At 63.1% G+C, this 221,157-nt stretch carries 220 protein-coding genes, 1 tRNA gene, 8 pseudogenes and 1 riboswitch (2 of these 230 only partly in view); of the genes and pseudogenes, 109 read left to right on the forward strand and 120 right to left on the reverse strand.

What is annotated here, in order from left to right:
• The 3 genes in view from AC3CB8_RS00865 to AC3CB8_RS00875 are tightly spaced (at most 2 nt apart) and all read right to left on the reverse strand, a layout consistent with a single transcriptional unit that may run on beyond the window.
• Nucleotides 1–883: the 5' portion of an alpha-ketoacid dehydrogenase subunit beta gene (locus AC3CB8_RS00865; RefSeq protein WP_023774165.1), read on the reverse strand. The gene continues 116 nt to the left of window position 1, outside the view; only the first 883 of its 999 coding nucleotides appear in the window; its start codon is at nt 881–883; the stop codon falls past the left edge of the window.
• Complete coding sequence (locus AC3CB8_RS00870) at nt 883–1,911, reverse strand: thiamine pyrophosphate-dependent dehydrogenase E1 component subunit alpha (protein ID WP_352726592.1); 1,029 nt, start codon at nt 1,909–1,911, stop codon at nt 883–885. Before AC3CB8_RS00870 ends, AC3CB8_RS00865 begins: the two co-directional genes overlap by 1 nt.
• Before the next feature lie 2 nt (nt 1,912–1,913).
• Nucleotides 1,914–3,242, reverse strand: coding sequence for an NAD(P)H-dependent oxidoreductase (locus AC3CB8_RS00875; protein WP_023774163.1), 1,329 nt, complete (start codon nt 3,240–3,242; stop codon nt 1,914–1,916).
• Nucleotides 3,243–3,543: 301 nt separating this feature from the next.
• Between AC3CB8_RS00875 and AC3CB8_RS00880 the strand changes: the two genes are divergently transcribed.
• Together AC3CB8_RS00880 and AC3CB8_RS00885 are read left to right on the forward strand one after the other, a co-directional pair.
• Complete coding sequence (locus tag AC3CB8_RS00880; RefSeq protein ID WP_352564111.1) at nt 3,544–4,599, forward strand: thioesterase domain-containing protein; 1,056 nt, start codon at nt 3,544–3,546, stop codon at nt 4,597–4,599.
• Nucleotides 4,596–6,068: a class I adenylate-forming enzyme family protein gene (locus AC3CB8_RS00885; RefSeq protein WP_352564112.1), complete on the forward strand. Its 1,473-nt coding sequence runs from the start codon at nt 4,596–4,598 to the stop codon at nt 6,066–6,068. Before AC3CB8_RS00880 ends, AC3CB8_RS00885 begins: the two co-directional genes overlap by 4 nt.
• On the opposite strand, the gene AC3CB8_RS00890 is transcribed toward AC3CB8_RS00885, so the two are convergent.
• From AC3CB8_RS00890 to AC3CB8_RS00900, 3 genes are read right to left on the reverse strand one after another with little or no spacing between them, the layout of a single operon-like run.
• Entirely contained in the window at nt 6,065–8,038 is a 1,974-nt protein-coding gene (locus AC3CB8_RS00890) for a tripartite tricarboxylate transporter permease (RefSeq protein ID WP_023774160.1), read from the reverse strand. The genes AC3CB8_RS00885 and AC3CB8_RS00890 overlap by 4 nt on opposite strands.
• 20 nt (nt 8,039–8,058) lie before the next feature.
• Nucleotides 8,059–9,066 (reverse strand): Bug family tripartite tricarboxylate transporter substrate binding protein, encoded by a 1,008-nt coding sequence (locus tag AC3CB8_RS00895; protein ID WP_352564113.1) that lies wholly within the window; start codon nt 9,064–9,066, stop codon nt 8,059–8,061.
• A 37-nt stretch (nt 9,067–9,103) separates the two neighbouring features.
• Nucleotides 9,104–9,505, reverse strand: coding sequence for a hypothetical protein (locus AC3CB8_RS00900; protein ID WP_245273881.1), 402 nt, complete (start codon nt 9,503–9,505; stop codon nt 9,104–9,106).
• A 60-nt stretch (nt 9,506–9,565) separates the two neighbouring features.
• Here AC3CB8_RS00900 and AC3CB8_RS00905 point away from each other — a divergent pair, with 60 nt between their 5' ends.
• Entirely contained in the window at nt 9,566–10,174 is a 609-nt protein-coding gene (locus AC3CB8_RS00905; protein WP_352596330.1) for a hypothetical protein, read from the forward strand.
• On the opposite strand, the gene AC3CB8_RS00910 is transcribed toward AC3CB8_RS00905, so the two are convergent.
• Nucleotides 10,161–10,940 carry a phosphodiesterase gene (locus AC3CB8_RS00910; RefSeq protein WP_352564115.1) on the reverse strand — a complete coding sequence of 260 codons (780 nt, stop codon included), beginning with the start codon at nt 10,938–10,940 and terminating at the stop codon, nt 10,161–10,163. The genes AC3CB8_RS00905 and AC3CB8_RS00910 overlap by 14 nt on opposite strands.
• Nucleotides 10,941–11,005: 65 nt before the next feature.
• Nucleotides 11,006–11,794 carry a 3-hydroxybutyrate dehydrogenase gene (locus AC3CB8_RS00915; RefSeq protein WP_352564116.1) on the reverse strand — a complete coding sequence of 263 codons (789 nt, stop codon included), beginning with the start codon at nt 11,792–11,794 and terminating at the stop codon, nt 11,006–11,008.
• Between the two features lie 246 nt (nt 11,795–12,040).
• On the opposite strand from AC3CB8_RS00915, the gene AC3CB8_RS00920 reads away from it, so the two are divergent.
• Nucleotides 12,041–12,829, forward strand: coding sequence for an acetoacetate decarboxylase (locus AC3CB8_RS00920; RefSeq protein ID WP_023774156.1), 789 nt, complete (start codon nt 12,041–12,043; stop codon nt 12,827–12,829).
• Entirely contained in the window at nt 12,822–13,982 is a 1,161-nt protein-coding gene (locus AC3CB8_RS00925) for a patatin-like phospholipase family protein (protein ID WP_352596327.1), read from the forward strand. The genes AC3CB8_RS00920 and AC3CB8_RS00925 overlap by 8 nt, the downstream gene beginning before the upstream one ends.
• A 3-nt stretch (nt 13,983–13,985) precedes the next feature.
• Here the strand turns inward: AC3CB8_RS00925 and AC3CB8_RS00930 are convergent, their stop codons facing one another.
• The 3 genes from AC3CB8_RS00930 to AC3CB8_RS00940 form a co-directional block, all read right to left on the reverse strand.
• A complete protein-coding gene (locus AC3CB8_RS00930; RefSeq protein ID WP_352564118.1) occupies nt 13,986–14,267 on the reverse strand; it encodes a hypothetical protein in 282 nt (93 codons plus the stop codon).
• Nucleotides 14,268–14,365: 98 nt separating this feature from the next.
• The gene (locus AC3CB8_RS00935; RefSeq protein ID WP_352550557.1) at nt 14,366–15,976 is read right to left on the reverse strand and encodes an inorganic phosphate transporter; all 1,611 of its coding nucleotides are present in this window, start codon (nt 15,974–15,976) and stop codon (nt 14,366–14,368) included.
• A gap of 105 nt (nt 15,977–16,081) precedes the next feature.
• Nucleotides 16,082–17,296 carry an ROK family transcriptional regulator gene (locus AC3CB8_RS00940; RefSeq protein WP_352564119.1) on the reverse strand — a complete coding sequence of 405 codons (1,215 nt, stop codon included), beginning with the start codon at nt 17,294–17,296 and terminating at the stop codon, nt 16,082–16,084.
• Nucleotides 17,297–17,512: 216 nt separating this feature from the next.
• Between AC3CB8_RS00940 and AC3CB8_RS00945 the strand changes: the two genes are divergently transcribed.
• The 6 genes from AC3CB8_RS00945 to AC3CB8_RS00970 all read left to right on the forward strand — a co-directional run bounded on the left by AC3CB8_RS00945 (nt 17,513) and on the right by AC3CB8_RS00970 (nt 23,687).
• Nucleotides 17,513–18,751 carry an extracellular solute-binding protein gene (locus tag AC3CB8_RS00945; protein WP_352564120.1) on the forward strand — a complete coding sequence of 413 codons (1,239 nt, stop codon included), beginning with the start codon at nt 17,513–17,515 and terminating at the stop codon, nt 18,749–18,751.
• Nucleotides 18,752–18,937: 186 nt separating this feature from the next.
• Nucleotides 18,938–19,822: a carbohydrate ABC transporter permease gene (locus AC3CB8_RS00950; protein ID WP_352564121.1), complete on the forward strand. Its 885-nt coding sequence runs from the start codon at nt 18,938–18,940 to the stop codon at nt 19,820–19,822.
• Complete coding sequence (locus tag AC3CB8_RS00955) at nt 19,822–20,667, forward strand: carbohydrate ABC transporter permease (RefSeq protein WP_352550566.1); 846 nt, start codon at nt 19,822–19,824, stop codon at nt 20,665–20,667. Before AC3CB8_RS00950 ends, AC3CB8_RS00955 begins: the two co-directional genes overlap by 1 nt.
• Complete coding sequence (locus tag AC3CB8_RS00960) at nt 20,664–21,686, forward strand: SIS domain-containing protein (protein ID WP_352564122.1); 1,023 nt, start codon at nt 20,664–20,666, stop codon at nt 21,684–21,686. Before AC3CB8_RS00955 ends, AC3CB8_RS00960 begins: the two co-directional genes overlap by 4 nt.
• Nucleotides 21,686–22,624, forward strand: coding sequence for a PfkB family carbohydrate kinase (locus AC3CB8_RS00965; RefSeq protein WP_352550570.1), 939 nt, complete (start codon nt 21,686–21,688; stop codon nt 22,622–22,624). The genes AC3CB8_RS00960 and AC3CB8_RS00965 overlap by 1 nt, the downstream gene beginning before the upstream one ends.
• The gene (locus tag AC3CB8_RS00970; RefSeq protein ID WP_023774146.1) at nt 22,611–23,687 is read left to right on the forward strand and encodes an ABC transporter ATP-binding protein; all 1,077 of its coding nucleotides are present in this window, start codon (nt 22,611–22,613) and stop codon (nt 23,685–23,687) included. Before AC3CB8_RS00965 ends, AC3CB8_RS00970 begins: the two co-directional genes overlap by 14 nt.
• Before the next feature lie 54 nt (nt 23,688–23,741).
• Here the strand turns inward: AC3CB8_RS00970 and AC3CB8_RS00975 are convergent, their stop codons facing one another.
• On the reverse strand, nt 23,742–24,275 hold the full coding sequence (locus tag AC3CB8_RS00975) for a TetR/AcrR family transcriptional regulator (protein ID WP_023783649.1): 534 nt from the start codon (nt 24,273–24,275) through the stop codon (nt 23,742–23,744).
• Nucleotides 24,276–24,421: 146 nt separating this feature from the next.
• Between AC3CB8_RS00975 and AC3CB8_RS00980 the strand changes: the two genes are divergently transcribed.
• Both AC3CB8_RS00980 and AC3CB8_RS00985 read left to right on the forward strand, forming a co-directional pair.
• Nucleotides 24,422–25,816: an efflux RND transporter periplasmic adaptor subunit gene (locus AC3CB8_RS00980; RefSeq protein WP_352564123.1), complete on the forward strand. Its 1,395-nt coding sequence runs from the start codon at nt 24,422–24,424 to the stop codon at nt 25,814–25,816.
• Nucleotides 25,813–28,896, forward strand: coding sequence for an efflux RND transporter permease subunit (locus tag AC3CB8_RS00985; protein WP_352596321.1), 3,084 nt, complete (start codon nt 25,813–25,815; stop codon nt 28,894–28,896). The genes AC3CB8_RS00980 and AC3CB8_RS00985 overlap by 4 nt, the downstream gene beginning before the upstream one ends.
• A gap of 104 nt (nt 28,897–29,000) precedes the next feature.
• On the opposite strand, the gene AC3CB8_RS00990 is transcribed toward AC3CB8_RS00985, so the two are convergent.
• Nucleotides 29,001–29,456, reverse strand: a complete 456-nt coding sequence (locus tag AC3CB8_RS00990; protein WP_023774143.1) for a L,D-transpeptidase — start codon at nt 29,454–29,456, stop codon at nt 29,001–29,003.
• A 228-nt stretch (nt 29,457–29,684) separates the two neighbouring features.
• Here AC3CB8_RS00990 and AC3CB8_RS00995 point away from each other — a divergent pair, with 228 nt between their 5' ends.
• Nucleotides 29,685–29,915, forward strand: a complete 231-nt coding sequence (locus AC3CB8_RS00995) for a hypothetical protein (RefSeq protein WP_245273878.1) — start codon at nt 29,685–29,687, stop codon at nt 29,913–29,915.
• 257 nt (nt 29,916–30,172) lie between these two features.
• Nucleotides 30,173–30,340, forward strand: a complete 168-nt coding sequence (locus AC3CB8_RS01000; RefSeq protein ID WP_023774141.1) for a hypothetical protein — start codon at nt 30,173–30,175, stop codon at nt 30,338–30,340.
• A 71-nt stretch (nt 30,341–30,411) separates the two neighbouring features.
• Here AC3CB8_RS01000 and AC3CB8_RS01005 read toward each other — a convergent pair whose 3' ends face one another.
• The gene (locus AC3CB8_RS01005) at nt 30,412–31,113 is read right to left on the reverse strand and encodes a response regulator transcription factor (protein WP_023774140.1); all 702 of its coding nucleotides are present in this window, start codon (nt 31,111–31,113) and stop codon (nt 30,412–30,414) included.
• A 45-nt stretch (nt 31,114–31,158) separates the two neighbouring features.
• Between AC3CB8_RS01005 and AC3CB8_RS01010 the strand changes: the two genes are divergently transcribed.
• Nucleotides 31,159–31,932 (forward strand): response regulator, encoded by a 774-nt coding sequence (locus AC3CB8_RS01010; protein ID WP_198019234.1) that lies wholly within the window; start codon nt 31,159–31,161, stop codon nt 31,930–31,932.
• 79 nt (nt 31,933–32,011) lie between these two features.
• A complete protein-coding gene (locus AC3CB8_RS01015; protein WP_031248237.1) occupies nt 32,012–34,099 on the forward strand; it encodes a PAS domain S-box protein in 2,088 nt (695 codons plus the stop codon).
• 129 nt (nt 34,100–34,228) lie between these two features.
• Here the strand turns inward: AC3CB8_RS01015 and AC3CB8_RS01020 are convergent.
• Nucleotides 34,229–34,635, reverse strand: a pseudogene (locus tag AC3CB8_RS01020) (hypothetical protein).
• A 451-nt stretch (nt 34,636–35,086) separates the two neighbouring features.
• Between AC3CB8_RS01020 and AC3CB8_RS01025 the strand changes: the two are divergent.
• Nucleotides 35,087–36,289 carry an aromatic ring-hydroxylating oxygenase subunit alpha gene (locus AC3CB8_RS01025; RefSeq protein WP_352564124.1) on the forward strand — a complete coding sequence of 401 codons (1,203 nt, stop codon included), beginning with the start codon at nt 35,087–35,089 and terminating at the stop codon, nt 36,287–36,289.
• Nucleotides 36,290–36,401: 112 nt separating this feature from the next.
• On the opposite strand, the gene AC3CB8_RS01030 is transcribed toward AC3CB8_RS01025, so the two are convergent.
• Nucleotides 36,402–37,820, reverse strand: a complete 1,419-nt coding sequence (locus AC3CB8_RS01030) for an aminotransferase (protein ID WP_023794985.1) — start codon at nt 37,818–37,820, stop codon at nt 36,402–36,404.
• Between the two features lie 268 nt (nt 37,821–38,088).
• On the opposite strand from AC3CB8_RS01030, the gene AC3CB8_RS01035 reads away from it, so the two are divergent.
• The 3 genes and pseudogenes from AC3CB8_RS01035 (at nt 38,089) to AC3CB8_RS01045 (ending at nt 40,949) form a co-directional block, all read left to right on the forward strand.
• Complete coding sequence (locus AC3CB8_RS01035) at nt 38,089–39,006, forward strand: ABC transporter permease (protein ID WP_031252101.1); 918 nt, start codon at nt 38,089–38,091, stop codon at nt 39,004–39,006.
• Nucleotides 39,003–39,824: an ABC transporter permease gene (locus tag AC3CB8_RS01040; protein WP_023783655.1), complete on the forward strand. Its 822-nt coding sequence runs from the start codon at nt 39,003–39,005 to the stop codon at nt 39,822–39,824. The genes AC3CB8_RS01035 and AC3CB8_RS01040 overlap by 4 nt, the downstream gene beginning before the upstream one ends.
• Nucleotides 39,825–39,876: 52 nt before the next feature.
• Nucleotides 39,877–40,949: pseudogene (locus AC3CB8_RS01045) on the forward strand (ABC transporter ATP-binding protein).
• On the opposite strand, the gene AC3CB8_RS01050 reads toward AC3CB8_RS01045, so the two are convergent.
• The 4 genes and pseudogenes from AC3CB8_RS01050 to betI form a co-directional block, all read right to left on the reverse strand.
• Nucleotides 40,913–42,223 carry a flavin monoamine oxidase family protein gene (locus tag AC3CB8_RS01050; RefSeq protein WP_488377256.1) on the reverse strand — a complete coding sequence of 437 codons (1,311 nt, stop codon included), beginning with the start codon at nt 42,221–42,223 and terminating at the stop codon, nt 40,913–40,915. The pseudogene AC3CB8_RS01045 and the gene AC3CB8_RS01050 sit on opposite strands and share 37 nt — an antisense overlap.
• A pseudogene (locus tag AC3CB8_RS01055) lies at nt 42,220–43,295 on the reverse strand (extracellular solute-binding protein). Before AC3CB8_RS01055 ends, AC3CB8_RS01050 begins: the two are co-directional and overlap by 4 nt.
• A gap of 119 nt (nt 43,296–43,414) precedes the next feature.
• Nucleotides 43,415–44,497, reverse strand: a complete 1,083-nt coding sequence (locus AC3CB8_RS01060; RefSeq protein ID WP_352564127.1) for an ABC transporter substrate-binding protein — start codon at nt 44,495–44,497, stop codon at nt 43,415–43,417.
• A gap of 41 nt (nt 44,498–44,538) precedes the next feature.
• Nucleotides 44,539–45,252 (reverse strand): transcriptional regulator BetI, encoded by a 714-nt coding sequence (gene betI / locus AC3CB8_RS01065; RefSeq protein ID WP_031248234.1) that lies wholly within the window; start codon nt 45,250–45,252, stop codon nt 44,539–44,541.
• Nucleotides 45,253–45,593: 341 nt separating this feature from the next.
• Here betI and AC3CB8_RS01070 point away from each other — a divergent pair, with 341 nt between their 5' ends.
• Genes AC3CB8_RS01070 through AC3CB8_RS01085 form a run of 4 tightly spaced genes read left to right on the forward strand, consistent with a single transcriptional unit; the run spans nt 45,594 to nt 50,291 of the window.
• A complete protein-coding gene (locus AC3CB8_RS01070; protein ID WP_352564128.1) occupies nt 45,594–47,213 on the forward strand; it encodes a phytoene desaturase family protein in 1,620 nt (539 codons plus the stop codon).
• Nucleotides 47,200–48,765 (forward strand): phytoene desaturase family protein, encoded by a 1,566-nt coding sequence (locus tag AC3CB8_RS01075; RefSeq protein ID WP_352564129.1) that lies wholly within the window; start codon nt 47,200–47,202, stop codon nt 48,763–48,765. Before AC3CB8_RS01070 ends, AC3CB8_RS01075 begins: the two co-directional genes overlap by 14 nt.
• A 3-nt stretch (nt 48,766–48,768) precedes the next feature.
• Nucleotides 48,769–50,028 carry an aminomethyl transferase family protein gene (locus AC3CB8_RS01080; protein ID WP_352564130.1) on the forward strand — a complete coding sequence of 420 codons (1,260 nt, stop codon included), beginning with the start codon at nt 48,769–48,771 and terminating at the stop codon, nt 50,026–50,028.
• Between the two features lie 2 nt (nt 50,029–50,030).
• The gene (locus AC3CB8_RS01085; protein WP_023783663.1) at nt 50,031–50,291 is read left to right on the forward strand and encodes a hypothetical protein; all 261 of its coding nucleotides are present in this window, start codon (nt 50,031–50,033) and stop codon (nt 50,289–50,291) included.
• A 6-nt stretch (nt 50,292–50,297) separates the two neighbouring features.
• On the opposite strand, the gene AC3CB8_RS01090 is transcribed toward AC3CB8_RS01085, so the two are convergent.
• From AC3CB8_RS01090 to AC3CB8_RS01105, 4 genes are all read right to left on the reverse strand, one after another.
• Entirely contained in the window at nt 50,298–51,356 is a 1,059-nt protein-coding gene (locus tag AC3CB8_RS01090; protein ID WP_023783664.1) for a dipeptidase, read from the reverse strand.
• A gap of 146 nt (nt 51,357–51,502) precedes the next feature.
• Nucleotides 51,503–51,802, reverse strand: a complete 300-nt coding sequence (locus AC3CB8_RS01095; RefSeq protein ID WP_023774124.1) for a GNAT family N-acetyltransferase — start codon at nt 51,800–51,802, stop codon at nt 51,503–51,505.
• 2 nt (nt 51,803–51,804) lie between these two features.
• Nucleotides 51,805–52,425: an alpha/beta hydrolase gene (locus AC3CB8_RS01100; protein WP_023783665.1), complete on the reverse strand. Its 621-nt coding sequence runs from the start codon at nt 52,423–52,425 to the stop codon at nt 51,805–51,807.
• A gap of 4 nt (nt 52,426–52,429) precedes the next feature.
• Nucleotides 52,430–53,362 (reverse strand): VOC family protein, encoded by a 933-nt coding sequence (locus AC3CB8_RS01105; RefSeq protein WP_023783666.1) that lies wholly within the window; start codon nt 53,360–53,362, stop codon nt 52,430–52,432.
• 226 nt (nt 53,363–53,588) lie between these two features.
• Here AC3CB8_RS01105 and AC3CB8_RS01110 point away from each other — a divergent pair, with 226 nt between their 5' ends.
• The gene (locus AC3CB8_RS01110) at nt 53,589–55,139 is read left to right on the forward strand and encodes an alkaline phosphatase family protein (RefSeq protein WP_023774121.1); all 1,551 of its coding nucleotides are present in this window, start codon (nt 53,589–53,591) and stop codon (nt 55,137–55,139) included.
• An 85-nt stretch (nt 55,140–55,224) separates the two neighbouring features.
• Here the strand turns inward: AC3CB8_RS01110 and AC3CB8_RS01115 are convergent, their stop codons facing one another.
• Nucleotides 55,225–56,544, reverse strand: a complete 1,320-nt coding sequence (locus AC3CB8_RS01115; RefSeq protein WP_023774120.1) for a PRC-barrel domain-containing protein — start codon at nt 56,542–56,544, stop codon at nt 55,225–55,227.
• Nucleotides 56,545–56,829: 285 nt separating this feature from the next.
• Between AC3CB8_RS01115 and AC3CB8_RS01120 the strand changes: the two genes are divergently transcribed.
• Nucleotides 56,830–57,750 (forward strand): diacylglycerol/lipid kinase family protein, encoded by a 921-nt coding sequence (locus AC3CB8_RS01120; RefSeq protein ID WP_023774119.1) that lies wholly within the window; start codon nt 56,830–56,832, stop codon nt 57,748–57,750.
• A gap of 29 nt (nt 57,751–57,779) precedes the next feature.
• On the opposite strand, the gene AC3CB8_RS01125 is transcribed toward AC3CB8_RS01120, so the two are convergent.
• A complete protein-coding gene (locus AC3CB8_RS01125; protein ID WP_023774118.1) occupies nt 57,780–57,980 on the reverse strand; it encodes a hypothetical protein in 201 nt (66 codons plus the stop codon).
• A 145-nt stretch (nt 57,981–58,125) separates the two neighbouring features.
• Between AC3CB8_RS01125 and AC3CB8_RS01130 the strand changes: the two genes are divergently transcribed.
• The gene (locus tag AC3CB8_RS01130; RefSeq protein WP_023794972.1) at nt 58,126–59,658 is read left to right on the forward strand and encodes a sensor histidine kinase; all 1,533 of its coding nucleotides are present in this window, start codon (nt 58,126–58,128) and stop codon (nt 59,656–59,658) included.
• A gap of 23 nt (nt 59,659–59,681) precedes the next feature.
• Here the strand turns inward: AC3CB8_RS01130 and AC3CB8_RS01135 are convergent, their stop codons facing one another.
• The 3 genes from AC3CB8_RS01135 to AC3CB8_RS01145 all read right to left on the reverse strand — a co-directional run bounded on the left by AC3CB8_RS01135 (nt 59,682) and on the right by AC3CB8_RS01145 (nt 61,378).
• Nucleotides 59,682–60,158 carry a hypothetical protein gene (locus tag AC3CB8_RS01135; RefSeq protein ID WP_352564131.1) on the reverse strand — a complete coding sequence of 159 codons (477 nt, stop codon included), beginning with the start codon at nt 60,156–60,158 and terminating at the stop codon, nt 59,682–59,684.
• Nucleotides 60,159–60,168: 10 nt separating this feature from the next.
• Nucleotides 60,169–60,495 (reverse strand): ElaB/YgaM/YqjD family protein, encoded by a 327-nt coding sequence (locus AC3CB8_RS01140; protein WP_023774115.1) that lies wholly within the window; start codon nt 60,493–60,495, stop codon nt 60,169–60,171.
• Between the two features lie 121 nt (nt 60,496–60,616).
• A complete protein-coding gene (locus AC3CB8_RS01145) occupies nt 60,617–61,378 on the reverse strand; it encodes a Crp/Fnr family transcriptional regulator (protein ID WP_023774114.1) in 762 nt (253 codons plus the stop codon).
• A 72-nt stretch (nt 61,379–61,450) separates the two neighbouring features.
• Here AC3CB8_RS01145 and AC3CB8_RS01150 point away from each other — a divergent pair, with 72 nt between their 5' ends.
• Complete coding sequence (locus tag AC3CB8_RS01150) at nt 61,451–61,900, forward strand: response regulator (RefSeq protein WP_435053041.1); 450 nt, start codon at nt 61,451–61,453, stop codon at nt 61,898–61,900.
• Between the two features lie 43 nt (nt 61,901–61,943).
• Here the strand turns inward: AC3CB8_RS01150 and AC3CB8_RS01155 are convergent, their stop codons facing one another.
• Together AC3CB8_RS01155 and AC3CB8_RS01160 are read right to left on the reverse strand one after the other, a co-directional pair.
• Nucleotides 61,944–62,495 (reverse strand): RNA polymerase sigma factor, encoded by a 552-nt coding sequence (locus AC3CB8_RS01155; RefSeq protein WP_010911883.1) that lies wholly within the window; start codon nt 62,493–62,495, stop codon nt 61,944–61,946.
• 3 nt (nt 62,496–62,498) lie between these two features.
• Complete coding sequence (locus AC3CB8_RS01160; protein ID WP_023774112.1) at nt 62,499–62,702, reverse strand: NepR family anti-sigma factor; 204 nt, start codon at nt 62,700–62,702, stop codon at nt 62,499–62,501.
• A gap of 216 nt (nt 62,703–62,918) precedes the next feature.
• Between AC3CB8_RS01160 and AC3CB8_RS01165 the strand changes: the two genes are divergently transcribed.
• The 6 genes from AC3CB8_RS01165 (at nt 62,919) to AC3CB8_RS01190 (ending at nt 66,435) form a co-directional block, all read left to right on the forward strand.
• Nucleotides 62,919–63,713 carry a response regulator gene (locus tag AC3CB8_RS01165; RefSeq protein ID WP_015315397.1) on the forward strand — a complete coding sequence of 265 codons (795 nt, stop codon included), beginning with the start codon at nt 62,919–62,921 and terminating at the stop codon, nt 63,711–63,713.
• Between the two features lie 204 nt (nt 63,714–63,917).
• Nucleotides 63,918–64,082 carry a DUF1328 domain-containing protein gene (locus AC3CB8_RS01170; protein ID WP_010911886.1) on the forward strand — a complete coding sequence of 55 codons (165 nt, stop codon included), beginning with the start codon at nt 63,918–63,920 and terminating at the stop codon, nt 64,080–64,082.
• Between the two features lie 182 nt (nt 64,083–64,264).
• Nucleotides 64,265–65,299 (forward strand): sensor histidine kinase, encoded by a 1,035-nt coding sequence (locus AC3CB8_RS01175; RefSeq protein WP_352564132.1) that lies wholly within the window; start codon nt 64,265–64,267, stop codon nt 65,297–65,299.
• A 132-nt stretch (nt 65,300–65,431) separates the two neighbouring features.
• Complete coding sequence (locus tag AC3CB8_RS01180) at nt 65,432–65,605, forward strand: hypothetical protein (protein WP_023774110.1); 174 nt, start codon at nt 65,432–65,434, stop codon at nt 65,603–65,605.
• 176 nt (nt 65,606–65,781) lie between these two features.
• Entirely contained in the window at nt 65,782–66,108 is a 327-nt protein-coding gene (locus AC3CB8_RS01185; RefSeq protein ID WP_023774109.1) for a hypothetical protein, read from the forward strand.
• Nucleotides 66,109–66,189: 81 nt separating this feature from the next.
• The gene (locus AC3CB8_RS01190; protein ID WP_015315393.1) at nt 66,190–66,435 is read left to right on the forward strand and encodes a YMGG-like glycine zipper-containing protein; all 246 of its coding nucleotides are present in this window, start codon (nt 66,190–66,192) and stop codon (nt 66,433–66,435) included.
• 91 nt (nt 66,436–66,526) lie between these two features.
• Here AC3CB8_RS01190 and AC3CB8_RS01195 read toward each other — a convergent pair whose 3' ends face one another.
• From AC3CB8_RS01195 to xylF, 4 genes are all read right to left on the reverse strand, one after another.
• Entirely contained in the window at nt 66,527–68,149 is a 1,623-nt protein-coding gene (locus AC3CB8_RS01195) for a CHASE domain-containing protein (RefSeq protein WP_023794968.1), read from the reverse strand.
• A 138-nt stretch (nt 68,150–68,287) separates the two neighbouring features.
• On the reverse strand, nt 68,288–69,112 hold the full coding sequence (locus AC3CB8_RS01200) for an ATP-binding cassette domain-containing protein (RefSeq protein WP_352564133.1): 825 nt from the start codon (nt 69,110–69,112) through the stop codon (nt 68,288–68,290).
• A gap of 10 nt (nt 69,113–69,122) precedes the next feature.
• The gene (locus tag AC3CB8_RS01205) at nt 69,123–70,475 is read right to left on the reverse strand and encodes a sugar ABC transporter permease (RefSeq protein ID WP_352550668.1); all 1,353 of its coding nucleotides are present in this window, start codon (nt 70,473–70,475) and stop codon (nt 69,123–69,125) included.
• A gap of 132 nt (nt 70,476–70,607) precedes the next feature.
• Nucleotides 70,608–71,648: a D-xylose ABC transporter substrate-binding protein gene (xylF, locus tag AC3CB8_RS01210; RefSeq protein ID WP_352564134.1), complete on the reverse strand. Its 1,041-nt coding sequence runs from the start codon at nt 71,646–71,648 to the stop codon at nt 70,608–70,610.
• Between the two features lie 266 nt (nt 71,649–71,914).
• Between xylF and AC3CB8_RS01215 the strand changes: the two genes are divergently transcribed.
• A complete protein-coding gene (locus AC3CB8_RS01215; RefSeq protein ID WP_352564135.1) occupies nt 71,915–73,150 on the forward strand; it encodes an ROK family protein in 1,236 nt (411 codons plus the stop codon).
• Between the two features lie 2 nt (nt 73,151–73,152).
• On the opposite strand, the gene phoB is transcribed toward AC3CB8_RS01215, so the two are convergent.
• From phoB to AC3CB8_RS01255, 8 genes are all read right to left on the reverse strand, one after another.
• Entirely contained in the window at nt 73,153–73,842 is a 690-nt protein-coding gene (phoB, locus tag AC3CB8_RS01220) for a phosphate regulon transcriptional regulator PhoB (protein ID WP_010911896.1), read from the reverse strand.
• Between the two features lie 19 nt (nt 73,843–73,861).
• A complete protein-coding gene (gene phoU, locus AC3CB8_RS01225; protein ID WP_023774103.1) occupies nt 73,862–74,569 on the reverse strand; it encodes a phosphate signaling complex protein PhoU in 708 nt (235 codons plus the stop codon).
• A 25-nt stretch (nt 74,570–74,594) separates the two neighbouring features.
• The gene (pstB, locus tag AC3CB8_RS01230) at nt 74,595–75,398 is read right to left on the reverse strand and encodes a phosphate ABC transporter ATP-binding protein PstB (protein ID WP_015315386.1); all 804 of its coding nucleotides are present in this window, start codon (nt 75,396–75,398) and stop codon (nt 74,595–74,597) included.
• Nucleotides 75,395–76,246 carry a phosphate ABC transporter permease PstA gene (gene pstA / locus AC3CB8_RS01235; RefSeq protein WP_023774102.1) on the reverse strand — a complete coding sequence of 284 codons (852 nt, stop codon included), beginning with the start codon at nt 76,244–76,246 and terminating at the stop codon, nt 75,395–75,397. The genes pstB and pstA overlap by 4 nt, the downstream gene beginning before the upstream one ends.
• A 3-nt stretch (nt 76,247–76,249) precedes the next feature.
• Nucleotides 76,250–77,233: a phosphate ABC transporter permease subunit PstC gene (gene pstC, locus AC3CB8_RS01240; RefSeq protein WP_023794962.1), complete on the reverse strand. Its 984-nt coding sequence runs from the start codon at nt 77,231–77,233 to the stop codon at nt 76,250–76,252.
• A gap of 66 nt (nt 77,234–77,299) precedes the next feature.
• Nucleotides 77,300–78,355, reverse strand: coding sequence for a phosphate ABC transporter substrate-binding protein PstS (gene pstS, locus AC3CB8_RS01245; protein WP_023774100.1), 1,056 nt, complete (start codon nt 78,353–78,355; stop codon nt 77,300–77,302).
• 523 nt (nt 78,356–78,878) lie between these two features.
• Nucleotides 78,879–83,432, reverse strand: coding sequence for a PAS domain-containing protein (locus AC3CB8_RS01250; RefSeq protein WP_352564136.1), 4,554 nt, complete (start codon nt 83,430–83,432; stop codon nt 78,879–78,881).
• 589 nt (nt 83,433–84,021) lie between these two features.
• A complete protein-coding gene (locus AC3CB8_RS01255) occupies nt 84,022–84,258 on the reverse strand; it encodes a hypothetical protein (RefSeq protein WP_023774098.1) in 237 nt (78 codons plus the stop codon).
• Nucleotides 84,259–84,473: 215 nt separating this feature from the next.
• On the opposite strand from AC3CB8_RS01255, the gene AC3CB8_RS01260 reads away from it, so the two are divergent.
• Nucleotides 84,474–84,689, forward strand: a complete 216-nt coding sequence (locus AC3CB8_RS01260) for a hypothetical protein (RefSeq protein ID WP_084056335.1) — start codon at nt 84,474–84,476, stop codon at nt 84,687–84,689.
• A gap of 96 nt (nt 84,690–84,785) precedes the next feature.
• On the opposite strand, the gene AC3CB8_RS01265 is transcribed toward AC3CB8_RS01260, so the two are convergent.
• The gene (locus AC3CB8_RS01265; protein ID WP_352564138.1) at nt 84,786–85,151 is read right to left on the reverse strand and encodes a hypothetical protein; all 366 of its coding nucleotides are present in this window, start codon (nt 85,149–85,151) and stop codon (nt 84,786–84,788) included.
• 859 nt (nt 85,152–86,010) lie between these two features.
• Nucleotides 86,011–86,663: pseudogene (locus tag AC3CB8_RS01270) on the reverse strand (IS256 family transposase); the annotation flags it as partial.
• Between the two features lie 196 nt (nt 86,664–86,859).
• On the opposite strand from AC3CB8_RS01270, the gene AC3CB8_RS01275 reads away from it, so the two are divergent.
• Nucleotides 86,860–88,932 (forward strand): sulfotransferase family protein, encoded by a 2,073-nt coding sequence (locus tag AC3CB8_RS01275; protein WP_352564139.1) that lies wholly within the window; start codon nt 86,860–86,862, stop codon nt 88,930–88,932.
• A gap of 115 nt (nt 88,933–89,047) precedes the next feature.
• On the opposite strand, the gene AC3CB8_RS01280 is transcribed toward AC3CB8_RS01275, so the two are convergent.
• From AC3CB8_RS01280 to AC3CB8_RS01290, 3 genes are all read right to left on the reverse strand, one after another.
• A tRNA-Glu gene (locus AC3CB8_RS01280) sits at nt 89,048–89,122 on the reverse strand.
• Between the two features lie 90 nt (nt 89,123–89,212).
• On the reverse strand, nt 89,213–89,620 hold the full coding sequence (locus AC3CB8_RS01285; protein ID WP_352564174.1) for a VOC family protein: 408 nt from the start codon (nt 89,618–89,620) through the stop codon (nt 89,213–89,215).
• Between the two features lie 36 nt (nt 89,621–89,656).
• Entirely contained in the window at nt 89,657–90,040 is a 384-nt protein-coding gene (locus AC3CB8_RS01290; RefSeq protein ID WP_352564176.1) for a fimbrial protein, read from the reverse strand.
• Nucleotides 90,041–90,066: 26 nt separating this feature from the next.
• On the opposite strand from AC3CB8_RS01290, the gene AC3CB8_RS01295 reads away from it, so the two are divergent.
• Nucleotides 90,067–91,122: an RluA family pseudouridine synthase gene (locus AC3CB8_RS01295; RefSeq protein ID WP_352564178.1), complete on the forward strand. Its 1,056-nt coding sequence runs from the start codon at nt 90,067–90,069 to the stop codon at nt 91,120–91,122.
• A gap of 189 nt (nt 91,123–91,311) precedes the next feature.
• Nucleotides 91,312–92,223, forward strand: a complete 912-nt coding sequence (gene rpoH / locus AC3CB8_RS01300) for an RNA polymerase sigma factor RpoH (protein WP_015315375.1) — start codon at nt 91,312–91,314, stop codon at nt 92,221–92,223.
• Nucleotides 92,224–92,487: 264 nt separating this feature from the next.
• Here rpoH and AC3CB8_RS01305 read toward each other — a convergent pair whose 3' ends face one another.
• The 4 genes from AC3CB8_RS01305 to AC3CB8_RS01320 all read right to left on the reverse strand — a co-directional run bounded on the left by AC3CB8_RS01305 (nt 92,488) and on the right by AC3CB8_RS01320 (nt 95,031).
• Nucleotides 92,488–93,360, reverse strand: coding sequence for an MBL fold metallo-hydrolase (locus AC3CB8_RS01305; RefSeq protein ID WP_352564180.1), 873 nt, complete (start codon nt 93,358–93,360; stop codon nt 92,488–92,490).
• A gap of 143 nt (nt 93,361–93,503) precedes the next feature.
• Nucleotides 93,504–94,163 carry a peroxiredoxin gene (locus AC3CB8_RS01310; protein WP_352564182.1) on the reverse strand — a complete coding sequence of 220 codons (660 nt, stop codon included), beginning with the start codon at nt 94,161–94,163 and terminating at the stop codon, nt 93,504–93,506.
• A gap of 217 nt (nt 94,164–94,380) precedes the next feature.
• Nucleotides 94,381–94,746 (reverse strand): cell division protein ZapA, encoded by a 366-nt coding sequence (locus AC3CB8_RS01315; protein ID WP_023773987.1) that lies wholly within the window; start codon nt 94,744–94,746, stop codon nt 94,381–94,383.
• Between the two features lie 12 nt (nt 94,747–94,758).
• Nucleotides 94,759–95,031 carry a DUF4164 domain-containing protein gene (locus AC3CB8_RS01320; protein ID WP_015315371.1) on the reverse strand — a complete coding sequence of 91 codons (273 nt, stop codon included), beginning with the start codon at nt 95,029–95,031 and terminating at the stop codon, nt 94,759–94,761.
• A 261-nt stretch (nt 95,032–95,292) separates the two neighbouring features.
• On the opposite strand from AC3CB8_RS01320, the gene tkt reads away from it, so the two are divergent.
• From tkt to AC3CB8_RS01355, 7 genes are all read left to right on the forward strand, one after another.
• Nucleotides 95,293–97,284 carry a transketolase gene (tkt, locus tag AC3CB8_RS01325; RefSeq protein WP_023773986.1) on the forward strand — a complete coding sequence of 664 codons (1,992 nt, stop codon included), beginning with the start codon at nt 95,293–95,295 and terminating at the stop codon, nt 97,282–97,284.
• A gap of 211 nt (nt 97,285–97,495) precedes the next feature.
• Nucleotides 97,496–98,506, forward strand: coding sequence for a type I glyceraldehyde-3-phosphate dehydrogenase (gene gap, locus AC3CB8_RS01330; RefSeq protein WP_023773985.1), 1,011 nt, complete (start codon nt 97,496–97,498; stop codon nt 98,504–98,506).
• A gap of 186 nt (nt 98,507–98,692) precedes the next feature.
• Nucleotides 98,693–100,573, forward strand: a complete 1,881-nt coding sequence (locus tag AC3CB8_RS01335; protein WP_023784536.1) for a potassium/proton antiporter — start codon at nt 98,693–98,695, stop codon at nt 100,571–100,573.
• Between the two features lie 156 nt (nt 100,574–100,729).
• The gene (locus AC3CB8_RS01340; protein ID WP_352726597.1) at nt 100,730–101,926 is read left to right on the forward strand and encodes a phosphoglycerate kinase; all 1,197 of its coding nucleotides are present in this window, start codon (nt 100,730–100,732) and stop codon (nt 101,924–101,926) included.
• A 145-nt stretch (nt 101,927–102,071) separates the two neighbouring features.
• Nucleotides 102,072–103,097 carry a class I fructose-bisphosphate aldolase gene (locus tag AC3CB8_RS01345; protein ID WP_352564185.1) on the forward strand — a complete coding sequence of 342 codons (1,026 nt, stop codon included), beginning with the start codon at nt 102,072–102,074 and terminating at the stop codon, nt 103,095–103,097.
• Between the two features lie 173 nt (nt 103,098–103,270).
• Nucleotides 103,271–104,014 carry a DUF899 domain-containing protein gene (locus AC3CB8_RS01350; protein ID WP_023784534.1) on the forward strand — a complete coding sequence of 248 codons (744 nt, stop codon included), beginning with the start codon at nt 103,271–103,273 and terminating at the stop codon, nt 104,012–104,014.
• A gap of 140 nt (nt 104,015–104,154) precedes the next feature.
• A complete protein-coding gene (locus tag AC3CB8_RS01355) occupies nt 104,155–104,871 on the forward strand; it encodes an SGNH/GDSL hydrolase family protein (protein WP_023784533.1) in 717 nt (238 codons plus the stop codon).
• A 25-nt stretch (nt 104,872–104,896) separates the two neighbouring features.
• Here the strand turns inward: AC3CB8_RS01355 and AC3CB8_RS01360 are convergent, their stop codons facing one another.
• Nucleotides 104,897–105,058: a hypothetical protein gene (locus AC3CB8_RS01360; protein ID WP_015315363.1), complete on the reverse strand. Its 162-nt coding sequence runs from the start codon at nt 105,056–105,058 to the stop codon at nt 104,897–104,899.
• 116 nt (nt 105,059–105,174) lie between these two features.
• On the reverse strand, nt 105,175–106,128 hold the full coding sequence (locus AC3CB8_RS01365) for a ring-cleaving dioxygenase (RefSeq protein WP_023773979.1): 954 nt from the start codon (nt 106,126–106,128) through the stop codon (nt 105,175–105,177).
• Between the two features lie 265 nt (nt 106,129–106,393).
• Here AC3CB8_RS01365 and AC3CB8_RS01370 point away from each other — a divergent pair, with 265 nt between their 5' ends.
• The 4 genes from AC3CB8_RS01370 (at nt 106,394) to AC3CB8_RS01385 (ending at nt 108,502) form a co-directional block, all read left to right on the forward strand.
• On the forward strand, nt 106,394–106,561 hold the full coding sequence (locus tag AC3CB8_RS01370) for a hypothetical protein (protein ID WP_015315361.1): 168 nt from the start codon (nt 106,394–106,396) through the stop codon (nt 106,559–106,561).
• Between the two features lie 84 nt (nt 106,562–106,645).
• Nucleotides 106,646–107,236: a DJ-1/PfpI family protein gene (locus AC3CB8_RS01375; protein ID WP_023773978.1), complete on the forward strand. Its 591-nt coding sequence runs from the start codon at nt 106,646–106,648 to the stop codon at nt 107,234–107,236.
• 66 nt (nt 107,237–107,302) lie between these two features.
• Nucleotides 107,303–107,710 (forward strand): hypothetical protein, encoded by a 408-nt coding sequence (locus AC3CB8_RS01380; protein WP_352564188.1) that lies wholly within the window; start codon nt 107,303–107,305, stop codon nt 107,708–107,710.
• A gap of 72 nt (nt 107,711–107,782) precedes the next feature.
• Entirely contained in the window at nt 107,783–108,502 is a 720-nt protein-coding gene (locus AC3CB8_RS01385; RefSeq protein ID WP_013529238.1) for a helix-turn-helix transcriptional regulator, read from the forward strand.
• A 64-nt stretch (nt 108,503–108,566) separates the two neighbouring features.
• Here AC3CB8_RS01385 and AC3CB8_RS01390 read toward each other — a convergent pair whose 3' ends face one another.
• From AC3CB8_RS01390 to AC3CB8_RS01400, 3 genes are all read right to left on the reverse strand, one after another.
• Entirely contained in the window at nt 108,567–109,259 is a 693-nt protein-coding gene (locus tag AC3CB8_RS01390) for a DUF1013 domain-containing protein (protein ID WP_023773976.1), read from the reverse strand.
• 360 nt (nt 109,260–109,619) lie between these two features.
• A complete protein-coding gene (locus AC3CB8_RS01395) occupies nt 109,620–109,760 on the reverse strand; it encodes a DUF1127 domain-containing protein (RefSeq protein ID WP_013892619.1) in 141 nt (46 codons plus the stop codon).
• 201 nt (nt 109,761–109,961) lie between these two features.
• Nucleotides 109,962–110,972, reverse strand: a complete 1,011-nt coding sequence (locus AC3CB8_RS01400; RefSeq protein ID WP_031248213.1) for an NAD(P)H-quinone oxidoreductase — start codon at nt 110,970–110,972, stop codon at nt 109,962–109,964.
• A gap of 122 nt (nt 110,973–111,094) precedes the next feature.
• Here AC3CB8_RS01400 and AC3CB8_RS01405 point away from each other — a divergent pair, with 122 nt between their 5' ends.
• From AC3CB8_RS01405 to AC3CB8_RS01415, 3 genes are all read left to right on the forward strand, one after another.
• Nucleotides 111,095–111,289, forward strand: a complete 195-nt coding sequence (locus AC3CB8_RS01405) for a DUF1192 domain-containing protein (protein ID WP_023773972.1) — start codon at nt 111,095–111,097, stop codon at nt 111,287–111,289.
• Nucleotides 111,290–111,371: 82 nt separating this feature from the next.
• A complete protein-coding gene (locus AC3CB8_RS01410; RefSeq protein ID WP_023773971.1) occupies nt 111,372–112,619 on the forward strand; it encodes an MFS transporter in 1,248 nt (415 codons plus the stop codon).
• Nucleotides 112,620–112,650: 31 nt separating this feature from the next.
• A complete protein-coding gene (locus AC3CB8_RS01415) occupies nt 112,651–112,914 on the forward strand; it encodes an ArsR/SmtB family transcription factor (protein WP_010911936.1) in 264 nt (87 codons plus the stop codon).
• Nucleotides 112,915–112,940: 26 nt separating this feature from the next.
• On the opposite strand, the gene AC3CB8_RS01420 is transcribed toward AC3CB8_RS01415, so the two are convergent.
• The 5 genes from AC3CB8_RS01420 to AC3CB8_RS01440 form a co-directional block, all read right to left on the reverse strand.
• Nucleotides 112,941–113,405 carry an SRPBCC family protein gene (locus AC3CB8_RS01420; protein ID WP_352564191.1) on the reverse strand — a complete coding sequence of 155 codons (465 nt, stop codon included), beginning with the start codon at nt 113,403–113,405 and terminating at the stop codon, nt 112,941–112,943.
• Between the two features lie 17 nt (nt 113,406–113,422).
• Entirely contained in the window at nt 113,423–113,794 is a 372-nt protein-coding gene (locus AC3CB8_RS01425) for a nuclear transport factor 2 family protein (protein WP_023784530.1), read from the reverse strand.
• Nucleotides 113,795–113,807: 13 nt separating this feature from the next.
• Nucleotides 113,808–114,131, reverse strand: a complete 324-nt coding sequence (locus AC3CB8_RS01430) for an ArsR/SmtB family transcription factor (protein ID WP_031241517.1) — start codon at nt 114,129–114,131, stop codon at nt 113,808–113,810.
• 5 nt (nt 114,132–114,136) lie between these two features.
• Nucleotides 114,137–114,793 carry a glutathione S-transferase family protein gene (locus AC3CB8_RS01435; RefSeq protein ID WP_352564193.1) on the reverse strand — a complete coding sequence of 219 codons (657 nt, stop codon included), beginning with the start codon at nt 114,791–114,793 and terminating at the stop codon, nt 114,137–114,139.
• A gap of 88 nt (nt 114,794–114,881) precedes the next feature.
• A complete protein-coding gene (locus AC3CB8_RS01440) occupies nt 114,882–115,718 on the reverse strand; it encodes an alpha/beta fold hydrolase (protein WP_352564195.1) in 837 nt (278 codons plus the stop codon).
• A 92-nt stretch (nt 115,719–115,810) separates the two neighbouring features.
• Between AC3CB8_RS01440 and AC3CB8_RS01445 the strand changes: the two genes are divergently transcribed.
• From AC3CB8_RS01445 to AC3CB8_RS01455, 3 genes are all read left to right on the forward strand, one after another.
• Nucleotides 115,811–116,332: a winged helix-turn-helix transcriptional regulator gene (locus AC3CB8_RS01445; RefSeq protein WP_023784528.1), complete on the forward strand. Its 522-nt coding sequence runs from the start codon at nt 115,811–115,813 to the stop codon at nt 116,330–116,332.
• 76 nt (nt 116,333–116,408) lie between these two features.
• Nucleotides 116,409–116,642: a hypothetical protein gene (locus AC3CB8_RS01450; RefSeq protein ID WP_023773965.1), complete on the forward strand. Its 234-nt coding sequence runs from the start codon at nt 116,409–116,411 to the stop codon at nt 116,640–116,642.
• 162 nt (nt 116,643–116,804) lie between these two features.
• Nucleotides 116,805–117,236: a GlcG/HbpS family heme-binding protein gene (locus AC3CB8_RS01455; RefSeq protein ID WP_352564197.1), complete on the forward strand. Its 432-nt coding sequence runs from the start codon at nt 116,805–116,807 to the stop codon at nt 117,234–117,236.
• Between the two features lie 9 nt (nt 117,237–117,245).
• On the opposite strand, the gene AC3CB8_RS01460 is transcribed toward AC3CB8_RS01455, so the two are convergent.
• The 3 genes from AC3CB8_RS01460 to AC3CB8_RS01470 all read right to left on the reverse strand — a co-directional run bounded on the left by AC3CB8_RS01460 (nt 117,246) and on the right by AC3CB8_RS01470 (nt 118,988).
• Nucleotides 117,246–117,647, reverse strand: a complete 402-nt coding sequence (locus tag AC3CB8_RS01460; RefSeq protein WP_352564199.1) for a hypothetical protein — start codon at nt 117,645–117,647, stop codon at nt 117,246–117,248.
• 255 nt (nt 117,648–117,902) lie between these two features.
• Nucleotides 117,903–118,085, reverse strand: a complete 183-nt coding sequence (gene rpmF, locus AC3CB8_RS01465; RefSeq protein WP_008834724.1) for a 50S ribosomal protein L32 — start codon at nt 118,083–118,085, stop codon at nt 117,903–117,905.
• Nucleotides 118,086–118,226: 141 nt separating this feature from the next.
• Nucleotides 118,227–118,988, reverse strand: a complete 762-nt coding sequence (locus AC3CB8_RS01470; RefSeq protein ID WP_352564201.1) for a biosynthetic peptidoglycan transglycosylase — start codon at nt 118,986–118,988, stop codon at nt 118,227–118,229.
• Nucleotides 118,989–119,210: 222 nt separating this feature from the next.
• Here AC3CB8_RS01470 and AC3CB8_RS01475 point away from each other — a divergent pair, with 222 nt between their 5' ends.
• On the forward strand, nt 119,211–120,128 hold the full coding sequence (locus AC3CB8_RS01475) for a polyprenyl synthetase family protein (RefSeq protein ID WP_023784526.1): 918 nt from the start codon (nt 119,211–119,213) through the stop codon (nt 120,126–120,128).
• Nucleotides 120,129–120,225: 97 nt separating this feature from the next.
• Nucleotides 120,226–122,565: a response regulator gene (locus AC3CB8_RS01480; protein ID WP_352564203.1), complete on the forward strand. Its 2,340-nt coding sequence runs from the start codon at nt 120,226–120,228 to the stop codon at nt 122,563–122,565.
• 13 nt (nt 122,566–122,578) lie between these two features.
• On the opposite strand, the gene AC3CB8_RS01485 is transcribed toward AC3CB8_RS01480, so the two are convergent.
• From AC3CB8_RS01485 to AC3CB8_RS01505, 5 genes are all read right to left on the reverse strand, one after another.
• Entirely contained in the window at nt 122,579–123,169 is a 591-nt protein-coding gene (locus AC3CB8_RS01485; protein ID WP_352564205.1) for a Stf0 family sulfotransferase, read from the reverse strand.
• The gene (locus tag AC3CB8_RS01490) at nt 123,156–123,518 is read right to left on the reverse strand and encodes a Stf0 family sulfotransferase (RefSeq protein ID WP_352564207.1); all 363 of its coding nucleotides are present in this window, start codon (nt 123,516–123,518) and stop codon (nt 123,156–123,158) included. The genes AC3CB8_RS01485 and AC3CB8_RS01490 overlap by 14 nt, the downstream gene beginning before the upstream one ends.
• Nucleotides 123,457–124,311: a lytic transglycosylase domain-containing protein gene (locus AC3CB8_RS01495; RefSeq protein WP_023784794.1), complete on the reverse strand. Its 855-nt coding sequence runs from the start codon at nt 124,309–124,311 to the stop codon at nt 123,457–123,459. The genes AC3CB8_RS01490 and AC3CB8_RS01495 overlap by 62 nt, the downstream gene beginning before the upstream one ends.
• Before the next feature lie 5 nt (nt 124,312–124,316).
• Entirely contained in the window at nt 124,317–125,567 is a 1,251-nt protein-coding gene (gene ispG / locus AC3CB8_RS01500) for a flavodoxin-dependent (E)-4-hydroxy-3-methylbut-2-enyl-diphosphate synthase (protein WP_352564209.1), read from the reverse strand.
• A 330-nt stretch (nt 125,568–125,897) separates the two neighbouring features.
• The gene (locus AC3CB8_RS01505) at nt 125,898–126,077 is read right to left on the reverse strand and encodes a YdcH family protein (protein WP_015315338.1); all 180 of its coding nucleotides are present in this window, start codon (nt 126,075–126,077) and stop codon (nt 125,898–125,900) included.
• 238 nt (nt 126,078–126,315) lie between these two features.
• Between AC3CB8_RS01505 and AC3CB8_RS01510 the strand changes: the two genes are divergently transcribed.
• Nucleotides 126,316–126,519 (forward strand): YdcH family protein, encoded by a 204-nt coding sequence (locus AC3CB8_RS01510; RefSeq protein WP_352564211.1) that lies wholly within the window; start codon nt 126,316–126,318, stop codon nt 126,517–126,519.
• A 33-nt stretch (nt 126,520–126,552) separates the two neighbouring features.
• On the opposite strand, the gene AC3CB8_RS01515 is transcribed toward AC3CB8_RS01510, so the two are convergent.
• Nucleotides 126,553–127,341: an IclR family transcriptional regulator gene (locus AC3CB8_RS01515; protein ID WP_352564213.1), complete on the reverse strand. Its 789-nt coding sequence runs from the start codon at nt 127,339–127,341 to the stop codon at nt 126,553–126,555.
• A gap of 170 nt (nt 127,342–127,511) precedes the next feature.
• Between AC3CB8_RS01515 and AC3CB8_RS01520 the strand changes: the two genes are divergently transcribed.
• The 11 genes from AC3CB8_RS01520 to AC3CB8_RS01570 all read left to right on the forward strand — a co-directional run bounded on the left by AC3CB8_RS01520 (nt 127,512) and on the right by AC3CB8_RS01570 (nt 135,781).
• A complete protein-coding gene (locus AC3CB8_RS01520; RefSeq protein ID WP_198019231.1) occupies nt 127,512–128,342 on the forward strand; it encodes a transporter substrate-binding protein in 831 nt (276 codons plus the stop codon).
• A gap of 73 nt (nt 128,343–128,415) precedes the next feature.
• A complete protein-coding gene (locus AC3CB8_RS01525; RefSeq protein ID WP_352596310.1) occupies nt 128,416–129,081 on the forward strand; it encodes an amino acid ABC transporter permease in 666 nt (221 codons plus the stop codon).
• A gap of 1 nt (nt 129,082) precedes the next feature.
• Nucleotides 129,083–129,733, forward strand: coding sequence for an amino acid ABC transporter permease (locus tag AC3CB8_RS01530; RefSeq protein WP_352726600.1), 651 nt, complete (start codon nt 129,083–129,085; stop codon nt 129,731–129,733).
• Nucleotides 129,734–129,738: 5 nt separating this feature from the next.
• Nucleotides 129,739–130,533 carry an amino acid ABC transporter ATP-binding protein gene (locus tag AC3CB8_RS01535; protein WP_352726603.1) on the forward strand — a complete coding sequence of 265 codons (795 nt, stop codon included), beginning with the start codon at nt 129,739–129,741 and terminating at the stop codon, nt 130,531–130,533.
• A 37-nt stretch (nt 130,534–130,570) separates the two neighbouring features.
• On the forward strand, nt 130,571–131,032 hold the full coding sequence (locus AC3CB8_RS01540; protein WP_023773951.1) for a RidA family protein: 462 nt from the start codon (nt 130,571–130,573) through the stop codon (nt 131,030–131,032).
• Between the two features lie 25 nt (nt 131,033–131,057).
• Entirely contained in the window at nt 131,058–132,263 is a 1,206-nt protein-coding gene (locus AC3CB8_RS01545; protein ID WP_352564217.1) for an aminotransferase class V-fold PLP-dependent enzyme, read from the forward strand.
• Nucleotides 132,264–132,398: 135 nt separating this feature from the next.
• Nucleotides 132,399–132,620: a hypothetical protein gene (locus tag AC3CB8_RS01550; RefSeq protein ID WP_352564219.1), complete on the forward strand. Its 222-nt coding sequence runs from the start codon at nt 132,399–132,401 to the stop codon at nt 132,618–132,620.
• A 43-nt stretch (nt 132,621–132,663) separates the two neighbouring features.
• Nucleotides 132,664–133,203, forward strand: coding sequence for a sigma-70 family RNA polymerase sigma factor (locus AC3CB8_RS01555; protein WP_352564221.1), 540 nt, complete (start codon nt 132,664–132,666; stop codon nt 133,201–133,203).
• Complete coding sequence (locus AC3CB8_RS01560) at nt 133,200–134,111, forward strand: anti-sigma factor family protein (protein ID WP_352551136.1); 912 nt, start codon at nt 133,200–133,202, stop codon at nt 134,109–134,111. Before AC3CB8_RS01555 ends, AC3CB8_RS01560 begins: the two co-directional genes overlap by 4 nt.
• A gap of 99 nt (nt 134,112–134,210) precedes the next feature.
• The gene (purE, locus tag AC3CB8_RS01565) at nt 134,211–134,708 is read left to right on the forward strand and encodes a 5-(carboxyamino)imidazole ribonucleotide mutase (protein WP_023773946.1); all 498 of its coding nucleotides are present in this window, start codon (nt 134,211–134,213) and stop codon (nt 134,706–134,708) included.
• Complete coding sequence (locus AC3CB8_RS01570; RefSeq protein WP_023773945.1) at nt 134,705–135,781, forward strand: 5-(carboxyamino)imidazole ribonucleotide synthase; 1,077 nt, start codon at nt 134,705–134,707, stop codon at nt 135,779–135,781. The genes purE and AC3CB8_RS01570 overlap by 4 nt, the downstream gene beginning before the upstream one ends.
• 12 nt (nt 135,782–135,793) lie before the next feature.
• On the opposite strand, the gene AC3CB8_RS01575 is transcribed toward AC3CB8_RS01570, so the two are convergent.
• Nucleotides 135,794–136,213 (reverse strand): lysozyme inhibitor LprI family protein, encoded by a 420-nt coding sequence (locus tag AC3CB8_RS01575; protein WP_023773944.1) that lies wholly within the window; start codon nt 136,211–136,213, stop codon nt 135,794–135,796.
• A gap of 241 nt (nt 136,214–136,454) precedes the next feature.
• Between AC3CB8_RS01575 and ykgO the strand changes: the two genes are divergently transcribed.
• The 4 genes and pseudogenes from ykgO (at nt 136,455) to AC3CB8_RS01595 (ending at nt 139,032) form a co-directional block, all read left to right on the forward strand.
• Nucleotides 136,455–136,580, forward strand: coding sequence for a type B 50S ribosomal protein L36 (gene ykgO / locus AC3CB8_RS01580; protein WP_006327841.1), 126 nt, complete (start codon nt 136,455–136,457; stop codon nt 136,578–136,580).
• Between the two features lie 110 nt (nt 136,581–136,690).
• Entirely contained in the window at nt 136,691–137,338 is a 648-nt protein-coding gene (locus AC3CB8_RS01585) for a tetratricopeptide repeat protein (protein WP_023784800.1), read from the forward strand.
• A gap of 73 nt (nt 137,339–137,411) precedes the next feature.
• Nucleotides 137,412–138,479 (forward strand): alpha/beta fold hydrolase, encoded by a 1,068-nt coding sequence (locus AC3CB8_RS01590; RefSeq protein WP_352564224.1) that lies wholly within the window; start codon nt 137,412–137,414, stop codon nt 138,477–138,479.
• A 51-nt stretch (nt 138,480–138,530) separates the two neighbouring features.
• Nucleotides 138,531–139,032, forward strand: a pseudogene (locus AC3CB8_RS01595) (hypothetical protein).
• Here the strand turns inward: AC3CB8_RS01595 and pyk are convergent.
• Both pyk and AC3CB8_RS01605 read right to left on the reverse strand, forming a co-directional pair.
• Nucleotides 139,002–140,435, reverse strand: a complete 1,434-nt coding sequence (gene pyk, locus AC3CB8_RS01600; protein ID WP_023784804.1) for a pyruvate kinase — start codon at nt 140,433–140,435, stop codon at nt 139,002–139,004. The pseudogene AC3CB8_RS01595 and the gene pyk overlap by 31 nt on opposite strands.
• Nucleotides 140,432–140,878: a DUF1036 domain-containing protein gene (locus tag AC3CB8_RS01605; protein WP_435053042.1), complete on the reverse strand. Its 447-nt coding sequence runs from the start codon at nt 140,876–140,878 to the stop codon at nt 140,432–140,434. The genes pyk and AC3CB8_RS01605 overlap by 4 nt, the downstream gene beginning before the upstream one ends.
• A gap of 286 nt (nt 140,879–141,164) precedes the next feature.
• On the opposite strand from AC3CB8_RS01605, the gene AC3CB8_RS01610 reads away from it, so the two are divergent.
• The 3 genes from AC3CB8_RS01610 (at nt 141,165) to AC3CB8_RS01620 (ending at nt 143,564) form a co-directional block, all read left to right on the forward strand.
• Complete coding sequence (locus AC3CB8_RS01610; protein ID WP_352596308.1) at nt 141,165–141,962, forward strand: N-formylglutamate amidohydrolase; 798 nt, start codon at nt 141,165–141,167, stop codon at nt 141,960–141,962.
• A 12-nt stretch (nt 141,963–141,974) separates the two neighbouring features.
• Nucleotides 141,975–142,283 carry a DUF1244 domain-containing protein gene (locus AC3CB8_RS01615; RefSeq protein WP_023773937.1) on the forward strand — a complete coding sequence of 103 codons (309 nt, stop codon included), beginning with the start codon at nt 141,975–141,977 and terminating at the stop codon, nt 142,281–142,283.
• A gap of 99 nt (nt 142,284–142,382) precedes the next feature.
• Entirely contained in the window at nt 142,383–143,564 is a 1,182-nt protein-coding gene (locus AC3CB8_RS01620) for an MFS transporter (protein ID WP_031241704.1), read from the forward strand.
• Here the strand turns inward: AC3CB8_RS01620 and AC3CB8_RS01625 are convergent.
• Nucleotides 143,522–144,436, reverse strand: coding sequence for a LysR family transcriptional regulator (locus AC3CB8_RS01625; RefSeq protein ID WP_023796326.1), 915 nt, complete (start codon nt 144,434–144,436; stop codon nt 143,522–143,524). The two genes, AC3CB8_RS01620 and AC3CB8_RS01625, sit on opposite strands and share 43 nt — an antisense overlap.
• 114 nt (nt 144,437–144,550) lie before the next feature.
• Here AC3CB8_RS01625 and AC3CB8_RS01630 point away from each other — a divergent pair.
• Nucleotides 144,551–145,510, forward strand: a pseudogene (locus tag AC3CB8_RS01630) (SDR family oxidoreductase).
• Nucleotides 145,511–145,573: 63 nt separating this feature from the next.
• Here the strand turns inward: AC3CB8_RS01630 and AC3CB8_RS01635 are convergent.
• The 5 genes from AC3CB8_RS01635 to AC3CB8_RS01655 all read right to left on the reverse strand — a co-directional run bounded on the left by AC3CB8_RS01635 (nt 145,574) and on the right by AC3CB8_RS01655 (nt 153,512).
• Nucleotides 145,574–145,732 carry a DUF3309 family protein gene (locus tag AC3CB8_RS01635; protein WP_023773933.1) on the reverse strand — a complete coding sequence of 53 codons (159 nt, stop codon included), beginning with the start codon at nt 145,730–145,732 and terminating at the stop codon, nt 145,574–145,576.
• Nucleotides 145,733–145,829: 97 nt separating this feature from the next.
• Nucleotides 145,830–149,006: an efflux RND transporter permease subunit gene (locus AC3CB8_RS01640; RefSeq protein ID WP_352564231.1), complete on the reverse strand. Its 3,177-nt coding sequence runs from the start codon at nt 149,004–149,006 to the stop codon at nt 145,830–145,832.
• Nucleotides 149,007–149,086: 80 nt separating this feature from the next.
• Nucleotides 149,087–150,262 (reverse strand): efflux RND transporter periplasmic adaptor subunit, encoded by a 1,176-nt coding sequence (locus AC3CB8_RS01645; protein WP_352551115.1) that lies wholly within the window; start codon nt 150,260–150,262, stop codon nt 149,087–149,089.
• A gap of 811 nt (nt 150,263–151,073) precedes the next feature.
• The gene (locus AC3CB8_RS01650) at nt 151,074–152,204 is read right to left on the reverse strand and encodes a patatin-like phospholipase family protein (protein WP_023784812.1); all 1,131 of its coding nucleotides are present in this window, start codon (nt 152,202–152,204) and stop codon (nt 151,074–151,076) included.
• A gap of 219 nt (nt 152,205–152,423) precedes the next feature.
• Nucleotides 152,424–153,512, reverse strand: a complete 1,089-nt coding sequence (locus AC3CB8_RS01655) for a citrate synthase/methylcitrate synthase (RefSeq protein ID WP_023784813.1) — start codon at nt 153,510–153,512, stop codon at nt 152,424–152,426.
• A gap of 93 nt (nt 153,513–153,605) precedes the next feature.
• Between AC3CB8_RS01655 and AC3CB8_RS01660 the strand changes: the two genes are divergently transcribed.
• Complete coding sequence (locus AC3CB8_RS01660) at nt 153,606–154,748, forward strand: citrate/2-methylcitrate synthase (protein WP_023784814.1); 1,143 nt, start codon at nt 153,606–153,608, stop codon at nt 154,746–154,748.
• A 20-nt stretch (nt 154,749–154,768) separates the two neighbouring features.
• Here AC3CB8_RS01660 and phaR read toward each other — a convergent pair whose 3' ends face one another.
• Both phaR and AC3CB8_RS01670 read right to left on the reverse strand, forming a co-directional pair.
• On the reverse strand, nt 154,769–155,377 hold the full coding sequence (gene phaR / locus AC3CB8_RS01665; RefSeq protein WP_023773927.1) for a polyhydroxyalkanoate synthesis repressor PhaR: 609 nt from the start codon (nt 155,375–155,377) through the stop codon (nt 154,769–154,771).
• A gap of 81 nt (nt 155,378–155,458) precedes the next feature.
• Nucleotides 155,459–155,587, reverse strand: a complete 129-nt coding sequence (locus AC3CB8_RS01670) for a hypothetical protein (protein WP_023773926.1) — start codon at nt 155,585–155,587, stop codon at nt 155,459–155,461.
• Between the two features lie 86 nt (nt 155,588–155,673).
• Between AC3CB8_RS01670 and AC3CB8_RS01675 the strand changes: the two genes are divergently transcribed.
• From AC3CB8_RS01675 to AC3CB8_RS01705, 7 genes are all read left to right on the forward strand, one after another.
• A complete protein-coding gene (locus AC3CB8_RS01675) occupies nt 155,674–156,852 on the forward strand; it encodes an acetyl-CoA C-acetyltransferase (RefSeq protein WP_023784815.1) in 1,179 nt (392 codons plus the stop codon).
• 106 nt (nt 156,853–156,958) lie between these two features.
• Nucleotides 156,959–157,684, forward strand: a complete 726-nt coding sequence (gene phbB / locus AC3CB8_RS01680) for an acetoacetyl-CoA reductase (protein ID WP_015315305.1) — start codon at nt 156,959–156,961, stop codon at nt 157,682–157,684.
• Between the two features lie 192 nt (nt 157,685–157,876).
• Nucleotides 157,877–158,095, forward strand: coding sequence for a hypothetical protein (locus tag AC3CB8_RS01685; RefSeq protein WP_156942055.1), 219 nt, complete (start codon nt 157,877–157,879; stop codon nt 158,093–158,095).
• A 314-nt stretch (nt 158,096–158,409) separates the two neighbouring features.
• Nucleotides 158,410–161,769: a helicase-related protein gene (locus tag AC3CB8_RS01690; RefSeq protein WP_352726609.1), complete on the forward strand. Its 3,360-nt coding sequence runs from the start codon at nt 158,410–158,412 to the stop codon at nt 161,767–161,769.
• Nucleotides 161,770–161,779: 10 nt separating this feature from the next.
• The gene (locus tag AC3CB8_RS01695) at nt 161,780–162,166 is read left to right on the forward strand and encodes an RNA-binding S4 domain-containing protein (RefSeq protein ID WP_023773923.1); all 387 of its coding nucleotides are present in this window, start codon (nt 161,780–161,782) and stop codon (nt 162,164–162,166) included.
• Nucleotides 162,167–162,392: 226 nt separating this feature from the next.
• Entirely contained in the window at nt 162,393–162,731 is a 339-nt protein-coding gene (gene fdxA, locus AC3CB8_RS01700) for a ferredoxin FdxA (RefSeq protein ID WP_352564237.1), read from the forward strand.
• A gap of 369 nt (nt 162,732–163,100) precedes the next feature.
• Nucleotides 163,101–163,682, forward strand: coding sequence for a CarD family transcriptional regulator (locus AC3CB8_RS01705; protein WP_015315301.1), 582 nt, complete (start codon nt 163,101–163,103; stop codon nt 163,680–163,682).
• Between the two features lie 79 nt (nt 163,683–163,761).
• On the opposite strand, the gene AC3CB8_RS01710 is transcribed toward AC3CB8_RS01705, so the two are convergent.
• The 3 genes from AC3CB8_RS01710 to AC3CB8_RS01720 form a co-directional block, all read right to left on the reverse strand.
• A complete protein-coding gene (locus AC3CB8_RS01710; RefSeq protein ID WP_352564239.1) occupies nt 163,762–164,532 on the reverse strand; it encodes an amino acid ABC transporter ATP-binding protein in 771 nt (256 codons plus the stop codon).
• The gene (locus AC3CB8_RS01715) at nt 164,529–165,209 is read right to left on the reverse strand and encodes an amino acid ABC transporter permease (protein ID WP_352564241.1); all 681 of its coding nucleotides are present in this window, start codon (nt 165,207–165,209) and stop codon (nt 164,529–164,531) included. The genes AC3CB8_RS01710 and AC3CB8_RS01715 overlap by 4 nt, the downstream gene beginning before the upstream one ends.
• Before the next feature lie 134 nt (nt 165,210–165,343).
• Nucleotides 165,344–166,117, reverse strand: a complete 774-nt coding sequence (locus AC3CB8_RS01720; protein ID WP_023773920.1) for an amino acid ABC transporter substrate-binding protein — start codon at nt 166,115–166,117, stop codon at nt 165,344–165,346.
• A 302-nt stretch (nt 166,118–166,419) separates the two neighbouring features.
• Between AC3CB8_RS01720 and AC3CB8_RS01725 the strand changes: the two genes are divergently transcribed.
• Nucleotides 166,420–167,283 carry an RNA polymerase factor sigma-32 gene (locus tag AC3CB8_RS01725; protein ID WP_023773919.1) on the forward strand — a complete coding sequence of 288 codons (864 nt, stop codon included), beginning with the start codon at nt 166,420–166,422 and terminating at the stop codon, nt 167,281–167,283.
• Between the two features lie 16 nt (nt 167,284–167,299).
• Here AC3CB8_RS01725 and AC3CB8_RS01730 read toward each other — a convergent pair whose 3' ends face one another.
• From AC3CB8_RS01730 to thiB, 4 genes are all read right to left on the reverse strand, one after another.
• Complete coding sequence (locus tag AC3CB8_RS01730) at nt 167,300–168,769, reverse strand: M48 family metalloprotease (protein ID WP_023773918.1); 1,470 nt, start codon at nt 168,767–168,769, stop codon at nt 167,300–167,302.
• Nucleotides 168,770–168,999: 230 nt separating this feature from the next.
• Entirely contained in the window at nt 169,000–169,776 is a 777-nt protein-coding gene (gene thiQ / locus AC3CB8_RS01735; RefSeq protein ID WP_352567013.1) for a thiamine ABC transporter ATP-binding protein, read from the reverse strand.
• Nucleotides 169,769–171,388 carry a thiamine/thiamine pyrophosphate ABC transporter permease gene (thiP, locus tag AC3CB8_RS01740; RefSeq protein WP_352567014.1) on the reverse strand — a complete coding sequence of 540 codons (1,620 nt, stop codon included), beginning with the start codon at nt 171,386–171,388 and terminating at the stop codon, nt 169,769–169,771. Before thiP ends, thiQ begins: the two co-directional genes overlap by 8 nt.
• Nucleotides 171,389–171,466: 78 nt before the next feature.
• Nucleotides 171,467–172,465 (reverse strand): thiamine ABC transporter substrate binding subunit, encoded by a 999-nt coding sequence (gene thiB, locus AC3CB8_RS01745; RefSeq protein ID WP_352567016.1) that lies wholly within the window; start codon nt 172,463–172,465, stop codon nt 171,467–171,469.
• Between the two features lie 43 nt (nt 172,466–172,508).
• A riboswitch (TPP riboswitch) is annotated at nt 172,509–172,623 on the reverse strand.
• Nucleotides 172,624–172,709: 86 nt separating this feature from the next.
• On the opposite strand from thiB, the gene AC3CB8_RS01750 reads away from it, so the two are divergent.
• The 4 genes from AC3CB8_RS01750 to AC3CB8_RS01765 are packed head-to-tail and all read left to right on the forward strand — an operon-like array spanning nt 172,710 to nt 175,787.
• Complete coding sequence (locus tag AC3CB8_RS01750; protein ID WP_023773914.1) at nt 172,710–173,369, forward strand: thiamine diphosphokinase; 660 nt, start codon at nt 172,710–172,712, stop codon at nt 173,367–173,369.
• Nucleotide 173,370: 1 nt separating this feature from the next.
• Complete coding sequence (locus AC3CB8_RS01755) at nt 173,371–175,191, forward strand: ABC-F family ATP-binding cassette domain-containing protein (RefSeq protein WP_023773913.1); 1,821 nt, start codon at nt 173,371–173,373, stop codon at nt 175,189–175,191.
• 54 nt (nt 175,192–175,245) lie between these two features.
• Nucleotides 175,246–175,488, forward strand: coding sequence for a type II toxin-antitoxin system CcdA family antitoxin (locus tag AC3CB8_RS01760; RefSeq protein ID WP_023773912.1), 243 nt, complete (start codon nt 175,246–175,248; stop codon nt 175,486–175,488).
• Nucleotides 175,488–175,787, forward strand: coding sequence for a CcdB family protein (locus AC3CB8_RS01765; protein WP_352567019.1), 300 nt, complete (start codon nt 175,488–175,490; stop codon nt 175,785–175,787). The genes AC3CB8_RS01760 and AC3CB8_RS01765 overlap by 1 nt, the downstream gene beginning before the upstream one ends.
• Nucleotides 175,788–175,805: 18 nt before the next feature.
• Here AC3CB8_RS01765 and AC3CB8_RS01770 read toward each other — a convergent pair whose 3' ends face one another.
• Both AC3CB8_RS01770 and AC3CB8_RS01775 read right to left on the reverse strand, forming a co-directional pair.
• Nucleotides 175,806–177,578, reverse strand: a complete 1,773-nt coding sequence (locus AC3CB8_RS01770) for a hypothetical protein (RefSeq protein ID WP_352567021.1) — start codon at nt 177,576–177,578, stop codon at nt 175,806–175,808.
• A gap of 75 nt (nt 177,579–177,653) precedes the next feature.
• Complete coding sequence (locus AC3CB8_RS01775; RefSeq protein WP_023775399.1) at nt 177,654–178,952, reverse strand: adenylosuccinate synthase; 1,299 nt, start codon at nt 178,950–178,952, stop codon at nt 177,654–177,656.
• Between the two features lie 211 nt (nt 178,953–179,163).
• On the opposite strand from AC3CB8_RS01775, the pseudogene AC3CB8_RS01780 reads away from it, so the two are divergent.
• A pseudogene (locus AC3CB8_RS01780) lies at nt 179,164–180,048 on the forward strand (DMT family transporter); the annotation flags it as partial.
• 112 nt (nt 180,049–180,160) lie between these two features.
• Here AC3CB8_RS01780 and AC3CB8_RS01785 read toward each other — a convergent pair.
• From AC3CB8_RS01785 to glmM, 7 genes are all read right to left on the reverse strand, one after another.
• The gene (locus AC3CB8_RS01785; RefSeq protein ID WP_352567036.1) at nt 180,161–180,589 is read right to left on the reverse strand and encodes a c-type cytochrome; all 429 of its coding nucleotides are present in this window, start codon (nt 180,587–180,589) and stop codon (nt 180,161–180,163) included.
• A gap of 18 nt (nt 180,590–180,607) precedes the next feature.
• Complete coding sequence (locus tag AC3CB8_RS01790; protein WP_352567023.1) at nt 180,608–180,949, reverse strand: cytochrome c; 342 nt, start codon at nt 180,947–180,949, stop codon at nt 180,608–180,610.
• Between the two features lie 508 nt (nt 180,950–181,457).
• Nucleotides 181,458–183,059, reverse strand: coding sequence for a phosphoglycerate dehydrogenase (gene serA, locus AC3CB8_RS01795; RefSeq protein WP_023784281.1), 1,602 nt, complete (start codon nt 183,057–183,059; stop codon nt 181,458–181,460).
• Nucleotides 183,060–183,122: 63 nt separating this feature from the next.
• Nucleotides 183,123–184,298 (reverse strand): phosphoserine transaminase, encoded by a 1,176-nt coding sequence (locus AC3CB8_RS01800; protein ID WP_023775394.1) that lies wholly within the window; start codon nt 184,296–184,298, stop codon nt 183,123–183,125.
• A 260-nt stretch (nt 184,299–184,558) separates the two neighbouring features.
• On the reverse strand, nt 184,559–185,335 hold the full coding sequence (locus tag AC3CB8_RS01805; RefSeq protein ID WP_352567025.1) for an outer membrane protein: 777 nt from the start codon (nt 185,333–185,335) through the stop codon (nt 184,559–184,561).
• A gap of 208 nt (nt 185,336–185,543) precedes the next feature.
• Nucleotides 185,544–186,404 carry an outer membrane protein gene (locus AC3CB8_RS01810; RefSeq protein ID WP_023775392.1) on the reverse strand — a complete coding sequence of 287 codons (861 nt, stop codon included), beginning with the start codon at nt 186,402–186,404 and terminating at the stop codon, nt 185,544–185,546.
• A gap of 247 nt (nt 186,405–186,651) precedes the next feature.
• Nucleotides 186,652–188,007 (reverse strand): phosphoglucosamine mutase, encoded by a 1,356-nt coding sequence (glmM, locus tag AC3CB8_RS01815; RefSeq protein ID WP_015315278.1) that lies wholly within the window; start codon nt 188,005–188,007, stop codon nt 186,652–186,654.
• Between the two features lie 368 nt (nt 188,008–188,375).
• Between glmM and AC3CB8_RS01820 the strand changes: the two genes are divergently transcribed.
• Together AC3CB8_RS01820 and AC3CB8_RS01825 are read left to right on the forward strand one after the other, a co-directional pair.
• Complete coding sequence (locus tag AC3CB8_RS01820; RefSeq protein WP_352567028.1) at nt 188,376–189,248, forward strand: hypothetical protein; 873 nt, start codon at nt 188,376–188,378, stop codon at nt 189,246–189,248.
• 285 nt (nt 189,249–189,533) lie between these two features.
• Complete coding sequence (locus AC3CB8_RS01825) at nt 189,534–189,986, forward strand: hypothetical protein (RefSeq protein ID WP_023784277.1); 453 nt, start codon at nt 189,534–189,536, stop codon at nt 189,984–189,986.
• Nucleotides 189,987–190,055: 69 nt separating this feature from the next.
• On the opposite strand, the gene AC3CB8_RS01830 is transcribed toward AC3CB8_RS01825, so the two are convergent.
• Together AC3CB8_RS01830 and AC3CB8_RS01835 are read right to left on the reverse strand one after the other, a co-directional pair.
• Nucleotides 190,056–190,925 (reverse strand): NAD(P)-dependent oxidoreductase, encoded by an 870-nt coding sequence (locus AC3CB8_RS01830; protein ID WP_352567030.1) that lies wholly within the window; start codon nt 190,923–190,925, stop codon nt 190,056–190,058.
• Between the two features lie 28 nt (nt 190,926–190,953).
• Nucleotides 190,954–191,718, reverse strand: coding sequence for an SDR family oxidoreductase (locus tag AC3CB8_RS01835; RefSeq protein WP_352567032.1), 765 nt, complete (start codon nt 191,716–191,718; stop codon nt 190,954–190,956).
• 183 nt (nt 191,719–191,901) lie between these two features.
• On the opposite strand from AC3CB8_RS01835, the gene AC3CB8_RS01840 reads away from it, so the two are divergent.
• Nucleotides 191,902–192,270 (forward strand): winged helix-turn-helix transcriptional regulator, encoded by a 369-nt coding sequence (locus tag AC3CB8_RS01840; protein ID WP_352567034.1) that lies wholly within the window; start codon nt 191,902–191,904, stop codon nt 192,268–192,270.
• Between the two features lie 67 nt (nt 192,271–192,337).
• Here the strand turns inward: AC3CB8_RS01840 and ftsH are convergent, their stop codons facing one another.
• The 9 genes from ftsH to ybgC all read right to left on the reverse strand — a co-directional run bounded on the left by ftsH (nt 192,338) and on the right by ybgC (nt 202,318).
• Nucleotides 192,338–194,266 carry an ATP-dependent zinc metalloprotease FtsH gene (ftsH, locus tag AC3CB8_RS01845; RefSeq protein WP_023775386.1) on the reverse strand — a complete coding sequence of 643 codons (1,929 nt, stop codon included), beginning with the start codon at nt 194,264–194,266 and terminating at the stop codon, nt 192,338–192,340.
• A 122-nt stretch (nt 194,267–194,388) separates the two neighbouring features.
• The gene (gene tilS / locus AC3CB8_RS01850) at nt 194,389–195,756 is read right to left on the reverse strand and encodes a tRNA lysidine(34) synthetase TilS (RefSeq protein ID WP_352567038.1); all 1,368 of its coding nucleotides are present in this window, start codon (nt 195,754–195,756) and stop codon (nt 194,389–194,391) included.
• A gap of 58 nt (nt 195,757–195,814) precedes the next feature.
• The gene (ybgF, locus tag AC3CB8_RS01855; RefSeq protein ID WP_023771670.1) at nt 195,815–196,909 is read right to left on the reverse strand and encodes a tol-pal system protein YbgF; all 1,095 of its coding nucleotides are present in this window, start codon (nt 196,907–196,909) and stop codon (nt 195,815–195,817) included.
• A 212-nt stretch (nt 196,910–197,121) separates the two neighbouring features.
• A complete protein-coding gene (gene pal, locus AC3CB8_RS01860) occupies nt 197,122–197,628 on the reverse strand; it encodes a peptidoglycan-associated lipoprotein Pal (protein ID WP_015315272.1) in 507 nt (168 codons plus the stop codon).
• A gap of 249 nt (nt 197,629–197,877) precedes the next feature.
• A complete protein-coding gene (gene tolB / locus AC3CB8_RS01865; RefSeq protein ID WP_488377367.1) occupies nt 197,878–199,161 on the reverse strand; it encodes a Tol-Pal system beta propeller repeat protein TolB in 1,284 nt (427 codons plus the stop codon).
• A gap of 67 nt (nt 199,162–199,228) precedes the next feature.
• The gene (locus tag AC3CB8_RS01870) at nt 199,229–200,386 is read right to left on the reverse strand and encodes a TonB family protein (protein ID WP_015315269.1); all 1,158 of its coding nucleotides are present in this window, start codon (nt 200,384–200,386) and stop codon (nt 199,229–199,231) included.
• A 7-nt stretch (nt 200,387–200,393) separates the two neighbouring features.
• Nucleotides 200,394–200,849 carry a protein TolR gene (gene tolR / locus AC3CB8_RS01875; RefSeq protein WP_023784270.1) on the reverse strand — a complete coding sequence of 152 codons (456 nt, stop codon included), beginning with the start codon at nt 200,847–200,849 and terminating at the stop codon, nt 200,394–200,396.
• A gap of 9 nt (nt 200,850–200,858) precedes the next feature.
• Complete coding sequence (gene tolQ / locus AC3CB8_RS01880; protein WP_023771675.1) at nt 200,859–201,569, reverse strand: protein TolQ; 711 nt, start codon at nt 201,567–201,569, stop codon at nt 200,859–200,861.
• A gap of 269 nt (nt 201,570–201,838) precedes the next feature.
• Nucleotides 201,839–202,318, reverse strand: a complete 480-nt coding sequence (gene ybgC / locus AC3CB8_RS01885) for a tol-pal system-associated acyl-CoA thioesterase (RefSeq protein ID WP_352726519.1) — start codon at nt 202,316–202,318, stop codon at nt 201,839–201,841.
• Nucleotides 202,319–202,373: 55 nt separating this feature from the next.
• On the opposite strand from ybgC, the gene AC3CB8_RS01890 reads away from it, so the two are divergent.
• On the forward strand, nt 202,374–203,624 hold the full coding sequence (locus AC3CB8_RS01890; protein WP_023794863.1) for a glycoside hydrolase family 5 protein: 1,251 nt from the start codon (nt 202,374–202,376) through the stop codon (nt 203,622–203,624).
• Between the two features lie 8 nt (nt 203,625–203,632).
• Here AC3CB8_RS01890 and AC3CB8_RS01895 read toward each other — a convergent pair whose 3' ends face one another.
• The 6 genes from AC3CB8_RS01895 to AC3CB8_RS01920 form a co-directional block, all read right to left on the reverse strand.
• Nucleotides 203,633–204,529 (reverse strand): metallophosphoesterase, encoded by an 897-nt coding sequence (locus AC3CB8_RS01895; protein ID WP_023771678.1) that lies wholly within the window; start codon nt 204,527–204,529, stop codon nt 203,633–203,635.
• Nucleotides 204,530–204,739: 210 nt separating this feature from the next.
• Nucleotides 204,740–205,777 carry a Holliday junction branch migration DNA helicase RuvB gene (gene ruvB / locus AC3CB8_RS01900; protein WP_023784268.1) on the reverse strand — a complete coding sequence of 346 codons (1,038 nt, stop codon included), beginning with the start codon at nt 205,775–205,777 and terminating at the stop codon, nt 204,740–204,742.
• 43 nt (nt 205,778–205,820) lie between these two features.
• Nucleotides 205,821–206,441, reverse strand: a complete 621-nt coding sequence (gene ruvA / locus AC3CB8_RS01905; protein WP_352567315.1) for a Holliday junction branch migration protein RuvA — start codon at nt 206,439–206,441, stop codon at nt 205,821–205,823.
• Nucleotides 206,442–206,454: 13 nt separating this feature from the next.
• On the reverse strand, nt 206,455–206,967 hold the full coding sequence (gene ruvC, locus AC3CB8_RS01910) for a crossover junction endodeoxyribonuclease RuvC (RefSeq protein WP_023794858.1): 513 nt from the start codon (nt 206,965–206,967) through the stop codon (nt 206,455–206,457).
• Between the two features lie 94 nt (nt 206,968–207,061).
• On the reverse strand, nt 207,062–207,595 hold the full coding sequence (rcdA, locus tag AC3CB8_RS01915) for a protease adaptor protein RcdA (RefSeq protein ID WP_352567313.1): 534 nt from the start codon (nt 207,593–207,595) through the stop codon (nt 207,062–207,064).
• A gap of 384 nt (nt 207,596–207,979) precedes the next feature.
• Complete coding sequence (locus tag AC3CB8_RS01920) at nt 207,980–208,360, reverse strand: hypothetical protein (RefSeq protein WP_352567323.1); 381 nt, start codon at nt 208,358–208,360, stop codon at nt 207,980–207,982.
• Nucleotides 208,361–208,684: 324 nt separating this feature from the next.
• On the opposite strand from AC3CB8_RS01920, the gene AC3CB8_RS01925 reads away from it, so the two are divergent.
• Nucleotides 208,685–209,236 carry a DUF2269 family protein gene (locus AC3CB8_RS01925; RefSeq protein ID WP_352564044.1) on the forward strand — a complete coding sequence of 184 codons (552 nt, stop codon included), beginning with the start codon at nt 208,685–208,687 and terminating at the stop codon, nt 209,234–209,236.
• A gap of 14 nt (nt 209,237–209,250) precedes the next feature.
• Here the strand turns inward: AC3CB8_RS01925 and AC3CB8_RS01930 are convergent, their stop codons facing one another.
• Nucleotides 209,251–210,021 carry a sulfite exporter TauE/SafE family protein gene (locus AC3CB8_RS01930; RefSeq protein WP_023794855.1) on the reverse strand — a complete coding sequence of 257 codons (771 nt, stop codon included), beginning with the start codon at nt 210,019–210,021 and terminating at the stop codon, nt 209,251–209,253.
• A gap of 205 nt (nt 210,022–210,226) precedes the next feature.
• Here AC3CB8_RS01930 and AC3CB8_RS01935 point away from each other — a divergent pair.
• Nucleotides 210,227–210,352 (forward strand): annotated as a pseudogene (locus AC3CB8_RS01935) (transposase); the annotation flags it as partial.
• 103 nt (nt 210,353–210,455) lie between these two features.
• On the opposite strand, the gene AC3CB8_RS01940 reads toward AC3CB8_RS01935, so the two are convergent.
• From AC3CB8_RS01940 to AC3CB8_RS01950, 3 genes are all read right to left on the reverse strand, one after another.
• The gene (locus AC3CB8_RS01940; protein ID WP_023771688.1) at nt 210,456–210,632 is read right to left on the reverse strand and encodes a hypothetical protein; all 177 of its coding nucleotides are present in this window, start codon (nt 210,630–210,632) and stop codon (nt 210,456–210,458) included.
• 214 nt (nt 210,633–210,846) lie between these two features.
• Complete coding sequence (locus AC3CB8_RS01945; protein WP_352564043.1) at nt 210,847–211,113, reverse strand: DUF6894 family protein; 267 nt, start codon at nt 211,111–211,113, stop codon at nt 210,847–210,849.
• Between the two features lie 184 nt (nt 211,114–211,297).
• Nucleotides 211,298–211,747: an Lrp/AsnC family transcriptional regulator gene (locus tag AC3CB8_RS01950; protein ID WP_352564042.1), complete on the reverse strand. Its 450-nt coding sequence runs from the start codon at nt 211,745–211,747 to the stop codon at nt 211,298–211,300.
• A gap of 132 nt (nt 211,748–211,879) precedes the next feature.
• Here AC3CB8_RS01950 and AC3CB8_RS01955 point away from each other — a divergent pair, with 132 nt between their 5' ends.
• From AC3CB8_RS01955 to AC3CB8_RS01995, 9 genes are all read left to right on the forward strand, one after another.
• Nucleotides 211,880–212,785 (forward strand): DMT family transporter, encoded by a 906-nt coding sequence (locus tag AC3CB8_RS01955; RefSeq protein WP_352564041.1) that lies wholly within the window; start codon nt 211,880–211,882, stop codon nt 212,783–212,785.
• 133 nt (nt 212,786–212,918) lie between these two features.
• Nucleotides 212,919–213,566: a thiamine phosphate synthase gene (locus AC3CB8_RS01960; protein WP_352551080.1), complete on the forward strand. Its 648-nt coding sequence runs from the start codon at nt 212,919–212,921 to the stop codon at nt 213,564–213,566.
• 46 nt (nt 213,567–213,612) lie between these two features.
• Nucleotides 213,613–214,608 carry a tetratricopeptide repeat protein gene (locus AC3CB8_RS01965; protein WP_156939374.1) on the forward strand — a complete coding sequence of 332 codons (996 nt, stop codon included), beginning with the start codon at nt 213,613–213,615 and terminating at the stop codon, nt 214,606–214,608.
• Nucleotides 214,609–214,773: 165 nt separating this feature from the next.
• Nucleotides 214,774–215,340 carry an elongation factor P gene (efp, locus tag AC3CB8_RS01970; protein ID WP_015315249.1) on the forward strand — a complete coding sequence of 189 codons (567 nt, stop codon included), beginning with the start codon at nt 214,774–214,776 and terminating at the stop codon, nt 215,338–215,340.
• An 89-nt stretch (nt 215,341–215,429) separates the two neighbouring features.
• Nucleotides 215,430–216,230, forward strand: a complete 801-nt coding sequence (locus AC3CB8_RS01975; RefSeq protein ID WP_023771696.1) for an inositol monophosphatase family protein — start codon at nt 215,430–215,432, stop codon at nt 216,228–216,230.
• Nucleotides 216,231–216,362: 132 nt separating this feature from the next.
• Entirely contained in the window at nt 216,363–217,049 is a 687-nt protein-coding gene (gene trhA / locus AC3CB8_RS01980) for a PAQR family membrane homeostasis protein TrhA (RefSeq protein WP_352564039.1), read from the forward strand.
• 120 nt (nt 217,050–217,169) lie between these two features.
• Nucleotides 217,170–218,195 (forward strand): MotA/TolQ/ExbB proton channel family protein, encoded by a 1,026-nt coding sequence (locus tag AC3CB8_RS01985; protein WP_023771698.1) that lies wholly within the window; start codon nt 217,170–217,172, stop codon nt 218,193–218,195.
• Between the two features lies 1 nt (nt 218,196).
• Entirely contained in the window at nt 218,197–219,228 is a 1,032-nt protein-coding gene (locus AC3CB8_RS01990) for a peptidoglycan -binding protein (protein WP_023784262.1), read from the forward strand.
• 251 nt (nt 219,229–219,479) lie between these two features.
• Nucleotides 219,480–219,905 carry a hypothetical protein gene (locus tag AC3CB8_RS01995; RefSeq protein WP_023771700.1) on the forward strand — a complete coding sequence of 142 codons (426 nt, stop codon included), beginning with the start codon at nt 219,480–219,482 and terminating at the stop codon, nt 219,903–219,905.
• Nucleotides 219,906–220,008: 103 nt separating this feature from the next.
• Here AC3CB8_RS01995 and AC3CB8_RS02000 read toward each other — a convergent pair whose 3' ends face one another.
• Nucleotides 220,009–220,362 carry a DUF1304 domain-containing protein gene (locus AC3CB8_RS02000; protein ID WP_352564038.1) on the reverse strand — a complete coding sequence of 118 codons (354 nt, stop codon included), beginning with the start codon at nt 220,360–220,362 and terminating at the stop codon, nt 220,009–220,011.
• 140 nt (nt 220,363–220,502) lie between these two features.
• Between AC3CB8_RS02000 and AC3CB8_RS02005 the strand changes: the two genes are divergently transcribed.
• Nucleotides 220,503–221,157: the 5' portion of a carboxypeptidase M32 gene (locus AC3CB8_RS02005; protein WP_352564037.1), read on the forward strand. 830 nt of this gene lie beyond the right edge of the window; the window shows 655 of its 1,485 coding nt (coding positions 1–655); its start codon is at nt 220,503–220,505; the stop codon falls past the right edge of the window.

The raw sequence follows: 221,157 nt of genomic DNA on the forward strand, positions 1-221,157 counted from the left end.
GCACGATCGGCGCATCGAGATAATCGAACGCCTCGCTCTCGGCGATCATGGCGCTGACCTCGGCGCCGATGCCCAGCGTCTTGACCGCCTCATAGACGCACATCAGCCGCGACGTCTTCTTGACGCTGTCGATGACCGTCTGCTTGTCCATCGGCCGGATGGTCCGGAGGTCGACGACTTCGACGTCGATGCCCTCGGCTTCCAGCGCGGCAGCGGCGTCGAGCGCCTTCTGCACCATGATCGAGGTGGCGACGATGGTGAGATCGCGGCCCTCGCGGCGGATATCTGCCTTGCCGATCGGAACGGTGTAATAGCCTTCAGGCACCGGGCCCTTCATCTTGTAGAGCAGCTTGTGCTCGAAGATCATCACTGGATCGGGATCGGCGACAGCAGCCAGAAGCATGCCCTTGGCATCATGTGGTGTCGCCGGCTGGATAACCTTGAGACCCGGCACGTGGCCAAGCCAGGCTTCCAGGCTCTGGCTGTGCTGCGCGGCGGCGCCTGTTCCGGAGCCGGCGGGAAAGCGCATCACGACGGGCACCGAAACCTCGCCGCCCAGCATGAACCGCATCTTGGCAGCCTGGTTGACGATCTGCTCCATGGCCAGCGTGGCGAAATCGGAGAACTGGAATTCGAAGATCGGCCGCATGCCGGTCAGCGCGGCGCCGACAGCGACGCCCGCGCCGCCGAGTTCCGAGATCGGCGTGTCCAGCACCCGGTCCGCGCCGTAACGATCGACGAGGTCGCCGGTCACCTGGAAGGCGCCGCCATAGACGCCGATGTCCTCGCCCATCAGGAAGACGCGCTCGTCCATGTCCATGGCGATTGCCATGGCTTCCTGGATCGCCTGGGCGTAGCTCAGTTCACGCACCATCGCGTCCATCACGCCTGCTCCGTATACACGTAATTGCCGGTCTCGCTGACGTCAGGCGACGGGCTCGCCTTGGCGAACTCGATGCTGTCGACGATCTCCCGCGCCACCCCCTCGCGGATGGCTTCGATGCCCTTGTCGTCGATGAATCCGAATTCCCGCAACTCGTTTTCGAACAGCGTGATCGGATCGCGGTTCGACATCCAGTCCTCGATCTCTTCCTTGGTCCGGTAGCGATTGCGGTCGCTCTTGGAATGGCCGCGATGGCGATAGGTCTTGGATTCGATCAGCGTCGGCCCCTCGCCCGCACGTGCCCGCTCGACCGCCTTGTAAGAAGCCTCGGCGACCTCGGAAAAGATGTTGCCGTTGACGATGACGCCCGGCATCGAATAGGCGGCGGCCCGATCAGCGATATTCTTCACCGCGGTGGACCGGGCCGTCGATGTCGACATGCCGTAGCCATTGTTCTCGCAAACGAAAATGACAGGCAGCTTCCAGACCGCGGCCATGTTGAGCGCCTCGTGGAAGGCGCCTTCATTGTTGGCGCCGTCGCCGAAGAAGGAGACCACGACCTTGCCGGTCTTCATCATCTTGGCGGACAGCGCGGCGCCGACGGCAATCGGAATGCCGCCGCCGACAATGCCATTGGCGCCGAGATTGCCCTTGGCGACATCGGCAATGTGCATCGAACCGCCGCGGCCCTTGCAGTAGCCGGTGGTCTTGCCGAAGAATTCCGCGAACATGCGCTTGACCTCGGCGCCCTTGGCGATGCAGTGGCCATGCCCCCGATGGGTCGAGGTGATCTGGTCGTCCTCGCCAAGCGGCATGCATATGCCCATGGCGCTGGCCTCCTGGCCGATCGACAGATGCATGGTGCCGTGGATGAGGCCGCGCGTGTAGCTTTCCTCCGCGCCCTCTTCGAAGCGGCGGATGAGGTACATCTTGTAGAGCACCTGCTTCAGCTGCTCGGCGCTGTACTGGCGATAGACGAAGGGCAGGTTGGCGCGGCTGTCCGCGACGGCTTTGCTGGCTCCGGCCATGATTACGCCTCCACGGTGCCGTAGACGAGCTTGTCCTGGCGCGCGCGCAGTTCGGCGATCTTGGAGCCCGCTGCCGGGGCGGCATTGGCGTAGGTGATAAGCTCACCCTTCTTGATCGGCGCCGTCACCGACCCGCCCTGCAGCAGGCCGCAGGGAATGGCCCTTGCGGCATGCGCTTCCGGTGCAGTCATGATCCAGGCGCGGTAGCAATATTCGCCGATCGCATCGAGCTTCTCGCCGGGCTGCATGTCCTTCTTGGCCACGGCGGCCACTTCGGCTACCGGCTTGGCCAGCGGCACCATGTCGGCCTTGCCGTAGAGCACGACGCGGGCGCAGGTCAGCGGCACTTCAAGCGAGGTCAGGTGATAGGGACGGTGGAAAGTGAAATAAGGGCCCTTGCCCATCTTCAAATCTTCCATGCGCTCCGAGATGCGCGGATGCGACATGTCGGCGACGACGAAGACGCCGGGGGCAACGCCCTTGCCGATCGAATAGTCGACGACGCCGACCCTGGACAGCACACCGCCATCCTTTTGCGGCACCAGGACCTTGGAGAGTTCACCAAGCGTCGCGGCCGGGCCATGCATGCCGGCCTTGTCGGGCACCAGACCTGTGGCGTTGGCGATCGCCGCCATCTCGACCATGGTTTTCGAGCCGTCGACGAACTCGACCAGCATGCGCACATTCATGTGCCGGCGCCTGGCCTCTTCCTCATAGGCGGGCGGCGTGGCGTCGATGTTGAGCGGATTGTTCTTGCCCTTGCCGGCGGCAACGATTGGGTGGCCCATCGCCGAGACGAATTCGATCAGCTCCATGCAGGAGGACGGCTCGTCGCCGGCGCCCAGCGAATAGGTGACGCCGAGCCGGTCGGCTTCGCTCTTGAGATAGGCGCCGATGGTGACGTCGGCCTCGACATTCATCATCACCAGATGCTTGCCATGCTCCATCGCGCGCAAGCCGATTTCGGCGCCGACGGCGGGAACGCCGGTGGCATCGATGACGACGTCTATAAGATCGTTGTTGATGACCAGGCCGGCGTCGTTGGTCACCGCCACCTTGCCGGCCTCCATGGCGGCCGTCATCGCCGAGGCGTTCGACACCTCGCGCGCATGCCCGGTTTCCTGGAAGGCGATGTCCACCGCCTTGCTGGCGGCCGGCAGGTTCAGCTCGGAGATCGCCCCGATCTCTATGCCCGACATATGGGCGACGCGGGTGACGATGTCGGTTCCCATCTCGCCCGAGCCGATCAGCCCGATGCGGATCGGCTTGCCCGATTTGCCGCGTTCCTCGAGATCGCGGGCAAGGCCCGTCAACGAAACATTGGACGCCATACCGCTCATTCCTCCCATAATGCAGGCTCGTTCAATTGCCTGACGGGTATTGAACATCTGTATTTCTGTCAAGACTAATGTCCAAATCCGCGTGCTTTTGCAGCACTTTCACAAGGCATTCAGCAGGACGAAAAACCTGTTGAAGAGCCGGCAAATCGCGGGATTCGGCATTGCCGTCACTGGACTGCACGCAACGGCTGTTCGCGAGCGTCTCATCGCGCGGCGCACAGGACACTTGTTAGGAGCTCTCACCCTGCGTAAAAGCATTAGCAGTGAACACCCATCGGTTAGGGGTTTTCCGATGAACGTCCTACAACGGGCAAGACCTATGCCGCCGCCGGGCGATGGACCGGCCCATGCGATTGCCGGCATCTTCGCCGCGGAATTGAAGGTGCCGGCCGTCGGCTTCGACGACAATTTCTTCGATCTCGGCGGCGATTCGCTGATGGCGGAGACTCTGGTGCTCGCCGTGCAAAAGCGGTTCGGCGTGAAATTGCAGACTTCCGTCCTGCTCGAAGCGCAGACACCCCGCGAATTCGGCCGGTTGATCGCATCGCTGGTGCCGGAGCATCCGGCCCGTGAGCTGATCGTGCCCGTGTCCGGCAGCGTCGGCCAGGAGCCGATCGCGATGATCCACGGCATCACCGGCTCGGCCTTGTTCGCCAATCGCTTCAGCAGGCGTCTGAAAGAGAAATACGCGATCATGGCGGTGCGCGGCATGGGCACGGAAACCGGCGAGACGCCCTATTCCACCATGGCCGAAATTGGCACCAACTATTTTGAAGCCTTCACCTCGGTAACAGGCAGGCACCCTGAAGTCATCGGCGGCATATGCGTGGGTGGCCTGCTCGCGATCGAGGTCGGACGGCTGAGCCATGAGGCGACGGGCAAGCGGCCGGCAATCGTGCTCATCGATCCGCCGTCGCCAGGTTCGGCCTGGCTGAAGCCGATGCCCGACGATCGCCTCACCGAGAGGAGGCGGCGCGATATCGTGCGCAAGGTGGTCTACTGGCGCCTGTTGCGAGACACGCTGACGACGGTCGGCTTCGGACAGACCCGCCTGGGCCGCCATCTGCGCAAGAAAGCATACAAGAGCGCGCTGCTGCAGGCCGCGGCCGGTTTCGTGCCCTCGTCCTATCCCTGCGACATCCTCATTCTCGCCAGTTCGGAATGGGGAGCCACTACAGTGAAGGACTACAAGGGCTGGGCATCTGACAAGGCCAGCGTGAAAACGGTCGTCATGCCGGGTACGCATAACAAATTCCGCAAGGCCAACATGGACGCGATCGACGCGGAGATCTTGACCTTCCTTTCCGCCCGGAGCGAAGCCGCGCGCGAAAACCCGCATCGTCAATGAGTTTTGGTCGGCAGATATTAGAGGCCTTCGCCGCGCATGGCGACAAGGTCGCGATGGTCAGCGGCCGGTCTGATATCACCTACTCCCAGGCCCTGACGCAGAGCGGGCATCTTGCAGCCAATTTCAGCGCATCGGACATCCGGCCGGGCGACCGCGTCGGCCTCGCCATGGTCGACAACATCGACGTGATCCTTTCCATCCTCGCCTGCTGGAAGATCGGCGCGACCCCTGTTGTCGTTGACTTTCGAACTCCCAGGAGTCAGCGAGCCAGGCAGGCCCGCGACTTCGATCTTAGAATGGTTTTCGAAAGCCGCGCCATGCCGGGCGATGAGGTCTATCCGAACGCCCTTTTCGACGCTGGCTGGAAATCGGCCCCGGCGCCGGGATCCGACGTCGGCCCCCCGCCGAACGATGCCGACCCGGCCTTTTTGATCTTTTCATCCGGCACGACGGGCGATCCAAAGGCCTACACCCAGTCGCATGAGGCGCTCGCCAGGCGCATCGCGGCGCGCCGGAGCGTCGTGGAGGGAACCGCCAAGCGATTCCTGACCCCGATGGCCCTGTCATACTCGGCAATGCGCCACCAGGTTCTTGGCTATCTGCTTTATGGCGGCGTCGTCCGGTTCTTCCCGCCCCTGTTCACTCCCTCGGAACTCATCGAGGCGCTGTTATCGTTCCACGCAAGCGGCACGGCGCTGGCACCATCGGTGATTGCACGGATGGTCAAGGAAGCAGGCGAACGCGCGAGCCACCTCCTTCCCGAGCTTTCTGTTCTTTACAGCATAGGCGGACCGGCCAGAGGCGAAGACAAGATCGCTGCCTACCGTTATCTCTCCTCCGGATACCGGATCAGCTACTCATCGAGCCTTACCGGCATCATATCCTCGCTATGGGGCGGGGATATTCTGGCAAAGCCGGAAAGCGCCGGCCGTCCGGTCGCCGGCGTACAGGTCGAAATCCTCGGCGCCGATGGCCGCGTATTGCCGCAAGGTGAGCGCGGGCTGATCAAGGCGTGGACCCCGACCATGGCATCCGCGGTCCTGATGCCCGGCAACCGCCTGTTCGTCGATCCGCAGATCATGAGCTCCGACTGGGGCATCCCTGGCGATATAGGATTTCTGGACGCCGACGGATTTATCACAATCGTCGATCGGGAGGCCGATATGATTGTTCGCGGCGGTGTCAGCGTGGCGCCGCAGGAGCTTGAAAAGCTGATCCGCACCCATGCCAAGGTGCAGGACGTCGCCGTGGCCGGCTTTCCAGATGAGACCATGGGGCAGGAAATCGCTGCCTTCATCGTCTCCGACCGGGGAACAGTCGAGGAATTCCAGGCTTTCATGCGCGCCAACATCGCGCCCGACCGGCGCCCGCGCGAGATACGGCTCGTTGCAACGCTGCCTTACAGCGGCAACGGCAAGCTGCTGCGCCGCCAGATGGTCGAAGCACTGCTGCCCCATAAGGGTTCTTAGAAAATCCCACCGATGCCTGCGAGCCACGGCGTCGGCCAGGGCTGGGATGCCAGCATGTCGAAGACCGAATAGACAAAGGCCGTCGCGGCGGCAGCGATCACCAGGGGTGGCCGCCTCGACTTTGTTCCAAGCACCACTATGCTGCAGGCAACGAAAATAAAGGTCGCTGCCAGGTGCCCGACCAACAGGATGAGAAAGGCGAGGGCTAGGCAAAGGCCGATGATCGCGAGATTGCCTTTCATGGTGGGTTCCGAAACCGGAGACCATTCGCCTGGTATCGCGGCAGGCGCGGATCGGACAGGCGTGGCCCGCCTGCGCCATCGCAGCGACGTCTGCACTGTGGTCACCAGCGAAAACGCCATCAGCAATCCGGCCGTGATGATCGGGAAGATGGCGGCCTCGAAGGGAAAGCCGGTCACGGCCGTCACCAACGCCGCGAACGCAAGCAATGTCATGGTGGCGCCTGCGACAATGTCTGGCAGCGCGGGTGGCAGCGGTCCGCCGGAATTTCTGGCCCTGAACCACGACAGCGTCTGCCTGACGACCCCGAACACGGCCAGTCCAAGCAGGATGAGCACCAGCGGCTGGGCAAGCCACGACCAGCCGGAAATCTGATAGGCGAGAAAGAAATAGTTCTCGAGGCTGGGGCCGAGCACGAAGCCCAGGGAAAAGGCCGAGCGTGGCCAGTTGAGTTCCTTCATCGCCATGCCGACGGCGCCGACGCCGATGACCAGCGCGAAATCGAAGGCGCTCATATTGGTCTGGTATGCGCCAACCACGATGAAAGTGACCACCAGTGGCACCAGTATGGCGGCCGGAACCTGCGCCACGCGCGCCAGCGGCCGGGTCAGCACAAGGCAGGTCACCGCGCCCACGATATTCGCCACGGCGATGCTGAACACCATCGACATGGTGAGCGCGGCATTCTTGCCCAGCATGTCAGGGCCGGGAACGAGCCCATGGACGACAAACGCGCCGAGCAGGATGCTCATCGAGGCTGAACCCGGCACGCCGAAGGCGATGGTCGGGATGAGCGAGCCGCCCTCCTTGGCATTGTTGGCGCTCTCGGGCGCGATGACACCCCTGACATTGCCTTGGCCGAATTTCGGTCCCGAGCCAGGCCGCCGTGACGCATGGCCATAGGCGATCCAGTCCAGCACCGCGATGCCGACACCGGGAACCGCGCCAAGCAGCGAACCGATGCTGCTGCATCGCAGCACCAGCGGCCACTCCCGCAACGTGTCCCTGATGCCTTGCCACATGCCCGCATAGGTCGGTCGCTCCGCATTGCCCTGGATGGAGCCACGCAACAGGAGCGAAGCCAGCTCCGGTAGGCCGAACAGGCCGAGAAACACCAGGGCCACCGGCAGACCGTCCCAAAGATAGATTTCACCGAAGGTCCACCGGTCGATGCCGGCGATCTTATCGATGCCGACAAACGAGGCGAGCATGCCGAACATGGCCGCAGCCAGCCCCTTCAGCGGCTGGCTCCCGGCCAGCATCGCGACGATAGAGAGGCCGAAGGCACAGATGGCGAAGAAGTCCGGCGTCTTTAGATAGAGGACAAGCGGTCGCATGATGGGAATAGCTGCGGCAAGCACCAGGGCGCCGAACACGCCGCCAATCATCGACGCGGAATAGGAGGCGCCGAAGGCGCGCGCGGCTTCGCCCTTTTTGGCCATGGCATGGCCGTCGAGCACCGTCGCCGCCGCGCCGACCGAGCCCGGAACCCCGAACAGGATGGCCGGGATCGTATCGGAGGTCGTATTGACCGATCCCATACCGAGCAGGAGCGCGAAGGCGGCATAGGCGTCCATGTTGTAGGTCATGGGGATGAGCAAGGCCATCGCGAACAGCCCGCCAATGCCCGGGACAACGCCGACGACGAGGCCGACGAAAACGCCGGTCACCAGCATCAGCATGCGAAACGGCTGGGCCATCTCGACGACGGCGGTGAGGATCAGATCCACCGTTGAGCCTCGGCGGGAATCTACTTCACCAGATTTCTGGCGGTCTCGAACACATTCGGATCCACCTTCAACTGCTTCGAGACAAGCCGGCTTATATCTTCGCCGCTGGTGGCGTTGACGGTCATCTCACTGAGCTTGCCGACGTCAGCCAGGAATGCCGGATCCCTGACCATCTCCATATATCCCTTGCGCAGCGCTTCGACCGTCTCCTTGGGCGTGCCCGGTGGGACAACCAACGGGTGATGGAACTGCAAGGTCGTCTCGATGAGCGCGGCCGCCTCCCGGACCTTGGTATCCTCGATCTTGTCACTGAACCGAATAAGCTTCTCCTTGCCTGCGACGGTGCCTGAACCGAACGTCCCGATGAGGTTGAGCGTATCGCGGTTTCCGGAGATGTTGTAACTGGAAACTCCGCACATTCCGGCGATTTCGCCCCGCTGCATCGCCAGTTCGATGTCGGCTGTGCCTTCAAAGCCCGTCACGATCTTGAACTTCGCCTTCAGTCCATTCTTGACCAGCGCCGCGAAAATATAGGTCACACTGCTCTTGCCCGTCGCCCCTATCAGGAAATCAGACCGCAGGAACTTGTCCATCGTGTCGACGCCGGAGCTTTTGGCCGTCAGGCAATAGGCCGGCTCGTTGACGAGCGAGCCGATCCACTGCAGGGCAAGCGGATCGAAATTGGCGTTCTGGGGATCGAGCACTGGCGCATATGACATGGCTTCGCTGACGGAAGCGATGACGCTGCCGTCGGACGGCTCGCTGCCCAGCACCATCTTGGTGAGTTTCAGGCTGCCGCCCCCGGGCACATTTTGGACCACTATATCCGGATTGCCTGGAAGGAACCGGCCGAAGTGGCGAGCGATCAGCCGCGATGTCTGGTCATAGCCCCCGCCGGGGCCATAGCCGACCTTGATCGTGATTGTCTTGAATTCGACCGCTTGCGCCTGGGCGCCCATGGCGAAGACAATACTCGCGGCAAGGAAGGGAACGGCGCGCAATGCGCGCAAGAAGATCACGACTAACATATCAACCCCCGTGCAGAACCCCCATGGCATTTTAGCGCTACGATGTCGCGATTGATAGCGCCCGCGGCCAGATCAGGCTGAAATACAGCACGCGTGTACGACAAGCCGGTGGTCGCAAAAATTCTCGCGATTCGAGACCGGGGTTGTGGGAGGATGAGCTTCGTCTTATGGAGCGAGCATCCGATTTGGAGCCGTGGCGAAGTTTGTAATGAGCTGGAAACCGGCCAAGGGCCTTGTTGATCTGCTGAATCACAATTGGCCTGTCAGAAAGGCCAAGGCTTTTCGCAACGCCTTGGTTGAGCGTGATTTTCGCGGGCGCGGCGTTGCCGAAGGCCTGAAATTCGCCGAGGAGCTGCGGCAAACCGGCTCCCGGCGCTTCTGCTTTGTCATTGCCTTCAACACGCCCTGGGTCATCGATGCGCTCACCCGAGCCTGGCAATTATATTCCTCGGGAATGACGCTGGTGGTCATCGACAATTCATCCGATCGAACGGCCAGGGTGCGCATCGCGGACATCTGCCGGGCGCGAAAAATCGCTTATTTCGGTTTGCCTCGGAACCGGGAAAGCCATCCCAACCGGTCGCACGGGATATCCATGAACTGGATCTTCCACAACATCGTTCGGCCATTGCGGCCGGAGCTTTTCGGATTTCTGGATCACGACTGCTTTCCGACCGTCCCGGTGGATATCGCCGCGGCGATGGAGGGTAAAATCGTCCATGGCTCAAAGCGCCCAGCGCAAGCGGACCCCGAAGCCTGGTTCTTGTGGGCTGGGTTCTGCTTCTTCCGCTTCAGCGCCGTGCAAGGACTGAACCTGGACTTCACACCGCGCTTTGCCAGCGGAATGGACACCGGCGGCGGAAACTGGAGCCTGCTGTATCGCGGGCTTGGCGAGAACGATGTTTCCGATGCGCAAAAGACGGCAGCCGATCTCGACTTTGATGGGATGGAAGCGAACCATCGCATGCTGGGCGGCGCCTTTTTCCACGTCGGCGGCGCCTCGCACAGAAAATTGGTCATGACCCCGCGATACCGGCGGCTGATCTCCGATCATGTGTGGGAGACCCATCTTGGCGGCGGCGAAAGCCGCCTCGTCAAGGACCCTTGACCGGCTCGGGCCGGCCCGCCTCAAAATCGTGAAAATGGACGACCACTCCATCCGCATCGATGAAGATGACGGCATAGGCTGGCGGCTCGTGGCCGAGCCGCCAGCTGTCCGAAAAATCGAGGGCGCTCTGATGGTTGGTGCTGCGTAGCGTGCTCACCGGTATGCCGCGCCAGCTGCCGGCGATCAGCCGGTGGACATGGCCGGCAAAGATGTGGCCGACATTGCCATGGCGCCGGAGAATGTCATGGAAGGCATCAGCGTCGGCGAGCCTGACCTTGTCGAGCACAGGCATGTGGATGCGGAACGGCGGGTGGTGCATGAAGAGGAAGACCGGCCTGTCGCGCGCCTCGTGCAGCTTCTCGTCCAGCCAGTCGAGACGGGCAGCGCACAGCCTGCCCTCGACATGTCCGCTGTCCAGCGTATCGAGCAGGATCAGGCGGCCATCGCCGCCATCGAAAACGCTCTGGACGAAGTCGCGCTCGGCCGGCATTCCCGGGAACATTTCCAGGAAAAGCGCCCTGTCGTCGTGGTTGCCGAGCATCAGCCGGCAAGGCGGCTCGAACCGCGCCAGCGCCTCTCGCAACGCCGCATAGGCCGCGCGCTCGCCGTCATTGGTCAGGTCGCCTGAGATCACCACCAGGTCGGCATCGGCATGGTTCCTGCCGATATCCGCCAGGCAGGCTTCCAGCCGCGCGAGCGGATCGGAACCGTAGAGAAGGCCACCCGGCGCCATCAGATGCGGATCGGAGAGCTGGATGATTTTCATGGCCGCATACTGCCTTCCTGCCGGCGCCCTGGCGTTGGCCTGAAGGCGGCGTGTTTCGACCAATTTTACTGTGCCGTCCAGCCGCCATCCATCGGCAACGTCGTGCCGGTGATCTGCCTGGCCGCATCCGAGCACAGGAACAATGCCAGTCCCGCCAGCTCTTCGACGGTGACGAATTCCTTGGTCGGCTGCGCGGCCAGAAGCACGTCGTGCTTGACCTGTTCCTCGGTCATGCCCCGCGCCTTCATCGTGTCGGGGATCTGCTTTTCGACTAGCGGCGTCCAGACATAGCCAGGGGCGATCGCGTTCACGGTGATGCCGTCCTGCGCGACTTCCAGCGCCACCGTCTTGGTCAGGCCTGATATGCCGTGCTTGGCCGAGACATAGGCCGACTTGAACGGCGAGGCGACCAGCGCGTGCGCGGAAGCCGTGTTGATGATGCGGCCCCATTTGCGTGCCTTCATGCCGGGCACCACCGCCTTGATGGCGTAGAAGGCGGCCAAAAGGTTGATGCGGATGATGGCTTCCCATTTGTCGTCGGGAAACTCCTCGATCGGCGCCACATGCTGGATGCCGGCATTGTTGACCAGTATGTCGAGGCTGCCGAGCGCCTCTTCCGCGTCATGGATCATGGCGGTGACCGCGGCGCCATCCATCATGTTGGCATCGGAATAGCGGCACTTGACGCCGAAATCCTTCTCGATGCCGGCGCGCTCCCCCTCGATGACGGCAGCATCCCCAAGCCCGTTGATGGTCACGTTGGCGCCCTCGGCGGCAAAGGCGCGGGCGATTGCCAGGCCGATACCGCTGGTCGAGCCGGTGACGAGGGCATTCTTCGAAGACAGGGAACCCATGGGAGATCTCGCGCGAGGTGGGAGGGAACATGACGATATAATTGTGCGTCGCAGCATGACAATGGCAGAGCCATATGTCGATGCGATTACAAGCCAGGAGACAGCGCCTGCCTGTCCTCGCCGGTTCGGAAACCATGGTCGTTAGGCGCTGACACGGCACTGTCATGGTGCCGTGCAACACAATCGTTGCGCATTCGCGCGGTCCTTCCTGAACGAATTCGTCCGACAGAACCTTGGGGCAACAGCATGGAAATCGCCGATGTCGTTAAGCGCGCCTATGCAATGCCGCTCACCAATCCCTCATTCCCGCCGGGCCCCTATCGCTTTTTCGACCGCGAATACATCATCATCACCTATCGCACGACACGCGAAGCGCTCGAGGCCGTCGTGCCGGCGCCGCTGGAAATCGACGAACCGCTGGTCAAGTACGAATTCATCCGCATGCCGGACTCCACCGGCTTCGGCGACTACACCGAGACCGGCCAGGTCATCCCGGTGCGCTACAAGGGCCAGCATGGCGGCTACGTCCATTCGATGTATCTCGACGATGACGCGCCGATTGCCGGCGGTCGCGAGCTGTGGGGGTTTCCAAAGAAGCTCGCCAATCCCAAGATCGTCCATGAAGGCGAGGTGATCGTCGGCACGCTGCACTATGGCAGCGTTCTGTGCGCCACCGGCACGATGGGCTACAAGCATCGGGAAGCCGACCACGATTCCGTGCTCGCCTCGCTCGCCTCCCCCAATTTCCTTATCAAGATCATCCCCCATGTCGACGGCACGCCGCGCATCTGCGAGCTGGTCCGCTACTACCTCACCGATATCACGCTGAAGGAAGCCTGGACGGCGCCCGCCGCGCTCGATCTGCGGCCCCATGTCATGGCCGACGTGGCGAAGCTGCCCGTGCTCGACATCGTGTCGGCGGTTCACTTCAAGGCCGATCTGACGCTCGGCCTGGGCGAAGTCGTGCATGATTACCTCGCTGACCACAGCCGATCCGCTGCCAGCGCAACCCAGCTGGAGAAAGTCAGTGCTTGATCGTAACCGCAACAAGGCAGCCGCCGCCACCATTGAGGAAATCACGGCGCAGTATGACCGTATCGCGCTGGTCTTTCAGGGCGGCGGCGCGCTCGGCGCCTATCAGGCCGGGGTCTATCAGGCGCTTGCCGATGCCGGCTGCGAGCCGACCTGGCTATCCGGAGTTTCGATCGGCGCCATCAATGCCGCGATCATCCCAGGCAACGAGCCGAGCCGCCGGCTGCAGCGGCTGGAACAGTTCTGGCAGACGATTTCCGGCCGCAAGATCTGGTCCTACACGCCCGAAGGCGACATCTACCGCGACATCCGCAACCAGACCTCATCGTTGATGACGATGACGATGGGCCAGCCCGGTTTCTTCAAGCCGCGCAATCCCAATCCTTGGTTCCAGCTGTCGGGCGCCGAAGGCGCCACCAGCTTCTACGACACCGCCGAACTGAAGGGCACGCTGGAGAGCCTGATCGACTTCGACGTGCTCAACGACGGCAAGAAGCGGCTGAGCGTCGGCGCGGTCAATGTCAGGACCGGTAACTTCGTCTATTTCGACACCGACAAGGTGCGTATCGAGCCGGAGCACATCATGGCCAGCGGCGCGCTGCCGCCGGCCTTTCCTTCGATCCGGATCGAGGGCGAGTACTATTGGGATGGTGGCATCGTCTCTAACACGCCGCTGCAATACCTGCTCGACCAGGAAGAGGACCGTTCCTCGCTAGTCTTCCAGGTCGATCTGTTCAGCGCCCGCGGCGTGCTGCCGCGCGGCATGGCCGACGTGCTGTCGCGCCACAAGGACATCATGTATTCGAGCCGCACGCGGCAGAACACCGATAATTTCGAGCGCATCCATGCGCTGAAGATGATGCTGCTCGATGCGCTGAAGCGTGTGCCGTCGGAGCAGCTTAGGGAAGGCGAGCAGGAGTTGATCGTCGACTATTCCAACGCCGGCGTCGTCAACATCGTCCACCTGATCTATCAGCACAAGGGCTATGAGGGCCACGCCAAGGACTATGAGTTTTCGGGCACCTCGATGCGCGAGCATTGGGAGATGGGCCTCGAGGACACCGAGCGCACGCTGCGTCACAAGAAGTGGCTGATGCTGCCGACCAATGCCGACGGCGTCACCATCCACGACCTGCATCGCGAAGATCCGACCTGAAGGTCAGGCCTGAAACGCCTTGGCCCGGAATGCCGGGCCGGGCTCAGAACCTAAGATTGGCGCAAGATCTCGTGCGCCCTTGCCGACAGCTTCCAGTCCGAGCGGTCCTCGTCCTGGAAAAGTGCCGCTAGCGCCGAGATCGGGCGGTGCAGGGAGACCGCCAGACGGCGAACATCTTTCAGCCGCCTTTTCGTCGGCAAGCCGTTCGGTCACCAGATGATCTTCCACCTCGTCGAGCCTCTTGGTCGTCACGGCAAGCAGGGCCGGATGCGATGCGTCGTTCATGACTGACGCCCGAAATCGTCGCGAACCTGTCGCTGGAAAACGAGACGGCGCCAATGTGGCGCCGTCGGTAGTGTTGTCAGTGTTGCCGCTTCGCCCGCTCAGAATACCTGGCGGAAGATGATGAACAGCACGAAGGCCAGTGTGATCGAGCAGGGCAGGGTCAGCACCCAGGCGAGCAGCAGATTGCGAACCGTCGACCATTGCAGGCCCGAGCCGTTGGCAGCCATGGTTCCGGCAACGCCGGACGACAGCACATGGGTCGTCGACACCGGCAGACCCAGGCGGTCGGCCATGCCGATGGTGACCATCGCCACGAGTTCGGCGGCAGCGCCCTGGCCATAGGTCAGGTGGCTCTTGCCGATCTTCTCGCCGACCGTGACGACGATGCGTTTCCAGCCGACCATGGTGCCCAGGCCAAGCGCCAGGGCCACCGCGACCTTCACCCAGATCGGGATGAACTTCGTCGCGTTGTCGACGGCCTTGTGATAGTCGGTCACCGCCTTGAGATCGGCGGCCTCCATCGGCAGCAACTGTTTCTTGTCGATCAGTTTCAGCGCCTCGCCGATCAGGTAGATGTCGTTGCGGGCGTTGCTGACCAGATCGGTCGGCACGGTGTCGACGGAAGCGTAAGGCTGCAGCTCGGCCGTCGTGTCGTGGATGTAGCTCTGCAGAGCGACGGTCGTCTTGTCGGTCCAGCTCCGGGTGCGCACGGCATCCTGCACGGCTGCCTTGGCATCCTTCGCATCGGCGATGGTGACACCGGGCTTCACATATTTGCCCAGCGCGGTCTCCACGCTGACCGAAGCGGACTTGTAGGCTTCGAGATAGTTGATGTCGGGCGTGCGGTTGAGCGCATAGGCCGTCGGCACCACGCCGATCAGGATCAGCATGATCAGGCCCATGCCCTTCTGGCCGTCATTGGAGCCATGCGCGAAGCTGACGCCGGTGCAGGTGAAGATCAACAGCGCGCGGATCCACCAGGGCGGCGGGGCATTGCCTTTCGGCGCCTCGTAGAGCGCCGGATTGCGGACGAGAAGCTTCATCGCATAGAGCAGGATCGCCGCGGCAAAGAAGCCGATGATCGGCGACACCAGCAGGGTTATGCCGACGTTGGTCGCCTGCGACCAGTCGACACCGCTGGTGGCGCTGCCGGCAGGCGCCATGAACTGGTTGGCGAGGCCGACGCCGATGATCGAACCGACCATCGTGTGTGAGCTCGACGCCGGCAGGCCGAGAAACCAGGTGCCGAGGTTCCACAGGATGGCGGCCACCAGCAGTGCGAACACCATGGCAAAGCCGGAGGAAGAACCCACCTGCAGGATCAGCTCGACCGGCAGTAGCGACAGGATGCCGAAGGCGACCGCGCCGCTGGAAGTGAGAACCCCGAGGAAATTGAAGGCGCCCGACCACATGACGGCGAATTCCGCCGGCAGCGAGCGTGTGTAGATGACGGTCGCCACCGCATTGGCGGTGTCATGGAAACCGTTGACGAATTCGAAGCCGAGCGCGATCAGCAAGGCGATGCCGAGCAGGATCCACGGCACCGTCTTGGCGACCGCCAGATCCTGGCTCAGTGCGTAGCCGACATACACCACCCCGACCAGCACCAGCACACCGAAGACCGGCAGGAACCACTTCGCGCCACCCGAACTATCCAGCGGATGATCCGGCCTTGGAATGCCCGCCTCGCTAGAAACTATGTCCACCATGTCCCACTCCTATTGCATTGCAGCAAAGAACTGGAAAAGACGCTATGTCCGGACAATGAACCCTGTGTGACGCCGGGAGAGGCTTGGCCTTGCGCGTGGTCTCCTTCAGGCGGGACCGGAACGTGTCTTCAGGATCGCCGAGAACAGCGGATCGAAGGCGCGGCTGATCGGCGCCGCCGCGGCTCCCAACGCGATCGACCAGGGATCGGTGGTGCCGAGCTGCAGGCGCGGCAAGGTCCGGCCTGGCCGGTCGGCGATCGACGAATGCAGCGGATGCATGGCCTCGACGAGCCGGCGCGCCAGCGCTTCCGGCGCGCCGCTGGTCAGGATGACTGTCTGCGGATCGAAGATGGTTTCGATGAGATGCACGCTCCAGCGCAGATCATGGGCCGCGCCCTCGATCCAGCGCATGATCTTCACATCACCCGCCGCGGCCAGCGCGCCGATCTTTTCGTAGAGGTCATCGTCGGTGGGATCGAGGCCAAGATGCTGATAGAGCGAGGCGAGCGAGGCGCGATGTTCCAGCGGTGTCGAGCCCGGACCGGCCGGCGACAGCAAGGCCATGCCGATTTCTCCGGCATTGCCATGGCCGCCGCTGTACAGTTCGCCGTTGAGGATCAGCCCGGCGCCAATGCCATAGCCGACATAAAGACACACTGCGTGGTCGACGCCGTGCGCGGCGCCGACGATTCGCTCGGCGGTCGCGCAGGCGGCGGCATCGTTCTGCAGGCCGACATTCAGTCCCGTGCCCTTGGCCAGCATGTCCAGCAGCGGAAACTTCTGCCAGGCCGGCATCATCCATTTGTCATCCGAGTTCTTCAGGCCGAACGGGCCGGGCATGGCGACGCCCAGGCCGACGAGGCGTTTTTCCGACTGTGAGGAGATACCGGCCAGTTCGCGCCGAACGTCATCGATCAGGCCGAGGATCACCTCGACCCCCCTGGACGGCTCATCGAAAGGCAGGTTCGCCTCGTCCCGCGCCAGCACGCTGCCCATCAGATCGACCGCGACCGCCCGCGTCAGGTGACGGTCGATCTGAAGGCCGATGGCGAAAGCGCCTTCAGGCACCAGCCTGTAGGGGGTCGACGGTTGCCCCCTGCCCTTGCGCACCGCATCGAGCGCAACGACCAGGCCGTCGCGTTCCAGGTCCTCGATGATGTTGGAAACCGCCTGCTTGGTGAGCTGCGTCGCCCGCGCCAGATCGGCCCGCGACAGCGCGCCATTGAGACGCAGCGCCTCGACCATGACACGGCGGTTATGCGCGCTCGTGCCTTCCTGGTTGGTGCCGCTCTTGGCACGAATCGGACTGATGACGTCCACCGGCGTTTCCCCTCTTGACACTATTAGAATATTGATCGACTAATTAAGTCAAGCGAGTTGACTTAATGTGAGCCGAGCACCGCAAAACAAGATGGCCAAGGCTTCTGCCTGCCGCCACTGGTCCGCCGGCACCTCAGGTCACGCGACATGGATCCGGGAAGACGATGCCGAACGTCTGGCACCGCCGGCCCGTCAACGCTGCAATGGGAGAAGAAAATGCTTAGGACGATCACCAAGACACTGGTCGGCGCGGTTTTTGCCGGAGGACTGTTCGTCCCCCACGCTTTCGCCGAGACGACGCTCAACGCGCTTTTCATGGCGCAGGCCGCCTACAGCGAGGCCGACGTGCGTGCCATGACGGATGCCTTCATCAAGGCCAATCCCGACGTCAAGGTCAATCTCGAATTCGTCCCCTATGAGGGCCTGCACGACAAGACCGTGCTCGCCCAAGGCTCGGGCGGAGGCTATGACGTCGTCCTGTTCGACGTCATCTGGCCGGCCGAATACGCTACCAACAAGGTGCTGGTCGATGTGTCTTCCAAGATCACCGACGACATGAAGAAGGGCGTGTTGCCCGGCGCCTGGACCACGGTGCAGTATGACGGCAAGTCTTATGGCATGCCGTGGATCCTCGACACCAAATATCTGTTTTACAACAAGGATATCCTGGAAAAGGCCGGCATCAAGACCCCGCCGAAAACGTGGGAAGAACTCGGCGCACAGGCCAAGATCATCCAGGACAAAGGCCTGCTGAAGACGCCGATCGCGTGGAGCTGGTCGCAGGCGGAAGCGGCCATCTGCGACTACACCACGCTGGTCAGCGCCTATGGCGGCGAATTCCTCAAGGACGGCAAGCCGGACTTCCAGAATGGCGGCGGCCTGCTGGCTCTGAAATACATGGTCGACAGCTACAAGTCGGGTCTCACCAATCCCAATTCCAAGGAATTCCTCGAAGAGGACGTGCGCAAGGTTTTCGAAAACGGCGATGCCGCCTTCGCGCTGAACTGGACCTACATGTACAACATGGCCAACGACCCGAAGGACTCGAAGGTGGCCGGCAAGGTCGGCGTCGTGCCGGCGCCGGGCGTTGCCGGCACCAGCGAGGTGTCGGCCGTCAACGGCTCGATGGGTCTCGGCGTCACCGCGGTCTCCAAGCATCCGGACGAAGCCTGGAAGTACATCACCTTCATGACCTCGCAGGCGACGCAGAACCAGTACGCCAAGCTCTCTTTGCCGATCTGGGCCTCCTCCTATGACGACCCCGCCGTCACCAAGGGCCAGGAAGAACTGATCGCCGCCGCCAAGCTCGGTCTGGCCGCCATGTATCCGCGCCCGACCACGCCTAAATACCAGGAGTTGTCGACCGCGCTGCAGCAGGCAATCCAGGAATCGCTGCTCGGGACATCTTCGCCGGAAGACGCCCTGAAGACCGCCGCGCAGAACAGCGGCCTCTGAGACAAGCCAGTCGTTTGATACGGGCGGCACTACAGCGTTGCGTCCCTTATGACGCGCAAAAGACGCTGTAGCACTTTCTATCTTGCGCGTGATCCTTCCGGAAATCGGCCTCCGATTTCCGGGGTCATGCGCGAGTGCCGCCCGTGCTATGTCCAGATCACAGATGAGAGAAGAGAGGCTGCTCTGATGTCGAGCACCTGGATGACGACCCGCGCATGGCTTTTGATGCTGCCTTTGCTGGTGGTCATGGTCGCCGTCATCGGCTGGCCGCTGGCCGATACGGTCGGGCTCTCCTTCACCGATGCCAAGCTGGTCGGCACGGCTGGCAATTTTGTCGGCTTCGACAATTACTCCAACATGCTGTCGAGCACCAACTTCTCGCGCACACTGATCACCACGACCGTGTTCGCGAGTGTTTCGGTTGCCGCCGAAATGGTGATCGGCGTCCTCGCCGCCCTGCTGCTCAACCAGGAGTTTCGCGGCCGCGCAATCTTGCGCGCCCTGATGATCCTGCCCTGGGCATTGCCGACGGTGGTCAACGCCACGCTGTGGCGGCTGATCTACAATCCTGAATATGGCGCGCTGAATGCCGCCTTGACGCAGTTGCATCTCATCGACGCCTATCGGTCTTGGCTCGGCGAGCCAGGAACGGCGCTGGCTGCCCTCATCGTTGCGGACTGCTGGAAGAACTTTCCGCTGGTGGCGCTGATCGCGCTCGCCGCCCTCCAAGCGGTACCGCGTGACATCACCGCCGCCTCGCTGGTCGACGGCGCGGGACCGTTCAACCGTTTCCGCTTCGTCATCCTGCCCTATCTCGCCGGCCCGCTGATGGTGGCGCTGGTGCTGCGCACCATCGAGGCCTTCAAGGTCTTCGACATCATCTGGGTCATGACACGCGGCGGTCCGGCAAACACCACGCGAACACTCTCGATCCTTGTCTACCAGGAAGCGTTCTCCTTCCAGCGCGCCGGCTCGGGCGCGTCGCTGGCGCTGATCGTCACCTTGCTCGTCACGCTGCTCGCCGTCGCCTATGCCGCCCTGGTGCGAAAGACCGCCGGGAGCGCCGCCTGATGGAACGCAAGAGCCCCGGCTTCACCGTCTTCATTTATGCCTGCGCGCTGCTGCTTGCCGCGATCATCCTGGCGCCTATCGCCTGGCTGTTCATCATGAGCATTTCGCCGGCCGCCGATCTTGCAGCCAAGCCGCTGCGCTGGTGGCCGCAGGCAGCCGACTTCTCCCGCTACCAGCAATTGCTGTCGACAGCCGAAAACAGCGCCGGCGCCGCCTTCACCTCGTCGCTGCGCAACAGTCTTGAGATCGCCGGCATGGCGACGCTGGCCGCACTCGCCTTGGCAATTCCCGCCGGCTGGGCGGTTTCGCGCACACCCGCGATCGGCTGGTCGCTGTCGATGGTCATCGCCACCTACATGCTGCCGCCGGTGGCGCTCGCCGTGCCGCTCTATATGGGCCTGTCGCATCTTGGCTTGCTCAACAATGTCTTCGGCCTGGCGCTGGTGTATCTCACCATACTGGCGCCCTTCACCACATGGCTGATGAAATCCGGCTTCGATTCCATCCCGCGCGAGATCGAGGCGGCGGCGATGATCGACGGCGCCGGCCTGTTCCAGACATTGCGCATCATCACATTGCCGCTGGCCGCGCCCGTGATGGCGACATCGGCGTTATTCGCCGTGCTACTGGCCTGGGACGAATTCTTCTACGCGCTGCTGTTTACCTCCGACCAGCGCGCCAAGACGCTTACCGTCGCCATCGCCGATTTGGCCGGCGGCCGTGTTTCCGACTACGGATTGATCGCCACGGCCGGCGTGCTGGCCGCCTTGCCGCCGGTGCTGATCGGCCTCGTCATGCAGCGGGCGCTGATCTCGGGCCTGACCAGCGGCGGTGTGAAAGGATGAACATGATTGCAGATAAAGAACGGCCGGCCGGACTGACCGCCATCGACCGCGAAATGGCGCGCCAGCACGCCGATGCGCGTGCTTCGTTCGAGAACAACGCTGCCATGGCGGCAGACGTCGCCGCTTCGATTGGGAAGACCGGCCGCCTGCTTCTGCTTGGCATGGGCGGCTCGCATGCGGTCGGCCGTGCCGTCGAGCCGCTCTATCGCGCACTCGGCATCGATGCGCTGGCGCTGCCGCTGTCCGAGCAGCTCGGCCAGCCATTGCCGCTGGCCGACCGAACGGTGCTTGTGACTTCGCAATCCGGCGAGAGCGCCGAAGTCGTCAGATGGTTTGCGCAGGCCGGCGGTAGCTCGGACGTTTTCGGCCTGACGCTCGAAGGCGGTTCTTTTCTTGCCCGCAACGCGCCTTGCCTGGTCGGCGCCGGCGGCACCGAACTGGCTTTCGCCGCGACCCGCAGCCTGACCGTGACCCTGGCCTTGCACCTGGCCCTCCTCGCTGCTCTGGGCGAGGATCCGGCTCCTGCCCTTGCCATGCTCGAGGCTCCCCAGGATTGCGATATCGCCCAAGCACTCGCCGCGCTCGGCAAGGTGGCTACGATCGTCACCTCCGGCCGCCGCCTGCAGGGCGTGGCCGAAGCCCTGGCGCTTGGCCTGACCGAACTGTCGCGGCTGCCCTGCTTTTCGCTCGAGGGCGGCCAGTTGCGGCACGGGCCGATGGAGATGCTCGGCCCTCAGATCGGTGTTGTCTTGTTTCGCGGCGCCGACCCGACATCGGAGCTGGTGACCGCGATGGCACTTTCGGTGGTCGAAACCGGCGCGCCGCTGGTCATCTTCGACGCGTCCGGACAAGCGCCGGTCGCCGGGGCCGTCACGCTCACGTTCAAACCAGCCGCGGGGGTGGCCGCTATCCTCGCAATGCTGCCGGTGGCACAGCGCCTGATGATCGCCTTCGCGGACGGTCGCGTCGACAATGCAGGCACGCCGGTGCGCACCACCAAGATCACAAGGAGCGAGTGATGCGCCCGCTGGCGGTGATCGGCAACGTCAATGTCGACCTGATCGTCGGCCCGGTCGCGCCATGGCCGAAGGCGGGCACCGAGACCGTTGTCGACCATGACGAATTGCGCGTCGGCGGCCAGGCCGGCAACACCGGGCTCGCCTGGCAAGCGCTGGGCGTCGACTTTGCGATTGCCGCCAATGTCGGTGACGACCAGTTCGGCCGCTGGCTTGGTGAGGCTTTTGGCGTCCGCGCCGAGAAATGGGCTATCCGTCCCGAAGGCACGACATTGTCGGTCGGGATGACCCATCCCGATGGGGAACGGACCTTCTTCACCACTCGCGGGCACTTGCCGCGCTTCGGCCTCGCCGATGTCTTGTCGGTTCTCGACGGCCCCGCGCTCTCCGGTGGCTACGCCCTGCTCTGCGGCTCGTTCCTGACCGAAGACCTCACGCGCGACTACAATGCTTTTTTCGACTGGGCCGACAGCCACGGCATTGCCGTGGCACTCGATACAGGCTGGCCGATCGATGGCTGGACCAACGCCAATTGCGCCGCGACAAGGACATGGCTGTCGCGGTGCGCGCTGGCGCTGTTCAACGAGGTTGAGACGGTGACCCTGGCGGGGTTGCCAAGTCCGGAGGAAGCGGCGCGTGAAATCCGATCCAGCATGAGGCAAGGCGCGACCTTCGTCGTTAAGCGCGGGCCACGTGGCGCCATCGCCATCGGCCCGGACGGCGCTCTCGTCGAAGCCGCCGCGCCCGAGGTCAGGGTGGTCGACACGATCGGTGCCGGCGACGTCTTCAATGCCGCCTTCCTGGCCGCATTGGCACAGGAACGGCCGCTGTCCGCCTGCCTCCGCGCCGCTACGCACGTCGCCTCGCGCGCCATTTCCACCTTGCCCCGCGACTATGGCGGGCCAATGCAGTTCGAGGGCCCCATGCATGAGCACGCTTGAAATTCGCGGCATCCGCAAGAGCTACGGCAGCGTCGAGACGCTGAAAGGCATCGACATCGCGCTGCAGAGCGGTGAATTTCTTGTGCTGCTCGGCTCGTCGGGATGCGGAAAATCGACGCTTCTCAACATCATCGCCGGTCTTGCCGAGGCGACCAGCGGCGACGTCCTGATCGGTGGCCGCTCGATCCTCGGCGTCCACCCCAAGAACCGCGATATCGCCATGGTCTTCCAGTCCTACGCGCTCTATCCCAACCTGACCGTGCGCCGCAACATCGGCTTCGGACTGGAGATGCGCGGCGTCGCGGCCGACGAGCGCGACGGTACGGTGAACGAAGCGGCAAGACTGCTGCAGATCGAGGCTCTGCTCGACCGCAAGCCGAGTCAGCTTTCCGGCGGCCAGCGCCAGCGCGTCGCCATCGGCAGGGCCCTGGTGCGCAAGCCGCGGGTCTTCCTGTTCGACGAGCCGCTGTCCAACCTCGACGCCAAACTGCGCCTGGAAATGCGCACCGAATTGAAGCGCCTGCACCAGATGCTGCGGACGACCGTCGTCTACGTCACCCATGACCAGATCGAGGCGATGACGCTGGCCAGCCGCATCGCCGTCATGCGCGACGGCAGGATCGAGCAGCTCGGCACCCCCGAGGAGATCTACAACGATCCGGCGACACTGTACGTCGCCGGCTTTGTCGGCGCGCCATCGATGAACATGCTGCAGGCCACCGTCACCGACGGCAAGCTGGCCATCGCCGGATCCGATGTACGGATCCCCATGCCGGCACGCTATGCTAATGCGGCGCCTGAGGGCGCACAAATGGTCGTCGGCATCAGGCCGGAAGCGCTGCGCGCGGCGACCGGAGCCGCCGCGGAGCCGTCACTGCCCGTGGAGATCGAGGTCGTCGAACTGACCGGCCCCGAGCTGGTCACCACGGCGCGGATCGGCACCCAACGGCTGACGGCGAGCCTGCCGCCGCGGGCCCAGTTCGCCAAGGGCGAACAGCGCAGCCTCGCCTTCGACGAAGCCGCGCTTCGCTTGTTCGATCCATCGACGGGCAAGGCCCTGTGAGCGCCGTCGATTGAACCATCGTGGCAGCGTCGCCCTGCTCCCGCGCGGACAAGCCTATTTGGCGATATCGAGAAGTGACGACACCAGCAGGTCCCGTTCGTCCTTTGACAGCACGTCGGAATCGAACAGGTTCATGCTGCGCAGCCCTTCGATGGCGAGATAGCAGACCAGCAGCGATTTGAGATCCGGCGCCTCGCCCTTCAGGCGCTCGAAAAGCTGCCGCTTGAATGTCTTGATCGGCATCATGAAATCGGGATCCTCGGCGATCGCCGAGAATATCCAGGATGCGGATGGCTGCTTTTCCTCGCAATCCTCGGCTGACAGCCTGATATAGACGGCGAGGGGATTTTTGCCCTTGTCGTTGCTGTTCGCGGATTCCAGCGCTTGCTCGAAATCGCGCAGATAGCCTTCGACCAGGCCTTGCATCAATTTCGCCTTGGTGGGGAAATTGTAGAGCAGCCCGCCCTTCGACACGCCGGCGCGGCTGGCGACGGCATCGAGCGACAGGCTGCCGGGCCCGGATTCCCGGGCAACATCAGCCGCCGCGGCGAGAATCTTCTCGCGCGAGTTCGGTCGTTGGGCTCTCATGGCGCCTCCCATCGCAAGCTTAGGCCCAATTGACAAGACCGTCCAGACGGTACAGTAAGACCGCCACTATTTGAAATCGGGACCCGCAGTCGATATGTGTCCCGATGTCCGCGCTTCGCGCCGGATTTTCGACTGAGGGGACTTCCTTGTTCAAGCGCATACTCCGTGTCTTTATCGTTATTGTGGTCCTTGCCGTGCTCGTCATCGTGGTCGGCGGGATCGTCGGTTTCAACTTCCTGCGCGATAACGGTATTAAACAGTATTTCGCCACCATGAAGCCGCCGGCGGCGACCGTGTCGACAACCGTCGCCAAGCCGTCGAACTGGACACCGGGCGTCGAGGCGATCGGTACGGTGCGGGCCGTGCGCGGTGTCGACCTGACGGTCGAGACCGCCGGCATCGTCAAGGAAATCCCCTTCCATGCCAACCAGAAGGTGGCGGCCAACGCAGTGCTGCTGCAACTCGACGACGCCGTCGAGCGCGCCGATCTCGATGCGCAGAAGGCGCAGGCGGCACTCGATCAGACCACGCTGACCCGCGCCGTCGAACTGACAAAGCGTGGTGTTGGCTCCGACTCGACGCTGGACACAGCGCGTGCGGCGGCGTCCGCTTCGGCGTCCCAGGTCACCAGGCTGCAGGCCGTGCTCGACCAGAAGCAGCTTACCGCACCTTTCGCCGGCACGGTCGGCATTCCGAGAATCGATCTCGGCCAGTATCTGGCACCCGGCACCGCGGTGGTGACGCTGCAGGACCTCGACACGATGCGGGTCGACTTCTCGGTTCCCGAACAGCAGCTGCCGCTGCTCAAGATTGGCCAGACGGTTCGCCTGGGCCTTGGCGGCAGCGACGACATGCCCTTTGCCGGCGCCATTCGCGGCATCGACCCCAAGATCGACCCATCCAGCCGGCTGGTGAACATCCGAGCAGAAGTTGCCAATCCCGAAGGCAAATTGACCCCAGGTCAGTTCGTGCAGGTGCGTGTCGAACTGCCCGAGGAGCAGAACGTGCTGTCACTGCCGCAGACGGCACTGACCACCAGTCTCTATGGCGACTACATATTCGTGGTGGAGCCGGCGAAGCCCGCCGGGGCAGCCCCGGCGCAGCCAGCCAAGCCGGACGAAAAGCCGGCGGCGGCCACCGACAAGCCTGCGGATCCCAAGCCTGCGGATGCCAAGCCTACGGATGCCAAGACGGCAGACGCCAAGCCGGCAGACGCCATGAAACCCGCCGTCGATGCCATGAAGCCGGCCGCTGACGCAGCCAAGCCAGCGGACAAGGCCACTGCCGATGCCGCCAAGCCAGCAGCGGCCGATCCGGCCAAGCCGGCGGCGGAAGGCGACAAACCGGCGCTTGTTCTGTCACAGGTCTTCGTCAAGCCCGGCCGCCGCAATCAAGGCATGGTCGAGATCATCGAAGGGCTGAAGGCCGGCGACGAGGTCGTCACCGCGGGCCAGAACCGCCTCTTCAACGGCATGACCGTCAACGTCGACAACACCATCGACCCGACCAAATCGGCGAACAAGCAGGCCGACCAGCAATGAGCTTTTCCGATCTCTTCATCCGCCGGCCCGTCCTTTCGACCGTTCTTGCCTGCATGATCCTGCTGCTCGGTTTCCAGGGCATCTTCAACCTGTCGATCCGGCAGTATCCGAAGGTCGACGAGACCGCGATCACAATCACGACAGCCTATCCGGGCGCCAGCGCCGACCTGATCCAGGGCTTCATTTCCGCCCCGATCGCGCGCGCCGTCGCCTCGACCGAGAACATCGACTACGTCACCTCGTCCAGCCGTCCGTCCTCCAGCACCGTGACGGTGCAGATGAAGCTCGGTTCCAACCCAGACGTCGCGTTGACCGAAGTGCTGTCGAAGGTCCAAGGCGTGCGCGGCACCTTGCCGGACGCCTCCAAGGACCCGGTCATCGTCAAGGGCACGGGTCAGCAGTTCGCGATGATGTACATCTCGATGCAGAATCCGAACATGACCAAGGAGCAGCTGACCGAGTATATCGAACGCGTCATCAGGCCCCGCATGTCGACGGTCGAAGGCGTCGCCGACGTGCAGATCTTCGGCGCCCAGGAATACTCGATGCGCGTCTGGATCGACCCGGTCAGGCTTGCCGCGCGCGGCGTGACGGCGGCCGAAGTGCTGACGGCGATCAACAATTCCAATTTCCTGTCGGCGCCCGGCAACACCCAGAACGAATATGTCGTCTCGTCGATCACCGTGCGCTCGACGCTGCAGACACCGGAAGCCTTCGCCGCGCTGCCATTGCGCTCGACCGACGGCAATGTCGTGCGCCTGCGCGACGTGGCCCGCGTCGAATTGGCCGCCGCGAACACCGACACCAGGGTTTCCTTCAATGGCAAGCCCGGCACCTTCCTCGCCATCTTCCCGACCCCGGCAGCCAATCCGCTGACCACGGCGGCGGCACTCACCAAGCTCGTGCCGCAGATTCAGGATACACTGCCGAAGGGCATGACGATCGAAGTCGTCTACGACGCGACCGGACAGATCAGCGCCTCGATCGACGAGGTGTTCAAGACCATCGGCGAGGCGGTCGCCATCGTCGTTGTCGTCATCCTCCTGTTCCTCGGTTCGTTCCGCTCGGTGCTGATGCCGATCATCACCATCCCGCTGTCGCTGATCGGCGTCTGCTTCCTTTTGTTCGCGGTAGGCTATTCGATCAACCTTCTGTCGCTGTTGGCCATGGTGCTGGCGATCGGCCTTGTCGTCGACGACGCCATCGTGGTGGTGGAAAATATCCACCGCCACATGGAAGAGGATCACATGCCGCCCATGCAGGCGGCCTTCAGCGGCATGCGCGAGATCGCGTCGGCCATCGTCGCCATGACCATGACGCTGGCCGCCGTGTTCGCGCCGCTGGCCTTCACCGGCGGCCTGACCGGCGCCCTGTTTCGCGAATTCGCGGTGACGCTCGCCGGATCGGTGGTGCTGTCGGGCGTCATTGCCATCACCATCACGCCGATGATGTCGGCGCGCCTTCTGAAGCCCGGCAATGCCGGCCGTTTCCAGCGCATCGTCGACGGCACTTTCGCGCGCGTCGAGCATGTCTATGAGCGCGCCGTCACCGGATCTCTGAACTATCGCCCGCTGACGCTGCTCATCGTGCTGGCACTTGTAGGCGTGACTGGCTTCATGTTCACCAAGACCTCGACGGAACTGGCGCCGGAAGAGGATCAGGGCTTCCTGCTCTCGCTGGTGACGGGGCCGCGCTATGCGACCTCCGATTATACCGAGACTTACGTCAATCAGATCCTGGGCCTGGTGAAGGACATTCCCGAAACCCGGGCGCAGTTCTCGGCCGTCGCCTTCGGTGGTACGACCAACAGCGCCTTCGTCGGTTTTGCCTTCAAGGATTGGGCGGAGCGGAAGCGCGGTTCGAAGGAGCTGCAGGCCGACATTACGGCTCGTATCGCCAAGGTGGCGGGTGTCCAGGCCTTCGTCTTCGCGCCGCCGACTCTGCCAGGCTCCGGCGGCGGCTTGCCGATTTCCATGGTGGTGCGCTCGACCGGCGATTCCGCTCAGGTCTACGAGGAAGCCGAGAAAATCAAGAACAAGGCGCAAGCCTCGGGCCGCTTCATCGTCGTGCAGAATTCGATGGCCTATGACGCACCTCAGGTGACGGTGACCATCGATCGCGACCGCGCCGCCGCGCTCAACCTGCCCATCGCCGATATCGGCCGGACGCTGACGCTGCTGGTCGGCGGTGCCGAAGTGGCGCAATTCGACCGCGACTCCAACAGCTATGACATCATCCCGCAGGTGCCGCAGGAATTCCGCGACAACCCCGAAAAGCTCGGCCAGTACTTCGTGCGCAGCGTGACGGGCGAGATGGTGCCGCTGTCGGCCGTGGTGACGATTTCGAACAATGCCTCGCCGGCGGCGATCGAGCAGTTCAACCAGCTGAATTCGTCGACGATCTCGGCGCTGCCGCTGCCCGGCGTCACCACGGGCGACGGTTTGAAAGTGCTCGAGGACATTGCCACGGAGAGCCTGCCCGACACTTTCTTCATCGACTATTCCGGCCAGTCCCGGCAGGAGAAGGAACAGGGCAACACGATCCTGATCGCTTTCGGCGCGGCCGTCATCGTCATCTACCTGGTGCTGGCGGCGCAATTCGAAAGCTTCCGCGATCCGCTGATCATCATGATGGCGGTGCCACTGTCGATCTTCGGCGCGATCGTGCCGCTCAATCTGGGCCTAGGCACCCTCAACATCTATACCCAGGTCGGACTGATCACCCTGATCGGCCTGATCACCAAGCACGGCATCCTGCTGGTCGAATTTGCCAACCAGCAGCGAGAACTGCATGGCATGCGGCGGCGTGACGCCATCATCGCCTCGGCCAAGGTGCGCCTGCGGCCGATCCTTATGACGACGGCGGCGATGGCGCTGGGCGTGGTGCCGCTGATCGTTTCCAGCGGCGCCGGTGCCGCGGCCCGCTATTCGATGGGCCTTGTCATCTTCACCGGCATCCTGGTCGGCACCATGTTCACACTGTTCGTCGTGCCAATGTTCTATACTTTCATCGCCAGCAAGGACCTGCCGCATCTGGCGGAAAAGCCGGATCCCAAGCTGATGCCGGCGCTGCCGAACTGAGGCACAGGGCGCAAGACACAAAAAGAAGCCGGGATTTCTCCGGCCTCTTTTTTGGCGATCGCTCCAGCAACTCCGGTACATAGCCGAATGCGGCAACCTGCCTGCTACTTGACGATGACGATGCTGGTGTTGGCCGGGCCGAAGGTCTCGACGAGCTGGTAGAAATCGGCGGCGTTGTCCGGGTGCAGCCGTACGCAGCCATGCGAGGCGGGCTGGCCGAGGCGCTTGATGGCATAGGTGGCATGGACCGCGTAGCCGCCGCTGAAAAACACCGAATGTGGCATCGGCGCGTTGTCGTATTTCTTCGAATACCACATCTGATGCATGCGCGTCGGCTTGAACGAGCCGGTCGGCGTCACGTGCGCCCTGTCGCCAGTGGAAACCTTCCAGGCGAAAGTCGGCCGGCCGTCGACCGAGACTTCCATGACCTGCTGCGACAGCGAAACGCGGGCAACGATGCTGTTGGCGGCATGGGCGGCCTTGGCGCCGAACAGAAGTGCACTGCCCATGAGCGCGGCGGCGGTGATGTTGATGAACTTTGCGGAAATGGTGGTGTGCATGATGTCCCCTCTCTCTGCCGGTCCGGCCGGCTCCAATTCGATGAGGCGGCTTATCCCAGCGGCATGTTTCGGAAAGATTTCGCGAAATGCTCGTTTGTGTTTCGAATCTGTTTCCACTGGTTAACAGGGCAATTACCCTGTTCGATGGCGCTCCATTCCGAACAGTTGGGACTGAGGATGAAGCACACAGGCATTCACCATGAAACGAAAGTTCGAGTTGCCTCCTAGATGAAAGAGTTTGTCTCCATTCGAAACCAATCTGCAACAAAGTGCGGTTTTGGACGGCATGATCCGGATACCGACCGGATGCAAAAGTTGACGCAACGAAAGCAGACGGCAACGACCAAGGGAACGAAAACGAACATACGCTCCTGGCTCTTCAGGATCAGCATCACGGCGGCGGCTGTCGGCGGCGTCGTCACCATTGCCGGCGGCCCCGTGCGGGGCTGGCGGCGATGAGTTCGAGTGAGATTTCGACCCTGCACGTCGCCCTGTTTGCGCCACGGTCTGGATCGTTTCCAGCCTGCGCATCGCCCGGTTGAAGGCCCTCTGGCGGGTTGGCCTTCGGCAACTGGCATTGCGCGGCCCCTCCGGCAACTTGCTGCCGAGAGGACCGAAGGCCCGCGCCGCGACGGGGGGCTCCGTGGGCGGCGCGGGCACTTCGGGAGTTTCGGGAAGCGATCCGCGACACAGTCATTTTTTGGGGAATTCAGATCATGAAAACAAAGTTCGCGGCTTCCGTGCTTTCCGCACTGCTTTATGCGCAGGGCCTACTCGGCTTTGCCGCACTCGCCACCGTGCTGCTCAAGGAACGCGCTCACGCAAGCGGGTTCGCCGTCAGCGGCGAAATGGCCTCGGGCCCGTCCTTGCTGGTGGTGCGCTGAACCTCGCGGGCATCGGCGCGGGAAACGGAAGCCCGATGTTCATCCGGCGAACCAGCGGGAAAACACAGCCGTCAGTCGGCGAACTGCCGTGGCGGATCGAACCTGTAGCCGGCGCCGCGTATGGTGGTGATGGTGTCGGTGTCGAGCTTGCGGCGCAGCCGCACGATGCGCGAGTCTATCGACCGATCGAAGGCGTCGGCATTCTCGGCCGGCGCCGCGGCGATAATGTCGTCACGGGTCAGCACCTTGCGCGGGCTCGCCAGGAACAGCCTGAGCAGCGCCACCTGGCCGGCCGAGAGCTGCTCCTGCGTACCGGAGCGGTGCATGACCATCGCCGACCTCAGGTCGACGGTCGCGTTCTCCAGCACGATCAGTTCCTGGGTGCCCCTGCCGCGCCGCGAAAGCAGGCCGCCGACTCGCGCGGCGAGTTCCCTGACATTGAGCGGACTTTCGACGACGTCGGCGGCGCCAAGCTCGAGCGCCAGCACCTTGTCGAGGAGATCGGCGGGCCGGCATATCAGGATGAAATCCGGTCCATGCTCGCTACCCCCAGCTTGGCCGCCAAAACGCCTGAGCAGATCCCGCCCTTCCGCCTGGCTGAGGCTGTCCCCGACGACGACAACGTCGATGCCGCCGCTCGCCAGCAGCGATTCCGCCTCCCAGGGCTGCCGCGCCCGGCGCACGTCATGGCCGCGCCGCTCCAGATGGTCGGCAAGCTCGGTCGCGACGACCTCGGCGACGGAAACAAGCGCGATGACGGCTCGTGCGGCCATGTTTTCCAACCGTTCCCTTGCAACCGGATATGAGTGCTGGACATCATGTTTATACCCAATCTACTTTCCACTGAAAGTGGGAGCGAGAGCATCGTGCGGGCAAGAATTGTCATCGTCGAGGATGAGCCCGACCTGAGGGACGCGGTCGCCGAATATCTCGGCGCCGCCGGCTACGATGTTTCGACCGCTGAAACCGCGGCCGCCGCGCGCGGCCTGATCGAGACGCAGTCCTTCCATCTGGCTATCCTCGACATCGCCATGCCGGGCGAGGATGGCTTGTCGCTTGGCCGCTGGCTGCGCTCGAAAATGCCGATCGGGATCATCTATGCGACCGCGGCCGGCACCGCGCTCGACCGCATCGTCGGACTGGAACTCGGCGCCGACGATTATATAGTCAAGCCGTATGAACTGCGCGAGGTGCTGGCCAGGGTGCGCAGCGTGCTGCGCCGTGTTCCCCAGCCGACGGAGCCGCAGGACAGGAAAGCCAGGACGGATCGGCGCTCCGTCGCTTTCGGCCCCTTTCAGGCCGATCTCGACGGCAGGATGGTCACCGGCGCCAACGGCACGGTGATCGACATGGCCAAGAGCGAATTTGACGTGCTGGAGGTTTTCCTGACCCGCGCCAACCGGCTGCTGACCAGGGCCGCGATCTCCGAGGCTATCGGCTTCACCGAGGATCCGGAATCGTCGCGCGCCGTCGATATCCGCATCATGCGCCTGCGCAAGAAGATCGAGGCGGACCCGGCCAACCCGAAATTCCTGCGCACGGTGCGTGGCGAAGGCTATATCTTCTCGCTGCCGGCCGGCGACGGCAACTGAGCGTCAGACCCACGGGGGTTCCGCTCCGCAGCCGTTGCCAGCCGATCGAATTGGCGTGACTCTGGACTAATGGCTGACAATGACGGGCGACACGGCAAACACGGACATGCAAGGTTTCAGGCAGGGCGCGGCGATGGCCGCCGTACGTGTCGTGCGCCGGCTGCGCGAGGCCGGCGACTGGCAGCGCGAAATGGACGGCATACTGGAAACGCTGTGCCACGCCATGGATTGCCAGCGCGGCATCCTGTTCCGCCTGCGCGAATTGCCCGGCCAGGGTTTCGCCCAGTCGGTCGCTGCCTACTGGATCGATCCCGACTTCGGCGGAGAACTGGCCTCACCGACCGTCATCATGCAGTCGATCGTCAATTCGGATCCGCTGCTTGAGCGGCTGGCCGAGGATGAGCGGCAGGGCAAGATTTTCACCGGCCATACGCGCGATCTCGAAGGATTCCTGAGGGCCGATTTCGAGAAGCAGAACATCAAGTCGTTTCTGTCGGTGTCGGTATTCGCGCACGGCCATTTGTGGGGCACGCTGGCCGTCAATGACTGCGTCGAAGAGCGGGAATGGACCGACGAGGAGGAGGCGACGCTGCACATCATCGCTCTCGCCATCGGCGACGCCATCGAACACTCCCCTTCCGACGCCCATGCCAGCGAAGTGATCCGCCGCACCATGCTGCAGGCGTCGCTCGACGCCATTATCGTCATCGACGAGGCCGGATCGATCATCGAATTCAATCCGGCCGCCGAGAAGATGTTCGGCTTCCTGCGCAGCGATATCCTCGGCAAGGACCTGCTCGACACCGTCGTTCCTGAATATTACCGCAAGGGCTATGCCTCGGGCGCCGACTACATGTCCGGCCGTGGCGCCCCGATGGTCGGACAGCGGCTCGAGACCGTGACACAGAATGCAGCCGGCGAGGTGTTTCCGATCGAACTGACGGCGACCGAGATGCGGGTCGCCGACCGCCGCCTCATCTTTGGCTCGATCCGCGACCTGCGCGACAGGCTGCGCGCCGAGGAAGAGATCAACCGGCAGCGCGAGAAGCTGCACCAGAACGAGAAGATGGCGGCGATGGGCTCGCTGCTTGCCGGCGTCTCGCACGAACTCAACAATCCACTGGCGGTCGTCGTGGCCCAGTCGACGCTGCTGCATGAATTCGCCTCGGATCCGCAGACCAAGGTCCGGGCCGAGAAGGTGCGTGCCGCCGCCGAGCGCTGCGGGCGCATCGTCAAAAGCTTCCTGTCGATGGTTCGCCTCCATCCGTCGGCACAGGCCGAGACCGATCTCAACCAGGTGATCCGCGCCGCTCTCGAAGTGACCGCCTACGGCGCGCGCTCGAGCGGCATCGTCATCGATACCGATTTCGCGCCAGGTCCGCTGCTCGCCATGGCCGATGCCGACCACGTGACACAGGTGGCGGCCAATTTCCTCATCAACAGCCAGCATGCCCTGGCCGGCGTCGCCGGCGACCGCCTGATCAAGGTGCGGAGCTTCCGCGGCGATCGTGGCAATCCCGGCTTCTCGGTCGAGGACAACGGGCCCGGCATTCCCGAAGCCATCCGTTCGCGCATTTTCGAATCCTATTTCACCACCAAGCCGGTCGGCGTAGGCACCGGCATTGGCCTGTCGATCTCGAAATCGATCATCGAACGGCACAATGGCAATGTCTGGTTCGAGGAGGTGTTGCCGAGAGGCGCGCGTTTCGTCGTCCAGTTGCCGGCGATCTCCGCGGGAATCGCGGCCGCCGGCGAAAGCCAGCCACGATCGAGCGGCCTGCGCCATGCGCTGATCATCGATGACGAGCCTGACGTCGCCGGCTCCTTGTCCGATATTCTCGAACTGATGGGCATCAAGTCGAGGATCGCGCCGCTCTGGGAATCGGGCGCCGCCACCTTGGACGGCCACATGCCCCCCGATATCGTCTTTTCGGATCTGCGCATGCCCGGTATATCAGGCATTTCGATCTACCGCGAACTGCTCGCCGAGCGGCCCGACCTGGCGCGGCGTTTCGTGCTCGTCACCGGCGACCTGATCGGCGCGAAGGCGGAAGTCGAAGCTTTGCCGGCGCAGCAGCGGCCACAGATCCTCGAAAAACCGTTCAGCACGCTGGATGTACGCAGCGTGCTTTCGACCATCGCCGAGCAGGCCGCGTCGAAGGCATAAAAAGGCTCCCGGCCGATATCGCGGCGGGAGCCGAAGAGAGCGCTGAGAAGCGCTCGGGGAGGTAGGCCATGATCCCCAAACGGGAACCGGTTTCGGGATCATGCCCCGACAGAAACGCAGAGGCAGAAATCAGAAGATGTTGGGCGCGCTGGTCAGCGGCGCGGCGTTGGCGATCATGCGGATCGCGCGGGTCTTGTGTGTTCCGGACTGCTCGGCAATGGCGCGCAGGCAATCCACGCTCTCGGCGCCCCAGGCCTGCCCCCTGCAGGCGAAATCGATTGCCGGCATGGGCAGGCGGGCGGTCGTGGTTGTGGTCGGCGCGCCTTCGATGAGGTTGGCGGGCGGATTCAACGAAGCGAAGGCTGGGCCGACCGTCGGCGTGACGCCATGCCGGCGAAGGCGCAAGCAGCCAGCGCCATGAACATTCCCATCGGGTGGTCGGTGGCGCGCTGGCGAAGGGCCAGCTTCGGGCGACGGTCAGCGCGCTCTGGAGCTTCAAGGCGGTTGCCGCTGGTGATCTGGACTTTCGCATGCATCGTCATCCCCTTCGTTGATTTTCTTTTTGCGATGAAACGAATTTAATCGCGCCTTGTAACGGCGCAAAGGTGACGAGAGCCCGGCAATGTAACCGGATTGAAACATCATACGGGCAAAAACGGGCAGGGTCGGTCATTGGACTATGTTTTGGACCAAGGAGCGAGTTGCAAGGCGTGCACTACCGGGGGCCACGTACGTCGAGGCATTGCCGGCGGAAGACCTTTGTCGGAAGGGCACGATTGGCGGCGCGAGCCGACGATACATAGCGTTACGGAACCCTGGCTAAGTTCCCGACTTTCCGGGGTTTTCGAAGCCCGCAACGGCGCGGGATTCCCATGGAGGAGCGCCGACATTTTCGCTGCGGAATCATAGTATTTCCACAAGCCATTGCATTTCAATGTAAAATATGATTATATTGAATGCTTATTCAATAAAAAGAAGAGACGTTTTATGAACCCGCACCTCCGTGACGTGGCAATCCCGAACGATTGGGACCGGCGGGGACTGCCGGGCTGGAGCTACCATTCCGACGCCCTTCTCGAACTCGAGAAGGAGCATGTGTTCCGCAATCATTGGCAGATCGTCGGCCATGTCTGCGACATCCCTGACGCCGGCGACTACCTCACCATGGATGTCGTTGGCGAGCGCGCCCTGATCGTGCGCGGCAAGGACGGCGTCGTGCGCGGTTTCAACAACATGTGCCGCCACCGCGGCAGCCGCGTCGTCGCCGACAGCCAGGGCAATTGCAAGAACGCGCTGGTCTGTCCTTTCCATGGCTGGGTCTACAATCTCGACGGCACGCTGCGCGGCGCCGCCCGCCCGCGCTCCTTCCCCGACCTCGACAAGACCGAGTTCGGCCTGATGCCGCTCGATCTCGAAATCTGGATGGGCTTCATCTTCATCCGCTTCCGCAATGGCGGGCCACAGCCCTCCGTTGCCGAACTGCTGAGGCCGATCGAACCCGAATTCGCGCATTACAAGGCCGCCGATATGGTGCCTTCCTGGGGTATTTGGACCCAGAAAACGCCGGTCAACTGGAAGTCGGTGCGCGACGTCGACAATGAAGGCTATCACGTCGCCATGGCGCATCCCGCCTTGCAGGATCTCTATGGCGCCACCTATTTCGACGAGCCCTTCGTCAACGGCGTCTCGCGCTCCTTCGCCACCTACAACCCGTATGCCGGCCGCCGCTGGAGCGTGAAGAACTACGTCAAGATCGCGCCGGAGCCGACGCATCTGCCGGACCATCTCAGGAAGGCCTGGGTCTATTACGGCATTTTCCCCAACGCCGTTCTGTCGGTGATGCCGGAATCGGTGCAGTTCTATCAGGAGTTCCCGCTATCGACGGGTGAGACGCTGCTGCGCGGCGCCATCTATCGCTACCGCGACGAGAGCCGAGAGCAGGCCGCCGCCCGCTACCTCTCCTTCCGCATCGATCGCGACACCATGTCGGAAGATGTGCAGCTCTCGGTCTGGTCGAACGAATCCATGCTGTCCGAGGCTTTCGAGGGCTTTTATCTCTCCGACCTCGAATATGGCGTGCGCACCCACCACGACCACCTGCGCAAGCAGGTTCCGGTGCTCGGCCTGAAAACAGCGCCGGAAGAAAAGGACATGTGGAATTTGAACGACGCGCTGCGGAGCCGGGCGTAACAACCCTGGTGATTGGCCAAAGCCGCGATGAGAGCGCCCCTCTTCCCGTCAGCGCTGCCCTTCATCCGCCGTTCGGGCTCCTTCTCCGCGGGAATGGGGAGAAGGAGGAAACTCACCCCTGCCACACACCCTCTTTCCTGAGATCTTCCATCGTGCGTGAAATGCCTTCGCGCAGGATGCCGACCATGTCGTCGATCTGCTCGCGCGTGATGACGAGCGGCGGCGACATAACGCACATGTTGATAAGCGGCCGCACCAGCAGGCCAAGCTCGTGGCAGTGAGCGTCGATGCGTTTGCCGACATCCTTGTCGAGCTGCAGCGGATCCTTGCTTTCGCGATCGGCGACGCATTCGACACAACCCATCAGCCCGACGCCACGCACTTCGCCGACCAGGGGCAGCTCTTCCAGCGTTTTGAGCTGCGCCTGGAAGTAGGGCGCGACCTCGAGCGTATGCGCAAGCACGCTTTCTTCCAGCAGGTCGAGATTCTTCAAGGCCACGGCACAGCCGACCGGATGGCTGGTGTAGGTCAGGCCATGGCCGAACATCGCGTCGGGATGATTGGAACGCCGCAACTCTTCCAGCAGCCGCTCCGAGATGATGACGCCGCCAAGCGGGAAATAACCCGAGGTGACGCCCTTCGCGAAAGTGATCATGTCGGGGTCGATGCCAAACACGTCGCCCGAGGCAAAGACATGGCCCAGACGTCCGAAGCCCGTCACCACCTCGTCGGAGATATAGAGAATATCCTTGTCGCGGCAGATCTCGCGGATGCGCCTGAGGTAGCCGTCCGGCGGAATGATGACGCCGCCGGACGCCTGTATGGGTTCGCCGACGAAGGCGCCTAGTCTGTCCGCGCCGACACGCGCGACCGTATCGCGGAACTGATCGACAAGGAAATCGGTGAAGGCAGCGATGCTCATGCCTTTCGGCCGGCGGAACGGGTCGGGGGAAGCGAGCTTGACCACCAGCTCGTCGGCGCCATCCATCCAGTCGCGGTCGCGTGGGCGGCCATTGAGCGAAGCCGAGAGATAGGTTGAGCCATGATAGGCGCCGCCACGGCTCAGGATCAGCTTCTTTTCCGGCCGGCCGCGCACATTGTTGTAGAACTGCATGAAGCGCAGCGCCGTCTCGACCGCCGAGGAACCGCCCGTGGTGTAGAAGATATGGCTGAGATCTCCTGGGGCATGGCCGGCGATGCGCTTGGCGAGCTCCGCCGACGGCGCGTTCATGGTGTACCAGGGCGTGTTGTAGGACAGCGCCATCGCCTGGTCGTACATCACCCTGGCGAGTTCCTCGCGGCGATGCCCGACATTGACGCACCACATGCCGGCCGGGCCGTCGATCAGCCGCTTGCCGGTACTGTCGGTGATGTAGATGCCATCGCCCTCGCCGATCAGCGCGCGCGCCTCCGAACCGACGGAACCGGCGTAGGGCCAGGGCTGGATGAGATGACGCTTGGCCAGCTCGACCGCATCGTCGCCGCCAAGGCCAGCCGTTTCGCGTGCCTTCAGATCCCTCACAGCCGCCATCATCGCCTCCACATCATCCCCGAATTTTCCGGTCATCAATCCGGTTCGCCATGGCCGAAATCGGCACCCTGCTCACGTGATTTTGAATGTCCGTTCAATCAATATTGCAGAATTACCGCTTGATTTCAATCCGCGGATGCGCGCATGATGAAAGAAAGCCGGCAAGGGGAACAATAGCCGGCGCCAGCCCAAAGGGATGCCGTATGGCGGGACGATCCAGGCCAGCAATCGAGATCACACCCGGAGCCCGTCCCCCCAGGGTCTGGCAATGACGGCGGCTGCGGAAGGGTCGCCCTCGTTCGGCATGACGCTGGCCAGAAGAAATGCCTTTCTGCAATCCGAGCCTGTACAAGGCTTCGCCTTGATCAGCCCGACCTTTCTCTATGCTCTCATCCTTTTGGTCCTGCCGATCCTGGTGGTCATCGCCCATTCCTTCTGGACGCAGCACTACCTGACCATCGACCGAACCTTCACGCTGGAAAACTATCGCGTCGCACTGACCGAGCCGATCTACCGCGATCTGTTGTGGCGCTCGCTCTACATCTCGCTGACTGTCAGCCTGTCCACTGTCGTCCTCGCCTACCCGATCGCCTATTTCATTTCCTTCCATGGCGGCCGTCACAAGAGCCTGTGGCTCTTCCTCATCACCATCCCGTTCTGGACCAGCTATCTCTTGCGCGTGATGTCGTGGAAGGTCATCCTGGGCTACAACGGCGTTTTGAATTCCGGCCTGATGGGTCTGGGCATCATCGACGAACCGTCGACCGCCCTGCTCTACAATTCGAGCGCTGTCATCATCACGCTCACCCATGCTTGGACCGCTTTCGCCATCCTGCCGATTTTCGTGTCCCTCGAGAAGGTCGACCGCACGCTAGTCGAAGCGGCCACCGACCTCGGCGATAGCCCCTTCCGATCGTTCCTGCGCGTGACTTTGCCGCTGTCGGCGCCAGGCATCATCTCCGCGGCGCTGATCGTCATGATCCCGACGGTCGGCGACTATGTCACGCCAAAGCTCGTCGGCGGCAAGGACGGGGTCATGATCGCCAATGCCATCCAAGCGCAGTTCGGCAAGGCCGCCAACTGGCCGCTCGGTGCCGCGCTTTCCGTCACCACCATGCTGATCGTCTCCCTGATGGCCGGCGCCACGGTGTTGATCATCCGCGGCTTGCAAAGGATGGCGCGATGAAGGCGCGGCGCTTGCTGCCGGGCGGCTGGCTATCGGCCTACGCGTTCCTCTATATCGTCTTCCTCTATCTGCCCGTCATCTTCCTGCCGATCTTCTCGGTCAACACGGCGGCGACGCCGAAATTCCCGCTGACGGGCTTCACCCTGCAGTGGTACGAAGACCTGCCGCGCACGCCGGCGCTGCTCGATGCTGCCTGGAACAGCCTGATCGTCGGCGTCTCGGCGGCCATCCTCTCCACCGTACTCGGCATCCTCGCCGCTCGCTCGATCACCCGCTACCGCTATCCCGGCCGCCGCGCCATCAACGGTCTGATCATGGCGCCGCTTGTGCTGCCTGAAGTGATCGTTGCCATCTCGATGCTGCTGGTGTTGCTGCAGTTGGGCCTCGGTCTTTCGCTGTTCACCGTCGTGCTGGGCCACGTCCTGGTCTGCATTCCCTATTCGATGACGGTACTGACTTCCGGCTTCGAAGGTTTCGACCGCAGCCTAGAGGAAGCCTCCGCCGATCTCGGCGAAAGCGCCGTCGGCACTTTCCGGCGCGTGACGTTGCCGATGGTGGCGCCGGCGATCATTTCCAGCCTGCTGGTCTGCTTCACCATCTCGCTGGACGAATTCATCATCGCCTTCTTCCTTACCGGCACCGAGGCGACGCTGCCGATCTACATCTGGGGTCAGTTGCGTTTCGCCTCGAAACTGCCCGGCGTCCTGGCGCTGGGCACGCTGCTTTTGGTTGCCTCTTTCCTGTTGATGACAATTGCTGAAATCCTGCGTCGCCGCGCGGCCAGACGCACGCAGAACGAGGGAGGCCTCTATGCCTGAGCAGCCGCGGATCGAGCTATCTCACGCGGACAGGATCCATTCCGAAAGATCGATGATCGAGATCCGCAATGTCACCCGCAGCTATGGGGCGTTCAAGGCGCTGGACGACGCCTCCCTGACCATCAGGGGAGGCGAGTTCTTCTCGCTGCTCGGCCCGTCGGGCTGCGGCAAGACCACGCTTTTGCGCATGATCGCCGGCTTCGATAATCCGACCAGCGGTTCGATCGCGGTTGGCGGCCAGCCCATGGAAGGCGTACCGGCCAACCGCCGGCCGACCAACATGGTGTTCCAGAGCTACGCGATCTTCCCGCACCTCAATGTCGAGCAGAACGTCGCCTACGGGCTGAAGCGGTTGAAGCTGCGGGGTGGCGAAGAGAAGCGCCGGGTCGAGGAAGCGCTGGCGCAGGTCTCGCTCACCGGCCTCGGCAAGCGGCTTGGCACGGAGCTTTCCGGCGGCCAGCGGCAGCGCGTGGCGCTCGCCCGCGCCCTGGTGATGCGACCTAAGGTGCTTCTGCTCGACGAGCCGCTGTCGGCGCTCGACAAGAAGCTGCGCGAGCAGATGCAGGTCGAACTGCGCCGCCTCCAGCAGGCCGTCGGCATCACCTTCGTCCTGGTCACCCACGATCAGTATGAAGCGCTCGCAATGTCCGACCGCATCGCCGTGATGTTCGGCGGCAGGATCGCGCAGGTCGCCTCTCGAAGGAAATCTACCAGCGCCCGGTAAACCGTCAGGTCGCCGACTTCCTTGGCGGCATGAATTTCGTCAAGGCCGACATCGTCGAGGAGAACGGCACCTCGCTGGTTCTCGATACGCTCGGATTCGGCCGCGTCAAGACCGACAAGCCGAAGGCTTTCGTGCGCAATGGCGGCGGCGCGACGCTCGGCATCCGACCGGAGCGCCTGCGCGTGCTATGGGACAACGCGACAGCCAAGTTCGAGGTCGCCGGCAAGGTGGTGGAACGCCACTATTTCGGCGAGATCACCCATCTGATCGTCGAGATCCCTGGCCTGGAGAAGCCGCTCTCGGTGACCGAGACCAACGATTTCGGCGCCGATGACATTCCAGTCGGCACCTCGATCCGCCTTGCCTATGATCCGGAAGCGCTGGTCGCGATGGCCGACTGAACTCCGGCGATGATCCTGCGCGCCGCGATACGCCCGGCCACGATCGCGCCCTCGACATAGCCCGGGAATGAGGGCGACAATTCCGACGACGCGAAATGCACCGGCGGTGCGCCGGCAAGAATGGTGCGCTCGGCACCCCTCGCCGACACATCGACGATCACGTCGCTATAGGCGCCCCCGCTCCAGCGGTCGTGCGTCCAGTCGCGGCGGCTGAAATCGAGAACATCCGCCGCCTCTGCACCCAGCGCCTCCACAAGCTTCCTCGTCACCTGTCTCCGCAGATCCAACTCGCCGAGTTCGTGCCAGCGCAGCGCCAGCGGTCCGCCAACGAAGACGACAAGCGCCGCATGATCGGGATCCCTGCTCGCGTCGCAGGCAAACAGCCCCGGCAGATCGCGCCACATCACCATCCCGCTCAAATCCCGCTCGCGCCAGAATGGCTTGGGATAGCGGACCAGGACCTTGATCACCGCGCCGCTTTCCCAGGCGCCGAGCGCCGTTTCCAGGGCTGCCGGCAAGGCGGGCGTAAAATCGAGCTTCGCGGCTGTCGCCGGCGGCACGGCGACCAGAACTTCTCGCGCTTCGATCACGCTATTGCTGGAGACGACACGAACCCCTGCCGGACCGTATTCGATGCCGATGACAGGTTCGCCGAGCCTCACCCGGTCGCCGAGGTCCTCCGCCAGATCATCGGCCAACGACTGCATGGTCTCGCGCAGGGAATATTGCAGCTCCGGCACCTCGTTGGTGATACGGCGGTCATTGTCGATCAGATACCAGAGCGGCACCTTCTCCAACGCCAGGCACCACAGGCCCTCGATCATCGACCGGAAGGCCGCCTTGGCCTCGCCCACGTCATCCTGCCTCTCCAGCCACTCGGCAACGGTCGATCCGGCAATGGCGGGATCGTTGGGCTCGATGCTGTTCATGCGTTCGCGGATCGCCATCGAGGCTTGATAGGTCCGCTCGGCCCGGCCGACCGACATTGACGGGTAAGTGATGAAATCGCCCTCGACGTAGGTCTCGACGAAGGTCCTGCCGCGAGCCTGGGCCAGTTCCATCAGCTGCGGCATGTCCTCGCAAAGGAACTGGCCGCCGCTGTCGATGCGCTCGCCAAGCCCGTTCCACAGGGCCTCGACCCGCCCACCGACGCGGTCGCGTGCCTCGAGCAGCAGGAAGCCGACGCCGGCCCTCTTCAGCTCAAGCGCCGCCGACAGGCCGGTGAAGCCGGCGCCGACGATGACGACGTCGGTTCTTTCTGTCTGGTCGTTCAATAGCCAGCCTTGATCTTCTCGAACTCGTCGATCATGCGCTTCTTCAACTCGGGCGCGACAGGCTGCTGGAACAGGGTCTTGTCGAGGAATTTTTCGAGATTGTCGAAGCCGCGGTCGGCCAGCACCTTATGGTCGATATCAGCCATTCCGGCGCCGTTGCCGTGGCCGTAGCCGAAGGTCTTGACCATATAGTCGGACACGCCGGGCGCATTGACGGCGCTGAGGAAATCATAGGCCTGGTCGAGCTTGCCTGGCGCATCCTTCATCAGCACATAGCCGCACACCCAGGTCGAAATCCCTTCCTTGGTCTCGCGGTTCATGGCGATCGGCAAGCCTTGTCCCTTCAGTGTCACGAAGGTTTCGTTCCAACCCCAGACGAGATCGACCTCGTTGCCGATAAAGGCCTGGTTAAGGTCGGTGTCGTCTGTCCAGTAGAAACGGATGTTCTTGTGCACGTCGCGCAGGAAAGCGGACGCCTGCTTGAACTGTCGTCGGTCATCTTGGTCCAGTCCTTGAGACCAATGACCAGGCTCGCCAAGGCATGGGCGTCGTCGACATTCTCACCGATGGTGACGCGGCCCTTGAAACGCGGATCGGCGAAAATCTTGAGCGACTGTGCCTGATCGGCCGTCACCTTGTCGGTGCGATAGAGCAGCGAGGTGTTGCCCCAGTCGAATGGCATGAACCATGCCTTGCCGTCGGCGGTGACGGCGAGATCCTTCATCGCCATGATATCGGGGTTGAGATCCTTCCAGCCGGCGATCCTGGACGTGTCGAGCGGCTGCAGCATGCCGGCCTCGCGCCACTTGACCACGCTCTGCGAGCAGGGTTGCGCTATATCGGCCTTGAAACCTGCCCGCATCTTCTCGAACGCCTCGTCCTCGTCGCCGAAGAAAGCAAAGGTCGGCTCGGCGCCATACTTGGCAGCGTAAGCCGGGTGCAGCAGGGGATCCTCGTAGCCCGACCAGTCGAACACGACGAGGTCGCCGCCGCCTTCGGCGAGCCCGTAAACCGCGCCGGCACCGAGCGTACAGGCAGCGGCGATGACAACGCGGCGAAGCACGGAATTCATGGCGCGAAAAACTCCCCCATCGCGAAAGATGTCGAGAGCGAAGTTAGGCAAATTCAAGCGCTTTGGCGAGCCCATCCGCCGATGCTGCCGACAGACGGATGGGCACGATAGACAACGGCTCAATAGCCGGCTTTGATCTTCTCGAACTCGGCGATCATCTTGAGCTTGAGATCGGACGGCAGCGGCTGCTGGAACAGTGTCTTGTCGACGAATTTCTGCACGTCGTCATAGCCCTTTTCCTTCAGGATGGCCTGATCGACGCCGGCCATGCCCTTGGCGTTGGCCTGGCCGTAGCCCCAGTCCTTGACCAGCACCTTGGCGGTCTCCGGATCGTTGACCGCGTTGAGATAGTCATAGGCCTTGTCGGTATTGCCGGGCGCATCCTTGAACAGCACGTAGCCGCACACCCACGTCGAGATGCCTTCCGCCGGGTCCTTCTTCGACTTGATCGGCACGCCGGCAGCAACCGACTGCACGGTCGCATCGTTCCAGGCCCAGGCGAGATCGACCTCGCCGCCGCTCAGAAGCTGGACGACGTCGGTGGTATCGGTCCAGTAGGAGCGCACGTTCTTGTGCACCTGGCGCAGGAAGTCGGAGGCCTGCTTGAACTGGTCGTCGGTCATCTTGGTCCAGTCCTTCAGGCCGATGGCAAGGCTCGCCAGCGCATAGGCATCGTCGACATTGTCGCCGATCGAAACCCGGCCCTTGAACTTCGGGTCGGCGAACGCCTTCAGCGACTGCACGTCCTTTTCGTCGATCTTGGAGGTGTTGTAGGTAAGCTGCGTGTTGCCCCAGTCCCAGGGCATGAACCAGGCTTTCCCGTCCTCCGTCGCGGCGAGATTTTTCATCGCCATGATGCCGGGATTGAGGTCCTTCCAGCCCGTGATCTTCGAGGTATCGAGCGGTTGCAGCAGGCCCGCCTCGCGCCACTTCGTCACGCTCTGCGAGCAGGGATGGCCAAGGTCGGCCTTGAAGCCGGAACGGACCTTTTCGAACGCCTCGTCCTCGTCGCCGAAGAAGGCAAAGGTCGGCGAATCGCCGTTTTTCTCGACATATTTCGGGTGGAAGCTCGGATCCTCATAGCCTGACCAGTCGAACACGATCAGATCCTTGTCGGCCGCGATCGCCAGCGCCGCGGCCGAAGCCGCCAGTGTTCCCGTTAGCGCGAGCGTCAGCGTCAGGCGGCTTGTCAGTGTCTTCATTGCTGTTCCATCCTCTGCCGTTTCTTATGGTTTCGTCTTTCTTATGATCTCGTAGGGCTGGCGGCCTTCAGCGGGTAGTGTTTCGGAAAAGCCGCCGACAGAAATTCATTGGCCGCCTGCAAGGAGGTCTCCCGCGTGGTGTCCTCGGTTCCCATCATCAACCGCAGCCACAAGCCTTCCAGCATGGCGCTGAGCGCCAGCGCCATGACCTGCGGCTCATAGGCGTAGCCGCCGCTCTGTTTCAGAGCCGCGCACAGGTCGATGAAAATATTCTGGTAAACGGCATCCCGCGCGCTGCTCAGCGCCTGGTAGGTCGGCCGCGACTTGGCCTCTCCCCAGAAGGCGCACCATGCGGCAAGCTTGCGCTTGTTGCAGATGGAGCGGTCGAAATCGGCCGCGACGAGGACCTGGAGTTGCCGCGCGGGGTCGTCTCCTGCCTTTTGCAAGGCATTGCGCCAGTGCGCGGAATACTCGTCGTACATATATTGTAGCGTCGCGACGAGCAGCTTCTCCTTGCTCTCGAAATGGAAATTGACAATGCCGCGCGACAGGCCGGCGCCGTCGGCGACATCGGCCATCGTCGTTTCCGAATAGCCGCGCTTGGCGAGCGAATCGATCGTCGCCTCGATGAGCTGAAGCTGCCTGACCTCCTTCGAGGCCTTGCGCCCGCGCTTCTCGGATTCGGCTTTCCGCGCCGGTTCAAGAAGCGCGTCCCTGGCGTCTGCCGTTTTCATGCGTGTGAAGGTCTCCAGCATCGCCGGCTATCCCTTTGCATCCGGCTTCCACCAGCGAAGATGAGTGGGACGGTGCTCGCGCTGTCAAGCACCTTCTGCATGGCCTCCCAGCTTATGATGGCGGCCTCGTCATACTGCGAAGTGACGTCTGCCATTTCAATCATCAGCCTCGGTTCTCACGGACGGATTACTGGGTTCGAATGTCGGCAAAGCGTAACTCACGCCCGGAAAAACGCAACATTATTTGTTGAACATTCATTCAGTAAGGCTGGACACAATGGCTGGTACCGTGCCAAATTCCGCGCATTCGACAATAAATCACGCAGAAGTGAAAGCGGGACGCAGATGAGCACTGGGCCACAATGAAAGCTTGGGATGCGATCATCATCGGCGGCGGACACAATGGCCTTGTCAACGCCTGTTACCTGCAGCGCGCCGGTCTCGACGTGCTGGTTGTGGAGAAGAACGACTGGGTCGGAGGCGCGGCCACCAGCCGCGAGCTGACGCCGGGCTTCCTCTACTCGAACTGCTCCTACGTCTGCTCGCTGTTCCGGCCCGAGATCATGCGCGATCTGGAGCTCCCCCGCTTCGGCCTGCAAGTCATCTCCTATGAGGGCGGCGCGGTGTTCACCCGGGATGGCGACTACCTCGCCAACTACCGCGACCACGACGCGCACCGGCGGGAATTCGCTCGTTTCTCCAAAAGGGATGCCGAGGCCTATGACCACTACGCCCGCGACGTGACGCGGCAGTGCCGCTTCATCCAGCCGCTTTTGATGCGCACCGCGCCGGACCCAACCAGCCTGCGCCCGCGCGACCTCGGTGAACTGCTCTATCTCGGCAAGAAATTCGCGGGTCTCTCCGCCGAGGAAATGGCGTTGACGCTGCGCTTCTGGACCATGTCTATCTCTGAGTTCCTCGACGAATATTTCGAGACCGACGTCATCAAGGCGAACTTCGCGCTGTCTGGCATCATCGGCACGGCACTCGGGCCGATGTCGCCCGGCACCGCTTACGTGCTGCTGCATCACTATATGGGCGAGGTCGACGGATCGGTCGGCGCCTGGGGCTATGCGCGCGGCGGCATGGGCGCCGTCACCAAGGCGCTGGCCGCCTCGTTCAAGGCCTCGGGTGGGACCATCCGCACCGGCGCCGAGGTCGACCATGTGCTGGTGAGCCGTGGCAAGGCCAGGGGCGTCGTGCTGGCCGGCGGCGAGGAGGTTTACGGCAAGCTGGTCGTCTCCAATGCCGACGTGAAGCGCACCTTCCTGAAGCTGGTCGAGGAGAAGGAACTGCCCGACATCTTCCTGCGCCGGGTGAAGAACTTCAAGATTCGCGGATCTTCCGGAAAGGTCAACATAGCCCTCGATTCGCTGCCGGAATTCCCGGCGCTGCCGAAGGATTCGTCGGTCTATCGCGGCGACATGCATTTCACCGATTCGATGGAGCGCATGGAGCGCGCCTATGACGACTGGAAGGCCGGCCGCTGGTCCGCCGATCCGTTCCTCGACATGGTCATCCCGACGACGCTCGACCCGACCATGGCGCCGCCCGGGAAACATTTCATGAGTTGCTTCGTGCAGTACGCTCCGCCCAAGATCGCTGGTCGCGAGTGGACGGACGCCGATCGTGACGGTTTTGCTGAAAGCGTGATCGCGCAGATATCGGACTATTCACCCGGGTTCCGCGACCGCATCGTCCATATGGAGGTGCGGACGCCACGCGAGATCGAGGCCGAGGTCGGCCTCACCGAAGGCAACATCTTTCAGGGCGAACTGACCTTCGACCAGTTGCTGTTCAACCGTCCGGTGCCCGGGTACGCGCAGTATCGGTCGCCGGTCGGCAGCCTCTATATGTGCGGCTCCTCGACCCACCCCGGCGGCGGCGTCATGGGTGCACCCGGACGCAACGCAGCCTCCGAAATCCTGCGCGATCTCGCAAAATCCACTTCGCATATGAGCCCGGCCCATGACGTCATTTGATGCCATCGTTATCGGCGGCGGCCACAACGGGCTTGTCGCAGCCGCCACGCTGGCGAAGTCAGGCCGTAAGGTGCTGGTGCTGGAAGCAGGAGCCGAACTCGGGGGCGCCGCGCGGACCGAGGAATTTGCGCCGGGTTTTCGCGCTTCATCCATCGCGCATGTGTTGAACCGGCTGCATCCCGACGTGGTGAAAACGCTGGAGCTGGAAAAGCACGGGCTGCGGATCGCTCGCTCCGACTTCCTGCCGTCGGTCGCATTGTCGAAAGATGGACCGCCGCTTGTCCTGCATGGCGCTTATGGCGAGGTGCTGACTGGCGCCAGTTCGTCGGAACAGTCCGCCTGGAAGGAATTGCGCGCACAATTGCTGCGCTATGCCGGCATCCTGAAACCCTTCCTGTCGCGCCGGCCGCCCGATCTCGGCGGCATGTCGCTGCAGGAGGCCGCTTCGCTCGCCCATACCGCGGTGGCGCTGAAGAAACTTGGCATGGAAGACATGCGCGACTTCCTGCGCGTGCTTTTGATGAACGTTGCCGACCTGCTTGACGAACAGCTCGCCGATATCAGGCTGAAAGGGCTGCTCGCCTTCGACGCAACGCTCGGCAGCCATCTCGGCCCGCGCTCGCCGACCTCGCTGCTCGGCCTCTATTATCGTCTGACCGGAGCGAGCGGCGGTGCGGCCGGAGCGCAATTGCTGCCAAAGGGCGGCATGGGCGCGGTGGTCGCCGCCATCCGCACTGCTGCCGAAAAGGCTGGCGTCACGATCCGCGCATCGGTGCCCGTCGCCAGGATCATTGTCGACAAAGGCCGCGCCGTCGGCGTCGCCCTCGAGAATGGCGAAGAACTTCGCGCCCGAACGATCGTCTCGGCGATCAATCCGACGACCACCTTCCTCGACCTCGTCGGACCGCGCGAGATCGACACCGGCTTCGTGCGCAAGGTGAAAAACATCCGGATGAGGGGCGATGCCGCCAAGCTCCATCTGGCGCTCGACCGGCCGCCACGGTTTGCCGGTGTCGACGACGCCGGCCATAAGGGCCGACTGGTGATCGCGCCCTCCCCCGATCATGTCGAGCGTGCCTTCAATTCATCAAAATATGGCGAGTTCTCACCCGAACCGGTGATGGAGATCACGCTACCCAGCCTCGCCGACCCCTCGCTCGCGCCCGACGGCGCCTGCGTGCTGTCGGCCGTGGTGCAATACGCGCCCTATCGGTTGAAAGAGGGCTGGGATGCCGGCAAGCCGAAATTCCTAAAAGCGATCATGGCGCAGTTCGAGGCTTACGCACCCGGTATCGGCAAGAGCGTTGTCCATGCCGAGCTGCTGACGCCTGCCGATATAGAGATGCGCTACCGCATGCCGGGTGGCCATTGGCACCATGGTGAATTACAGGCCGATCAGATGCTGATCTCGCGTCCCATCTCCGGCTGGTCGGGTTACGACACGCCGCTCGACGGGCTGTTCCTGGCCGGCGCGGGTTCGCATCCTGGTGGCGGTGTTTCGGGTGCGCCAGGATTGAACGCCGCGCGGCGCATCATTGCGATGAAGGGGTAGGTCATGGTCCAGCTAACCAGGAAGAAGCCCGTCTTGAAGACAGCCGATCCAGCCGTTTCCGATCGCATCGAAGCCCAATCCCACTTCCGCACGCTGCGCCTCGGCACGCCATTCCAGCCGCGCATCGACGCACTGGCCAAGACCCAGGACTGGTACAATTGGGCCGGCTACCGCGCGCCGCATTCGCTGTGGGACGAGGAGCTCGAATATTTCGCGATCCGCAGTCAGGCGGCGCTGTTCGACATTTCGCCCATGACCAAATACCGGATCGAGGGGCCGCACGCCGAAGCCTTCCTCGATCGGCTCACGCTGCGCGATGTGACAAAGCTGAAACCCGGCCGGGTGCATTACACCGCGTGGTGCGACGATGAGGGCTTCGTCCTCGATGATGGCACACTGTTTCGGCTCTCGCCGGACCGCTTCCGGCTCTGTTCGCAAGAGCGGCATCTGCCGTGGCTGCTGGACAGCGCCCTTGGTTTCGACGTCATCGTCGAGGAAGAGACCGAGGCCGTCGCCGGGCTCGCCTTGCAGGGCCCCACATGCTTCGCCGTGCTGCGCGATGCCGGTTTCGCCGGTGTCGAGAGGCTGAAAATATTCGACCTTGCCGAATTCCCGCATGACGGCGGCACAGCCATCATTTCACGGACCGGCTTTACCGGCGATCTCGGTTACGAACTGTTCGTTCCGGCCGAAAAGGCGCTGAGCCTATGGGACCGGCTGATGACAGCTGGGGAACTGCGCGGCATCAGGGCGATCGGCTACACCGCCCTCAACCGTGCCCGTCTCGAGGCTGGGCTGATCGTCGCCAATGCCGATTTCACCACCGCCGAACATGCCATCCGCGCCGACCGCTTGCGCATGCCCGACGAGATCGGGCTCGGCTTCATGGTTGATCTGGAGAAGGGCCATTTCAATGGCCGCCGCGCCATCCTCGAGGCCCGCGCCAAACGCAAGCTTCGGCATGTCCTCGTCGGACTGGAGATCGAAGGCAACATCCCGGCCGAACACGCGATCGTCTATCACAGGAAAACCCAGGAGGTCGGCCTGATCAGCGCCGCCATGTGGTCGCCGATGGCCAAGCGCAACATCGCCATCGCCTCGCTGGCGCGGCCCTATGGTGATACTGTCGTGGAAGACCTCTGGGTCGAGATCTATGCCATGCGCGAGCTGCAGTTCCAGAAGCTGATGAAACGGGCCAAGGTGGTGGCGCGACCCTTCATCAAGCTCGACCGCCGTACCGCCAATCCGCCGGCGGATTTCTGACCATGACCGAGGAAGCGGGCAAGCACCAGGAAGAAGGTGAAGCCGCCGAACAGTGGGAGCTGGTCAACACGCCGCTCGGCGAGAAATGGTCTGGCCGCGCGCGGTATGCCGCCGCCATGTTCTTCTACAAGCGTGGCGAGATGAGCGCCGAGACGCTGGAGGTCTATCGCATTTGCGCTCGGCTCGATGCGGAAAACCCGCTGCCGATCATTCGCGATCGCGGCGTCGGCAAGGAATGGCTGAATCGCATGGGCTTCGAATAAGGCGACCTAACCTATCGTTCTTTCCAGCATGCTTAGCCAGTTGCGGTAGGCAATCTTTTCGATCAGAGCCCGGCCAAAACCGCGCGCCGCCAGCGCATCGATGAGTTTCGGCAGGCCGGCGACGTCGCCGATGACGGCCGGGATCATGGCGCCGTCGAAATCCGAACCGAGACCGACGCCATCCTCGCCCAAAGCCTGCAGCAGGGAATCGATATGGCGCACCATGATGTCGAGGCTGGTGTCGGCATTCATGCGGCCGTCCTCGCGCAGGAAGCCGGTGGCGAAGTTCAACCCGACCATGCCGCCGGAGTCGCGGATCGCGCCGAGCTGCCAGTCGGTGAGATTGCGCGAATGGCCGCAGATCGCGTGCACGTTGGAGTGGGTGGCGACCAGCGGTGCATCGCTAAGCGCTGCGACGTCGCGAAAACCCTTCTCGTTAAGATGCGAGAGATCGATCATGATCCTCAGTTCATTGCAGGTCTTGACCAGCGCTTTGCCGGCATCGGTCAGCCCGGGACCGGTATCCGGCGAGGACGGAAAGCGAAACGGCACGCCGTGACCGAACGCATTCGGCCGGCTCCAGACGATGCCGAGCGAGCGCAGGCCCGCGGCATGCAGCACGTCGAGCATGGTGAGTTCGGGATCGATCGCCTCGACGCCCTCGATGTGGAACACCGCGGCAATCGTGCCTTGCGCCATGGCATTGCGCACATCGCCGGCACTGCGGCAGATCGCCAACGCTCCGGCGCGCTCCAGCCGGAACAGGATGGATGCCATCGCGATCGTCGAGTTGAGCGCATCGGTGCGAGGCACCTCGGGCGGCAGCGGCTCGCTGTCGCTTGGCGCCGAAGGGACGGCGCTGCGCCGCGCTTTCTCGACCGGCGGCGGGAAGATGGCGAACATGCCACCGGCGAATCCGCCGGCCCTGGCGCGCGGCAAGTCGACATGGCCGCCCGATTTCCCTTCGATGAACAGCTTTTCGACGTCCGCGTCTTTCGCCTGGTGCAAACGCAGCAGCGTGTCGTTGTGGCCGTCAAAGACGGGGACGAGGTCTGTTTCGGTCATCTGGGGGATCATTCGGTCTGTTTGTCGGCAGGGCGATGTATCATATCTAGGCAAGATGTGCCGCCGGGGCAAACTACAAAGCCAACGGGAAGGCAATGGCCGCCCGTTTTGCTCTGTTCTACAAATCCACTTTGTGCTTGCGGGACCTACCGCTTCAGCACATCCGCCCATTCCGGGTGACGGCGGAACTGGGCGTTGGCGAACGGGCAGAGCGGGATGATCTTCTTGCCTGCTGCTCGCGCGTCCTCGACGGCACGGGTGACGAGCCGAAGCCCGGCGCCCTGGCCGCGAAAGGCGTCCGGCACTTCGGTGTGATCGATGATCAATTGGTGCTCGCCGATCTTGGTGAAGGTCATCTCCGCCTCGGCACCGCCGGCGCCGCGCAGGACGTAGCGACCCTTGGAGCCCCGATCCTCAAGTTCGATCTCTGGCAATTGATCGGGCATCTCTACACTCCTTGGGCGATAGTGGCGAAAAGCCGCCGCGCCGCTTCGATTTCGTTTGGCCGCACCTCGTGCCCGCCTTCGTGCCACTCAACTGTGACATCGGCACCGTCGGCACGCAAATAGGCTTCGAGCCGCGAGGTCAGGTTGGGCGGGCAGATCGGATCGCGCTTGCCGGCGGTCACCAGGATGTGACGACCGGCGAGGCTGCCCTTGACCTGCGGCTCGAACGGGATCAGCGGATGCATCAGCACCGTGGCGTCGAACAGGTCAGGTGCTTCGAACACCAGCGAAGCCAGAACGTTGGCGCCATTGGAGTAGCCGAGGCCCAGCACGGCCGACGGCTTCGCCGCCTCGACATGGGCTTGGACGAAGCCCGCCATCTTGTCCGTGGCCCGCTTCAGATCGTCCATGTCATAGACGCCCTCGCCGGTGCGGCGGAAAAAGCGCGCGGCACCTTGCTCCGACACATCGCCGCGTGGCGAGACGATGGTGGCCTGTGGCGCGAGATCGCGCCCCAGCGAGACAAGCTGGCTCTCGTCGCCGCCAGTGCCGTGGAAGACCAAAAGCAGCGGACCACCCGGCGAACCAGGCAGCACCTTGTGGGCGTAAGCGCCTTTGCTCATCGTCTCAGCCCTCCAACTTCTGCAGATGCTGTTCGAGATATGGCCGCAGATGCTGATGCTGGGTCGGCAGCTTCAGCGCCTCGCCGAGATGGGCGGTGTCCTCGTCCTTGTCGAAACCCGGCTCATTGGTGGCGACTTCGAACAGCACGCCTCCCGGCGTGCGGAAATAGATCGCCCAGAAATAGTCGCGGTCGATCACCGGCGTCACGCCATAACCCGTATCCATCAGCGCTTTGCGCACTTCAAGCTGCTTGACGCGGTTCTCGACAGCAAAGGCCACATGATGGACGGAGCCGGCGCCGAGATCGGCGAAGGGTGCGGTCGGCAGCGCTTCGATATCGACGAAATCGGCGCCGTTGCCGTTCTTGACGGCGAGCCGCCTGATATTGCCTGACTTGTCGACCTCCTCGTAACCCATGAACTTCAACAACTCCTCGGTGGCGCCGCCATCCTTCAGCCTCAGCGAAACCGAGTGAAAGCCGCGGATCGCCTCGTCCGCGGCAATACCGCCCTTAACCCAGGGCGCTCTGCCGTCGGCCTTGTCCTCGATGAGGGCAAACCCGTCGCCGTCCGGGCCGGCAAATGCGAGCCGGTTCTCGCCAAAGCTTTCCTCGCGGGAGACATTGGTTACGCCTTCGTCGGTAAAGCGTTTTTCCCAATAGGCGAGCGTGCCTTCCGGCACGGAATAGACCGTGGTGCCGACTTCGCCGACGCCAGGGCGGCCCTTCCCGATGTTGGGAAACGGGAAATAGGTCATTACCGAGCCGGGTGTGCCAGCCCCGTCGCCATAATAGAGATGGTAGACGTCGGGCGCATCGAAATTGACCGTCTTCTTGACCCGGCGCAGGCCGAGCTTGTGGGTGAAGAAATCATTGTTCTGCCTTGCGTCCCTGGCCATCGAGGTGACGTGATGCAAGCCCTTGATCTGGTCGAGCATGGTCTCTGCTCCTTCCCTTGGTGTTTGTGCGGCCCTCGCCGCTGTCCTCGCAAATATGAGAATACGAGCGAGTATGGCAAAGGCGGCAAACACAGGATGGACTGTGCCTAAAAAGAGAACAATCAAAAGACTCTTGTTCACCGTTTAGCAAACAACGCTGGTCTTGCGCGGTCGATGGAATCGGTTCCATGTGCGCATTCGAACGTACTGGAGAGGGGTAGCGCAAGTGACTGGAAAAGGCAGGCGGCCAAATGTCCTCCTTATTACCTGCGACCAGTGGCGCGGCGATTGCCTGTCGGCTGCCGGTCATCCCCAGTTGAAAACGCCGAATGTCGATGCGCTGGCCGCCGACGGTGTGCTGTTCAAGCGCCATTACGGCGGCGCGGCGCCTTGCTCACCCGCCCGTGCCTGCCTCTACACAGGCCTCTATCAGATGAACAATCGTGTCTGCCGCAACGGCACGCCGCTCGACGCCCGCCACGGCAATATTGCGCTCGCCGCGCGCAGCGTCGGCTATGATCCGACCTTGTTCGGCTATACCGATGTGTCGCTCGATCCGCGCCAGCTTGCACCAGCCGATCCACGGTTGCACAGCTATGAGGGTGTGCTGCCCGGCTTCACGGTGCGCCAATTCCTGCCCGAACATCAGAAGCAGTGGCTGTCCTGGCTAAAGCAGCAGGGCATCGATGCCGGCGCTGGAAGTCCTGACATCCACCGCCCCGTGGGCGAGGTCGACGGTGCGGTGACCGAGGCGCCACCCGTCTACTCCAGAGACCAGACGCCGACGGCCTTCCTTGCCGGCGAGTTCATCCGCTGGCTGGGCGAGCAGGACGAGGCCACGCCGTGGTTTGCGCATCTTTCCTTTATCAGCCCGCATCCGCCCTTCATCGTACCGGAACCGTACAACACTCAATACGATCCCGCGGACGGCCCCTCTTTTCACCGCGCGGAAAGTTGGCGTGCCGAATCTCAGGGCCACCCCTACGTCGCCTATGACCTCGACCGCCAAAAACGAGCAAAGTTCCGCCCCGGCGCCACGGGCAAGGTGCACGACTGGAGCGAGGATGATTTCCGCCGCATCCGGGCGATCTATTACGGCATGATCTCGGAGGTGGACGCGCAGCTCGGTCGCCTGTGGCAAGCGCTGAAGACCGAAGCCGCGTGGGACAACACGATCATCGTGCTCACCTCCGACCATGCCGAAATGATGGGCGACCACTTCATGCTGGGCAAGGGCGGCTATTTCGACGGCAGCTACCATATCCCGCTGATCATCCGCGATCCACGCCACCGCAAGGTTGCCGGCAGTGCTGTCGATCGCTTCACCGAAGCGGTGGACATTTTGCCTACGCTCATCGACCTGCTGGGAGTGTCTCCCGAACCGCACCTTGACGGATGCTCGCTGAAACCCTTCCTGAGCGGTGGAACGCCCGCCATTTGGCGCGACGCCGCGCACTGGGAGTTCGACTTTCGCTCGATCGCGGACGGTGAAGCCGAACGACACTTCGGCATCACCTCGCGCCAGTGCAACCTCGCTGTCATCCGCACGAAGAAATTCAAATACGTGCATTTTGGCGGCGGCCTGCCGCCGCTGCTTTTCGATATGGAGGACGACCCTGGCGAATCGAAGAACCTCGCCGGCAGCCCGGCACATCGTTCCACCCGACTGGAATTCGCCGAAAGGCTGCTCGCCTGGCGCGCCGAACATCTCGACCAATCGCTTGCCCTCTTGGAACTGACGGAAAACGGAGTGGCTGGATATTCCAAGTCGCAATAAGGGCGGTAGGGGATTCCCCTACCGCCCTTATCCTTGCCTATCGAATATCCTTGCCTATCGAAGTATCCTGACCTGTCGACGTATCCTACCGGACGATCAGACGCTGCTCGTCGCGCTTCTGAGCGTAGGAGCCTTTGTCGTAAGCCGCTTGCTTTTCGAGCTGCTCCTTGGTGAAGGTCGTATAAAGGTACTTCTTGCCGTCCTTGTCGGTCATGAACTTCAAATTGTCCATGCCGACCGCGACCTCCTTCTCGCCAATGCCAAGGAAGCCGCCGACATCGACGATCACGGCGTCGGTCTTCTTGTCTGGGGTCAGCACCACATCGCCGATCTCACCGACCTTGGCGTCGTTGGCGCCATAGACCGTCGTGCCCTTCAGATCGTCGCCCCTGATCTCTCCAACCGGCATCTCGGTAAGCTTGGACTTGTCGATGGCCGCGGTCTGTGTCTGGTCAGGAGCCGTGGCGTCAGCCGGCGCCGCCGCGGTCTTGTTCGCCGGAGCGGCGGCGGGAGCTGTCGTGGCGGACGGCGCGGTTGCCGCGGGTTCATTGGATGCCGTCGTTGCGGGCGCCGGATCATAGGCCTTGCGGTCGAAATCCGGCTGCGCCTGCAGCTCTTCCTTGGTGGTCTGCGCCACCAACCAGCGGTCGCCGTTCTTCTGTGCCCACTTCGCCTTGGCGAAATCATAGGCCACATTCTTCTCGCCCATGCCCAGGAATCCGCCGACGCCAATAATCAGCGACTGCGCCTTGCCTTCCTTGGTCAGCACGATGTCGTTCACATCGCCGATCTTCTGGGCGTCATCGCCGGTGCCGTTGTAGACATTTTCACCGATGATGTTTGTGGCCAGGTTGCCATCAGCCGGTTTGACCGGCTCGGCGTTAGTGGACTGCTGTGCGGTGTCGGTCGACGTGGCCGGCGCCTGTGCGGTCGTCGACGTGGCCGGGGCCTGGGCGTTCGTCGCTGCGGCCGGGGCTGAGGCGTAAGCCTTGCTGTCGAACTCCGGATGCGCCTTCAGTTCGTCCTTCGTCGTCTGCGCTACCAGCCAGCGATCGCCGTTCTTCTCGGCCCATTGCAGCTTGTCGTAGTCGAAGGCGACATTCTTGGTTCCCACGCCAAGGAAACCGCCGACGCCTATGACGACGGATTTCGCCATGCCGTCCTTGTCGAAGACCACGTCGGTGACCTTGCCGATATTTTCGGCATTGTCGCCAGTGCCATTGTAGACGGTTTCGCCGATGATGTTGGTGACGATGCTGCCTTCAGCGCGCGGTACCGGCGCCGTCGCGGCCGGCTCCTGGGCGGCGGGCGGGTTCGCGGGGGCTGGGGTTGCAGCGCTCTGCGCGAAGGCGCCGGTTGCAACCATTGTCGCAAGGGCGGTCGTCGCTAAAAGGGTGCGGATCATGATACTCTCTCCTCGTGCCTGATTTCGTACATGCCGCGCCCGGTTGAGCCCCGCACTGGGGATCGGACGCGACATCTCTGCAGGTTCACAACGTCGTGACCATGCTGTTGTTCCGACAAATCCGCTGTGGCCGAGCCAAATCCCAAGAAGCGGATCTGACCGCCCGTTGCCGAAAACCTGGGGCTGGCCAGAGATTCCGGCCTGCCGGAACCATTCCGGATTTGGCGCGTTTCAGCCGTTGGCTGGGGTACTCCGGCCGGTTAGAACTGAGCAGCGGAGCGGGGCATGAAGTTCGCAGCGGTGCTGAACCGGGACGGCGGCACCTTGCGTACCACCGATCTCGCCGCCTTTTCGGACCGGATGCGTCAGACGCTGGAATCGGCGGGCCACTCTCTCAGCATCGACATTGTTGGCGGCAAGGACGTTGTGGACACCCTCGACAGCGCGGCGTCGCGCCACGCTGTCGACGTCGTGCTCGCCGGAGGCGGTGACGGCACCATCTCGGCCGCGGCCGCCAGGCTGATGGGCAGGAAAAAGGCGCTCGCCATATTGCCGGCCGGCACCATGAACCTGTTTGCGCGGGGCCTTGGTATTCCGCAGTCGCTCGATGCGGCGCTGAAATCCTTCGCCGACGGCGAAATCATCGCGGTCGACATGGCTACGGCCAATGGCCAGCCTTTCGTTCATCAGTTCTCGATCGGCATGCATGCCAAGATGGTGCAACTGCGCCAGGGCATGGAATTCGGCTCACGCCTGGGCAAGATCGGCGCTTCCGCGAAGGCAGCCTGGGCAACGATCAAGAACCCGCCGGCAATGAACGTCACGCTCGGCATCGGTGAAGCGGAGATGACTGCCCGCATATCCGGCCTCGGCGTGACCAACAATCTCTTCGGTGAAGGTCACCTGCCCTATGCCGACAATCCGGCCGGTGGCGTGCTCGGCATTTACGTCACCGTAGCTCAGCAACGCGCCGAACTGGTCAAGTTCTTGTTCAACGTGGCGCGTGGCAAGTGGCGTGACAACGAACATGTCGAAATCCACCAGGCCGACAGGGCGACCCTCAAAATCCATTCCGGCGGCAGGAAGTTCCGTGCCGTCATGGACGGCGAACTGGTCAGGCTCGATCGCGAGACGACGATCGAAATCAAACCTGGAGCGCTCAATGTGCTGGTACCGGCCAGCGTCGCCCAGGTGAAGGCCGCCTGATGCGGTGTGAAGCCATCAAGGTGCTGACTTCAGCCGGAGGGCGCCGGACTGGTGCTCGGCGGCGTGGGGACATGTTGCTCGTCGCTGTTCGGCGCCTTGATCAACACGCCGTATATCTCGGCGACGCCCCAGGCGACGAGCACCAGGAGCAGTCCGGCGATCAGGATTCGGAACCCATGCCAACCCCACCGCCCCTGACGCGCTTTGTTTTCGGGAATGTTCCTGGCCATGGCGGGTCCTCGTCTGGTTTCGCGTCGGCTGACGCGATCGGCAAATCACGCTCGGGTAACGGTCCCTCGCAAGGATGGTTCCGGGTGCCGGGCTGTCTCGGGTCCGCGACGGCAAGGACATCATGGCAAGCCACGGGAACTTGGTTTGAATAGCAGGGTGGAAACAGCAGCCGGTCTGCCGGCCGAGGTTGCGCGCGCCGTGCAGGACGAGCACCGGCTGGCAGTGCTGCACTGGCTTGAGATGCTGGATACGGCGCCCGACTCGGATTTCGACCGCATCGGCGGCTTTGCCGCCGCTGTGATGCGCGCGCCGATCGCGCTGGTCACGCTTGTCGATCTCGATCGGCAATGGTTCAAATCCTGTTCTGGCATGCAAGAAACACAGATTGCGACAGCCATCTCCTTCTGTGCGCACGCCATCGCCGCTGGCGATGAGCCGATGGTGGTGACGGACGCAGGGGCCGACCAGCGTTTTGACGCCAATCCCTTGGTGACCGGCAAGCATCATGTGCGCTTCTATGCGGGCGTCCCGATCATTGTCGCGGGAGCGCGAATCGGAACCCTGTGCGTCATGCACCGCAAGCCGTGTGCCCACCCGTCCCGGTCCAGGCTCGACCAGTTGAAAACGCTTGCCGGCCTCGCCGGCAGCCTGTTCACCCTGAAGCACGCGACCCGCACTGGCGCTGTCGCCGAAGCCGCGCTCGCGCGTGAGGAAAAGCGGCGCGCCATCGCCCTTGATGCGGCTTCGCTGGCAAGTTGGGCCTGGGACGTCCGCACCGACGTAATCGACTGCGACGTCCGATTGCCGGAATTGTTCAACCTGCCGCGCTCGACACGGTTGCGGGCCCGCGACGTTCTGACGGCCATCGATCCACGCGACGTCTACCAGACCGAAACCAGCTTTCGTGATGCCTTGACCGGCAGTGACGATTATTTTGGCGAATACCGGGTGAAAGGCTTCCATCCACCGCGATGGGTGGCCACGCGCGGCCGTGTCATCGAACGCGATGGCGAGGGCAAGCCGACGCTGATTTTCGGCGTCAACTACGACATTTCGGAACGCAAGCTCGGTGACGAACGGCAACGGCTCCTGCTGCGTGAACTCAACCACCGCGTCAAGAACACGCTGGCGACGGTCCAGGCGCTGGCGACCCAGACCGTGCGCCATGCCCGCCAGCCGAGCGAATTCCTCGAAGCCTTCAGCGCGCGGCTTCAGGCCCTGGGTATCGCCCATGGTCTGCTGTCCGACCGCGAGTGGCGCGGCATTGGCATCCGCGAACTCGTCCAGGTCGAAATCAGACCTTTCGACAGCGCCGCCCAGCCGCGGCTGGCAATCTCGGGCGCCGATCTGTTGCTCTCGCCCGACCAGGCCGTCGGCCTCGGGCTGATTTTGCACGAGCTGGCCAGCAACGCGCTGCAATATGGGTCCCTGTCGGTTGCGTCAGGCAAGGTTGATCTCGACTGGAAAGCGCAAGGCAAGAATGGCGACAGGCGCCTGGTGCTCACCTGGCGCGAAAGCGGCGGTCCTGACGTTGCGCCGCCCGAGCGGCAAGGCTTCGGCTCGATCCTCATCCGGCGCAGTCTGGCCAAGGTGATTTCGAGCGAAGTAACCCACGAATTCCGGCGCGATGGGGTCTTCGCCGAAATATCGATGCCGCTGGAAGATCTGTCGAGGTGACGTGAGCACGGCCGCTGGCGCGACTACCCCTCGCCGGCATCCGGGTGGTGGTTGGTGTCGGACTTCACATTCTCGCGGTAGATGGCATAGGCCGCGAGCGCCACGGCCGGACCCACAATAATCCCGAGCCCACCTTTTCCCTTGAGCCCACCTTTGAGCAACGTCGGCAGCACAGCGAGCGCGGCCGTAATGCCGATCGCTTTCATGTCGGTCTTGCGCCGCCTAGCCTCGCGGCGGATCCGCGTGCCCGACATCAGCCGATGGATCAAAAGAACGAGGCCCGCGATGACCAGAAAGCCGACACCGAAACCAAGCGCCGCAGCCAGCGATCCGTAGCGGGCCGATGTCCAGATATAGGCCGCGCCAATCAGGAAGCCGATGCCACAGAACGCCGCCAGCGCGGCAAGCGTATAGACGATGGCCGCAGTCCGTGCTCGACGTAAGGCGGCCACGGTTTCGCCCGAGGCGAAACCCGAGAGCAACGATGCCAGCAGTCCCATCTCGGCGGAACTAGCGACGCGTGAGCAGCGCGAACAGGAAGCCGACGCCCGCGGCGATAGCCAGCGACGTCACCGGCTTTTCGCGCACGCTTGCCACCATCTGCGCCTCGATATCCCTGGCGTTACCGCGCAAGCTGTCGAAGGCGGCCTCCCCCTGGGCGCGCAACTGGTCGACGCCTTCGGCCGCCGCGCGCCGCGCTGTGCCATAGCCGTGTTCGCCGGTCTTGGCCAATTGTTTGGTGAGCTTGTCGATATCGGCCTTCAACTGCCTGATGTCGGCTTCCAGATCCGGATTCGTCCGCGCTTCGTTGGCTGTCTTCCCTGCGACGGTGGCCATTGCTTAACTCCTTGTGATTGCTCGATTTCAAACGCGCCTTGCGTCTCAAGGTTCCGATGTCGGGACAAACTACCCGAAAACCCGGTCACGCGCACCCGATCCGCCCCCGGCAAGGTGCAGGTCAGATCAGCGGCCGACGGCCCTCGGCCAGCCCCTCCCAGCCGGCGAGCTGTTTGAGGCCTTCAATATCGACGACCCCGCAACCGCCGTCGCGCCAGACGATCAGCTGGCGGTCCATCAGCTTGCGGATCGTCTTGTTGGTGTGAACCAACGACAGGCCAAGCGTGTCGGCGATGTGCTGCTGCGTGATCGGTATCTGGATGGACTGCGTGCCGTTCAGGCCCACGACCTTGGCACGGCTGGCGATGAAGGCGACAAGATAGGCGGCGCGTTCGATCGCGCTGCGGCGGCCGACACTGAGCAGGTTCTCGTCCAGCATTCGCTCCTCCCGCGAAGCGATCCAGGTGATGTCGTAGGCGAGGCCCGGATGGTTGCGGTAGATCTCGAGCAGATTGTCGCGTTCGAACACGCAAAGCAGCATTGGCGACAGCGCCTCGACGGAATGCTGCATTTCCCCCATGACGCTACCTTGCAGACCGATGAGATCGCCGGGCATGAGGTAATTGAGGATCTGCCGCCGGCCGTCCTGCAGCAGCTTGTAGCGGAACGCCCAGCCGGACAGCACCGTGTAGAGATGCGCGCTGTGGCTTCCTTCCACGAGGACCGTGGCACCCTTGTCGACCGCGAGTTCTCCCTTCTTGAGCTTGCTGATGAAGGCCAGCTCCGGCTTCTCGAACTCCCGGAACACCGGCAGGGACCTTAACGGGCATCGCTCGCACGGGTATTGACGGCTTGAGGAAGAGCGCCCGGTCTGGCTTGGCATTTCGACCCTCTTGCGAATGCCTGCCGTGAGCAGGTCTGTTTTTGCGCGTTGCCGAGATCGGCCTGTCGGCGGATGTCTTTTTTAAATGACAACACACCAAATTACGATCATGACTCCCGGCGTTTCAAGGAGCAATTGCCTGTGCCCCAATTACTTGATGGATTGCGCATTCTTGTCCTGGAGGATGAATTCCTCATCGCCATGGATGTCGAGCAACTCTGCCGTGACCACGGTGCAGGCGAGGTGGTGGTTGCCCGCGATTTGGCCGAGGTCGACGGCCGGAAGGTCGCGAAGGATTTCGACGCGGCCATTGTCGACCTGATGCTGGGTGGCGCCTCGACGCTTGAATTTGCCGCGGGCCTTCGTGAGACCGGCGTCCCGTTCGTGTTTGCGTCCGGTTACTCCGATGCGGATGAGATCAAGGCGTCCTTCCCGGGGGTGAGGCTGGTCACCAAGCCCTATTCGGGCGAAGACCTCGTCGAAGCCTTGGCCCTGGCCTATGGTCGCGGCTCCCCTGGCTGAGACTGACGCGACACGTCCGAAGCGCCGTTATTCGGCCCTCATTTCAATGCGCGGCCGTCCCGGTGACCTGAGCCGAGATCGCGTCGGGGCCATACTCGTCCTCACCTGAGATTTTCAGGATTTCCTGCAGGCGCGTGCGAGCCCTGCTGACGCGGCTTTTGATCGTTCCGACCGCGCAACCGCAGATTTCGGCGGCCTCCTCGTAGGAGAAGCCCGATGCGCCGATGAGGATGATGGCTTCGCGCTGGTCCTCCGGCAATTGCTCGAGCGCACCGCGAAAATCCTTGAGGTCGAGTTGGCCGTGCTGGGCCGGGTGCACTGCAAGCCGGGCCGTCATGATGCCGTCGCTGTCCTGCACCTCGCGGCCGCGCTTGCGCATTTGCGAATAGAACTCATTGCGCAGGATCGTGAAAAGCCATGCCTTGAGGTTGGTGCCGGGCTGGAAGCTTTCATGCTTGTCCCAGGCCTTGACCAACGTTTCCTGAACGAGGTCGTCGGCCTTGTCGGCATTCTGCGTCAGCGACACGGCAAAGGCCCGCAAGCTCGGGATTGCCCCAAGCAGATCGGTCTTGAAGCCTTGGGACACCGCTGCCATGTCCTAGTCCTTCTTCTGTGCGGGTTCGGCCTGTTCCAGTTGGCTGAGCAACTGGGCGAAGCGATCCGGCACATTGTCAGAGACCAGCTCGTCGTAATATTGTTTGAGTTTGCGTCCGATTTCGGAGTTCGGCCCCAACGGGTCGCCGGCACCGTTCCGGCGCCTGCCCGTGACGCCAGCCAGAATATCTTTGGTCATATCCTTCATTTCGCCCTTATATTCCCAGAACTCAAGCCGCTCACAACACAACACAAGGCAAGCGGCACCCTCGTCTGGTTGCCCATCCCGACGTTGAAACGCCATTGCCGCTGATTCGTTCCATACCGGCGGAACTTTTTCAGAAAAGCGGCGTTGTCTTCCACGGGGCTTGCAATCGGCATAGCCCGAATCCGTCCAATGCGTCATCTGAGGGAGACGTCTATTATGAGCTTGTCCGCCACCATCGCTCCGCATCTGCCATTCCTGCGGCGCTTTTCGCGTGCCGTATCCGGATCGCAAGAGAGCGGCGACGCGCTGGTCGCCGCGATGCTGGAGGCTATCATTGCCGATGTCGACATCTTCCCGGAGGCGTCGAGTGACCGGATCGCTCTATACAAGGTTTTCGCCAAGCTCTTCACATCGGTTGCCATCCGCGTTCCGCAAGAGCAGACGCAGGCGGGCTGGGAACAGCGCGCGGCCGCCAATCTCAATGCGATCGCGCCGCTTCCCCGCCAGGCCTTCCTGCTGGTTGCCGTCGAAGGTTTCAGCGAGGACGAGGCGGCCGAGATCCTCGATGTCGGCGACCAGCAATTCTCCGAGCTGCTTGCCCAGGCAAGCAACGAGATTTCCCGTCAGGTGGCGACCGACGTGCTGATCATCGAGGATGAGCCGCTCATTGCCATGGATATAGAGGAGATGGTCGAGAGCCTCGGCCATCGGGTCGTGGGCACGGCGCGTACCCATGCCGAAGCGGTGACGATGTTCGGCAAGACCCGTCCGAAGATGGTGCTCGCCGATATCCAGCTCGCCGACGGCAGCTCGGGCATCGAGGCGGTGAACGAAATCCTGTCGTCGACATCGGTGCCGGTAATCTTCATCACCGCTTTTCCCGAGCGTCTGCTGACCGGAGAGCGTCCCGAACCTGCCTTCCTCGTGACCAAGCCGTTCAATCCCGACATGGTGAAGGCGCTGATCAGCCAGGCGCTGTTCTTCGACCGGCAGGCCAAGGCCGCTGCATAAGTCGCGGCCTCGAGAGCCGGACAAGGACATAACAGGCCACTGGGTGCGATGCATTCGGTGGCCTTCTTGACAAGCCGGATCGGCCGCCGGCGAATTTCCAGCCCACGCTAGCGGAACGGTTTGCAAGCATCGCCTTTTTCGGCGAATGGTGGAACAAACCGCATTTACCCACGTTTTTACCGTATCATAGGAAGGAGATGAACCATGCTTTACTGGGCGCTCGTATTTCTCGTCGTGGCGATTATTGCCGGCGCGCTTGGTTTCGGCGGCATCGCCGGCACATCCGCCGGTATCGCGCAAATTCTGTTCTTCATCTTCCTCGCATTCCTGGTCATTTCGCTTTTGGCTGGCCTTTTCAGACGGGCGTGAGCCTGCTGAATAGAGGAACACTGGAAGCCGCACCCCTCAAACGGTTTCCAGCCACCGCCGGGCGGTGTCCTTTAATGGACACCGTCCGGCGGACCGCTTTAGGAGGGGTGGTTATCCAGATTCATTTGGAACCGATGTGGCAGGTGAGCGGTTCAGTCTGAGTTGGGTGGACAGGTTGACCGATGCGCTCGAGGACTTCAAATAGAGAGGAAGGCGCACGGGGCGATGAAGCGATCGCCATGCATCCCGCCGAGAGCGGCATGCAGCTTGGCCGGGCTCTTCTCCACGCGCTCCACAATGCCGGCATTTCCGTCCTCTATCAGGATCGCGAGATGAAGACCGTATGGGCCCGCAACATGCGCGCCCCTTGGGCCTCCGACGATGTCGATGGCAACTGCATTTTGCCGACGGCGCAGACCGACCGCATCGGCGCCGCCAAGCGCGATGTGATCGCGACCGGCAATCCCCAGCGCCTTGAAATCAGTGTCCCGGTCGAGAATGGGGTTCGCTGGTTTCAGATTTGGGTCGACGCGGACCGAGGCGACGATGGCGATGTCCAGGGCGTCGTCACCACCATGGTCGAGACGACCGAGCAAAAGCGGCGCGAACAGACGCTGACGACGCTGCTGCGGGAAGTCAGTCATCGCTCGAAGAACCTCCTGGCGATCATCCAGAGCATCGCGACCCAGACCGGTCGCTATTCCGACGGCATCGGCGACTTCCTGACGCGCTTCCGCGGCCGGCTGCAATCGCTGGCCTCCTCCCAGGATCTGGTGACATCCTCCAATTGGCGAGGGGCAGCCCTTCGTGAACTGGTGGCGGGCCAGGTCGGCCGCTATGGCGCGAACCCGTCGCAAAGTCTCCGTTTTCGCGGCGCCAATCCTTACCTCAATCCCAACGCCGCGCTGCATATCGGGCTGGCGATGCATGAGCTCGCCGTCAACTCGGTGAGTTACGGCGCCCTGTCCCGGCCGGGTGGCTTCGTCGAGGTCACCGCCCAACTCGACGCTGCTGCCACGGGGGAGGTTGCCCTGTCGCTGACATGGGCCGAAACCATAGAAGCCAATCGCGGTGGCGGCGGTCAACGGCGATTCGGCAGCGTCGCGTTGGAGCGGGTGGTGCCGGCATCCCTGAACGGAACCGCGAACCTGGATATCGGCGAGGGTCACCTCGAATATCGCCTTGTCGTGCCGCACAGCAATTTCGAGACGCAGTGAGAGCGTGGCAAACAACGATCCTTAACCGGCTGTTCACCATAAATGGGACTCTGTTTTTGCCAGATGCCGTCGGAACCTGCCCTGCCTTCGGAGATTGTTGGCAGGCTTGAAGCACGGTACGGAAGGAATGTCTTGACGGTTGCCGATATCAACAGATTGGAACAAGCCGCCCGCATTTCGATGGGTGAATTTCTTGATTCCGAACCCTCCGTGGAGGCACTCCCTGCAGGTAGGGGATTGATGAAAGGGATCGTTCTTGCCGCGGCCGCGATCATGGTGCTGGCCCTTTTCTGGCACTTGACCTGATAAAATCAGCCCTCCTCACTGTTCGCGCCAGTCGAAGTCGCCGGGCGGGTCAAAAAGCGCGGCACCTCCAACCGTGAGGAGCCGCGGCTTTCTGCTAACTATTCGCGTAACGCTGTTGGAATGACAGGAACTTTTTGACGATGCCGGCCGTTAATGCGGCCAGAGGAACATTCGTCATGGAACACATAGCCGCGTTGTTACTGGTGATCGGTTGCTCGAACACGATGGCCGAATGTCGGGAATTGCAGGTCCCTGTCAGTGTTTTTGCGACTGCTGACGAATGCACCGCTGAGCGCCCTTTCGCACTGGGCGACGTGCAGGGGCAGGCGCAGCATGTCGTCGCCAAATGCCTCGCGGTCGATCCCGCCTTGGAGGATGACTACGATCAGATTGTCTGGAAGGTGCGGCCAGATGGTAGTCTTGACGCTTCGTTGGCCATATCCAACTTCGTCATGGCATCGAACACGATCCGCCCAGAAAAGGACTACCTTAGCCAACAATAAATGCAGCAGCAAAGGCCGTCATTTCGTGCTAAATGGCTGTTGGAGCTTACCAAAGTGTGGACACAAGTGAGGAGTGACTCTATGCGGAAAATACTTATTGCCATGGTTGCGGTGGTCGCCGTCAGCGGCTGTACCTCGACCGAGCAGGACGTCGTCGGCGGCGGCTTGATCGGCGCGGGTGTGGGTGGGTTGGTCGGCGGCGGCAAGGGTGCCCTGATCGGCGCGGCCGTCGGTGCCGGCTCCGGCCTGCTGGTTCGCAACCTGCGCAACGGCTACTGCCAGTATCGCGACCATCGCGGCCGGATCTACACGGCACGCTGTAACTAATTCAGCGATAACAAGACAAAATCCGGAGGCTCAACGGCCTCCGGATTTTCGTGGCTGGGAGTCTGCCGCTAGGCCCGCTGACGGGTGGGTTTCAGCCGGTCAGTGGAATTTTGATTTCCACCTTGAGGCCATCGGCCCGAAAATCGCGTCTAATCGTGCCGCGCAACTCGCGCGTGACATTGAGATCGATCAGCTTGGTGCCGAATCCCGTCCGCGACGGCGCCTCTACCCTCTTCTTCCCCGCCTCCCGCCAGTTCAGCGCCAACGTCCGCTCGCGCCCGCGCCCTTCCAGCGACCAGTTCACCTTGAGAGCGCCAACGAAATTGCCGGCTTCGCCATATTTCAGCGCATTGGTGGCGAGTTCATGAAAGGTCAGGCCAAGCGCCTGCGTCGTGGTTTCATCGAGCAGCACCTCCGGGCCTGACAGGAGCCCGTCCGGCAGTTCCTTGCCGAACACCTGGCCAAGCTCGATGCGCAGCAGATCGGCAAGGTCGGCTTTCTGCCAGCGCGAGCGCGTCAACATGTCCTGCGAGGCGGCCATCGCCTGCAGTCTGGCCGAGAAGGAAGCGGAAAACTCATTGACGTCGGTTGCCCGCGAAGCCGTCTGCCGCGCGATCGCCAGCACCCTGGTGATGGAGTTCTTGATGCGATGCTTCATCTCCTGCAGCATCAGGTCCTTTTCGAGCAGGCTTTTTTCCATCGTCTCGTGCAAGGCCGACACTGCGTCATAGGCTCGCTCCTGATAGCGCGCCACCAGCGCGATGGCGCCTGCCAGGAGCAGGCCGAACAGCCCCAGCATTACGGGGATGGCGCGCGAAGAGGGCTGCGAGAAGGCGCTGGTTGGCCTGAACAACACGGTCCAAGGGCGTCCCGCCACGGTCATCTTGCGGGTGACCAGCAGCCGGTCTCCCAAGGACGAAGCCGGTGGCGTCTCCGAGCGGAACAACAGATTGTCGCCGTTCACCGCTCCATCATAGATCTCGGTGTTGACTGGCAGCAGCGGCGTACGGCTAAGCGCGATCTGGAACAGGTCCCGGGCCCGAAAGGCCGCATAGAGAAAGCCGGCGGTCGAGGACCGCGATGCGTTGATGACCTCCGGTGCCGTCTCGACGTTGAGCCGCACATAAACCAGGAAGCCCGTGAACGTCTGCGCCACGCCCGTGCCCTGGCCGAGTTGCACCAGCCCGCTCGCATGCTGCTGGTCGTCGGCCATGGCTTTTTCGATCGCCGCACGCCGCACCGGCTCGCTGAACATGTCGTACCCGATGATGGTCTGGTTGGACGGATCGAGCGGCTCGAAAAGCGCGATCGGCGCGCGCCAGGCCTGCGTCGTTTCCGGATAGACCGGATGACTGGCGCCGAAATCGTGGAGGATGTCGCGTTCCACCGCAGCCTCGTCGCCCGTCCTGACCAGCCGCAGGAAGCCGATGCCTCGCAGGCCGGCGAAATTGTTGTCGACATCCAGCGCCTTGAAGAATGCCTTGAACTCGTTTTGGGAAATATCCCCATTGCGCGCGTCGAACAGGGCCTGGGTCGAGCGCAGCAGCGACAGGTGCAGGTCGATACGGCTCTCGATCCGGTTGAGGGCGTCATCGGCCGCCCCTTCGAACTTGATGCGGGCGGCTTCCTGGGTCGCGAAATAAGCGAACCCCGCCATGGTCATGCTGATCAGTGCAACGGCAATGAAGGCGACGATTGGAAAAAGCTTCTTCAACGGATGATGCGGTCCATGAGCAAAACAGACCTTTTATGGGGAAGTCGCCGGGCCAACACAATGGTCAGGCCAAACCATCGTCATCACTGGCATATCACGTGAGCGGCAACGGCGTTGCCCGAGACGGCCTGGCCGGCCTCAGGCGGCGATCCTCAGCGCACCCGGCCCCGGAATAGCACCTGGAGGGCATTTGCCCAGGATGATCATCCCAAGCACCTCGTCCTGCGTGACGTCAGTCGTGCGGGCGGTGCCGACCACCTGGCCGTTCTTCATCACGCAGACACGGTCGGCCAGCTCGAACACGTCGTGGATGTCGTGGCTGATCAGGAAGATGCCGATACCGTCGGATTTGAGCTGCCTGACCAATTCGCCGACCTGTGCCGTTTCCTGGGGGCCGAGTGCCGCCGTCGGCTCGTCCATGATCAGGATACGGGCGTTGAACAGGATCGCGCGTGCGATCGCCACCGACTGCCGCTGACCGCCCGACAGCTTGATCACCGGCTCCTTGAAACGCTGGAAGCGGGGATTGAGCCGCCCCATCACCTTGCGCGCCTCGGCCTCCATGGCGACGTCGTCGAGCGTGCCCCAGGCGGTCATCAGCTCGCGGCCGAGGAACAGGTTGGCGGCGGCATCGACGTTGTCGGCCAGCGCCAGCGTCTGGTAGATTGTCTCGATGCCGTATTTCTTCGCGTCGCGCGGGTTGGAGATCGCTGCCTCCTCGCCATTGACGAAGATCTGCCCCGCATCGCGCTTGTAAGCGCCGGACAGGATCTTGATCAGCGTCGACTTGCCGGCGCCGTTATGGCCGAGCAGCGCCACGACCTCCCCGGGGAAAAGATCGATCGAGGCGTCGTCGACGGCACGGATGCCGCCGAAGGCGATCGAGATGTTGCGCATGTCGACCAGCGGCGTGCCAACGGGCGCGGTTGTGAGGGCCGTTACGGGAGCGGTTTTGTCAGCCATGGTCGTACCCCTAAACCCGCTTGCGATAGACGGTGTCGAGCCAGACGGCGATGACCAGCACGGCGCCGACGACGATGCTCTGCAACGGCGAGTCGACGCCGAGCAGCACCATGCCCGACTGCAGCGACTGCATCAGCAATGCACCGAGCATGGCACCGATGATGGTTCCCGATCCGCCGGCAAGCGAGGTGCCACCGATGACGGCCGCGGCAATGACGAGCAGCTCATCCAATGTTCCCAGCACATTGGTCGACGAGTTCTGCCGGGCCGACGAAATGGCGGCGGCGATCGTGGCCAGCACGCCCATGATCATGAACACCTTCATGGTGATCCAGCGCGTGTTGATGCCGGCGAGATTGGCCGCTTCCGGATTGCCGCCAATGGCAAAGACATAGCGGCCGAAACGGGTGCGGTTGGTGATGAAGGTCATGACCAGACCGACGGCGACCGCCATCAGCACCGGTATGGCGATGCCGTGGGCGATGAACAGCCCACCCTCCGGCACGGAGATGTTGTTGGCGGCCGCGTACCGGTTCACGATCCCGATCGGCCATGGATAGGAGTTGGCCAGCCAGACCGCGCCCATGATGACGGCGCAGGTGACGACGCCGTGCAGCGTCTCGGCCCAGATCGGCCGCAGGGGGAAGCGGAAGCGCTTGCGCTGAACCCGCCCGTTGAACAGCGCGAACACGACGGCCAGGCAGGCGACGATGCCCACGACCCAGCTCCAGGTGGCACCGATCGATCCGGTCGGTCCGCCGCCCATCAACTGGAAAGTGGCGTCGAGCGGTGCCACCGTCTGGCCTGACGTGACCCACCAGGCTGCCCCGCGCCAGACCAGCAGGCCACCCAGTGTGACGATGAAGGCCGGCACTTCCAGATAGGCGATGACGAAGCCCTGGAACGCGCCGATCAAAAGCCCGAGCGCCAGACCGATGACCAGTGCCAGGACCCAGATCCATGGGTTGCCGAGTTCAAGTCCCACGAAGCGAACCAGGAAATGCACCTGGGCAAAGCCCATGACCATGCCGATCAGGCCCTCGGCGGAACCGACGGACAGATCGATGTTGCGCATGACGATGACCAGGACCATGCCGCAGGCCATGATGGCGACCGCGGACGTCTGCACCGACAGGTTCCACAGATTGCGTGGCGTGAGAAACGTGCGGCTGTCGAAATCGAGCGGATCGACGCCAAGACGCAGGCTCGAAATCACATGCAGCGCGACCCAGATCAACAGCAGCGCGCCGATCATGCCAAGCATACGGGTATCGATCTCGGTCGCCTTGAGGAACCGGGCGACCGCGCCGAGTTCCGACGCACGCGCCGTATCGGCCCGCGAGGTTGAGGTCGTGTCGGTCATGATGTCCTCCCAGCGGCTTGCCGTCTGACGCGGAGCCGGACCAGAGCCCAGAAGTTAGCGAAACACAAATCTCGTTGAGAAAACGCCGCGACTCATGAGCCGCGGCGCTTCCGACTTTTCAGGCGATCAAGCTTAGTTGCAGGCCGCGACGCTGCCGGCGGCGACACCCGTGCAGACTTCGTCCTTCTTGATCCAGCCGGCGTCGAAAACGAGGTTGAGATTGTCCTTGGTGATGGCCACCGGGGTCAGGAACAGCGACTTGACGGTGTTGCCGCCAGGCGTCGTGAAGTCCTTCACGCCGGCGATGTCGGTCATCTTCTTGCCGTCGGCGAGTTGCGAGGCGATCTCGGCGGCGTTCTTGCCGAGTTCGCGCGCGTCCTTCCACACCGACACGGTCTGGGTGCCGAGCGCGATGCGGTTGAGCGCGGCGTGGTCGCCGTCCTGGCCAGAGACCGGCACGGTGCCGGCGAGCCCCTGCGCCGTCAGCGCCGCGACCACGCCGCCGGCGGTGCCGTCATTGGCGGCGACCACAGCGTCGACCTTGTTGTCGTTGGCGGTGAGGAACTGTTCCATGTTCTTCTGGGCGTTGGCGGGTAGCCAGCCGTCCGTATAGGCTTCGCCGACATTCTTGATCTTGCCGCTGTCCATGGCTGCCTTCAGCACTTCCATCGAGCCCGAGAACAGGAAGTCGGCATTCGGATCGGCGCCCGAGCCCTTGATGAAGACGTAATTGCCCTCAGGCTTCGCCTTGAACACTTCGCGGGCCTGCATGCGGCCGACTTCCTTGTTGTCGAAGGTCAGGTAGAAGACGTCCTTGTTCTCGATCAGGCGGTCATAGCCGACGACCGGAATGCCCTCGTCGAGCGCTTTCTGTACCGCCGGGCCGATGGCCGACGCGTCCTGCGCCAGGATGATCAGCGAACTGGCGCCCTGCGAAATCAGGCTCTCGACATCGGTCAGCTGTTTGCCGGGATTGGACTGCGCATCGGCGGAAATGTACTTGTCGCCCGCGGCCTCGATGGCCTTCTTCATGGCCGCCTCGTCGGTCTTCCAGCGCTCTTCCTGGAAGTTCGACCACGACACGCCGATCACTTTGTCCTTCGCCTGAGCGACCGACGCGAGCGTAAGCGACATGGCGACACCCGCCAGAATGGCGACTGTGAATCTCTTCATGATATCCTCCCTGCGCCCGCGTGTGGCGCGACCAAACTGGCCCCAAAGGCCGGCACGAAGGCCCTATTTTTTCGAGCCTCGAAAAAACACTGGTCCATCGCCGGAACCCTGTCAACATCGATTATGACGGATTTTGAGGTGCCGGAAGCCTTTTTTCGAGCCTCGCAATAAATAAATGACAGCCCCAGCCGCTTCTGCCAGTATTCGACCTGTTGCCGAGGGTGTTCGAGGAGGCGTCAAGAACCGCGGCGACGGGGAGGGAAATCATGTCGGTCGGAATCCGCCACGACGATCTGCGCCGGCGCAATCGCGCAATGGTGATTGGGGCCGTGCGCCGGGGTGGCCAGCCCTCGCGCACCGAGATCGCCGCCACCACCGCCCTCAGCCACTCGACTATATCGGCCATATCAGCCGACCTGATCGGCGAAGGTATCCTGAGCGAAGGCAAGCCGAACGAGGCCGGCTCACTGAAACGCGGCCGGCCGCAGGTTGGCCTTGGCCTCAACCCCGAGGCCGCGGCGGTCATGACCGTGGTGCTGTCGCTGAATTTCCTCTCCGTCGCCGTCATCGACTACGCCGGCCAGGTGATATCGGAGGAGCAGCGCCGGCTGGACACGCTGACCATGTCGCGCGAGGCGCTGATCGGCGAATGCGTGGCCATCGTCCGGCGCCGCCTCGAGGATCCCGACCTCGACGTCGCCAGCATCGCCCGCATCGCGCTGGCGATCCAGGGCATCACCGACACCGAGGCGCGCGCCATGCTGTGGTCGCCGATCACGCCCCAGACGGACATTGCCTTCGCCGATATACTCGAAGCCGAATTCGGCATCCCCGCCACCATGGAGAACGACTGCAACATGATGGCGGTGGCGCTGCGCTGGCGCGACCCCGAGCGCTACCGCGACGACTTCATCGCCATCCTGCTCTCGCACGGCATCGGCATGGGCCTGGTGCTGAAGGGCGAGCTGTTCACAGGCACCCATTCCTCGGGCGGCGAGTTCGGCCACATGATCCATCGCCCGGGCGGCGCGCTCTGCCGCTGCGGGCGGCGCGGCTGCGTCGAGGCCTATGCCGGCAACTATGCCATCTGGCGCAATGCAGGACAGATGGGTGAGGACGCCAAACCGGTCGACGTCAGCGACGCCGACATGCGTGCATTGGCGGCCACGGCGCGCGAAAGAGACGGACCGGAACGCGAGGCCTATCGCAAGGCCGGGGAGGCGCTGGGCTATGGGCTTGGCAGCCTGTTCGCGCTGATCGATCCGGCGCCCGTTGCGATGGTCGGCGTCAGCGCCGCCGCCTTCGATCTGATCGAGCCGGCCTTGCGCGAGGCCATCGCCCAGACCGCCGGCGGCCAGCATTCGACGTCGATTTCCTTCGATACAGAGCCGAACGAATTGCCGCTGATCCGCGAGGGCTGCGCCATGCGCGCGCTCACCTTCGTCGACCAGGAGATCTTCGCGCCGGGCATGCAGGTGAGATCCGGCAAGAACGTGGCCTGATCTCAATCCTCGCGGATCGCGTAGCCTGCGCCACGGATGGTGCGTATCACATCGGGCATGCGGCCATTGTTTACCGCCTTGCGCAGGCGGCCGACATGCACATCCACGGTGCGCTCGTCGATGTAGATCGTCTCGCCCCAGACATTGTCGAGCAACTGGCTGCGCGAGAATACGCGGCCGGGATGGCGCATCATGAACTCGAGCAGGCGGAACTCGGTCGGTCCGAGCCGGATCTCGCTCTTCTTGCGATAGACCCGGTGCGATTCGCGGTCGAGCACGATGTCGCCGACCTTGAGCACGCTGGACAACACTTCCGGCTTGGCGCGGCGCAGCAGCGCCTTGACCCGGGCCATGAATTCCGGCGTCGAGAACGGTTTGACCAGATAGTCGTCGGCGCCGGTCGAGAGGCCGCGCACGCGGTCGCTCTCCTCGCCGCGCGCCGTCAGCATGATGATCGGCAACCGCTCCGTCTCGGGCCGCATACGCAGGCGCCGACAGAGTTCGATGCCGGAAACCGCCGGCACCATCCAGTCGAGCACCAGGAGGTCGGGCACGTTTTCCTGGAGGCGGATCTCGGCTTCGTCGCCGCGTGTCACCACCTCGACCTGGTAACCCTCGGACTCCAGATTGTAGCGGAGGAGCACGCCCAGCGGCTCCTCGTCCTCCACCACCATGATGCGTGGCGCGATCATCGATTGATCATCCCTGCCGTCAAGCCGCCGGCACCGACATCGCCGTCTCGTCCTGCTTCGGACGGTTGGCGGGCAGTTGCGTGCCGGTCAGCACATAATACGCATTCTCGGCAATGTTGGTCACATGGTCGCCGATGCGTTCGAGATTCTTGGCGCAGAACAAAAGATGCGTGCAAGCAGTGATGTTGCGGGGATCCTCCATCATGTAGGTCAGGAGTTCGCGGAAGACCGAAGTGTATTTGACATCGATGCGTTCGTCGTCATTCCTGAGCTTGGCGAGGGCGGCGGCATCGCCGGCCGCATATTCCTCGACCACGCCCTGCACCTGGATCAGCACCAGCTGCGCCATGGAGTCTATGGAATGCGACAGGTCGCGCGGCGTGGCGGTGAGGCCGACGGAGCCGACGCGCTTGGCGATGTTCTTGGCAAGGTCGCCGATGCGTTCGAGATCGCCCGCCATGCGGATCGAGCCGACCACATGACGCAGATCGTCGGCCATCGGCTGGCGCTTGGCGATCAGGGTGATGGCGCGATCATCGAGTTCGCGCTGGCGCGCGTCCATGATGGCGTCGTCGGAGACGACGCGCTGTGCCAGCGCGTTGTCGGAATTCAGCAGCGCCTTGGTGGCGCCGCCGACCATAATGCCGGCGAGATCGCCCATGTCGCTGATCAGCCTGCTGATCTGTCCGAGATCCTCGTCGAAGGCTGCGACTGTGTGTTCGGCCATGATCCTGGTCCTCGTATGCGTGAGATCAGCCGAAGCGGCCGGTGATATAATCCTGCGTGCGCTTCTCGCGAGGCGACGTGAAGATCTTCTCGGTCTTGTCGAATTCGACCAGCTCGCCCAGATACATGAAAGCCGTCTGCTTCGAGACGCGCGCGGCCTGCTGCATGTTGTGGGTGACGATGACGATTGTGTAGTCGGCTTGCAACTCGTCGATCAATTCCTCGATCTTCGCGGTCGACAATGGGTCGAGCGCCGACGCCGGCTCATCGAGCAGGATGACCTCCGGCTTCACCGCCACCGTGCGGGCGATGCAAAGCCGCTGCTGCTGGCCGCCGGACAGGCTGAGGCCGCTGGCATTGAGCTTGTCCTTGACCTCGTTCCAGAGCGCGGCGCGTTTCAACGCCTGCTCGACACGGCCGTCCATCTCGGCCTTGCCGATCTTCTCATAGAGCCGGACGCCGAAGGCGATGTTCTCATAGATCGACATCGGGAACGGCGTCGGCTTCTGGAACACCATGCCGATCTTGGTGCGCAACAGGTTGAGGTCCTGCGAGCGGTCGAGAACGTTCTGGCCGTCGAGCAGCACCTGACCCTCGGCGGTCTGCTTGGGGTAGAGCTCGTAGATGCGGTTGAAGACGCGCAGCAGCGTCGACTTTCCGCAACCCGACGGTCCGATGAAGGCAGTCACGCTGCGCTCGGGCAGCGACAAGGTGATGTCCTTCAGCGCCTTCGACTGGCCGTAGTAGAAATTGAGGTTCTTGACCTCGATCTTCGCCTTGGCGGCTGCCTCGGCGGCAATCGTCATGTCTGGAGACAACATCTGGCTCATTTGTCCTCTCTGCGTCCGGTCAGGCTGCGCGCGAAGATGCTGAGCGCGAGAACCGTCAATGTGATTATGAGTGCGCCGGTCCAGGCCAGTTGCTGCCATTCCTCGTAGGGGCTGAGAGCGAACTGGAAAATGGTGACCGGCAGGCTGGCCATCGGCGCGTTGAGGTTGCTCGACCAGAACTGGTTGTTCAGCGCCGTGAAAAGAAGTGGCGCGGTCTCGCCGGAGATGCGGGCGATCGACAGCAATATGCCGGTGACGATGCCGGACAGTGCCGCGCGGTAAGCGACCGACTTGATGACCACCCAGCGCGGCGCGCCGATCGCGGTGCCGGCTTCGCGCAAGGCGTTCGGCACCAGGTTGAGCATGTCCTCGGTGGTGCGCACGACCACGGGGATGACCAGGATGGCCAGCGCGACGGCGCCGGCGATGGCCGAGAAATGCCCCATCGGCCGCACCATCAATTCGTAGACGAAAAGGCCGATGATGATCGACGGCGCTGACAGCAGGATGTCGTTGATGAACCGCACCACGGTGGTGAGCTTGGAGAAACGGCCATATTCGGCCATGTAGGTGCCGGCGAGGACACCGATCGGCGTGCCGACGATGACGGCGATGACGGTCATCACCACGCTGCCATAGATGGCGTTGAGCAGGCCGCCCGCATCGCCGGGGGGCGGCGTCATCCGCGTGAAGACGTCAAGGGACAGCCCGGCGGCGCCTTTGTAGACCAGCGCGCCGAGGATCAGTGCCAGCCAGGCAAGCCCGATGCCCGCGGCGACGACGCACAGCGTCATCATCACCGAGTTTCTGGTCTTGCGGCGGCTGTGAAGCGACGAGGCTGTCGACATCGGTCAGGCTCCGGTGCGGGCGTCGATGCGCATCAGCATGTAGCGTGCGATGGCAAGGATGAGGAAGGTGATGACGAACAGGATCAGGCCGAGCGCCACCAGCGAGGACGTGTAGAGATCGCCGACGGCTTCGGTGAATTCATTGGCGATGGTCGCGGAGATTGTCGTTGCCGGCGCGAACAGCGAGGTAGAGATGCGATGCGCGTTTCCGATGACGAAGGTTACCGCCATGGTTTCGCCAAGCGCGCGGCCGAGGCCGAGCATGACGCCGCCCATGATGCCGATGCGGGTGTAGGGGATGACGACGCGGCGCGTCACTTCCCAGGTCGTGCAGCCAATGCCGTAGGCGGACTCCTTCAGCACCGGCGGCACCGTGTCGAACACGTCCTTGGTGATCGAGGTGATGAAGGGCAGCACCATGATGGCGAGGATCAGCGACGAGGTCAGCAGGCCGATGCCGTAGGGCGGGCCGGCAAACAGACTGCTAAGGCCGGGAATGCCATGGAACACGCTGATGATGAATGGTTGCACTGTCGTCTGCAGGAACGGTGCCAACACGAACAGGCCCCAGATGCCGTAGATGATCGAAGGGATGCCGGCGAGCAGTTCCACCGCCATGCCGATCGGGCGCCGGAGCGGACGCGGGCAAAGCTCGGTGAGAAAAATGGCGATGCCGATGCCGAGCGGCACGGCGATCAGGATGGCGATGGCCGAGGTTACGATGGTGCCATAAATGGGCGCCAGGGCGCCGAATTTCTCGGTGACGGGGTTCCAGCTCTCGGTGGTCAGAAAGGAGAAGCCGAAGGTCGACAGGGCCTGCCAGGAACCGGCGAACAATGAGATGGCGACGCCGCCGAGCAGCACCAACACGAGAATGGCGGCGGCGCGGGTCAGCCCATGGAAGATCGAATCGGTCAACGCGAACCGTCTGACGGTGGCGTCACGTGAACCTCGAACGGCTGGCAAGGCTTCCTGGGCAGCGCTCATGTCAAGCTCGGCTCTTTGTGTTGATTGAAAAGGAGCGCCGCGGGGCGGCGCTCCTCCAGAGAGATGTTACTCGCCGGCGTAGACGGGCTTGCCGTCGGCCTGGATGTCGGCCTTCCACGAAGCCTTGATCAGGTCGACGACGCTGTCGGGGATCGACACGTAGTCGAGCGCCTTGGCGGTTTCCTTGCCGTCCTTGTAGGCCCAGGCGAAGAACTTGAGCGCTTCGCCGGTGGCCGCGGCATCGTCCGGGGCCTTGTGGATCAGCACCCAGGTCGAGGCAGCGATCGGCCAGCTGGCGTCGCCGGGCTCGTTGGTGATGATGACGTTGAAGTTCTTGGCGCCCTTGAAGTCGGCGTTCGAAGCAGCCGCGCCGAAGGATTCGAGCGACGGCTCGACGACCTTGCCGGCGGCGTTCAGCATCTTGGAGTAGGAGAGATTGTTCTGCTTGGCATAGGCATATTCGACGTAGCCGATGCCGCCGTCGGTCTGCTTGACGGTGTTGGCAACGCCTTCGCTGCCCTTGGCGCCGACGCCGGTCGGCCATTCGACGGCCGTGTCCGAACCAACCTTGTCCTTCCAGTCGGGTGACAGTTTCACCAGGTAGTTGGTGAAGTTGAACGTCGTGCCCGAGCCGTCCGAACGATGCACGACGGCGATAGCGGTCGACGGCAGGGTGAGCGAGGGGTTCAGCGCCTTGATCGCGGCGTCATCCCAGGTGGTGATGGCGCCGAGATAGATTTGGGCAATCGTCTTCCCGTCGAGGACGAGTTCGCCCGGCTTGATGCCCGTGAGGTTGACGATCGGCACGATACCGCCCATCACCATCGGGAACTGCACGAGGCCGTTCTTTTGCAGATCAGCGTCGGACATCGGCTTGTCGGTGGCGCCGAAGGTCACGGTCTTGGCGATGACCTGCTTGATACCGCCGCCCGAGCCGATCGACTGATAGTTGAGGCCGATGCCGGTATCCTTCTTGTAGGTGTCGGCCCATTTGGCGAACACCGGATAGATGAAGGTCGAGCCGGCGCCGGAAAGGTCAGCTGCCATTGCTGCGGAAAGGGTGAGGGTGGACGCCGCAGCCATTGCAATCGCAACGGCCGCCGAGCGGATGAAATGTCTCATGTGGCCTGCTCCTGTTCGGAAGATGGTCTCTCGGCGCCACTTCTAGCCGGCGCCCGCTGAGGCCAATAGCCTTCGATTATAACAGTCGCATGACAGTTTCATGTCAGCCCGGTAACGCGTTGCCGGCAACGCGAAAGACGCTGATCTCGGGCGCTCGCGGCGCGGTCCGAGTTTACCGCCGGAATCAGGGGCTTGAGCCGACCGACGGCTGGAATCACCCCGTACTCGACCAGGCTTTTCCCAAATGAAGAAAATCCGGACGGGAGCGCGTTGCTCGCAGCCAGAGCGTGTCATGGCCGGGCCATCGCCAAAAACAGGTCCGTTGGGGTAGAGTGACACTGTTTCTTGCAGGCGGTCGCTGCTCCCGCCCGTAACTGAGAAGAGCGGAATTCGATTTCGCTATTGTTCCGGCTGGACACGGCCTTTGATATGGCGCGATCGCACCATAGCCATTGCACGCAGCGAATCTCCCGCTGATTCCTTGATTGCCTCGCCTGATCCTGCAATCGAGGCGACGCGGGCTCTATCCCGCGTTGCGGTGGACCTGACGGCCGGCGCCGACCCAGCGCTCGACCTTCTCGAGCAGGGCCCTGGGGCTGATCGGCTTGGGCAGATAGTCGTCCATGCCCGCCTCCAGGCAGCGCTCGCGGTCGCCTTTCAGCGCATGCGCTGTGACGCCGACGATCGGCACATGCGTGCCGGTCTCCTGCTCCAGCCGGCGGATCGCGGCCGTCGCTTCGAGACCGCTCATCTCCGGCATCGAGACATCCATCAGGATCATGCACGGATTGAGCGTGCCGAAGGCGTCGAGCGCCTTGCGGCCATTGCCGACGATCTCGAAACCATAGCCGGTCTCGCCGAGGATTTGCGTGAACACCATCTGGTTCACCTCATTGTCCTCGGCCACCAGTATATCCAGCCTGTGCCCGCCGGCCGTCGCAGGCAGCCTGGGGCGAACCTGTGGCGGCTGCAATTGCGCGCGCTGCTCCGATGGCGCCAGGGGCGGCGGCCAGGAAGCCTCGGGCGCCTCGTCCGCGAGCGTTTGAACGGCGTGGCCGCTGGTGGTGTGGCGATGGCGCTGGATGGTCGCGACCAGCGTTTCCAGGAGCACCGAGGAACGCGCCGGCTTGATCAGCTGGGCATCGATGCCGAGATCGCGGTAGCTGGTGTTGGCAAGCGATTGGTCGACCGATGTCAGCATGATGATCGGCGTGTCGGCGAGGCCTTCGGTGTTGCGCACGATGCGCGCCATTTCGGCGCCGCTCATCTCGGGCATCTGGTAATCGAGCACGACGCAATCGACAGGCACGCCATAGGCGGCGGCCGCGATCAGCACCTTGAGACCTTCGGCGCCGCTTTCGGCCGCGCAGGAATCGAACGTCCACGAGATCATCTGCTCGGTCAGGATGGCGCGGTTGACGGCGTTGTCGTCGACGATCAGCACGCGTGCGCCCGTCACGTCCACCGGCGTGATGCGCTGCCCGCTCTGCTGCCCGGCCACCGGCAACGTTACGGTGAACCAGAAGGTCGACCCCTTGCCTTCGGCGCTCTCGACGCCAATGTCGCCGCCCATCAGGTCGACCAGCCGCGAGGTGATGGCAAGGCCAAGGCCGGTGCCCTCGTGGCGCCTTGTCGAGGACGTATCGACCTGGCTGAATTTCTCGAACACCAGTTTCAGTTTTTCCTCGGGGATGCCTATGCCGGTGTCGGTGACCGAGATCGTCAGCCTGGTTCCCGTCGGAACCCGTTCGCCGGTCACGTCGACCAGCACGTGGCCTTCATCGGTGAACTTCACCGCATTGCCGAGCAGGTTGGTGACGATTTGCCGGATGCGGCCGACATCGCCGATGAATAGGCTTTCGAGCCGTGGTTCGATGCGCACGATGAGCTCGAGATCCTTTTCCTTGGCCCGTGTCGAAACCAGCGTCGCCACGTCCTCGATCGCCTCGGCCAGATTGAAAGGCGCCGGGTCGAGCACCAGCTGGCCGGCATCGATCTTGGAGAAATCCAGGATGTCGTTGATGATGGTCAAGAGCGCGTTGCCCGATTTGACGATGATGTCGGTGAATGTCTTCTGCTTCGGATCGAGATTGGATTTGGCCAGGAGTTCAGCCATGCCCAGTACGCCGTTCATCGGCGTGCGGATCTCGTGGCTCATATTGGCGAGGAACTCCGACTTGGCGCGGTCGGCGAGCACGGCGCGCTGGCGCGCCTCGCTGAGCTCCGCCTCGCGCTGCTTGAGTTCCGTGATATCGGTGGTCGAACCGATCAGGTAGAGCGAACCGTCGGAGGCGATCATTGCGCCCTTGCGCGCGAACTGATGCCTGACGCTGCCGTCTGAAAGGCGCACCGTCTCCTCGATCTCCTGGGTCTCGCCCGTACGCAGTACAGCGAGATCGCTGGCCACGAAGGCCTCGCCATCCGGCCCGAAGATCTCGACGTCGGTCTTGCCGATCGCCTCCTGCTTGCTGAAGCCGGTGAGATCGCACCAGCCCTTGTTGACATAGAATTGCCTGAGATCGGAGCGCTTGGCGTAGATCGACACCGGCACGTTGTCGATCAGGCTGCGGAACACCTCGTTCTCGCGCATGCTCTCTTCCAGAGCTTGCTCGCGCGCCTTGACGTCGGTGATGTCGGTGCTGGATCCGACCAGATGCACCGATCCGTCCGTGGCCACCAGGCGGCTCTTGCGCGTCATCAACTGCCGCACCGTTCCGTCACGATGAGTGACGGGCTCCTCGACCTCGCGCACATTCCCGTTCGTCACGACATCGGTGTCGTCCTGGCTGAAGCCTTCCGCTTCCTCGCCGCTGAACAGCTGACGGTCGGTCCGGCCGATGACATCGTCCTTGGCGAGACCGGTCAGCGCGCACCAGGCCTTGTTGACGAATTCGATGCTCAGGTCCTGCGCCTTGATGAAGGCGGCCACCGGCAACTCGTCCATGACATGACGGAAGAGATCGATCTGGCGCATCGAGTCATGAAGCGCCGCCTCGCGGCTCTTGAGGTCGGTGATGTCGACGCGCACGCCGATGAACGTGCCGTCGCCTGTGCGCATATCGTAGACCTGGTACCAGCGGCCATCCGCGTTGAGGCGCTCATAGGAGGAATTCGGCAGACGGTAACGCGCCAGGATGCCGTCAAGCCAGCGTTCGGAATCGGCTTCGTACAGGCTGTCGATCTCAGGATCGCCACTCGAACGGAAATAACCCACCGAATGGCCGAACTCCAGCGCTTCGCGGAAGGTGCGGCCGGGCTGCCAGAAGGGCTTCAGCGCCGGCAACGTATCCTGCAGTCTGTGGTTGGCGAAGACGAACTTGTCGTCGCGGTCGTAGATGATGACGCCCGCCGGCAGCGATTCCAGCACGCTGGCGAGATGCTTGCGCGCGTCTTCGGCTTCGGTCTCGCGCCGCTTCATGTCGGAGATGTCGAAGAGAAAGCCGGCGACATAGTCGCGGCCGCTTGCCATGCGGACGCGATTCTTCCTGACGATACGCGAACGGGTGCCGCCGCCGGCCTCGAAGCTTTCTTCCACTTCGTATTGCTGTCCCCCGGCCAGCACCTCGCGTTCGCTGCTTTCGAACAGCGCGACCTCGTCCGGCCCGAGGAAATCGCTTCCCGGCCTGCCAAGCATGGCTTGCGGCGCCTGCTTGAACAGCGCCGCGAAGGCCCTGTTGACGAACACGAAGCGCAGATTGTCGTCCTTGACGAAGATCGGATCCTTGACCCCGTTGATTACTGCTTCCGCCAGCCGCGCCTTTTCCAGCGCTTCGGCAAGTTCGGCCTCGCGATCCTTCATGTCGGTGACATCGACATAGGAAATGAACCGCTTGCCGCCGGCCAGCGGCGCCATCGACGAGATCAGCGTCCTGCCGTCATTGCGCGGGAACTGCCTCGCTCCAGCTGTGCCGGCCCTGATTTCAGCCTCGCGTTCGGCGACATGCCGCTGCCATGTCGCGTTGTCCGAACCATACGGGTCGATGTCGCGGCTGGCTTCCATCAGATCGCGGAAGCTGCAGCCGGTCTCGGCGCGCCGGGCGTCGATCTGCCAGAAATCGTAAAAGGCGCGGTTGATGACCTCGGCGCGCATGTCGGCATCGAGGACGAGAACACCGATCGGCATCTGATCGACCATGGTGCGGAGATTGGCGAAAGTCTCGGCTATCTTTGCGTTGGCGTTCTCGATCTCGGCGTCGCGCCGCTTGACCTCGGTGACCTCGTAGTAGGTCAGCAGGCGTTTGCCTCCCGACAGAGCCGTGACGGAGAACATCATGGTGCGCCCGTCGGTGTGGACAAACTCCCGAGGCGCGACGGTACCGTTCTTGATCTCTTCGATACGCGTGGCGAGGTAGCGCTGCCATTGCTCTTCGTCGATGTCGCCATAGATGCCGTTGCGGCGATTGAGTTCCATCAGCAGGCTGAACGGCGCGCCTACCGTCACGGCCCCATCCGCAATCCTGGAGAGATCGCGATAGGCCTTATTGACGATGAGCGTATCGAGCCTGGCGTCTAGAAGCACGACGCCCATATGCATGGCATCCATCGTCCGCTCGAGATCGGCGAGATGCTGGACGGTGTCGCCGCCAGCCGCCGGCTGCATGGCCTCGAAGGCGCTGGCCACCAGCGCGGTGACGTTGCGGCCAAGGCCGCGATAGCCGACGAATTTTCCTTCGCTGTCGAAACGCGGGACGCCTGACGTCAGCACCCAGCGGCAGTCGGGGCGGCCTCCCTTCAGTTCGTAGACGAAGTCGCGGAACGGCCGGTGCGCCTGCAAATCCTCCAGATGCGCCGCCGCACCGCGGTTGCCCTGCAGGACCTGGTTGAGAAAGTCGAAGCGGAACCGGCCTAGCACGATTGCCGGATCGATACCGGTTGCCGCCTGATAATCTTGGGAAAGCCAGGAAAAGCGCAGTTCCGCGTCGGTTTCCCAAATCCAGTCCGAGCCCGCTTCGACGAGTTGGCGCAGCGCGTCGACGCAATCCATGTCGACGCCGGATGACCCATCGCCGCCATGCGCGGCTGCCTTGCCGGGCTTGCGCTTGCCCCGCGCGCCGATTGCTTCGTCCGTTTCCGCCATGCTGTCCCCACCCCGAAAATCAAGGCCGAACCCTCCCTCCGCGGTTCGTCGGCGGAATGTGCCGCAGAAGCATTAACGATCCGCTAACCTTAACGGCGCAACCGGCCTGTTCCTGCTGCGTTATTCCGTCCGGTTGTGGCGCGGAGCAAGGCCGCGCTATAAGCATGCGCAGGGGTGTTGCTAATGTACGGACGGATAGGGCCTTTCTTGCTGAGCGTGGCGCTGCTTTTCGGCGGCGGCTGCTCTCGCAGCTATGACGGCACGGTGGTTATCCCGCGGCCGCTCGACGCCAGGCGGATCTGGGACCGGCCGCCGCCCAATGTCGACTACCAGCCGCAGGTCGACAACGGCGCCTTCCCGGGTCCACCCCAGCCTCCCGGGCGGTTTTACGAGCGCAGGGTGGTTAAGCCTGCGCCCCACAGACGGTCTCAGGCCAGGGTGTCACCGCCCTCTCCTCCGTCATCGGGCCCCGAAAAACAATTGGCATGCAGGAACGTAAGCGCTCCCGGTCAAAGAGTTCGCATGGTTTGCGATTAATGCATAAAACAAAGGCCTGAATCCGCTTCGACGCGACGTGCTTTAGAACGGTCTATAGCGATGCCGCGCCCTTCCTCGGTTCCTTGGCGCCGAGCTTGTCGAGCGCAAGCCGAACCTGGCGCAGATCGTCCTGCCAGCCGTCATCGTCGCCCATCGGGCTCTCCGACGCCGCCCGTTGCAGTCCGCGCGCCTCGGATTCGATCTTGCGCAATTCGGCGATCTTCTGGTCGGTAGTCAGTGAGGCGTCTTCGACGATCTCCAGTACCCGCATTTCCCTGAACGTGGCCATGGCGTTCTCCCTGCCTGATATCGACCACAACGCCGGGAGGCGGACCCCGTTCCGAAGACGAACGTTCCCGCGAAAACACTCGTGGGTCATTCAGCCGGGAAAAAGGCGGGGCCGACCACACGCACCGTCGAGCCTGCGATCAATCAGGCATTACGGTGTCTGGTGCTGAAACCTTTGCCCGTGCTGCTGCGTTGAAGCGCAAAGGAGAACGCGGGATGTCGATGCATTTCACCGTATCGGAGCTAACAAGAAATCTTTTTCACTCTCTCGGGCTGGATCACGGGCGTGCCCCACGGCCGCTCAGTCCCGAGGAAAGCCTGTTGCTGGAGTGCTATCTGGCCGGGCAAATCCCGGAATCCGCCTGGAGCGACTACGTCTTCGAGACTCCGGATTTGGCACGGCATGCCGAAGCACGGCGCCTGAGCCATTGATCCGCGGCGCGGGAAAGACGCCCGACAAGGTTCTCCGGTCCGACGAACCACCCGTGCCGATGCCCACTCCATGGCAGGCGTTTTTTGGGCATACCGCTAGTGCTTGGGCGAAACGAATTGCTGCGTAAACACGTTGCCGGCAATTCCTTGCGATAGCTGCGGCGATAGACTCAGCGGCGTGCAATTCTTCACCGCCGCTATTGCCGCATCGATGAACGCCTTACGCGCCTTGTCGTCGCCAGCCACCTTGGCGGCGGTTGGTCGCGGCGGCCCTATCAGAGTACCGTCGCGCTTGAAACTGAAACTCAGGGTTACAGTCGAATCTCCGGCACCGGCAGGCGGTGTCCAGCAGGACTGGATCGCGGTCCCGACATCGTCCATGGTGTTGAGCGTTGCGGCCGATGCGCATGCGACACCTGCCGACATCAAACCCGCGATCGCCAGTTTTGCAACATGTTTCATCGCAAGCCCTCATCGTCACGACAGTCCGGCAACCCGCGCCGGACTGCTGGGATCGATGGTAGAGCCGACACGGGCAATGACAATATCCCTGCCAAAAAGTTGTTCGAAGAGAGCCGACTCCGGAGCCGCCCTGGCGCCTGGCCGATGCGAGCCATGTACCCGAAAACAAAAAGGCCGGCACAGAGCCGACCTTTCCTTTCCGCCTCGACAGCTGCGCCAGTACATCCGTGGTCGCAGGCCCAAAGCGAATTGTCCCCAGTAGACAGGCTATTGGTGAACCAAACCTTAACCTGCCCGCCGCCCCTGCCCACAAGGCCAGGAATAGATTGCCGCGAAGCGCAAATTGTCGCGATAGGACGGCCTACGCGACGGCCTGAACTCGGTTTCTGGTATCGTTCCAGGCCCGGCACACTGCCCGCATATCATGGTCTTTCTCGGGCAACCGCTTTGATGTGTCCCCTGCGGGCAGCAATACCCTTTTGAAGCACGCCATCTCGAGCAATCGAAAATCTTTCTACCGCCATGGCAGTGCGTGCATGTCGTCCTAACAGAGGCCATTCCAAACTCTACCCGACCCAAGACCCGGGTTGCCGCGAAAGCTATCCCCGCGCCCAAGTATCAGAGAACGCACTACTTTCAAGCGTCGCGGCTTGACTTAAATTGGCTTGGATTCGGGGTATGGGAAGCCCCCGCTATCGCAGGCTTTGCGTGCTCTTTCGAGGTATGCGGAGCCCATGCGGAAAGGGTCCGAAACTGCAGGATTGTCTGGAGGTCAACGACAGGACCGTTGCCTGGTACGCCCAAGGGGAATCGGTTGTGTGCGTGAAGTTATGCAAAAATGGGGCGGCCATGAAGCTGGTCATGCAGCTTGGCGCAGAGCGAGCTTCTTGTGCTCGCGCAGGTCGTCCATGTTGATGTATCGGTTGGCCTCCATCCAGTTTTCGTTGGTTCTCGACGGCCAGCGCTCTGACCAGGCGCAGGCAGCTCTCGGCGTTGGGGAAGATGCGCACGACATAGGTGCGCCGGCGGATTTCCTCGTTGAGGCGTTCGAGCATGTTGGTGGACTTCAGGTGCTTGTGGTGCTGGCGCGGCAGACAAAAGAAGGTCAGCGTGCGCTCGATGGTCTCCTCCACCCACGTCGTCAGCCTTGGATAGCGGCCCGACCATTTGGACAGCCATGCGGCGAGATCAGCCTTGGCCTCGGCGAGATCGCGGCGGTCGTAGAGCCATCTGAGTTCCTGTAGGCAGTCGTCGCCGTGCTTGCTCGGCAGGTGATCGAGCGCGTTCCTGAGGAAGTGCACGTAGCAGCGCTGCCATGCGGCTTCGGGGATCACCTCGCCGATCGCCGCGACCAGGCCGGCATGGTCGTCGGACGACCAACTCGACGCCCTTGAGGCCGCGCCGCTTCAGCGCCACCAGGAACACCTTCCAGGCCGAGCGGCTCTCGCGATTGGCCATCTCCACGGCCAGGATCTGGCGCCGGCCGTCCCAATCGATGCCGACCGCGATCAGAAATCTCTTTTAGGCGCTGCAATGCGCTCGACTTTGGCTCGTTGGAATAGAGGTTCCGCCAGTTTCGATCAGCCACCCGGGATCATCCCAAAAACAGTCACATTATGCAGTCGTCTTGTAGCGGTTTCTGATTGCGAATGCAGACATGGTCGAGCTATCGGAGGGCTTGGGCTGAGGTGGATCGGTGGAAAACGGATTGGAAGTCGGAATAGCAAAGTGCCGGCGCGGCGACATTGGCGACATCGTTGAAGACAGGGTCGAATTTGTCCTGCTTGCCGAGGCGGGCATTCTCGAAGCGCAAGCCGTTTTGCTGTGCGAGAGCATACGGTGTTTCGCCGGCGCCTATTCGCGATGCCCGATAACGGTCGTGTCGCCAAGAAGCAGCCGTCGCCCATCCTTATCTACACGCCACCAACTTAAGCGACTGGACGTAGAATATTTACCGATCGAGATAGAAAGCTGCTGTCCGCAGTATGGCCCGTCCTATCGTGTTCATGCGCTCGCCCACGTCGAACGTCGGCCTGGGCCGCCAATAATTATCCAGCTCGATAGCGATACAATATTCATCGCTGAGCCGGATTTTTCATTGGGCACAAAATCGGCCGCCGCACGCCCGGTAGATGTTAAAGGGATGTGCACGACGGGTCCTGGTGACCCATTCGATAGTTACTGGAGGAAGGCATGCGCACTTGTCGGCGTCGACTATGACCATCTCCCCATCGTGCAAACAACTGTCCATGGTCAGGCAGTGCGAGCGAGCTATAATGCTGGGCTTTTTGTAGCAAAACGGTCACACGGGCTATTTCAGCGTGCTGAAGACATTTTCGAACGATTAGTGGCTGAGGATTTGAAGTCATGGCCCGAGGGCCCAATTATCAACACAGGGACCGGGGTCCTGGACGGAGAGGCCACCGCGTTTTGGGGCACAAGCCAAGCCGCTCTTTCACTGGCTGCAGTCGCCGCAAACCACCCCGTGCGGACGTTGCCAGCCACGCACAACTTTCCTCTCAACATGTTGGCCGCTCTAGCGGCGCCTGACACAGCGCGGCTGGTCCACCTCCACTATCACGGCCTGTTCAGCGCCGGGTCGGGGGGTGCAAATCCGGTGTTGGACGGAACGCTGGAGCTTCCGGCAGGAATTTCGGAATGGCTTTCGGCACGGCTGCCGCTGCCGGAACGCCCGCAACAGGCGGTCCCGACGCGCGACCTCCGAAGGTCTCCCCGGAGAAAGGCAATCCTCATCCTTGGCATGCACCGCAGCGGCACCTCAGCGCTCGGCGGCGTGATTAACGCACTGGGAGCGGCCAGTCCGAAGAAACTGCTGCCCGCTGACTCCTACAACCCCACGGGTTATTGGGAGAGCTCCCGCCTGCTTCTCGCCAATGACGACTTACTCGCATCGGCAAACTCCTCTTGGCATGACTGGCGAGCGCTCGACCCGCAATGGATGCAATCGCGAGCCGCGGAGCGGCATCGACATAAGATCAGAGCAGTCCTGGACACTGAATTCGGCGACGAGCAGCTGTTTTTTGTCAAGGATCCGCGGATTTGCCGATTTGCTCTGTTTATATCGTCGATCCTGGCCGAGATGGAGGTCGATACGGTCGCATTTCTGCCGATCCGCAATCCTCTTGAGGTAGCGCTGTCTTTGAAGCGGCGAGACGGCTTTCCGGTGGCGAAGTCACTTCTGCTTTGGCTGAGGCATGTGCTTGAAGCGGAGCACCAGTCACGAGACATGCCACGTTGTTTGTGGCGTCACGAAGATTTCCGCACTGACTGGCGGCGGCTTTTTAGCGATGCGACAGACGAAATCGGGATCATCTGGCCGGCTCCTGCCAGCCAGTCGGATATTGAGATTGAGAAGTTCCTGACAGAGGAGCTGCATCACGAAAGAGTCTCGATCGAAGATCTGCGAAACCATCCGGACGTCACACCTCTGATCCGGACCGCGTATGAGATTTTGCGTTCCATGGCGGTCGACGGCGAAAGCCGTGAACTGCGCGCTCAGCTGGATCTGGTGCGAACGAAATTCAACGACAGCTGTGATCTTCTGGCGATAGCGATGGAGGAGGCGGAACATCTCCATAGGGAGCTTCGAGCGCGGATTTTGGAGCGCGAGGCGGTCGTGCGCGAGCGTGACGCGGTGGTCCGCAATCGGGACACTTTCCTCGCAGAACGCAACGCGCTTCTGGCGTCGCGTAGCTGGCGCTGGACCGCACCGTTGCGATGGGTACACGGTTGTGCCGCAAAACGCATCGGTAGACGGTAACACTGATATCCGGCGAAGACGCGGTTGCACGCGGTTTGCCTGGCGTTGGCCAAAAGTGCGAAGCAAGAATTCAGCAACGAAAATCGTCGAGACAGCCTGGAGTGCTTGGAAAGCCTGGTACGCCCAAGGGGAATCGAACCCCTGTTCCCGCCGTGAGAGGGCGGTGTCCTGACCGCTAGACGATGGGCGCGCTCAAGAAGGGGCGATATAGGCTGACGGCCGGGAAAAAGCAACTGGGGTTCGGCGGCTTTGCCGCATCGAATGAAAAGCCGCCCCCGCGTTAGCGTTTCGGCTGGATCAGGTCCCACAGATTGCCATGCAGATCGGCGAAAACCGCCACCGTGCCATAGGCTTCGTGACGCGGCGCCTCGCGGAATTCGACGCCCTTGTCCAGCATCGCTGCATGGTCGCCGGCAAAATCGAGGGTTTCGAGGAAGAGAAAAACCCGGCCGCCGGTCTGGTTGCCGATGCTTTTCCTCTGCGTCTCGTCGGACGCCTCGGCCAGCAGCAGCCTGGCGCCCTGCCCGTCGGCCGGCGCGACCGTGACCCAGCGTTTGCCGCCGCCGAGATCGACGTCCTCGGTCAGCGTAAAGCCCAGCCGCTCTACATACCAGGCGATCGCCTCGTCATAGCTGGCGACGACCAGCGCCACGGTCGCGACACGACGGTGTTCGGCGAAGCCGGTCATGTCCGTGGCAAATCTGTTTGCCGCATTGGCGCCTGCCTATTTGTTGCGGATCGCGAAACGGCCGATCAGGCGGCGCTCGGCGATATCATAGATGAAGATCGCACGGCTGCCGTCGGCAAGCTCGGCGTCGATCGAAAGGCGGTTGCCCGACAGTGACTGACCGACCACCCTGGCGCCAACCGGCAGAACGATGTCCCCGGTGAGCGGTTCGCTGGCGGGTACCTGGACGTCGCCAGCCAGCGGCGGGCTCACCGGCGTTGCTTTGCGTGATTTGTAGACAATCGCCGCGATCACCACCATAAGAGCCAGAAAGAGCAGGCCGAGATTGACGGCCATGAAGCGGATGAGCTTGCCGCGCAGCTTGTCGACTTCGGGGTCGAGCGGCTTTTCCTGCTCTTCATCGGCATCGGGCCGGGCCATGGCAAACATTCCGGAATGGTTTTTCGATGAGCGCTCATAGCGAAGAGGCCCCCGAATTGATAGAGGACCTGTTGATAGAAGCCGCGCCCACCTTGCTGGTCGCCGGCGCGGACGCGGCCGGCCAACGCCTTGATCAGTGGCTGGCGGCAGCCCTTGGCCCGGATATGTCACGCAGTCGCGTGCAGATGCTGATCAGGCAAGGCGCCGTCGTCATCGACGGCAAGCCGGTCGACGAAACCAAGCGAAAGATGCGCGCGGGCGAAAATGTGTCGGTAGCCATGCCGGAACCGGAGCCGGCTCAGCCGCAAGGCGAGACCATTGCGCTCGACGTGCTCCACGAAGACGACGAGTTGATCGTCATCAACAAGCCGGCGGGGCTTGTCGTGCACCCCGGCGCCGGCAACTGGACCGGCACGCTGGTCAATGCGCTGATTCATCATTGCGGCGACAGCCTGTCTGGCATTGGCGGGGTGCGCCGCCCGGGCATCGTCCATCGCCTCGACAAGGAGACCAGCGGCGTCATGGTGGTCGCCAAGACCGACCGTGCCCACAAGGCCCTGTCGGAGGCGTTCGCCGACCACGGCCTGACGGGTGATCTCGAGCGCGCCTACCTGGCGCTGGTCTGGGGCATACCGCAGAGGCCGACCGGAACGATCGATGCGCCGCTTGGCCGCGCCTCCGACCGGGTTCGCCGCGCCGTAGTGCCGGAAGGCCGTGACGACGCACGGCACGCCGTCACTCGTTTTGCCGTGCAGGAGCGTTTCGGCGAGGGCCAGCGGGAATTCGCTGCCGCTAGCCTCGTCGAATGCCGGCTGGAAACCGGCCGCACCCACCAGATCCGCGTCCACATGGCCCATATCGGCCATCCCGTGATTGGCGACCCGGACTACGGCCTCGCCTTCCGTACCAAGGCCAATCGGCTGCCCGAACCGCTGAAAAGCCAGGTCCAGGCATTTTCCCGGCAAGCCTTGCATGCACGGCTCCTTGCATTTCGGCACCCGATTACCCATCTAACGATGAGGTTCGAGGCGCCGTTACCGGGGGACATGGAGGAACTCGTCGGCGGCTTCCGCAAGCTCTGAACCTGCCGTCAAAAACCTGAGTGGCATTGTTCACTTCAACGTGACACACTGTTTCGTGTTGAACAAATGCCTGTCTTTTCTGGTTTTGTTCCTGTATAAGATCTGTTGTCGCGAGCGAGCCTTTTGGTGTTCGCGTCACATGCCCGCCGCGTTTCGGGGGCATCACTCCAATAGAGAGGGGGCGCTACCATGGCCCAGTCATTACCCAGTATCGTTTCCGGTGAAGGCGGCCTCAGCCGCTATCTGGAAGAAATCCGCCGCTTTCCCATGCTTCAGCCGCAGGAAGAGTATATGCTCGCCAAGCGTTACGCCGAGCATGAAGACACTACGGCCGCGCACAAGCTCGTCACCAGCCATTTGAGGCTCGTCGCCAAGATCGCCATGGGCTATCGCGGCTATGGCCTGCCGATCGGCGAAGTGATCTCGGAAGGCAATGTCGGCCTCATGCAGGCCGTCAAGAAATTCGAACCCGAGCGTGGTTTCCGCCTCGCCACCTACGCCATGTGGTGGATCAAGGCCTCGATCCAGGAATACATCCTGCGCTCGTGGAGCCTGGTCAAGATGGGCACGACCGCCAACCAGAAGCGTCTGTTCTTCAATCTCCGCAAGGTGAAGGGCAAGATCCAGGCGCTGGACGATGGCGACCTCAAGCCCGACCAGATCGCCGAAATCGCGACGCGGCTGAACGTTTCCGAGGCCGAAGTGGTGTCGATGAACCGCCGCCTGTCCGGCGACGCGTCACTCAACGCGCCGATCCGGGCGACGGAAGGCGAGTCCGGCGAATGGCAGGACTGGCTGGTCGACGACCACGAAAGCCAGGAAGAGATGCTGATCGAGCAGGACGAGCTGGAAAACCGGCGCGGCATGCTGTCGGGCGCTCTCGCCGTGCTCAACGATCGCGAGCGGCGCATCTTCGAGGCGCGCCGCCTCGCCGAGGAGCCGCTGACGCTCGAGGAACTGTCGGCCGAGTTCGACATCAGCCGCGAGCGCGTGCGGCAGATCGAGGTGCGCGCCTTCGAGAAGGTGCAGGATGCGGTCAAGGCCGCCGCCAAGCGCCAGATGCAGGCGCTGCGCACCATCGAGGCACAGCCGGCGGCTTAAAGCCGGCTTCGGGCAGGAAATTGCAGGGCGGCGTCAGGAAACTGGCGCCGCCTTTTTGTTGGCGAAGCCGCCGAAGCAGCGCCTTTCTCCCCGCCACTACACGGGGAGAAATGTCCGGCAGGACAATGAGGGGCGGCGCTGAGGTTGCCAGGTTCTTGCCGGAGCAACAGCACATGCCGGACATCATCATCAATGCTGGCGCCGCCCCTCATCCGGCTGCCGCCACCTTCTCCCCTTATAGTGGCGGGGAGAAGGGACTAAACCTCACAGCCCGTCCAGCGGGAATTTCAGGTAGCGCCGGCCATTGGCTTCCGGCTCCGGCAGCCGCCCGCCATTGATGTTGATCTGCAGTGCATGCAGGATCAGCCGCGGCATCGGCAATGTGCGATCGCGCGCCTCGCGTAGCGCGACGAACTCGGCCTCTGTACGCGCGGCGACCAGGTGGATGTTGGTCGCCTTCTGTGCCGCGACCGTGCTTTCCCACATCGGTTCTCGACCGCCAGCCTGGTAATCATGGCCGACGAACAGCCGGGTTTCCTCCGGCAAGGCCAGGATGCCTTGGACGGAGCGCCACAACCGCGCGGCGCTTCCACCGGGAAAATCCGTCCTTGCCGTGCCGCTGTCGGGCATGAACAGCGTGTCGTGGATGAAGCCGGCGTCGCCGATCACATACGTAATCGATGCCAATGTATGTCCAGGCGAGAACAGCACCCTGACCGGAAGGGTTCCGATCCGGAAGGTCTCACCCTCGGCGAACAGCCTGTCCCACTGTGAGCCGTCAGCCGGAAAGTCCGGCCAGTTATAGATCACTTTCCACAGTGCCTGGACGTCGACGACCTTGTCGCCGATCGCCATCGGCGCTCCAGTCTCCTGTTTCAGGTAATGCGCCGCCGAGAAATGGTCGGCGTGGGGATGGGTATCGAGGATCCACTCGAGTTCCAGCCCGTTTTCCCCAATGAAGTCGAGCAAGCTATCCGCGCTCATCGTACTGGTCGCGCCGGATTTTTCATCGAAGTCGAGGATCGGATCGATAATGGCGCATCGCTTCGTCGCCGGGTCTGCGACGACATACTGGATGGCCCCGGTCGGCTTGTCATAAAAGCCGCTGACCTGCGGCTTCGCCAAAGCTATCTGCACGTCCGGCTTCCCCAAACCTAGCCGGCAGAAACGATTTTCTCCGCCGGAACCCACCGTGAGCATCGTTGTCCGCCCCGACGAACCAGTCAAGCGTGACTTGGTTCGCAGGAGCGGAAAGCCGGAAACTATTCCGACGTACCGGCTTAGGCGGAGGGCTGCTTGGTTTTCCTGAGATAGGGCAGGATCGTCTCGTAGGCGCCGAAACGCTTGATCGCATCCTCGTTGGAAACGGCGGCGGTGATGATGACGTCCTCACCCTGTTTCCAGTTCGCCGGCGTCGCCACCTGATGCTTGGCGGTAAGCTGCATGGAATCGACCGCCCGCAGGATCTCGTCGAAGTTGCGCCCCGTGGTCATCGGGTAGGTCAGCACCAGCTTTATCTTCTTGTCCGGCCCGATGACGTAGACCGAGCGTACGGTGGCGTTGTCGGCGGGTGTGCGGCCTTCCGAGGTTTCGCCGGCGCCGCCTGGCAGCATGTCATAAAGCTTGGCGACCTTGAGGTCCTTGTCGCCGATGAGCGGGTAATGCACCGAATGGCCGGTCGCCGTCTTGATGTCGTCCTGCCATTTGCCATGGCTTTCGACCGGGTCGACCGAAATGCCGACGATCTTGACGTTGCGCTTCTTGAACTCGCCCTCGAGCCCCGCCATCGTGCCAAGCTCGGTCGTGCAGACCGGCGTGAAATTCTTCGGATGGCTGAACAGGATCGCCCAGCCGTCGCCGATCCAGTCATGGAATTTGATGGCTCCCTGCGTGGTCTCGGCGGTGAAGTCCGGCGCGATATCGTTGATACGAAGACTCATGACCTATCCCTACCCCTTGTGAATGTGGCCGGTATCTTCGCCGCCCGGCGCCCCGGCACCTAATCGTAGCACCGCAGCGCGACTGATTAAACGCTGGAGATGACGGTCATTCACTCGATGCGCAAAAATTTTCCCACACACGCGGGATCAGGGCCAAAAATTACGACGTGATTGATATCGGGCATGAGGACAAGCGGCAGGAATCGGCAAAGACGCCTCAGGCCTTGTTGATTGCCAGCGTCGCCGTCAAATCTTCCATGCGCTGCGCCAGGGCGCCGAGCGCGCCGGTCAGCACGCTGTCGCTCTTGTCGGCCTTGGTCAGCGCCTCGTCGCGCGTCTTGCGCAAGGTCAGCACTTCGCTTTCCATGCCCTTGACGCGCTTCTGCAGCTCGGAAAGCTCGTCCATCACCATGATGCCGGCCATGACGGTCAGCCGCTGGTCACCGATCTCGCCGAAAGAATCCTTCAGATGCGAGACATAGCGGTCGAAGCGCTCGGCGAGATCGATCAGATGCTCTTCCTGGCCCTCGTCGCAGGCCATGCGGTACTGCTTGCCGTCGATTGAAACCGTGACCTGTGCCATCGGGGCCAGCTCCTATCTGTCCAACACGGCGCGGATGGTTTCCATCGCGGTCACCAGTCTTCGCGACACTTCCTTGTTGGCGTCTTCCAGCCGTTCGGCGCGCGCTTCGGAATTGTCGAGTTCCTGCGCCAACCGCGAGCGGTCGGCATTCATCCGCTGCACTTCGGCCTCGGCTTCCGAATAGTCGCGTTCATGCTCGAGCTTGGCCGCGACGGCGTTTTCCAGCCCTTCGATGGCCTTGCTCAGCCTGGCGATTACTTCCTTGAGCGTGGTTTCCCCGGTCATGGCTTCGTCCTGTGCCCTGCCCATCACCGAATCGTTCGCGTTCAGAACGCGTTATCCCGGAAACATTAGGCACCGGGTGAAGGCAACGTCAATAAAGCTCTCGCGACTGTCCCCCGCTAACGCTAAAGTAGGTCCACCGCCGACATCACAAGACCGGCAAATCTGCACCCGATTTGTTGACTAAAAGCCCGCGCCTGCTATGTGTCGCGCACCCTTTTCAAGGGCTCTCCCAAGCCCCCAAACCCCCACCCTGGAGGTACCATGACGTCGCGTGAACAACATGACCGGATGGCCAATGCGATCCGTTTTCTCTCCATGGATGCCGTCGAGAAGGCGAATTCTGGCCATCCCGGCCTGCCCATGGGCTGCGCCGACATTGCCACGGTGCTGTTCACCCGCTTCCTGAAATACGACCCCAAAGCCCCGCATTGGGCCGACCGTGACCGCTTCATCCTGTCGGCGGGCCATGGTTCGATGCTGCTCTATTCGTTGCTGCACCTGACCGGCTACGAAGACATGACCATCGACCAGATCAAACACTTCCGCCAGTTGGGCTCGAAAACCGCCGGCCATCCCGAATATGGCCACGCCACCGGCATCGAGACCACGACCGGCCCGCTTGGCCAGGGCCTCGCCAATTCGGTCGGCTTCGCGCTCGGCGAGCGCATCATGAACGCCGCCTTCGGCAACGACCTTGTCGACCACTACACCTATGTGTTGGCCGGCGACGGCTGCCTGATGGAAGGTGTTTCCCAAGAAGCCATCGCCCTTGCCGGTCACCTCAAGCTCAACAAGCTGATTGTTTTCTGGGACAACAACAACATCTCGATCGACGGTCCGGTCTCGCTTGCCGACAACACCGACCAGGTCGCGCGCTTCCAGGCCTCCGGTTGGAACGCCAGCCACATCGACGGCACCGATCCGGAAGCGATCGCCTATGCCATCGAGGCCGCCCGCCATTCCGACAAGCCGACGATGATCGCCTGCAAGACGACCATCGGCTTCGGTGCCCCGACCAAGGCCGGCACCAACAAGGCGCATGGCTCGCCGCTCGGCCCAGATGAGATCGCTGGCGCGCGCAAGTTCTTCAACTGGGACTCGCCGCCCTTCGAGATCCCGGCTGACATTCTCGACGCCTGGCGCACCGCCGGCAAGGCCGGCGTCAAGGCGCGCACGGACTGGGAAGGCCGCCTGGCCAAGGCCGATCCGAAGCTGAAGGCCGAGTTCGAGCGCCGTACCAGTGGCAAGCTGCCGGCGAATTTCGACTCCGTCATCGCCGACTACAAGAAGAAGCTTTCAGCCGACAAGCCGAAGGTCGCGACCCGCAAATCGTCGGAAATGGCGCTGGAAGTCATCAATGGCGCGGTGCCGGAAACCATCGGCGGCTCGGCCGACCTGACCGGCTCCAACAACACCAAGACCAGCCAGACCAAGAACATCACGCCGGACGATTACGGCCAGCGCTATGTCCATTACGGCATCCGGGAACACGGCATGGCTGCCGCGATCAACGGCCTGACGCTGCATGGCGGCCTCATTGCCTATGGCGGTACCTTCATGTGCTTCTCCGACTATGCCCGCCCCTCGATGCGGCTTGCCTCGCTGATGGGCATCCGCTCGATCTTCGTCATGACCCATGATTCCATCGGTCTGGGCGAAGACGGGCCGACCCACCAGCCGGTCGAGCACATGGCCGCCCTGCGCGCCATTCCCAACCACAATGTGTTCCGTCCGGCCGACGCGGTGGAAACCGCCGAATGCTGGCAGATCGCGCTCGAATCCGAAAAGACGCCGTCGACCCTGGCGCTGACCCGCCAGAACCTGCCGACGGTGCGCACCGAGTTCACCGAAAAGAACCTGAGCAGCCAGGGGGCCTATGAACTCGCCGCCGCCAGCGGCGAGGCCGCTGTGACGATCTTCGCCACCGGTTCCGAGGTCGAGATCGCGCTTGGCGCCCGCGACCTTCTGGAAAAGCATGGTCACCCGACCCGTGTCGTCTCGGTGCCCTGCTTCGAACTGTTCGATAAGCAGAGCGACGCCTATCGCAAGAAGACGATCGGCGACGCACCGATCAAGATGGCGATCGAGGCCGGCATCCGCCAGGGCTGGGATCATCTCATCGGCTCGGACGGCATCTTCATCGGCATGACCGGCTTCGGTGCGAGCGGTACGATCGAACAGCTTTATCCGCATTTCGGCATCACAGCCGAGGCGGCTGCCAAGGCGGCGGAAGCCCGCCTGCAAGGCAGATGAGGCCTGGCATGTCGCCCAAAAGTGTATCGCGATTTGGGACAACGACATGCACGAAACAAAATACCCGACGAGATCGCGTGAAAAGCGGTTTCGCCGGGCTGGCTCAACCTAATCGATTTAAATCCAGTCCGCCGCGGCTGGATTCTTTGCCCATCCGCCGCTATGAAGCTGCGGACCAATCGTCTGCCCTCCAGCTCCCCGGGAGAGAAAAATGACTGTCAGAGTTGCCATCAACGGATTTGGCCGCATCGGCCGCAACATCCTGCGCGCCATCCATGAGTCCGGCCGCAAGGACATCGATGTCGTCGCCGTCAACGATCTCGGCCCGGTCGAGACCAACGCCCACCTGCTGCGCTTTGACAGCGTGCACGGCCGCTTTCCGCATGAAGTGTCGGTCGACGGCGACCAGATCACCGTCGGCAAGGAAAAGTTCAAGGTCACCGCGATCAAGGATCCGACGCAGTTGCCGTGGAAGGAACTCGGCATCGACATCGCGCTCGAATGCACCGGCATCTTCACCGCCCGCGACAAGGCAGCCGCGCACCTGACCGCCGGCGCCAAGCGCGTGCTGGTCTCGGCGCCCGCCGACGGCGCTGACTTGACCGTCGTCTACGGCATCAACCACGACAAGCTGACCAAGGACCACATCGTCATCTCGAATGCGTCCTGCACCACCAACTGCCTGGCGCCGCTGGCGGCCGTCCTGCATGAGACGGTCGGCATCGAAAAGGGCATGATGACGACGATCCATTCCTACACGGGCGACCAGCCGACGCTGGACACCATGCACAAGGATCTCTACCGCGCCCGCGCCGCCGCCCTGTCGCAGATCCCGACCTCGACCGGCGCCGCCAAGGCGATCGGCCTCGTCCTGCCCGACCTCAAGGGCAAGCTCGACGGCATCTCGATCCGCGTGCCGACGCCGAACGTCTCGGTCGTCGACTTCAAGTTCATCGCCAAGCGCTCGACCACGGTGCAGGAAATCAACGAGGCGGTCATCGCCGCCTCCAACGGCAAGCTGAAGGGCATCCTCGGCGTCACCCATCACCCGAACGTGTCGATCGACTTCAATCACGATCCGCGTTCCTCGATCATGGCGCTCGACCAGACCAAGGTGATGGACGGCAACTTCGTTTCGGTGCTGTCCTGGTACGACAATGAATGGGGCTTTTCCAACCGCATGGGCGACACCGCCGTCGCTTTCGGCAAGACCATCGCCTGATCGAAGATCGATCTTCCCGACACTCGAAACGCCCGGCTTCGTCCGGGCGTTTTCATCTGCCGGAGCAGCAGCGCGAAAATCGGCGGCGCCGGGCAAAAAACCACCCTCCCGCCTTGCACTGGTCACGCCTTCGCCCCACTCTGCCGCGAAGCCAGGAGGCAGAGGAATTCGAGGGGCAAATCACGGATGGAGCATGCGATCTATCTCGTTACGCTGGTCGGCACGGCGCTTGTTGTCGCCGCGGCGTTTTCGAGCCTGATCGCCTTCCGCTTTGGCGCCCCGCTCCTGCTCCTGTTTCTGTGCATCGGGCTCGCCACTGGAACCGACGGCCTCGGCATCCAGTTCGACAATGCCCGCATCGCTTATTTTGCTGGCTCACTGGCGCTCGCCGTCATCCTGTTCGATTCCGGTTTCGGCACGCCGCTCAACGCCCTGCGGCAGGCGGCAGGACCAGCCCTGTCGCTGGCGACCTTCGGCGTCCTTCTCACCACCGGTCTGTTCGGCGCCGCCGCCTACTACCTGCTCGACCTCAGCTGGCTGGAATCCTTCCTGCTCGGCGCAGCCGTCGCTTCGACCGACGCGGCGGCGGTGTTCTTCCTGCTGCGCGCCGGCGAGATCAATCTGCGCGAGCGCGTGCGCTCCACGCTCGAGGTTGAATCGGGCACCAATGATCCGATCGCCATCTTCCTGACCATCACGCTGGTCGAGATCATCGCCGCCCACGCCAACCCCGAAGCCAATGTCCTGGTCACCAATCTGATCCTCGGCTTCCTCATAAACATGGGGCTTGGCGCGATCGTCGGCGTGCTTGGCGGCCTAGCCATCGTGCGCCTGGTCGATCGGCTCAACCTCGACCATGGCCTGCTGCCGATCTTCGTGCTGACCTTGTCCTTGATGGTCTTTGCCGCCGCCGGTGCCATCGGCGGCTCCGGCTTCCTGGCGGTCTATATCGCCGGGCTCATCGCCGGCAATTCCGACATCCGCGCTGTCACCATCCTGAAACGCTTCCAGGACGGCATGTCGTGGCTGGCGCAGATCATTATGTTCCTCATCCTCGGCCTGTTCGCGACGCCCTCGCAATTTCCGGCGATCATGGTGCCTGCGATAGCGCTTGGCCTGTTCCTGATGTTCGTCGCCCGTCCTGTCGCGGTCTGGCTCTGCCTTGTCCCCTTCCGCCTGCCGCGTCCCGAAGTCGCCTTTGTCTCCTGGGTCGGCCTGCGCGGCGCCGTATCCATCCTGCTCGCCATCACACCGCTGCTCGGCGGGCTGGAAAACGGCCGCACCATCTTCAACGCCGCCTTCATCATCGTTCTGGTGTCCCTGGTCATCCAGGGCTGGACCGTCGGCCCGCTGGCGCGACGCCTCGGCCTGATCGTGCCGGCCCGGCTCGGACCGCTGGACAAGGTCGAACTGGAACTGCCCGGCTCCGCGCATCACGAACTCCTTGCCTATCGTGTGGCGCCGGGCAGTCCGGTGGCGCGCGGCGAACGCATCCCGCGCTGGGCGCGGCCCTCGCTGGTGCTGCGTGACGGCCGCTCGATGCGTTTCCAGGACATGGGCCGGCTCGCCGCCGGCGATCAGGTCTACATCTTCGTGCCCGATCGCTATCCCCGCCTGCTCGACAAGCTGTTCGCCAGCCGGGCCGTCGTCGATCCGGAGGATGCCGATTTCTTCGGCGCCTTCGCCGTCGATCCGGCGCGTTCCGCCGCCGAACTGGAAGCCGCCTATGCGCCCGGTCTCAGCGAGGCCGAGCAGAAACAGACCGTCGGTGCGCTGGTCACCGCGCGGCTCGGCGGCCATGCCGAATATGCCGACCGCGTGCTGCTTGGTCCGATCGAGCTGATTGTGCGCGACGTCGACGACAAGGGCAAAATCACCGGGCTCGGCCTATCCTTCGAGCCGACCGCGCCGGTGGCGCGCGTGCCTGTGTTCCTGAGCGCCGGCGAGATCGGCGACCGTCTCACCGCCTTTATCCGCAACTGGCGCAAGCCGGCTGGGGCGCGGGGGGCAACACAGGCGGATGACGCCCCTGAGCCCCCGGTCGAGAAAGCGTCGGCCGAAAGCTGACGCGAGCGACCGTTCGCCCCGCCCGACATAGGCCGGGCGGTCTTCACGGACTATGTCCCCGTCCGCCTCAAAATTTCGCACCTGGCCCCAGCCAAGCCTTGCATCGTCATTGATGCCAGGTATGGTCCCGGCGATTTCAGACGAAAAGGAACCGGCATGGCTGTCTTCAAGACACTGGACGATATCGGCAACATCAGCGGCAAGCGCGTGCTGGTGCGCGTCGACCTCAACGTTCCCGTCACTGAGGGCAAGGTCTCCGACGCCACCCGCATCGAACGCATCGCGCCAACTATCGCCGAATTGTCCGGCAAGGGCGCCAAGGTCATCCTGCTCGCCCATTTCGGTCGGCCCAAGGATGGTCCCTCGCCCGAATTCTCGCTGGAGCCGATCGCCAGGGCGACGGCCGAGGTGCTCGGCCGTCCCGTTGCATTCGCCTCCGACTGCATCGGCGACACGGCAGGCAGCGCTGTCGCCGCCATGGACAAGGGCGACGTGCTGCTCCTGGAAAACACCCGCTTCTACAAGGCCGAAGAGAAGAACGATCCCGGTTTTACCGAACGGCTCGCCGCCAATGGCGACATCTTCGTCAACGATGCCTTTTCCGCCGCCCACCGTGCCCATTCGTCAACTGAAGGGCTGGCGCACCTCTTGCCGTCCTTCGCCGGCCGCACCATGCAGGCCGAACTCGAGGCCCTGGAAAAGGGCCTGGGTAACCCGGTCCGTCCGGTCGTTGCCATCGTCGGCGGCGCGAAGGTCTCGACGAAGATCGACCTGTTGATGAACCTGGTGAAGAAGGTCGATGCGCTGGTCATCGGCGGCGGCATGGCCAACACCTTTCTCGCCGCGCGCGGCACCGATGTCGGCAAGTCGCTGTGCGAGCACGACTTGGCTCCGCCCGCCAAGCAGATCATGATCGAAGCGGCAGAGGCCGGCTGCGCCATAATCCTGCCGGTCGACGGCGTCGTCGCCAAGGAATTCAAGGCGGGTGCGGCCTGCGAGACCGTCGCCATCTCGGACGTGCCGGCCGATGGCATGATCCTCGATGTCGGCGCCAGGACCGTGACGACGATCGGCGAGTGGATCGACCGCGCCGCGACGCTGGTCTGGAACGGGCCGCTCGGCGCCTTCGAGATCGAGCCGTTCGATCACGCCACGGTGGCGGCGGCCAGGCATGCGGCAGCGCGCACAAAGGCAGGCAAGCTGGTTTCGGTCGCCGGCGGCGGCGATACCGTGGCTGCGTTGAACCACGCCGATGTCGCTGACGACTTCACCTATGTCTCGACCGCCGGCGGCGCCTTCCTGGAATGGATGGAAGGCAAGCCATTGCCCGGCGTGGACGTGCTGAAGCGCTGAGGGCGCCACGGCTCACCGGCAATTCGATCAACTCGAAGGGAACTGGCGGCAGCGCCGGCCACTTTCGCTCGATTCGAGCTTTCCGGCGTCATTCCTTTGGCGGTAGTGTCGTGCTGGCCGATACCAACCGGTTAGGAGAAGCATGATGAGCGAACGTCTCGAAGACATTGCCGCGGCGATTGTGGCCGACGGCAAGGGCCTGCTGGCCGCCGATGAAAGCTCCGGCACGATCAAGAAGCGCTTCGACGTCATCGGCGTCGAGTCTACCCCCGACAGCCGCCGCGATTACCGCGAGATGATGTTCCGCGCCAAGGACGCGATGGCCAAATACATTTCCGGCGTTATCCTCTATGACGAAACCATTCGCCAGAAGGCCGCCGACGGCACGCCGCTGGTCGATATCATCAAGGCGGCAGGCGCCATTCCAGGCATCAAGGTCGATGCCGGCGCCAAGCCGCTGGCCGGCTTTCCCGGCGACACCATTACCGAGGGCCTCGACGGCCTGCGCGAGCGGCTTGCCGACTATTACAAGCTCGGGGCCCGCTTCGCCAAATGGCGCGCGGTGATCGACATCGATACCGGCAAGGGCGTGCCTTCGGTCACTTCGATCAACTCGAACACCCATGCGCTTGCCCGCTATGCGGCACTTTGCCAGGAGGCCGGCATCGTGCCGATCGTCGAGCCCGAAGTGCTGATGGACGGCGCTCACGACATCGACACTTGTTTTGAGGTCTCCAAGGCGACGCTGATAAAACTCTATGACGAGCTCCACGCTGCCGGTGTCGTCCTCGAAGGCACGATCCTGAAGCCCAACATGGTGCTTTCTGGCAAGAAGTCCGGCACGGTGGACAGTCCTGAGCAAGTCGCGGAGAAGACGATAAAACTGTTCCGCGAGGCGGTGCCGGCCGCGGTGCCGGGCATTGCCTTCCTCTCGGGCGGCCAGGAGGACGAGGAGGCAACCGCCAACCTCAATGCCATCAACGCCATCGGCCAGCATCCGTGGAAGCTGACTTTCTCCTATGGCCGCGCGCTGCAGGCCGCCCCGCAGAAGGCATGGAGCGGCAAGCCCTCGAACATCGCCGCCGGCCAGGCCGCCTTCACCCACCGCGCCCACATGAACCACCTGGCGGCACTTGGGAAATGGAAGGCGAGCCTGGAACAGGCTGCCTGAAGCTACTGCTATCCTTCCCTTCAAACCCGGGCCGACATGCCCGGGTTTTGTTTTGGCGCACCGGCCTTGGGTCAAGGCATCCGAATTCTTATTTTCTCCGGGCATTCCTGACAGCGGCGATGTCGGGGCGAGCCCATCCCGTACGTCCTTGGGGTGCAGACAGGGAGAAGTTCATGCATCGCAACAAGGTCGTTTCGCGCGAAGAATGGTTCGAGGCTCATAAGGCACATCTGGCCCGCGAGAAGGAACTGACGCGGCTTCGCGAGCGCGTCGCGGCCGAGCGGCGCGAACTGCCCTGGTTGAAAATCCGCAAGGACTACGTCTTCGAGACCGAACGGGGGCCGAAGAAACTTGCCGATCTGTTTGGCGCCAACAGCCAGCTGATCGTCTACCATTTCATGTTCGGGCCGGGCTGCGTCAATCATTGCGAAGGCTGCTCCTTTCTTGCCGATCATATCGACGGTGCCAACCAGCACCTCATGCACCACGACGTATCGCTGGTCGTGATCTCGCGCGCGCCGCTGGAAGAGCTTCTAGCCTACAAGCAGCGCATGGGCTGGAAGTTCGACTGGGTGTCGTCCTATGCGTCTGATTTCAACTTCGATATGCAGGTTTCCTTCACCGACAGGCAGATCGCGGCTGGCGACACCACCTACAATTTCGAAACCCGACCCCGGACATCGAAGGAGCTTCCGGGCGCCAGCGTTTTCTATAGGGACGAGAACGGCGACATTTTCCTGACCTTCGTTTCGCGTGCCCGCGGCGGCGAACAACTGATCGGCGCCTACCACTATCTGGACCTGACGCCGAAGGGCCGCGATGAGACCGGCCTCTACCGCAATCTGATGGATTGGGTGCGGCTGCATGACGAATATGCAGGCGAGCCGCAAGCGGAGCGCGATTGCCACGATGGCTGACCAGCAAAAGTGCGGAGCGCCTCCGGAATTGCGTAAGACAAGGGGGTAGAGCGTTCGAGGCGATCCTGTTTTCGCCGGAAATGCTCGTTCACCTCTCTCGCGACATGCGTTAAATGCTGGTCGAAAACCAGTTGGACCAGATGCGACGCTTTCCGACCTTCCTCACCTGGCTCGCCTTCCCGATCTATGTCTGGCAGGGATTGGGTGTCCGCCGCCGCACCTCGCGCATGCTGCCGGCGCGGGGACCGGTCATGCACGAGATCTCGGGCCAGCCTCCGGCAATCTCGCTGTTGGTGCTGGGCGATTCCTCCGCCGCCTCGGTCGGCATCGGCAATTCCGAAAACGGACTTGCCGCGCAGCTTGCGGTCATGATTGCGCAGCGCACCGGCAGCGCTGTGCGCTGGCGTGCCGCCGGCTTCAATTCGGCGACATCCGGTCAGATCCGCGACCATGTCCTGCCCAATCTGTCGGCTGATCCGTGGACGCATATCGTGCTCGCCATCGGCACCAACGACACCAAGAACTTTCATTCCGTGCCGCGCTTCAAGAAGGAGTTCGGCGGCCTGCTTTACGCGCTGCGCGCCAAATGGCCGGAGTCGCGCGTGGTATGGTCGCCGGTGCTGGAGTTCACGCGTGCGCCTGCCATGCCGTCGCCGCTCGGCAAGATCCTCGAGATCCGCGCCACCGCGGTGAACCGGATGGGCGAACGGCTCTGCCTGGAGCGCGGCGCGGTGCCGGCGCCGCGCCTGCCGATCACCAACCCCGAGGCCGGTTTTGCTTCCGACGGGTTTCATGCCTCGGAGGCCGGCTACCGGGCCTGGGCGGAACATCTCGTCGGCCCAGTGCTTGCCGACTGAAGAGCGACCGCGCTGTCACCAGGCCCTATGTCAAGTGCCCGAGAACGGCCGCCAGCGAGATCGCCGCCATGGCGAGCAATGCCAATTTCCAGAAGTCGCCGCGGCGCCTGAGCCCCGGCCAGCCGAGCGGCTTGATGAGCTGGATGACCATGAACCCGACGATGACAAGGGCGAGGAGTTTCGTCATGCTGCCTTTGACCAGCAACGCTTGCGCCTGTCAAAGCGGTTCGTTCGGTCTCCGGGAAAGAAAAGGCGCCGCGAACCCGAACTGGAACGCGACGCACGCCTTGACCGCGCAGCAATCTACTTCAGCGGCTTGAGGCCAGCCTCGATCGATGCGCGTTTTGCCTCCAGGAACGGTGGCAGGGCAAGGCTTTCGCCCAACGTCTCCAGCGGCTCGTCGGCGGTGAACCCTGGCCCGTCGGTGGCAATCTCGAACAGGATGCCGTTCGGCTCACGGAAATAGAGCGAGCGGAAGTAATAGCGCTCGACCTCGCCGCTTGACGGCAGCCGAAATTCGGCCAGGCGCCCTGTCCACTGATGCAACGTCTCCTCGTCTGGCGCCCTGAAGGCGACATGGTGAACCGCACCGGCGCCCTGCCTTGCGGGTGCCAGCCCAGGTTGCACGGCCACATGAAGCTCCGCCGCCGGCCCGCCCGCGCCCATTTCGAAGACGTGGACCTGGCCCTCGCCGTCGGGCGAAGCATAGTCGCGGACCTTGCGCATGTTCATCACCCCGGTCAGCACCGCCTCGGTGTTGGTGATGTCGGGAACACTGATAACGATCGGCCCAAGTCCGCGGATCTGATGCTCGGCCGGTACCGGGCTTTTCGCCCAGGGATGGCTGCCGCCCTTGCCGCCATCGCTGACGAGCCTCAGGCGCTGGCCTTCGGGGTCCTCGAAATCCAGCGACTTGTAGCCGCCGACATCGGCAGTCTCTCCTGTCACGATGCCTTCGCTGGCAAGGTACTGCTTCCACCAGCCAAGGCTCTCCTGGCTGCCGACCCTGAGGCTGGTCCTTGCGATGCTGTGGGTGCCGCGCCGTTCGCGGCCGATCGGCCAGTCGAAGAAGGTGAGGTCGGTACCCGGCGTTGCCTCGCCGTCGGCGTAAAAGAGATGGTAGGCCGAGGTATCGTCTTGGTTCACTGTCTTCTTGACCAGCCGCAGCCCCAGCACCTTCGTGTAGAAGTGAAGATTACCGGGCGCATTGGCGGTGATGGCGGTCAGGTGGTGAATTCCTCTCAGTTGCAAGCTCATGGTGGTCTCCCTGTTTTTGGGGAAGAATTTTCCACTTTCATATCAGAACTCCGGTCACTTCGCTGAAGGCCACCTATCCCGACAGTCCGTCACCAAATTATGAACAATACCGCCCCGATTAGCTCTATTTTAATGAACAATCCGCGCTCGCGTGACCCGTCACGACAAGAACGGAACAGTCGCCGCACGACCTGCCATCCTCCTGACAGACTGCTGTCAGGAGGGGTGTGCGATAGTGTCTCCGGTTAGAGAGAGGAGATTGGTCATGAACGGTTTTACCATTCTGCGCGGCATGCAGCATTATGTCGGCAAGATCCGCACGATGCGAAACGAGATCCGGACCCAGCGGTTCATGAACGCGCTTCCCGCCGACATTCGCAAGGATATCGGCTGGCCAGACATGTATGCCGAGCGTCGACATCACGGCAATTGAGACGAAATTTTCAACGCAGCATCTGGATGCTCACGCGTCAGCACCCAGATATCAAGTCCGGCGCGCGAGGGATGGAGCGAGCTCATGCCCGATCAGAAGACAATCGGCTTTCTGTTTATCGAAGGTTTTGCCGACTGGGAGTATGGGCTGCTGGCGGCCTCGGCGGTCGATTGGTTCGGCGCTCGCGCCGTATCGCTGACGCCCGACGGCAAGCCGGTGACCGGAATCAGCGGTTTTAAGCTGACGCCAGACCGCTCGGCCAGCATCGATGAGAATACCGATGTCGATGCCGTGGCCGTTATCGGTTCCGACCACTGGGCGAGCAAGGCACCGCCGGATGCTGCCGAACTGCTGATGGCTGTCGCATCGCGCGGCGGTGTCGTTGGTGGCATCTGTGCGGGAACGCTGGCGCTGGCCCGAGCCGGCATGTTCGAGAACGCCAGGCATACCAGCAATGGCCGTGACTGGATCAGCGGTCACGAGCCCGGCTATGCCGGCCACGGCAATTATCAGGATGTGCCACATGCCGTCGCCGACGGCAAAATCGTGTCCGCGCCAGGTTCGGCGCCCGGCACTTTCGCCCTTGCCTTCCTGCAGACGCTCTATCCGGAAAAAGGCAGCGAACTCGCGCAGATGCGGACCATGTTCGCCAAGGAGTATACTGAAGCCTCCTGACAGTATGCTGTCAGGAGGTGCGTGCGATGGTGGGATAATGCGCATGGCCGGCCGAGAGGACGATCGATGAAAAACTGGACCGACAGGCTGAACGCGCCTGGTAGCAACGGTGTGAAGCCAACGCCGCGCACCGTAGGGGACATTATCCAAGGCCAGCCCATGCTGGTGCCGACCGCGCGCCAGGTCGACGATTTCATCCGCTCCATCCCCGAAGGCGTCGAGATGGACGTTCGCGCGCTGCGCACGGCCCTTGCCATCGAGCATGGCGCCGAAGTGACATGCCCGGTCACCATGGGCTATCATCTGCGTACGGTCGCCGAGGCTGCCAAGGAGGATCTCGAGCGCGGCATGATGCTCAGCGACGTCGCTCCCTTCTGGCGCGTGCTCGATGCGAAGACGCCGACAACGAGGAAACTGTCCTTCGGCGCGGAATTCGTCGCCGCGCAGCGCAAGCGCGAAGGGCTGAAACCGTAATGCATGTCATGTGGAAGTGGATCCGGTCAGGGAGCCACGGCATGCATGGGAAAAACACTGGGGAAGCAAACGATGCGCCGCGCCGACAGGCTCTTTCAGATTGTGCAGCATCTGCGTGGTGGCCGTCTGGTCACCGCTCAGAAGCTCGGCACATGGCTCGAGGTTTCCGAGCGAACCATCTACCGCGACATAGCCGACCTGCAGTCGACCGGGGTGCCGATCGACGGCGAGGCTGGCGTTGGCTACATGATGAGGGAGGGTTTCGACCTTCCGCCGCTGATGTTCACGCGTGACGAGATCGTGGCGCTGGTGGCCGGCGCACGCATGGTGCGCGCCTTTGGCGGCGCCGCCATGGCGCGGGCCGCCGACGAGGCACTGGTCAAGATCGGTGCCGTGCTGCCCGATGCCGAGAAGGACCGCATTGCCCGCACCGAGATCCACACGCCGATGTGGGTGGTCAGCGATGCCGCCCGCGAGGCGATCGACCTGATCGAGCGCGCGGTCGAAAAGCGCCAGGTGCTGACCATCGACTATTCGGACGAAGCCGGCCGCGGCACCGCGCGCGATATCAGGCCGCTCGGCCTGTGGTTCTGGGGCAAGGTGTGGACGCTGGTCGCCTGGTGCGAGATGCGCGATGATTTCCGCGCCTTCCGCATCGACCGCATTGCCTCCGTGGTCATCGCCGGCCGAATCTTCAAGCCGGAGCGCGGCAAGCAGCTTGCCGATTTCTACCGGGCGGTGGAGCGCAGCGAGGACTACGGCATGGCGCCCGACCGCGCGGCGCGAAGCTGAGACTTGCCGGACCGCACAAAAAAGCCCGCTCGAAGCGGGCTATTTTGTTGCGTTGGCGAAAAGCCTATTCCTCGTCGGTATCGGTGTCCTTCGACTTCAGCGCCGACAGCTTGGCGAAGACGGCGTTTGCGTCGAGCTCCGCATCCTCGTCCTTCGGCTTCTCCGGTGCAGGCACCAACCGCTCGGTCAATGCCGCCGGCAGCAGCGTGTCGCCGACCGGCTGCGCCTGCTCGCGGCCGCGCGAGGCGCGGTTGACTTCCATGTCGAGGTCGATCTGCGAGGCGAGACCCAGCGTCACCGGGTCCATCGGCTGCAGATTGGCCGAATTCCAGTGTTTGCGTTCGCGGATCTGCTCGATTGTCGACTTGGTGGTGCCCACGAGGCGCGAAATCTGCGCGTCCTTCAGTTCGGGATGATTGCGCACCAGCCACAGAATGGCGTTCGGCCGGTCCTGGCGCTTCGACAGCGGCGTATAGCGCGGGCCCTTGCGCTTGGATTCAGGCACCCGCACCTTGGGATCGGAAAGCTTCAGGCGCTGGTTCGGATCCTTCTCGGCGCGCGCGATCTCGTCGCGGGTCAGCTGGCCGGTCATGATCGGATCCATGCCCTTGATGCCTTGCGCTGATTCACCGTCGGCGATCGCCTTTACCTCAAGCGGATGCAGCCCGCAGAACTGCGCGATCTGCTCGAAGGAAAGCGCGGTGTTGTCGACCAGCCAGACGGCGGTCGCCTTGGGCATCAGCAGCGTATTGGCCATGTGCAAAATCCTTCTCGTTCGCCCGCGTTCCCGCGCGGGCGGTGGTTTTAGAGCCACCAAAATGGGAAATTCGCGGCCTGTATAACCGTTCCAGACTGCTTTCGCAACGTTTTTGGAAGAGCTGGAAACGACCTAACCAGCCAACGCAGCGGTAGCGCTAACGTTTGCCACGGCGGTCCAAACCCTGCCATGGCACTTGCTGCGGAGCGCCATGGCAAATCACGCCGGAGCCGAGATGAATCCAAAGCTCCAAAAGACAAAACCCGCCGGACAGGGTCCGGCGGGTTTGGAACCGGCGACGACAAGCGTCTGCGGCGGCTCTGCATTGCGACCCTGCCATTCGGCGGGTCGCGCTTGCAATCAGATCGCCTGACGGGCGATCCGCTCGATGTCGCCGCGGTTGATGCCCAGGTCGCTGAGCTGACGTGCGTTGAGGCGGTTCAGTTCGCGAACGGTCTCGTTGTACATGCGCCAGTTACGGAAAGCACGGATCGGGTTCATGGTGGTCCTCCTGAATTGGGTTCGTTTCGATGATGCTCAAATAGTGATCATCGAGCGGGACTTGAACAGCCGATTTTGCATAGCAATGATGCAAATGCTGCATTGCACCATTAAGTTTCTGTTCATCTTGTAAGCAGGGGCGAAGGACGTTGGCCGGACCGTGTCGATATCCGGTCAGGCCGAGCCGAAAATGCTGGCGTGTTAGCCGACGTCGAGCACGATCTTGCCGATATGTTCGCCCTCCTCCATCCGCTCATGCGCGCGCCAGGCGTCGGTGAGCGGGTAGATCATGTCCATCACCGGTGCCACCTTGCGCGTGCCCAGCAGAGGCCACACCTGTGCCTCCAGCGTCGCCGCGATCGCCGCCTTGAATTCGACGGTGCGCGGCCTGAGCGTGGAGCCCGTATGGGTCAGTCGCTTGACCATGATCTTGGAAAAATCGGCACTGGCGACAGCACCTGCCTGAACCGCGATCTGCACGATCCGGCCCTCGACAGCGGCGGCCTCGTAGTTTCGCTGGACATAATCGCCACCGACCATATCGAGGATGACGTTGGCGCCTCGGCCTTCGGTCGCCTCCCTGACCGCGGTGACGAAATCCTGCTCGCGGTAATTGATCGCACGGTCGGCGCCGATCTTCAGGCAGGCGTCGCATTTCTCCTGGGATCCGGCGGTGGTGATCACATAAGCGCCGAAGGCCGAGGCGAGCTGGATCGCGGTGGTGCCGATGCCGGACGAGCCGCCATGGACGAGCAGTGTCTCACCCTTCTTCAGACCGCCCCGTTCGAACACATTGTGCCAGACGGTGAAATAGTTTTCCGGCACCGCCGCCGCTTCCGTGTGGGTGAAGCCCGCCGGCAGTGGCAGAACGCTGCCTGCATGAACCCTGACATATTCGGCATAGCCGCCGCCGGGCGTGAGCGCGCAGACCCTGTCCCCGATGCGCCAGCGCGATATCTGGTCACCAAGGGCCGCCACTTCTCCCGACACCTCGAGGCCCGGCAGGTCCGATGCACCGGGCGGAGGCGGGTAGGCCCCCTTGCGCTGTTGCACGTCCGGCCGGTTGACGCCGGCGGCATGCACCTTGATCAGGATTTCGCCGGGGCCGGGCTGCGGTACGTCGCGCGTTTCCGGTTTCAGCACCCGTGGGCCACCCGGCTCCGAGATAGCGATCGCCGTCATCCGTGCCGGAATTTTCTGTCCGCTCGCCATGAAGTTTTCCGTCTTTCCTCGCCGCACTCTTACCGGCTGTTTGCATCGACGTCCTTGCCCTATGTATGCTCATTGCCAAATCAGGCAAATGGCCAATCTGGTCTGGCGGAGGAGGAGCAACCATGGCGATCTTCGACGACGAACCCAAGAAGAAGGCACGTCCGCACGAGATCGGGCAAGACCTGTCGCTGCTTTCCGTCGGTGAACTGTCCGAGCGCATCGGCATCCTGCGTGACGAGATCTCCCGGCTGGAGGCCGAACTCAAGACCAAGGACACCACCAAATCGGCTGCCGAGGCGCTGTTCCGCCGCGGATAAAAAATCCCTAGGTCGCCGCCGAAAAGCCCGAATGCGACTGTCTTCAAATCGCGTCCCGCCCAGTCCCCAGCCGGATCAAAAAATGCTCGCAGCCTACAGACCGATCCTTTCCCTGCTTCGCGGCACTGCCTTTCTTCTGGCTGCATCGGGACTGCACGGGCTGCTGTTGCCCTTGCGCGGCCAGGTGGAAGGGTTCTCGACCGCTTCGCTCGGCCTGATGGGCACGGCCTGGGCCGGCGGCTTCGTCACCGGCTGTTTCTTTGCGCCGCGCATAGTGCGCCGCGCCGGACATGTGCGCGCCTTCGGCGCCTTTGCCGCGTCCGGCGCCATCGTGGCACTGCTGACGGGCCTGGTCATCGACGAATATATCTGGATCCTGCTGCGTGCCTTCACCGGTTTTACCATGGCCGGCGCCTTCATGGTCATCGAGAGCTGGCTGAACGAAAAGGCCACCAACGAGAACCGCGGCACCGTCTTCGGCCTTTACATGATGGTCACCTATGCCTCGATCATGGGCGGCCAGATGATCGTCGCCGGCGGCGACGTGAAATCGGCGTCGTTGTTCATGATCACCGGCATCCTGTTTTGCCTGTCACTGATCCCGACCGCGGTGTCGACCGCCTCGCATCCCAAGCCGCTGCAGGACGTCAAGCTCGACGTCAAGGGACTCTACGCCAACTCGCCGGTGTCGGCGATCGCTTGCCTTTTGATCGGCATCGCCAATGGCGCCTGGGGCACGCTCGGCGCCGTCTACGGCGCGCGCATCGGTATCTCCACGGCCGAAATCGCCTTGATGATGAGCCTGGTGGTCGTCGCCGGTGCTGCCATGCAACTTCCGGCCGGGCGCCTCTCCGACAAGACCGACCGCCGTTTCGTGCTGGCCGGTGCCGCCTTCGGCGCGGCGCTGTTTGCGCTTCTCATCTTCCTGTTCGAGCCGCGCTCGGCGGTCTTCGTCCTCGTCTTCACCGCCGCCTATGGCGCTTTCGCCTACACGCTCTATTCGATCGCCGTGGCGCATGCCAACGACCACGCCCGGTCGGAAGATTTCGTCAAGGTATCGGGCGGGCTGCTGCTGCTTTACGGCTTCGGCACCATGATCGGGCCATTGCTGGCCGCCGCCCTGATGGGCTGGATGCGCCCGGAGGGCCTGTTCCTGGCGACAGCCTTCGCGCATCTGTCGCTGGCCGGCTACACGCTGCTGCGCATCAGCCGCCGCGCGCCGGTGCCGATCGGAGATCGCGATGCCTTCAAGACGCAGCCGGCCGACCGTTCGGTGACCCCCGAAGCATTGCGGCTCGATCCGAGAAGAAAAGCAGAAGCAAACAGTTGAGATTTGAAAAACTTTGCCTCACAAATGAGGCATGATGTTTTCCGACGCCTTCATGGCGATCGCCGACCCCAATCGGCGCCATCTTCTGGAAGAACTTCGACGCGGTCCGAAGACCGTCAACGAATTGGCGGCCGGGCTGCCAGTCTCCCGCCCGGCGGTATCACAGCATCTGAAAGTGTTGCTCGACGCCGGACTGGTCAATGCCAAGGCTGAAGGCACGCGCCGTGTCTATACGGTGAGCAATGCCGGCTTCCTCAGACTCAACATCTGGCTCGATCAATTCTGGGAAGCCTGATCCTCTTCGATCGGCAGCCACAGTACTTAGGGTTCCATCCGCAAAAACTTGCCGAGCAGATCGAGCAACACCCTGGTCCCATGCTCGCGTGTGTCGGACGTGTCATGGCCATCGAGGAAAGCGCCCTGCTCGGTCAGCACCAGGCGCGTGCCCTTGTCCTCGGCAAAAAGTTCGATCGTGGCCAGCGACACCGAAATTCTGACATCGCCGAACAGCATGTCGTAGCTGTAGACGATGCGCTGATCCTGCACGATGTCCTGATAGGTGGCGGTGTAGACATGGATCGGCCCATCCTTTGGTCCACCAGCGTTGATCTCCTTGCCGCCGACGCGAAAGTCCATCTCGAAGCGGCCAGGCATGGGATTGTCTGGATCGGTGAACCATTGTCGCTTGGCGTCAGGGTTGCTAAGCGCGAAGAAGACTTTCGCCGGCGCGGCCGGATAGAAGCGCTCGATGCCAAAAGTGGAATGAACGACGGAACGTTCGGTCACGGTTGGGTCCTCGTTGGTCAGCTTGATGGATTCTGCGGAATGAAGGTGCCACCGCGATAGCTGGCGCCGAAATAGACCTCGACGCTGCGCAACTCGTCGCCCCGAAACGAATGCAGTTCGGTGTTGCGAAAGGTCTTTCCTTCAAGCGTCTCGCAGCTGTATCGAACGAATACGTCATTGCCGTCTTCGCAGATCCGCTCGATCGTCATCGACCGGAACAGCTTGCCGTTCGGCCAGCAGCGCGCGAAATAGGCCTTGCGATCGATGGCGTCGTCATAGGGGCTGGTGAAGGTGAAATCGTCGGCCAGGGCCGCCTCCATGACGGCGCGGTCGCCGGCCTGAAAGGCCGCGAAATAGCCGCGGACCAGATCGGATTTTCTCTTTGACATGGCATGCTCCTCTTCATTTCTCCGCAAGAAAGTCGCCGAGCCTATCCAGCCGGCGTTCCCATGAGAGACGCCGCTCGTTGATCCAGTGCTCGGCCGCGCGCAGTGCCTTCGGCTCGATCTGGCAGGTGCGCACCCGTCCCACCTTTTGCGTGCGCACGAGGCCGCTCGCCTCCAGGAGATTGAGGTGCTGGATCACCGCCGACAGCGACATCGCCAGCGGCTCGGCCAACTGGCTCACCGACGCCGGGCCGCGTGATAGCCGGTCGACCATCTGCCGCCGCGCCGGATCGGCGAGCGCCTGGAACATCAGGTCGAGTTGGGCGGGATCGTGCAACATTGCGATCAGCCGTTGTTGTAGGGAAAGAACTTGAAGTAAGGCTGCGCCTCCTCGATCACCCTGGCGAAGGCGGCGCGCCGCAGCAGGCGGTCGTGATAGCGCTTCACGGCGGGATACCTATCGCCGAACGGTTCGACCTTGTTGGCATAGAAGAGCGCCGGAGACGCCGCGCAATCGGCCATGGTGAAGGCATCGCCCACAGCCCATTCGCTCGACTGCATCTCCCGTTCGATGATGGCGTAGGAATTGCGCAACTGGCTCCGCGCCTGTTCGACACCGAATGGATCGGTGTTGTCGAGGGGCCGCAACCTGTCGCCGACGATCTTCTGCATCGGCTCCTGCACATAGAAATCATAGAAGCGGTCGGCCTGGCGGACAGCCAGCGCCAGGTCGACGTCGGCTGGAATGAGTTCGGCCGGTCCCGGATAGTGCGCGGCCAGATATTCCACGACGATGGTCGATTCCAGCACCGTCCGGTCACGCGCGTCGTCGCGCAGCGCCGGCATCTTGCCGGTCGGCGAAACCTTCAGAAAGGCCGCGCGCGATTGCTCATCGCCTAGATCGACGACGACAGACGCAAATGGCGTGGCGTTCTCATAGAGCGCGATCAGCGGCTTCCAGCAGAAGGAGGCCAGCGGATGGAAATGCAGCGTCAGGGACATTCTTGTGCTCATCTGTTCTGCGGAAACACTGAAGCATCTACTTAACTATTGCGGCAGGCCTCGCTCGTCAAGGCCCGCCCGCGAGGTCTCAGCTGGATCGAACATGCTCGATGATGGCAGCTTCAAAATCAGGCCAGTCATCCGGATGCAGTTCGTGACCGCCGCCTTCGACATGAATGAATTTCGCGCCGGCAACAGCTTGGGCCAAGGCCTCGCCATGCTCGACCGGAAAGATCGGATCCGACGTGCCGTGGATGACAAGAAGCGGCGCCGCCAGTTCGTGCAGACGACCCTTCCATCGGTCATTGCCGTTGAGCATGAAATGATTGGTGGCGCTGAGCAAGCCGCCGGACCTGGTATAATCCCGCTCGATGAATGCCCTCATCCCGGTCTCGTCGAACAGATGCGCGGTGCTGGCGATCGCGCGTGCATCGCTGACCATGAAGTCGATGACTTGGCGGCGGTCCGCCCAGTCGACTTTGGCCCCATAGGCCGAATGCTCCATATAGGCGTCTGTCGTTTGCGGCAGATGCGAAGTGTCGGTGCCCACGGGCGAACTGCTGATCACGGTCAGCGAAGCGACGCGCGAGGGGTGCCGGAGCGCGACAAGCTGCGCGATCATGCCGCCCATCGACATGCCCGCGACATGCGCATTGCCGATGCCATGGCTGTCGAGAACGGCTATCGCGTCGTCGGCCATGTCGTCGAAAGTGTAGGGCGGCTGTCCCACCGGATATTTGGTCGACCGGCCGGTATCGCGATTGTCGTAGCGGATCACGTAAAGGCCGGCATCCGCGAGCTTCCGGCAAAACGCCTCCGGCCACCACAGCATCGAGGCCATCGCGCCCATGATCAGCAGCAGGGCGGGATCGGCCCGATCGCCAAAGGCTTCGGATACGATCTCGGGACGATCATTGCTCGTCATTTCATGGCCTCCTAAACTGATTGCATTTTGCAATCGGTTGCACGATATTAAAACCGATACGATAATGCAACCGGTTTTGTGGAGAAAATCGGATGACCCTCGATCGCCGGTCCGGCTGCCCGATCAACCTTTCGCTCGAGGTGTTCGGCGACCGCTGGAGCCTGATCATCCTGCGCGACATGATTTTTGGCGGCAGACGCCATTTTCGCGAGCTGCTCAACGGCTCGATGGAAGGCATTGCCTCCAACATCCTCGCCGACCGTTTGAAGCGGCTGATGGAGCTCGGCATGCTGACCAAGGCGGACGACCCCAGCCACAAGCAGAAGGCGATCTACAGCCTGACCGAGATGGCCATCACGCTGGTGCCCATCCTCGCCCATCTCGGCGCCTGGGGCCGCGTCTGGCTGCCGACCAGCGAGGCACTCTCGATCCGTGCCGAACTCCTGGAAAAGGGCGGACCTCCAATGTGGGAGAAATTCATGGACGAACTGCGCCATGAGCATCTCGGCACACCTCTCGATACTGCGCCCGGCTCCTCTGTCCGCGCGACGCTGCAGGCCGCCTATGAAGCGGTGGTTACCGAAAAGGCCCGCAACACCAGCCCGGCTGCCTGACCAACTATTTTCCCCGTTGAAAGGCCGGCTCTGCTACAAAGGATGGAAATCACACTTCACGGGATAGGATAGACTCTTGGTTGAGAACTCTAGGGACACTGCCCGCGCGCGTGCCGATCTGCGCTTCAAGAAGCAGGAAGAGGCGGCGACGGTCCGGCAGAAAGCCATGGCCGAATACGTCGCCGAGAGCGATGCCCGCAAGGCCAAGACCGACAAGCTGCGGGCGCTGCGGCTGGCGAAGGAAGCCGAAGATCTAGCCAACGCGCCTGCTGCACCTGCCAAGAAGCCGGCTCGCGCCAAGAAAAAATAACCCCGTCTCTCTGCCAATGCCTCGTCCTGGATCGAGCGGTCGTGACGCATCCGACAGGCGCGCCTTTAATCCCGCTGCTTCGCAGGAAGCAATTTCAACCGAAAGCGGGATTGCCTGGTCCGGCTGGCAGGCGATGATTGGGCTGTTCAACAGGAGATTGCCATGACCGCGCTGTCGCTCGAAAAAGCCGTCGAGATCATAAATGCCGCCTTAGCCAGGGGCGCCGATCTCAACCTCAAGCCGCTCGGCGTCTCGGTGCTCGACGCTGGCGGGCACCTGGTCGCCTTCCAGCGCCAGGACGGAGCCTCGTTCCTGCGCCCGCAAATGTCGGCCGGCAAGGCTTATGGCGCGCTGGCGATCGGCATGGGCTCGCGCAAGGTCGAGGCCTTCGCCAAGGAGCGCCCGCATCTGGTTGCCGGCATTTCCGACGTTTCGGGGGGACGCGTGCTGCCGGTCGTCGGCGGCGTGCTGATCCGCGACAAGGCAGGGAGTGTCGTCGGCGCTGTAGGCATTTCCGGCGACACGTCGGACAATGACGAGGCGGCCGCGATTGCCGGCATCGAAGCCGCCGGCTTCACCGCCGATCCGGGCTGAGGCTCCGGTCTAATTCAAATTGATGTCGCGGCTGGCCGACCGCATCGACACCGCGAACCCGGCCAGCACGTCGAACAGCGCGATGATCATCAGCGTGAAGAAGATGGAGTGCGCGGCAGCCTTCACCAGCAGGAACTCGACCAGGAAAGCAACGAAGACAAGCGTCGACAACAGATGATCCATGATCGAGGCGGTGGTTGTGCGCGCCGACTTCACCATTTCAAGGAACAGAAAAATCAGCCCGATCAGCACGATCAGGTCGCCGAGCGTCATCGAGAACACCCCGCCCGACATCATGCGGAACGAGAACATCTCGCTCGCCCACGGATCGTCGCCGCCGCCGAATATACCGAGCAGGCCGAGATTGTAGAGCACGAAAGGCACGATCAAAAGCGGGACGGCACCGAACATCTGGCGTCTCCATATGGGGGCACCTTCTGTAGAATGCCCCACAGGCACGGCGTCAAGATTTTTCGTGCACGGCCGCAAACACGGTCGAATACCGGATGCAACAACCATGTCAGCCGGTTGCCCGGCCGACATGAAAAACGAGAGACGAAAACTCAGCGCTTGAAGTAGCCGGCGCGCACGGCGAGGCCAAACGCAAAAAGACCGGCCAAACGCCGGTCTTTTGTAGCTATAGTCTAGCCTTGGGAAAAGCTGGTCTCAGCTTTCCTTGGGCGTCAGCACCTGGCGACCGCGATACATGCCGGTCTTCAGGTCGATGTGGTGCGGGCGGCGCATTTCGCCGGAGTTCTTGTCCTCGACATAGGTCGGGGCCTTGAGGGCGTCGGCCGAGCGGCGCATGCCGCGCTTGGACGGAGAGGTTTTGCGTTTCGGAACGGCCATGGATGTGCTCCACTACATGGTCAAAAGCCCCGCCCGCCCTCGTGAAAGGGCCATGTCGGGGCCTAAATCTGAGAAAGTCGGGTGCCTATACACGCCTGACACCGTTTTGGCCAGCACCGCGGTGAATCTTTTTTATACCGGCTAGTCTAGGCAGCCGACATAGGCGCCGGAGCGGCCGGCGCGCCGCTCGATCAGATTGGCGAGCCTTCTCAAACCCGGCCCTGGTTTTGCGGGATTGCGGGCGATCGGATTGGGCAGCGTGACGGCGAGAAGGGCCGCCTGCCGTCTGGACAGCTGCTTTGCCGAAATGCCGAAATGGTGCTGCGCCGCCGCCTCGATGCCGTAGATGCCGGGTCCCCACTCGGCCATGTTGAGGTAGATCTCCATAATGCGCCGCTTCGACATCACCGCGTCGAAATAGACGGCCAGCGGCAGTTCGATGACCTTGCGCACAGAGCCCAGCGGCCGCGACCACAGGAAGAGGTTCTTCACCGTCTGCATGGTGATGGTCGAGGCACCACGCGTCGCCTCGCCGGCCAGCGCATCGTCGACGACCCCCCTGAGTTCGCCGAGGTCGACGCCGCGGTGAAAGCAGAACTGCCCGTCCTCCGACATGATGACGGAATGGGCGAGCACAGGCGCGACGTCATCGATCGACACCCAGCGCCGGTCGTAGCCGGAGAATGTCGCAAGGTCCTTCAGCATCAGCGTCGACACAGGATGCACGAAGAACGGTAGGTAGAGAAAGGTCAGCACCACCGGGATAAGCGCCAGCACGGCGGCCACGACGATGCCGCGCCGGACCCAGCGCCTGAGACTGCGGCGGCTCACGCCTCGCGATCTCGTCGCCATGTCCAGCTTTTCGGTCTCATGATCGACGATCGGTTCCGCCAAGCCGCCCAACCCATGCCAGAGAACTCGTTTTGAAACTGGCTCCTGTCAGTCATGTGACGGTGTTTTCGAGAACCGGAGCGGAGCGTACATTCGAGTACGTGAACACCGCAAGCGCGGAAAACACCTTCAGATGACCGCAGGAGATGAGTTTCCAAACGGGCTCTTACTGCCCCGGCATAATGGCGCTTGCCTTCTTGCGCAACGTCTGAGTGTCGGCTACCGGTCCCGGCCATGACGAATGACGACGAAATGGCGTTCGAAATGGCGCTCATTAGGCGCGCGGCCGCCGTCGAGGTGATGCTGCGCCGCTTGCTCGACGACCGACCGCTTTCGGGCGAGATCGCGCGGCCCGATCGTCTGATGGCGGCGATGCGCCATGGCGTGTTGAACGGCGGCAAGCGCCTGCGCCCCTTCCTGGTCATGGAAAGTGCCGCCCTGTTTTCCGCCGATGGCGAAGCGGCGTTGCGTGTCGCGGCGGCGCTCGAATGCGTGCATTGCTATTCGCTTATCCACGATGACCTGCCGGCCATGGACGACGATGACCTGCGCCGCGGCCAGCCGACCGTGCACAAGGCCTTTGACGAAGCCACTGCCATCCTGGCCGGCGACGCCTTATTGACTCTGGCCTTCGACATCATCGCCGGCGAAGCGACGACGCTGCCGGCGGGGCGCCGCGCGGCCCTGGTGCTGGCGCTCGCCCGCGCCGCCGGGGCCGGTGGCATGGTCGGCGGCCAGAAACTGGACCTCGAAGCCGAGCAGGTGCGACCGGACGAGGCCGGCATCATAACGTTGCAGGCGATGAAGACCGGCGCACTGATCCGCTTCGCCTGCGAGGCGGGTGCGATCCTGGCCGGCGCACAGCCGGATGACCTGGAAAGGCTTGCCGAGTTCGGTTCGGCGATCGGCCTAGCCTTCCAACTGGCCGACGACTTGCTGGATCTGACGGCCGACGCCAAGCAGATGGGCAAGGCGACCGGCAAGGATGCCGCCGCGGGCAAGGGTACGCTGGTGGCCTTGCACGGCGCGGATTGGGCACGCAAGCAGCTCGACGGCCTCGTCGGCCAGGCGCACGCGCTGCTCGAACCCTATGGCGAAAAGGCGGCCCTGCTAAAGGCCGCGGCGATCTTCGTCGCAACCCGTAACAGCTGACGTTGCGCGGTGCACCTGCGGTTGTGCCAACGAAATCTTAATGTAAATGAAGCGTAATCCCGATCCTTAGAATGATGCGTATGTGTTGGGGTTGCGCATGCCGGAATATTCTTCCTTCATCCGGTCCGTCCGGATACGTTATCTTTCAGGATTGTTGGTTTTCGCGCTGGCTTCAGCCGCCATCATGGTTTCGCTCAATCGCGTCAATTCCTTGCGCCATGAAATCGATGCGCTGAGCAGCAATCTCGTCATTTTTACCCGCGATCTGCGCAACGCCACCAGCTTCGCCGAGACAACCAGTTCCGCCTGGCGGATCGAGACGCGCGATGCGCTGACGGCTTCGGCGCGCGACCATTCCGAGCGGCTGACCGGCGAGATCGAGACGTTGACCGCCCAGCTCGCCGCGATCCGCCCGCGCCTGTCGGCCAAGACCGTCAGCGAGCTCGCAGCCGCTTCGGTCAATGGCGACCTGTTCTGGTCGCCGCGAGACATGGTCCGCAACTTCAACCTGATGTCGGTGGCGCAAAAGACCGATGAATGGAGCCCTCGCGAGATCCGCAACCAGAACGACCTGTTCGTTCAGCCCATGCTGGTGCGTGTCCGCACCGCGATGGACGACGAACGCCATCAGGCGGATGCCTCTAGCGACCGGCTGCTTTTGTGGGCCAGCGGCCTGTTGTTTGCCGTCCTGGGCATCGTCGCTTTCTGGATCTTCCGGCCGATGGAACAGGCAATCCGTCGCGCCTTCGCCCAGTCTGCCGAATCCTTGTTCAAGGCAGAGGCCGCCGATCGTGCCAAGTCGGAATTCCTGGCCAATATGAGCCACGAGATCCGCACACCGATGAACGGCGTGCTCGGCATGGCCGAATTGCTGGCCAAGACCGAGCTCAACCCGCGCCAGAAGACGTTCACCGACGTTATCGTCAAGTCGGGCAACGCGCTGCTCACCATCATCAACGACATCCTCGACTTCTCGAAGATCAATGCCGGGCAGTTGACGCTCGACCCAGCCCCCTTCCGCCTCTCGGAAGCGGTGGAGGATGTGGCGACGCTTGTCTCGGCGCGTGTCGCCGAGAAGAACCTGGAACTTATCGTGCGCGTCGACCCCAGGCTGCCGGCCTATGTGGTCGGCGACGCCGGCCGCTTCCGGCAGATCGTCACCAACCTCGTCGGCAATGCGGTGAAATTCACCGAGAAGGGCCATGTGCTGATCGATGTCGGCGGCGAAACCGTCAACGACGTCGTCCAGCTCAAGCTGCGCGTCGAGGACACCGGCATCGGCATCCCGGCCGAGAAATTGCAGAACGTGTTCGAGAAGTTCGCCCAGGTCGATGGCTCGTCGACCCGCCGTCACGAAGGCACCGGCCTTGGGCTCGCCATCGCCGCCCGTCTCGTCGACCTGATGGCCGGCAAGATCGGCGTCGAGAGCGAGATCGGCCGCGGCTCCGTCTTCTGGTTCGCCGTGCCGCTGCCGGTCCACCGCGCCGAGGCGCGCGACGCCATCGTGCCGGTCGACGTCACCGGTGCGCGTGTGCTGGTCATCGATGACAATCCGGTCAACCGCGAGATCCTGCTCGAACAGCTCAGAAGCTGGAGCTTCGACTGCGCCGCCGCCGAAAGCGGCGCGGTTGGCCTCGCCTTCCTCGATCGAGCCTGCCAGCTCGGCGCCAGCGTCGACTGCATCATCCTCGATTATCAGATGCCCGGCATGAACGGCGCCGATGTCGCCCGGGCCATCGCCGCCGACAGCCGGCTGTCCACCATCCCGGTCGTTATCCTGACCTCGGTGGACCAGGTCGATTTCGGCAAGATGATCATCGACTTCGGCATATCGGCGCATCTGACCAAGCCGGCGCGCTCGGCGGTCCTGCTCGGCACCGTCATCTCGGTCATCCAGAAGGCGCGTTCGCAGGTCGGCAAGGCGCACTTCATTCGCGAACCGATCCAACCGATGCCTCAGCCGGCGCCGCCGGCCTTCACGGTTATCCGCGGCCCCGCCATGCCGATCGCGGCAGTGCCGGAATCGAATGCCGCGCCGAACATCCCGATCGACATCCTCATCGCCGAGGACAATGACGTGAACCAGATGGTGTTCGGCCAGATCCTCAATGGGCTGGGCTTGAGCTACCGCATCGCCGGCAATGGCCGCACGGCGGTCGAGATGTACCGGTCGCTGCATCCGAGGCTGGTTCTGATGGACGTCTCGATGCCGGAAATGAACGGCTACGAGGCGACACGCGCCATCCGGGCGATCGAGGCATCGTCGGGTGGCCACATCCCCATCATCGGCGTCACCGCCCATGCGCTGAAGGGCGACCGCGACAAGTGCATCGAGGCCGGCATGGACGACTATCTGCCCAAGCCCGTTTCGCCCGATCGACTCGGCGCCAAGATCGGCACCTGGCTCAGCGAGACGGTGGTGGCCAAGACGGCCTGAACTCCGTCCGGCGTCAGACGGTTGCGTCCAGATGGTAGCGGCGCATCCAGTCGAGGCTTGTCGCGTCGGCGAGCTTCGCGACAGCCGGTTTCACATCGCCGGCGTTCGGCGGCTGTAGGCCCAAGGCCTGACAGATGGAAATCAGCGTTGCCGCCGGGCTGCTTGAAAGCCACTCGTAGCCAATCCGCAGCGGCGTTATGTCTTGCTCGGCGAACCATGTGTTCCACGCTGCGTCATTGGCTTCGAGCTTGGCGACTTCATCCCTGATACGCTGGAAGTCGTACCGTGGTTCTCCTGGCGATCCGACCCTTTCGATCTCCGTTCCATCGGAAGCGACGTGCCAAAGGCCGGTCTGCTCCGCCTTGACCAGGGAGACAGCCTGCGCAAGCTTGTTCTCACGCGACAGATGCACATAGAGAACGCGACCGAAAGCCCTTTCGAAACGCGCCTTGTCCGACGCAAGCCCCGGAAAGGTCCGGTCGAGGATCGCTGAAAGCTCGTCCAGGTTTTCTCGCATCAGGCGCAGACCGAAGATTTCCGTACCACCCTTGCCGGCATCGATCGCCGCATTGAGATACGCAAGCTGGAATTCAGGCTCGCCCATCAGGTCGCGAGGGGGGCAGGTTCCATTCTTCGGCCCACTCCGACACATCCTGCCGCCGATAGAATGAGTGTGGATCGCCGGTCGTTCTGGTGGCCGCCAGCAGTTTGCACAGCAAGGTACTGCCGGTTCTAGGCGTGCCGCAGATAATGTACGCGTCGAACATCGCTGTCCCTGTAGCTGTCGAAGGCGGGCCAGCCCACCGGCCCGGCGCCGCTATAGCTGAAATCGTTGCTGGATACGATGGCGCATTCAAGCGGCGTGAGCCCGTGCAGCCCAACCCTCCTAGGCTACCGGTTGCGCACCACCACGCAGGCGCCACCGATGCTTTGCAGTTTCTGGCAGATGACATTGGCGGCGGCGCGGTCGTCGATGCCGATGCGGACCGCGTAGATGCCGCGCCGGCCGATCGGCGTACGCACTCGGCTGACCACCGGATCATGCCCGGCAAGCAGAGCCGGAAAACGGCCTCGCACCCTGAGCCATTGGCTGATCGCGGCGCTGCGGCGGAAATTGCCCGCCACCTGGATGCCCCATGGCTTGATATTGATCGAGGCCATCGCCACGGTTCTGGACATGATCACCGGCAGCTTGCGGCAGGCGACCGCGAAATCCAGCTTGGCATCGAGTGGCTCGACTTTGCCGGCATAGGCCCGGTCGGTGAACTTGTCGACCGGCTCGCCCATCACGTCGAAGACATAGCTTTCCGTCTCCATCGGCAGGAAGCCACCAGAATTCAGCCAGCGCGACACCCGGCTCTCGCCGGCATTGTAGGCAGCGGCCGCCAGACCGAGATTGCCATAGCCGGCCTTCATTTCCGCGAGATATCTAGCCGACGCCGGAATCGCCTGGTTGATGTCGAAGGAATTTTCCAGCCCCCGCATCTTGGCGGTGCCCGGCATGAACTGGGCGATGCCTTCGGCGCCGACAGGGCTCACCGCGTTGGGATCGAACCGGCTTTCCTTCCAGATCAGGCGGGCGAAGAAATCCCGGGGCAGGCCGTTCTGGTCGGCATGCGCCTGGATCAGGTTACAGACCTTGTCGATCAGCCGCTGCTTGGCCGATTGCGGTGGATCCGCCTGGGCAAGTGTCGACCAGGCCATACCACACAGGACAATCAGCGCCACCCAGGGGAAACGCCGCATCTGGCCTACTCTGCCGCGGCCTTGCCGCGACCAAACCGTTGCTCGATATAGTCAGCGACCATTTTCTCGAAATCCGCCGCGATCGACGGCCCGCGCAGCGTCGCCGCCTTCTTGCCGTCGACGAAGACCGGCGCGGTCGGCGTTTCTCCGGTGCCGGGCAGTGAAATGCCGATATCGGCATGCTTGGATTCACCGGGACCGTTGACGATGCAGCCCATCACCGCGACCTTGAGGTTCTCGACGCCCGGGTATTTCTCCCGCCAGACCGGCATGTTCTTGCGCAGGTCCGCCTGGATGTTCTGCGCCAGTTCCTGGAACACGGTGGAGGTGGTGCGGCCGCAGCCGGGGCAGGCCGCGACGATCGGCACGAACTGCCGGAATCCCATGGTCTGCAGCAGTTCCTGCGACACCTGCACCTCGCGGGTGCGATCGCCATTCGGCTCCGGCGTAAGCGAGATGCGGATGGTGTCGCCGATGCCTTGTTGCAAGAGGATGCCCATGGCCGCGGAGGACGCGACGATGCCTTTGGAGCCCATGCCGGCCTCGGTGAGGCCGAGATGCAGCGCATGGTTGGAGCGCGTTGCAAGTTCGGTGTAGACGGCGATCAGGTCCTGCACGCCGCTGACCTTGGCCGACAGGATGATCTTTTCGCGGCCAAGGCCGATCTCTTCGGCCATCTCGGCCGACAGGATCGCCGACTGCACGATTGCCTCGCGCGTCACTTCCTGCGCCGTCAGCGGAAAGCCCTTGTCCTGGTTGTCGTCCATCAGCCGGGTGAGAAGCTCCTGGTCGAGCGAACCCCAGTTGACGCCGATGCGCACCGGCTTGTCGTGTTTGATCGCCATTTCGACGATATCAGTGAACTGCCGGTCCTTCTTGTCCTTGAAGCCGACATTGCCCGGATTGATGCGGTATTTGGCCAGCGCCTCGGCGCAGGCCGGATGATCGGCGAGCAACTTGTGGCCGATATAGTGGAAGTCGCCGACCAGCGGCACGTTGATGCCAAGCCGCAGCAAGCGCTCGTGAATGCGCGGCACGGCGGCCGCGCTCTCGTCGCGGTCGACGGTGATGCGCACGATCTCGGAGCCGGCGCGGTGCAGCGCCGCGACCTGCGCGACTGTCTGGTCGATATCGGCAGTGTCGGTGTTGGTCATCGACTGAACGACCACCGGCGCGCCGCCGCCGACGACCACGCCGCCGACATCGACGCCGACCGATGGGCGGCGGGGGAAGGGAGAAGAAAAATATCCGGTCATGCCGGCAGCCTTTGTCTCTGAGCGCTATGCGTCTCTCTTGAAGCGCATGCGTCCACCTGGACGCACAAGCCGGGCCGATGCGCTGAAGTCCGGCATGAGGTGGAGGAGCAAGGATGGCTTGTCAATGGCGACAGGTCGCCACTGGCAGCAATTGGTCACGGCCGGGACCTGAACAGCACACGACCTGGCGGCGGCCAGGTGGGCAAAATAGGTCCGAAGGATATTAGTTTCCGCTTATGGTGCAGCGCTGAAAATCGCAATCACTGCACCGGCGGCTGGCGCCGCCGGTAAGGAAGACCGCCAGTGGTGAGCGGCTATGTCAGGTGAGGATCAATGCGTGGTTGGTTGCGCCCTCAGTTTCTCAATCGCATCCTTGAGTGCCAGCTTGCGTCGCTTGAGATTTCCGATTTCGAGGTCGTCAACCGACGGGTGGTTCATCGCGTCATCGATTTCGCGTTCGATGTCGCCGTGTTTCCGCTGCAACTCATCAAGATGGGATGCAAGAGACATGATTGGTTCTCCCTTTCATGGTTTCCTCGATTGCAGCCGCCTAGGCACGTCCACCGCAGGTCGTATCTGTGACGGCACAATGACAGTGTGCCACCATCGAGCGGCGATGTCGAATGCTGCGTGGTAGCATTCCACGACAACGTGAAATGTGATATGGGCTGCGCGCCGGTGGCAGAAATTGCCGCCCCCGCCCAACCAGGCCCAGTTTTGGGCGCCGCAGACGTGCAGACGGTAGAGAATGTCCGATCAGGAACAGGCCGATACTCGCCTCGAATTTTCCCGGCTGAAGCAGGAACACGCCGATTTCGATGCCGCGATCAACGCGATGATTGCCACGAATTGCGACCCGCTGCAGATCCAGCGCATGAAAAAGAAGAAGCTGTTCCTCAAGGACCGGCTGATGAAGCTGGAAGACAGGATCATTCCAGACATCATCGCCTGAGACGCGAGCGCCCGCGCCGCCGGCGCTTTCCGCCTATGCGCCCATCGAGAGCCCAGCGGCGCGGCCGCGCAGCAGGCCGATGAGATCGGCGGTGCGCTCCTCCGACGTATCGATCGGAACCACCAGGCACATCGTCGCCTCGACCTTGCCTGGCGCTGAAAAGACCGGCACGGCGAGGCATTTCGTGTAGGCGTCGACCAGGCCCGAGGTGACGCAGTAGCCGGTCACCCCCGCCTTTGCGATGTCGGCGATGAAATCGTCGAGCCGCAGCTTGCGCCCGTCAGGCAGCACGAGATCGTCATCAGACACCATGGCTTCGACCGCGGCTCTATCCTGCCCCGCAAGCAATAGCCGGCCAGACGCGGTCCAGGGCAGCGGTATCTGCAAGCCAGTGGCCGAACTGATGCGGAACGGCCTGCTACCTGGGCTGGAATGGACGATCGTGTAGCGGCCGCTCTGCAGCATGCACAATTCCGAGGTCTCGCCCGTCTCGCGCGACAGATGATCGACCTCCTGGCGCCCGCGCCGCAACAAGTCGTTGCCGCGCACATAGTCCATTCCGTAGAGGTAGAGCTTCTTGCCGAAATAGACGCGATTGCCATCACCGGCCATTTCCAGGAGGCCGGCATCGACCAGCGACCGCACCAGCGTGTAGGTGGTCGAACGCGGCGCATTGACGCCCTTGGCGAGATCACCAATCCCGATCGCACGCTGCGTAGTGTGAAGGAACTCCAGGATCTCCAGGACCCGGTTGAGGCCCTTTTCACGAGAGCCCGGTACCTTCTCGTCGGCCGAAGCAGCCAAAACACTCCCATCTTGCATTGTCGATTCCCGGTGCTAGTATCTGTCTTGTACAGGATACATGTGTCTCTTGTAATAGACCACCTGTGATAATCATTGCCGCGTGTATGGCCTGTGCATAGGGGAACACAACACGAAAGGAGGTCGCCGTGAACGACACATCCGGAAGACGTGATTTTCTGAAATTGGGAATGGCGGGACTTGCCACGGCCGGCGTCCTGACAGCCGTCGATGCGCGGAAGGCCGCCGCACAGGCCGCATCCGACAGCCTGTTGCGCACCGTGCTCGACAGAGGCAAGCTGATTGTCGGGACCGGCAGCACCAACGCACCCTGGCATTTCGAGAACGATGCCGGCGAACTGGTCGGCATGGACATCACCATGGGCCGCATTCTCGCCAAGGGCCTCTTCGACGACCCGACCAAGGTCGAGTTCGTCATGCAGGATCCGGCCCAGCGCATTCCCAACGTGACCACCAACAAGGTCGACATTACTATTCAGTTCATGACCATGACGGCGCAGCGCTCGCAGTTGATCAATTTCTCCCGGCCTTACTATGTCGAAGGCGTTGCCTTGCTGACCCTGCCGACCGCCGAGAACAAGACCTTCGACAAGCTGCTGGCCGGTGGTTCGGCGACACGCATTTCCATCCTGCAGAATGTCGACGCCGAAAGCTCGGTCCACTACGCTCTGCCGCAGGCCCAGGTGTTGCAGATCGACACCCAAGCGAACGTGCTGCAGGCGCTGGAATCCAAGCGCGCCGACGCCGCCGCGGTCGACTTGTCCACCGTGCGCTGGCTCGCCTCGCGCAATCCCGACAAGTATTTCGATGCCGGCAAGAGCTGGTATTCGATGCTTTACGGCGCCGCACTGCGGCAAGGCGATTTGGACTGGCTGACCTTCGTCAACCAGACTTTCACCATCGCCATGTTCGGCCATGAATCGGCGCTCTATGACGCCGCCTTCAAGGACTATTTCGGCCAGGAGCCGCCGGCGCGTCACCCGGGCTTCCCGGTCATCTGATCCCGGATTGCGGAAGGGTGGCGTTGTCGCCCTTCCGCAATCGACTCGAGGTCCTTCACACCGAGGCGGATGCATGGGCTATGCCCTTAACTTCAACCTGATCTGGCGGCACTTCGACAAGCTCTGGGGCGGCCTGCTGCTCAGCCTCGAGCTTGCCGTGATCTCGATCGCCATCGGCGTCGTCGTCGGGCTGGTGCTGGCGGTCTGGTACGTCTCGGCCGGACGCGTGGTGCGGGCGGTGATCGCCGCTTATGTCGAATTCATCCGCAATGTGCCGCTGATCCTGCTGGTCTATCTCGTCTTCTACGGCCTGCCGACCGTGGTCGACCTAGCCTACAGCGCACCAACCTCGTTTGTATTGACCCTGTCGGTCTATAGCGGCGCCTATCTGGTCGAGGTGTTTCGCTCCGGGCTCGAGGCTGTCCCGCGCGGCCAGCTCGACGCCGGCAAGGCGATCGGCCTGACGCCGTGGCAAAGGCTGTTGCACGTGCGTCTGCCGACCATGCTGCGCATCACGCTGCCGGCGCTCTCCAACACTTTCATCTCGCTGTTCAAGGACACCTCGATCGCCTCGGTCATCTCGGTGCCCGAACTCACCTTCGGCGCCCAGTGGATCAACTTCAACACATTCCGCATCGTCGAGGTCTACCTGGTCACGACCGCGATGTATCTGGTAACCGGCTATGCGCTGCTTTTCGGGCTGCGGCTCGTCGAGCGCCGATTCAGGGCGGCGCGCTGACATGCTGAGCCAGATCCTCTACGCACTGCCCTTCCTTGCCGAAGGCTTCGCCGTGACCTTGTGGGTGTCGCTGCTGGTCGTGGTGCTGTCCCTCATCGCCGGCGTCCTGCTGGGCGTCGGCCTGGTCTATGGTCCCGCTCCTTTGCGGTGGGCGGTGCGCATCTTCTCGGACACCATTCGCGGTATTCCGATCCTGGTGCTGATGTTCTTCGTCTATTACGGCCTGCCCGCGATCGGGCTGCATCTGCCGTCGTTCTGGGCCGCGGTGTCCGCGCTCACCCTGTTCAAGACGGCGCAGGTCATCGAATACCTCAGGGGCGCGGTCGGCTCGATCCCGAAGGGACAGTCCGAAGCCGCGATGGCGATCGGGTTGACCTTTCGCCAGAGGCTCACCTACGTCATCTTTTCGCAGGCGTTCAGGCGCTTCCTGCCGCCCTGGATCAATGGCGTCACCGACGCGGTCAAGGGCAGCGCGCTGGTGTCGCTGCTCGGCATCACCGATTTGATGCAGGCCATCAACCAGGTCATCGGCCGCACCTACGAAGCGATGCCGCTCTATATACTGGGCGCGCTCCTCTATTTCGCGGTCAACTACGCACTCTCGCTCGCCAGCCGGCGGCTTGAGCGGCGTTTCTCCTTCATCCGGGAATAGCAACGATGTCCGAAGCCCCAAACGCCAGTCCCGCGCTGCTCGACGTGCGCGATGTCTCCAAGGCCTTCGGCGCCGTCGAGGTGTTGCGCTCCGTCAGCCTTCAGGTGAAGCGCGGCGAGGTGGTGACCGTCATCGGCCCTTCCGGCAGCGGCAAGACCACGCTGCTGCGCTGCGTCAACTTCCTGGAGAGCTACGACAGCGGCTCGATCCGCATCGACGGCAAGGAGGTCGGTTTTCGCGAGGCCGGAACGCGCCAGCGCCGCAGCGAGCGCGATCTTGCCGCCATGCGCGCCGAGACCGGCATGGTGTTCCAGAGCTTCAACCTCTTCCCTCACCTGACGGCGGCCGGCAACATCATGCTGGGTCTGACCAAGGTGCGCGGAAAAAGGGATGCCGAGGCGCGATCGATCGCCGAGCACTGGCTCGGGCGCGTCGGCCTTGGCCACAAGGCTGACAGCCTGCCGGCCGAACTCTCCGGCGGCCAGCAGCAGCGCGTCGGCATAGCCCGCGCCGTGGCCGTGGAGCCGAAGATCCTGCTGCTCGACGAGATCACCTCCGCGCTCGATCCCGAACTCGTCGGCGAGGTGCTGGCAGTGGTGCGGAGCCTCGCCGAGGACGGCATGACCATGCTGATGGTGACCCACGAAATGGCCTTTGCCCGCGACGCTTCGAGCCGCATCGTCTTCATGGCCGATGGCGGCGTCAGCGCCGTCGGGCCGCCGAAGGAGATCCTCGCGGCGGAGACCAGCAACGAGCGCCTCCGCACTTTCCTGGCGCGCTTCCGCGCCTCGCATTTCTAAACTCAGGCGGCCAAAGCCGCCCAAGGAGCCTTCATCCATGACGCCTTATATCAGGCTCGCCGAACTCGGCCTGACGCTGCCCGAGCCGCCGACGCCCATCGCCAACTTCGTCACCCATGCCGAGAGCGGGCGGCTGATCTTCCTCTCCGGCCAGGGGCCGCTGCGCGCCGACGGCACGCTCTGCACCGGCAAGGTGGGCGAGGACGTGACGGTCGAGCAGGCCTATCAGCATGCACGGCTGACCGGGCTCAACCTGCTTGCCGTCATGCATGCCGCCGCCGGCGATCTCGGCCGTATCGTGCGCGTCGTCAAGCTGCTCGGCTTCGTCAACGCGACGCCGACCTTCAGCGACCACCCGAAAGTGGTCAATGGCTGCTCGGACCTATTCGCCGATGTCTTCGACAAGATCGGCGGCCATGCCCGCTCGGCGATCGGCGCCGGCTCTCTGCCTGGAAACATCACCGTCGAAATCGAAGCGGTCGTCGAGATCGCCGCCTGACCTGCCACCCACGGGATTAGCTCACATGAAAACCTCTTCCGATACCGGCTCCAACACCACCATCCGCGAGCGGCTGGGCTTGCGGCCGATCATCAACGTCTCCGGCACCATGACCGCGCTCGGCGCCTCCATTATCGTCCCGGAAGCGATCTCCGCCATGGCCGAAATGGCCTCGCAATGGGTGGAAATGGACGATCTGCAGCGCGCCGCGAGCACGGTCGTCGCACGCCTCACCGGCGGCGAGGCCGGCTTCATCACCGCCTGCTGCGCCAGCGGCATCACCATGGCGATCGCCGGTGCGATGACCGGAACCAACCTGCTCGCCATCGAGCGCCTGCCCGACGACACCGGCGATCTCAAATCGGAGGTCGTCATCCAGCTCGGCCACATCGTCAATTACGGCGCCCCGATCGACCAGTCGGTCCGCGTCGCCGGCGCCAGGGTGGTGCCAGCCGGCACGGTCAGCGTGACCCAGGACTATCATGTACGCGAGGCGATCAACGAGCGTACGGCCGCAGGCCTCTATGTCGTCGCCCACCACACCGTGCAATACGGCATGCTGTCGCTGGAGGAATTCTGCGAGATTTGCCATGCCAAGGGCGTGCCTGTGATCGTCGACGCCGCGTCCGAGTATGACCTGCGCGGTTTTCTGGCGCGCGGCGCCGATGTCGTCATCTACAGCGGCCATAAATTCCTGAGCGGGCCGACCAGCGGCATCGTCACCGGCCGCAAGGATCTGGTGCGGGCCGCCTATCTGCAGAACCGCGGCGTCGCGCGCGCCATGAAGGTCGGCAAGGAAAGCATCGCCGGCACCATGGCGGCACTCGAAGCCTGGGAGAAGCGCGATCATGCCGGCATCCGCCGGCGCGAGGAGGCAGCACTCAATCTGTGGAAGGACGCGCTGCAGGGATTGCCCGGCATCGCCGCCATCATCATTCCCGACCCCACCGCCAATCCGCTCGACCGCCTGCAAATCTTCATATCGCCCGAAAGCCGCTTCACCGCCGCCGGTCTTGCCTCTGTCCTTGCCGCCGGCTCGCCGCCGATCATCGTGCGCAACCACGAGGTCGAGCGCGGCCATTTCTTCCTAGACCCCTGCAACCTTCACCCCGGCGAGGCGGAGATCGTCGCCGAACGGCTGCGCGCCGTGCTGACCGCACAGGAGCGCCCGGCCGACGCGACGAAGGTCGCTCGCAAGGATTCGTCAGGCGTCTTGCGCTGGCCGGATTGATCGTTGAACCGGCCATGCCGAAGGCACCCGGCTGATCACACGACTGTGAACAACCGGATTTGCCGACGCGGGAATAAATCGTCTCTTCAACAAGTCTCCTCGACATACGCCACGGCTGGCGTCGAGGAGACTGGCATGCCCCATCATCGCGAGCACAGCGGACACGGCTGCGACATCAGCTGCCGTCATGCGCTGCCGAGCATGATCGTCATCAGTCCCTCGTCTATGGCGCCCTTCTTTTTCATTGCGCTTGACACTGGTGACGCGGATGAATTCACTTTCAGCAAGGCAGACGACTTTGCGCGTTTCCGGGGGCTTTGCTCCTGCAAGCCAGGCGAAATCGCTGTCGCATCTTGAGGCGGCACGGTCTGTCCGCTCCGGAGGGGATCATGGTGCTGCTTTGAGCGACAGGGCCCTGGCGGAGCGTTTCAGCGACGTAGTGCTGCCGCATCTCGGCGATGCGCTGGCGCTTGCCCGCTGGCTGACCGGCAATGCCGCCGACGCCGAGGATGTCGTTCAGGACGCCTGCATCAAGGCTCATGCCGGCATATCAGGCTACGCTGGCGGCAATGCCCGCGCCTGGCTGCTGACCATCGTGCGCAACACCTCCTACACCTGGATGGCGCGCAATCGGCCGCGCGCCATGATGGCCGTCGGCGACCTCGGCGATCTCGACGACATGGCGGCGGCCCATGGCACCAGCCTACCGGACGAGGACGGTCCGGAAGCGAGCCTGATCGCCAGGGCCGACACGGCGGCACTGGAGGCCGCGATCGCCGCCCTGCCGCAGCCGTTTCGCGAAACGCTGGTGCTGCGCGACATTAACGGCCTCAGCTATCGCGAGATAGCGGCCATGCTCGACGTGCCGATGGGTACGGTGATGTCCAGGCTGGCCCGCGCCCGCGGCCTGCTGGCATCCGAACTGGGGAGAGCGCCATGACCAGCCATGACGACGGACTGCCCAATGATCCCGAAGGTATCAGACTGATGATCCACGCCCTTGTTGATGGCGAGCTTGATGCGGCGGCGGCCCTTGCCGTGGAGCGTCGCATCGCCGTCGATCCCCGGCTTGCCGCCGAGCATGCCCGCATCCTTGCCTTGCGAGGCGCGGTCAGCCGCTTGCCGCGCCCCGACGTGAGCGACGCCTTTCGGGCCCGCATCGCGGCGATCGGCGTGGCGGATACCGAACGGCAGGATCACGCAGAGGTGGCGCAGCCGCAGCGCGGCACGCCGCCGGCGCTGCCGGGCTTGATTGCGGGCGCTGGCGCAGGCCAGCGGCGTGAAGCCGGGACGCGTCCTTCGCTGGCGCGGAGATCGCCGAGGGCAAGCCGCTTCGGCTCGTTCGACTGGCGCGCCATGGCGGCGTCGATCATGATCAGCGCGGTGCTGGCCAGCGGCGCGACGCAATGGGTGATGTTCAACGGCGCCGAAGACGGCTTGGCGGCGGCCGTCGCCAGCGGCCATCGTCGCAGCCTGCTCGCCGCGAGCCCGATCGACATCGTTTCCTCCGACCGCCATACGGTCAAACCGTGGCTCGACGCCCGCATCGGCGTCTCGCCGCCGGCGCCGGACCTTGCCCAGGACGGTTTCGCCCTCATCGGCGGCCGGGTCGAGGTGATGTCGGGCCGGCCGGTGCCGGCACTGGTCTACCGCCACCGCGAGCACCTGATCACGCTGGTCGCCGAGCCGCAGCAGGGCGGCAAGACCACCCAGCCGGACGATCTTTCCTCCGGCGGCTTTTCGATGGTGCACTGGAGCGACGGCGCCTTCTCCTACTGGGCGATCTCCGACATGGAGCGCCCCGAACTCGACGACTTCGTCGCTCGCTTCCGCAAGGCGGCGGTATGAGTCGGAACGTGGCCGTCGGCATCTCGTCGATGGCCTGAAATCCTTGCGGCCCCGCGCGAATTCCGCTAAGGCGCGCCTTTGTCGCCGGGGAGCAGAAGCTTGGACGATCAACGCGCCGACGTCGCCATCATCATGGGCAGCCAATCCGACTGGGCGACGATGCGTCAGGCAGCGGAGACGCTGGAGGCGCTTGGTGTGCCCCACAAACGGCTGATCATTTCGGCGCACCGCACGCCCGACCGGCTCTATGAGTTCGCCAAGGGCGCCAAGGCCGCCGGCTACAAGGTCATCATCGCCGGCGCCGGCGGTGCCGCGCATCTGCCCGGCATGACGGCGGCGATGACGCCACTGCCGGTGTTCGGCGTGCCGGTGGAATCGAAGGCGCTGTCGGGCCAGGATTCGCTGCTGTCGATCGTCCAGATGCCAGCCGGCATTCCTGTGGGAACGCTGGCCATCGGCAAGGCTGGTGCGGCCAACGCGGCCCTGCTGGCCGCCGCCGTGCTGGCGCTCAACGACGACAAGCTTGCCCAGCGCCTGGATGCCTGGCGCGCCTCGCAGACCGCCAAGGTCGCGGCCGAACCGACGGATACGCCGTGAGCCTGCCCGCCGGATCGACCATCGGCATGATTGGCGGCGGCCAGCTTGGCCGCATGCTGGCAATGGCCGCCGCCCGGCTAGGCTACCGCACCATCGTGCTGGAGCCTCAACCGGATTGCCCGGCGGCACAGGTCGCCAACCGGCAGATCACGGCCGCCTATGACGACCCGTCCGCGCTTGCCCAACTGGCGGCGGCAAGCGCCGTCGTCACCTATGAGTTCGAGAACGTGCCGGTCGCCGCCGCAACCGCGCTTGCCGCCAAAGTGCCGGTCTATCCGCCGCCGCGCGCGCTTGACGTGGCGCAAGACCGGGTGAGCGAAAAGACATTCCTCAACGGCATCGGCATCGCCACCGCCGCGTTCCATCAAGTCGACACCGACGAGGAGTTGGCGGCGGCGCTGAAGGCATTCGGCGGCAGCGGCATCCTGAAGACGCGGCGAATGGGCTACGATGGCAAGGGCCAGCGCGTCTTCCGCAACATGGAAGCCGGCGGTTTCGCCGGCATCTGCGAGGCGATGGGCAATGTGCCGCTGATCCTGGAAAGCTTCGTGCGGTTCGAGCGCGAGATTTCCGTCATCGCCGCGCGAGGGCTGGACGGCACTGTCGCCGCCTACGATCCAGCCTGGAATGTGCACCGCGACGGCATTCTGCACACATCGACCTTGCCGGCCGGCGTTGCGCCGGCAACCGGGCGGGACGCGAAAGACGCGGCGACGAAAATCCTGTCGGCGCTCGACTATGTCGGCGTCCTCGGTGTCGAGTTCTTCGTACTGGCCGACGGCTCGCTGCTGGCCAACGAGATCGCCCCCCGCGTCCACAATTCCGGCCATTGGACCGAAGCCGCCTGCATCGTTTCGCAGTTCGAGCAGCATATCCGCGCCATTGCTGGCCTGCCATTGGGAAGCTCGAACCGTCATTCCGATTGCGTGATGCAGAACCTGATCGGCGACGACGTGCTGCGCGTTCCCGCCTTGCTCGCCGAGCCCGACCTGATGCTGCATCTCTACGGCAAGGCCGAGGCCCGGCCCGGTCGCAAGATGGGTCATTTCACCCGCATCAGCCGCCGGGGCTGATACCGGACACGCCTATTGCACCTCGTCGCTGTCCGCGTCGGGGCTGGCGCAACTTACATCGCCTTCCTCGCAATTGGCGGAGGCGGCGAGCTGCTTGATGCGATCATCGGTCAGCCTGGTCAGGCATTGCGAGACCTCCATCGCATGGATGGACCCGCCCTGGCTGGCGGCGGTGTTATGCGCGCATTCCGCATCCCGGAAGCTGATCCAGGCGCGTTGTGCCACCTGAAGCAATCTCTTGCCGTCGGCATCATCGGAGCCGATCAGCGCCTGATAGGTCGCATTGAGCCTGGCGTCGGCCGCCTGATATTCCTCGCCGGCACAGATATTCATCATCTGCTGGCTGTCGTCGGAGCGGTCGCATTCCTGCGCTCGGACAGCCGAGCTCGCCGCCAGGATGACGAGGCAGGCGGAGAGGGATATTCGGCGCATGGTCGTCCCCAAATCACTTGAGATAAACTGCATCATCCCAGCCGGCTCATGGCCGCGCAATGCCACGGGGCGGACATGGCGGATATTTGATGATATCAGGACATGGAGCACGCTTGCGGTTGACTTACGGTTGACATGGGCAAGTCTCCTCGTTTATGAGCCACCCACCGTTCAAAAGGCGCGTCTTCTGGCGCGCCTTAAAAATTCGACCCGGACCGGGTCCAGACCGACAGGCAAGACCATGAAGATCAAGAATTCGCTCAAGGCGTTGAAGGCGCGTCACCGCGACAACCAGCTGGTTCGCCGCAAGGGCCGCGTTTACATCATCAACAAGACCGCCCCGCGCTACAAGGCGCGCCAGGGTTGAGTTTTCGGCCGGAGGCTTTTTTCGCCTCCGCCCATGATGCTTGTCGGCCAGCCGGCCTTCCCATGCTAAAATCACTTTGATGTTCCGCCGCCCGGGATTAAACTCGGGCGATGCGGATTATTTTTGTATTCTTGACGACTTTGCTGGTTTCCGGCGTCATCTCCCTGCCGACCCAAGCCGGTGATCGGCCGATCGCGCTGGCGGCCGCGGATGGTCAGCCGGCGCCCGCCGATGCCCAGCCAGCGGCTCCGGACACTCCGGCCACGCCGATGACGAAACAGGCCCGGCTCGACAAACTGTTCTCCGAACTGAAGCGCGAGCGCAACGAAAAGGCCGCCGAGCGCATTGCCAGCAACATCTGGAACGAATGGTTCCAGTCCGGCAGCGCCTCGATCGATCTGATGATGCAGTGGTCGCAAAAGGCGATGAACGAGCAGAAGTTCGACGTCGCGCTCGATTTCCTGGACCAGGTGGTGACGTTGCAGCCAAGCTACGCCGAAGGCTGGAACCGTCGCGCCACCGTTCATTTCATGATGAAGAACTACGGCAAGTCGATGGCCGACATCGACCGCACGCTGCAGCTCGAGCCACGCCATTTCGGCGCGCTGTCGGGCCTGGCCCAGATCATGGCCGAAACCGGCCACAAGCAATCGGCGCTCGAGGCCTGGCAGAAGGTGCTGGCCATCTACCCGATGATGCGCAGCGCCCAGAACCAGGTCGCGACCCTGTCGGAAGAGCTTGCCGGCGAAGGCATTTGATAGATTAGGCGCCGGCGCTGGAGCCAGCGCTACTGCCTCACAACTTATCCCCCTGCATTCCCGTATATCCCGCATGAACCTGATCTATGCCACGCTCGCCTTCCTGATGGCGCTTGTCCTTGCCCTTGTCGGCGTCACCCGAGCCGGCTCGTGGCTGATCGAGCGCCGCGGTCCGTCGGTCGGCGCGTTCGCCGACATCAACGGTGCCCGCATCCACTATGTCCACATCCCCGCCCCAGCCAATGCGGATCTGCCGCCGATCGTCTTCATCCATGGCGCCAGCGCCAATTTGAAGGACCAGATGCTGCCACTCAGGCCGCTGCTTGAAGGCCGCGCCGAAATGCTGTTCTTCGACCGGCCTGGTTTTGGCTGGTCCGGCCGCGGTCCAGGCAACAATGAGGACCCATCGGCGCAAGCCGCAACCATCGCCGCCCTGATGGACCGTCTCGGCATCACGAAGGCAATCATCGTCGGCCATTCCTTCGGCGGCGTGGTGACGGCGGCTTTCGGCCGCGAGCATGCGGACAAGACGCTCGGCCTGGTCTTCCTGGCGCCGGCGACCCATCCCTGGCCGGGCGGCGCGACCTCCTGGTACTACGACCTGACGACCATTCCGGTGATCGGCCGGCTGTTCTCCGAGACGCTGACCTATCCGGCCGGATCGCTGCGGATGGCGGACGCCACGACCTGCGTCTTCTCACCCAACAAGGTGCCGGACAATTATCTTGCCGCAACCTCGATCCCGCTGGTGCTGCGGCCGTCGGCTTTTCGCGCCAACGCCACAGACGTTGCCGGCCTCTATCGCTATGCGCTCGACGCCGCACCGCACTACAAAGAGATCACGGCCCCGACCGTGGTCATCTCCGGCGACCGCGACAAGGTCGTCTATGCCCGGATTCACTCCCTCGGCCTCGTGCGCGACATCCCCGGCGCCGAGCTCGTCTGGGTGCATAATCTCGGTCATAAGCCGGACTGGATCGCATCCGACCTCGTCGTCGGCGCCATCGAGAAAGTCGGCGGCAAGGATATCGATCTGCAAGCAATCGCCAGGACGGTGGAGCTACGGATTGCCGGCGACACGTACGGCGCGGGCAAATGCTCCAACATCAAAGAACCTGAAGCGGAACTCGCGCCGACCTGATGCGTGCCGTCCGCAAACGGCCATCGCAGGCCGCCATTGGATTAGAGCGGAATGTACGTCCTGAAACACGGCATAAAGAAAATCCGCAAAAGCGATGGGCGCTGCCGGATCGCATCTTCTTCGGTCACGGCGCATGCGCCATTCTCGCCGGCACCTTCCTCAGGCATCCGCCATTGGAGGGATTTTACGGCGAACGGATCATTCCTGACGAAGGTTTTCAGGAAACCATATCTATGTGACGAACGGCCTGATCGCTTTCGACTATCACGGCTATTGCGCCCGAGAGCGGTTGCTCGAACACCATGAAAGAAGCTGGGCTTCGCGCAACGCCGGATGGCATTGCACGATTGCGAAAGTGGATTTCGATCTGCTCGATAAGACCGAACTCAACCGGCGAAAGATGCTCGGCCCGGATCAGTATCCGCATGACCCCATTCCTCGCGCGCGACAGTTTCTCCAGCGAAGAAACCACGCGGAAGCCGCGGCAAGAGCGCTCAGGGCTGCAACGAGGTTGGCAGCCGACTACCGGCCGGCTGTTTCCGATCCGACATAGGCGATGCGCAGCATGTTGGTCGATCCCGGAGTCCGCAGCGGCACACCGGCGGTGATGATGACCCGGTCGCCCGGCTTGCCGAAGTCTTCTTCCAGCGCAATGCGGCAGGCGCGGTCGACCATGTCGTCGAGATCGGTGGCATCGGGCGAGACGACGCAATGCGTGCCCCACAAAAGCGACAGCCGTCGCGCCGTGTTGAGGATCGGCGACAGCGCGATGATCGGCACCTGCGGACGTTCACGCGCGGCGCGCAGGCCGGTTGTGCCCGATGCCGTGTAGGTGATGATCGCAGAAAGTTTCAGCGTTTCGGCGATTTCGCGTGCGGCCAGCGAAATGGCATCGGCGCCCGTCGCTTCCGGCTCGGAGCGTTGCGCGTTGATGATGCCGGCATAGGTTGGATCGGTTTCGACCTTGGCGGCGATGCGGTTCATCATCGCCACCGCTTCGACCGGATAGGCGCCCGCCGCCGATTCCGCCGACAGCATGATCGCGTCGGCGCCTTCGAAGACGGCGATCGAAACGTCGGACACTTCGGCGCGGGTCGGCACAGGGGCCGTTATCATCGATTCCAGCATCTGCGTGGCGACCACCACCGGCTTGCCGGCGCGGCGCGCGGCGCGCGTGATCTGCTTCTGGATGCCGGGCACCGCCTCCAACGGCATTTCGACGCCGAGATCGCCGCGGGCGACCATCAGCGCGTCGGACAGTTCGATGATCTCGGCCAGCCGGGCCACGGCCTGCGGCTTTTCGATCTTGGCCATGATCAGCGCCCGGCCGCGGGCGATCTTGCGCGCTTCGGCCAGATCTTCCGGCCGCTGCACGAAGGATAGCGCGACCCAGTCGACGCCCGTGGCGAGCACCGCGTCGAGATCCTTGCGATCCTTCTCGGTCAGCGCGCCGACCGGCAGGTCGGTATCGGGCAGGCTGACGCCCTTCTTGTCGGAAATAGTAGTGCCGGCAATGACAGTGCAGACGATCGACTTGCCGTCGCTCTTTACCGCCTTCAGTTCGAGCTTGCCGTCGTCGATCAGGAGGCGATGGCCAGCCTCGACCGAGCTCAGGATTTCGGGATGCGGCAGGTAGACCCTTGTCGAGGTGCCGGGCTCGGGATTGTCGTCGAGCGTGAATGTCTGGCCCAGCGTCAAGACTTCCTTGCCATTGGCGAACTTGCCGACGCGCAGCTTCGGGCCTTGCAGGTCGGCAAGGATGCCGATCGGCCTGCCGACTTTTTCCTCGACGGCGCGGATGCGGGCGACCAGCGTGCGCATCAACTCATGATCGGTATGGCTCATATTGATGCGGAACACATCGGCGCCGGCTTCGAACAGCTTCTTCAGCATCTCCTCGGAGGAAGATGCCGGACCGATTGTGGCTAGGATCTTGACCTTGCGGCTACGTCTCATTGACTGTTCGTTCCCGGGGCGGCTGGAGCGCCTCCCGTTGCGGGCTCGTCGGTGAGCTGGACCATCCAGCTTGCCTGCTCGCCCGTGTCATATTCCTGGAATCCGGCGCGCTGGAAGCCCCGGGCGACGCAGTCGCTTACGCCGGCAATCCTGAACTCTTTTTCAGCCACGCACATGTTGATCGGGCCGTCCCAGCGTCCACCGCGCTCGGCGTCTTCTGCATAAAGATAGTAAAACCTTGATGACAGCGGCCCTTCGATCAACGTCTTGCAGCTCGATCCCTCGATGTGCCACCAGCCCTCGGTGATCCAGCCGGCCTTGGCCCGGTAGCCGATTCCGACGCCGACCAGGTTCTGCGTGGCGTTGCAGACGCGGAAGTCGGCGCGCGCCGGCGAAGCTGTGACCATCGCGGACAATCCCACGGCGAGCGTCAGGAGCGGCATGGCTAAGGCAAGGCGCGCGCGCTGCCCGCCGGCGGAAGCCATCCTAAAACCCCTCAAGAACCACATCAGCATCTCTCTGCGCCCCTTTTCGGAAAAGTCCGGGCGCATGTCAACGCGCCGTTTTGACCAATTCCAATCGATTTAGGAAGGCTCCCGGCGCGCGACCGTCGCCCGGTGCCAGATTTTCCGGGAAACCTTGGCTAAACAACGGCATTGCGCAGAGGTCGTCTTCATGGAATGACGATAGCATCCTCCCCGAAGGCCAGCGAACGACCATTTTCCGCCAATGACCCGATCCACAGTTTTCGCGCCCTTCGACATTGTCGAGGGCGACCGCAAGCGAGGCATCGTGCTTCTGGCCGATCATGCCCGCCGCGACCTGCCGGAAGAGTATGGCAGCCTGGGGCTGCCCGCGGCCGAATTCGACCGCCATATCGCCTATGACATTGGCGTCGAAGCGGTGACGCGTGAACTAGCCGCCCTGCTCGGTGCGCCGGCGGTGCTCGCCAATTTCTCGCGGCTGCTGATCGATCCCAACCGAGGCGAGGACGATCCAACACTCATTCGCCAGCTTTACGACGGCACCATCATTCCGGGAAATTATCCCCTGGCGCAGGAGGAACGCGAAAGGCGGCTCGATCGCTTCTACCGCCCTTATCACGACGCGGTCGGCGCCGTGATTGCGTCGGTCGCGCAAGCTTCCGGGCAAGCACCTTTCATCTTCTCGGTGCATTCCTTCACCCCTGCCATGCAGGGCAAGCAACGTCCGTGGCATGTCGGTATCCTTTGGGACAAGGACGATCGGGTGGCGCGACCGCTGATCGATATGCTGGCTGAGGACAAGGAACTCGTCGTCGGCGACAATGAGCCCTATGACGGCGCTTTGCGCGGCGACACCATGTTCAGGCACGCCATTGTCAATGGCTATGCCCACGCGCTGATCGAAATCCGCCAGGATCTGATAGCGGACCAGAAGGGCATTCTCGCCTGGGCCGGGCGGCTCTCACCGATCGTTGACGCGATCGACCACCGTCCCGATATACATGCGGTGAAGATGTTCGGCTCGCGCACCGGGCCGCTATGACGGAGGTTTCGGATGACCGAACTCAGCGACGAACAGAAGCGCGACTTCGAGGCCGCCGCCTTTCGGCGACTGGTCGAGCACTTGCGTGAACGGGGCGACGTGCAGAACATCGATCTGATGAACCTCGCCGGCTTCTGCCGCAACTGCCTCTCGAACTGGTACCGCGAAGCAGCCAATGCCGAAGGCGTCGAGCTCGGCAAGGACCAATCGCGCGAGATCGTCTACGGGATGCCCTATGCGCAGTGGCAGGCGCTCAACCAGACAGAGGCTTCGGATGCCAAGAAGGCGGAATTCGAAGCGCGGCGCCCCAAGGATCACTGAGTCCGTTTGGCCCAAATGCTTTCCCATTAACAGCGCTTGACTGAAAATTGAATCGATCTAATTTGCCGCGCATAGCCATTTTCTGACCGGATTCGTCCCATGAACGCTTCGAACCCCATGCAAACTGCCATTCGCGGGCGATGGGCCGTGGCGGCCATTTTCCTCGCCAATGGCTTCCTGACCGGCAGCTGGGCGCCGCAGATTCCTGTCTTCCTGACCCGGTTGGACATCTCGAAATTCACGCTCGGCCTGCTGATCCTATTGTTCGGCGCCGGCGCGGTCACCGCCATGACATGGTGCGGCCACCTGATCTCCAAACACGGCTCGCGCACCGTGCTGCGCTGGTTCGGCCTCTGCGGCAGCCTCGGCCTGCTGGTCGTGGCGCTGGCCCCCAACGTGCCGCTGGCAGCCATCGCCATGTTCATCTTCGGCGGCTCCATCGGCGGCATGGATGTCGCCATGAATGCCAATGCGGTGGTGGTGGAACGGCGGCTAGGGCGCGCCATCATGTCATCGTCGCACGGCTTCTGGAGCCTCGGCGGTTTCGCCGGCGGCGCCCTTGGCGGCTACGCCATCCAGACTTATGGCCACCTCGCCCATGCCGCGGTGGTGACCGCGCTTGCCTTCGCGGCAATCGCGGCGGCGGTGCCCCACATCGCGGCCGAAAACAAACCGCAGGCGACCGAGCATCATAAATTCGCTCTGCCGGCAAATCCATTGGTCTACCTGATCGGCCTGATGGCCCTGCTGACGATGATTTCAGAGGGCGCGGTGCTCGATTGGGCGGCGCTGTACCTGCGGCAGGAACTCGGCGCCGACCTCGCCGTCGCCGGTCTTGCCTACGCCGCCTTTTCCGGGGTCATGGCGATCATGCGCTTTTTCGGGGATGGCGTCCGCAACCGCTTCGGCGCGGTGATGACACTGCGCGGCTCGGCCATCGTCGCGGCCGCCGGCATGCTGATCGCCGGCCTGTCGCCCTCGCCTTGGCTCGCCATCGCAGCCTTTGCGCTTTGCGGCTTCGGCATCGCCAACATGGTGCCGATCATCTTTTCCGCCGGCGGCAACCAGGAGGGCATGTCGTCGGGCGCCGGCATGAGCGTCGTCACCACCATGGGCTATTCCGGCATTCTGGTGGCGCCGTCGGCGATCGGCTTCGTCGCCGAACATTCCAGCTTCGGGCCGATCTTCATCGCCATGTCGGTGCTGCTGATCGTCGTCTTGCTGATGGCGGGTCTCGCTCACCGCGCCGAATTCGCTCCCGACGTCGCACCAGCCGAATAACGTTTCAATTCCTCATGGAGAAAGTCGGCCACGCGGCGGATGCGCACGCTGCTGCGCACGTCGCGATGCATCGCCAGCCATACCGGCAGCTCGGGCAGCGGCAGGCCGGGCAGCACCTTCTCCACCAGCGGATCGCGATCGGCCAGCGGCTCCTGGCCAAGACCAATGCCGTTTCCCGTCCGCACCGCCTCCCACAGGACCATTTGGCTGTCGGCCCTGAAGCGGAAGCTGCTTCGGCTGACCGGAATGCCTAATTGCGTAAAGCCCCGGATCATCTCGTCGCTGCGATCGAAGCCGATCAAGGGATGATCGACGAGATCGGCCGGCCCGAGCGGACGGCCCCGCCGGTCGAGATAGGCAATGGCCGCGCAGGCGCAGAGTGCGATATCGCAGACCTTGCGCGCCACCAGTTCGTTCTGCGCCGGCTTGACCATGCGGATGGCAATGTCGGCATCCCGGCGCAGCAGGTTTTCGACCTGGTTCGAGGCAACGATCTCGACCTCGATGCCGGGTTCCTCGATGCCGAGCCGCGCCATCATTTCGGGCAGCACATAGGCAGCCACCACTTCGCTGGCGGCGATGCGCACGGTGCCTTCGATGGCCTCGACCGAACCCAGCGCCAGCCGTGAAAAGGCACTGGCCTGTTCGCTGACCGTTTTTCCGCGCTCGAACAACGTGGCCCCTGCTTCCGTCAGCGCATAACCGCTTCGCCCACGCCGGAACAGGGTAACGCCGAGCGCATGTTCCAGTTCGGTGATGTGACGGCCAAGCGTCGGCTGGCTGGCCGACAGCTTTCGCGCGGCGGCCGACAAGCTGCCGGTTTCCGCGACCGTGACGAAGCTCTTGATCAGGTTCCAATCGATGTCAGTCATTCAATAATGAATATCAAGACTGCATCCATAGTCAATTTCAATTCATGCGTGAGGCACGCATATTCACCCTGCAACAGCAATACGAATTGCACCACTAACCAGGAGATCTCAGAAATGACCAGGATCGCAATTCTCGGCGCCAATGGCCGGCTCGGCCGCGCGGTCGCCAAGGCTTTCATCGATGCCGGCTTCGATGTCCGCGCCGTTACCCGCGCCGGCAACGTACCGGCCGAACTCAAGGGCGCCACGGCGGTTGCCGGCGATGCGCTGGACCGTCAATCGCTGATCCAGGCCACCGAAGGGGTGGATATCATCTTCAACGGCCTGAACCCGATCTACACCGATTGGGGCAAATGCCTGCCGATGGCTGAAAATGTCATGGCCGCCTGCCACGCCAACAACGCGCTGCATCTCTTCCCCGGCACGGTCTATAATTACGGCTCGCCCATGCCGGCGGTGATATCGGAAGACACGCCGTTCCATCCGACGACCGAGAAGGGTCGCATTCGCTGTGCCATGGAGGATCTGTTCCGCCGTGAGGCCGAGGCCGGTCGGGTGCGCACCATTGTTCTGCGGGCCGGCGACTTCTTCGGCGGCACTGGCAGTGGCTCCTGGTTCGACCTTGTCGTCGCCGCCAAGATCAACAAGGGCATCTACACCGCGCCCGGCCCGGCCGACCTCGTGCATGAATGGGCCTATCTGCCCGATTTCGCCGTAGGTTTCGTGGCGCTCGCCAGGACCCTGGACAAACTCGGCTCCTATGAAGCGCTGAACTTTCCCGGCCACGCGGTCACCGACCTGCAGATCAAGGCGGCCGCCGAGAAGGCGGTTGGCTATCAGCTCAAGATGACTTCGATGCCCTGGTGGGTGCTGCGTGCCGGCAGCCCGTTCGTGGCGATGTAGCGGGAGATCGTCTCGATGTCCTACCTGCGCTTCGAACCGCACCAGCTGGCTTCGACGCGGCTGGAAGGCATCATCGGCGAAATCCCGCATACGCCGCTCGATCAGGCCGTGAACAAAGCCTTGCAGGATATCGGCATCGCCGTCGCGCCCGCCCGTCGCCAGGCCGCCTGATCGAGCTTGCTGGCCAGATGAGAACGGCTGGGCTCAGTAAGGGTCCGGCGGTGATAGTTGTCGTCAGATCCTTCCCAGCACAAGCAGGATCAGCACCACGACCAGGATGACGCCGACAATGCCCGATGGTCCGTAGCCCCAGGAGCGGGAATGCGGCCATGCCGGCACCGCGCCGATCAGGATCAGGATCAGGATGATAACGAGAAGTGTGCTGATGGCCATTTTGAGCCCTCGCCGTCTGGTTGCATTCCAGGGAACAATGCGAAAGGCCGTCCGGTTGTTCCCGGACGGCCTTTGTTGCTCGGGCTTGCGAAACGCTCTATTCTGCGGCCTTCGGGAAGCTGACCGCCGGCTCGGCGCCGACATCTGCCAAAGGTCCTTGGGACGAGATCTCGCCCTTGCCGCGCCGGAAGAGACGGCTGATTAAGCCGCGCCGCGCGCCGGGCTTGACCTTGGCGCGGGTGAAAACCATCAGCATCGACGGCGTCACCACCAGCGTCAGAATGGTGGCGAAGGACAGGCCGAAGACGATCGCCGAGGACAGCGAAATCCACCATTGCGTCGACGGCGCATTGATCGTCGTCTCGTGATGGAAGATTTCGAGCCCAAGGCCGAAGGCGATCGGCAGCACGCCGAGAATCGCCGACACCGCCGTCAGCACAACCGGTCGCGCACGCTCGCGGCAGGTCTGCAGCACCGCGTCCATCTTGTCCCAGCCCTCCTCGCGCAGCCGGTCGTAGGTGTCGATTAACACGATGTTGTTGTTCACCACCACGCCGGCCAGCGCGATGACGCCAATGCCGGACATGACAATGCCGAACGTCTCGCCTGTGATAAGCAGTCCGAGGAACACGCCGATTGTCGCCATGACCACGCAGGACAGCACCAGCCATACGCTGGTGAATTTGTTGAACTGCGCGAGCAGCACCAGGAAGATCAGGAAGATCGCCGCGCCGAAGGCCTTGCTGAGGAAGGCGCTGGCTTCCGCGCTGTCCTCATTCGATCCGGCGAGCTTCCAGCGTATTCCGCTGCCCAGATTCATATCGGTGACGGCCTGGGTGACCTCCTGCTGCACGACAGCGACTTGGCTGCCGGCCGTGACGTTGGCCTGCACCACCACGGTGCGGGCGCCGTCGATGCGGTTGAGGATGCCGACCGTCGGCTCGGGTTTGCGCACGACGAAGTTCGAGATCGGCACCGACCCTTGCGAGGTCTGCACCCTGAGCTCGTCCAGCGTCGACAGCGTGCGCCGGTCTTCCGGAAGACGCAGGCGGATGTCGACGGCGTCGTCGGCGCCAGCGGGCCGGTATTCGGAAAGCTTCAGTCCGTTCGTCACCAGCTGCACCACGGTGCCGACGGAAGTCGGACTGATGCCGTATTGCGCGGCCTTGGCGCGGTCGACCTCGAGAGCCCAGTCGACGCCAGGCGGCGGCAGGCCATCGGAAATATCGATGACGCCCGGCACCTTGGCGATACGCGCAGCCACGGCGCGCGCCTTGTCGTCGAGGCCGGCTGGATCGACGGCCGAGAGCCTGATCTGGATTGGCTTGCCGGTTGGCGGACCGGCTTCCGGCACGCGCACCTCGACGTCGACCCCGGGAATGCCGGCCATCACGCCGCGCAGATCGCTTAGTATCTGGTCCGCGGACTTGCGTTCGCGCCAGTCGATGAATTCGTACTGGATGACGCCGACGACGTCCTCGGGCACATCCTGGCCGCCGCCCTGCGTCTTGCCGACGCGGGTGTAGACCGACTTCACGCCGGGCCAGCCGAGCAATCGGTTTTCGGCGATCTTGGTCGCCGTATCCATTTCGGCCAGCGAAAGGTTGCCGCGGGCATGCACGTAAAGCAGGCCATAGTCGGGTTCGACGCTAGGGAAGAATTCGACGCCGGCACCGTACTTTGAATAGCCAACGAAAATACCCGTCAGCAAGACGACGGTGAGCACGATCACGGTGATGGGAAAGCGCACCGCTTGCTTGACGACAGCCATGTACCAGCCGTCGCGATTGCCATCCTCGTGATGCTGCGGCGCCTTGGCGAATATGGCGCCCAGCGTCGGCGCGAAAACCAGCGCATAGAGCATCGAGGCCGACAGCGTGACGATTAGCGTGATCGGCATGTACTTCATGAAATCGCCGATGATCCCGGGCCAGAACAGGAGCGGCGAGAAGGCGGCGATACGCGTCATCGTCGCTGCGATGACCGGGCCGGCCATGCGCTTGGCGGCGAGCGCGAAGGCTTCCTGCTTCGGCATGCCCTCGCTCATCCGTCGTTCGGCGAACTCGGTGACGATGATGGCGTCGTCGACCAGCATGCCGACCGCCAGAATAAGGCTGAACAACACGATCATGTTGATCGTGTAGCCCATCATGGCAAGCAGCAGGATACCGATCAGGAAGGACGACGGAATGGCAAGGCCAATCAGCAGCGAGGCCCGGCCGGACAGCGCGTAGAGGATGACGATGAACACCAGGATGACGGCGATCATCACGTGGTTCTGCAAGTCGCCCAACAGCTGGTTGACGAAGACGGACTTGTCCTGCGTGTAGGTGACGTGCATGCCCTCGGGCATCGTCTTGACGAAAGCGTCGGACACCTCCCTGACCTTGGTTAGCGTATCGATCAGATTGGCGCCGATGCGCTTCTTGACTTCGATGGCGATGGCCGGCTTGCCGTTGAGGCGCGTGATTGTCGTCGCGTCGGCGAAGGTCGAGCGTATCGTCGCGATGTCCTTGGCCTGCACCACGGCATTGGGCCCGGCGACCACGGGCAGTGCCGCCACATCCTCCGGTGTCTCGATCAGCGACGGCACCTTGACGGCATATTTGCCTTCCGAGCCCTCGATATTGCCGGCGGCGACCAGGCTGTTGGAAGCACCGACAGCGCCGATCAGCTGGTCGAGCTGCAGGCCATAGGACGACAGCTTCATCGGATCGATGACGACTTCGACCAGATCGTCGCGCGAGCCCTGCAACGAGCCTTCGAGCACGCCGGGCACTTCCTCGATGCGATCACGCAGTTCACGGGCCGCAGCCGTCAAAACGCGCTCCGGCAATTCGCCGGAAAGCGTGACGACGAGCACCGGGAATTCCGAGATGTTGACCTCGGTGACGACAGGCTCCTCGGCCGCCTGCGGCAGGTCGGCCTTGCCGTCCTGCACCTTGGAGCGCGTATCCTGCAGCGCCGTCGCAAGGTTCGTCTGCGGCTGGAACTCGACCAGAACGTAGCCGCCGCCCTGGAAGGCGGCCGAACGCATCTCCTTGAGGCCCTTCAGGCTTTTCAACTTGCTTTCCATCGGCCGCAGCAGAAGACGCTCGGAATCCTCCGGTGAAATGCCTTGATAGATCAGACTGACATACATCATCGGAATCGGAACGTCGGGTTCCGCTTCCTTCGGTGTCGACTGATAGGCGACCCAGCCTGCAATCAGCAGGAAGACCAGGACCGAGATGGTCAGGCGGGCATTGTTGATTGCGAGTCTGACGATATCCATGACTTATGCCTGCTGTTGCTTTCGGGAGTGGCGAACGGACATGCTGTCGCCGGACAGGGTCCGGCGCCGGCGCCCACGCGCTACTGCGTCCCGGCGGTGGCTTCGCCGATCAGCTTTTTGATGGTCGCCTGATCGGCCTCGACCGGATGGACCTCGTCGCCTTCCTTCACCAGTTCCTGGCCGGCAACGATGATGCGCGCATCGGCCGGGATGCCGCCAAGCACGAGACCGGTCGGCGTATCGTCGACCAGATCGATCGGAAAGAACGCCACCTTGTTGTCCTTGCCGACGGCGCGGATGCCGAGATCGCCCTTGTCGCCCAGCGTCACCACCGAGCGCGGCAAAAGCACCGCGTCGGTCGGCAACGCGCTGAGCTGGATTTCGGCCGTCATGCCGGCCGGCACCGAGCCATCGGCATTGGGGATGGCAATCTCGACACGGAAGGTGCGGGTCGCCGACGAGGCGTCTCGGCTGATATAGCGCACGGTGCCTTCGACGGTCTGGCCGCTGACCAGCCGAACGCTGGCCTTGTCGCCGATCTTGAGATAGCCGAGGTCGCGCTCGCTGATTTCGCCGCGCGCGATCACCGGGTCGAGCTTGAGGATCGTCGCCACCTCGCCGCCCTGCATGACGGAGCTGCCGAGTTCCACCGGCACCCGGTCGATGACGCCGTCGAACGGCGCCTTCACTTCGTTGCGGTCGAGCTCGGCCTGCGCGGTATCCAACTGGGACTGCGCCTGGGTCAGGTTGGAACGGGCGGTGTCGAGCTGCAGCTTCGGCAAATTGCCTGTCTTGGCCAGCCGCTCGGCGGCATCGAGTTCGGCGTTGCGCTGCGCGACAAGCTGCTTGGCATTGTCGACCATCGAGATCTTTTCCTCGGCGGCGAGCATCAGCACCAGGTCGCCGGTCTTGACGTGGTCGCCCTGCTTGACCGGCAGCTTGTCGATGACGCCGGCGACGCGGGTTGCCAGCACCGCGCGCTTGTCGGCTTCGGTCAGCCCGGAAATGCGGATGGCGCGGGCATAGGTCTTGCGCGGCGGCGTCACCACGGCGACGGTACGCAGCGGGGCCTTCGGTTCGGCTTCCGCCGTCTTCGGCTTGCTCGCGTCCGGCGTCTTGCCCTGCTCGACTTCGGCTGCCTTGGCCTTGTTCGCCGCTACGCTGCCGACCGACGAGAACTCGCCCGTCGCCATCCACGCCGCGAAACCGATGAGCACAACAATGGCTGCAAGCTTGTGAAACCTGATTTTAGGCATCGTCATTTTTCCACTACGGGTCGGCCAGCACCGCGTCTGATGACGCGGGCGCGTCGCCGATATGGGTGCGCGCTTGACCGTGTTCAAATTGCCGTGATCGGCGAGCGCGCTTCTACATCAAAGTTGCATTGCAATATAGTCCCAAAGTTGCAGCAGCATTGCGTAGCCGAACAAGGTTGGGCCGTCATGAAACGGTTCTGTGTGACTTGCCAGGCTACTTGGTGAAGCCGGCCGCCGGTTCACGATCCGGCTCTGAAACGTCGACCGCTGGGGACCCGCCCGGCTCGCCATAGGCCCGTCCGGCCGTCTCCGAAATACAGCCGCGATCCGCATTCAGGCACGAACCCGCGATCCGCGTCAGCGCGATCGGCGACGGGGCAATGGCCGAGACACCACCAACACGGGCCAAAGGCCTGGAATTGCTCGGAAAAGAGGCACGTCAATCGTTCAGATCAGGCTTGCCGCCGCCAATGCACCGACGTCGAACCAGATGCTGAAAACGCCAATGCGCCCGCATTATTACGTCCTGGACCATCGCGTCCCGATACGCGCGACATAGGGCCCGGCGCGAGACAGGTGCGGGAACACCGGGTGTATTTCGTCCCAATCGCAATTCTGTATCGAGCATCGCACCCGACCCCTTCGAACGTCTCCCGGCCGGCGCCATCTGACCGTTAGTGGCAGCAGGCGTCAGCATGATGACGGCTCTTCCGCACGCCAAGGTTGCTGTCACGCCAGCAGCGCTGGACACGCGCTGCTCCGGAGACCCGCCATGCTGCCGGCGACACTGCCGTGGAGCCAGCCGGCGGGCTCAGGCCCGACGGCGCTCCGCCTCCGGGTTCTTGCGCGCTGCAAGAAACTCCTTGACCCGGCGGCCCGGTGCTGGACCGCGGACCGGCTTGAAACCGTCGTCGAGTTCGCCCGAGAGATCGAGCGTGGCATGCTTGCCGACGGCGTCGTAGTTCTCCTCCAACCAGTCGCTGGCGGCGGTGCGGCCGAGATCTCTGAGATAGGTCAGGAACGCCCATTCGGCATTGACCTTGGACGAAGCCGACAGATCCTTGAACGCCTCGTCGGCATCGATGCGGTGCATGCGGATGTCCCGGTATTCGCCATGCGGCAGACGCCGGGCGGCGATCAGTTCCTTGACGAAGGCGATCGAGCGGAATTCGCGCAGCAGCCCGGCATTGAAGGTGATCTCGTCGATGCGGTTCTGAATCTCGTTGGCGCTTTTTGGTGTTCCCTCGCGCACCACCGGGTTGATCTGCACCAGAAGCACGTCCTCGGTCGCCGCCGTCTTGAAGAACGGATAGAGCGCCGGGTTGCCGCCATAGCCGCCATCCCAATAGGGCACGCCCTTGATCTCGACAGCACGGAACAGTTGCGGCAGGCAGGCCGAGGCCATTACTGCGTCGAGATCGATCTCGCCATCGGAAAACACTCGCAACTGCCCTGTCTCGACATTGGTGGCGGAGATGAACAGTTCCATCGACTTGCAGGCATGGACATTCCCGAAATCGATCTCCCGCGCGACCACGTCGCGCAGCGGATTGAGGCCGAGCGGGTTGGCGACATAGGGCGAGAATACCCGCGACATGGTGTCGAAGAAGACATAGCCCGGCGTGTTCTCGATAGACCAATTGCCCCAGGCGACATCCCAGGGCATGCGTTGCACGGGGCTGAACCGTCCCTTCGCGGCCACCGCGTGCCAGAAATCGTCCAGCTTCCTGCGCGCGCCCTCGACCCCGCCCCTGACAAAACCGTCAGCCAGCGCCACCGCGTTCATCGCGCCGGCACTGGTACCGGACACCGCCGATATCTCCAGCCTGTCATCCTCCAGCAACCGGTCGAGCACGCCCCAGGAAAAGGCGCCATGCGAGCCGCCACCCTGGAGAGCGATGTTGATCTTCTTCTTTTCCTCCGCCTTGCCGTTCTTCGTCATGGCGTTTCTGTCATCCTGATACGCCGGCCCGCCCCTACGTCATTCGAAGGAAGCAGCTATCGCCAGCTTATGTTGCAGTGCAGCATATAAGAATGGATCAAGGCAAGAACACGAACACGGTCGCGTGATCACATGAAATTTCGGTCATGCGAAAGGCCAATCCGCTGCATGGGAGAAACCGCAGCTTTCGAAACGGGCATGAAGCCCGGTAAATGGGAGCTAGGCGACGAGGTCCGGCACAGGCCCGATATAGCGTGACTGCGGACGGATCAGCCTTCCGGTGGTCTGCTGCTCGCGCGCATGCGCGACCCATCCGGCAACACGCCCGGCTGCGAAGACATTGCTGAACGCCTCGGGCGGAAACCCTGCCGCTTCCAGCACCAGAGCGGTGTAAAATTCGACATTGGTCTGCAACGAACGCTGCGGCTTAGCAGTCCGAAGCACGTCGAGCGCGGCTTGCTCGACCGTCTCGGCGAAAGCCAGCCGCCTGCCGGTGTCACCCTCACCGCCAAGCGTGCGCACCACCGCTTTCAGGACATCGGCACGCGGATCGCGCACGCGGTAGATGCGGTGACCGAAGCCCATGATGCGTTCGCCATGCGCGATCTCGTCGCGCAGCCAGCCGGCCGCATCGCCATGCGCGGCGATGGCGTCGAGCATGTCGATGACCGGGCCGGGCGCGCCGCCATGCAGCGGCCCCTTGAGCGCGCCAAGCCCGGCCAGCACCGACGATGTCAGGCCGGCCAGGGTCGAAGCGACGACGCGGGTGGCGAAGGTCGAGGCATTGAGGCCATGATCGCAAACGGTCACCAGATAGGTGTCGAGCGCCTTTGCCGATGCCGGCGACGGGACCGTTCCCCTGAGCATCCTCAACATGTCGGTGGCATGGTTCGCCTTGCCGTCGGGTGCGATCGGCTGCTCGCCGCGCCGCGGGCGCAGCAGGGCCGGCGTCAGCACCGCGGGCGCAGCGATCAGCCGCAAGGCGTCGGCCAGCGTTTCGCCATCCGGCAGCAAAGCCATGCCGGCGCGCATGGCGCTGTAGAGTTCGAGCGGCGCCAGCAGGGGCAGCGAAGGCGCGAGCCGTTCGAAAACCTCGACGCGTGCCTCGCCCAACCGTGCCGCCAGTTCGGCGTCACCGGGCAGATCGTCGAAGAAGCCGCCCAGCAGCAGGCGGACGACCCGGGCGTAACTCCATCGTCCAGCCAAGTCCCCAAGCGAATGGCCTCGGATCGTCAGGCGGCCGCCCAGGCCATCCACGTCGGACAGCACGGTTTCGGCCGCCACCACATCATCGAGCCCATTCGCCATGGCCTTGTCTCCTTGAAGCTTTTCCCGGTGGGAGATAAGGATGGACGCCATAAGCATCAATCTTGATCAATAGAATCAATATCCGAGCTCGATATGTCCGAATGGTTGTCGCGGGAAGAGGCGCTGGAAAGGCTCGGGGTGAGGCCGCAGACGCTCTATGCCTATGTCAGCCGCGGGCGCATCGGCATGCGCCCGGATCGGGCAGATCCGCGCCGCAGCCAGTACCGCGCCGACGACATCGCGGCGCTGGCAACCCGAAGGGCGCGCGGACGCAGCCCCTCGGCCATCGCCGAAAGCGCGATCGCCTGGGGCGAGCCGTCGCTCGTCACCGCGATTTCGACCGTCTGGCACGGCAGCCTCATCTATCGGGGCCGGGATGCCGTTGCGCTGTCCGACCATGCCACGCTGGAAGAAACCGCTGGACTGCTCTGGGCTCTGTCCGGCCCGGTCCATTTCGAAGCATCGCCACCAGATGCGCCGCGCCCGACCGGCCGCGCCCAGGCGTTTGTGCAACTCGCTTCGCTTGCCGGCCAGGCGCGGCCTTCGCTTGGACGAAATGCTGCCTCGCTGTGCACCGATGCCGCGCACGCGATCGGCGTGCTGGCCAGCGCCCTCGGTGCCGAGGCGGGGCCGGAACCAGTGCACCAGCGATTGGCGCGGGGCTGGTCGGTGGACGACGATGGCGCGGATGCGATCCGGCGTGCGCTTGTGCTGCTTGCCGATCACGAACTCAACGCGTCGACCTTCGCGGCCCGCGTCGCGGCCTCGACCGGAGCCTCGCCCGCCGCTTGTCTGCTGGCCGGCCTGACGACACTGTCCGGTCCCCGCCACGGCGGCGCCGGCGAAGCGGTGATGCAACTCGCCGAAGACGCGATGCGGCATGGTGCCGATGCCGCGGTCCGGCGCTGGCTTGGCCACGACCGGCCACTGCCGGGATTCGGCCACCAGCTCTATCCCGAGGGCGATCCCCGGGCCACGGCGCTTCTGGCGGACTTCGACAACACCAACGAAACATTGCGGTCGCTGGAAACCGCCGCCATGGCGGCGACCGGCGCCCAACCGAATATCGATTTTGCCCTGGCCGTGCTGGCGCACGGCCTTGGCTTGAAGCGCGATGCACCGTTCCACCTCTTCGCGCTTGGACGCAGCGTCGGCTGGGTGGCACATCTGGTCGAACAGATCGTGAGCGGCAGCATCATCCGGCCGCGCGGCCGCTATGAGGGATTGCTGCCATAAATCGCGTGAGCGCTATGCGCTCACGACATCGTGTCGAGCTTGCGCTGCATGGCCGCGATCTGGTCCTTCAACTGCTGCAGATCGTCGGACTTCTCAGCCGCTTCCTTCCTGGCCGGCTCGGCGGGGGCCGCTGCCGGAGCCGAGCCCGCCGGCGGAAAAGGCGTGAACAGCCGCATCGCGTTCTGGAACATTTCCATGTTTCGGCGCGTCTGTTCTTCCAGTGCCTTGATCGGCGTCGCCATCTTCATCACGTCCAGTGGCGACTTGCCGATGGCGCCCTTCATCTGCTCGCGGAACCGCTCTTGTTCCTTGGAGAAGGCGATCATCGATTGCTCGAGGAAGCTCGGCACGATCATCTGCATCTGATCGCCGTAGAAAGCGATCAACTGGCGCAGGAACGGGATCGGCAGCATGTTCTGCCCATCCTTGTTCTCCAGCTCGAAAATGATCTGGGTCAGTACCGGATGGGTAATGTCGTCACCGGTCTTGGCGTCCTGAACGGTGAACTCCTCGCCCTTCTTGACCATTTCGGCCAGATCCTCGAGCGTCACATACGTACTCGTCCCCGTATTATAGAGGCGGCGATTGGCGTATTTCTTGATAATGATAGGGTCGTCTTTTGCGGCCATCTGCATCCTCCCCGGACACCGGCACGCCTCAGTAAGCAGCCGGTAACGATTGCGCCCTTTTTGAGGATATGCGCAAAAGCCTCATAATTCCAAGCAGTTTGTGCACTGCGGCATCATATAATGCTGCATGGCAGGCAAAATATGCTGCGCGGCAGCGACCGGACCGCCGGCACCGCGATGCGCGGCCCATTTGCGGCGCATCGGCGCCATGCCGATTTCCGGTTTGACTTGGGGTTGGGAAAGGGCAAGAAAAGTCCTCAACGGCACAACCACACCCTTGAAGTCTGGAGAAGAAAATGTCCGCTTCCATCGTCATTGCCAGCGCCGCGCGCACGGCTGTAGGCTCCTTCAACGGCGCCTTCGCCGCGACGCCCGCGCATGAGCTCGGCGCCGTCGTCGTCCAGGAACTTTTGGCGCGTGCCGGGGTCGAACCGGCCGAGATTGACGAGGTTATCCTTGGCCAGGTGCTGACCGCGGCGCAAGGCCAGAACCCGGCCCGCCAGGCCTCGATCCTTGCCGGGCTGCCCAAGGAGACCACCGCCTGGGGCCTCAACCAGGTTTGCGGTTCGGGCCTGCGCGCCATCGCGCTCGGCATGCAGCAGATCGCCACCGGCGACGCCAAGGTGATCATTGCCGGCGGCCAGGAATCGATGTCGCTGTCGCCGCACGCCGAGCACCTTCGCGCCGGCGTCAAAATGGGCGACTACAAGATGATCGACACCATGATCAAGGACGGGTTGTGGGACGCCTTCAATGGCTACCACATGGGCAACACCGCCGAGAACGTCGCCCGCCAGTTCCAGATCACCCGCGACGACCAGGACCAGTTCGCATTGGCCTCGCAGAACAAGGCCGAGGCCGCGCAGAAGGCGGGCAAGTTCAAGGACGAGATCGTCGCCTTCACCATCAAGGGCAAGAAGGGCGACACGGTTGTCGATCAGGACGAATACATCCGCCACGGCGCCACGATCGACGCCATGACAAAGCTGAAGCCGGCCTTCGACAAGGATGGCACGGTGACGGCCGCCAATGCCTCCGGCATCAATGACGGTGCCGCCGGCGCGCTGCTGATGAGCGAAACGGAAGCCGCCAGGCGCGGCATCACCCCGCTGGCGCGCATCGCCTCCTGGGCGACCGCCGGCGTCGATCCGGCGATCATGGGCACCGGACCCATTCCCGCTTCACGCAAGGCCTTGGAACGAGCCGGTTGGTCGGCAGGGGATCTCGACCTCGTCGAGGCCAATGAGGCGTTCGCCGCACAGGCCTGCGCCGTCAACAAGGACATGGGCTGGGATCCCGCGATCGTCAACGTCAATGGCGGCGCCATCGCCATCGGCCACCCGATCGGCGCCTCGGGCGCCCGCATCTTCAACACGCTGGTCTTCGAAATGCGCCGACGCGGCGCCAAGAAGGGGCTGGCCACCCTATGCATCGGCGGCGGCATGGGCGTCGCCATGTGCGTGGAGGCTTTCTGATAGACTTCGGACGGGCGGCGCAAGCCGCCCGTTTCACATGTGGTGCCTATGGTAAGTCCAGTGCCTGCCAAGCCCGACAACAGGGCGATTCAAGAAGGGGAAATGCATGACCAAGGTTGCAATCGTCACGGGTGGATCGCGCGGCATCGGCGCGGCGATCTCGATCGCTTTGAAGAACGCCGGCTATTCGGTTGCCGCGAACTACGCCGGCAACGACGAGGCGGCGGCGAAGTTCAAGGCGCAGACCGGCATTCCGGTCTACAAATGGTCGGTCGCCGACTATGACGCTTGCGCGGCCGGTATCAAACAAGTCGAAGCCGACCTCGGCCCTGTCTCGGTGCTGGTCAACAATGCCGGCATCACCCGCGACGCCATGTTCCACAAGATCACCCGCGAGCAGTGGAAAGAGGTGATCGATACCAATCTGTCCGGTGTCTTCAACATGACCCATCCGCTGTGGGGCGGCATGCGCGACCGCAAGTTCGGCCGCGTCATCACCATCTCCTCGATCAACGGCCAGAAGGGCCAGGCCGGTCAGGTCAATTACTCCGCCGCCAAGGCCGGCGACATCGGCTTCTCGAAGGCGCTCGCCCAGGAAGGCGCCCGCGCGGGCATCACCGTCAACGTCATCTGCCCTGGCTACATCGCCACCGAGATGGTCAAGGCGATCGACGAAAAGGTGCTCAACGAGCGCATCATCCCGCAAATCCCGGTCGGCCGTCTTGGCGAGCCGGAAGAGATCGCGCGCTGCGTGGTCTTCCTCGCTTCGCAAGATGCCGGCTTCATCACCGGCTCGACCCTCACCGCCAATGGCGGCCAGTACTTCGTCTGAGACGTCTGCTCGCGCGGTCCAAGGCTGCGGATCCATAAGTACCTGCGGTAAGCGGACCGGAAATCGGTCCGTTCCAAATGGCGCCTGACTCCTGGAAGACGTGCTGTTACGCAATGGCCCAATTCGGCACGCAAAGGTTAATGCCGGTAGGCGCGTCTGTGCGAACCCTGTGGTTAAGCCTGTGGATTCTCGGTGGATAAGCTGTTCACAACACAAGATATTGAGAGAACAAAAGCAGAAAATACGGCCGGCGCTGCTTTGTCGCCGATTCGTTCCGGCTTTGAGCCCAATGTTAAGATTAATGGCCGCGATAAGCTGCTATTCTTTAACGTCGAGTTTAGAAAGATTAACAGTTTCATAAGCTTATCCGAGCGCGCACCGCCTCCCCTCATTGTTCCCGGCGGAAGTTAACGGCAGGACCCGCCCAGCATAAAACGGGCCAGTTCGGCGATTCAGCATGTGGTGAGACTCGTGGTCCCAAAATCCATATCTAGCCGTGAACAAAAGCTGAATCTGGCGGAGTCGCCGATTCGTCGCTGATTCGTTCCAGACTCGTTCCAACTGTTAAGCAGGGCTGATTTGCGGAGTGAGGCGGGCGTCTGCGGAACCCTGCCGGAACATTCTGCTTTCGCTTCGCGCTCGAAAACCCTATGTGTCGGCTGTCATACGCGCCACCCTGGCACGCTCCCGACCACGAGAGGCCAGAAAGCCTTATTTCCGAGCCGATGAACATCCAGCCGAAACATACCGAGCCGCTGATCCTGTCGGGCCGCGACGTGACCGCCGTGCTTGGGCCAACCAATACCGGCAAGACCCATCTCGCCATCGAGCGCATGGTGGCGCACGAAACCGGTGTCATCGGCCTGCCGCTGAGGCTGCTGGCCCGCGAGGTCTACACGCGCGTCTGCGAAAAGGTCGGTGCCAACAAAGTGGCGCTGATCACCGGCGAGGAGAAGATCCAGCCGCCGGGCGCCAAATATTCGGTCTGCACCGTCGAAGCCATGCCGCGTGAAACCGACGCCGCCTTTGTTGCCATCGACGAGGTGCAACTGGCCGGCGACCTCGAGCGCGGCCATATCTTCACCGACCGCATCCTGCATCTGCGCGGCCGCCAGGAGACGCTGCTGCTTGGCGCGGCCACCATGCACGGCATTCTCCAGCGGCTGCTGAAAGGCATCTCCGTAGTGACGCGGCCGCGGCTGTCACATCTGGCCTATGCCGGCTCCAAGAAACTGACCCGCTTGCCCAGGCGTACCGCGATCGTCGCCTTCTCCGCCGACGAGGTCTATGCCATCGCCGAACTCATCCGCCGCCAGCAGGGTGGTGCGGCCGTCGTTCTCGGGGCCCTGTCGCCCCGCACTCGCAATGCCCAGGTGGCGCTGTTCCAGTCGGGCGATGTCGACTATCTCATTGCCACCGACGCGATCGGCATGGGCCTCAACCTTGACCTCGACCATGTGGCCTTCGCCCAGAACCGCAAGTTCGACGGCTACCAGTACCGCAATCTTACGGCAGCCGAGCTCGGCCAGATCGCCGGCCGCGCCGGCCGGCATCTGCGCGACGGCACGTTCGGCGTCACCGGCCAGGTCGATCCGCTGGACGAGGATCTCGTCCAGAAGATCGAGGGCCATGACTTCGACCCGGTGAAGGTGCTGCAGTGGCGCACCGCCCAATTCGATTTCGCCAGCCTTGATGCGCTGAAGCGCTCGATCGAAACCAACGCGCCGGTCGAGGGCCTGACACGCGCGCTGCCGGCCGTCGATGCGCAAGCGCTCGAACATCTCTCCCGCGACGAAGACATCCGCGCGCTCGCCACCAATGCCAAGCGCGTGGCGTTGCTGTGGGAAGCCTGCGCCCTGCCCGACTATCGCAAGATCGCGCCTGCCCAGCATGCCGACCTCATCGCCTCGATCTACATGGACCTCGCCCGGCAGGGCCATGTCGACGAGAACTACATGGCCGAACAGGTGCGCCGCGCCGACACCACCGAGGGCGACATCGACACGCTGTCGCACCGCATCGCCCAGATCCGCACCTGGACATTCGTGTCGAACCGGCCCGGCTGGCTGGCCGATCAGGCACACTGGCAGGAAAAGACGCGCGAAATCGAAGACAGATTGTCGGATGCGCTGCATGAGCGGTTGACGAAACGCTTTGTAGACCGCAGGACTTCCGTCCTCATGCGGCGCCTTAGAGAAAATACCATGCCTGAAGCCGAAATCAGTCCTACCGGAACCGTCCTTGTCGAAGGCCATCATGTCGGCGAGTTGCAAGGGTTCCGCTTCACCGCCGACCAGACCGCCGGCGGCGAAGACGCCAAGGCCGTGCGCACTGCCGCGCAAAAGGCGCTTGCCGCCGAGTTCGAGGCACGCGCGGAGCGCTTCGGCGCCTGCGCCAATGGCGATCTCGCGCTCGGTTCGGACGGCACGCTGCGCTGGATCGGCGCGCCGATAGGCACGCTGGTCTCGGGCGAAGACGCGCTGAAGCCGCGCCTGGTGTTGCTGGCTGACGAACAGCTGACGGGCCCGGCGCGCGACAAGGTCGCGGCGCGCGCCGAACGCTTCGTCAATTTCCAGATCGAGTCGTTGTTGAAGCCGCTGGTCGATCTGAAAAACGCCGAGCAGATTTCCGGCATCGGCCGTGGCATCGCTTTCCAGCTGGTCGAGAATTTCGGCCTCATCAACCGTCGTGACATCGCCGAAGAGATGAAATCCTTGGACCAGGAAGGCCGCGCGGCGCTGCGCCGGCTTGGCGTCCGCTTCGGCGCATACCACGTGTTCGTGCCGGCGCTGATCAAGCCGGCACCCGCTGGGCTGGTGACGCTGCTTTGGGCGCTGAAGAACGACGGCAAGGACAAGCCAGGCTTCGGCGACGTCGTCCACTCGCTGGCCTCGGGCCGCACCTCTGTTGTCATCGACCCGGCCTTCGACAAAGCCTTCTACAAGCTCGCTGGGTACCGCAATCTCGGCCGCCGCGCCGTGCGCATCGACATTCTGGAGCGGCTGGCCGACCTGATCCGCCCGGCGACCAACTGGAAGCCCGGCCTTGGCCAGCGTCCGGACGGCGCCTATGACGGCCAGTCATTCATGGTGACGCCGCCGATGATGTCGATCCTTGGCGCAACCGCCGACGACATGGAAGAGATCCTCAAGGGTCTCGGCTATCGCGCCGAGCCGAAGCCGGCCGCGGAAGTCAAGGCACGGCTGGAAGCGCAGGACAATGCCGCGCGGGAAGCCGCCGCGGCCAAGCAGGCAGCCGAAGAAGCAGCCCGCGCGGAACAAGCCAAGGCGGCGGAAGCGGCGGCTTCGCCGGCCGCCGAGGGAGCCGAACTGGTGTCGGATGCGGCAACCGCCGTGGAGACACAGGTTCCAGCCGAAGTCGCAGCCGACGCGACGGTGGAAACCGTCGCGCAAGAGCAGGCGGAAGCCACCGCTGAAGTTGCGGAGGAGCCTGTAGCCGCTGTCGAAGTCGCCGAGCCGGCGCCGGTTGAGCCGTGGGCCGAACCTGAAACCGCCGAGGCTGACGCGGCACCCACCGAGGAAACAGCAGCGGCGGAGCCCGCCGTCGAAGCCTCCGCGTCGACGGAAGCTGCCGTGGCGGGAGCCGCCGGTGAACCCGTGCCGGAAGCCGAAGCGCCAAAGCCGATCCTGCTGTGGCGCCAAGGTCGCTTCGACCAGCGTCCGCGTCATCGCGACGGCCGCAACAACCGGCCGCAAAACGGACAGGCGCGCGGCCGAAGCAACGCGCCGGCCGGCGGCGAACAGGCAACAGACGCGCCGGCGGACCGTCCCGCACACGAAGGACGCCGCGACGCCGCCGGAAAGCCGCGCTTCGACCGCTCGAAGTACAAGCCCAAGCCGCAAGCTGAGGGCGCTGAGCGCCACGACGGCCGCCCGCAGGGCGAGCGTCCCGAGCGCCGCGAAGGCCGGCCAGACTGGAAGGGCGGCAGGCCGGAAGGCAAGGGTGCCGATCGCGGCGGAAAGCCCGCCTTCCAGCCCAAGCCGCGCGAGGAGCGCCAGGTACGTTTCGATCCGGACTCGCCCTTCGCCAAGCTCGCCGCCTTGCGCGACCAATTGAAGAAGTAAATTCGCTGCGATGGTTGCTGAAGGCCGTCAGCGCATCGACAAATGGCTGTTCTTCTCGCGCGCGGTGAAATCGCGCTCGCTGGCGGCCAAATTGGTGGTCGCCGGCCGTGTTCGCATCAATCGCGACAAAGCAGCGCAGGCCTCCGATCTGGTCAAGCCAGGCGACGTGCTGACCATCACGCTCGACCGGCGTATCTTCGTCTGGAAGGTGCTCGGCGCAGGCGCGCGGCGCGGCCCGTCCGAGGAAGCTCGCACTCTTTATCAAGACATGTCGCCCCCGCCCGCACCGAAAGGCGACACCCCGCCCGATGCTATCCCGGCGATGCGCGAGGCAGGCAGCGGCCGCCCGACCAAAAAAGAGCGTCGCCAGACCGACCGATTGCGCGACGAAGATTGAGCCTGTCGATCGACGCGGATGTGCTCTCCCGCGGCAACGGCAACCAAAACAGATTTGGACCGGCAAACGAACGTCGGTGAGGGGTGTGCGACCGTCCGGCACCGCCGATCTGAAATTCAATTCCCAAACTCTGGCGCCACTGGGAATGGCTACTCTTGCAAGCAGCCGATAAAGGCGTTACCTCACGGAAAAAGCCAGCAAAAACGGGACATCCCGGAGCCGACCGATGACCTATGTCGTGACCGACAACTGCATCAAATGCAAATATATGGACTGCATCGAGGTCTGTCCGGTCGACTGTTTCTACGAAGGCGAGAACATGCTCGTCATCCATCCCGACGAGTGCATCGACTGCGGCGTCTGCGAGCCGGAATGCCCGGCCGACGCGATCAAGCCCGACACCGAGTCCGGCCTCGACAAATGGCTGCAGATCAACACCGAATATGCCGATAAATGGCCCAACATCACCGCCAAGAAGGAGCCGCCCGCCGACGCCAAGAGCTTCGACGGCGAGGTCGGCAAATTCGAGAAATACTTCTCCGCCGAGCCCGGCGAAGGCGATTGACAACGCCGCTGTAAAGGCTTGTATGACGCAGCGTAACAGGCACGCCGGATTAACCGCCTTGACAGGCGGCGATTGGTTGTGGCCTCCGCTTACGCAGCAAAACCTTGATTCTTCCGACTTTTTGTGTTACATCAGCGAAACATGCCGGTGACACAACGTCGATTTATGGCGCAGACGCCCCAAATCACTGAAAGGTGAAAATCCCATTTCGGACCAGAGCGATCTGGGCCAGGCGGTCGCAATTCTTGCGGTTTGCCGGTCCCGGCTTTTCCGGTGGGTTCATCTGTTGTGCGGCTAATGATCGGTGACCCCGGTCACGCGAGTTCAGCCGGCACCGCCGCCGGCCCACAACAAGGAGTTCAGGGCGTAATGGCAACGATCACCCCGCAGAAGAAGTCCACAGCTGCACGTCACGGTTTCAAGACCGGCGAGTTCATCGTCTATCCGGCGCATGGCGTCGGCCAGATCGTCTCGATCGACGAGCAGGAAGTGGCCGGCCACAAGCTGGAACTGTTCGTCATCGACTTCCAGAAGGACAAGATGCGCCTGAAGGTGCCGGTCGCCAAGGCGACCTCGATCGGCATGCGCAAGCTGTCGGAGGAGGATTATGTCGAGCGCGCGCTGAAGGTCGTGCAGGGCCGCGCCCGCGTCAAGCGCACCATGTGGTCGCGCCGTGCCCAGGAATATGATGCCAAGATCAATTCGGGCGACCTGATCTCGATTTCGGAGGTCGTGCGCGACCTCTATCGCGCCGATAACCAGCCGGAGCAGTCCTATTCCGAACGCCAGCTCTACGAGGCGGCACTCGACCGCATGGCCCGCGAGATCGCGGCCGTCAACCGCATGTCGGAAACCGAAGCCGTACGCCTGATCGAGGTCAACCTCAACAAAGGCCCTAAGCGTGGCGCCAAGGCCGACAATGAGGAAGCCGAGCAGGAAGAAGCTGCCTGAGCTTTTTCGCATTCAAGTTAACGAAAACCCGGCCTCGCGCCGGGTTTTTTGTATTTGGGGAAGGCCGCGATTGTCGCGCCTATGCGCCTCCGTCCTTCTCCGCCGCCTCCTGCTTCAGCGTGGCGATAAACCGCTTGGTGCGTTCGCGCTCCGGATTGCCGAACAGCTTGGCGGATGGCCCCTGCTCGACGATGACGCCGGCGTCGAGGAACACCGCCTCCTGGGCGATCTTGGAGGCCAGGCGCAAATCATGCGTCGCCATCACCATGGTCGTTCCCTCGCTGGCGAGCTGACCCAGCACATCGACCACCTCCTGCGCCAGCTCCGGGTCGAGCGCCGAAGTCGGTTCGTCGCACAGCAGCACCTTCGGCGACGGCGCCAGCGCACGGGCGATCGCCACGCGCTGCTGCTGGCCGCCCGACAGCGTCGCCGGCCAGGCATCCGCCTTATGCACCATGCCGACCTTCTCCAGCAGCGCGAGTGCCCGTTCATGCGCCTTCTGCGGCGACCATTTGAGCACCGTAACCAAGCCTTCCATGACATTTTCGATGGCGGTGCGATGCGGAAACAACTGGAAATTCTGGAACACCATGCCGGTCTGCAGGCGCAGACGCCTTATGTCCGCCGCCGGGACCTTCCCGCCCGGGCGGAACTCAAGCGTCTCGTCGCCGATCCGCACCCTGCCCGAAGTTGGGATCTCCAGCAGGTTGATGCAGCGCAGCAGCGTGCTTTTCCCCCCGCCGGAAGGGCCGACAAGCGCGGTGACGCTGCCTTCGGCGATGGCGACAGTCACCCCCTTCAGCACGAGATTGTCGCCGAAACGCTTTTCGATGTTGGTGAGGCTGATCATGAGCGTGCCTCCAGGAAGCCGCCATAGCGGTTGAGCCGCTCCTCCAGCCGCGTCTGCAAGGCCGACAGCACCGAACTCATCGCCAGATAGAGGATCGCCGCCTCGACATAGAGGATGAGCGGCTCGTAGGTGGTGGCGACGATGCGTTGCGCCGCCTGGAACATCTCCGGAACGGTGATGGCGGCGGCCAGCGACGTGTCCTTGACCAGCGAGATGAAGGTGTTGGAGAGCGGCGGCACCGCCACCCGTCCGGCTTGCGGCAGAATGGTGCGCCGCATCGCTTGGCCCCAGGTCATCCCGATGGAATAGGCGGCCTCCCACTGGCCCTTGGGCACCGAGCCGATGGCTGCCCGGATGATTTCCGACGTGTAGGCGCCGATGTTTAGCGTGAAGCCGATCAGCGCCGCGGTGAAGGCGTCAAGCAGGATGCCGACCGACGGCAGGCCGTAGAAGATCAGGAAGAGCTGCACCAGGAGTGGCGTGCCGCGGAAGATCCAGACATAGAAGCGCGCGAGCGCCACCAGCGGCTTCGGGCCGAACAGCCGGCCTAGCGCCGCGCCCAGCCCCACCGTCAGGCCGAGCACGAAGGACAGCAGCGTCAGCGGCACCGTAAAGATCAACGCTGCCCACAGCAGCGAAGGCAGCGAGTCCAGCATCAGTTGCAGCCAGTGCGGCACGAAATATCCTCCGGAATGGAAGGGCGTCATCGAAGCGCGAATGCGTCAGCCATATCACGACAAAAGCGGCGAGCCGTCAAAGACGGCTCGCCGCTGGATGCGTGGCAGGGCGACAGCCGGCCCTTCTTGGTGAACTACTTCGAGACGTCCTGGCCGAAATAGGTGTCTGCGATCTTCTGGTAGGTGCCGTCGGCCTTGATGTCGGCCAGCGCCTTGTTGATGGCAGCGACCAGCTCCGGATCGCCCTTGCGAACGATGACGCCGGAGTAATCGGCATTCTCTTCCTGGGCGGCGATCTTCACGTTGGCGTCCGGCTTGTGCTTCTTGAAGTCGAGGAACGACAGGCTGTCATTGATCGTAGCGTCCGCACGGCCGGTCAAAAGCAGCTGGATCGACTGGTCGAAGCCGTCGGTGCCGACCAGTTCGGCGCCATTGGTTTCGGCCAGCTTGCCGAAATTGGATGTCAGCGACTGCGCCGCCTTCTTGCCCTTGAGGTCGGCGAAGGTCTTGATGTCGGTGTTGTCGCCGCGCACGATCAGCACTGCCTTGGAAGCGATATAGGGATCGGAAAAGTCGTACTTGGCCTTGCGGGCGTCGGTGATGCCGACTTCGTTGATGACGGCATCATAACGGTTGACGTCGAGGCCGGCGATCAGCCCGTCCCACTTGCCTTCGAGGAACTCAGCCTTGACGCCGAGCTTATCGGCGATCGCCTTGGCGATTTCGACATCGAAGCCAACCAGCGCACCGGAAGCGTCATGGTAGGTGAACGGAGCGTAGGTGCCCTCCGTGCCGACCTTGATGACTCCGGCCTGCTTGATCTGGTCGAGATTGGCGCCGGCGTGGGCCGATGCGATGGCCAGGGCCTGCAACGTTCCGGCGATGATGAGTGATTTGAGCCATTTCATTTTTCTGTGATCCCGTCCTTGGCCGGTAACCCGGCATGCTGTGAGGGCTGGAAAATGGCAGATGCCGATCGAAAAAATAAGGAATGAAATTTCAAAGAGAGCGTCTCTCAGAAATCAAATTCTCCGGAAGGAATTTACTCGCAAGCTCGGAAGTTCCAGACAACTGCGCGGACGCTAGCGCTCGCCCTGCCCGCACCGGCGGAACCTTTCCCGCGCATGACAGTTTTGGCTGTTGTAGGGCACGCCGCCGTCATTTCAAGCCGGTGTCTGCCAAGTTGCCTCGCCGAGCCACGGAGCGCCTTATGATGGAAGACACGGCAGGACGGATCATGGTCCGCGCGGCAATGAAGGCGCCCTATCTCGAGCGCGAGGAGGAGCATCGGCTGGCATTGCTCTGGAAAGTAAACAACGACCAGAACGCGCTGCACAGCATCACGGTTGCCCACATGCGGCTGGTTATTTCCATGGCCTCGAAATTCCGCCACTACGGGCTGCCGCTCGGCGATCTGGTTCAGGAAGGCCATGTCGGACTGCTGGAGGCCGCCGCACGTTTTGAACCAGAGCGCGAGGTGCGGTTCTCGACCTACGCGACGTGGTGGATCCGCGCCTCGATGCAGGACTACATCCTGCGCAACTGGTCGATTGTGCGCGGCGGCACCAGTTCGGCGCAAAAAGCCCTGTTCTTCAATCTCAGACGCTTGCGTGCGCGTCTGGCGAACGGCGCCGAGCCGCTGTCCAATACAAATCTCTACCGCGAGGTGTCGGTTGCGCTTGGTGTCTCCGAGGCTGATGTGGCGATGATGGATTCACGGCTGTCGGCTCCGGATTCTTCGCTGAACGTACCGCTGGCCGACGATGCGGGCGGCACCGAGCGGATGGATTTTCTGGTCTCGGACGATCCCTTGCCCGACGAAATTGTCGGCGACAAAATCGATGTCGCGCGCCGCTCGCTCTGGCTCAAGGAAGCGCTTCACGCGCTCAACGCGCGTGAACTCAGGATCATCGAGGAACGCCGGCTGAATGATGAGGGGGCCACGCTAGAGGCGCTCGGCGAGACGCTCGGCATCTCCAAGGAACGTGTCCGCCAGATCGAGGCGCGCGCCATGGAAAAGCTCAAGGTCGCCCTGGTGAAGCAGAATCCGGAATTCATGGCGACGGCCGCCTGATCTCCCGCTCGAGCTTTTATTTGTCGGTGACGATCTTGACCTTGTCGCCGGCCGAAACCGCGGCCCCCGGCGACAGCGCATTGAGCACGCGGAACAGGTCGAGCTTGCGGTCGACGCCAACCATCTGCGCGGCAAGCGACCCCATCGTCTGTCCCGGCTGCACGGTGAGCACGCGAATATGCAGTGGTTTCAGTGCCGCCTTCTCGGCGGGGCTGAGGATGCGGAAGGAGCCGCTGACCGAGCGCGCCACCGTTTCAAGCGAGGTGCTGGCCGAAGGGGCGGCCGTCAGCAATCGGTAGACCTGACCGCCGGCGCGGATCACGGCGATATCGAACTGCCAGCCTTCGGCGCCTGCATGCGCGGTCGCCGCCTCATTGCCGTTGATGGTTTCCTGCTTGACGGTGCTGTCGTCGAGGCCGGCCACCCAGCCGCTTCTGATATAGTCGGTCAGGGCGCGATTCTTGTCTATCGAAACACCGTCGAAGCGGATCGCTATATCGCCGGGGCCGGTCGCCGTCACCGCCGCCGCCGAATTGTCGATGATGAAACCGTCCGGCACCGTGAACGACACGCCCAAGCCTGGATGCAGGAAGGTTTCACCGCGCACATAGCCCTCTTCCGGCGTGTCGCCGTAAAGCAGGCCGTCTATGCCGGCGAGGAAGGAATCGCGGTCGCGTGTACCGAAGCCGGGCGCACCGAACTGTCGGGCGTGACGCTGTGCCAAATCGATGCGTTGCGGCGTGTTGGGGTGCGTCGCCAGGAAGTCGAGGCTGGCGTCGGTGGCGCCGCTGATCGAGCGGAAATCGGTATAGGCCGACATCGACTGCAGGAAGCGGCCGGCGGCATAGGGATCGTAGCCGGCTTCGCCGATCGACTTGATACCGATGGCGTCAGCCTCAAGCTCCTGGTTGCGCGAGAACTGCGCCAGCCTGAGCTTGCCGCGGATAAGTGCAGCCTTGGCGGTCGGGCTGTCGCCAAGCACATCGGAAACGACCTTGGTCGCCAGACCTTCCTCGGCCTCCAGCTGCTGGCGCTGCAGCCCATGATTGGCGGTGACGTGGCCCATCTCATGCGCGATGACGGCGGCGAGCTCGGACGAGTCATTGGCCAGCGCCAAGAGGCCGCGCGTTATGTAGAGATAGCCGCCCGGCAGCGCGAAGGCGTTGACGTTGGGCGAATTGAGGATGGTGATGCGGTAGGTCTGGGTCGGGTTCGCCGACACCACGGTCAAATTGCCGACCACCTTGGCCACCATGCGTTCGAGCTTGGGATCTGAATATTCGCCGCCATAGGTCGCCAGGATGCGCGGATGCTGCGCCTTGGCGAGTTCCGCGAGCTTGTTGTTGGCGGCGACATTGTCGACCGTGATCGGCTTGTCGGATGGCTGGAAGCCTGATTCCTGCACTTCCGGAGGCGTGAACATCTGGCAGCTTGCCAGCGCCACGGCAAAGCCGGCCAGCGCCATAAAGCGCGCCAGCGGGTTCATTCGTAGCCTGTCAACGCCGATCGCCAGAACGGCTTCCTTTCAGGTCCCTGCGCATGACCACATGCGCAAAACAAAACTGCTACAGTATCCGTCACGCGCCCCTCGAAGCATGCGGCGGAAGCTGTAGGCAAATCACGGCCTGTGCCGGACCGGTATCGGGCGGACCTAGCCACACTACTCCAGTCATGGCAAGCAAGCGCCACATCGCGTCGGGCCGGTTTGAGCGTAAATTATGTCCGCTTCCGGGCAATATCTCGTGATAAAGCACCCCCGCCACCCGCTCCGATATAGCGCCGGAATGCCTCCGGACCAGCCCCGGCAAAGAAATCATCTGCCGTGCCGATAGAGGCGACGGCGCCGTTCTCGAGAAACACCAGCCTCTGAGCGATGCGGCGGGCATCTTGCGGCTGATGCGTGACGAACAGTACCGTCATGCCACGCTCGGCATGCAGGCCGGCAACGAGGTCGAGCATATCGTCTCGCAAGGCGGGCCCAAGCGAAGCGAAAGGCTCGTCGAGCAGCAACACCGGGCGGTCACGCACCAGCACGCGAGCCAGGGCGACGCGCTGGCGCTCACCGCCGGAAAGTTCGCGCGGCAGCCGCTTCTCCTTGCCGGCAAGGCCGGTGCGCGCAAGCGCATCGGTGATCGCAGCGCGGTCGGCTTCGGCTAGCCGCAACGATGGCGAACGGCCGAGCCCGACATTCTGCTCGACGGAAAGATGCGCGAAAAGGTTGTTTTCCTGAAAAACCATCGACACCGGCCGCGTCGCCGGTGGCGCGGTGCTGACATCGGCCCCGCCGATCAGCACGCGGCCGGATCGCGGCGGCTCGAACCCGGCCACCAGATTGAGCAACGTCGACTTTCCGGAGCCGCTCGGTCCCATGATGGCGGTGATTTGCCCCGCCGTGAACTCGGCATCGAAGGCGAACAACGCCTCGCCATAGCTGAACGAAACCTTGTCCAGCCGCACCGAAACCCCTTTGCCGCCACCCGCCTCGTCAGACATTGCTGGCCGTCTCCTTTCCCAGCCGGTCCGCCGCCAGCACCAATCCCAGGCAGACAAGGCCGAGCAGCAGCGCCAAGCCGGCGGCGTCCTCGGTTCGGTAGCTGCCCATGCGCGCCAGGAGAAGGTAGGGCAAGGTCTGCACGGAATCACTGCCGAACAGGGCGATGACGCCGAGATCGCCGAGCGACAGTGCCATGGCGAAGGCAAAAGCGGTGGCCACCGGGCGCCGCAACGTCGGCCGGTCGACCAACCACAGTCTTGACCAGCCGGAAATTCCGAGCTGCGCACAGAGCCGCTCGTGCCGCTCGCTTGCCGCATCATAGGCGGGACGGATGGCGCGCAGCGCAAAAGGCATCGCCATGACAGCGTTGACGGTGACGACCATGAGCGGGGCGATGGCAAAGACATCGCCGACATGGCGCAGCAACAGGAACCAGCCGGCGCCGACGACGATCGGCGGCACGACCAGGACGAACCCAGCGCCGGTATCGGTGGCCTCTTCGAGCAGTGTCCTTGCCCCGAAGCGGCGGTTCGACGCCAGCGCCCTGCGCGCCATGGTCAATGCCAGCGAAAGCATCACCGAAAGCAATGCCGATAGGAAAGCGAGTACAGCACTGGTCAGCGTCGCCTGACGGACACTGGCCTCGCCGGCAAGCCGGCCGAGGTCGGCGCCAAGTCCGGCCGCCACGGTCGCCACCATCGGCCCGGCGACGAAGAGCAAGGCCAACACGATGAGCGTCGCGTTCAGCCAGGCTTCAGTCCTGTTGACGGAGAGGTAGCGGCGCGGCGCGACCGGCAGGTTGGCGTCGCCGACGACGTCGGCTCCGAGCCGGGTCAACGTCAGCACCACGATGAAGGTCAAGGCGATCTGCAGCAGTGTCAGCGCAACAGCCCTCGCGGGATCGAAATCGAAGCGCAATGCCTGATAGATGCCGACTTCGAGCGTCGTCGCGCCGGGCCCGCCGCCGAGCGTCAGCACGATGGTGAAGGATGTGATGCACAGCATGAAGACAAGTCCGGCGACACCGGGCAGCGCAGCACGCAGCGTCGGCCACTCGATCAGCCGGAATGCCGGCCGCGCCCCCATGCCGAGCTGGCTCGCCAGCCGCCATTGGTCGGAGGGAATGGTCTGCAGCGCCTCGAGGAGCAGACGTGTGGCCAGCGGCAGATTGAAGAAGACATGCGCGACGAGAATGCCGGACAGGCCATAGATGCCCGGCCAACCCTGGCCGCCAGCCCAGTTGAACAGGCCCGCCAAATAGCCGGCGCGGCCATAAAGCGCCAGGATGCCGAGCGCCGCGACTATCGCCGGCAGCGCCAGCGGCACGGCGAAGAGCTGCAAGATGAAGGCACGGCCGAAAAACCGTGGATGCCGCGACAGCGCCCGCGCCACGAACAGGGCCGGCCCGACCGAGAGCAGCGTCGACAGGGCCGCTTGCAAGAGCGTGAACCGCACGACCCGGAACAGGTAGGGATCGAACGCGGCCCAAGCGCCGGAAAAATCGCGAGCACCTTCCACAAGCAGCCCCGCAAACGCGCCGCCGATCAAAATGGCGATGGCGGCGAGCCCTATGATGCCGGCTGTGACGCGGGTATCAGAGCGGGTTTGCACGCCGCACCATCAACGATTGGGTGAAGCTTAGGGAGCGTCGCCGTAGAGCGTTCATGTCACGAGATTAGCCCACAAAAGCTACTTGCTCATCACCGCCAGCCATTCATCGACCCAGGCCTTGCGGTTGGCCGCCACCTCCTCCGGGCTGAACAGCAAGGTTTTGGTCGGCTTGACCAGTTTGTCGAAGGCGGGGTTGAGCGGCTTGTCGGTCTTGCCGGCCGGGAACATCCAGTTGGTCTCGGGAATGGCGTCCTGGAATTTCGGTCCGGTCATGAAGGCCATGAACTTTTCCGCCAGCGGATTCTTGGCGCCGGTCGTGGTGATGCCCGCGACCTCGATCTGCAGATATTCGCCTTCCTCGAACGACGCCGCCTGATAGCGCTCGGTGTTCTCGGCGACCATGTGGTAGGCTGGCGAGGTGGTGTAGGACAGCACCATCGGCGCCTCGCCCTTGGTGAACAGGCCATAGGCCTCGCTCCAGCCCGGCGTCACGGTCAGCACCTTGGTCTTGAGCTTGGCCCAGGCCTCGGGCGCCTTGTCGCCATAGACCGCCTTCACCCACAACAGCAGTCCGAGACCGGGCGTCGATGTGCGCGGGTCCTGGATGACGATCTTGTCGTCGGCGCTACCCTCCACCAAATCCTTCAGGCTTTTCGGCGGGGACTTCAGCTTCTGGGTATCGTAGACGACGGCGAAGTAGCCATAGTCGAAGGGAACAAAAGTATCGTCGCTCCAGCCACCCGGCACGTTGACGTCCGTCACTGCGCCATGTGGCGCGAACAGGCCCGAGGCCTTGGCATCGGCGGTGAGATTGGTGTCGAGACCGAGCACGATGTCGGCCTTGGTCGAAGCGCCTTCCAGCTTGACGCGGTTGAGCAGCGCCACGCCATCGGCGACCGAGACGAACTCGAGATCGCAGCCGCATTCTGCCTCGAATTCCTTCTTCACCACGGGACCGGGACCCCAGTCGGCGGTGAAGCTCTCATAGGTGTAGACGGTGAGCTTGTCCTTGGCCAAGGCCGGCCCGGACAGGGTCACTGCCGTGGCGGCGATCAGAGAATATAAAAGCGTGCGCATCGGCGCCTCCTTCGTTTGCGTTGAAAGGAATTGAGGCGTCGGAGTGTCCGAAACGTCTAATCCCTCCGCCGGTACAAACCGGATCAGGTTCAGCGGGTTGGCGAGACTGCCTCTCAGCCGGCCCGCGAAATTCGCGTCCGGCACCCCGTTAGAGCGTTTCGACACATAGGCCGGGCCGATGACCCGCGCAAGTGGGACTTTGCCGCCTTCCGTTTCCGGTGCCGGGCTGGTAAGGCGACGGGATATGAGCATATTCACCATCCTGCTTGGCGGCGATCTCATCCGCACGCCTCGGCTCGACCGCCAGGTCGAAGGCTCGCGCGTCATCGCCGCCGACGCCGGCATTGGCCATGCGCGGATGCTGGGCCTCGTGCCGGAACTGTGGGTGGGTGATTTCGACTCGGTTCCGGCTGATCTGCCCGCCGACCTCGCCGCCGTGCCGCGGCAAACCTTCCCGGCGGAAAAGGACAAGACCGACGGAGAACTGGCGATCGCGGCCGCACTGGAGCGCGGGGCGACCCGCCTTGTGCTGGCGGGCGCATTCGGCGGCAAGCGCGCCGACCACGCCTTCCTGCATCTGGCGCTTGGCCTGCGGCTGGCCGAGGCCGGAATGGATGTGTGTCTGACCAGCGGCGCCCAGGAAGGTGTTCCCTTGCTGCCCGGTAGGGCCGGCTTCGATTATGCCGACGGCACGCTGCTCTCGATTCTCGGCTTCTCCGAACTCTCCGGCCTGACCGTCACGGGCGCCAAATGGCCGCTCGACAAGGTTGAGGTGGCATTCGGTTCGTCACTGACCATTTCCAACGAGGTCAAGTTCGGCAAGACCGGGGGCCGCCTCGACATCGCGCTCGGCCATGGCCGCGCGCTGCTGCTCGCCCATCCCTATCCATTGCCCGAAAGCTGACATGGCCCCGCCTCTTCTCAATCTCGACGGGATAAGACTGACCTTTGGCGGCGCGCCACTGCTCGACGGCGCCGCCTTGACCGCTTCGGCCGGCGACAAGATTGCGCTGGTCGGCCGTAACGGATCCGGCAAGTCGACGCTGCTCAAGATCGCCGCCGGCCTGATCGAGCCACAGGACGGCGAGGTGTTCCGCCAGCCTTCGGCGACGGTGCGTTATCTGCCGCAAATGCCCGACATGGACGGCTTTGCCACCGTGCGCGCCTATGTCGAGGCCGGGCTCGGGCCCGCCGACGATCCCTACCGCGCCAGCTATCTGATGGAGCATCTCGGCCTGTCGGGCGAAGAACGGCCTGGCGACCTGTCCGGCGGAGAGGCCAGGCGCGCCGCGCTTGCCCGCGTCATGGCGCCTGAGCCCGACATCCTGCTTCTTGATGAGCCGACTAACCATCTTGATTTATCTGTCATTGAATGGCTGGAGGAAGAGCTCATCCGGACTTCCTCCGCGCTCATCGTCATCTCCCATGATCGCCGCTTCCTCGAGCGCGTGTCGCGCGCCACAGTCTGGCTCGATCGCGGCCAGACGCGCAGGCTGGACAAGGGCTTTGGTCATTTCGAGGAATGGCGCGACCTAGTACTGGAAGAGGAAGAGCGCGAGCAGCACAAGCTCGGCCGCCAGATCGTGCGCGAGGAACACTGGCTGCGCTACGGCGTGACGGCGCGGCGCAAGCGCAACATGCGGCGCCTCGGCGAGTTGCAGACCATGCGCCAGCGTTTTCGCGGCCATCGCGGCGCCGAAGGCACCGCGACAATGGTGGCAAGCGACGCCGCCGAATCCGGCAAGCTGGTGATCGAGGCCAAGAACATCGAGAAGAGCTTTGGCGACCTTACCGTCGTCAAGGGCTTCTCGACCCGCATCCAGCGCGGCGACCGCGTCGGCCTTGTCGGGCCGAACGGCGCCGGCAAAACGACACTTCTGAAGATGCTGACCGGCGAATTGGCGCCGGACGCTGGCTCGGTCCGGCTCGGCACCAATCTGGAGATCGCCACGCTCGACCAGAAGCGCGAGGCGGTCGACCCGCAAGAGACGCTGGCGCAATATCTCACCGACGGGCGCGGCGAGAACCTCGTCATCAATGGCGAGCAGCGCCACGTCGTGTCTTATATGAAGGATTTCCTGTTCAAGCCGGAACAGGCCCGCACACCAGTGCGCGAGCTGTCCGGCGGCGAACGGGCGCGGCTGATCCTGGCACGCGTGCTGGCACGGCCTGCAAATCTTCTGGTTCTCGATGAGCCGACCAACGATCTCGACATGGAGACGCTGGAACTGCTGCAGGAACTGGTCGCCGGCTTTGCCGGCACCGTCATACTGGTCAGCCACGACCGCGATTTCCTCGACCGCACCGTGACCAGCGTGATCGCGCCGGATGGCGGCGGCCGCTGGGTCGAATATGCCGGCGGCTATTCCGACATGCTGGCGCAGCGAGGCGGCACCAGGCTTGACGACCGCAAGGCGCGCGCCAAGGCGGAAGCCGGCGATGCGCCGACACCGGGCAAAAGCGATCCGGCGGCGCCAAAAGGGCCGGCGAAGAAATTGTCGTTCAAGCAGAAGTTCGCGCTGGAGTCCCTACCAAAGAAGATCGAGGCAGTGACCGCGTCGATCTCGCGGCTGGAGAATAACATCGCCGACCCGGCCTATTACGAACGCGACCCGGCCTCGTTCCAGAAGACGATCGCCGCCCTCGACAAGGAGCGTGCGACGTTGGCCGTGCTCGAGGAAGAATGGCTGGAACTCGAGATGCTGCGCGAGGAGATGGAAGGGTGAAGATTGCATGTTCCTTCATGCGCACATATTATGCGCATAAGGGGAGCAATTTCTATGCTGCACTCGACCCAGAAATCTCAACGAAAGTCCGTCAACACGTCCATAGACTCCCAGCTGCTCAAAGACGCCAAGGCGCTGGGCATCAACATCTCCCGTGCTGCCGAGGCAGGTATCGCCCAGGCAATTGCAGCGGAAAAAACGCGCCGTTGGCAAGAAGAGAACACGGAAGCGATTGAAAGCTCCAACGCCTACGTGGAGCGCAACGGACTGCCATTGGCCAAATATCGACTGTTTTGATGGCACGTTACGATCTTTATCGGAATATCGACCGCAACGGTTATCTTCTCGATGTTCAGTCCGACCTTCTTGACAGGCTGACCACGAGAGTCGTCATTCCGTTGATGCCGCCCAATATGGCTCCGGTTCCGGGCCGCCGACTAAACCCGACCTTCGCCATCGACGGCAAAGACCATGTGATGGTCACACAGTTCATCTCAGCCTTGACGGCCTCCGAATTGCCGGACGTCGAAGGAAATCTTTCCCGGCATCATGACGAGATCGTTGTTGCACTCGACATGCTGTTCCAAGGCTTCTGAACAGAGACGGACCTGGCCTCAGCCCGCCGTCTTGGCCTGCCAGGCCTTGATAGCCTCGTCGAACACCTTCTCGCCGGGAATGCCCTTTTCCATGGTCAGCAGTGCCCGCCGTCCGGTCTTGTAGACGACCGGCACGTCGATCCAGTCCTGGCCGCGCAACAGGGTCATGTTGGCGTCCTCGTCGGCCTTGGTGTCGTTGAGCGCGACGAGGAAGAAGCCGTCGGCGATCTTGGCCGGGATGCCGATCAGCGGGCTGCCGGCGTCCTGTTCCGAACTCTTCATGGCAACGCGCAATATGTTGTCGACGCCGCCGCCTTCGAACCCATCGGGGGTCAGGAAGATCATCTCGATGATATGGCTGGCCGGCAGGGTCTGGTCGGTGTTGCGACGGATGGTCATGCGCAACTGGATGTCCTTGCCGGGAATAGTCGCCTCGGCACGGATCGCCGGCTCGGGCGGCAGGTCGCCGCCTGGCGATTCCTGCACCAGCGACCAGACGATGCTGCCGGGTTCGGCTGAACCCTGCGCGGTGCTGGTGCGCTCCTCATAGAAGATCGCCTTCTGGCCCACCGGAACCGAGGTTGGCGCCACGGCCGCAGCCGGTGCCGTCGGCGGCGTTGCGGCTGCCGGTGCCGACGGCGGCGTGGCGGCTGCCGGTGCGGGCGGCGGCGTGGCGGCGGCATCGGCCGGGGCCGCGGGCGCGGTTCCGTTGGTGGGTGGTGTCGCGGGCGGGGTGCCCGCCGCGGGCGTGGTCGCGGTTGGCGCGCCTGCCGCGGGCGTACCGGCAGCAGGCGTATTGGCAGCCGGCGCGGGAACCGCCGGCGCTGCCGTGGCCGGCGCATTCGTTGCCGTCGGCGGTGTCGTCAGCGCGGCGACGGATTCGCCCTCGCCTATGCCGCTTTGCCCACCGGCTGGGCCTGGGTCGGTTTCGCCGCCTTCCGGCGTCAGCCGCTGCGTGAATTTCGTGCCTTCCGCGCCGGTCGCCGGCGCCGGTGGCGTGGCCGTGGTATCGGTCGCCGGCTTGGCCGGTGTCGTCTTCACCGGTTCGGTCTTGGCAACAACCTTGTTGCCGTCCAGGCCCAACATCTTGCCGAAGGCATCCTTGTTCAGCCAGATGCCGTAGCCGCCGCCGGCAACGACCAGCAGTGCGACGACGGCGGCGATCAGCCCGCCATAGCTGCGCTTGCGTTCGGCCGGGCGCAAACGCTCGAAAGTGTCGGTGGCCACCGGCGCTTCGTCATCGGCAAAGACGTCGTCCTGGTCGTCGTCCCGATCCGCGTCCATCCCCGGCAAGGTCTCTTCGGAAAAGTCCGGAGCGGGCTGCACCAGCGTCGACCTTTGCCAGCCTGGCTCGACCTTGGCGGCTGGAGCAGCCCGGTAGGGCTCGACATTGGCAACGGGCTGCGCCGGTTTGTATGGCTCCGGGCTGGCCGCGGCAGGGGCGGGCCGATACGGGGACGGAGTGGGAGCCGGTTCGGCCTTGACCGGCTGCTTGACGTGGTTCGACTGGTTCTTGTTGCGGTCGATGGAGGAAAAGATGTTTTCCAGTTCCGCGAGCGGATCGGTCTCCGGCACGCTTTTGATGTACTCACGCTCAAGGCTCGATATGGCATCTTCCAGCCCGCGCTTCTGCCTTTCGGCATCCGACGGCGAAAGGGGCGGATCGCGCTCGGCAATCTTCTTTGCAATCGTCGAGCGCGCTTTGTCGTAGACTTTGGCCCGCAGCTCAGGCGTGGGATCGCCAAAATTGTTTATCGTGTCCCTCAGAGCAGAAACGAAATCTTTCGCCATGCGTCAGTCGACCTGTATTTTGCTTCCGGACCGGCCTCCGCAAATCAGCCGCAACGCCCGGGAAGGCTTGAGAAACTAGTCTTGAAACGGATCGGTCACAAGTATCGTGTCGTCCCGTTCAGGGCTGGTGGAGAGGAGCGCGACCGGCGCGCCGATCAACTCCTCTATGTATCGGACATATTTGACGGCCTGGGCCGGAAGATCGTTCCAGCTACGTGCGCCGGCGGTGGTGCCCTTCCAGCCTTCCAACGTCTCGTAGATGGGTTCCACGCGAGCCTGGGCGCCCTGGCTTGCCGGCAGATAGTCGATCGTCTCGCCGTCCAGCCTGTAGCCGGTGCAGACCTTGATCTCATCCAACCCGTCGAGCACGTCGAGCTTGGTCAGCGCGATGCCTTTGATGCCGTTGACGGCAACCGCCTGGCGCACCAGCACCGCGTCGAACCAGCCGCAGCGGCGCTTGCGCCCAGTGACGACACCGAATTCATGGCCGCGCGTGCCGAGGAATTCGCCGATCTCGTTCTTCTGCTCGGTCGGGAACGGACCTTCGCCAACACGCGTCGTGTAGGCCTTTGTGATGCCGAGAACATAGCCGATGGCGCCCGGGCCGACGCCGGAGCCGGCGGCGGCCTGGCCGGCGACCGTGTTGGACGAGGTGACGAACGGATAGGTGCCGTGGTCGATGTCGAGCAGCGTGCCTTGCGCGCCCTCGAACAGGATGCGCTCGCCGGCGCGGCGCTTGTCGTCGAGCACCTTCCAGACGCGGTCCATGTAGGGCAGGATGTCGTTCGCGACCGAGGTCAATTCCTGCATGATCGCATCATGCGTGACTTCGTCATGGCCGAGCCCACGACGCAGCGCATTGTGGTGCGTCAGCAGCCTGTCGACCTTCACGGGCAAAGTTTCCAAATCCGCCAGATCCATCACCCGCACGGCACGCCGGCCCACCTTGTCCTCGTAGGCGGGGCCGATCCCACGTCGGGTCGTGCCAATCTTTGTTCCGGAATTCGAAGCGGCATCCTCGCGAAACCCGTCCAACTCCCGGTGTACGGACAGGATAAGCGCCGTGTTTTCGGCTATTTTCAGGCGATCCGGCGTCACGTCCACGCCCTGGCCTTTCAGTTTCTGCACCTCGGCGACGAAAGCATGCGGATCGAAGACCACGCCATTGCCGATGATGGACAGCTTGCCTTCCCGCACGACGCCCGAAGGCAGCAGCGACAGCTTGTAGACCTTGCCGTCGACGACCAGCGTGTGGCCGGCATTGTGGCCGCCCTGGAAGCGCACCACGACATCGGCGCGCTCCGACAGCCAGTCGACGATCTTGCCCTTGCCTTCGTCGCCCCACTGCGAGCCGACGACCACCACATTGGCCATGTTTCTTTTCCCTTGAGACGCCGCCGCGCGGCTTGGATATGGTTCGAAACGACAGGCCTCTATAGCGTCAAGACCTCGCGAGTGCGACCTTTCTTTGCCGCCGAAAATGCCCTGAGGCACAACAATTTTCGGCTTTGACATCATTTACTTGGGCTGGCCGGGGCAATAGGCCGGCAAACACCGCGGCCCATCCCGCGGCCGGAAGCCCGCGATGCATCGAAACGCCTACATGTTCCTGCTGCTCACCACCTTGCTGTGGGGCGGCAATTCGGTGGCCGGCAAGCTGGCGGTCGGCCACGTCTCGCCTATGACGCTGGTCTTCCTGCGCTGGATGCTGGCCGTCGCGATCCTGCTGCCGATCGGCTGGCGCACGATCCAGGAGGATTGGCCCGTCGTGCGCCGGCACTGGCTCGTGCTGGCAGCGCTTGGCGCCAGCGGCTTCACCCTGTTCAACACCATCTTCTACACCGCCCTCAACTACACCACGGCGATCAATGTCTCGATCGAACAGGCGGCGATGCCGATCCTGATCATGACAGCCAATTTCGTTTTCTCCCGCCTGCGCGTGAACTGGGCGCAGATAGCCGGCGTGGTGCTGACCGTCTTCGGCGTCATCCTGACCGCCTGCCATGGCGATCCGCGCCGGCTGCTGACGCTGGAGCTCAATTTCGGCGACGCCATCATGCTGGTCGCGGTCGTTCTCTACAGCAGCTATTCGGTCGGGTTGCGGCTGAAGCCGGCGATGCGCTGGCAAAGCCTGATGCTGGCCATGTCGTTCGCCGCGCTCATCACCTCACTGCCCTTCTTCCTGTGGGAAGCCGCCGCCGGCAAGGTGATCGTGCCCGACGCCCGCGGCTGGGCGGTCATCGTCTATACGGCGATCGGCGCATCGGTTATCTCGCAGATAACCTATATCAGGGGCAACGAACTGATCGGCGCCAACCGGGCCGGCTTGTTCATCAATCTGGTGCCGATCTTCGGCACGCTGCTTTCGGTGCTGATCGTCGGCGAGACGTTCCAGCTCTATCAGGCGCTGGCGCTGGTCCTCGTTCTGGGCGGCATCGGGCTCGCCGAGTACAGCGGGCGCAAGATGGCGTGGCTTCTGACGTCGCGCCGGGATTATTACCGCACCAGTTCCTTGCGCACCGCCGCGATATCGTCCGACGAGACCGCCGGAGCGGAATTGCCCCAGCTGCCGCGCACAAGGGTCAGCACGTCGGCGATTCCTGGTCCTTCACCCGCCATGCCAGCGAGGGCATCGAAGGCGTCGTCGGCGCACCGGCCGTGTGCACCGCCTGGCTTCCGGCGAGAACGACGCGAGCCAGGGTCTCGGGATTGCCCTGCGCGACGATCGAGTTGCCGACAAGCGCTGGGAAAAGCGCTCCGGCCCCGGCGCCATCGCCGCCATGGCAGGCCGAGCAATTGTCATGATAGATCGCCGCGCCCGCCACCATCCGCGCCTCGTCGGGCTTGGGCGCCTGCGCATTGCCGGTGTCCGGCCCAGGCTCTTGAGATAGACGGCCACGGCCTTGAGGTCGGGATCCGCATCTTGGAGGTCGAGATCTCGATCGCCTCGGCCATCGAACCGGATGCGATCGAATGCGCGTTGACGCCGGTCTTGAGGTAGGCGACCACATCCTCTTGCGACCATTTGCCTAGGCCAGACTGAGCATTGTTGGTGATGTCGGGGCGAACCAGCCTTGCAGCGAGGCGCCTTGCAGGAAGCCGCTGTCTTGGTCCGCTCCAAGGAACGATTTGGGCGAGTGGCAGGTGCCGCAGTGCCCGGCGCCCTGGACGATATAGGCGCCGCGGTTCCATTCCGCCGATTTGGAGGGGTCGGCCTGGAAGCTTGCCTCGCTGAAGTTGAGTAGGTTCCAGCCCCACATTGCCAGCCGGATGTTCAGCGGGAACGGCAGCTGGTTGGCTTCGACCTTGTTCGAGACCGGGTCGATCGTGGTCATGTAGGCCCACAGGTCGGAAATATCCTGCTCGTTCATCCCTGGTATAGGCGGGGTAAGGCATGGCGGGATAGAGCCGCACGCCATTGTGGCCGACGCCGGTCTTCATCATGTTGCGGAAATCGGCCTCGGACCAATTGCCGACGCCCGTCTCGTGGTCGGGCGTCATGTTGGGCGGCACCAGCGCCGAAAGGCGGGAGCGGCAGGCCACCGGCCAGCGGCTTGCCGCCCGGCCTGGTATGACAGCCCGCGCAATCGCCGACAGAAAAAGGCACCGGCTCGGTCGGACAGTACTGCGATGATCCATCGAAGGTACCACGACAGCAACAGAGGCGCGCCGGATGTTGCGCGCAAAATCATGACCAGTTAAGTTAGATCATATCCATCAATTGACTGCAGCGTGCGGAAAGCGTTGGCGCGACTCCTGCGGCGGCGCCCGCGACGACGCAAACCGTCGGACGGCTCCAGCGGTCGTGGAACGCCCCGCATGCATGCCGGCAAACGGGGCGTCTGATGTATGGCTTGTCCCCTCAGAGGGTGTGGGGAGCTAGATCCCGCCCACGTCGAACCGCAGCCGCTTTGCAGAATCGATCGACTTATGGTCGCGCACCTGCTCGAGCACCTTCTCCGGAAACGGCGCGTCGAGATAGAGCAGTGCGATAGCGTCGCCGCCCGGCCGGTTGCGGCCGAGCTGGAAGTTGGCGATGTTGACGCCGTTCTCGCCGCAGACAGTACCGAGCAGGCCGATAATGCCGGGCGCATCGGCATTGGTCGTATACAGCATGTGCTGGCCGACCTCGGCGTCGAGATTGATGCCCTTGATCTGGATGAAGCGCGGCTTGCCGTCCGAAAAGCAGGTACCGGCGATCGAGCGAGTCATATGTTCGGTCTTGACCGTGAGCTTGATATAGCCGTCGAAGACGCCCGATTTATCGCGTTTGACCTCGGCGACGATGATGCCGCGTTCCTTCACCATGATCGGCGCCGACACCATGTTGACGTCGGCGACCTGCGGCCGGATCAATCCGGCCAGGGCGGCACTGATCAAAGCGCGCGTGTTCATCGTCGCGGTCGAGCCGTCGAACAGGATCTCCACCTCGCTGATCGGATCCTCGGTGACCTGGCCGACAAAGGCGCCCAGCACTTCGGCGAGCTTGACGAACGGCTTCAGCCGCGGCGCCTCTTCCGCCGTGATCGAGGGCATGTTGATGGCGTTGGAGACCGCGCCCTTGATCAGGTAGTCGGCCATCTGCTCGGCGACCTGAAGCGCGACATTCTCCTGCGCTTCCGCCGTCGAGGCGCCAAGGTGTGGTGTCGCCACCACGTTCTCCATGCCGAACAGCACATTCTGCTCCGCCGGTTCGACCTCGAACACGTCGATGCCGGCGCCTGCCACCTTGCCGCTCTTCAGCGCCGCGACCAGGTCGGCTTCGACCACCAGTCCGCCACGCGCACAATTGATGATGCGCACGCCGTTCTTCATCTTGGCGATCGCAGCCGCATCGATGATGTTGCGGGTCTTGTCGGTCAATGGCGTGTGCAGCGTGATGAAGTCGGCGCGGGCGAAGAGTTCGTCCAGCTCCACCTTGTCGACGCCGAGCTCCTCGGCGCGCTTGTCCGACAGGAATGGGTCGAAGGCGACGACGTGCATCTTCAGCCCGACGCCGCGTGTGGCGACGATCGAACCGATATTGCCGCAGCCGATGACGCCCAACGTCTTGCCGGTGATCTCGACGCCCATGAAGCGGTTCTTCTCCCATTTGCCGGCATGGGTCGAAGCGTTGGCTTCCGGGATCTGGCGGGCGAGCGCGAAGATCATCGCCACGGCGTGTTCGGCCGTCGTGATCGAATTACCGAAGGGCGTGTTCATCACGATGATACCCTTGCGGCTTGCCGCCGGAATATCGACATTGTCGACGCCGATGCCGGCGCGACCGACGACCTTGAGATTGGTGGCCGCATTGATCAGCTTCTCGGTGACCTTGGTCGCCGAACGGATGGCGAGGCCGTCATACTTGCCGATCACTTCGAGCAGCTTTTCCTTGTCCTTGCCGAGGTCGGGCAGATAGTCGACCTCGACGCCGCGATCCTTGAAGATCTGCACGGCGGTTGGAGAGAGTTTGTCAGAGACGAGAACGCGGGGCGCCATGGCGGCCTCCTTGAAAATGGATTGATCCGGGAAGGGACGGCCCTCGGGCCGCAACGGAAACTCTCAGGCGGCCGCTTTGAGCGACGCCTTCTGGCTGGCAAAGGCCCAGTCGAGCCAAGGCAGCAGCGCTTCGAGATCGGAGGTCTCGACGGTTGCGCCGCACCAGATGCGTAATCCCGGCGGGGCATCGCGATAAGAACCGATGTCGTAGGCGACGCCTTCCTTGTCGAGCGTCGAGACGAGGCCCTTGGCAAAGGCCGCCTGTCCATCAGCGTCGAGCGCCGCGATATCCGGGTCGGTGAAGGACAAACAGACCGACGTGTTCGAGCGTGTCGCCGGCGTCACCGCAAGATGGCCGAGCCAGGACGATCTTTCCACGAACCGGTCGAGCACGGCGGCATTGGCGTCCGCCCTGGCAATCAGCGCTTCGAGGCCGCCGACCGACTTCGCCCAGTTCAACGCGTCGAGGTAGTCCTCGACGCAAAGCATCGACGGCGTGTTGATGGTTTCGCCCTTGAAAATGCCCTCGATCAGCTTGCCGCCCGAGGTCAGGCGGAAGATTTTCGGCAGCGGCCATGAAGGCTTGTAGCTCTCCAGCCGCGCTACGGCACGCGGCGACAGGATCAGCATGCCATGCGCACCCTCGCCGCCCAGCACCTTCTGCCAGGAGAAGGTGACGACATCGAGCTTTTCGAAATCGAGCTTTTGCGCGAAGGCCGCGGAAGTAGCGTCGCAAATGGTCAGGCCCTTGCGATCGGCGGGGATGAAGTCACCGTCCGGCACGCGCACGCCCGACGTCGTGCCGTTCCAGGTGAAGACCACGTCGCGGTCGAAATCGATCTTGGTCAGGTCAGGCAGCGCGCCATAACCGGCCTCGATCTTTCTGACATCGGCGAGTTTCAGCTGCTTGACCACGTCGGTGACCCAGCCGGAGCCGAAGCTCTCCCAGGCGACCATGTCGACGCCGCGCTCGCCGAGCAGCGACCACAGCGCCATCTCGACGGCACCGGTGTCGGAGGCCGGCACGATGCCGATCCGGTAGTCGGTCGGGACCTTGAGTATCTCGCGCGTCAACGCGATCGCCTGCTCGAGCTTGGTCTTGCCGATCTTGGCGCGGTGGGAACGGCCGAGTGCGGCAGCTTTCAGCGCCTCGACCGACCAGCCGGGACGTTTCGCGCAGGGACCAGAGGAGAAATTGGGATTTGCCGGACGGAGTCCGGGCTTCGTAAGCGTCGTCATCGTGGTCTATCCTTCCAGATAGTGGCCCCTCGTTGGGGAGGGGTGGCCCACGGACGGCGATATGCGTTCAGGCATCGGGCGTCAAGAGGAAAGTTTTTGTCGCTGGCGGGATACCGATGCATGGCGCCCTAAAAGTACGCGGCGGTTTTGGGGCTACGGCAGGCATCAAACAGGAATGCGCCGCGATCAGGATCGCGTGACTTCAAATGCAAACGGCGGACCCCGAGAGATCCGCCGTCAAAGTCCCGATCTGCCCAAGTCTACCAGAGATCGTAGCGCAGCCCGAGCTTGATCTGGTGATTGCTGATCCCTTTCTTGACCGGAAAGGAAGTCAGGCTCGCGGCGGTCGCGTATTCGACGCTAGGCGCGGAAAAATACTGATAGCCGAGATCGACGGAAACATTCTTGGACACTTGATACGCAAGACCGGCATTCAACGTATAGGCGAGGGAATACTGCGTCTTGCTGTCATCAAGCGTGAAATCGTTGGCGGGGGTGGCCTCTTCGGCATAGCTGGCGGAGAGGCTGCGTTTGCTCACGACGACGCCGACACCCGCACCGACATACGGTGTGATTCCAACATAGGTGCCAAGGTCAACATAGCCATTGAGTATGCCTGAGAACGCATAGTTCTTCAGGTTTCCCGATCCCATGATCGACGTTCCAGCCGGTGCGGTAGCAGTATCGTCATAGCCGAAGCTTGCCTTGTTACCCGGCAAATAGCCGAAGTTGAAATCGGCGCGGAGGTAATCGTTGAAATGATATCCGAAGCCGACGCTCGCAAAAATTGCATCTTCGCTCTCGCTAAAGTTTTCGTTGTTGATCGCCGACGGGAAGGTGAAATCCCCATTCTTGAAACTCTTCTGCACCAGATAGGAGACGTCACCGCGCAGATACCATCCGGAGCCGACCTCGACCGGCACATAATCCGGCGCCTGGTCGACATAGATCGGCGGATCGTAGTCGGCGGCGATTGCAGACGTCAGCGGCAACAGCAGTGCGGCAATCGCCAGCGCCATACGCGATATTGATATCATGGTCCCCGGCTCCCGAATTCAGCGCCGTCCAACAAGCAACGGCGGCCAACGTTTCATGAGCCATTGTTAACCATAGTGGTTAAGTGCCGGTTAAGGCTAACAGAGGGTTATTGAATTGATTTCGAACGGGCCGGCCTCGGGTCACCTCAAACGAAAACCGCCCGGCTGATGCCGGGCGGTCGACGAATTCCTGGAAACTTCGAAGCGATTACTTGGTGTAGATCGGCTCGGGCTCCGGCTGATAGGCCACCACCGGCGCGGCGCAACCGTTGTTGCCGCCGAACTGGTAACGCAGACCGCCGCGCACCTCATGGGTGTTGAAGCCGTGATCGAAGCCCGGCCCGGCGCCCGGCGTGGCGCCGGCTGGACCATACTCGAACATGCGACCGCCCTGAATATGGGAGAAACGGTAGCCAGCATCGAGGATGACTTTGTCGGTCAAGCAGTAGGAGGCGCCGGCCATTACCGCGTACGCGAAGCGCCAGCTGGATGTTCCGGGGTTGGACTCGGTTGCGCCCGGGGTCGGGTCGTAGACAGTATCCCACTTGACGCGCGCTCCGCCGATACCGGCGCCGACATAGGGCGTGATACCGTGCCAGGTTCCGATATCGACATAGGCATTTGCCAGAAGCAGCAAGGCGCTCATCTTCGACGACTCGACCGAGACCGTAGTGAGGTCCGAGGTGCCACCATTGAAGTTCGACTTGAACCAGTAGTCGGCGGTCAGGTCGGTGCGGAAGTGTTCGTTGATCTTGTAGCCGACGCCGGCGCCTAGCGAGAAACCGCCCTTGAGCTTGCCATAGTCGAAGGACTTGCTGCCGGCGACCCCGACTGGAGGCCCGCACGGGCAAGGCGCGGCGCCATAGGTGATGTAGTCGATGTCACCCACCTTCGACTTGTGATAGTCGATATCGCCACGGATATACCAGCCGCCGACATCGACCGGTTGCTCATAGACCGGCGGCGGCGCTTCTTCGACCTGCGGCTCGGGCAGGTCAGCTGCGAGCACCGGCCAGGCCAAGCCCGCGAACAGCAGCGCGAACAGGGCCTTTCTTGCTGTATTGAACATGCTTGTCACCCCTAGAAACCTCGGAACGGCGATCGTGTCCGAATAAGATTGGCTTTCAGGCGTGGATAATGAATTGCAAAAGTTAAAAGGCGTTTAACCCTGTCGATTAACCACGAATCTCTAAAATCCCAGAGATCCGGCGAAGATTTCGACAGAGGGAGACCGACCCTCCACCAACAAAACCCCGCCGGAGGGAGGCTTGGATGCAATGAAGGCGGCGGCGTGACGCCTTCCGGGCGGGCGGGGATCAGGCAGCGCTGCTGCGGGTTTCCGAGATGACTCCGACGATGTCGTTGACGACGGCCTCGACCAGTTGCGGATCGTCGCCCTCGGCCATCACACGGATCAGCGGCTCGGTGCCGGATGGACGGATGACCAGCCGCCCGGCCTTGCCGAGACGATGGCGGGCGTCCTCGATCGCGGCCTTGACCGGGGCTTCCTCCAACGGTTTTCCGCCGGCGATGCGAACGTTCTTCAGCAGTTGCGGGACCGGCTCGAACTTCTTCGACAGTTCGCTGACAGGGCGGCCTTGCCGCTTGATGCAGGCCAGCACCTGCAATGCCGAGACCAACCCGTCGCCCGTGGTCGAGAAGTCGGACAGCACGATGTGGCCCGACTGCTCACCGCCGACATTGAGCCCATGCGCGCGCATATGCTCCACGACATAGCGGTCGCCGACCTTGGTGCGGTGCAATTGCAGCTTCATGTCGCCGAGAAAGCGCTCGAGGCCGAGATTGGACATGACCGTCGAAACGACGCCACCGCCAGCCAGCCGCCCGCTCTGGTGCCAGGACTCGGCAATCAGCGCCATGATCTGGTCGCCGTCTACGATGGCGCCGTTCTCGTCGACGATGACGACCCGGTCTGCATCACCATCAAGCGCTATGCCGATGTCGGCGCGCACTTCGTGCACCTTTTTCTGCAGATCGGCTGGATGGGTCGAGCCGCATTCCTTGTTGATGTTGAAGCCATTGGGCTCGACATTGATGGCCACGACTTCGGCGCCCAGTTCCCACAGCGCCTCGGGCGCCACCTTGTAGGCCGCGCCATTGGCACAGTCGACGACGATCCGTAGACCCGAAAGCGACATCGAGCGCGGCAAGGTGCGCTTGGCGAATTCAATGTAACGGTCATGCACGCCGTCGACGCGCTTGGCGCGGCCAAGCCCGTCGGAATCGGCGAGCGCCAGTTCGATATCCTTGTCGAGCATGCTCTCGATGCGCTCTTCGATCTCGTCGGACAGCTTGTAGCCGTCTGGGCCGAAAAGCTTGATGCCGTTGTCGTAGTAGGGATTGTGGGAGGCCGAGATCATGACGCCAATGTCGGCGCGCAGCGAGCGCACCAGCATGGCAACCGCCGGGGTCGGGATCGGGCCGAGCAGAAACACGTCCATGCCGGCGGCGCAAAGGCCGGCCACCATCGCGTTTTCAATCATATAGCCGGACAGCCTGGTGTCCTTGCCGAGCACGACACGATGGCGATGGCTGCCGCGCTGGAACGAAAGGCCGGCGGCCATGCCGACCCGCATGGCGATTTCCGCGGTCATCGGAAACTTGTTGGCGCGCCCGCGAATGCCGTCCGTGCCGAAGTAATTCCCTGCCATGCCAGTCAGTTTCCTTGGTTGTCCTTAGCCGGCACGTCATGCCACAATTGGCCGTCGTGCCCCGATCACATTGTGTGATTATATGTTACCAATCCTTAGAAAATCATTGTTGTGCGGTGCACACAACATGGCCGCAGCCTAGCACGGAGACGCTGTAGCGTCACATATACCAGTTTTGCGAGCCATTCGGCGCGGATGCACCCCGAGAATTCTTGCCTCGGCGGCAGTCAGGCCGAATGATTTCATCACCTTGTCGTCAGAAAGCGATTTTCGGCGATATATAAGCCGCCTGGCATCTGGCGCAACCGACCGTTGAGCGGTATTGATTCGCTGGGACGTATAATGGGCTGCAGCCACGGAGAAACGCTATGCTCATCCACCGAATTGCTACTCTGACCGGCCTTGCGGTCGCGACGATGTTCCTGGCCGCGCCAGCCAACGCGCTGACGATGGCCGAGTGCAGCACGAAGTATAATGCCGCCAAGGACGCGGGGACACTCGCCGGCGCGACCTGGAACCAGTTCCGCAAGGCACAGTGCGGCACTGACGCCGCTGCCACCACCGACACCAAGGCGGCCACGACCAAGGCGGCCGAAACCAAGGCTGCCGAAACCAAGCCGGCCGAAACCAAGCCGGCCAAGACCACCAAGGCCGCCGCCGCGGCCACCGACAGCACGGCCAAGGGCCTGACCGCCAAGGAATGCAGCACCAAGTACCAGGCGGCCAAGGCCGCCGGCACATTGAACGGCATGAAGTGGAACGACTTCCGCAAGGCCGAATGCGCCGCTGGCGCATCCGCCGACACCACCAAACCGGCGACCACCAAGGCTGCGACCACGACCGCGCCTGCCGCGGCTTCTGGCAAGGGCCTGAGCATGGCCGAATGCAGCACCAAGTATCAGGCTGCCAAGACGGCGAACACGCTGAAGGGCATGAAGTGGAACGACTTCCGCAAGAGCGAGTGCGGCGCTAGTGCCTCGGATGACGACAGCGTGCCCGCTCCAAGCGAGGCGAGCTACACCAAGGAACCCGCAAAGCCGACGACGGTTGCCCCCAAGGGTGTCACCTTCCCGTCCGCGATCTCGGCGAAATATGCCAGCGAGACCCCCGGAAAAGGCCGCATGCATACCTGCCTTGACCAGTACTATGTCCTTAAGGACGCCAACGCGCTCGGCGGCCTGAAGTGGATCCAGAAGGGCGGCGGCTTTTACAGCCTCTGCAATGCCAAGCTGAAGGGCTGAGCCACGTGGCATTCCCCGGATCCATGGAGCATGACGGTTGAGATCGAATTGAATTAGACGGAAAATCTGGCAAGACAGGCAAGGCCCGCGATGCATCTGCTCGCGGGCCTTTTGCGAAGACGCCCGGGTCTTGCTCGCGTCCGCATATCGCGGGAGCTGTGCATCATCAATTCGCTCCCACTGCCCTCCGCAAGGCTGTCGGTAACTCACAAAGATTCTGATTGAACATAACGGGAACAAACAGTATACAAAAGCATCTACCTTGTCATCAACCAGGAGAATCTTATGCCCAGTTTGAAATTGGCGGTATTGGCTGTGACGGCATCGGTTACTTGGGGCGTCGCCCCTGCAAGCGCACTGACGATGAAGGAATGTGGCGAGACGTATCGCACAGCCAAGGAGAGCGGCACTCTGAATGGCATGGACTGGGCCGCTTTCCGCAAGGAGAAATGCGCGACGACCACTGCGGAGAGTGTCAGCGCGGATACGGTCGAAACCGCGCCACAGCCGAACAAGGAAACCAGCGCGGCACTTGTCCCCACTGTAGCGCCCGCGGGCGTAACGTTCCCGACCACCCTCGCCGCCGAGTTCGAGACCGAAAAGCCCGCGAAGGCACGGATGAAGACATGCCTGCAGGGTTACCATGGCAACAAGGAGGCAGGTACGTTGAACGGCCTTCGCTGGATCCAGAAGGGCGGCGGTTATTACAGCCTCTGCAATGCCAAGCTGAAGGGCTGATCGTCTGCATCTGAAAACAAAGCCCGCGAGCCGCAAGGTTCGCGGGCTTTTTGCTGGGCAATGGCCAGCTCAAGTGTCTTGTTTGGAGAGGAGCCCGACCAAGCTTGAAAGATCGGCATTGGCCATGCCAGCCGCCACACCGCGTCGCATAAGGTTTTGCATCGGCAAGACGAGTTCGATGCTGACATCAGCCGCCCGGCTGGCATCGACCAGATTGACATAGGCATCTGCCTGCATGCCCAGGTTGGAAACGACGTTGCTGGTGTGGTCGCCCCTGTCGACCTGTTGCGCCCATATCGGCAACGCGCCTTGCATCGCCTTAAGCCACGATGTCAGCAGCGGCATGAATTCGCCGGCAGGAATCCCAGCCTTGCCCGTCAAAGCCAATGCCTGCAGGACACCGGCGAACAACCCGTACATGCCGGCCAGGAGCGAGATGTCGTAGAGCGGCGCGAGACCGGCATCCTCGCCAAGATACTTGCTGGTGCCGAGCGCATCGAGCCGTCCTGCATGGGCGTCGAATGCTTGCCTGGACCCGCTATAGAGTATCAAGGCATGCTGCCCGCCGATCATCGGCGGTACCGCCATGATGCCGCCGTCGACATAGTCCGCACCGCATCGGGCGGCCCAGGCGGACATCGCCCGCGCCTGTTCGGGTGTACCGTTGGTGAGATTGACCAATGTGCGGCCCGAGAGCGCGTTCCCCGCGGGACCGAGCACCTCATGGACAGTGTCATAGACAAGAAGGCATACCACGACCAGCGGGCTCGACCTGACGGCCTCCTCGACATTCCTGGCCACGATGGCGCCCTTGGCCGCGACGACCTGCGACTTTGCCGCTGAACGGTTCCACACCGTCACCCCGTGTCCCTTGTCCAGTAAGGCTTCGGCGAGCGCCGTGCCCATGGCGCCGAGCCCGATTGCAGCAATATCACTCATTCTGCTTCTCCTTTGTTCGCTTTGCCGGTCACGCCGGCATCAGGCTCAGATCCTGCCCAAGGCCGCCATCGACGGTCAGCCGCGCACCCGTGGTGAAGGTCGCGTCGAAAGCCAGGAACAGCACCGCCCGCGCCACCTCCTCAACCGTGCCGTGACGCTTCATCGGCGTGACCGCATCGCCTATCCTCATGAAGGCTGCGCGTTCTTCCTCGGACGCACCGGCCACACCCATGGTCGGCGTGTCGATGAAGCCGGGGCTGACCACATTCACGCGGATGCGGCGCGGCAGAAGCTCGGCGGCCAGCACCTTGGCGAAAGCACGGAGGGCTGCCTTCGATCCGGAATAGACGCTCATGCCACTGGTGCCGGATTCGTCGGCGACCGACGAGGTGAAGACGATGGCGCCGCCATCCCTGATCAGGGGCAAAAGCCGCTGGACGGTGAAGAAGGCGCCTTTAATATTGATGTTGAAGATGCGGTCGTAGCTGTCCTCGGTCACCTGCGGCACCGGCTCCAGATTGGCGACCCCAGCATTGATGTGCAGGAAATCGATATGCCCGAGCTTCTGCCCGACCTCGGCGCCGAGTGTAACGATAGCGGCCATGTCGCCGATGTCGGAGCGCACCACATGGGCGTGCGAAAACAGCCTGGCCCGTGCGGCATCGATGTTGCGTTCGTCACGGCCGGTGACCAGCACCTCGGCGCCGCCCTCGACCAGCGCTTCGGCGACAGCGAGCCCGATGCCGTGCGTCCCGCCGACGACCACGGCTTTCCTGTTTGCGTATCGCGTCATGATGCATCCTTTTGACAAAATCCTGCCATCAACGGCCTTTGCAGGCCGAAGCGGGGTACCGATATGGTGTTGTGGTGCTCGCCGGTGTTGGCGATCTGATCCGAAGCTATGGACCGACTTGGTTTTTCTCAAGTACCGACAAAAATGTAAGCCACCCACCGATTGCTCAGAATTGGATGAAATATGGGAAAGAAACAGCCAGATAGTTGCGGACTGGGGCCGGCATTGGAGGTGATCGGCGGCAAATGGAAAGCGTTGCTGCTCTGGCAGATCCACAAGGCACCGGCGCGATTCGGGGAACTGAAACGGCTGGTGCCCGACATCAGCGAAAAAATGCTGATCCAGCAGCTGCGCGAAATGGAGGCGGACGGCATCGTCCATCGCCAGGTCTTCCCCGAAGCGCCGCCCAGGGTCGAATATTCGATCACCGACTTTGGTATCGAACTGGACAATGCGCTGATCCCACTTGCCATATGGGGCATGCAACACGCCGGGCGAACGGACCGGCAGCGGCCCGGCAAGGCCGACGCGCCGGCGCCCCACGCGTTGTAATCAGCGCCGAATAGCAAAACGCCGCGGGTTGCAGCCGCGGCGTTTTCTTGAACCCGGTGATCTCAGCTCAGCTTGACGGCTGTGGCTCCATGCCGCCTTCGGGCTCGGGACCCTTCTTGCGGCGGCCGCCGGACTTCGGCACGGCCGAGCCACGGCTCGGCGGCGTGTCGTCGCCGAGGTCGCGCGAGGGCTTGTTGCCCGCGATCAGCTGCTTGATCTCCTCGCCGGACAGCGTCTCGTATTCGAGCAGGCCCTGCGCCAGCGCGATCCATTCCTTCTTCTTCTTGGTCAGCACGGACTTCGCCGTCGAATAGGCCTCGTCGATCAGGCGGCGCACTTCGCCGTCGATTATCTGCGCGGTCTCTTCCGAGATGTTCTGCGTGCGCGCCACCGAATGGCCGAGGAACACTTCCTCCTGGTTGTCGCCATAGGCGACATGGCCGAGTTTGTCGGAGAAGCCCCAGCGCGTGACCATGGCGCGCGCCAGCTTGGTCGCCTGCTCGATGTCGGAGGAAGCACCGGACGTGATGTTCTCCTTGCCGAACTTGAACTCCTCGGCGACGCGGCCGCCCATCATGATGGCGAGGCGCGAGACCATGTATTTGTAACTCATGGAGTAGCGGTCGCCTTCCGGCAACTGCATGACCATGCCGAGTGCGCGGCCGCGCGGGATGATGGTCGCCTTGTGCAGCGGATCGGCCGACGGCACGTTGAGCGCCAGGATGGCGTGTCCGGCCTCGTGATAGGCGGTCAGTTCCTTCTCGGCCTGGGTCATGGCCGACGAGCGGCGCTCGGCGCCCATCATGATCTTGTCCTTGGCGTCCTCGAACTCGGCCATGGTGACGAGGCGCTTGTTGCGCCGCGCCGCCATCAGCGCGGATTCGTTGACTAGGTTCATCAGGTCTGCGCCGGAGAATCCGGGCGTACCACGAGCGACGACCTTGAGGTCGACATTGGGCGCCAGCGGCACGTTGCGCACATGTACCTTGAGGATCTTCTCGCGGCCGACGATGTCTGGGTTCGGCACCACCACCTGGCGGTCGAAACGGCCTGGACGCAGCAACGCCGGATCGAGCACGTCGGGCCGGTTGGTGGCGGCGATCAGGATGATGCTTTCGTTGGACTCGAAGCCGTCCATCTCGACCAGCAACTGGTTCAGCGTCTGCTCGCGCTCGTCATTGCCGCCGCCGAGGCCGGCACCGCGATGGCGGCCGACGGCGTCGATTTCGTCGATGAAGATGATGCAGGGCGCGTTCTTCTTGGCCTGGTCGAACATGTCGCGGACACGGGATGCGCCGACGCCGACGAACATCTCGACGAAATCCGAGCCCGAAATGGTGAAGAACGGCACGTTGGCTTCGCCGGCGACCGAGCGGGCAAGCAGCGTCTTGCCGGTGCCGGGAGGGCCGACCAGCAGCACGCCGCGCGGAATCTTGCCGCCGAGGCGCTGGAACTTCTGCGGATCGCGCAGGAATTCGACGATCTCCTCGAGGTCTTCCTTGGCTTCGTCGACACCGGCGACGTCCTGGAAGGTGACGCGGCCATGCGCCTCGGTAAGCAGCTTGGCCTTCGACTTGCCGAAGCCCATGGCGCGCCCGGAGCCGGACTGCATCTGGCGCATGAAGAAAATCCACACGCCGAGGATGAGGATCATCGGCAGCCACGAGATTAGATAGCCGAACAGCGAATTGGAGCCGTCGGTCTCGGGCCGCGCATTGATGGTGACGTTCTTGTCCTGCAGCCGCGAGACCAGTTGGGGATCGCCGGGCGAATAGGTCTGGAAGCCGCTGGAATTGTCGGTGTAGGTGCCGGTGATGCGGGCGCCCGCGATGGTCACCGTCTTGACCCGGCCGGCCGCGACATCCTGCAGGAACTGCGAATAAGGCACATCGCTCGAAGCCCCGCGCGTCTGCGGCGTCTGGAACAGATTGAAGAGGGCGATGAGCAGGACCGCTATGATCGCCCAGAGCGCGAGGTTGCGATAGTTCGGATTCATCAATTGTCCCGTTGGCGTCCGCGAGCGGACAGCATCATGAGAGGAAACTTGGGCCTAACATAGGGAGAGCGTACCCCCTTGCCAAGCAGAACAGCATGTCTGGGTTAAGCTTTCGGCTAGCATCAACCGGCACTGTGACCACGCAATGGCAAGGCGGGAAGCGGCGCCGTGCCGATCAACCCGGCGACGGCGCGCGCCGGGGCTAGGTCGAAGGACGGCAGGAAACGGGCAAAGGGAGCAACGACCGCCGAGGCCGCGAACCCTTGCGATGTCGGCCTATCAGGCTCCGGACCCACCTTCTCGACGGGTTGCGGCCATCCTGGTTCCGCCGCCAAGGCCGCACGCAGCAGGCTTGGCGGGGTTTCGCCCCCGCCTACAGCCAGCCGCTTCGCCGCCATTGCCCCGAATGGCGCGATCAACAATGCGCCGCCGGCGTCGTTCAATGTGATTTGGCGGCGCCCATCCCAGATGGCGCCGTCGAGCGTTACCGCCGCTGCCGGCAAGCCGCGCATCTCCCGACGCAGGAAGATGCCGGCGCGCCGGAAGTCGACCACTGTCCGCGACAATGTGGCGCAAAGAAATCCGGCTTTCAGCCGGGCGAACAACGCTTCGCCGCGGGCCTGGTCCGGAAGGAAGGCAATCCCACCTGACGTCGCCAGGAGAACGCGCAGTGCGTATACGGCCGCCCGATCGGCGCCGGCGCCGAGCAGGGCCGGATCGAGCCGGATGAGGCCCGCCGCCGGCTGGCTGGCAAAGCGGTCAATCAGACGGGCTGCCTCACCGCCAAGCCGCGTCCGGTCGCCGGCCTGCCGCGCGGCCAACGCCAGCGCGTCGTTCATGCGTTGTGCGCCAGCCTCCCCGGCAAGGGCTGCGCGCATGCGGGGCCGCTCGAAGACTTTATCGGCATTGGTCGGGTCCTCGGCCCAGCCGACTTGTTGGCGCCGCAGGAAGTCGCGTAGCGCATGGCGCCGCACGCCAAGAAGCGGTCGCACGATCCAGTCGCGCCAGTCATGCAGGGTGGCGGGCGCCATGCCGGCCAGGCCCCGTCCCTCGCCGCGGGTCGCATCGTTGCGATCGCGCCGCATCAGCACCGTCTCGGCCTGGTCGTCCGCGGTATGCCCGGTCACGATCAGGCCGATGCCTTCCGCCCGGGCGGCGCTGGCCAGCAGCCGGTAGCGCGCCTCGCGCGCCGCCGCCGGCAGGCCGGTCGACGGCTTGGCGCCGGGCCAGGCCAGGATGTGGTGGGCGATGCCGCGATCCGCGCAAAGCTTCGCCACGGTCCGCGCCTCATCGGCCGAACCTTGCCGCAAGCCGTGGTCGATCGTGGCCGCGAGCAGCTTCGCGGACGGTGCGGTTTTGTCGAGATGCTGTTTGAGAAGGAGAAGGAGCGCAGTCGAATCGCTGCCCCCGGATACGGCCGCGACGGCGCCGTTGGAAAAATCGATATGCGAAAAGAGTCCGGTCGAAAGATCAGGCCCGGTATCGAGCATCAATCCATGTCGCCAAAAAGCGGTCCCGGCTTTGGGACTGCGACATCCCTGCGAACGATCAGCACGCAGCCAAGGCCTTCTCCTGCTTGACCCGTTCCTTGAGTGTGCTGGAAATGTCGGGATAGCGCTTGCCGACCTCGCTGAAGGTGGCGCAGGCAACATCGTGCTGCTTGAGGCCGACCAGCGACACGCCCAGCTTCAACAGCATGTCGGGCGCCTTCTTGGCTTTGGGATAGTCCTTGCTGGCGGCGAGGAACACTTCCGCTGCATCGCGGTATTTCTGCTGGCCAAGCAGCGATTCCCCCAGCCAGTAATGCGCGTCCGCCGCCTTGGCGTCCTTGGGGAAGCGCGAGATATGATCCCGGAAACCCTGTTCGGCGGTGCCGTAGTCACCCGACAGGATGAACTGGTAGGAGTTGCGATAAAGCTCTTCGGGATTGTTGGTCGCGGGCAGCGCCGCGACCACCGTGCCGCCGGACTTGCCGGCCTTGGCCGGCGCGCTGGCGGCTGGTGCCGTGTCCTGTGCCGGCGCGGTCGCCTGCGTGCTGCCGCCGGCATCGATCACATTGCCGTTCTTGTCGACAGTGATGGATCCAAAGGTCTTTTCGGGCGCTCCCTTGCCGGGAATCACCTTGCCGGGGTCACCGTCGGGCGATTCGACGATGACGTCCTCGACCGTCTTGCCGCCTGTGGATTGATCGCCGCCCGGCGCGGCGCCGGCATCGGCCGGCGCCTGGGTTGCCGGGGCCGAGGCCACATCGGTGTTGGTCCCGGTGGTGGCGTCTGATTTCTTCTGCGCCGGCGGTTGACCACCTTGCGAGCCGCCTTCTAGCTGCTGGAAGCGGAACTCGTTGTCTTCCTGCTGTTTGCGGATCTGCTCCTGCATCTGCAGGATCTGGAAATTGAGTTCCTCGACCTTGCCGGTCAGCTGCCGCAATTGGTCCTCGAGCCCGGTCACGCCGGCGCCGCTCGACTGGGCGAGCTGGACCTGGTCCTGCTTTTTCTTCTCGCCGAAAAGGCTGGGCAACTCGAGTGTCGGCAGATGGAAGGAAAAGCCGGGCTCGGCTGATTGCCCTGTACCGCTCGCCGAAGCGGTTAGGCCTGATAGGAGCAGCAGCGCAAGCGTGCCGCTCAGAACCGATCTCAAATGCATGTGTCTCTCGCCGTCCAATCGTTAGCTTGTTCGCGCCTTCCAATCGATGTGAGACCAGCCAAGCGCCCTCGGCTCATAGCAGGACGCGAGACTTCGGCCAAATTTTGTTTCGGGTGTCAGGATATGAAAAAGGCGGCCTGAGAGCCGCCTTTCGCAAAGAGGTGTTGTATTTTTGCCATCTGTGCCGCGCGCGCCTTTCGGCGCGCGACGCCTCAGGAGCCAGCGCCGCTGAGCGTGGTGACGGCGCGGCGGTTCTGCGACCAGCAGGAGATGTCGTCGCATACGGCGACCGGACGTTCCTTGCCGTACGAAATCGTCTTGAGACGGCTCGCCGAAACGCCCTTGGAAACCAGGAAGTCCCGCGTGGCGGCGGCACGGCGGGCACCGAGCGCCAGATTGTATTCGCGCGTGCCGCGTTCGTCGGCATGGCCTTCGACGACGATGGCATACTGCTTGTACTGGTTCAGCCACTGTGCCTGGCGCGACAGCGTCGTCTGTGCGTCGGCACGGATCGAGGTCGAGTCCGTATCGAAGAAGATGCGGTCGCCGATGTTGACGGTGAAGTCCTGTGCCGAGCCGGGTGTTGCGGCACCCGCGCCATTGAGGCCAAGGTCAGCAGCGCTGTTCGGGGTCTTCTTCGAAGCGCAACCGGTGATGGCGAGCATCGCCACCAGCGCGATCATGGCCGGGTTTCTGGTCAGTGCTGCGATACGGCCCATGCCGCCTCTCCTTCGTATTCGAGTGATCATGTTTCGAGTGATTTCGTTGATCACCCAGTAACCACGTTTGGGTTAACTGGCATTCAAGAAACACGGTTAAAATTTGGTTTAGGCTGCCCGTCCGCAGCTGTTTTGTCATAGGCCACAGTTGGCGCGGACCCTAGGCGGAAATGCGGCTAAAACGCGACGAAGGCATGGAAAAGGGGGGCGAAATGGCCCCTTTCGACGTGTGCGGCAATTCAGCCGACCCTATTCCAGCAGCGGCGACCAGGCCGGATCCGAAGCGAAATTCGTCGTCGGGATCGGCTGCTCGTTGCGGCCGGTGAGATCAACGGAAACCAGTTTCGGGCCGCCGTTGGCGTCGCGGAAGAACATCAGCACGCGGCCATTCGGCGCCCAGGTCGGGCCTTCCTGCTGGAACCCGGACGACAGGATGCGCTCGCCCGAGCCGTCGGTCTTCATGACGCCGATCTGGAATTCGCCGCCGCTCTGCTTGGTGAAAGCGATGAGGTCGCCGCGCGGCGACCACACCGGCGTCGAATAGACGCCGTCGCCGAACGAGATGCGGGTCTGGCCCGATCCGTCGGCGCCCATGACGTAGATCTGCGCGCGACCGCCACGGTCGGAGGTGAACACCACCTTGCTGCCGTCGGGCGAATAGGAGGGCGAGGTGTCGATGGCGGTCGAGTTGGTCAGTCGCGTCGTCGAACGGCTGCGCAGGTCCATGGCGAAGATGTTGGAATTGCCGTCGTCGCGCAGCAGGCTCATGATCACCTTCTGGCCGTCGGGCGAGAAGCGCGGTGCAAACGTCATGCCTGGAAAATTGCCGACCAGTTCGCGCTGCCCCGTCTCGATCTGCAGGAGATAGACCCTGGGCTGACCGCTCTCATAGGACATGTAAGTGATTTCCTGCCGGTTCGGCGAGAAGCGCGGCGTCAGCACGATCGACCTGCCGTCCGAAAGATAGCGGACGTTGGCGCCGTCCTGGTCCATGATGGCGAGGCGCTTCTTGCGCGCGTTCTTGGCGCCGGACTCGTCGATGAACACGACGCGCGTGTCGAAATAGCCCTTCTCGCCGGTCAGCCGCTCATAGATGGCGTCGGCGATGATGTGGGCGACGCGGCGCTGATTGGCGTCGTTGGCGAAGAACTGCTCACCGGCCATCTGCTGGCCCGCGAATGTGTCCCACAGCCGGTACTGGGCGCGGATGCGGCCGTCTGCTTCCTTGCTGACGCTGCCGGTGACCAGAGCCTGCGCATTGATCACCTTCCAGTCGTCGAAGCGGGGGGTTGCGTCGGGATTGGCGATCTTCTCGATGAAGGCGCTCTTGTCGATCGGCGCGAACAGGCCGGAGCGCTTCAAATCGGCGGTGACGATCTGGGAAATCTGGGCGCCAAGTGCGTCGCCGCCCTGAAAATCGGTGATGGCGATCGGCAGCGGCTCGACATTGCCCTTGTTGACGTTGAGCTCGACGAGCGCCAGCGCCGGCAGCGTGCCGGCAGCGGTCATGCCCATCGCCATGGCTGCGATCATCAGGAGCGGCTTGAGGATTGATTTCATGTCTTCTCGCTTCTCGTACTGATTTTTGGATGACAGGGCCTTAGAGGCCGAGCATCTCCCTTGGATCGAAGGTGACCCGGATGTCATTCCAGATGTCCTGCTTGCCGGCGGGAACCTGCAGGCCGGCCATGTCGCATTTCTGAACCGCGCGCACCGCGCTCTCGTCGAACTGCCTGTTGCCGCTTGATGTTTCAACGGACGGACGGCCGTCGAGCTTGCCGGAGTTGTTCAGGTTGAAACGGACGACGACGACGAAATTCTCCGAACCCTCAAGCCCGGCCGGCAAGGTCCAGCAACCGCCGAGCTGGCTTTCCAGGGCACCCTGCTCCGACTTCGACAGCTTTTGGCCCTGATCCTTGTCGCCGCCGAGCGACGCTTGCTGCGTCGAGCGCTTGGCGCCGCCGCCGGACGGCTTCTGCTTGTCGAGCAGCGCCGAAATCTCATTGGCGTTGAACTGCTTGTCGTCCGACTTTGGCTTGGACGAGGCTTCCTTGACTGGCTTGTCGGCATCCTTGCGTTCCGGCGCCTTGGCGCTTTCGGCCTGTGCCGGCTGTGGCTTCGGCCGGGCCTCGGGCGCGGGCGCCGAATTCGGCAACTGCGTCTCCTCGGTGGGCGGGTCCTTGGCTATGGCCTCGGCGACGGCGTCCGGCTTGACCTCGGGCGTCGGATCGATGGCGGCGGTCTTGTCCTGCGGCGGCGGTGTCGGCGCGGGCTTTGCCGGAGTCGGCTTGGGCTCGGTCTGCTTGACCGGCTCAGGCTTGACCTCTTCCTTGGGCGTCGGCGCTGGCGCCACTTCCGTCGCCGGAATGGGCTTGGGCTTTTCCTGCGGCTTCGGCACGTCCTCGGTCTTCGGGATCTCCTTCGGGGTGGGCGCTGGCGCCGGAGCCGAGGTCGTGTCGACGGGTTTCGGCTTGGCTTCAGGCGTTATCGGCTTGTCGGTATCGACGCTGTTTTCGCCGACCTTCTGTGCATTCGGGACGATATCGGGACGCTGCGTCGGCAACGGCGCCGGCTTTTCATGCATGACGGCCTTCTTGTCGCCCTGCAGGGTCTGCGCAATGGCTTCCATCGGCACGATGTCGACCGCGACCGACTCGACATCGGCGGACGGAAGCGCGGCCGGCGCCGACAGCGTGAACAGGCCGAAGGCCAGCACCGCCGTGTGCAAGATCACCGATGTGGTGAGGCCGGTCCTCATCGTGCGTCTATTGATCCTGTTCCTGCAGTGAAACCAGGCCGATGTTCTTGTAGCCAGCGGCCGAAATGCGGGCCATCACCTTCATCGCCGTGCCGTAGTCGGTCGACTTGTCGCCGCGGATGAAGATGCGCTCTTCATAGCCGGTCTTCGAGATCGCCTGCAGCTTGGCCACCAGCTCCTCGATCGGAATCTCGGTTTCCTGCAGGAAGATCTTGCCGGTCGCATCGATCGAGACGGTGATCGGCTGGGTGTCGGCATTCATCGCCTTGGCCTGCGTGTCGGGCAGGTCGATCGGCACGCCGACCGTCAGCATCGGTGCCGCGACCATGAAGATGATCAGGAGCACCAGCATGACGTCGACCATCGGCGTCACGTTGATCTCCGACATCAGTGCATGGTGGCGCCCACGCCGTCTATGACCTCGGCCGCCACGTCCACCACCTGCGCCTACAGACATTCCCATGATCGTCCCTCAAGCCTTCGGCGCGACTTTTTCATCGATTTGGCGCGAGAGTATGGCGGAGAACTCGTCGGAGAACCCTTCCATGCGCACGGCAATCTTGCTCGCATCCGATGACAGCTTGTTATAGGCGATGACCGCCGGGATAGCGGCGAGCAGGCCGATGGCTGTCGCCAGCAGCGCCTCGGCGATACCGGGCGCAACCACCGCGAGGCTGGTGTTCTTGGAGCCGGCAATGGCCTGGAAGGAGGTCATGATACCGATGACCGTGCCGAACAGGCCGATGAAGGGGGCGGCCGAACCGGTGGTGGCGAGGAAGCCGAGGCGCCCCTCCAGCTTCTCCATCTCGCGGGTCAGCGCCAGGTCCATGGCCTTGTCGATGCGGGTCTGCAGCCCGAGCGGCGTCTTGGCGCCCTTCTCGAAGCTCTTCTTCCACTCGCGCATGGCGGCGACGAAGATGGCGCCCATGCCTGTCGTCTTGCGGTCGGCAAGGGTGCGGTAGAGTTCCTCCAGCGACTGCCCGGACCAGAAAACCTGCTCGAAGCGGTTCAGCGCCAGGCGCATGCGGCCATAGGCAACCAGCTTGTCGACGATGATCGCCCATGTCCACACCGAGGCGCAGAGCAGCCCGATCATGACCAGCTTGACCACCCAGCTGGCCTGCATGAACAAGGCCCAAATCGACAATTGCGCGCCCGGTTCGGCGAGTGCGATATTTTCCATCGTTACGTCCTTAAGATTTCCGGGCGAAGCTGGCGGCTGGCCCATGGCATCCCTTGTGGTCGGTTCGCACGAAGCTACCGGACACCCCAAACCGTGCCGTTAGCGGCCTTTTCGGGGCAAATATTGGTGAAAGGAAGGCGCTGGATAACGCCAATCTTCACCAATCTCTTCATGAACCGTTATGGTTAAGGATGGGTTAGTCCATAAGGCGCGGCGCATTGCCGCGCCCCAGCGGCGCCGCCGGCGAAGTCAGCACGCGATCCGTCCAATCAGTCTTGGGGAAAGACCTTGGGCATGAACGCCGCCACCCATTCCCTGGGAAAACGCCTCGGCCGGCCGTTCTCGCCGATGATCGCCGCCTCGACCTTGGCCTCGACCAGCACCTCGTCGCCGCGCTTGAGCTGCTGTGCCATGAAGAGACGCGCGCCGGAAATGGTCTCGGTGCGGGTATCGACGGTCAGGATGTCATCGATACGGGCGGGGATGCGGAAGTCGATCTCCATGCGGCGCACCACCCACACGATCTTCTCGCCGTGCTTGCCGTCGGCGAGTTCGGTGTGATGCACGCCGGTGAGCCTGAGATAGTCGGAGCGGCCGCGCTCGAGGAATTCGAGATAGCGCGCGTGATAGACGATGCCCGAGAAATCGGTATCGGCATAATAGACCCGCGCCATCAGCCGGTGGCCGAACTCGGTCAGCGCACCGGAAAGCCCGGCCAGCAATGCCGCGGATTCACCATGATCGCCCATTGCGCTTCCCTTTTGGATGCCGACGCGGCAGGTATTTTCTTGGCGCATGAACCCGATGGCACTGTTGACGACGATGATCAAGAGCTTGATGGCGGTCGTGCTGGCGCTGGCCGCTTCTACACTTTCGGGTGAGGCGGCGACCTTCTCCATGAAGCGTGGTCTCAATCTCGACCAGTGGGTCACCTGGCCCGGTGAGGATCAGTGGGATGATGCCAAGGCCATCCTGCCCTACCCGGAATGGCGCCAATTCCTCAACGAGGACGACCTCAAGGCGCTGAAGGATGCCGGCTTCGATTTCCTGCGCATGCCGGTCGATCCGTCGCCTTTCCTCTCGGACAAGACAACGGACCTTCGTGACCAACTCTATGCCAGCGTGCTGGACTCGGCGCGCATGATCAATCGCGCCGGGCTGAAGGTCATCGTCGACATGCACCTGATTCCGGCCGGCGGCGGCCGCAAGATCGGCATGGGCGAGGTGATGGACGGCCCCGCGACCTTCGACCGCTATGTCGAGGTGGTTCGCGGCATGGCGCGCAAGCTGGCCGCCGAAGATCCCGAAAAGGTCGCTTTCGAGCCGATGAACGAGCCGATCGTCGATTGCGACAGCGACGGCACCAGCCTGTGGCCCGACCGCCAGCGCAAGCTGTTCGCGGCGGCGCGCGCCTCGGCGACGAAACTGACGCTGGTCCTGACCGGAGCTTGCTATTCCGCTGCTTCGTCTCTGGAAAAGATCGACCCGAAGACGATCCCCGACGACAACGTCATCTGGACCTTCCACTCCTACGACCCGTTCCTGCTCACCCATCAGGGCGCGACCTGGGCCGGCGACTTCATTCCCTATGTGACCGGCCTTCCCTATCCTTTGACCGCTGTGCCGAAGGCGCAGCTTGATGTGACGCTGGACACCATCCGCGCCCGGATCAAGGCCGAGGCGCCGTGGACACGTCAGAATGGCCTGCTTGCCTATCTCGACGAGCAGGTCGCCAGCATGGACAGCGCCGACAAGCTGCTTGGCTTGATGGATGCGCCGTTCAAGGCTGTCGAAGCTTGGGCGAAGGCCAACGGCATCAAGCCGGAAGACATCACGCTGGGCGAGTTCGGCATGATCCGCCAGGAGTATGGCAATGCCTATGTGATGCCGGCCGAATATCGGGCCGCCTATGTCAGGGACATGATCGCTCGGGCCGAAGCGCATGGCTTCTCATGGTCGGTGTGGAGCTATGGCGGGGCTTTCGGCGTCGTCGGCGCGTTCAATGGCGACAAGGCCGAGCCTGACGTGCTGGACGCAATCCGAAGCCTGCCCTGACGCGCTGGTCAGCCGAGGTCGATCTGCAGGATTTCCGGACGCATTCCGAAACGGATCGGCAAATTGCTGAAGCCAAGCCCGCCCGAGACGATCAGGTTGCGGTCGTTCTCGACGACATGGCCATAGGCGTAGCGGTTGCCGAACTGGGACGGCACGATCGGCGAATAGCCGAACAGGCGCACCTGCCCGCCATGGGTGTGTCCCGATAGCGTCAGCGACACACGCCACGGCACTTTTGGAAAAATGTCCGGTTCGTGCGCCAGCAGGATGACGGGCGCGGCGTCGCTGATTTTGGCCAGCGTGCCGTCGAGATCATCCAATCCCCTGGGAGGCTCGTGCTTCTTTTTCGGCAACAGCGCCAACTGATCGGCGAGGCCGGCGATCCAGACGCCATGTCCGTCCTTTTCCAGACGCACGGCGTCGTTCTCCAGCACCGTGATGCCGGCTTTCTCCAGTGCCTTACGCGCGATCGTCGGGCCGACTTCGGCACGCTGCGCGAAGCCGTCGGCCCACCAGTCGTGATTGCCAAGGATCGACAGCACGCCGAGCGGCGCCTTGAGGCCCGACAGGGCGCCAGCCCATTCCGGCGGCGTCACCCTTTGCGACACCAGGCGCATGCCGGCTATGTAGTCGCCGAGTAGCACGATCAGGTCCGGCTTAAGGGCATTCGCCTCTTCGGCAAGCGAAGCGATCCGCTCCGGCGTCATCCACGGCCGGCAGGCATGGATGTCGGCCAGCGCGACGACCCGCAGCTTCAATCCGGCCGGCCAATGCGGTGGCGTCAGCGCATAGCGCTTCACATGCGTCAGCAGCATCGGCTCGATGCCGACGGCGTAGGCGCTGAAGGAGGCGACCGACAGGAACGACCCGCCGATAAAGCGCAGGAACCCGCGTCTGGTTATCATCAAGTGGCTCCGGCACCTCACTTCGGCATGCGCTGCTACATGTCACCCAAAAGCGATCTCGGTCGGGAGGAGGACATGCAGGGATGCAGCGCACCCGATACAATCCAGCAATACGCCGGTAAACCGGCGAAGATGAGGAGAATTTGCGCAGGCCCGTTCACTGATGCTTGATCGCTGGTCCGGGAAACCCGCGCCCGATCGCTTGCGTGGCTATTCTTCCTGGAACAGATTGATCTGCTGCTGCGCCAGATCTTTCGGCGCATCGAGGCCGAGATGGCGCCAGGCATTGGCGGTCAGCACGCGCCCGCGCGGCGTACGCTGGATAAATCCCTGCTGGATCAGATAGGGCTCGATGATGTCCTCGATGGCATCGCGCGGCTCGGACAGGCCGGCGGCGATGGTCTCGATGCCGACCGGACCGCCGCCGAAATTCCGGGCGATCATGCTGAGATAGCGGCGGTCGAGGGCGTCGAGGCCGAGCGCGTCGACTTCGAGCCGGGTCAAGGCCTCGTCGGCGATCAGGCGGTCGACATGGCCGTCGCCGGCGACCGAGGCGAAATCGCGCACGCGCCGCAGCAACCGGCCGGCAATGCGCGGCGTGCCGCGCGCGCGCCGTGCGATTTCCAGCGCACCGTCGTCGCCGAGTGGCATCTGCAGGATGCGCGCGCCGCGCCGGACGATCTGCTCCAACTCCTCGACGGTGTAGAAATTGAGCCGCACCGGGATGCCGAAGCGGTCGCGCAACGGATTGGTAAGCAGGCCGAGCCGCGTGGTGGCGGCGACCAGCGTGAAGCGCGCCAGGTCGATCTTCACCGAACGCGCCGCCGGTCCCTCGCCGATGATCAGGTCGAGCTGGAAATCCTCCATCGCCGGATAGAGGATTTCCTCCACGGCCGGGTTGAGCCTGTGGATTTCGTCGATGAACAGCACGTCGCCTTCTTCGAGATTGGTAAGCAATGCCGCGAGATCGCCGGCCTTGGCGATGACCGGACCCGAGGTCGAGCGGAAATTGACACCGAGTTCGCGCGCCATGATCTGCGCCAGCGTCGTCTTGCCCAGCCCCGGCGGTCCGACGAACAGCACATGGTCGAGCGCTTCCTTGCGGCCCTTGGCTGCCTCTATGAAGACTTTGAGATTGGCCCGCACCGCCGCCTGGCCGACGAAATCGTCAAGTGTTTGCGGCCGCAAGGTCTGCTCGGCATCCTCGCCGCGCTTTTCCGGTGCAATGAGGCGGGGGGAAAGGCTCATGGGACCTTCCTTGCACAGGGCAGCGCCCCGAACAAGCGATGGCTCACCGTGCCAGTTCCTTCAGCCCAAAACGGATCAGTTTGGACGCGTCGGCGCCCTCGCCCGCCGTCTTCAGCGCTGCCGACACCGCGTTGGCGGCGGTGTCGCGGGAATAGCCGAGATTGACCAGTGCCGAGACTGCGTCGGTGATCGGCGCGGGCGCTACGCCTTCGCCGAGTTCCTGCTTGAGCCCAATGGTGCCGGTGGCGGCGCCCGCATAGGCAGGCGCCTTGTTCTTCAACTCGGTGACGATGCGCTCGGCCACCTTCTTGCCGACGCCGGGCGCGCGGGAAACCATGGCGATGTCGCGCAGTGCAATGGCATTTGCAAGATCAGCCGGCGCCAGCGTCGACAAGATGGCCAGCGCCACCTTGGCGCCGACTCCCGGCACATTGTTCATCAGCAACCGGAACCATTCGCGCTCGAGCCGCGACTGAAAGCCGTAGAGCCGCAGCATATCCTCGCGCACATAGGTCTCGATGAACAGCACCACCGCTTCGCCGGGCGAAGGCAGTGCGGCCAGCGTGCGTGCCGAGCAATAGGCGACGTAGCCGACGCCGTGGATATCGACGAGACAATGGTCTTCGTCGACCTCGTCGAGCGTACCCTTGAGCTTGCCGATCATTCGCCGCGGCCCCTCATGACGCCAATGCCGCCATGCGATACGCCACGCTTTGCCGGTGATGCGCGTGACAAATGGCGACGGCCAGCGCGTCGGCGGCATGTTCGGTGTCGAAGATCGCTTTAGGCAGCAGCACCTTCACCATCATGTGGATCTGCTTCTTGTCGCCATGACCGACGCCGATCACCGCTTTCTTCACCGCGTTCGGCGCATATTCGGCGACGACGAGGCCGGCGCGCGCCGGCACCAGCATGGCGATGCCGCGCGCCTGGCCGAGCTTCAGCGTCGCCACGGCATCCTTGTTGACGAAGGTCTGTTCGACCGCGGCCTCATGCGGCATGGCCCGATGCAGGATTTCGGCGAGCCCGTCATGCAGCTGGCAGAGCCGCGTCGCCAGCGCCGCCTTGTCCTCCGAGCGCACGGTCCCCGCAGCAACAAAGCGCAAGGAATTGCCGAGACTCTCGACGATGCCCCAACCGGTGCGCCTGAGCCCCGGATCGATACCGATGATGCGAATCGCGTCCCCCATGCCGTGAGTGTACCTCCGGCGGACAGCGATGCCAGCGAAAAGTGAACAAACCGGAAACGCTTGCCCAGCCCGACCGAGAAGGCCTCGACGTTTCTCAGTTGCGGGCGAACGCCGTGTTGAGGAGGCTGATCTGGTCCGAGACCGGATTGGGCCGGCGAGCCACGCGCTGCATGTCGACCACGGCACCCGCGCCATAGATCTCTTCGTCCATGCGGCGCACCAATGCCTGCAGTCGCAACGATCGGTTGACGAGATCGAGGAAATCGGTCGGCAGTTCGGCCCAGCCGGCCGCCTCGTCATGGGCGGAAGCGGTGTCGAGACGCACCTTGGATTTTTCCGAAGCGACTTGATCGCGGGTCATCTCGCCGGAATTCGCCGCACGCTGCAAAAGCAGCCACGAGGCAACCTGCATCAGCCTGGTGGTTAGCCGCATCGATTCGGCCGCGTAGAGCGTGGCCGCCAGCCGCGACAGTTTCTTGGCTTCTGCCCGGCCCTTGCCGTCGAGATACTCCGCCGCCTGTTCGACCAGGCCCATGCCTTCTTGGTAAAGCGGTTTGAAGGAGTGCGAAAACACCCGGCGTTCCGCCAGTTTGACGGTTTTCGCAATGCCCTTCGAAGGCTCGTTCATTGATAACGCCCCTGCACTTGCAACCGGCCGATTCGGCTCTCTGCCGATACACCCGTGACCCTACAAAACTGAAGCTTGAAAATGCGCTTCGTCCGAGGTGAAGGCAAGCACATGTTTAACAGAAGGTTAACGGCTATCGGCCGTGCGGAATGCCGCCTGAACGTGGACAAAAAAAGAGCCGCGGATAAGGCGGCTCTCAGGAGTTTAACAGGGAGGCGTCAAACAAAGTGGCTCCAACCACTCGGTAAGAATCCAGATCACTGGATGGACATAGTAAACGCCTGTAAAGCTTAATGAACCCTTAACGGCCGTGATGTTTTTTTACCCAACATCGTGCTCCTGTGCCGTGACAACACAGCCGTACCGGCCGAGTTCAACCTCCACTCAGACTTTTTTCCACACCACCGGCAAGGCAATGAAGGCGAACAGCAGCATGCCCGCGTAGAAGCCGATCGAAGATATCCCCAGCAACGGCTCGATCCCCGGATTTCCGGCGAGAAGTATATAAAGGCCGATCATCAGCCCGATGCCGCTGATTGCCGTCAGCCAGAAATGGACGGGGGCCAACGTCTTTTGCCCGGCAGCCGGAAACAGGTGGTAAAAGAACGCGAAGACCGCCGACATCAGCCAACCGGCCACCATCGTGTGGGCGTGGGTCGGCATCTGGCCGTGGTCTTCGCTGATCGCCATGTGGATGCCGAGTGCCATGCCGCACAGCGCGTAGATGATCGCCAACGTGAAGAAATTCCGTGCTACCCCTTGCATGTTAGTCCCCCGAATTGCCTTTTCCCAAGCTGGGAATGGTTGATCGTCAGGCGAGCGCTGTCGCCGCCGCATTTCTGGCGTCGGCACTAGCATCGACAGTGTTTCCGGACGATGTCGCCCCCCGACGCTGCCGACGATAGCAGAAAACCGGGCGGCGGTTCATCATATTGGTTTCTGCTTTCATTAGCCGGCGCTCTGAAACACAGCTGGCTTTTCCTCGACATCGTTCCGAAACAGCCGCGGCGCTAAACGCTGAGGCATCGAAGCGGCGGGCGGGCAATGGCGCGGCCTCGCCAGTAATCATTGGGCATCGGGGACAAAGCCATGGATTGGTATTCCATCGTCAAATTGCTGCACATCCTTTCGGCGATGCTTTGGGTCGGGGGCGGCTTCACGCTGATGGTGCAGGCGACGTTGGCGGATCGTGCCGGCAACATACAGGGAACGCTGCAGGCGATGCGTGCCACCGGCGAGCTGGGCAACCGCTTCTTCGCGCCGATGTCGATGCTGACATTGGTCTTCGGATTGGTCATGTGCTGGTTCTGGATCGGCTTCTCCGATCTCTGGGTCCTGATCGGGCTTGCCGGCTACGCCACGACCTTCTGCATCGGCATGTTCGTCTTCAAGCCGACCGCCGACCGCATGGCCGCGATGATCGCCAGGGATGGCGTGACGCCGGCCGCACTTGGCTATGGACAGCGCATCCTGCGGGCAGCCCGTTTCGACTATGCGGTCATGCTCGTCATCATCACAGACATGGTTCTGAAGCCTACCCTGCACGACGTCGTGATTCTCGCCGGCATGGTGGTGGTCCTTGCCGCCGGTGCGACAATGGCGCTCAGCCGGCCAAGACGCATGGTGCCCAGCGCCGCCTGACGCGGGCTGGAGCGCTACATGATGCCGGCGATCCCGTCCCACAGAAGCTTCACTGCCACGACCGCCACGGTCGCATAGGTGAAGGGATAAAAAATCTCTGGCCGCATCCGCCGCACCAGCCAAGCACCGGCGATGGTCGACAGTGGCGCCAGCGGCATCAGCACGGCGGACGCCGTCAGATTGGCGGTGTCGAACTGGCCGAGTGCGAAATAGGGGATGAGTTTCAGCGCATTGGTGGCGGCAAAGAAGATTGCTGCCGTGCCCGACAGCACCTTGGGGTCGAGCCGGATCGGCAAGGCATAGACCTGGAAAGGCGGGCCACCGACATGGGCGACGAAGCTGGTGAAGCCTGCGACCGTGCCCCACATGGCCGCGGCCACGCGATTAGGTGCGGCCGCATGGTCGGAACCATGACGAACTTGCAGGTAAAGCCAGCGCAGCACGAAGAGGATGGCAACGGCGCCGACGATGAGCCGCACCGCTTCCTCGGTGACCAGTGCCGCCGTCAGCCAGCCAAGCCCGATGCCGAGAACAGCGCCCGGCATCATGTCGACCAGCATCTTGCGATCGTACACGCCCCACCATGTCCACACCGAGACGATGTCCATCAGGCACAGGATCGGCAGCAGGATGGCGGCCGCTTGAACTGGCGGCATGGTGAGCGCCATCAGCGGCACGCCGACGAAACCGACCGCGCCGCCGAAGCCGCCCTTGGACAGGCCGACCAGGATGACCGCCGGAATGGCGGCCGCGTAGAACCACGGATCGAGAAGCAGGCCTGACATGAGGAGGAACTGATCTGGAGGGAAGGCGCGTCAACGCTTGAATAGCCTAGAATCTTGAGCCGAGCGACAGCAAAAGCAAGCCGCCCGCCTAGCCATGACACCTTGACCAGCGGCGCGCCGACACCAGCAGGAACATCGGCCGCTCGAGTTCGTCAGCCAGGTCCGGTTTGGCCGCGTGTATGACAATATCGGCCCGAAGTTCGCGGCGCACGGCACCATCAACCATGGTCGTGAGGAATACGTTCGCGACGTCGTGCACACCAACACCTTGGAAGGCTACTATTCGGTCTTTAAGCGCGGCATGAAAGGTGTTTACCAGCATTGTGCCGAACACCCCCGAGCATCGTGGAGCTGTGTAACTGAGTCAACGCGGACCCGGAGCGTTACCGCATGAATCTGTTCGGTCTTCGTTCTTCCGGGCGATAACGGCTGGCCTAATGTTTGATGCCGTGCCCAAGCGCTGTCGCTGCCTCCCGGTTGAAGAGTAAAGCCTCTTCTTCGGTGTTGAAGGGGTGGGCAGTAGCTGTGCCGTCTGGTTTTAGGATCACGGCCAGAAAGGGGAACCCCTTGGCAGGCGGGCGATAGACGATGAAGGCCGGGTTTTTGCTCATGCCCGATTGTAGCACCCTTATCCCAAGTTAACGAAACGCCGCCTGTCAGGACCTTTCCTACGGCACGATAGCGCCTAAATTGGCGGCAAGCCGGTCTAGGAGCTTGCGGGATTCCTCGATTATACGGCGCGTCTCTTCGATATCTGAGCGCAAGTTCTCAACATGTGCCACCGCCCGTTGCTGATAGAGGCGCGCGCTCACATTGAAGTAATCGTCAGGCTCCCAAGGCTCCATCGTTCTCAGGCCTGTTTCGAACTAGCTCGAACGTAACCTTCACCACAAGGATTGGTTTGCTCGAACCGTCATGCACATGCAAGGCGACCTCTTCTCGGAAGGTGCCGGCCGAAATCTTGTCTTTGGCTATCTCCAGGAGTGCCTTTGCCGCCCCGTTTTCAGCCGATTCCAGGCTCGGAAGATCGGTTCCTTCCGTGTCCGGGTATGCGGTTCCGTTGTCGGTGAGGTCGAGATAGTAGAGCACCATCACGGCGAACGTGAAGGGTCAACGTTTGTTCCGCTTCGGCTTTACGCGTACGGTTTAATACGAAGGAAGCCTCGATTGGCGTGGTCTGTCAAATATATAATCGCCCTCTCCTCGGACGGTCATCCGGCGGAAGACTGACACTGGTGGCCGCCTCCTTCCACCACGGCACACGGTGCTAGGCCTATTAGGCCGCCGGCAATCCCAGGGGCGGCGGTCGCCGCCGGATCGGCTGTGACTTGATGATGGCGGTGCTGGTCTCGGCCTTGTCGGCGATGCGATCGAGAATGCCGTCGAGGTCGCCGATCGAGCGCACGAACAGCCTGGCGACGAAGCAGTCGTCGCCGGTTACCTTGTCGCATTCTCCAAACGCCTCAATCTCCTCGATCAATTTCTGAACGATGTGCAGCTTGCCCGGCAGAGGCTTGATCCGCACGATCGCCTGCAGCGTATAGCCGAGCGCCAGCGGATCGATCTCGACGGTGAACGCCCGGATGACGCCGCGCTCCTCGAGGCGCCGCAGCCGCTCCGAAACGCTCGGCGACGATAGCCCAACCTGGGCCGCCAGATCCTTCAGCGAGGTTCGCGCATCCCTGACCAGGATTTCCAGCAGATTTCGGTCCAAATCATCCAGCATTTTCTATTTCTCGCGGATTTTCGAGCGGATGCCTATTTTAATTAGGTAATATCATCATAACGCCTTTTCTAGGAGGTGGATAGCCCAGGGCTCACATGAGATTATGCCGCCTCAACGAATTCAGGGGCTATTATGAACGATACGGTGCGAGGCACGGTCGAAATGTCGGCCGCAATGGCGATCCTGGGAACGATCGGCTGGTTCGTCGTCATGTCCGGTCAGCCGATCATGGACGTCGTGTTCTGGCGCTGCGCGTTCGGCGCGCTGATGCTGCTCTTCATCTGCGCTTCGCTTGGATTGCTGCGAAACAGGCTTTCGTTGCGCGTCATCGGCCTTGCGGCGCTTGGGGGTGCGGCGATCGTCATCAATTGGCTGCTCTTGTTCAGCGCCTTCTCGCGCGCGTCGATCTCGATCGCCACCGCCGTCTACAACACGCAACCTTTCATGCTGGTCGGCTTCGGCGCGCTCTTGTTCGCCGAGCGGCTGACATTGACCAAGCTGACATGGCTGGCAATCGCCTTCGCCGGCATGCTGCTGATCGTCGCCGCTGCTCCCGATGCCGCTGATGTCGGCACGAACTATTTCGCCGGCATCCTGATGGCCTCGGCCGCCGCCTTTTTCTGGGCCGTCGCGGCAATCGTCACCAAGAAGCTCAAGGGCACGCCGCCGCATCTGATCGCGCTGATTCAGGTCTGCGTCGGCGTCGTCATGCTGGCGCCCTTCGCCAATCTGGCGCATCTTCCCGGCGATCCATGGAGCTGGGCCATGCTGGCAACGCTCGGGATCGTACACACCGGCCTGATGTACATCCTCATGTACGGCGCCATCCAGAAGCTGCCGACGCATCTGCAGGGGTCGCTGTCCTTCATCTATCCGGTCGTTGCCATCCTGGTCGATGTCACCGCCTTCGGCCATCGGCTGCACCTCAGCCAGGTCGTCGGCGCCGCCGCCATCCTGATCGCGGCCGCCGGCATGAACCTCGGCTGGACGTTGTGGAAACCGAGACCGGCCGCCGCGAGCCCCGAGCCGATCAAGTAAGGCGACGCGCCGGCTGTCCGGCGGATCAAAAATCGCGATCCCGGCTGCCCGCCTGTTCAAAGCGGGCAGTTTGCTCTATGCCGCAATCCAACCATCTTCGCCCGGCATAGGCGAAACCCGGGATCGAAGAACCATGAATGACGCAACGCCCCCCAACCGCTGCCGCATCGTGCTGATCGCGCCGTCCGGCGTACCGGTGGATAGGATCACGGCCGCGTTCGACGGCGGCGATGTCGCCTCGCTGATCCTGCCCGAAAATGGCATGGACGAGGCCTCCTTCCAGGCCTTCGCCGAGCGTATCGTGCCGGCAGCGCAGGCCGCCGGAGTGGCCGTCATTATCGCTGGCGACACCCGCATCGCGGGCCGCGTCCAGGCCGACGGCATCCATGTCGAGGTCTCCAAGGCCGAACTCGCCGAGACGATTGAACATTTCCAGGCGAAAATGACGGTCGGCGCCGGCGGCGCCAAGACGCGTGACGACGCGCTCGAACTCGGCGAAGCCCGGCCCGACTACATTTTCTTCGGCCGGTTCGGCTACGACAACAAGCCCGAGCCGCATCCGCGCAACCTGTCATTGGGGCAATGGTGGGCGCAGATGATCCAGATTCCCTGCATCGTCGAGGCCGGTTCCGATCTTGCCTCTGTCGAAACCGTGGCCGCCACCGGCGCCGAATTCGTCGCGCTGTCGAGCGCCGTTTTCGCCGACGGCGTCGATCCGAAGGTGGCGATCGCGCGGGCCAATGCGCTGCTCGACGAAACAGCGCCGCGCCTCGAGGATTGACGTGTTCCTGGCAAGGCTTTCCCTTCAGGCTCTGCTTGCGGCGGCAATGATCCTGGCCGCCGCCGCCGAAACCATACCCTTGCCGCAGCCCAAGCCCGAAACCGGCGTGCACACCGACAAGCCGATCGAAAAGCAGCTGCCGCAGCCCGCCACTACATCGGAACCCGCGCCGTTGCCGTCGGCCGATAGCGTCAATCCCAACCGCTTTGGCGCCAAGCCGGCGGACGCTGCCTATGGTGCCTTCCAGCGTGGTCTTTACAAAACCGCCTATAATCTGGCGCTGGTCCGTGCGCAGAATGGCGACCCGGCAGCGCAGACGCTGGTGGCCGAGATCCTGTCGCGTGGGTTGGGCGTGCCGTTGAACGCGGCCGAGGCCGCGAAATGGTACGCACTTGCCGCCGAGCAGGGTGTGCCGGAATCGCAGTTCCAATATGCGCTGATGCTGCTCGACGGCCGCTACGTCAAGAAGGACGCGAAGGAAGCCTATGCCCTGATGCAGGCTGCCGCCGAAGCCGGCAACCAGCTGGCGCAGTTCAATTTCGCGCAGATACTGGTCCAGCAGGATCCAGGCGATGCCGGCCTGGCCAAGGCGGTTTCCTACTATGAGCGCGCTGCCGCGACCGGTCTCGCCGACGCGCAGTACGCCATGTCGCAGATTTATGCCAATGGCGTCGGCGGCAAGCCGCACGACGATGCACAGGCACGGCGGCTTCTGGCGCAAGCCGCCCGTCAGAACTACGACACCGCGCAGATCGATCTCGCCGCCTGGATGATCGAGGGCCGGGGCGGCGCGCGCGACCTGAAATCGGCCTTCGGCTGGACGAAGCAGGCCGCCGAAGGCGGCAATGTCGCGGCCCAGAACCGGCTGGCAAAACTCTATATGCAAGGCATCGGCACCGATCCCGACCTCGTGCTCGCCGGCGCCTGGTACATCGCCGCCCGCCGCGCCGGCCTCATCGATCAGCAGATGGACGATTTCCTGCAAGGGCTGAGCGACGACCAGACCAAGCAGGCCCTGCAGAAGGCCAACCGCCTGCCCTGATGGCGGTAGGCGAAACCGGCCGGTGCCCGCCCCCGTTGCTCAGCCGCAACCCGCCCTCCCTTGCCTCTCCGGGCGATTTGTGGTCTTGGAGCCTTAAATCGCCTGTCACGGCGAACATCCCATACCAATGGCCCGGCCGTTGGCAGCATCCCGGATCCCATCATCATGGCCAAGATCAATGGCAACGAAATCCGCCCCGGCTACGTCATCGAACACGATGGCGGCCTCTGGGTGGCGGTCAGGACCAACACCGTCAAACCCGGCAAGGGCGGCGCATATAACCAGGTTGAGCTGAAGAACCTCATCAACGGCACCAAGCTCAACGAGCGCTTCCGCTCGGCCGAGACGGTCGAGCAGATCCGGCTAGACCTGAAGGACTTTTCCTTCCTCTATGAGCAGGACGACGCGCTGGTGTTCATGGACACCCAAAGCTACGAGCAGCTCGAACTGAACAAGGATTTCGTCGGCGACCGCGCCGCGTTCCTGCAGGACGGCATGATGGTGACGGTTCAGCTCTACGAGGAGCGGCCGATCGGCATTTCGCTGCCCGATTACGTGACTCTGACCATCACCGAGGCGGATCCCGTGGTGAGGGGCCAGACGGCGGCATCCTCCTACAAGCCGGCGGTGCTGGAAAATGGCATTCGCGTGCTGGTGCCACCCTTCATCGGCGCCGGCGAACGCATCATCGTCGACACCAACGAAATCACTTACGTGCGCCGCGCCGACTGATGCATGCATGTCGCTCGGAAGTGGCCGCGGTTTGGGTCACCGGCATGCATCGAGACAGAATTTAAAGCGCCGCACCAGGAAGAAGCACTATGGCACGCTCAGCCCTCCTCAACGTCATGGTCCAGGCCGCAATGAAGGCCGGCCGCTCGCTGTCGCGCGACTTCGGCGAAGTCCAGAACCTGCAGGTCTCGATGAAAGGCCCCGGCGATTATGTCAGCCAGGCCGACCGCAAGGCCGAGGACATCGTTTTCGCCGAACTGTCGAAGGCACGTCCCGGCTACGGCTTCCTGATGGAAGAGCGCGGCGCCGTCGCCGGCGAAGACAGCCAGCACCGCTGGATCGTCGACCCGCTGGACGGCACCACCAATTTCCTGCACGGCATTCCGCTGTTCGCCGTCTCGATCGCACTGGAGCGCCAGGGCCAGATCGTTGCCGGCGTCGTCTACAATCCTGCCATGGACGAGCTCTACACCACCGAGCGCGGCGGCGGCGCCTTCATGAATGATCGCCGCCTGCGCGTTGCCGGCCGCACCAAGCTTGTCGACACGGTGATCGGCTGCGGCGTGCCGCATCTCGGCCGCGGCCATCACGGCAATTTCCTGGTCGAACTGCGCAACGTCATGGCCGAGGTCTCGGGCGTTCGCCGCATGGGTTCCGCCTCGCTCGATCTTGCCTATGTCGCCGCCGGGCGCATGGACGGCTTCTGGGAAGTGGGCCTGTCGGCCTGGGACATGGCCGCCGGCCTGCTCTTGATCCGCGAAGCGGGTGGCTTCGCCTCCGACATGGATGGCGGACAGGACATGCTGGACACCGGCACGGTCGTCGCCGGCAACGAGATCATCCAGCGCGCCTTGCTGAAGACGGTGAAAAAGCCGCTCCCGCCGCGCTGAAGCAATTCCAGGAAAAGTGTTCGCGGTTCCGTCCGGAATTGCGTCAAGGCAAGCGCGCAGTCGTAAAACCGCAAACAAAGCTTGAAATACTGTCCGTCGGCTGCCCAGATATGGGGTGATGCAGGACGATAGATGACCAACACCCCGCCACAGATCGAGATTCCGTTCATCGGACGCTGGCACTATTCGCGCGCCGAGACGATCGCCGACGGGATTGTCCATGGTGTCGGGATCGTGCTGGCGATCGCGGCCGGTTCGGCGCTGCTGGCGCTAGCCGCCTTCCGGGTCGGGCCGGGCGAATATATCGCCGCCGCCTTCTATGTCGTGTCGCTGCTCACCGTGCTCTCGGTATCGCTGACCTACAATCTGTGGCCGGTGACCTCGCCGGCGAAATGGATCCTGCGCCGCTTCGATCATGCCGCGATCTACCTCTTGATCGCCGCCACCTACACACCCTTTCTCGCCCAGTTGGGAAACTCGCCGCTGGCGCGCTGGATGATCGTTCTGGTCTGGACCGCGGCCGCAACGGGCATTGCCATCAAGGTGGTTTTCCCAGGCCGCTTCGACAGGCTGGCAATCGTCTTCTATCTTGCCATCGGCTGGAGCGGCATCGTTCTCGTCAAGCCGCTCGTCGAGACGCTGCCGACCACGTCGATCGTGCTCATCGTCGCCGGCGGCATCGTCTATTCCTGCGGCGTGATTTTCTTCGCCTGGAAGGCGCTACGCTTCCACAACGCACTGTGGCACGGCTTCGTCGTGACCGGTGCCGGCCTGCATTTGGCGGCCATGGTGGACTGCCTGGTCATCAACCGCCTCTGATGCGCCGGCTCCAAAGTCCGCCTGTGGCAATATTGCCAAGCACCATTCAATTCGGTCACAATTCCGTTTAGAGTCGCCAACTACGTGATCGGCGGCAGCGGCATCGGAAACGGGGCACGGATGGCTTTTCTCAGATCCTTCGGCATGGGCAGGCGCTCCGACGTGCTGATCTACGACCCCCATAAGCTGTCCAGTCCGCAGGTCTTCCTGCTGACCATGGTCATCTTCCTTGCCATCGTCGCTTTCATCGCCGCCATCCTGACCCGCCAGGTCACCACCGCTTTCGTCACCAACCCGGGCCTCAACGGCCTGATCGTCGGCGTGCTCGTCGTCGGTATCCTGCTGGCCTTCACGCAGGTCGGGCGGCTGTTTCGCGAGGTCCGCTGGGTCAACTCTTTCCGAGCCGGCTCCGAGACCACCGAACCGGTGCTGCTGGCGCCGATGAAGGCGATGATCGGCCGTTCCTCGTCCATGGCCTTTTCGACCTCATCGATGCGCACAATGCTCGATTCCATCGCCACGCGCCTCGACGAAAGCCGCGACACCTCGCGCTACCTTGTGGGCCTTTTGGTGTTCCTCGGCCTGCTTGGCACTTTCTGGGGCCTGTTGAATACGATCGGCTCGATTCGCGAGACCATCGAATCGCTCGATCCCGGCACGGGTGATGCAGCCGCGGTTCTCGATTCGCTGAAACAGGGCCTGTCGGCGCCGCTGGCCGGCATGGGCACCGCCTTCTCATCCTCGCTGTTCGGCCTGTCCGGCTCGCTCGTGCTCGGCTTCCTCGACTTGCAGGCCGGCCGCGCCCAGACGCGCTTCTACACCGAGCTCGAGAACTGGCTGTCCTCGGTCACGGATCTGTCGTCCGATATCGTCGTTTCCGACCCGGCCAAGGCCGAGTCTTCCGACGAGATCCGCGTCCTGTCGGAGCGGCTGCGCAGCTTGCAGGAGAATGGCGGCGGCTCCAACCCGCGCGTCGCCACCGCCATGGCCAATCTCGCCGACGGCATTTCGGGCTTGGTCAAGAACATGCGCTCCGAACAGCAGATCATGCGTGACTGGGTCGAAGCCCAGTCAGACGAACAAAAGGCGATGCGCAACACGCTGGAAAAGATCGCCGACGCGCTGAAGAAGCCCGGGGTGCACTAGGATGGCGCTTGCCAGGGGCCGGCGTACCGATCGCCGCATCGACTATTGGCCGGGTTTCGTCGACGCGCTGTCGACTCTGCTGCTCGCCATCATGTTCCTGCTTACCGTCTTCGTGTTGGCGCAGTTCCTGCTCGGGCGCGAAATCTCCGGCAAGGATACGGCGCTGTCGCGCCTCAATTCGCAGATCAACGAACTGACGCAGCTTCTGGCGCTGGAGCGCTCGACGGCACAGGACAAGGAGGATTCGCTGGCCAATCTGCAGGCGTCGCTGTCGGCGGCGGAGGCGGAGAAGAGCCGGCTCGAACAGTTGCTGGCACAAGGTGCGGGTGCCGGCGACGCCGCCAACCAGCGAGCCGCGGCGCTGGGCGGCGAACTCGACAACCAGCGCCAGATCAGCCAGCAGGCGCTGAGCCAGGTCGAGATCCTGAATCAGCAGATCGCGGCATTGCGCAAGCAGATCGGCGCGCTCGAGGATGCCCTCAACGTCTCCGAAACGCGCGATCGCGATTCCAACACCAAGATCGCCGATCTCGGCCGTCGCCTGAACGTGGCGCTGGCGCAGCGTGTGCAGGAACTGAACCGCTACCGCTCCGATTTCTTCGGACGTCTGCGCGAAATCCTGGCCGATCGCGAGAACATCCGCATCGTCGGCGACCGCTTCGTGTTCCAGTCGGAAGTTCTGTTCCCGACCGGATCCGAAGTGATCAACGATGCCGGCAAGGTCGAGATGAAGAAGCTCGCCGACGCCATTATCGAACTGCAGAAAGAGATCCCGCCGGAGATCAACTGGGTGCTGCGCGTGGACGGCCACACCGACAACAAGCCGCTGTCCGGCACCGGCCGTTATCGCGACAATTGGGAACTGTCGACGGCGCGCTCCACCTCGGTGGTCAAGTTCCTGATCGAGAATGGCGTACCGGCCAACCGGCTCGTCGCCGCCGGCTTCGGGGAATTCCAGCCGCTCGATCCCGCCGACACGGAAGAGGCGCGCAACAAGAACCGCCGCATTGAACTTAAGCTCACCGAACGTTGATCCATCATCACGCGAACTCACGCGGAATTGTTCGCCGGCTCAACTCTAGGGCGCAGACATCGGCCGGCAAGGCCTGAAAAGATTATCTTTTTTTAATTACACTTCCCGCCGGAGCGCTCCTAGCTTGCCGCGCAGGGCCGAGAACCGCCGGCGATGCCTCCCATCGCGACGCGACGGGACTGGACGACCCAAAATGGTCGGAAGGCGAGGCGGCGCGGCCGCTCTCCCTTCCCAGCAGGAGGAAGCGCACCATGCGCTCATCAGCATCTCTCAAGACTGCAACACTTGCCGCAATTCTCATTGCCGTCCCGCTCGCCGGCGCCTATGCCGCGGGCCACCACAAGGGTGCTCTCGATGCAACCGCCCCCACCGACATGGCAGGCCCCCGTGTCAAGGCGCTCGTTGAGCAGGTCCGGGGTGTTCATCAGGGCATCGTCGACGCCAGGCAAGCCAACCACATCACCCCGGCAGTCGCGGAGCGCCTGGAAATGCGCACCGCCCGCATCAGTCAGGTCGCCGAGAGGATAGCCGCGTCGGATCACGGCAGGATCCCGGCCGCGCAGTACCATGACCTGCTGCGCCGGCTCGACAATGTGGATCAGCGTCTGATGGTCGACACCGGCAGCGGTTTCCTGATGGGTGATGGTGCCGACGGCGGAAACTATCCGAACGGCTGAGGCTATTCCGGCCTGGAAACGTCCTGGAGGAAGGGACCCATTGACGCCTTCGGGACCCCAATCCCGCTGGCGTCCTTTTTCTTTCCTTACCAGCCCATCTTGCCTACCAACCGAGCCAGACCGCGAGCAGGGCGACCACCGCCGGCACGGTCTGGATGTACAGGATCTTGCGGCCGACCGTCGCCGCGCCATAGAGACCGGCAATGGCCACGCACAACAGGAAGAAGACCTTGACCTGGAAACCGCCGGCGCCGAGGTAAAGCCCCCAGATCAGGCCGGCGGCGAGAAAGCCGTTATAGAGACCCTGATTGGCGGCGAGCACTTTGGAGGCGCCGGCGAATTCTGGCGTCAGGCGGAATGTCTTGTGCCCGCGCGGCGTGTCCCAAAGCACCATCTCGAGATAGACGATGTAGACATGGATCAAGGCCACCAGCCCAACCAGGATGTTGCCGATCATTCTGCTCCCCTTCATCCGTCGCCGACAGCATTTCATGCCGAACCTCGCTTGCGCAAGCTGCATCTGCCGGATGGTATCCGAGGGTTGCCAATGCTTTTGCGTTGGTGTCTTTTCGCCCGTCCTCAACCACGGAAGCCGCCATGTCCTTTCACAAACTCGACGATCTCGGCCACAAGCTCGAAGCGCTTGAGCATGCGCTGGCCATCCTCGGCGCCGATGAGGCGACCCACATGGCCGTCGGTGGTGGCGAGAAGCGCGCCGAGGCGATGGCAGCCCTTGCCGGCATGTATCACACCAGGGCGACCGCGCCGGAAATATCGGACTGGATCGCCGCGGCCGAAGGCGAGGCATTGGACGATGAGCAGCGGGCGGCTCTCGCCGAGTTGCGGCGGCAATACACCAACCTGACCTGCCTGCCGGTCCAATTCGTCGAGCGCCAGACGACGGCGCGCATGCGCTGCGAGCAATTGTGGCGCACCCTGCGCGCCAAGAACGATTGGGCTGGCTTCCAGCCGGCTCTCGAAGGCGTGGTGGCGCTGGTGCGCGAAGAGGCGGCCCTGCGCTCCGATGTCCTCGGCCTAGCTCCCTATGACGCGCTGATGGAGCAATACGATCCCGGCAATCGCACCGCCGACATCACCCCCGTCTTCGCCGACCTGAAGGCCTTCCTCAAGGGATTCGTGCCCGAGGCGGTGGCGATCCAGGAGGCGCGGCTGCGCAAGCATCCGCTGAAGCCGCTTTCGGGCACCTACGCGATCGACAAGCAGCGTGAACTCGGCCTTGCCATGATGGCTG

This window comes from Mesorhizobium sp. P160927, from assembly GCF_057766385.1.

Coding starts and splice junctions, on each gene's coding strand:
- AC3CB8_RS00870 (WP_352726592.1), bottom strand. CDS start 1,911: ATGGCCGGAGCCAGCAAAGCCGTCGCGGACAGCCGCGCCAACCTGCCC.
- AC3CB8_RS00875 (WP_023774163.1), bottom strand. CDS start 3,242: ATGGCGTCCAATGTTTCGTTGACGGGCCTTGCCCGCGATCTCGAGGAA.
- AC3CB8_RS00880 (WP_352564111.1), top strand. CDS start 3,544: ATGAACGTCCTACAACGGGCAAGACCTATGCCGCCGCCGGGCGATGGA.
- AC3CB8_RS00885 (WP_352564112.1), top strand. CDS start 4,596: ATGAGTTTTGGTCGGCAGATATTAGAGGCCTTCGCCGCGCATGGCGAC.
- AC3CB8_RS00895 (WP_352564113.1), bottom strand. CDS start 9,066: ATGTTAGTCGTGATCTTCTTGCGCGCATTGCGCGCCGTTCCCTTCCTT.
- AC3CB8_RS00910 (WP_352564115.1), bottom strand. CDS start 10,940: ATGAAAATCATCCAGCTCTCCGATCCGCATCTGATGGCGCCGGGTGGC.
- AC3CB8_RS00915 (WP_352564116.1), bottom strand. CDS start 11,794: ATGGGTTCCCTGTCTTCGAAGAATGCCCTCGTCACCGGCTCGACCAGC.
- AC3CB8_RS00920 (WP_023774156.1), top strand. CDS start 12,041: ATGGAAATCGCCGATGTCGTTAAGCGCGCCTATGCAATGCCGCTCACC.
- AC3CB8_RS00930 (WP_352564118.1), bottom strand. CDS start 14,267: ATGAACGACGCATCGCATCCGGCCCTGCTTGCCGTGACGACCAAGAGG.
- AC3CB8_RS00935 (WP_352550557.1), bottom strand. CDS start 15,976: ATGGTGGACATAGTTTCTAGCGAGGCGGGCATTCCAAGGCCGGATCAT.
- AC3CB8_RS00945 (WP_352564120.1), top strand. CDS start 17,513: ATGCTTAGGACGATCACCAAGACACTGGTCGGCGCGGTTTTTGCCGGA.
- AC3CB8_RS00950 (WP_352564121.1), top strand. CDS start 18,938: ATGTCGAGCACCTGGATGACGACCCGCGCATGGCTTTTGATGCTGCCT.
- AC3CB8_RS00955 (WP_352550566.1), top strand. CDS start 19,822: ATGGAACGCAAGAGCCCCGGCTTCACCGTCTTCATTTATGCCTGCGCG.
- AC3CB8_RS00960 (WP_352564122.1), top strand. CDS start 20,664: ATGAACATGATTGCAGATAAAGAACGGCCGGCCGGACTGACCGCCATC.
- AC3CB8_RS00965 (WP_352550570.1), top strand. CDS start 21,686: ATGCGCCCGCTGGCGGTGATCGGCAACGTCAATGTCGACCTGATCGTC.
- AC3CB8_RS00970 (WP_023774146.1), top strand. CDS start 22,611: ATGAGCACGCTTGAAATTCGCGGCATCCGCAAGAGCTACGGCAGCGTC.
- AC3CB8_RS00975 (WP_023783649.1), bottom strand. CDS start 24,275: ATGAGAGCCCAACGACCGAACTCGCGCGAGAAGATTCTCGCCGCGGCG.
- AC3CB8_RS00985 (WP_352596321.1), top strand. CDS start 25,813: ATGAGCTTTTCCGATCTCTTCATCCGCCGGCCCGTCCTTTCGACCGTT.
- AC3CB8_RS00990 (WP_023774143.1), bottom strand. CDS start 29,456: ATGCACACCACCATTTCCGCAAAGTTCATCAACATCACCGCCGCCGCG.
- AC3CB8_RS00995 (WP_245273878.1), top strand. CDS start 29,685: ATGAAAGAGTTTGTCTCCATTCGAAACCAATCTGCAACAAAGTGCGGT.
- AC3CB8_RS01000 (WP_023774141.1), top strand. CDS start 30,173: ATGAAAACAAAGTTCGCGGCTTCCGTGCTTTCCGCACTGCTTTATGCG.
- AC3CB8_RS01005 (WP_023774140.1), bottom strand. CDS start 31,113: ATGGCCGCACGAGCCGTCATCGCGCTTGTTTCCGTCGCCGAGGTCGTC.
- AC3CB8_RS01010 (WP_198019234.1), top strand. CDS start 31,159: ATGTTTATACCCAATCTACTTTCCACTGAAAGTGGGAGCGAGAGCATC.
- AC3CB8_RS01015 (WP_031248237.1), top strand. CDS start 32,012: ATGACGGGCGACACGGCAAACACGGACATGCAAGGTTTCAGGCAGGGC.
- AC3CB8_RS01025 (WP_352564124.1), top strand. CDS start 35,087: ATGAACCCGCACCTCCGTGACGTGGCAATCCCGAACGATTGGGACCGG.
- AC3CB8_RS01030 (WP_023794985.1), bottom strand. CDS start 37,820: ATGGCGGCTGTGAGGGATCTGAAGGCACGCGAAACGGCTGGCCTTGGC.
- AC3CB8_RS01035 (WP_031252101.1), top strand. CDS start 38,089: ATGACGGCGGCTGCGGAAGGGTCGCCCTCGTTCGGCATGACGCTGGCC.
- AC3CB8_RS01040 (WP_023783655.1), top strand. CDS start 39,003: ATGAAGGCGCGGCGCTTGCTGCCGGGCGGCTGGCTATCGGCCTACGCG.
- AC3CB8_RS01060 (WP_352564127.1), bottom strand. CDS start 44,497: ATGAAGACACTGACAAGCCGCCTGACGCTGACGCTCGCGCTAACGGGA.
- betI (WP_031248234.1), bottom strand. CDS start 45,252: ATGCTGGAGACCTTCACACGCATGAAAACGGCAGACGCCAGGGACGCG.
- AC3CB8_RS01070 (WP_352564128.1), top strand. CDS start 45,594: ATGAAAGCTTGGGATGCGATCATCATCGGCGGCGGACACAATGGCCTT.
- AC3CB8_RS01075 (WP_352564129.1), top strand. CDS start 47,200: ATGACGTCATTTGATGCCATCGTTATCGGCGGCGGCCACAACGGGCTT.
- AC3CB8_RS01080 (WP_352564130.1), top strand. CDS start 48,769: ATGGTCCAGCTAACCAGGAAGAAGCCCGTCTTGAAGACAGCCGATCCA.
- AC3CB8_RS01085 (WP_023783663.1), top strand. CDS start 50,031: ATGACCGAGGAAGCGGGCAAGCACCAGGAAGAAGGTGAAGCCGCCGAA.
- AC3CB8_RS01090 (WP_023783664.1), bottom strand. CDS start 51,356: ATGACCGAAACAGACCTCGTCCCCGTCTTTGACGGCCACAACGACACG.
- AC3CB8_RS01095 (WP_023774124.1), bottom strand. CDS start 51,802: ATGCCCGATCAATTGCCAGAGATCGAACTTGAGGATCGGGGCTCCAAG.
- AC3CB8_RS01100 (WP_023783665.1), bottom strand. CDS start 52,425: ATGAGCAAAGGCGCTTACGCCCACAAGGTGCTGCCTGGTTCGCCGGGT.
- AC3CB8_RS01105 (WP_023783666.1), bottom strand. CDS start 53,362: ATGCTCGACCAGATCAAGGGCTTGCATCACGTCACCTCGATGGCCAGG.
- AC3CB8_RS01115 (WP_023774120.1), bottom strand. CDS start 56,544: ATGATCCGCACCCTTTTAGCGACGACCGCCCTTGCGACAATGGTTGCA.
- AC3CB8_RS01120 (WP_023774119.1), top strand. CDS start 56,830: ATGAAGTTCGCAGCGGTGCTGAACCGGGACGGCGGCACCTTGCGTACC.
- AC3CB8_RS01125 (WP_023774118.1), bottom strand. CDS start 57,980: ATGGCCAGGAACATTCCCGAAAACAAAGCGCGTCAGGGGCGGTGGGGT.
- AC3CB8_RS01135 (WP_352564131.1), bottom strand. CDS start 60,158: ATGGGACTGCTGGCATCGTTGCTCTCGGGTTTCGCCTCGGGCGAAACC.
- AC3CB8_RS01140 (WP_023774115.1), bottom strand. CDS start 60,495: ATGGCCACCGTCGCAGGGAAGACAGCCAACGAAGCGCGGACGAATCCG.
- AC3CB8_RS01145 (WP_023774114.1), bottom strand. CDS start 61,378: ATGCCAAGCCAGACCGGGCGCTCTTCCTCAAGCCGTCAATACCCGTGC.
- AC3CB8_RS01150 (WP_435053041.1), top strand. CDS start 61,451: ATGTCTTTTTTAAATGACAACACACCAAATTACGATCATGACTCCCGG.
- AC3CB8_RS01155 (WP_010911883.1), bottom strand. CDS start 62,495: ATGGCAGCGGTGTCCCAAGGCTTCAAGACCGATCTGCTTGGGGCAATC.
- AC3CB8_RS01160 (WP_023774112.1), bottom strand. CDS start 62,702: ATGAAGGATATGACCAAAGATATTCTGGCTGGCGTCACGGGCAGGCGC.
- AC3CB8_RS01165 (WP_015315397.1), top strand. CDS start 62,919: ATGAGCTTGTCCGCCACCATCGCTCCGCATCTGCCATTCCTGCGGCGC.
- AC3CB8_RS01170 (WP_010911886.1), top strand. CDS start 63,918: ATGCTTTACTGGGCGCTCGTATTTCTCGTCGTGGCGATTATTGCCGGC.
- AC3CB8_RS01175 (WP_352564132.1), top strand. CDS start 64,265: ATGCGCTCGAGGACTTCAAATAGAGAGGAAGGCGCACGGGGCGATGAA.
- AC3CB8_RS01185 (WP_023774109.1), top strand. CDS start 65,782: ATGGAACACATAGCCGCGTTGTTACTGGTGATCGGTTGCTCGAACACG.
- AC3CB8_RS01190 (WP_015315393.1), top strand. CDS start 66,190: ATGCGGAAAATACTTATTGCCATGGTTGCGGTGGTCGCCGTCAGCGGC.
- AC3CB8_RS01200 (WP_352564133.1), bottom strand. CDS start 69,112: ATGGCTGACAAAACCGCTCCCGTAACGGCCCTCACAACCGCGCCCGTT.
- AC3CB8_RS01205 (WP_352550668.1), bottom strand. CDS start 70,475: ATGACCGACACGACCTCAACCTCGCGGGCCGATACGGCGCGTGCGTCG.
- xylF (WP_352564134.1), bottom strand. CDS start 71,648: ATGAAGAGATTCACAGTCGCCATTCTGGCGGGTGTCGCCATGTCGCTT.
- AC3CB8_RS01215 (WP_352564135.1), top strand. CDS start 71,915: ATGTCGGTCGGAATCCGCCACGACGATCTGCGCCGGCGCAATCGCGCA.
- phoB (WP_010911896.1), bottom strand. CDS start 73,842: ATGATCGCGCCACGCATCATGGTGGTGGAGGACGAGGAGCCGCTGGGC.
- phoU (WP_023774103.1), bottom strand. CDS start 74,569: ATGGCCGAACACACAGTCGCAGCCTTCGACGAGGATCTCGGACAGATC.
- pstB (WP_015315386.1), bottom strand. CDS start 75,398: ATGAGCCAGATGTTGTCTCCAGACATGACGATTGCCGCCGAGGCAGCC.
- pstA (WP_023774102.1), bottom strand. CDS start 76,246: ATGTCGACAGCCTCGTCGCTTCACAGCCGCCGCAAGACCAGAAACTCG.
- pstC (WP_023794962.1), bottom strand. CDS start 77,233: ATGAGCGCTGCCCAGGAAGCCTTGCCAGCCGTTCGAGGTTCACGTGAC.
- pstS (WP_023774100.1), bottom strand. CDS start 78,355: ATGAGACATTTCATCCGCTCGGCGGCCGTTGCGATTGCAATGGCTGCG.
- AC3CB8_RS01250 (WP_352564136.1), bottom strand. CDS start 83,432: ATGGCGGAAACGGACGAAGCAATCGGCGCGCGGGGCAAGCGCAAGCCC.
- AC3CB8_RS01255 (WP_023774098.1), bottom strand. CDS start 84,258: ATGGCCACGTTCAGGGAAATGCGGGTACTGGAGATCGTCGAAGACGCC.
- AC3CB8_RS01260 (WP_084056335.1), top strand. CDS start 84,474: ATGTCGATGCATTTCACCGTATCGGAGCTAACAAGAAATCTTTTTCAC.
- AC3CB8_RS01265 (WP_352564138.1), bottom strand. CDS start 85,151: ATGAAACATGTTGCAAAACTGGCGATCGCGGGTTTGATGTCGGCAGGT.
- AC3CB8_RS01285 (WP_352564174.1), bottom strand. CDS start 89,620: ATGACCGGCTTCGCCGAACACCGTCGTGTCGCGACCGTGGCGCTGGTC.
- AC3CB8_RS01290 (WP_352564176.1), bottom strand. CDS start 90,040: ATGGCCCGGCCCGATGCCGATGAAGAGCAGGAAAAGCCGCTCGACCCC.
- AC3CB8_RS01295 (WP_352564178.1), top strand. CDS start 90,067: ATGAGCGCTCATAGCGAAGAGGCCCCCGAATTGATAGAGGACCTGTTG.
- rpoH (WP_015315375.1), top strand. CDS start 91,312: ATGGCCCAGTCATTACCCAGTATCGTTTCCGGTGAAGGCGGCCTCAGC.
- AC3CB8_RS01310 (WP_352564182.1), bottom strand. CDS start 94,163: ATGAGTCTTCGTATCAACGATATCGCGCCGGACTTCACCGCCGAGACC.
- AC3CB8_RS01315 (WP_023773987.1), bottom strand. CDS start 94,746: ATGGCACAGGTCACGGTTTCAATCGACGGCAAGCAGTACCGCATGGCC.
- AC3CB8_RS01320 (WP_015315371.1), bottom strand. CDS start 95,031: ATGACCGGGGAAACCACGCTCAAGGAAGTAATCGCCAGGCTGAGCAAG.
- tkt (WP_023773986.1), top strand. CDS start 95,293: ATGACGTCGCGTGAACAACATGACCGGATGGCCAATGCGATCCGTTTT.
- gap (WP_023773985.1), top strand. CDS start 97,496: ATGACTGTCAGAGTTGCCATCAACGGATTTGGCCGCATCGGCCGCAAC.
- AC3CB8_RS01335 (WP_023784536.1), top strand. CDS start 98,693: ATGGAGCATGCGATCTATCTCGTTACGCTGGTCGGCACGGCGCTTGTT.
- AC3CB8_RS01340 (WP_352726597.1), top strand. CDS start 100,730: ATGGCTGTCTTCAAGACACTGGACGATATCGGCAACATCAGCGGCAAG.
- AC3CB8_RS01345 (WP_352564185.1), top strand. CDS start 102,072: ATGAGCGAACGTCTCGAAGACATTGCCGCGGCGATTGTGGCCGACGGC.
- AC3CB8_RS01350 (WP_023784534.1), top strand. CDS start 103,271: ATGCATCGCAACAAGGTCGTTTCGCGCGAAGAATGGTTCGAGGCTCAT.
- AC3CB8_RS01355 (WP_023784533.1), top strand. CDS start 104,155: ATGCGACGCTTTCCGACCTTCCTCACCTGGCTCGCCTTCCCGATCTAT.
- AC3CB8_RS01360 (WP_015315363.1), bottom strand. CDS start 105,058: ATGACGAAACTCCTCGCCCTTGTCATCGTCGGGTTCATGGTCATCCAG.
- AC3CB8_RS01365 (WP_023773979.1), bottom strand. CDS start 106,128: ATGAGCTTGCAACTGAGAGGAATTCACCACCTGACCGCCATCACCGCC.
- AC3CB8_RS01370 (WP_015315361.1), top strand. CDS start 106,394: ATGAACGGTTTTACCATTCTGCGCGGCATGCAGCATTATGTCGGCAAG.
- AC3CB8_RS01375 (WP_023773978.1), top strand. CDS start 106,646: ATGCCCGATCAGAAGACAATCGGCTTTCTGTTTATCGAAGGTTTTGCC.
- AC3CB8_RS01380 (WP_352564188.1), top strand. CDS start 107,303: ATGAAAAACTGGACCGACAGGCTGAACGCGCCTGGTAGCAACGGTGTG.
- AC3CB8_RS01385 (WP_013529238.1), top strand. CDS start 107,783: ATGCGCCGCGCCGACAGGCTCTTTCAGATTGTGCAGCATCTGCGTGGT.
- AC3CB8_RS01390 (WP_023773976.1), bottom strand. CDS start 109,259: ATGGCCAATACGCTGCTGATGCCCAAGGCGACCGCCGTCTGGCTGGTC.
- AC3CB8_RS01395 (WP_013892619.1), bottom strand. CDS start 109,760: ATGAACCCGATCCGTGCTTTCCGTAACTGGCGCATGTACAACGAGACC.
- AC3CB8_RS01400 (WP_031248213.1), bottom strand. CDS start 110,972: ATGGCGAGCGGACAGAAAATTCCGGCACGGATGACGGCGATCGCTATC.
- AC3CB8_RS01405 (WP_023773972.1), top strand. CDS start 111,095: ATGGCGATCTTCGACGACGAACCCAAGAAGAAGGCACGTCCGCACGAG.
- AC3CB8_RS01410 (WP_023773971.1), top strand. CDS start 111,372: ATGCTCGCAGCCTACAGACCGATCCTTTCCCTGCTTCGCGGCACTGCC.
- AC3CB8_RS01415 (WP_010911936.1), top strand. CDS start 112,651: ATGATGTTTTCCGACGCCTTCATGGCGATCGCCGACCCCAATCGGCGC.
- AC3CB8_RS01425 (WP_023784530.1), bottom strand. CDS start 113,794: ATGTCAAAGAGAAAATCCGATCTGGTCCGCGGCTATTTCGCGGCCTTT.
- AC3CB8_RS01430 (WP_031241517.1), bottom strand. CDS start 114,131: ATGTTGCACGATCCCGCCCAACTCGACCTGATGTTCCAGGCGCTCGCC.
- AC3CB8_RS01435 (WP_352564193.1), bottom strand. CDS start 114,793: ATGTCCCTGACGCTGCATTTCCATCCGCTGGCCTCCTTCTGCTGGAAG.
- AC3CB8_RS01440 (WP_352564195.1), bottom strand. CDS start 115,718: ATGACGAGCAATGATCGTCCCGAGATCGTATCCGAAGCCTTTGGCGAT.
- AC3CB8_RS01445 (WP_023784528.1), top strand. CDS start 115,811: ATGACCCTCGATCGCCGGTCCGGCTGCCCGATCAACCTTTCGCTCGAG.
- AC3CB8_RS01455 (WP_352564197.1), top strand. CDS start 116,805: ATGACCGCGCTGTCGCTCGAAAAAGCCGTCGAGATCATAAATGCCGCC.
- AC3CB8_RS01460 (WP_352564199.1), bottom strand. CDS start 117,647: ATGTTCGGTGCCGTCCCGCTTTTGATCGTGCCTTTCGTGCTCTACAAT.
- rpmF (WP_008834724.1), bottom strand. CDS start 118,085: ATGGCCGTTCCGAAACGCAAAACCTCTCCGTCCAAGCGCGGCATGCGC.
- AC3CB8_RS01475 (WP_023784526.1), top strand. CDS start 119,211: ATGACGAATGACGACGAAATGGCGTTCGAAATGGCGCTCATTAGGCGC.
- AC3CB8_RS01480 (WP_352564203.1), top strand. CDS start 120,226: ATGCCGGAATATTCTTCCTTCATCCGGTCCGTCCGGATACGTTATCTT.
- AC3CB8_RS01485 (WP_352564205.1), bottom strand. CDS start 123,169: ATGGGCGAGCCTGAATTCCAGCTTGCGTATCTCAATGCGGCGATCGAT.
- AC3CB8_RS01490 (WP_352564207.1), bottom strand. CDS start 123,518: ATGTCATCTGCCAGAAACTGCAAAGCATCGGTGGCGCCTGCGTGGTGG.
- AC3CB8_RS01495 (WP_023784794.1), bottom strand. CDS start 124,311: ATGCGGCGTTTCCCCTGGGTGGCGCTGATTGTCCTGTGTGGTATGGCC.
- ispG (WP_352564209.1), bottom strand. CDS start 125,567: ATGACCGGATATTTTTCTTCTCCCTTCCCCCGCCGCCCATCGGTCGGC.
- AC3CB8_RS01505 (WP_015315338.1), bottom strand. CDS start 126,077: ATGTCTCTTGCATCCCATCTTGATGAGTTGCAGCGGAAACACGGCGAC.
- AC3CB8_RS01510 (WP_352564211.1), top strand. CDS start 126,316: ATGTCCGATCAGGAACAGGCCGATACTCGCCTCGAATTTTCCCGGCTG.
- AC3CB8_RS01515 (WP_352564213.1), bottom strand. CDS start 127,341: ATGCAAGATGGGAGTGTTTTGGCTGCTTCGGCCGACGAGAAGGTACCG.
- AC3CB8_RS01520 (WP_198019231.1), top strand. CDS start 127,512: ATGGCGGGACTTGCCACGGCCGGCGTCCTGACAGCCGTCGATGCGCGG.
- AC3CB8_RS01525 (WP_352596310.1), top strand. CDS start 128,416: ATGGGCTATGCCCTTAACTTCAACCTGATCTGGCGGCACTTCGACAAG.
- AC3CB8_RS01530 (WP_352726600.1), top strand. CDS start 129,083: ATGCTGAGCCAGATCCTCTACGCACTGCCCTTCCTTGCCGAAGGCTTC.
- AC3CB8_RS01535 (WP_352726603.1), top strand. CDS start 129,739: ATGTCCGAAGCCCCAAACGCCAGTCCCGCGCTGCTCGACGTGCGCGAT.
- AC3CB8_RS01540 (WP_023773951.1), top strand. CDS start 130,571: ATGACGCCTTATATCAGGCTCGCCGAACTCGGCCTGACGCTGCCCGAG.
- AC3CB8_RS01545 (WP_352564217.1), top strand. CDS start 131,058: ATGAAAACCTCTTCCGATACCGGCTCCAACACCACCATCCGCGAGCGG.
- AC3CB8_RS01550 (WP_352564219.1), top strand. CDS start 132,399: ATGCCCCATCATCGCGAGCACAGCGGACACGGCTGCGACATCAGCTGC.
- AC3CB8_RS01560 (WP_352551136.1), top strand. CDS start 133,200: ATGACCAGCCATGACGACGGACTGCCCAATGATCCCGAAGGTATCAGA.
- AC3CB8_RS01575 (WP_023773944.1), bottom strand. CDS start 136,213: ATGCGCCGAATATCCCTCTCCGCCTGCCTCGTCATCCTGGCGGCGAGC.
- ykgO (WP_006327841.1), top strand. CDS start 136,455: ATGAAGATCAAGAATTCGCTCAAGGCGTTGAAGGCGCGTCACCGCGAC.
- AC3CB8_RS01585 (WP_023784800.1), top strand. CDS start 136,691: ATGCGGATTATTTTTGTATTCTTGACGACTTTGCTGGTTTCCGGCGTC.
- AC3CB8_RS01590 (WP_352564224.1), top strand. CDS start 137,412: ATGAACCTGATCTATGCCACGCTCGCCTTCCTGATGGCGCTTGTCCTT.
- pyk (WP_023784804.1), bottom strand. CDS start 140,435: ATGAGACGTAGCCGCAAGGTCAAGATCCTAGCCACAATCGGTCCGGCA.
- AC3CB8_RS01605 (WP_435053042.1), bottom strand. CDS start 140,878: ATGCCGCTCCTGACGCTCGCCGTGGGATTGTCCGCGATGGTCACAGCT.
- AC3CB8_RS01610 (WP_352596308.1), top strand. CDS start 141,165: ATGACCCGATCCACAGTTTTCGCGCCCTTCGACATTGTCGAGGGCGAC.
- AC3CB8_RS01615 (WP_023773937.1), top strand. CDS start 141,975: ATGACCGAACTCAGCGACGAACAGAAGCGCGACTTCGAGGCCGCCGCC.
- AC3CB8_RS01620 (WP_031241704.1), top strand. CDS start 142,383: ATGAACGCTTCGAACCCCATGCAAACTGCCATTCGCGGGCGATGGGCC.
- AC3CB8_RS01625 (WP_023796326.1), bottom strand. CDS start 144,436: ATGACTGACATCGATTGGAACCTGATCAAGAGCTTCGTCACGGTCGCG.
- AC3CB8_RS01635 (WP_023773933.1), bottom strand. CDS start 145,732: ATGGCCATCAGCACACTTCTCGTTATCATCCTGATCCTGATCCTGATC.
- AC3CB8_RS01640 (WP_352564231.1), bottom strand. CDS start 149,006: ATGGATATCGTCAGACTCGCAATCAACAATGCCCGCCTGACCATCTCG.
- AC3CB8_RS01645 (WP_352551115.1), bottom strand. CDS start 150,262: ATGCCTAAAATCAGGTTTCACAAGCTTGCAGCCATTGTTGTGCTCATC.
- AC3CB8_RS01650 (WP_023784812.1), bottom strand. CDS start 152,204: ATGACGAAGAACGGCAAGGCGGAGGAAAAGAAGAAGATCAACATCGCT.
- AC3CB8_RS01655 (WP_023784813.1), bottom strand. CDS start 153,512: ATGGCGAATGGGCTCGATGATGTGGTGGCGGCCGAAACCGTGCTGTCC.
- AC3CB8_RS01660 (WP_023784814.1), top strand. CDS start 153,606: ATGTCCGAATGGTTGTCGCGGGAAGAGGCGCTGGAAAGGCTCGGGGTG.
- phaR (WP_023773927.1), bottom strand. CDS start 155,377: ATGGCCGCAAAAGACGACCCTATCATTATCAAGAAATACGCCAATCGC.
- AC3CB8_RS01670 (WP_023773926.1), bottom strand. CDS start 155,587: ATGGCGCCGATGCGCCGCAAATGGGCCGCGCATCGCGGTGCCGGCGGT.
- AC3CB8_RS01675 (WP_023784815.1), top strand. CDS start 155,674: ATGTCCGCTTCCATCGTCATTGCCAGCGCCGCGCGCACGGCTGTAGGC.
- phbB (WP_015315305.1), top strand. CDS start 156,959: ATGACCAAGGTTGCAATCGTCACGGGTGGATCGCGCGGCATCGGCGCG.
- AC3CB8_RS01690 (WP_352726609.1), top strand. CDS start 158,410: ATGAACATCCAGCCGAAACATACCGAGCCGCTGATCCTGTCGGGCCGC.
- AC3CB8_RS01695 (WP_023773923.1), top strand. CDS start 161,780: ATGGTTGCTGAAGGCCGTCAGCGCATCGACAAATGGCTGTTCTTCTCG.
- fdxA (WP_352564237.1), top strand. CDS start 162,393: ATGACCTATGTCGTGACCGACAACTGCATCAAATGCAAATATATGGAC.
- AC3CB8_RS01705 (WP_015315301.1), top strand. CDS start 163,101: ATGGCAACGATCACCCCGCAGAAGAAGTCCACAGCTGCACGTCACGGT.
- AC3CB8_RS01710 (WP_352564239.1), bottom strand. CDS start 164,532: ATGATCAGCCTCACCAACATCGAAAAGCGTTTCGGCGACAATCTCGTG.
- AC3CB8_RS01720 (WP_023773920.1), bottom strand. CDS start 166,117: ATGAAATGGCTCAAATCACTCATCATCGCCGGAACGTTGCAGGCCCTG.
- AC3CB8_RS01725 (WP_023773919.1), top strand. CDS start 166,420: ATGATGGAAGACACGGCAGGACGGATCATGGTCCGCGCGGCAATGAAG.
- AC3CB8_RS01730 (WP_023773918.1), bottom strand. CDS start 168,769: ATGAACCCGCTGGCGCGCTTTATGGCGCTGGCCGGCTTTGCCGTGGCG.
- thiQ (WP_352567013.1), bottom strand. CDS start 169,776: ATGTCTGACGAGGCGGGTGGCGGCAAAGGGGTTTCGGTGCGGCTGGAC.
- thiB (WP_352567016.1), bottom strand. CDS start 172,465: ATGCGCACGCTTTTATATTCTCTGATCGCCGCCACGGCAGTGACCCTG.
- AC3CB8_RS01750 (WP_023773914.1), top strand. CDS start 172,710: ATGAGCATATTCACCATCCTGCTTGGCGGCGATCTCATCCGCACGCCT.
- AC3CB8_RS01755 (WP_023773913.1), top strand. CDS start 173,371: ATGGCCCCGCCTCTTCTCAATCTCGACGGGATAAGACTGACCTTTGGC.
- AC3CB8_RS01760 (WP_023773912.1), top strand. CDS start 175,246: ATGCTGCACTCGACCCAGAAATCTCAACGAAAGTCCGTCAACACGTCC.
- AC3CB8_RS01765 (WP_352567019.1), top strand. CDS start 175,488: ATGGCACGTTACGATCTTTATCGGAATATCGACCGCAACGGTTATCTT.
- AC3CB8_RS01770 (WP_352567021.1), bottom strand. CDS start 177,578: ATGGCGAAAGATTTCGTTTCTGCTCTGAGGGACACGATAAACAATTTT.
- AC3CB8_RS01775 (WP_023775399.1), bottom strand. CDS start 178,952: ATGGCCAATGTGGTGGTCGTCGGCTCGCAGTGGGGCGACGAAGGCAAG.
- AC3CB8_RS01785 (WP_352567036.1), bottom strand. CDS start 180,589: ATGTGGTCGCCTACCTCAAGACCGGCGTCAACGCGCATTCGATCGCAT.
- AC3CB8_RS01790 (WP_352567023.1), bottom strand. CDS start 180,949: ATGAACGAGCAGGATATTTCCGACCTGTGGGCCTACATGACCACGATC.
- serA (WP_023784281.1), bottom strand. CDS start 183,059: ATGGCGCCCCGCGTTCTCGTCTCTGACAAACTCTCTCCAACCGCCGTG.
- AC3CB8_RS01800 (WP_023775394.1), bottom strand. CDS start 184,298: ATGACGACGCTTACGAAGCCCGGACTCCGTCCGGCAAATCCCAATTTC.
- AC3CB8_RS01805 (WP_352567025.1), bottom strand. CDS start 185,335: ATGATATCAATATCGCGTATGGCGCTGGCGATTGCCGCACTGCTGTTG.
- AC3CB8_RS01810 (WP_023775392.1), bottom strand. CDS start 186,404: ATGTTCAATACAGCAAGAAAGGCCCTGTTCGCGCTGCTGTTCGCGGGC.
- glmM (WP_015315278.1), bottom strand. CDS start 188,007: ATGGCAGGGAATTACTTCGGCACGGACGGCATTCGCGGGCGCGCCAAC.
- AC3CB8_RS01820 (WP_352567028.1), top strand. CDS start 188,376: ATGCTCATCCACCGAATTGCTACTCTGACCGGCCTTGCGGTCGCGACG.
- AC3CB8_RS01825 (WP_023784277.1), top strand. CDS start 189,534: ATGCCCAGTTTGAAATTGGCGGTATTGGCTGTGACGGCATCGGTTACT.
- AC3CB8_RS01830 (WP_352567030.1), bottom strand. CDS start 190,925: ATGAGTGATATTGCTGCAATCGGGCTCGGCGCCATGGGCACGGCGCTC.
- AC3CB8_RS01835 (WP_352567032.1), bottom strand. CDS start 191,718: ATGACGCGATACGCAAACAGGAAAGCCGTGGTCGTCGGCGGGACGCAC.
- AC3CB8_RS01840 (WP_352567034.1), top strand. CDS start 191,902: ATGGGAAAGAAACAGCCAGATAGTTGCGGACTGGGGCCGGCATTGGAG.
- ftsH (WP_023775386.1), bottom strand. CDS start 194,266: ATGAATCCGAACTATCGCAACCTCGCGCTCTGGGCGATCATAGCGGTC.
- tilS (WP_352567038.1), bottom strand. CDS start 195,756: ATGCTCGATACCGGGCCTGATCTTTCGACCGGACTCTTTTCGCATATC.
- ybgF (WP_023771670.1), bottom strand. CDS start 196,909: ATGCATTTGAGATCGGTTCTGAGCGGCACGCTTGCGCTGCTGCTCCTA.
- pal (WP_015315272.1), bottom strand. CDS start 197,628: ATGGGCCGTATCGCAGCACTGACCAGAAACCCGGCCATGATCGCGCTG.
- tolB (WP_488377367.1), bottom strand. CDS start 199,161: ATGATCGCAGCCATGGCGATGGGCATGACCGCTGCCGGCACGCTGCCG.
- AC3CB8_RS01870 (WP_015315269.1), bottom strand. CDS start 200,386: ATGAGGACCGGCCTCACCACATCGGTGATCTTGCACACGGCGGTGCTG.
- tolR (WP_023784270.1), bottom strand. CDS start 200,849: ATGGGAATGTCTGTAGGCGCAGGTGGTGGACGTGGCGGCCGAGGTCAT.
- tolQ (WP_023771675.1), bottom strand. CDS start 201,569: ATGGAAAATATCGCACTCGCCGAACCGGGCGCGCAATTGTCGATTTGG.
- ybgC (WP_352726519.1), bottom strand. CDS start 202,318: ATGGGCGATCATGGTGAATCCGCGGCATTGCTGGCCGGGCTTTCCGGT.
- AC3CB8_RS01890 (WP_023794863.1), top strand. CDS start 202,374: ATGGCACTGTTGACGACGATGATCAAGAGCTTGATGGCGGTCGTGCTG.
- AC3CB8_RS01895 (WP_023771678.1), bottom strand. CDS start 204,529: ATGATAACCAGACGCGGGTTCCTGCGCTTTATCGGCGGGTCGTTCCTG.
- ruvB (WP_023784268.1), bottom strand. CDS start 205,777: ATGAGCCTTTCCCCCCGCCTCATTGCACCGGAAAAGCGCGGCGAGGAT.
- ruvA (WP_352567315.1), bottom strand. CDS start 206,441: ATGATCGGCAAGCTCAAGGGTACGCTCGACGAGGTCGACGAAGACCAT.
- ruvC (WP_023794858.1), bottom strand. CDS start 206,967: ATGGGGGACGCGATTCGCATCATCGGTATCGATCCGGGGCTCAGGCGC.
- rcdA (WP_352567313.1), bottom strand. CDS start 207,595: ATGAACGAGCCTTCGAAGGGCATTGCGAAAACCGTCAAACTGGCGGAA.
- AC3CB8_RS01920 (WP_352567323.1), bottom strand. CDS start 208,360: ATGCAAGGGGTAGCACGGAATTTCTTCACGTTGGCGATCATCTACGCG.
- AC3CB8_RS01925 (WP_352564044.1), top strand. CDS start 208,685: ATGGATTGGTATTCCATCGTCAAATTGCTGCACATCCTTTCGGCGATG.
- AC3CB8_RS01930 (WP_023794855.1), bottom strand. CDS start 210,021: ATGTCAGGCCTGCTTCTCGATCCGTGGTTCTACGCGGCCGCCATTCCG.
- AC3CB8_RS01940 (WP_023771688.1), bottom strand. CDS start 210,632: ATGAGCAAAAACCCGGCCTTCATCGTCTATCGCCCGCCTGCCAAGGGG.
- AC3CB8_RS01945 (WP_352564043.1), bottom strand. CDS start 211,113: ATGGTGCTCTACTATCTCGACCTCACCGACAACGGAACCGCATACCCG.
- AC3CB8_RS01950 (WP_352564042.1), bottom strand. CDS start 211,747: ATGCTGGATGATTTGGACCGAAATCTGCTGGAAATCCTGGTCAGGGAT.
- AC3CB8_RS01955 (WP_352564041.1), top strand. CDS start 211,880: ATGAACGATACGGTGCGAGGCACGGTCGAAATGTCGGCCGCAATGGCG.
- AC3CB8_RS01960 (WP_352551080.1), top strand. CDS start 212,919: ATGAATGACGCAACGCCCCCCAACCGCTGCCGCATCGTGCTGATCGCG.
- AC3CB8_RS01965 (WP_156939374.1), top strand. CDS start 213,613: ATGATCCTGGCCGCCGCCGCCGAAACCATACCCTTGCCGCAGCCCAAG.
- efp (WP_015315249.1), top strand. CDS start 214,774: ATGGCCAAGATCAATGGCAACGAAATCCGCCCCGGCTACGTCATCGAA.
- AC3CB8_RS01975 (WP_023771696.1), top strand. CDS start 215,430: ATGGCACGCTCAGCCCTCCTCAACGTCATGGTCCAGGCCGCAATGAAG.
- trhA (WP_352564039.1), top strand. CDS start 216,363: ATGACCAACACCCCGCCACAGATCGAGATTCCGTTCATCGGACGCTGG.
- AC3CB8_RS01985 (WP_023771698.1), top strand. CDS start 217,170: ATGGCTTTTCTCAGATCCTTCGGCATGGGCAGGCGCTCCGACGTGCTG.
- AC3CB8_RS01990 (WP_023784262.1), top strand. CDS start 218,197: ATGGCGCTTGCCAGGGGCCGGCGTACCGATCGCCGCATCGACTATTGG.
- AC3CB8_RS01995 (WP_023771700.1), top strand. CDS start 219,480: ATGCGCTCATCAGCATCTCTCAAGACTGCAACACTTGCCGCAATTCTC.
- AC3CB8_RS02000 (WP_352564038.1), bottom strand. CDS start 220,362: ATGATCGGCAACATCCTGGTTGGGCTGGTGGCCTTGATCCATGTCTAC.